General features: G+C 38.3%; 200 protein-coding genes, 1 pseudogene and 1 CRISPR repeat array (1 of these 202 only partly in view). Of the genes and pseudogenes, 88 read left to right on the top strand and 113 right to left on the bottom strand.

Features of this window, described 5'->3' with window-relative positions:
- Positions 1-949: 949 nt before the first annotated feature.
- The 4 genes from B9T24_RS11550 to B9T24_RS11535 all read right to left on the bottom strand — a co-directional run bounded on the left by B9T24_RS11550 (position 950) and on the right by B9T24_RS11535 (position 5,154).
- Entirely contained in the window at positions 950-1,180 is a 231-nt protein-coding gene (locus tag B9T24_RS11550; RefSeq protein ID WP_416224359.1) for a hypothetical protein, read from the bottom strand.
- Between the two features lie 250 nt (positions 1,181-1,430).
- Positions 1,431-2,522 carry a YheT family hydrolase gene (locus B9T24_RS11545; RefSeq protein WP_086165909.1) on the bottom strand — a complete coding sequence of 364 codons (1,092 nt, stop codon included), beginning with the start codon at positions 2,520-2,522 and terminating at the stop codon, positions 1,431-1,433.
- A 123-nt stretch (positions 2,523-2,645) separates the two neighbouring features.
- A complete protein-coding gene (locus tag B9T24_RS11540; protein WP_086165894.1) occupies positions 2,646-3,056 on the bottom strand; it encodes a nuclear transport factor 2 family protein in 411 nt (136 codons plus the stop codon).
- Positions 3,057-3,129: 73 nt separating this feature from the next.
- The gene (locus tag B9T24_RS11535; protein ID WP_086165893.1) at positions 3,130-5,154 is read right to left on the bottom strand and encodes an FAD-dependent oxidoreductase; all 2,025 of its coding nucleotides are present in this window, start codon (positions 5,152-5,154) and stop codon (positions 3,130-3,132) included.
- Between the two features lie 137 nt (positions 5,155-5,291).
- Here B9T24_RS11535 and B9T24_RS11530 point away from each other — a divergent pair, with 137 nt between their 5' ends.
- The 3 genes from B9T24_RS11530 to B9T24_RS11520 all read left to right on the top strand — a co-directional run bounded on the left by B9T24_RS11530 (position 5,292) and on the right by B9T24_RS11520 (position 7,931).
- A complete protein-coding gene (locus B9T24_RS11530) occupies positions 5,292-5,834 on the top strand; it encodes a PadR family transcriptional regulator (RefSeq protein ID WP_086165892.1) in 543 nt (180 codons plus the stop codon).
- A gap of 18 nt (positions 5,835-5,852) precedes the next feature.
- Positions 5,853-6,761, top strand: coding sequence for an alpha/beta fold hydrolase (locus tag B9T24_RS11525; RefSeq protein ID WP_086165891.1), 909 nt, complete (start codon positions 5,853-5,855; stop codon positions 6,759-6,761).
- 270 nt (positions 6,762-7,031) lie between these two features.
- A complete protein-coding gene (locus B9T24_RS11520; protein WP_074947519.1) occupies positions 7,032-7,931 on the top strand; it encodes a LysR family transcriptional regulator in 900 nt (299 codons plus the stop codon).
- 406 nt (positions 7,932-8,337) lie between these two features.
- Here B9T24_RS11520 and map read toward each other — a convergent pair whose 3' ends face one another.
- Positions 8,338-9,132 carry a type I methionyl aminopeptidase gene (gene map / locus B9T24_RS11515; protein ID WP_086165890.1) on the bottom strand — a complete coding sequence of 265 codons (795 nt, stop codon included), beginning with the start codon at positions 9,130-9,132 and terminating at the stop codon, positions 8,338-8,340.
- Positions 9,133-9,479: 347 nt separating this feature from the next.
- Between map and brnQ the strand changes: the two genes are divergently transcribed.
- Positions 9,480-10,772 (top strand): branched-chain amino acid transport system II carrier protein, encoded by a 1,293-nt coding sequence (gene brnQ, locus B9T24_RS11510; RefSeq protein ID WP_086165889.1) that lies wholly within the window; start codon positions 9,480-9,482, stop codon positions 10,770-10,772.
- Positions 10,773-11,281: 509 nt separating this feature from the next.
- On the top strand, positions 11,282-11,524 hold the full coding sequence (locus B9T24_RS11505; protein ID WP_086165888.1) for a hypothetical protein: 243 nt from the start codon (positions 11,282-11,284) through the stop codon (positions 11,522-11,524).
- A gap of 65 nt (positions 11,525-11,589) precedes the next feature.
- On the opposite strand, the gene B9T24_RS11500 is transcribed toward B9T24_RS11505, so the two are convergent.
- Entirely contained in the window at positions 11,590-12,048 is a 459-nt protein-coding gene (locus tag B9T24_RS11500; protein WP_086165887.1) for a hypothetical protein, read from the bottom strand.
- Positions 12,049-12,171: 123 nt separating this feature from the next.
- Here B9T24_RS11500 and B9T24_RS11495 point away from each other — a divergent pair, with 123 nt between their 5' ends.
- Positions 12,172-13,032, top strand: a complete 861-nt coding sequence (locus B9T24_RS11495) for an alpha/beta fold hydrolase (protein WP_086165886.1) — start codon at positions 12,172-12,174, stop codon at positions 13,030-13,032.
- Positions 13,033-13,225: 193 nt separating this feature from the next.
- The gene (locus B9T24_RS11490) at positions 13,226-14,575 is read left to right on the top strand and encodes an amino acid permease (RefSeq protein ID WP_086165885.1); all 1,350 of its coding nucleotides are present in this window, start codon (positions 13,226-13,228) and stop codon (positions 14,573-14,575) included.
- Between the two features lie 646 nt (positions 14,576-15,221).
- On the opposite strand, the gene B9T24_RS11485 is transcribed toward B9T24_RS11490, so the two are convergent.
- From B9T24_RS11485 to B9T24_RS11460, 6 genes and pseudogenes are all read right to left on the bottom strand, one after another.
- Positions 15,222-15,437 (bottom strand): hypothetical protein, encoded by a 216-nt coding sequence (locus B9T24_RS11485; RefSeq protein WP_086165884.1) that lies wholly within the window; start codon positions 15,435-15,437, stop codon positions 15,222-15,224.
- Positions 15,438-15,687: 250 nt separating this feature from the next.
- The gene (locus tag B9T24_RS11480; protein WP_213032951.1) at positions 15,688-16,026 is read right to left on the bottom strand and encodes a transposase; all 339 of its coding nucleotides are present in this window, start codon (positions 16,024-16,026) and stop codon (positions 15,688-15,690) included.
- Positions 16,027-16,031: 5 nt separating this feature from the next.
- Positions 16,032-16,457, bottom strand: a complete 426-nt coding sequence (locus B9T24_RS11475) for a transposase (RefSeq protein ID WP_143223746.1) — start codon at positions 16,455-16,457, stop codon at positions 16,032-16,034.
- Between the two features lie 98 nt (positions 16,458-16,555).
- Positions 16,556-16,882: pseudogene (locus B9T24_RS11470) on the bottom strand (IS630 transposase-related protein).
- A gap of 627 nt (positions 16,883-17,509) precedes the next feature.
- Positions 17,510-22,024 (bottom strand): translocation/assembly module TamB domain-containing protein, encoded by a 4,515-nt coding sequence (locus B9T24_RS11465; protein ID WP_086165882.1) that lies wholly within the window; start codon positions 22,022-22,024, stop codon positions 17,510-17,512.
- 22 nt (positions 22,025-22,046) lie between these two features.
- Positions 22,047-24,779, bottom strand: a complete 2,733-nt coding sequence (locus B9T24_RS11460) for an autotransporter assembly complex protein TamA (RefSeq protein ID WP_086165881.1) — start codon at positions 24,777-24,779, stop codon at positions 22,047-22,049.
- Between the two features lie 177 nt (positions 24,780-24,956).
- Between B9T24_RS11460 and B9T24_RS11455 the strand changes: the two genes are divergently transcribed.
- The gene (locus B9T24_RS11455; protein WP_086165880.1) at positions 24,957-26,279 is read left to right on the top strand and encodes an MFS transporter; all 1,323 of its coding nucleotides are present in this window, start codon (positions 24,957-24,959) and stop codon (positions 26,277-26,279) included.
- Between the two features lie 4 nt (positions 26,280-26,283).
- Positions 26,284-26,919 (top strand): 2-polyprenyl-3-methyl-6-methoxy-1,4-benzoquinone monooxygenase, encoded by a 636-nt coding sequence (gene coq7, locus B9T24_RS11450; protein ID WP_086165879.1) that lies wholly within the window; start codon positions 26,284-26,286, stop codon positions 26,917-26,919.
- A 63-nt stretch (positions 26,920-26,982) separates the two neighbouring features.
- Here the strand turns inward: coq7 and B9T24_RS11445 are convergent, their stop codons facing one another.
- The 8 genes from B9T24_RS11445 to B9T24_RS11410 all read right to left on the bottom strand — a co-directional run bounded on the left by B9T24_RS11445 (position 26,983) and on the right by B9T24_RS11410 (position 35,418).
- Positions 26,983-27,474 carry a DUF2799 domain-containing protein gene (locus tag B9T24_RS11445; protein ID WP_228145707.1) on the bottom strand — a complete coding sequence of 164 codons (492 nt, stop codon included), beginning with the start codon at positions 27,472-27,474 and terminating at the stop codon, positions 26,983-26,985.
- 236 nt (positions 27,475-27,710) lie between these two features.
- On the bottom strand, positions 27,711-28,166 hold the full coding sequence (locus tag B9T24_RS11440; protein WP_086165878.1) for a 2-amino-4-hydroxy-6-hydroxymethyldihydropteridine diphosphokinase: 456 nt from the start codon (positions 28,164-28,166) through the stop codon (positions 27,711-27,713).
- Complete coding sequence (gene folB / locus B9T24_RS11435; RefSeq protein WP_004648861.1) at positions 28,123-28,503, bottom strand: dihydroneopterin aldolase; 381 nt, start codon at positions 28,501-28,503, stop codon at positions 28,123-28,125. Before folB ends, B9T24_RS11440 begins: the two co-directional genes overlap by 44 nt.
- Positions 28,504-28,622: 119 nt before the next feature.
- On the bottom strand, positions 28,623-29,921 hold the full coding sequence (locus B9T24_RS11430; RefSeq protein ID WP_086165877.1) for an ABC1 kinase family protein: 1,299 nt from the start codon (positions 29,919-29,921) through the stop codon (positions 28,623-28,625).
- A gap of 58 nt (positions 29,922-29,979) precedes the next feature.
- Positions 29,980-30,753, bottom strand: a complete 774-nt coding sequence (locus B9T24_RS11425) for a HesA/MoeB/ThiF family protein (protein ID WP_171264893.1) — start codon at positions 30,751-30,753, stop codon at positions 29,980-29,982.
- Positions 30,754-30,985: 232 nt separating this feature from the next.
- Positions 30,986-31,256: direct repeats of the CRISPR family, unit length 28 nt; unit sequence GTTCACTGCCAGATAGGCAGCTTAGAAA.
- Between the two features lie 83 nt (positions 31,257-31,339).
- Positions 31,340-32,986 (bottom strand): AMP-binding protein, encoded by a 1,647-nt coding sequence (locus B9T24_RS11420; protein WP_086165875.1) that lies wholly within the window; start codon positions 32,984-32,986, stop codon positions 31,340-31,342.
- A 243-nt stretch (positions 32,987-33,229) separates the two neighbouring features.
- Entirely contained in the window at positions 33,230-34,366 is a 1,137-nt protein-coding gene (locus tag B9T24_RS11415; RefSeq protein WP_086165874.1) for an acyl-CoA dehydrogenase family protein, read from the bottom strand.
- 281 nt (positions 34,367-34,647) lie between these two features.
- Positions 34,648-35,418, bottom strand: a complete 771-nt coding sequence (locus B9T24_RS11410; protein ID WP_086165873.1) for a 3-hydroxyacyl-CoA dehydrogenase — start codon at positions 35,416-35,418, stop codon at positions 34,648-34,650.
- Positions 35,419-35,573: 155 nt separating this feature from the next.
- Between B9T24_RS11410 and B9T24_RS11405 the strand changes: the two genes are divergently transcribed.
- From B9T24_RS11405 to B9T24_RS11390, 4 genes are all read left to right on the top strand, one after another.
- The gene (locus B9T24_RS11405) at positions 35,574-36,596 is read left to right on the top strand and encodes an AraC family transcriptional regulator (RefSeq protein WP_086165872.1); all 1,023 of its coding nucleotides are present in this window, start codon (positions 35,574-35,576) and stop codon (positions 36,594-36,596) included.
- 338 nt (positions 36,597-36,934) lie between these two features.
- Complete coding sequence (locus B9T24_RS11400; protein ID WP_171264895.1) at positions 36,935-38,257, top strand: sphingomyelin phosphodiesterase; 1,323 nt, start codon at positions 36,935-36,937, stop codon at positions 38,255-38,257.
- Positions 38,258-38,266: 9 nt separating this feature from the next.
- Positions 38,267-39,217 carry a lipase secretion chaperone gene (locus B9T24_RS11395; protein ID WP_086165870.1) on the top strand — a complete coding sequence of 317 codons (951 nt, stop codon included), beginning with the start codon at positions 38,267-38,269 and terminating at the stop codon, positions 39,215-39,217.
- Between the two features lie 485 nt (positions 39,218-39,702).
- Positions 39,703-40,056, top strand: coding sequence for a hypothetical protein (locus B9T24_RS11390; protein WP_086165869.1), 354 nt, complete (start codon positions 39,703-39,705; stop codon positions 40,054-40,056).
- 361 nt (positions 40,057-40,417) lie between these two features.
- Here the strand turns inward: B9T24_RS11390 and prmC are convergent, their stop codons facing one another.
- Positions 40,418-41,236, bottom strand: coding sequence for a peptide chain release factor N(5)-glutamine methyltransferase (gene prmC / locus B9T24_RS11385; protein WP_086165868.1), 819 nt, complete (start codon positions 41,234-41,236; stop codon positions 40,418-40,420).
- Positions 41,236-42,324 carry a peptide chain release factor 1 gene (gene prfA / locus B9T24_RS11380; RefSeq protein ID WP_074947502.1) on the bottom strand — a complete coding sequence of 363 codons (1,089 nt, stop codon included), beginning with the start codon at positions 42,322-42,324 and terminating at the stop codon, positions 41,236-41,238. Before prfA ends, prmC begins: the two co-directional genes overlap by 1 nt.
- Positions 42,325-42,689: 365 nt before the next feature.
- Here prfA and B9T24_RS11375 point away from each other — a divergent pair, with 365 nt between their 5' ends.
- From B9T24_RS11375 to B9T24_RS11355, 5 genes are all read left to right on the top strand, one after another.
- On the top strand, positions 42,690-43,121 hold the full coding sequence (locus tag B9T24_RS11375) for a hypothetical protein (protein WP_086165867.1): 432 nt from the start codon (positions 42,690-42,692) through the stop codon (positions 43,119-43,121).
- Between the two features lie 504 nt (positions 43,122-43,625).
- The gene (locus B9T24_RS11370) at positions 43,626-44,132 is read left to right on the top strand and encodes a glycine zipper domain-containing protein (RefSeq protein ID WP_086165866.1); all 507 of its coding nucleotides are present in this window, start codon (positions 43,626-43,628) and stop codon (positions 44,130-44,132) included.
- A 516-nt stretch (positions 44,133-44,648) separates the two neighbouring features.
- A complete protein-coding gene (locus tag B9T24_RS11365; protein ID WP_086165865.1) occupies positions 44,649-45,650 on the top strand; it encodes an LLM class flavin-dependent oxidoreductase in 1,002 nt (333 codons plus the stop codon).
- A gap of 180 nt (positions 45,651-45,830) precedes the next feature.
- Positions 45,831-46,307 (top strand): inner membrane protein YiaA, encoded by a 477-nt coding sequence (yiaA, locus tag B9T24_RS11360; protein ID WP_074945843.1) that lies wholly within the window; start codon positions 45,831-45,833, stop codon positions 46,305-46,307.
- A gap of 292 nt (positions 46,308-46,599) precedes the next feature.
- Positions 46,600-47,154, top strand: a complete 555-nt coding sequence (locus B9T24_RS11355) for a flavoprotein (RefSeq protein ID WP_086165864.1) — start codon at positions 46,600-46,602, stop codon at positions 47,152-47,154.
- Between the two features lie 54 nt (positions 47,155-47,208).
- On the opposite strand, the gene B9T24_RS11350 is transcribed toward B9T24_RS11355, so the two are convergent.
- On the bottom strand, positions 47,209-47,937 hold the full coding sequence (locus B9T24_RS11350) for a hypothetical protein (protein ID WP_086165863.1): 729 nt from the start codon (positions 47,935-47,937) through the stop codon (positions 47,209-47,211).
- A gap of 87 nt (positions 47,938-48,024) precedes the next feature.
- Positions 48,025-48,861 (bottom strand): pyruvate, water dikinase regulatory protein, encoded by an 837-nt coding sequence (locus B9T24_RS11345; RefSeq protein ID WP_004648838.1) that lies wholly within the window; start codon positions 48,859-48,861, stop codon positions 48,025-48,027.
- Between the two features lie 154 nt (positions 48,862-49,015).
- Between B9T24_RS11345 and ppsA the strand changes: the two genes are divergently transcribed.
- From ppsA to dnaB, 13 genes are all read left to right on the top strand, one after another.
- On the top strand, positions 49,016-51,394 hold the full coding sequence (gene ppsA / locus B9T24_RS11340; protein ID WP_086165862.1) for a phosphoenolpyruvate synthase: 2,379 nt from the start codon (positions 49,016-49,018) through the stop codon (positions 51,392-51,394).
- Positions 51,395-51,474: 80 nt separating this feature from the next.
- Positions 51,475-52,245, top strand: coding sequence for an RDD family protein (locus tag B9T24_RS11335; protein WP_086165861.1), 771 nt, complete (start codon positions 51,475-51,477; stop codon positions 52,243-52,245).
- 314 nt (positions 52,246-52,559) lie between these two features.
- Positions 52,560-53,621, top strand: a complete 1,062-nt coding sequence (gene cyoA / locus B9T24_RS11330) for a ubiquinol oxidase subunit II (RefSeq protein ID WP_086165860.1) — start codon at positions 52,560-52,562, stop codon at positions 53,619-53,621.
- A 3-nt stretch (positions 53,622-53,624) separates the two neighbouring features.
- Positions 53,625-55,613, top strand: a complete 1,989-nt coding sequence (cyoB, locus tag B9T24_RS11325; protein WP_086165859.1) for a cytochrome o ubiquinol oxidase subunit I — start codon at positions 53,625-53,627, stop codon at positions 55,611-55,613.
- 4 nt (positions 55,614-55,617) lie between these two features.
- The gene (cyoC, locus tag B9T24_RS11320; RefSeq protein WP_086165858.1) at positions 55,618-56,235 is read left to right on the top strand and encodes a cytochrome o ubiquinol oxidase subunit III; all 618 of its coding nucleotides are present in this window, start codon (positions 55,618-55,620) and stop codon (positions 56,233-56,235) included.
- Complete coding sequence (gene cyoD / locus B9T24_RS11315; protein ID WP_004648831.1) at positions 56,235-56,561, top strand: cytochrome o ubiquinol oxidase subunit IV; 327 nt, start codon at positions 56,235-56,237, stop codon at positions 56,559-56,561. The genes cyoC and cyoD overlap by 1 nt, the downstream gene beginning before the upstream one ends.
- A gap of 10 nt (positions 56,562-56,571) precedes the next feature.
- A complete protein-coding gene (gene cyoE, locus B9T24_RS11310; RefSeq protein ID WP_086165857.1) occupies positions 56,572-57,450 on the top strand; it encodes a heme o synthase in 879 nt (292 codons plus the stop codon).
- A gap of 112 nt (positions 57,451-57,562) precedes the next feature.
- Positions 57,563-59,674: a hypothetical protein gene (locus B9T24_RS11305; RefSeq protein ID WP_086165856.1), complete on the top strand. Its 2,112-nt coding sequence runs from the start codon at positions 57,563-57,565 to the stop codon at positions 59,672-59,674.
- A gap of 7 nt (positions 59,675-59,681) precedes the next feature.
- Positions 59,682-60,434, top strand: coding sequence for a DUF3142 domain-containing protein (locus B9T24_RS11300; protein WP_086165855.1), 753 nt, complete (start codon positions 59,682-59,684; stop codon positions 60,432-60,434).
- A gap of 145 nt (positions 60,435-60,579) precedes the next feature.
- Positions 60,580-60,966 (top strand): 30S ribosomal protein S6, encoded by a 387-nt coding sequence (rpsF, locus tag B9T24_RS11295; RefSeq protein ID WP_004648827.1) that lies wholly within the window; start codon positions 60,580-60,582, stop codon positions 60,964-60,966.
- Positions 60,967-60,977: 11 nt separating this feature from the next.
- Positions 60,978-61,205, top strand: a complete 228-nt coding sequence (gene rpsR, locus B9T24_RS11290; protein ID WP_004648825.1) for a 30S ribosomal protein S18 — start codon at positions 60,978-60,980, stop codon at positions 61,203-61,205.
- A gap of 9 nt (positions 61,206-61,214) precedes the next feature.
- On the top strand, positions 61,215-61,661 hold the full coding sequence (gene rplI, locus B9T24_RS11285; protein WP_004648824.1) for a 50S ribosomal protein L9: 447 nt from the start codon (positions 61,215-61,217) through the stop codon (positions 61,659-61,661).
- 251 nt (positions 61,662-61,912) lie between these two features.
- Positions 61,913-63,358 carry a replicative DNA helicase gene (gene dnaB / locus B9T24_RS11280; protein WP_086165854.1) on the top strand — a complete coding sequence of 482 codons (1,446 nt, stop codon included), beginning with the start codon at positions 61,913-61,915 and terminating at the stop codon, positions 63,356-63,358.
- 86 nt (positions 63,359-63,444) lie between these two features.
- Here dnaB and B9T24_RS11275 read toward each other — a convergent pair whose 3' ends face one another.
- Entirely contained in the window at positions 63,445-63,861 is a 417-nt protein-coding gene (locus tag B9T24_RS11275; RefSeq protein WP_086165853.1) for a DUF4259 domain-containing protein, read from the bottom strand.
- A gap of 549 nt (positions 63,862-64,410) precedes the next feature.
- Between B9T24_RS11275 and alr the strand changes: the two genes are divergently transcribed.
- Positions 64,411-65,478, top strand: a complete 1,068-nt coding sequence (gene alr, locus B9T24_RS11270; protein WP_086165852.1) for an alanine racemase — start codon at positions 64,411-64,413, stop codon at positions 65,476-65,478.
- Positions 65,479-65,575: 97 nt separating this feature from the next.
- Here the strand turns inward: alr and B9T24_RS11265 are convergent, their stop codons facing one another.
- From B9T24_RS11265 to B9T24_RS11250, 4 genes are read right to left on the bottom strand one after another with little or no spacing between them, the layout of a single operon-like run.
- Positions 65,576-66,310 (bottom strand): proteasome-type protease, encoded by a 735-nt coding sequence (locus B9T24_RS11265; RefSeq protein WP_086165851.1) that lies wholly within the window; start codon positions 66,308-66,310, stop codon positions 65,576-65,578.
- A 26-nt stretch (positions 66,311-66,336) separates the two neighbouring features.
- Complete coding sequence (locus B9T24_RS11260; protein ID WP_086165850.1) at positions 66,337-67,116, bottom strand: transglutaminase family protein; 780 nt, start codon at positions 67,114-67,116, stop codon at positions 66,337-66,339.
- A complete protein-coding gene (locus tag B9T24_RS11255) occupies positions 67,113-67,715 on the bottom strand; it encodes an alpha-E domain-containing protein (protein WP_086165849.1) in 603 nt (200 codons plus the stop codon). Before B9T24_RS11255 ends, B9T24_RS11260 begins: the two co-directional genes overlap by 4 nt.
- Before the next feature lie 24 nt (positions 67,716-67,739).
- Positions 67,740-69,296, bottom strand: a complete 1,557-nt coding sequence (locus B9T24_RS11250) for a circularly permuted type 2 ATP-grasp protein (protein ID WP_086165848.1) — start codon at positions 69,294-69,296, stop codon at positions 67,740-67,742.
- A gap of 196 nt (positions 69,297-69,492) precedes the next feature.
- Between B9T24_RS11250 and B9T24_RS11245 the strand changes: the two genes are divergently transcribed.
- Complete coding sequence (locus tag B9T24_RS11245) at positions 69,493-70,491, top strand: helix-turn-helix transcriptional regulator (protein WP_086165906.1); 999 nt, start codon at positions 69,493-69,495, stop codon at positions 70,489-70,491.
- A gap of 850 nt (positions 70,492-71,341) precedes the next feature.
- On the opposite strand, the gene B9T24_RS11240 is transcribed toward B9T24_RS11245, so the two are convergent.
- Genes B9T24_RS11240 through B9T24_RS11225 form a run of 4 tightly spaced genes read right to left on the bottom strand, consistent with a single transcriptional unit; the run spans position 71,342 to position 75,092 of the window.
- Positions 71,342-72,385 carry an alpha/beta hydrolase gene (locus tag B9T24_RS11240; RefSeq protein WP_004648814.1) on the bottom strand — a complete coding sequence of 348 codons (1,044 nt, stop codon included), beginning with the start codon at positions 72,383-72,385 and terminating at the stop codon, positions 71,342-71,344.
- A complete protein-coding gene (locus B9T24_RS11235; RefSeq protein ID WP_086165847.1) occupies positions 72,386-73,513 on the bottom strand; it encodes a YdcF family protein in 1,128 nt (375 codons plus the stop codon).
- A gap of 6 nt (positions 73,514-73,519) precedes the next feature.
- On the bottom strand, positions 73,520-74,554 hold the full coding sequence (gene murB, locus B9T24_RS11230; protein WP_086165846.1) for a UDP-N-acetylmuramate dehydrogenase: 1,035 nt from the start codon (positions 74,552-74,554) through the stop codon (positions 73,520-73,522).
- A gap of 13 nt (positions 74,555-74,567) precedes the next feature.
- Positions 74,568-75,092, bottom strand: a complete 525-nt coding sequence (locus B9T24_RS11225; RefSeq protein ID WP_086165845.1) for a low molecular weight protein-tyrosine-phosphatase — start codon at positions 75,090-75,092, stop codon at positions 74,568-74,570.
- A gap of 383 nt (positions 75,093-75,475) precedes the next feature.
- Here B9T24_RS11225 and B9T24_RS11220 point away from each other — a divergent pair, with 383 nt between their 5' ends.
- Both B9T24_RS11220 and B9T24_RS11215 read left to right on the top strand, forming a co-directional pair.
- Positions 75,476-76,636, top strand: coding sequence for an iron-containing alcohol dehydrogenase (locus B9T24_RS11220; protein ID WP_086165844.1), 1,161 nt, complete (start codon positions 75,476-75,478; stop codon positions 76,634-76,636).
- 136 nt (positions 76,637-76,772) lie between these two features.
- Positions 76,773-77,210 (top strand): acyl-CoA thioesterase, encoded by a 438-nt coding sequence (locus B9T24_RS11215; RefSeq protein WP_086165843.1) that lies wholly within the window; start codon positions 76,773-76,775, stop codon positions 77,208-77,210.
- Between the two features lie 2 nt (positions 77,211-77,212).
- On the opposite strand, the gene dnaX is transcribed toward B9T24_RS11215, so the two are convergent.
- The 5 genes from dnaX to B9T24_RS11190 all read right to left on the bottom strand — a co-directional run bounded on the left by dnaX (position 77,213) and on the right by B9T24_RS11190 (position 83,748).
- A complete protein-coding gene (gene dnaX / locus B9T24_RS11210) occupies positions 77,213-79,321 on the bottom strand; it encodes a DNA polymerase III subunit gamma/tau (protein ID WP_086165842.1) in 2,109 nt (702 codons plus the stop codon).
- A 134-nt stretch (positions 79,322-79,455) separates the two neighbouring features.
- Complete coding sequence (locus B9T24_RS11205; protein WP_086165905.1) at positions 79,456-79,917, bottom strand: copper resistance protein NlpE N-terminal domain-containing protein; 462 nt, start codon at positions 79,915-79,917, stop codon at positions 79,456-79,458.
- A gap of 103 nt (positions 79,918-80,020) precedes the next feature.
- Positions 80,021-81,271 (bottom strand): serine hydrolase domain-containing protein, encoded by a 1,251-nt coding sequence (locus B9T24_RS11200; protein ID WP_086165841.1) that lies wholly within the window; start codon positions 81,269-81,271, stop codon positions 80,021-80,023.
- A gap of 84 nt (positions 81,272-81,355) precedes the next feature.
- Positions 81,356-82,210, bottom strand: coding sequence for a MaoC family dehydratase (locus B9T24_RS11195; RefSeq protein ID WP_086165840.1), 855 nt, complete (start codon positions 82,208-82,210; stop codon positions 81,356-81,358).
- A gap of 146 nt (positions 82,211-82,356) precedes the next feature.
- Complete coding sequence (locus tag B9T24_RS11190; protein ID WP_086165839.1) at positions 82,357-83,748, bottom strand: 3-oxoacyl-ACP reductase; 1,392 nt, start codon at positions 83,746-83,748, stop codon at positions 82,357-82,359.
- 241 nt (positions 83,749-83,989) lie between these two features.
- Here B9T24_RS11190 and B9T24_RS11185 point away from each other — a divergent pair, with 241 nt between their 5' ends.
- Positions 83,990-85,507, top strand: a complete 1,518-nt coding sequence (locus B9T24_RS11185; protein ID WP_086165838.1) for an acetyl-CoA C-acetyltransferase — start codon at positions 83,990-83,992, stop codon at positions 85,505-85,507.
- Positions 85,508-85,656: 149 nt separating this feature from the next.
- Here B9T24_RS11185 and aceI read toward each other — a convergent pair whose 3' ends face one another.
- A complete protein-coding gene (aceI, locus tag B9T24_RS11180; protein WP_074945799.1) occupies positions 85,657-86,085 on the bottom strand; it encodes a chlorhexidine efflux PACE transporter AceI in 429 nt (142 codons plus the stop codon).
- Between the two features lie 104 nt (positions 86,086-86,189).
- Between aceI and B9T24_RS11175 the strand changes: the two genes are divergently transcribed.
- The 4 genes from B9T24_RS11175 (at position 86,190) to B9T24_RS11160 (ending at position 90,251) form a co-directional block, all read left to right on the top strand.
- Positions 86,190-87,080, top strand: coding sequence for a LysR family transcriptional regulator (locus B9T24_RS11175; protein ID WP_086165837.1), 891 nt, complete (start codon positions 86,190-86,192; stop codon positions 87,078-87,080).
- Between the two features lie 87 nt (positions 87,081-87,167).
- Positions 87,168-88,157: a transaldolase gene (gene tal, locus B9T24_RS11170; RefSeq protein ID WP_086165836.1), complete on the top strand. Its 990-nt coding sequence runs from the start codon at positions 87,168-87,170 to the stop codon at positions 88,155-88,157.
- Between the two features lie 76 nt (positions 88,158-88,233).
- Complete coding sequence (gene leuE / locus B9T24_RS11165; protein ID WP_086165835.1) at positions 88,234-88,884, top strand: leucine efflux protein LeuE; 651 nt, start codon at positions 88,234-88,236, stop codon at positions 88,882-88,884.
- 188 nt (positions 88,885-89,072) lie between these two features.
- Entirely contained in the window at positions 89,073-90,251 is a 1,179-nt protein-coding gene (locus B9T24_RS11160; protein ID WP_086165834.1) for a benzoate/H(+) symporter BenE family transporter, read from the top strand.
- 391 nt (positions 90,252-90,642) lie between these two features.
- Here the strand turns inward: B9T24_RS11160 and B9T24_RS11155 are convergent, their stop codons facing one another.
- The 3 genes from B9T24_RS11155 to B9T24_RS11145 form a co-directional block, all read right to left on the bottom strand.
- Positions 90,643-91,197, bottom strand: a complete 555-nt coding sequence (locus tag B9T24_RS11155) for a TetR/AcrR family transcriptional regulator (RefSeq protein ID WP_086165833.1) — start codon at positions 91,195-91,197, stop codon at positions 90,643-90,645.
- A 7-nt stretch (positions 91,198-91,204) separates the two neighbouring features.
- Entirely contained in the window at positions 91,205-91,537 is a 333-nt protein-coding gene (locus tag B9T24_RS11150; protein ID WP_004648794.1) for an SMR family transporter, read from the bottom strand.
- Positions 91,538-91,628: 91 nt separating this feature from the next.
- Positions 91,629-92,636 (bottom strand): alpha/beta hydrolase, encoded by a 1,008-nt coding sequence (locus tag B9T24_RS11145; protein WP_086165832.1) that lies wholly within the window; start codon positions 92,634-92,636, stop codon positions 91,629-91,631.
- Positions 92,637-92,906: 270 nt separating this feature from the next.
- On the opposite strand from B9T24_RS11145, the gene B9T24_RS11140 reads away from it, so the two are divergent.
- Together B9T24_RS11140 and B9T24_RS11135 are read left to right on the top strand one after the other, a co-directional pair.
- Positions 92,907-93,347 (top strand): universal stress protein, encoded by a 441-nt coding sequence (locus tag B9T24_RS11140; protein WP_004648792.1) that lies wholly within the window; start codon positions 92,907-92,909, stop codon positions 93,345-93,347.
- A 133-nt stretch (positions 93,348-93,480) separates the two neighbouring features.
- Positions 93,481-93,924 carry a universal stress protein gene (locus tag B9T24_RS11135; RefSeq protein WP_086165831.1) on the top strand — a complete coding sequence of 148 codons (444 nt, stop codon included), beginning with the start codon at positions 93,481-93,483 and terminating at the stop codon, positions 93,922-93,924.
- Between the two features lie 119 nt (positions 93,925-94,043).
- Here B9T24_RS11135 and B9T24_RS11130 read toward each other — a convergent pair whose 3' ends face one another.
- On the bottom strand, positions 94,044-95,741 hold the full coding sequence (locus B9T24_RS11130) for a DUF4394 domain-containing protein (RefSeq protein ID WP_086165830.1): 1,698 nt from the start codon (positions 95,739-95,741) through the stop codon (positions 94,044-94,046).
- A gap of 628 nt (positions 95,742-96,369) precedes the next feature.
- Between B9T24_RS11130 and B9T24_RS11125 the strand changes: the two genes are divergently transcribed.
- Positions 96,370-97,518, top strand: coding sequence for a DUF1624 domain-containing protein (locus B9T24_RS11125; protein ID WP_086165829.1), 1,149 nt, complete (start codon positions 96,370-96,372; stop codon positions 97,516-97,518).
- 92 nt (positions 97,519-97,610) lie between these two features.
- Here the strand turns inward: B9T24_RS11125 and pepN are convergent, their stop codons facing one another.
- Positions 97,611-100,220, bottom strand: a complete 2,610-nt coding sequence (pepN, locus tag B9T24_RS11120; protein WP_086165828.1) for an aminopeptidase N — start codon at positions 100,218-100,220, stop codon at positions 97,611-97,613.
- 409 nt (positions 100,221-100,629) lie between these two features.
- Between pepN and B9T24_RS11115 the strand changes: the two genes are divergently transcribed.
- From B9T24_RS11115 to thiM, 3 genes are all read left to right on the top strand, one after another.
- Positions 100,630-100,893 (top strand): hypothetical protein, encoded by a 264-nt coding sequence (locus B9T24_RS11115; RefSeq protein WP_004648786.1) that lies wholly within the window; start codon positions 100,630-100,632, stop codon positions 100,891-100,893.
- Positions 100,894-101,123: 230 nt separating this feature from the next.
- A complete protein-coding gene (locus B9T24_RS11110) occupies positions 101,124-102,293 on the top strand; it encodes a hypothetical protein (RefSeq protein WP_086165827.1) in 1,170 nt (389 codons plus the stop codon).
- Positions 102,294-102,353: 60 nt separating this feature from the next.
- Positions 102,354-103,175: a hydroxyethylthiazole kinase gene (thiM, locus tag B9T24_RS11105; RefSeq protein WP_086165826.1), complete on the top strand. Its 822-nt coding sequence runs from the start codon at positions 102,354-102,356 to the stop codon at positions 103,173-103,175.
- A gap of 59 nt (positions 103,176-103,234) precedes the next feature.
- On the opposite strand, the gene B9T24_RS11100 is transcribed toward thiM, so the two are convergent.
- Both B9T24_RS11100 and B9T24_RS11095 read right to left on the bottom strand, forming a co-directional pair.
- Entirely contained in the window at positions 103,235-103,966 is a 732-nt protein-coding gene (locus tag B9T24_RS11100) for a hypothetical protein (RefSeq protein ID WP_086165825.1), read from the bottom strand.
- Between the two features lie 245 nt (positions 103,967-104,211).
- Complete coding sequence (locus tag B9T24_RS11095) at positions 104,212-105,738, bottom strand: TerC family protein (RefSeq protein WP_086165824.1); 1,527 nt, start codon at positions 105,736-105,738, stop codon at positions 104,212-104,214.
- Between the two features lie 696 nt (positions 105,739-106,434).
- Here B9T24_RS11095 and B9T24_RS17300 point away from each other — a divergent pair.
- Both B9T24_RS17300 and B9T24_RS11085 read left to right on the top strand, forming a co-directional pair.
- Positions 106,435-106,569 (top strand): hypothetical protein, encoded by a 135-nt coding sequence (locus B9T24_RS17300; protein ID WP_265733462.1) that lies wholly within the window; start codon positions 106,435-106,437, stop codon positions 106,567-106,569.
- A gap of 183 nt (positions 106,570-106,752) precedes the next feature.
- Complete coding sequence (locus tag B9T24_RS11085) at positions 106,753-107,217, top strand: MarR family winged helix-turn-helix transcriptional regulator (RefSeq protein ID WP_086165823.1); 465 nt, start codon at positions 106,753-106,755, stop codon at positions 107,215-107,217.
- Between the two features lie 378 nt (positions 107,218-107,595).
- On the opposite strand, the gene B9T24_RS11080 is transcribed toward B9T24_RS11085, so the two are convergent.
- The 3 genes from B9T24_RS11080 to B9T24_RS11070 all read right to left on the bottom strand — a co-directional run bounded on the left by B9T24_RS11080 (position 107,596) and on the right by B9T24_RS11070 (position 112,361).
- Positions 107,596-109,758 (bottom strand): malate synthase G, encoded by a 2,163-nt coding sequence (locus B9T24_RS11080; RefSeq protein WP_086165822.1) that lies wholly within the window; start codon positions 109,756-109,758, stop codon positions 107,596-107,598.
- Between the two features lie 362 nt (positions 109,759-110,120).
- Positions 110,121-111,269 (bottom strand): cell division protein ZapE, encoded by a 1,149-nt coding sequence (gene zapE / locus B9T24_RS11075; RefSeq protein ID WP_086165821.1) that lies wholly within the window; start codon positions 111,267-111,269, stop codon positions 110,121-110,123.
- Positions 111,270-111,353: 84 nt separating this feature from the next.
- Positions 111,354-112,361: a helix-turn-helix domain-containing protein gene (locus tag B9T24_RS11070; protein WP_086165820.1), complete on the bottom strand. Its 1,008-nt coding sequence runs from the start codon at positions 112,359-112,361 to the stop codon at positions 111,354-111,356.
- A gap of 157 nt (positions 112,362-112,518) precedes the next feature.
- Between B9T24_RS11070 and B9T24_RS11065 the strand changes: the two genes are divergently transcribed.
- Complete coding sequence (locus B9T24_RS11065) at positions 112,519-114,030, top strand: flavin-containing monooxygenase (RefSeq protein WP_086165819.1); 1,512 nt, start codon at positions 112,519-112,521, stop codon at positions 114,028-114,030.
- Positions 114,031-114,081: 51 nt separating this feature from the next.
- Positions 114,082-114,990, top strand: a complete 909-nt coding sequence (locus B9T24_RS11060; RefSeq protein WP_086165818.1) for a lysine exporter LysO family protein — start codon at positions 114,082-114,084, stop codon at positions 114,988-114,990.
- A gap of 84 nt (positions 114,991-115,074) precedes the next feature.
- Here the strand turns inward: B9T24_RS11060 and pyrF are convergent, their stop codons facing one another.
- The 28 genes from pyrF to B9T24_RS10920 all read right to left on the bottom strand — a co-directional run bounded on the left by pyrF (position 115,075) and on the right by B9T24_RS10920 (position 137,187).
- Positions 115,075-115,755 (bottom strand): orotidine-5'-phosphate decarboxylase, encoded by a 681-nt coding sequence (gene pyrF, locus B9T24_RS11055; RefSeq protein ID WP_086165817.1) that lies wholly within the window; start codon positions 115,753-115,755, stop codon positions 115,075-115,077.
- A 259-nt stretch (positions 115,756-116,014) separates the two neighbouring features.
- Positions 116,015-116,380 (bottom strand): lipopolysaccharide assembly protein LapA domain-containing protein, encoded by a 366-nt coding sequence (locus tag B9T24_RS11050; RefSeq protein WP_086165816.1) that lies wholly within the window; start codon positions 116,378-116,380, stop codon positions 116,015-116,017.
- A 24-nt stretch (positions 116,381-116,404) separates the two neighbouring features.
- The gene (locus B9T24_RS11045; RefSeq protein WP_004648770.1) at positions 116,405-116,707 is read right to left on the bottom strand and encodes an integration host factor subunit beta; all 303 of its coding nucleotides are present in this window, start codon (positions 116,705-116,707) and stop codon (positions 116,405-116,407) included.
- 163 nt (positions 116,708-116,870) lie between these two features.
- Positions 116,871-118,547 carry a 30S ribosomal protein S1 gene (gene rpsA / locus B9T24_RS11040; protein WP_004648769.1) on the bottom strand — a complete coding sequence of 559 codons (1,677 nt, stop codon included), beginning with the start codon at positions 118,545-118,547 and terminating at the stop codon, positions 116,871-116,873.
- A 107-nt stretch (positions 118,548-118,654) separates the two neighbouring features.
- Positions 118,655-119,344 (bottom strand): (d)CMP kinase, encoded by a 690-nt coding sequence (gene cmk / locus B9T24_RS11035; protein WP_086165815.1) that lies wholly within the window; start codon positions 119,342-119,344, stop codon positions 118,655-118,657.
- Positions 119,345-119,361: 17 nt separating this feature from the next.
- Positions 119,362-119,793 carry an SRPBCC family protein gene (locus tag B9T24_RS11030; protein ID WP_086165814.1) on the bottom strand — a complete coding sequence of 144 codons (432 nt, stop codon included), beginning with the start codon at positions 119,791-119,793 and terminating at the stop codon, positions 119,362-119,364.
- Positions 119,794-119,838: 45 nt separating this feature from the next.
- Entirely contained in the window at positions 119,839-120,375 is a 537-nt protein-coding gene (gene tadA / locus B9T24_RS11025; RefSeq protein ID WP_086165813.1) for a tRNA adenosine(34) deaminase TadA, read from the bottom strand.
- A gap of 2 nt (positions 120,376-120,377) precedes the next feature.
- A complete protein-coding gene (locus B9T24_RS11020; protein WP_086165812.1) occupies positions 120,378-121,502 on the bottom strand; it encodes an enoyl-CoA hydratase/isomerase family protein in 1,125 nt (374 codons plus the stop codon).
- The gene (ung, locus tag B9T24_RS11015) at positions 121,499-122,212 is read right to left on the bottom strand and encodes a uracil-DNA glycosylase (RefSeq protein ID WP_086165811.1); all 714 of its coding nucleotides are present in this window, start codon (positions 122,210-122,212) and stop codon (positions 121,499-121,501) included. The genes B9T24_RS11020 and ung overlap by 4 nt, the downstream gene beginning before the upstream one ends.
- 49 nt (positions 122,213-122,261) lie before the next feature.
- Positions 122,262-122,858, bottom strand: a complete 597-nt coding sequence (locus tag B9T24_RS11010) for a 6-pyruvoyl trahydropterin synthase family protein (RefSeq protein WP_086165810.1) — start codon at positions 122,856-122,858, stop codon at positions 122,262-122,264.
- Positions 122,859-123,016: 158 nt separating this feature from the next.
- On the bottom strand, positions 123,017-123,964 hold the full coding sequence (gspK, locus tag B9T24_RS11005) for a type II secretion system minor pseudopilin GspK (RefSeq protein WP_086165809.1): 948 nt from the start codon (positions 123,962-123,964) through the stop codon (positions 123,017-123,019).
- Positions 123,965-124,011: 47 nt separating this feature from the next.
- A complete protein-coding gene (gspJ, locus tag B9T24_RS11000) occupies positions 124,012-124,641 on the bottom strand; it encodes a type II secretion system minor pseudopilin GspJ (protein WP_086165808.1) in 630 nt (209 codons plus the stop codon).
- Positions 124,638-125,078: a type II secretion system minor pseudopilin GspI gene (gspI, locus tag B9T24_RS10995; protein ID WP_086165807.1), complete on the bottom strand. Its 441-nt coding sequence runs from the start codon at positions 125,076-125,078 to the stop codon at positions 124,638-124,640. The genes gspJ and gspI overlap by 4 nt, the downstream gene beginning before the upstream one ends.
- Complete coding sequence (locus B9T24_RS10990) at positions 125,068-125,628, bottom strand: type II secretion system protein (RefSeq protein WP_086165806.1); 561 nt, start codon at positions 125,626-125,628, stop codon at positions 125,068-125,070. Before B9T24_RS10990 ends, gspI begins: the two co-directional genes overlap by 11 nt.
- Positions 125,629-125,637: 9 nt before the next feature.
- Complete coding sequence (locus B9T24_RS10985) at positions 125,638-126,255, bottom strand: TetR/AcrR family transcriptional regulator (protein ID WP_086165805.1); 618 nt, start codon at positions 126,253-126,255, stop codon at positions 125,638-125,640.
- A 45-nt stretch (positions 126,256-126,300) separates the two neighbouring features.
- The gene (locus tag B9T24_RS10980; protein WP_086165804.1) at positions 126,301-127,074 is read right to left on the bottom strand and encodes a TatD family hydrolase; all 774 of its coding nucleotides are present in this window, start codon (positions 127,072-127,074) and stop codon (positions 126,301-126,303) included.
- Between the two features lie 26 nt (positions 127,075-127,100).
- A complete protein-coding gene (locus tag B9T24_RS10975) occupies positions 127,101-127,442 on the bottom strand; it encodes a PilZ domain-containing protein (protein ID WP_004648752.1) in 342 nt (113 codons plus the stop codon).
- Positions 127,443-127,459: 17 nt separating this feature from the next.
- Complete coding sequence (locus tag B9T24_RS10970) at positions 127,460-128,443, bottom strand: hypothetical protein (protein ID WP_086165803.1); 984 nt, start codon at positions 128,441-128,443, stop codon at positions 127,460-127,462.
- A gap of 29 nt (positions 128,444-128,472) precedes the next feature.
- Positions 128,473-129,234: a 3-deoxy-manno-octulosonate cytidylyltransferase gene (gene kdsB / locus B9T24_RS10965; protein ID WP_086165802.1), complete on the bottom strand. Its 762-nt coding sequence runs from the start codon at positions 129,232-129,234 to the stop codon at positions 128,473-128,475.
- Positions 129,235-129,246: 12 nt separating this feature from the next.
- Positions 129,247-130,251, bottom strand: coding sequence for a tetraacyldisaccharide 4'-kinase (gene lpxK, locus B9T24_RS10960; RefSeq protein ID WP_086165801.1), 1,005 nt, complete (start codon positions 130,249-130,251; stop codon positions 129,247-129,249).
- A gap of 3 nt (positions 130,252-130,254) precedes the next feature.
- Positions 130,255-131,982 (bottom strand): lipid A export permease/ATP-binding protein MsbA, encoded by a 1,728-nt coding sequence (gene msbA / locus B9T24_RS10955; protein ID WP_086165800.1) that lies wholly within the window; start codon positions 131,980-131,982, stop codon positions 130,255-130,257.
- Positions 131,982-132,404 (bottom strand): ExbD/TolR family protein, encoded by a 423-nt coding sequence (locus B9T24_RS10950; RefSeq protein ID WP_086165799.1) that lies wholly within the window; start codon positions 132,402-132,404, stop codon positions 131,982-131,984. Before B9T24_RS10950 ends, msbA begins: the two co-directional genes overlap by 1 nt.
- Positions 132,405-132,412: 8 nt before the next feature.
- On the bottom strand, positions 132,413-133,051 hold the full coding sequence (locus tag B9T24_RS10945) for a MotA/TolQ/ExbB proton channel family protein (protein ID WP_086165798.1): 639 nt from the start codon (positions 133,049-133,051) through the stop codon (positions 132,413-132,415).
- A gap of 24 nt (positions 133,052-133,075) precedes the next feature.
- Positions 133,076-133,963: a ParB/RepB/Spo0J family partition protein gene (locus tag B9T24_RS10940; protein WP_086165797.1), complete on the bottom strand. Its 888-nt coding sequence runs from the start codon at positions 133,961-133,963 to the stop codon at positions 133,076-133,078.
- Entirely contained in the window at positions 133,960-134,742 is a 783-nt protein-coding gene (locus B9T24_RS10935; RefSeq protein WP_074945705.1) for a ParA family protein, read from the bottom strand. The genes B9T24_RS10940 and B9T24_RS10935 overlap by 4 nt, the downstream gene beginning before the upstream one ends.
- Before the next feature lie 25 nt (positions 134,743-134,767).
- Positions 134,768-135,400 (bottom strand): 16S rRNA (guanine(527)-N(7))-methyltransferase RsmG, encoded by a 633-nt coding sequence (rsmG, locus tag B9T24_RS10930; protein ID WP_086165796.1) that lies wholly within the window; start codon positions 135,398-135,400, stop codon positions 134,768-134,770.
- A gap of 84 nt (positions 135,401-135,484) precedes the next feature.
- Positions 135,485-136,174, bottom strand: coding sequence for an N-acetylmuramate alpha-1-phosphate uridylyltransferase MurU (gene murU, locus B9T24_RS10925; RefSeq protein ID WP_086165795.1), 690 nt, complete (start codon positions 136,172-136,174; stop codon positions 135,485-135,487).
- Positions 136,174-137,187 (bottom strand): aminoglycoside phosphotransferase family protein, encoded by a 1,014-nt coding sequence (locus B9T24_RS10920; protein WP_086165794.1) that lies wholly within the window; start codon positions 137,185-137,187, stop codon positions 136,174-136,176. Before B9T24_RS10920 ends, murU begins: the two co-directional genes overlap by 1 nt.
- 120 nt (positions 137,188-137,307) lie before the next feature.
- Between B9T24_RS10920 and B9T24_RS10915 the strand changes: the two genes are divergently transcribed.
- Complete coding sequence (locus B9T24_RS10915; RefSeq protein ID WP_086165793.1) at positions 137,308-139,770, top strand: LPS-assembly protein LptD; 2,463 nt, start codon at positions 137,308-137,310, stop codon at positions 139,768-139,770.
- Positions 139,770-141,074 (top strand): peptidylprolyl isomerase, encoded by a 1,305-nt coding sequence (locus tag B9T24_RS10910; protein ID WP_086165792.1) that lies wholly within the window; start codon positions 139,770-139,772, stop codon positions 141,072-141,074. The genes B9T24_RS10915 and B9T24_RS10910 overlap by 1 nt, the downstream gene beginning before the upstream one ends.
- A gap of 214 nt (positions 141,075-141,288) precedes the next feature.
- Here B9T24_RS10910 and hfq read toward each other — a convergent pair whose 3' ends face one another.
- From hfq to tsaE, 4 genes are all read right to left on the bottom strand, one after another.
- Positions 141,289-141,819, bottom strand: a complete 531-nt coding sequence (gene hfq / locus B9T24_RS10905) for an RNA chaperone Hfq (protein WP_086165791.1) — start codon at positions 141,817-141,819, stop codon at positions 141,289-141,291.
- Positions 141,820-141,910: 91 nt separating this feature from the next.
- On the bottom strand, positions 141,911-142,855 hold the full coding sequence (miaA, locus tag B9T24_RS10900; protein WP_086165790.1) for a tRNA (adenosine(37)-N6)-dimethylallyltransferase MiaA: 945 nt from the start codon (positions 142,853-142,855) through the stop codon (positions 141,911-141,913).
- Positions 142,856-142,861: 6 nt separating this feature from the next.
- The gene (mutL, locus tag B9T24_RS10895) at positions 142,862-144,820 is read right to left on the bottom strand and encodes a DNA mismatch repair endonuclease MutL (protein ID WP_086165789.1); all 1,959 of its coding nucleotides are present in this window, start codon (positions 144,818-144,820) and stop codon (positions 142,862-142,864) included.
- Positions 144,813-145,289 carry a tRNA (adenosine(37)-N6)-threonylcarbamoyltransferase complex ATPase subunit type 1 TsaE gene (gene tsaE, locus B9T24_RS10890; RefSeq protein ID WP_074945685.1) on the bottom strand — a complete coding sequence of 159 codons (477 nt, stop codon included), beginning with the start codon at positions 145,287-145,289 and terminating at the stop codon, positions 144,813-144,815. Before tsaE ends, mutL begins: the two co-directional genes overlap by 8 nt.
- A 135-nt stretch (positions 145,290-145,424) precedes the next feature.
- On the opposite strand from tsaE, the gene B9T24_RS10885 reads away from it, so the two are divergent.
- The 3 genes from B9T24_RS10885 to B9T24_RS10875 all read left to right on the top strand — a co-directional run bounded on the left by B9T24_RS10885 (position 145,425) and on the right by B9T24_RS10875 (position 147,316).
- On the top strand, positions 145,425-146,330 hold the full coding sequence (locus tag B9T24_RS10885; protein ID WP_086165788.1) for a pseudouridine synthase: 906 nt from the start codon (positions 145,425-145,427) through the stop codon (positions 146,328-146,330).
- Between the two features lie 115 nt (positions 146,331-146,445).
- Positions 146,446-146,781: a type II toxin-antitoxin system RelB/DinJ family antitoxin gene (locus B9T24_RS10880; protein WP_086165787.1), complete on the top strand. Its 336-nt coding sequence runs from the start codon at positions 146,446-146,448 to the stop codon at positions 146,779-146,781.
- Between the two features lie 91 nt (positions 146,782-146,872).
- Entirely contained in the window at positions 146,873-147,316 is a 444-nt protein-coding gene (locus tag B9T24_RS10875; RefSeq protein WP_086165786.1) for a GNAT family N-acetyltransferase, read from the top strand.
- On the opposite strand, the gene B9T24_RS10870 is transcribed toward B9T24_RS10875, so the two are convergent.
- Positions 147,309-148,019 carry a pseudouridine synthase gene (locus B9T24_RS10870; protein ID WP_086165785.1) on the bottom strand — a complete coding sequence of 237 codons (711 nt, stop codon included), beginning with the start codon at positions 148,017-148,019 and terminating at the stop codon, positions 147,309-147,311. The genes B9T24_RS10875 and B9T24_RS10870 overlap by 8 nt on opposite strands.
- A 140-nt stretch (positions 148,020-148,159) precedes the next feature.
- On the opposite strand from B9T24_RS10870, the gene B9T24_RS10865 reads away from it, so the two are divergent.
- Positions 148,160-148,612: a DUF441 domain-containing protein gene (locus tag B9T24_RS10865; protein WP_086165784.1), complete on the top strand. Its 453-nt coding sequence runs from the start codon at positions 148,160-148,162 to the stop codon at positions 148,610-148,612.
- A 220-nt stretch (positions 148,613-148,832) separates the two neighbouring features.
- On the opposite strand, the gene B9T24_RS10860 is transcribed toward B9T24_RS10865, so the two are convergent.
- The gene (locus B9T24_RS10860; RefSeq protein WP_086165783.1) at positions 148,833-149,753 is read right to left on the bottom strand and encodes a LysR family transcriptional regulator; all 921 of its coding nucleotides are present in this window, start codon (positions 149,751-149,753) and stop codon (positions 148,833-148,835) included.
- A gap of 577 nt (positions 149,754-150,330) precedes the next feature.
- On the opposite strand from B9T24_RS10860, the gene B9T24_RS10855 reads away from it, so the two are divergent.
- Positions 150,331-151,275: a 3-carboxyethylcatechol 2,3-dioxygenase gene (locus tag B9T24_RS10855; protein ID WP_086165782.1), complete on the top strand. Its 945-nt coding sequence runs from the start codon at positions 150,331-150,333 to the stop codon at positions 151,273-151,275.
- A gap of 185 nt (positions 151,276-151,460) precedes the next feature.
- Here the strand turns inward: B9T24_RS10855 and B9T24_RS10850 are convergent, their stop codons facing one another.
- The 5 genes from B9T24_RS10850 to B9T24_RS10830 form a co-directional block, all read right to left on the bottom strand.
- Entirely contained in the window at positions 151,461-152,444 is a 984-nt protein-coding gene (locus tag B9T24_RS10850; protein WP_086165781.1) for an ion transporter, read from the bottom strand.
- 118 nt (positions 152,445-152,562) lie between these two features.
- The gene (locus tag B9T24_RS10845; protein WP_086165780.1) at positions 152,563-154,278 is read right to left on the bottom strand and encodes an AAA family ATPase; all 1,716 of its coding nucleotides are present in this window, start codon (positions 154,276-154,278) and stop codon (positions 152,563-152,565) included.
- 88 nt (positions 154,279-154,366) lie between these two features.
- The gene (locus tag B9T24_RS10840; RefSeq protein WP_086165779.1) at positions 154,367-156,385 is read right to left on the bottom strand and encodes a hypothetical protein; all 2,019 of its coding nucleotides are present in this window, start codon (positions 156,383-156,385) and stop codon (positions 154,367-154,369) included.
- 821 nt (positions 156,386-157,206) lie between these two features.
- Positions 157,207-158,316: a beta-ketoacyl-ACP synthase III gene (locus B9T24_RS10835; protein WP_086165778.1), complete on the bottom strand. Its 1,110-nt coding sequence runs from the start codon at positions 158,314-158,316 to the stop codon at positions 157,207-157,209.
- Between the two features lie 33 nt (positions 158,317-158,349).
- Positions 158,350-162,291, bottom strand: coding sequence for a DUF3418 domain-containing protein (locus B9T24_RS10830; RefSeq protein WP_416224360.1), 3,942 nt, complete (start codon positions 162,289-162,291; stop codon positions 158,350-158,352).
- Between the two features lie 532 nt (positions 162,292-162,823).
- Here B9T24_RS10830 and ahpC point away from each other — a divergent pair.
- Complete coding sequence (ahpC, locus tag B9T24_RS10825; RefSeq protein ID WP_004648718.1) at positions 162,824-163,387, top strand: alkyl hydroperoxide reductase subunit C; 564 nt, start codon at positions 162,824-162,826, stop codon at positions 163,385-163,387.
- A 91-nt stretch (positions 163,388-163,478) separates the two neighbouring features.
- Here the strand turns inward: ahpC and B9T24_RS10820 are convergent, their stop codons facing one another.
- Positions 163,479-164,252: a glucose 1-dehydrogenase gene (locus B9T24_RS10820; protein WP_086165776.1), complete on the bottom strand. Its 774-nt coding sequence runs from the start codon at positions 164,250-164,252 to the stop codon at positions 163,479-163,481.
- Between the two features lie 314 nt (positions 164,253-164,566).
- Between B9T24_RS10820 and B9T24_RS10815 the strand changes: the two genes are divergently transcribed.
- Positions 164,567-164,773, top strand: a complete 207-nt coding sequence (locus B9T24_RS10815; protein WP_074945659.1) for a KTSC domain-containing protein — start codon at positions 164,567-164,569, stop codon at positions 164,771-164,773.
- A gap of 141 nt (positions 164,774-164,914) precedes the next feature.
- Here B9T24_RS10815 and B9T24_RS10810 read toward each other — a convergent pair whose 3' ends face one another.
- On the bottom strand, positions 164,915-165,505 hold the full coding sequence (locus B9T24_RS10810) for an O-methyltransferase (RefSeq protein ID WP_086165775.1): 591 nt from the start codon (positions 165,503-165,505) through the stop codon (positions 164,915-164,917).
- A gap of 63 nt (positions 165,506-165,568) precedes the next feature.
- Positions 165,569-165,790, bottom strand: coding sequence for a DUF1653 domain-containing protein (locus B9T24_RS10805; RefSeq protein ID WP_086165774.1), 222 nt, complete (start codon positions 165,788-165,790; stop codon positions 165,569-165,571).
- Between the two features lie 275 nt (positions 165,791-166,065).
- Here B9T24_RS10805 and ahpF point away from each other — a divergent pair, with 275 nt between their 5' ends.
- On the top strand, positions 166,066-167,631 hold the full coding sequence (gene ahpF / locus B9T24_RS10800; RefSeq protein ID WP_086165773.1) for an alkyl hydroperoxide reductase subunit F: 1,566 nt from the start codon (positions 166,066-166,068) through the stop codon (positions 167,629-167,631).
- Between the two features lie 277 nt (positions 167,632-167,908).
- On the opposite strand, the gene B9T24_RS10795 is transcribed toward ahpF, so the two are convergent.
- From B9T24_RS10795 to B9T24_RS10785, 3 genes are all read right to left on the bottom strand, one after another.
- Positions 167,909-168,163, bottom strand: coding sequence for a YfhL family 4Fe-4S dicluster ferredoxin (locus B9T24_RS10795; RefSeq protein WP_086165772.1), 255 nt, complete (start codon positions 168,161-168,163; stop codon positions 167,909-167,911).
- 11 nt (positions 168,164-168,174) lie between these two features.
- The gene (gene yegQ, locus B9T24_RS10790; RefSeq protein ID WP_086165771.1) at positions 168,175-169,572 is read right to left on the bottom strand and encodes a tRNA 5-hydroxyuridine modification protein YegQ; all 1,398 of its coding nucleotides are present in this window, start codon (positions 169,570-169,572) and stop codon (positions 168,175-168,177) included.
- A 1,161-nt stretch (positions 169,573-170,733) separates the two neighbouring features.
- Positions 170,734-171,138, bottom strand: coding sequence for a Cd(II)/Pb(II)-responsive transcriptional regulator (locus B9T24_RS10785; RefSeq protein WP_086165770.1), 405 nt, complete (start codon positions 171,136-171,138; stop codon positions 170,734-170,736).
- A 91-nt stretch (positions 171,139-171,229) separates the two neighbouring features.
- Between B9T24_RS10785 and B9T24_RS10780 the strand changes: the two genes are divergently transcribed.
- Positions 171,230-171,871: a cation transporter gene (locus tag B9T24_RS10780; RefSeq protein ID WP_086165769.1), complete on the top strand. Its 642-nt coding sequence runs from the start codon at positions 171,230-171,232 to the stop codon at positions 171,869-171,871.
- A 33-nt stretch (positions 171,872-171,904) separates the two neighbouring features.
- Here B9T24_RS10780 and B9T24_RS10775 read toward each other — a convergent pair whose 3' ends face one another.
- Entirely contained in the window at positions 171,905-172,693 is a 789-nt protein-coding gene (locus tag B9T24_RS10775; RefSeq protein ID WP_086165768.1) for a DUF2071 domain-containing protein, read from the bottom strand.
- A 280-nt stretch (positions 172,694-172,973) separates the two neighbouring features.
- Entirely contained in the window at positions 172,974-173,813 is an 840-nt protein-coding gene (locus B9T24_RS10770; RefSeq protein WP_086165767.1) for a hypothetical protein, read from the bottom strand.
- 262 nt (positions 173,814-174,075) lie between these two features.
- Between B9T24_RS10770 and B9T24_RS10765 the strand changes: the two genes are divergently transcribed.
- On the top strand, positions 174,076-174,642 hold the full coding sequence (locus B9T24_RS10765) for a TetR/AcrR family transcriptional regulator (RefSeq protein WP_086165766.1): 567 nt from the start codon (positions 174,076-174,078) through the stop codon (positions 174,640-174,642).
- A gap of 457 nt (positions 174,643-175,099) precedes the next feature.
- Here B9T24_RS10765 and B9T24_RS10760 read toward each other — a convergent pair whose 3' ends face one another.
- Positions 175,100-175,879 (bottom strand): ferredoxin--NADP reductase, encoded by a 780-nt coding sequence (locus B9T24_RS10760; RefSeq protein ID WP_074945378.1) that lies wholly within the window; start codon positions 175,877-175,879, stop codon positions 175,100-175,102.
- A gap of 105 nt (positions 175,880-175,984) precedes the next feature.
- Here B9T24_RS10760 and tsaA point away from each other — a divergent pair, with 105 nt between their 5' ends.
- The gene (gene tsaA / locus B9T24_RS10755) at positions 175,985-176,701 is read left to right on the top strand and encodes a tRNA (N6-threonylcarbamoyladenosine(37)-N6)-methyltransferase TrmO (RefSeq protein WP_086165765.1); all 717 of its coding nucleotides are present in this window, start codon (positions 175,985-175,987) and stop codon (positions 176,699-176,701) included.
- Here the strand turns inward: tsaA and B9T24_RS10750 are convergent.
- Positions 176,698-177,903 (bottom strand): MgtC/SapB family protein, encoded by a 1,206-nt coding sequence (locus tag B9T24_RS10750; protein WP_086165904.1) that lies wholly within the window; start codon positions 177,901-177,903, stop codon positions 176,698-176,700. The two genes, tsaA and B9T24_RS10750, sit on opposite strands and share 4 nt — an antisense overlap.
- 309 nt (positions 177,904-178,212) lie before the next feature.
- On the opposite strand from B9T24_RS10750, the gene B9T24_RS10745 reads away from it, so the two are divergent.
- The 4 genes from B9T24_RS10745 (at position 178,213) to B9T24_RS10730 (ending at position 182,584) form a co-directional block, all read left to right on the top strand.
- Positions 178,213-179,970, top strand: coding sequence for a GspE/PulE family protein (locus B9T24_RS10745; RefSeq protein ID WP_086165764.1), 1,758 nt, complete (start codon positions 178,213-178,215; stop codon positions 179,968-179,970).
- A gap of 98 nt (positions 179,971-180,068) precedes the next feature.
- Positions 180,069-180,431 carry a NirD/YgiW/YdeI family stress tolerance protein gene (locus tag B9T24_RS10740; RefSeq protein ID WP_086165763.1) on the top strand — a complete coding sequence of 121 codons (363 nt, stop codon included), beginning with the start codon at positions 180,069-180,071 and terminating at the stop codon, positions 180,429-180,431.
- A 151-nt stretch (positions 180,432-180,582) separates the two neighbouring features.
- A complete protein-coding gene (locus B9T24_RS10735; RefSeq protein ID WP_086165762.1) occupies positions 180,583-181,242 on the top strand; it encodes a response regulator transcription factor in 660 nt (219 codons plus the stop codon).
- A gap of 1 nt (position 181,243) precedes the next feature.
- The gene (locus tag B9T24_RS10730) at positions 181,244-182,584 is read left to right on the top strand and encodes a sensor histidine kinase (RefSeq protein ID WP_086165761.1); all 1,341 of its coding nucleotides are present in this window, start codon (positions 181,244-181,246) and stop codon (positions 182,582-182,584) included.
- A gap of 68 nt (positions 182,585-182,652) precedes the next feature.
- Here B9T24_RS10730 and hemP read toward each other — a convergent pair whose 3' ends face one another.
- Positions 182,653-182,823 (bottom strand): hemin uptake protein HemP, encoded by a 171-nt coding sequence (gene hemP / locus B9T24_RS10725; RefSeq protein WP_086165760.1) that lies wholly within the window; start codon positions 182,821-182,823, stop codon positions 182,653-182,655.
- Between the two features lie 140 nt (positions 182,824-182,963).
- Here hemP and B9T24_RS10720 point away from each other — a divergent pair, with 140 nt between their 5' ends.
- Positions 182,964-183,863, top strand: coding sequence for a thiamine phosphate synthase (locus B9T24_RS10720; RefSeq protein ID WP_086165759.1), 900 nt, complete (start codon positions 182,964-182,966; stop codon positions 183,861-183,863).
- 58 nt (positions 183,864-183,921) lie between these two features.
- Here B9T24_RS10720 and B9T24_RS10715 read toward each other — a convergent pair whose 3' ends face one another.
- Positions 183,922-184,488, bottom strand: coding sequence for a hypothetical protein (locus B9T24_RS10715; RefSeq protein WP_086165758.1), 567 nt, complete (start codon positions 184,486-184,488; stop codon positions 183,922-183,924).
- A gap of 15 nt (positions 184,489-184,503) precedes the next feature.
- Entirely contained in the window at positions 184,504-186,900 is a 2,397-nt protein-coding gene (mrcB, locus tag B9T24_RS10710; protein WP_086165757.1) for a penicillin-binding protein 1B, read from the bottom strand.
- A 446-nt stretch (positions 186,901-187,346) separates the two neighbouring features.
- Here mrcB and B9T24_RS10705 point away from each other — a divergent pair, with 446 nt between their 5' ends.
- Both B9T24_RS10705 and B9T24_RS10700 read left to right on the top strand, forming a co-directional pair.
- Positions 187,347-188,255, top strand: coding sequence for an NAD(+) kinase (locus tag B9T24_RS10705; protein ID WP_086165756.1), 909 nt, complete (start codon positions 187,347-187,349; stop codon positions 188,253-188,255).
- 3 nt (positions 188,256-188,258) lie between these two features.
- A complete protein-coding gene (locus B9T24_RS10700; protein WP_086165903.1) occupies positions 188,259-188,525 on the top strand; it encodes a YeaC family protein in 267 nt (88 codons plus the stop codon).
- 253 nt (positions 188,526-188,778) lie between these two features.
- Here B9T24_RS10700 and B9T24_RS10695 read toward each other — a convergent pair whose 3' ends face one another.
- A complete protein-coding gene (locus tag B9T24_RS10695) occupies positions 188,779-189,780 on the bottom strand; it encodes a glycosyl transferase family protein (RefSeq protein ID WP_086165755.1) in 1,002 nt (333 codons plus the stop codon).
- 434 nt (positions 189,781-190,214) lie between these two features.
- On the opposite strand from B9T24_RS10695, the gene B9T24_RS10690 reads away from it, so the two are divergent.
- Positions 190,215-191,561, top strand: a complete 1,347-nt coding sequence (locus B9T24_RS10690; RefSeq protein WP_086165754.1) for a dicarboxylate/amino acid:cation symporter — start codon at positions 190,215-190,217, stop codon at positions 191,559-191,561.
- A gap of 153 nt (positions 191,562-191,714) precedes the next feature.
- On the top strand, positions 191,715-192,857 hold the full coding sequence (locus B9T24_RS10685) for an acyl-CoA dehydrogenase family protein (protein ID WP_086165753.1): 1,143 nt from the start codon (positions 191,715-191,717) through the stop codon (positions 192,855-192,857).
- A 43-nt stretch (positions 192,858-192,900) separates the two neighbouring features.
- Here B9T24_RS10685 and B9T24_RS10680 read toward each other — a convergent pair whose 3' ends face one another.
- A complete protein-coding gene (locus tag B9T24_RS10680) occupies positions 192,901-193,419 on the bottom strand; it encodes a type 1 glutamine amidotransferase domain-containing protein (protein ID WP_086165752.1) in 519 nt (172 codons plus the stop codon).
- A 144-nt stretch (positions 193,420-193,563) separates the two neighbouring features.
- Positions 193,564-195,285, bottom strand: coding sequence for a long-chain-fatty-acid--CoA ligase (locus B9T24_RS10675; RefSeq protein WP_086165751.1), 1,722 nt, complete (start codon positions 195,283-195,285; stop codon positions 193,564-193,566).
- Between the two features lie 455 nt (positions 195,286-195,740).
- On the opposite strand from B9T24_RS10675, the gene pheA reads away from it, so the two are divergent.
- The 4 genes from pheA (at position 195,741) to B9T24_RS10655 (ending at position 200,771) form a co-directional block, all read left to right on the top strand.
- Positions 195,741-196,850: a prephenate dehydratase gene (pheA, locus tag B9T24_RS10670; RefSeq protein WP_086165750.1), complete on the top strand. Its 1,110-nt coding sequence runs from the start codon at positions 195,741-195,743 to the stop codon at positions 196,848-196,850.
- Positions 196,851-196,921: 71 nt separating this feature from the next.
- Complete coding sequence (gene hisC, locus B9T24_RS10665) at positions 196,922-198,028, top strand: histidinol-phosphate transaminase (RefSeq protein WP_086165749.1); 1,107 nt, start codon at positions 196,922-196,924, stop codon at positions 198,026-198,028.
- Positions 198,029-198,031: 3 nt separating this feature from the next.
- A complete protein-coding gene (locus B9T24_RS10660; protein WP_086165748.1) occupies positions 198,032-200,278 on the top strand; it encodes a bifunctional prephenate dehydrogenase/3-phosphoshikimate 1-carboxyvinyltransferase in 2,247 nt (748 codons plus the stop codon).
- 109 nt (positions 200,279-200,387) lie between these two features.
- On the top strand, positions 200,388-200,771 hold the full coding sequence (locus B9T24_RS10655; protein WP_086165747.1) for a hypothetical protein: 384 nt from the start codon (positions 200,388-200,390) through the stop codon (positions 200,769-200,771).
- A 150-nt stretch (positions 200,772-200,921) separates the two neighbouring features.
- Here the strand turns inward: B9T24_RS10655 and B9T24_RS10650 are convergent, their stop codons facing one another.
- Both B9T24_RS10650 and B9T24_RS10645 read right to left on the bottom strand, forming a co-directional pair.
- Positions 200,922-201,362, bottom strand: a complete 441-nt coding sequence (locus B9T24_RS10650) for a DUF2147 domain-containing protein (RefSeq protein WP_086165746.1) — start codon at positions 201,360-201,362, stop codon at positions 200,922-200,924.
- Positions 201,363-201,716: 354 nt separating this feature from the next.
- Positions 201,717-202,352, bottom strand: a complete 636-nt coding sequence (locus B9T24_RS10645; protein WP_086165745.1) for an alpha/beta hydrolase — start codon at positions 202,350-202,352, stop codon at positions 201,717-201,719.
- A gap of 124 nt (positions 202,353-202,476) precedes the next feature.
- On the opposite strand from B9T24_RS10645, the gene yaaA reads away from it, so the two are divergent.
- The 5 genes from yaaA to B9T24_RS10620 all read left to right on the top strand — a co-directional run bounded on the left by yaaA (position 202,477) and on the right by B9T24_RS10620 (position 207,019).
- Positions 202,477-203,256, top strand: coding sequence for a peroxide stress protein YaaA (gene yaaA / locus B9T24_RS10640; RefSeq protein ID WP_086165744.1), 780 nt, complete (start codon positions 202,477-202,479; stop codon positions 203,254-203,256).
- A gap of 286 nt (positions 203,257-203,542) precedes the next feature.
- Positions 203,543-203,776: a hypothetical protein gene (locus B9T24_RS10635; protein WP_086165743.1), complete on the top strand. Its 234-nt coding sequence runs from the start codon at positions 203,543-203,545 to the stop codon at positions 203,774-203,776.
- A 369-nt stretch (positions 203,777-204,145) separates the two neighbouring features.
- On the top strand, positions 204,146-205,468 hold the full coding sequence (locus tag B9T24_RS10630) for an NCS2 family permease (RefSeq protein ID WP_086165742.1): 1,323 nt from the start codon (positions 204,146-204,148) through the stop codon (positions 205,466-205,468).
- Positions 205,469-205,576: 108 nt separating this feature from the next.
- On the top strand, positions 205,577-206,578 hold the full coding sequence (locus tag B9T24_RS10625) for an adenosine deaminase (RefSeq protein WP_086165741.1): 1,002 nt from the start codon (positions 205,577-205,579) through the stop codon (positions 206,576-206,578).
- Between the two features lie 78 nt (positions 206,579-206,656).
- Positions 206,657-207,019 carry a hypothetical protein gene (locus B9T24_RS10620; RefSeq protein ID WP_086165740.1) on the top strand — a complete coding sequence of 121 codons (363 nt, stop codon included), beginning with the start codon at positions 206,657-206,659 and terminating at the stop codon, positions 207,017-207,019.
- Positions 207,020-207,088: 69 nt separating this feature from the next.
- Here the strand turns inward: B9T24_RS10620 and B9T24_RS10615 are convergent, their stop codons facing one another.
- Positions 207,089-207,643, bottom strand: coding sequence for a cytochrome b (locus B9T24_RS10615; protein WP_086165739.1), 555 nt, complete (start codon positions 207,641-207,643; stop codon positions 207,089-207,091).
- Between the two features lie 224 nt (positions 207,644-207,867).
- On the opposite strand from B9T24_RS10615, the gene B9T24_RS10610 reads away from it, so the two are divergent.
- Positions 207,868-208,251 carry a hypothetical protein gene (locus B9T24_RS10610; RefSeq protein WP_086165738.1) on the top strand — a complete coding sequence of 128 codons (384 nt, stop codon included), beginning with the start codon at positions 207,868-207,870 and terminating at the stop codon, positions 208,249-208,251.
- A gap of 330 nt (positions 208,252-208,581) precedes the next feature.
- Positions 208,582-209,160 carry a ribonuclease HII gene (gene rnhB / locus B9T24_RS10605; RefSeq protein ID WP_086165737.1) on the top strand — a complete coding sequence of 193 codons (579 nt, stop codon included), beginning with the start codon at positions 208,582-208,584 and terminating at the stop codon, positions 209,158-209,160.
- Positions 209,161-209,218: 58 nt separating this feature from the next.
- Here the strand turns inward: rnhB and csrA are convergent, their stop codons facing one another.
- From csrA to alaS, 3 genes are all read right to left on the bottom strand, one after another.
- On the bottom strand, positions 209,219-209,482 hold the full coding sequence (gene csrA / locus B9T24_RS10600) for a carbon storage regulator CsrA (RefSeq protein ID WP_004648598.1): 264 nt from the start codon (positions 209,480-209,482) through the stop codon (positions 209,219-209,221).
- A 248-nt stretch (positions 209,483-209,730) separates the two neighbouring features.
- Positions 209,731-211,011, bottom strand: a complete 1,281-nt coding sequence (locus B9T24_RS10595) for an aspartate kinase (RefSeq protein ID WP_086165736.1) — start codon at positions 211,009-211,011, stop codon at positions 209,731-209,733.
- 66 nt (positions 211,012-211,077) lie between these two features.
- Positions 211,078-213,771 carry an alanine--tRNA ligase gene (alaS, locus tag B9T24_RS10590; RefSeq protein WP_171264892.1) on the bottom strand — a complete coding sequence of 898 codons (2,694 nt, stop codon included), beginning with the start codon at positions 213,769-213,771 and terminating at the stop codon, positions 211,078-211,080.
- 430 nt (positions 213,772-214,201) lie between these two features.
- Between alaS and B9T24_RS10585 the strand changes: the two genes are divergently transcribed.
- A complete protein-coding gene (locus B9T24_RS10585; protein WP_086165734.1) occupies positions 214,202-215,236 on the top strand; it encodes a type I glyceraldehyde-3-phosphate dehydrogenase in 1,035 nt (344 codons plus the stop codon).
- Between the two features lie 48 nt (positions 215,237-215,284).
- On the opposite strand, the gene B9T24_RS10580 is transcribed toward B9T24_RS10585, so the two are convergent.
- The gene (locus B9T24_RS10580; protein ID WP_086165733.1) at positions 215,285-215,815 is read right to left on the bottom strand and encodes a hypothetical protein; all 531 of its coding nucleotides are present in this window, start codon (positions 215,813-215,815) and stop codon (positions 215,285-215,287) included.
- A 294-nt stretch (positions 215,816-216,109) separates the two neighbouring features.
- Between B9T24_RS10580 and B9T24_RS10575 the strand changes: the two genes are divergently transcribed.
- Entirely contained in the window at positions 216,110-216,427 is a 318-nt protein-coding gene (locus B9T24_RS10575) for a hypothetical protein (RefSeq protein WP_086165732.1), read from the top strand.
- Between the two features lie 26 nt (positions 216,428-216,453).
- Here the strand turns inward: B9T24_RS10575 and B9T24_RS10570 are convergent, their stop codons facing one another.
- The gene (locus tag B9T24_RS10570; protein ID WP_086165731.1) at positions 216,454-216,753 is read right to left on the bottom strand and encodes an AzlD family protein; all 300 of its coding nucleotides are present in this window, start codon (positions 216,751-216,753) and stop codon (positions 216,454-216,456) included.
- The gene (locus B9T24_RS10565; RefSeq protein ID WP_086165730.1) at positions 216,750-217,496 is read right to left on the bottom strand and encodes an AzlC family ABC transporter permease; all 747 of its coding nucleotides are present in this window, start codon (positions 217,494-217,496) and stop codon (positions 216,750-216,752) included. Before B9T24_RS10565 ends, B9T24_RS10570 begins: the two co-directional genes overlap by 4 nt.
- Before the next feature lie 155 nt (positions 217,497-217,651).
- On the opposite strand from B9T24_RS10565, the gene B9T24_RS10560 reads away from it, so the two are divergent.
- The 3 genes from B9T24_RS10560 to B9T24_RS10550 form a co-directional block, all read left to right on the top strand.
- Entirely contained in the window at positions 217,652-218,107 is a 456-nt protein-coding gene (locus tag B9T24_RS10560; RefSeq protein WP_086165729.1) for an Lrp/AsnC family transcriptional regulator, read from the top strand.
- Between the two features lie 232 nt (positions 218,108-218,339).
- Entirely contained in the window at positions 218,340-219,506 is a 1,167-nt protein-coding gene (locus tag B9T24_RS10555) for an ATP phosphoribosyltransferase regulatory subunit (RefSeq protein WP_086165728.1), read from the top strand.
- Positions 219,507-219,575: 69 nt separating this feature from the next.
- Positions 219,576-220,331, top strand: partial view of an adenylosuccinate synthase gene (locus B9T24_RS10550; protein WP_086165727.1) — the 5' portion only. It continues 564 nt past the right edge of the window; 756 of the gene's 1,320 nt are visible here — the first part of the coding sequence; its start codon is at positions 219,576-219,578; its stop codon lies beyond the right edge, outside the window.

The following is a 220,331-nucleotide window of genomic DNA, read 5'->3' as shown; positions in this document are numbered from 1 at the left end:
TTGAAAATTCAAGTTTTAAAATACATAACATGGAATACTAAAATAAATTCTATAGGCTATTTGAACAAATATTCATGAATTGAATTTAAGTCATCATCAAGAATAATGACTAAGAGAATTTTTAAATTTCAATTAAATCAAAATATTAACAATTAGGCGCAATAGAATTGCCATAAAATAAAAGCTCAGTCAGAAGATAGCTTTGCTCGATTTATTTATTATAGATTAAATATAAATGGTATAAGATAGCTGCTTATATTTAAGATATACCATAAAAATCAATTAATTATATTAAAATCACAACAACTATGGATAGTATCAAATAAGGTTATTATTCAAAATTTTAGTTCACCTTACTTTTAAAAAAAGTGATTTATTCAGAATCAAAAGCAAAGCACATATCCACATCAACTTTCTAGGCGCCCCCCCCCAAACACCTTACAATAACTTAACCATGATCTGGTTTTAGATGATACAACTAAAAAAAAGCACCTTAAGGCACTTTTTTATTCAACTTATTACTGTTTAGTTAAACATTTGCCCAAATGCGTAAATTACAAACATAATCATAAGTGCAGATGACGAAGTTATTAATAATTCTAAAGTTTTCATCGACCACTCACTTCTCTTAAAGTGGAACATTATTTATACCCAGATATTGATTACCAATAAATGACAAAAAGTGACAAAAATACTTATAAATATACAAATCTGTAAAATTTAATTTCTTTTAATTTATGGCTAAGAAAAAATTCTACGAATTCAAATTACTTACAACTGGAGCTAAAAGCGTTGCTACGCCCATTACTACACCAATATAAAGAAATATTTTTATACTAAAGTTCTGTAAAAATATGATTTATTACTATTGATATTTTATACCAATCGTAAAATGAGTAATAAAAAAACCGCCTTAAAGACGGTTTTTAAATCAGTGACTATTTACTGTTTAATTCACACGTGAGGTGAATCGAAACATTTCATTAACACCTGTATAGAAGCTACGACCATCAAGATTCAAATCAATTTCAACACCAGACTGAAGCAAGACTTTCTTTCCTACTTCAACCCATTTAAACCCATCGCGAGTACTTTGCATTTTTTTTAAAGGCACCAACGAGACAACAATTTCACTACCATTTACAGATTTTGCTACTATATTTTCAATATTATTCAACATTTACACCAAATTTCAAACACATATAGAAATACCACCATTGGCATTTCGAAATAACAACTTTAATTTTGACAATTCAAACTAGATAAGACTTATATATCAATTTTAAAAGATAACATTTTCATGTCATTTTTATTGTTGAAGTTAGTATAACAGAAATACAAATTTAATCACCTATTACTTATCAGTCTTACTCATATTATTTGCGTCAAAATATTTCAAACCTATAGGTTCAAAGTGACTGTAAGTCCACTCATACTTGATGTTGTGTCATTAAGTAATCTGATATTAATCGTGCTGACCATGATTGTGTATTTAAACCTTCATAAAAACCGCAATGACTCCCCTTTTTCGTGGTCACCACCATCATATTGGGCATTTTTTGAATCACTTCTTTATAAGGTTCAAAATTACGAATATCACAAACTGGGTCATCTTCGGCATTTAAAATCATTAGAGGAATTTTAATATTTTCAAAGACAAAAATTGGGTTTGTTGCTTGATTATAAGCCTCAAAACTACTATAGCCTGCGAGTTCAAAATAGTGAGATTGAAATTCTTGTAAGCTTTTTGTTGCCAAAACTCGCTCTAATGATGCTGCGTATTTCCATGTCTCTGCATAAGGATAAATAAAAACTTTGAACAATTTCTTGGTCATGACCTTGGTATAAAAAGGATGTACATTTTTAAATCCAAGCTCTGTATCATAGCCTGGACACAATGCAAAAGCGGCTTTAAATGGTGTTTTCTGACCTTCTTCACCCAAATAGCGAACCAATAACCCTGTTCCAGCAGAAGAACCGACTGCATATAAAGTTGAATTTGGAAGTTTATTTTGAATATGCGTAATTTGCTCACGTAAATCATCCGTTGAGCCAAAAATAGACATTTTAGGTACAGGCATCGGTAAATTAGCATGTCCACGGCGCAAGCATAATGCGATACGCCAACCTGTATATGCATGTAAATCACGCACCAATTCACGCATACTTTCTGGTGAACCCGTTATGGTATGCATTAATACAATGGTGGGTGTGGTATCAGGTAAATGTAAACCATGCCATGCAATTGCAGTGATACCACCGTCAGACATTTTTAATTGTTCAATTGCATCGTATTTTAAATGAATAGTCTGTTTCTTAATTAAATCGAAATACAGCAAATGCGCGTGTTTATTCGATAACCATGGCGTTGGTCGATACTTTTGTTTCAGTTGAGGTAGCTCATCTAATAACTGTTTAACCTGACCATTTGGATCATAATACAGCGTTGGCACTTCTGCCCCTGTCACTTGATCAAGCCATGTTTGCGTCAATTGATTAATTTTTTTAAGCACCGACCACATTGTTTCTAAACCTTCATTGAGCAAATTAAAATGCTTGCCTGTCATGACTGAATTTAAAACATAAGTTCAGTTTAAATAACAGCAAGCACTCATTTGTAGATAACCACACTTAAGCTTAGGCTATTATGCTTTTGGCATAAAGGCAGCCATACGCTGTCCCATTTGAACTGCAAGTGCTTCTAAACCACTTTTCGGACGAATCATCACTTCAAAATCAACAATTTGACCATTTTCATTAAAACGAATCATATCGATACCCTTTAGTTTCTTTTCACCCACATTGGCAGAAAACTCAAGGACTACACTTAAACCATCTTCTGTATAAAATTCACGGTGATAGGTAAAGTTTTCAAAAACTTGAATCACATTGGTCAAAATGAAGAAAACCACTTGTTTTCCTGGATAAGGATTAAATGCAACGGGTGAACGAAAAACCACATCTTCAGCCAATAATTCATTCAAAATTGACATATCTTTTGTATCTAGCATTTCATGCCAACGCTTTATTGATGCTTGTGTTTGTTGTACTGACATTTTCAAGTCCTTTTCCATTATTTTTACAGCATAAAAATAGGGGAAATATTTCTATTTCCCCCTCGCGACTTCGTTAAATGACCGCGGCTAAATTTGCACCTTGGCGGATGGCACGTTTTGCATCGAGTTCACCCGCTTCTTTAGCACCACCAATTAAGTGAACATTTTTACCATCTGCTTTAAGTTGATCGAACATCGCCGTAAATGGCTCTTGTCCTGCACAAATCACTACATGATCGACTTCAAGCACTGTAGGCTGACCATTGACTAAAATATGTAAACCTTGATCATCAATTTTTTCATAACTTGCGCCTGAAACCATTTTCACATCACGATGTTTTAAACCTGTACGGTGAATCCAACCTGTCGTTTTACCCAAGCCCGCACCAACAGAGCTTGCTTTACGCTGTAGCAAGTAAATTTCACGATTCGACTTTTCTAATTCTGCTGATTTTAAACCACCGACATTTTCATAGCTGGTATCAATGCCCCATTCATTATAAAACTTCTCAGGATTCAAACTCGCACTCTCACCTTCATGACTTAAGTACTCAGCTGTATCAAAACCAATACCGCCAGCACCAATAATGGCAACACGCTGACCAACAGGCTTACGTTCTTTGAGTACTTCGATATAAGTCAGTACTTTCGGATGATCAATGCCATCTATTTCTAAATCACGCGGTATAACACCTGTTGCAACCACAATGTCATCAAAGTCGGACTGACTTAATGCTTCATACGTCGCTTGATGATTGAGTACTAATTTAATATTCGGTTGTAATTCAATTTTACGTTGGAAATAACGTAAGGTTTCGTAAAATTCTTCTTTACCCGGAATGGTTTTGGCAATATTGAACTGCCCACCAATTTGATTGGAAGCTTCATAAAGCGTGACATTATGTCCACGATCTGCTGCATACGTTGCAAAGCTGAGACCTGCTGGGCCTGCGCCAATCACGGCGATATTTTTAGCCACAGCAGATTCTTTAAAAATAAGTTCTGTTTCATAACAAGCACGTGGATTGACTAAACAGGTTGCAATTTTCATTGAGAAAATATGATCCAAACAAGCTTGGTTACAACCAATACAGGTATTAATTTCATCACTACGTCCTTGTTCAGCTTTTTGAACAAAGAATGCATCCGCAAGCATTGGACGTGCCATAGAAATCATATCGGCATGACCAGAAGCCAATACATGCTCAGCCATTTCAGGCGTATTAATACGATTTGATGTAATCAGTGGAATATTAACCAAACCTTTAAGTTTTTCAGTCACCCAAGTAAATGCAGCACGTGGTACTTTAGTGGCAATCGTTGGAATTCGTGCTTCATGCCAACCAATGCCTGTGTTGATAATGGTTGCACCTGCTTTTTCAATTTCTTTGGCAAGTTGTACCACTTCATCTAAAGTTGAACCGCCTTCAACCAAATCCAGCATAGATAAACGATAAATAATAATGAAGTTTTCGCCTACTTCTTCACGGGTACGTTTCACAATTTCAATCGGGAAACGAATCCGGTTTTCATAGCTACCGCCCCACTCATCATCACGATGGTTGGTACGTGCTGCAATAAACTCGTTAATGAGATAGCCTTCTGAGCCCATAATTTCCACGCCATCGTAACCTGCATATTGGGCAAGCTTAGCGCAGTTAGCAAAGTCATCGATGGTTTGCTGAACTTCTGCTGATGTGAGGGCTTTAGGTTTAATTGGGTTAATCGGTGCTTGAATAGCAGAAGGTGCAACTAAGTCGGCTTGATATGAATAACGACCTGTATGTAAAATTTGTAATGCAATCTTACCACCAGCAGCATGTACTGCTTGGGTAATCACTTTATGTTTTTCTGCTTCGGCAATACTATCTAGCTTAGATGCATGTGCAAATGTCAGACCAGCATCATTCGGTGCAATCCCCCCAGTGACAATAAGCCCCACACCACCTTGAGCACGTTCAGCATAGAATGCTGCCATACGATCATAACCGCCCGGTGCTTCTTCTAATCCCACGTGCATAGATCCCATCAATACACGGTTTTTGAGTGTGGTAAAGCCTAAATCTAAAGGTGCTAACAAATGAGGGTAATTAGACATATGATCTCCTTGGCGTGCTTTTTAAGCTAGCTAATAATGTATTTAATGCAACTTGTTGCATAAGTTATATTCTAGATTTGATTTTTATGCAACATGTTGCATAATGATCTGGTAAATTTTTACTGACTGAGTCGTTTATGTCTTTAGCCCATGTTTTATTAACGAGCTTAATTGAAAAACCAAGTACTGGAATTGATTTAGCACGTCGCTTTGACCGTTCTATGGGTTTCTTTTGGAATGCAACACATCAGCAAATTTACCGTGAACTCAATGGTATGCAGCAAAAAAACTGGATTTCAACCATTGAAGAACACAATACAAATAGTCGTAAAAAGACCTATCAGGTTGAAGCATTAGGGCGTGCCGAATTGGCCGATTGGATGGTCAAACAGAGTCCTCCAGCCCAATTACGTGAAGAATTGATGGTTCGTCTACGTGCTGAAGCACAATTGGGAGGCAATAGTGTCCTCCCTGAATTAGAACGCCATCTAATTTTGCACCGAGAAAACCTAAAAATTTACCAAACTATTTTTGCAAAAGACTTTGCCAATCGGCATGATCAAGATCGAACCCAATTTATTCATAAAATGATTTTACAACTTGGAATTGATTTAGAAATGGGCTGGATTAGCTGGTTGGAAACCATGATTCCACAATTAAAAGTATTTGATGAAAAATAACAAAATAAGGACATAACCATGCCACATTATCGTATGCCTGATGGTGAACAACTTTTTGTTCGTGAATTTGGTCAAGGCAAGCCTGTTTTAGTTTTATCGGGTTTAGGCATGCAAAGCTGGCAATGGCTGCCTTTCCTCTATCCTCAAGCCAGAAACAATAAATTTATTATTCCGGATTGGCGTGGTTTTGGTGGCTCTCATCGTTGTGCTATTCCGCAACTAGATGCCATTTCCAGCCATTGGCGTGACATCAACAGTTTAATGGAACAACTTCAGTTCGATAAATTTTCCGTGATTGCTTATTCTATGGGTGCAACCACGGCAATGCATGGTATGCAATACGGTCATTTAAATGAACAACTAGACCGTTATTTACATATCGATCAAACACCGAAAATTTCTGTTGATGCCATGTGGCAGTATGGTTTATTGAGCCAAAAACAAGCTCAATTTAAACAACTATTGGCTAAAATATCACATTTGCTTGCATGTAATGCGTCTGCACGTGTGCTATCCGACCTGAATCCAGCAGCTCGACAACACTTATTAGAACTTTGGCTGGCATTTATTCAGCTCCAAGCCAGCAATAAGGTTACCCCTTTACTGTTTCAACTGGCCTTGAAGCAAGTTAAATTGCAGCCCCTTATTTTACCTATTCAGCGTTTAGATTATTTAGCATGGTATGTAAATAATTATTTACATCATAATGAAGACTATCGCCATGCCATTGCACAGCTCTCTTGCCCGAGCACTTTTTTCATTGGAGAAAAATCGAGGCTTTACCCATCAACAGGGCAAAAAATCATTGCCAATAGTGTAAAAAATTCAAAACAAGTGATCTTTAAAAAGTCTGGGCACATGCCACTGATCAGTGAACCAATCAAATTTACTCATGAAGTTGCTCAGTTTCTCAAAAATTCAGCATAAAGTTTTAATGTAAATAAGATAATGAAACGGATGGTTTTCACTCCTTTTAGAACAATTTAATGAGCTTTATTACCTCAATAGTGATACAAAATTTTTAACATCCAATTCAGGCTGTGCGGATTGCAAAAAGAAAATATACGCACATGTTTAAACTATGAAAGTTATTGATTACAAACAGTACAAACCTAAAAAATTAAACAAATATAAAATTGACAAATTGCAACGATAAACCTTTAATCATCAATATTGTTGCATAAATGGAATTTTTAAATGCTGTCTGATCTTGATGATTTTTATTGCTTTGCATTGGTGGTTGAACACGGCGGATTTAGTGCTGCTGAACGCGCAACAGATATTCCAAAATCAAAATTAAGTCGTCGAGTTTATAATCTTGAAGAGCATTTGGGCGTTCGATTAATTCAGCGCAGTTCACGCCATTTTGCCGTGACTGAAATTGGCATGAATATTTATCGCCACGCGCAAGTGATGATGAATGCCGCCCAAGCTGCGCATGATTTAGTCGATCATTTAAGTACCCAACCTCGTGGCGTGATTAAGGTCAGTTTACCGGTATCTATTGCACAAAATGAAATTGCGAAAATTTTACCTCAATTTCTAAAAACATATCCTGAAATTAGAGTCCAACTTATTGTCAGCAATCGCCGTGTCGATATCATCAATGAAGGCATTGATGTTGCCTTACGTGTACGTTCAAATTTAGATGATGACCCAAGTTTAATATTGCGCAAATTTGAAAACATTGAACAACATTTATTTGCCAGCCAAGCTTATCTGAATGAATTTGGTGATTTAAAACAACCTGAAGATTTGAGCCAACATCAAATTCTGAGTATGGCTGATGAACATTTAGATCAGCACATTGTGGTACACGATGAAAATAATCATCAGAAAAAAATTAAGGTTAACCCCATTGTCATGGGTTCTGACTTAATGATGCTTGCCCAATTGGCTAGACAAAATTGCGGGATTGCGCTACTGCCTGACACCATTGTACAAGACTACGTACAAAGTGGTGAATTAGTCCGCGTACTGCCAAATTGGAAAGCTCCGCATGGCATTTTACATGCGGTTTATCCATCACGTCGTGGGCTACTTCCTGCTGTTCGTGTCTTTATTGATTACCTCGTTGCACACCTTAGCAAACAATAAAGTACTCCATATAAAGCAATAAAGAACGTAATGGCTCAAGATTTGAAATGGTCAATCAATCAATTTTAGTCATTACGCTTCACACTACAACACACCACTTATTAGATGCATGATAAAAAGCAATAAGTAAAAATTTGAGACAAAAAAAAACTTACCCGATGTGGGTAAGCTTATAAACTAAAAACAAGAAACTACAGCTAGAATCTATGTGCGTATAGTACAAATAAAATACAACCAGAACTAATAGTTAAAAAATATTAATCTTCCATTTGAAATAAAAAATACTAAAATAAAACAATATCTTAACAAATAAACTAATCGTTTAAACAACTTTATTCATCTATCATATAGATAATACTATACTAAAGTATAAAGTGATAAACTTACCATCCAAAAGCACCAGATTTTAAATTTCTGGATATGAACCTGTACCTTCTGGCCAAGGGGATAAAAGTTCAAAACCAGTATCAGTGACAACAACCATATGTTCCCATTGTGCAGTTAAAGAGCGATCTGCTGTCACAACAGTCCAACCATCTTTTAATTCTTTAACATTGGGTTTCCCAGCATTAATCATAGGTTCAATGGTAAAGACCATACCTTTTTTAAGCTTCAGACCTTGACCTGCTTGACCATAATGCAAAACATTGGGTTGTTCATGATAAACCTGACCAATACCGTGACCACAATATTCACGGACAATGCTATAACCTTCACGATGCGCCACAGATTGAATAGCAAAACCGATGTCACCCAAAGTTGCATCTGGTTTTACTGCATAAATCCCTGCAACCATGGCTTCATACGTTGTTTCAACTAATTTTTTAGCCTCTGGTTTAACTGTACCCACGTAATACATACGACTGGTATCACCAAAATAACCATCTTTAATAATGGCAACATCAATATTAATAATATCGCCATCTTGTAAAATAGTTGTTGCAGATGGAATACCATGACAGACAACTTCATTTGGAGAAATACAGGTGGTTTTGGTATAGCCATAATAACCAACATTTGCTGGAATCACTTTGAGTGTATTCACAATGAAATCATTACAAATATCATCTAAGTATTCTGTGCTTACACCGGGCTTGACATACTCCCCTATCATTTCCAAAACCTGAGCTGCTAAACGCCCGGAAATACGGAGTTTTTCTATATCTTGCTCAGTTTTAATGGTAATAGCGGAAGCCTTCATTGTCTCATCCTCATGTATAAGGCTTTTGATTATAGACCTTTTCGTATTTTTTTGTTTAATCTGTGTGTATAAAGCAATTAAACTTAGATTTTTCAGTTTTTTAATGTCTAATTAACAAACATTTAAAACGCTGTTGCAAAGAAAATAAAACGTAGTAATTTTTTAAAAACAAAAAGTATTTTTATTTTTTATTCAATAATCAACACTATAAATCAACCTAAATTTAGCCATTTGTTTAGTTACATTAATTTTCATATAAATAAAATTCATACCTAGCATAAAATAAATTACCAAAAAACTTTCGTATCCTCTAAAATCACCCCTTTTAGTCAATCCATCTCCTTTTCATGACAAATCTCCGTACAAGAGATATTATTGCCTTAGGTTTTATGACCTTTGCACTTTTTATTGGTGCAGGCAATATTATCTTTCCACCTATTGTGGCTCAACAAGCCGGTGAACATGTATGGTTGGCCGCATTTGGTTTTTTAATTACTGCTGTTGGTCTTCCTGTTATCACCATTATGGCGCTATCACGAGTAGAAGGATCTATTCAAAACTTAAGTTCTCCTTTGGGTAAAATCGCAAGTCTGATTTTAACGATCTCGTGTTACTTAGCAGTTGGTCCTTTATTTGCGACTCCACGTACAGCAACGGTTTCATATGAAATCGGTTTTTCTTCTTATTTTGGTACATCAAGTAGCAGCTTGCTCATTTACAGTGCAATTTATTTTGCAGTTGTGACTGCTGTATCTTTATATCCAAATAAACTGTTAGATACCGTGGGTCACTTCCTTGCACCGTTAAAGATTATTTCTTTAGCCGTATTAGGTATAGCCGCATTTGCAATTCCTGCTGGATTCATTCCACCAGCAATTAACAACTATGTGGCTGCTCCTGTTTCTGAAGGCTTTGTGAATGGTTATTTAACCATGGATACTTTAGGTGCACTGGTCTTTGGTATTGTCATTATTCACGCGATTCATTCACGTGGCGTAACTGATAAAAAACTGGTGACCAAATATGCAGTGATCGCAAGTTTAATTTCAGGTGTCGGTTTAACCTTAGTTTATTTAAGTCTGTTCAAACTCGGTTTAGGAAGCCATGAAGTCGCTCCAAATGCAGCAAATGGTGCAGTGATCCTGCATGCATATGTACAACATGCTTTTGGCGATGTCGGTTCTCTTTTCTTAACGGGTATGATTTTCCTTGCCTGCATGGTAACAGCGATTGGCTTAACCTGTGCTTGCGCAGAATACTTCTCAGAACTCACTAAAATTCCTTATAAAATTTTAGTTTTTGTTTTAATTGGCTTCTCTTTCATTATTTCAAACTTGGGTTTAACCAAACTTATAGCCGTGTCTGTACCTGTGTTAAGTGCAATTTACCCACCAGCAATTGTCGTTATTTTACTAAGTTTCTTTTGGAAATTTTTCAATCGACCAACTCATGTTGTTGCACCAGTCACAGCAATTGCATTTTTATTCGGTATTCTTGATGGCGTTAAGGTAGCAGGTTTTGAAGCTTATTTACCTGAAATTGTTCAGCATTTACCTTTAAATGCACAAAATTTAGCATGGCTTATTCCATCCTCTATTGTGCTAATTATTGCTATCGTGATTGATAAAGTTAAAAAATAACCAAAATTAATGTCATTAAAATCAAGTTTTATCCAAACCTGATTTTAGTCGTGATCAATAAAACATCATGTTTTACCCAAACAGCGTTTTATTGTTTACATTCTCAGACATTGTTTTGGTTAAAGCACTCTATTTGCTATGCTATACACATGTGACTGCCTTAGACCTATCTTTTCCCTCAATACAGATACACCTTCATATCTCTCGCCACACTCAAATAAAATTATTCAGTTTGTTGGCATCAATATTGCCTATTTATTCTTCGACTATTGTTGAATATTGCAGTAATCCAACGCTTGCTACACTAAAAGTGTAAATTACATTTATTCAATAAATACTTGGTATTTACATTTTTAATGAAATTAGCATATGATTTTACCTACATAGCATAGTTTTATTACAAAATAATGACATTTACTATTGAAATAGTTATAAATAACAAGTAAAACAATAGAAACCAATCTGACTAAAACAATAGGGTTTAGGTCAAAATGACAGGAGGGGTGGAGATGTTATCATTACATTTCAATAAGGAAGTCTTCATTAACGCTCTAAAAGCAAATAAGAATATGGTCACCTATTTGAGTACCACCGTTGCTCTAATGCTGACACTCATTATGCATGGTTTAATTCAAGGCAATTTAAAACCTGAATTCTTTATATATGCTTTTATTGTCTCAATTGCTTTTTATATTTGGGCTGTGGCCGATCAGAAGTATCGTCAGCAGAAACAAAATAATTCTAAAGAATAGAGGATGGGTGAACTTTCACCCATCTTAAAAAAGAAAAATAATCATTGATACATTTATAACTAAAATTAAAATACACCTAAGCCCAAGATTGCCCCAAGTAACAACCCCGCTGTCGCACCCAACTCCCCTACAACTAAAGCAATCATCGCACTGGTAAGTATCCATCTGGGTAATTGCCAACGTCCCATTTGATGCGGAACTTTAAATTGATTACTGGTATCCTTCAACCAACCATGCAACACATAACTTAAAATTGAAAAACTAAAAAAGAAAAGATTGATCAACACAAAAATTAAATTAACCCCTTCAGACCATACTGAAAAATAGGCTAAAACTGCAATAATCAAACTGGCTGGCGCATAAAGTAAGCTGCTTCTATGTGCAATATCGACATAATAATGTGCACGAGCCTGTTCAGAGTGCCGTATTTGATAATATTTCCACACCCCAGTGAGCATCCCCACCCCAAGAAAAACACCGCTAAATATAATTGCGAGCGAAACAGATTGAGTTAAATTTTCCATATTTATTGCGTTATATCCTTATTTTTAGAACACTATTCTGACTTTAAAGTCATTCTTTATGCAAGTTTCTTTTTAGAACTTCGCTACAGTAGTCCTAAGTTAAATTTAACGTATGTTCTAAATATGAGTACATTTGAAACATTAGAAATCAGCTGTAAAGATGGATATTCCCTCAGTGGTCGGTTTTATGCAAAGCAAACTTCTCATAAAAAAAATCACCCCGTTTTAGTTTGTCCTGCAACTGGCATTACTCAGCATTTCTATCAAGCTTTTGCAGAATGGTTAGCCACGCAAGGCTATGATGTTTTGAGCTTTGACTTCCGTGGCATTGGTCGCTCTCTACATGGCCCTTTAAATAAGTCTGAAGCCAGTATTGTTAATTGGGGGCAGCTTGATATTCCTGCCGCAATAGATAGTTTATTATGTAAAACCCAAACCGATCAGGTCATTTTACTGGGTCATAGTGCTGGCGGTCAGCTTTTAGGTATTGTGCCGAATTATCAAAAGGTTGCAAAAGTTATTGCTGTTTCTGGCTCCACAGGACATGTGAAAGGTTTAAAAGGCAAAACCAAGCTTTTAGCCCCGCTTATGTTTAATGTTATTTTCCCATTAGCACGTATTACTAAAGGCTATGGGCCAACTCAAGCGATTGGCATGGGTGAAAACCTCCCCAAAGATGTGGCTAAACAGTGGGCTCAATTTTGCAGTAAACCAGGTTATGTCATAAATGCAATTGGCAAAACAGTATTTGAAGATTATCACACTAAAATTGATTGCCCGATTACCGTGCTTTGGTCTTCAGATGATGAAATTGCAACTGCTACAAATGTGAAAGATTTACTACGTTTGTATCCAAATGCAGATACACAAATGATCGAGTTAAAGCCTAAAAGCTACGACCATAAAGCAATTGGTCATATGCTGATGTTTAAAAAATCACATCAGAACTTATGGTCAACCATAGAAAAACAACTGCATATTTAGCCTAAACAGCTCCAACAAAAGCCACCTTTCTTTGAAAGGTGGCTTTTTTATTGCAACTATCCACATTTTTTTCAGCATAAAAACCCCTAATTCATAAATTTAATTTTGTTAATTGATAAATATTTATTATATTAGTCAGCTATTTTCAGCCCCGCTGTTTTTCACTCCCCTATACCACATAAATGGATCATTTATGTCTTCACACAAACAAAGCCAACTCAAGCATGGTTTAAGTAATCGTCACATTCAATTGATTGCTCTTGGCGGCTCAATTGGAACCGGTCTTTTCCTCGGAATTTCCCAAACCATTCAACTTGCAGGTCCAGCAGTCATACTTGGTTATGCTATTGCGGGTTTAATCGCATTTTTTATGATGCGCCAACTCGGTGAAATGGTGGTAGAAGAACCCGTTAGTGGATCATTCAGTTTTTTTGCTTATAAATACTGGAGTCCATTTGCAGGCTTTATGTCGGGCTGGAATTACTGGGTACTCAATATTTTAGTTTGTATGGCTGAACTGAGTGCTATTGGCTTATACGTGCAATATTGGTGGCCTGAAATTCCAACTTGGGTTTCCGCACTGGGCTTTTTTATTTTAATTAATATAATTAATTTAATGCATGTCAAAGTTTTTGGTGAAATGGAGTTTTTATTTTCCATTATTAAAATTTTAGCCATTATTGGCATGATTGGCTTTGGTGCTTATTTACTGGCGAGTGGTCATGCCGGCGAAACAGCTTCTGTATCTAATCTTTGGGCACTCGGTGGCTTTTTTCCAAATGGTCTTTCTGGTTTAGTCATGGCCATGGCGATTATTATGTTCTCCTTCGGGGGCATTGAATTGGTCGGCATTACCGCAGCTGAAGCCAAAGATCCAACAAAAACCATTCCTAAAGCAGTCAACCAAATAGTATATCGCGTTTTATTGTTTTATATCTGTACCATTTTTATTTTATTGTCTTTATATCCTTGGAACCAAATTGCAGAAGGTGGTAGTCCTTTTGTTTTAATTTTCGATTCTTTAGGCAGCCAATCTGTCGCAACTATTCTTAATTTTGTGGTATTAACGGCTGCAATTTCAGTTTATAACGGCACCAGTTATGGTACGAGCCGTATGTTGTTGGGCTTATCTGAACAAGGCAATGCACCGAAGTTTTTAAGCAAAATTAATCAACGTGGTATTCCCTATACCGCGATTTTAACCTCTGCGGTTGTGACGCTGATCTGTGTCATTTTAAATTACATGTTCCCTGAAAAAGCCTTTAAGTTATTGATGAGTCTTGTGGTTTCAGCCATTGTGATTAATTGGATGGTACTTTCATTAACACACCTTAAGTTTAAGCAGCGTATGCTTCAGCTTAAAAAAGTGAGTATTTTTCCCAGTATTGCTTATCCGCTGACTAATTATATTTGTGTGATTTTCATGCTGTGTATTTTAGTGATTATGTGGATGACACCAGATATGCGTATTGCCGTGATGCTAATTCCTGTTTGGATTGCATGTTTGAGTCTGGCGTATTGGTTGAAAATAAAGAAAAAGTGAAATACTGCGAATTTCATTTTGATTGAGTGACTTTCGCATTCTTTTGCTGAAAATGATCTGAATTTGTGTTTTAATACACTTAGTTTGAGATGAGCCTCTTACAGTATATGAGCTTTGACTTGTATACGACTAGCCCCTAACCATGGGGCTTTTTAATGTCTGAAATTTGAATAACGCTTAATTCAAAGACTACACATCAAGCGAACAATGATTCATTTCATAAAAAAGTACCTTTCGATGCTTATTAGATTTGTTCAGCTAAACAGCTCAATTGAAAATTGAATAACAACTGCATTCACAATATCGACAAAAATGCACCTGTCAGCAGAGTCATTAAAAATAGATCGAATTGATAATCCATGAAATACCCACTAATGCTTACTTAATTTTAAACAGAATCGTAAGTTATGGACACGATTTTTTTCATTCTGAAACCACATAGACTTCATTTGTACAAATACTATTATTTATAAAATACATACAAGTAATGTAGAGAATCAACTAAAAACTTAGTATGAAAGATTAAAAACATGAAATATGCAGATGTTTTTTGGTAATACAAAAAACATCTATTTTCACATATCGCCAGAAATCAAAAATATTTGAGCATTTCATTGAAAATTTATGCCTTGAAAAACAATTTACTCTATTCGATATCATAGACCCAATTTTTAGCTTGTTTGTCTGTAGTCTTTTCACAAACATAGTAGTCATGATCCCACGAATCTGGATGAAAAATTTCAAGTTTTCTATAGGTCACTTTTTTTGACTTTTCGACACACTCAAAACTATCACCTTGGTCTTTAATAGCTGTACCGTTTAGAAATCCACCGATACAAAAAAATCTACTTTGTTTAGCCATCTCGTTACATCAACTTTTTAAATCATTTCACAATATGGATTAAACGATTTATTGGTCTAGCTGTAAAGTGGAGAGAACGACATACATAAAAATGGTCAATTAGACTGAATTCATTTTGGTTCGATAATTATGAATAACACCAATAATTTTATTTTGAAAACCCTTGAAGATAACTGCATATATCCTCATTTAATTTCTTCTGATTATAGGATTTCCTTCTAAGGATGATACATAAGAGTTCTTTCATAAATCATTTTTTAGACAGTTCCATGTTGTAAATTCCAGCGATCAAATTGAATTTTAAATCAAGCCTTTTTCCTTTGTGAAAGGTTGCTTTATCCATAATCAAAATACTGCTTTCTTTCAGTTTGGGTAATAAATCCTGTTCAATCCAGCATTCAAATACTTCTGTGTTCACTGAACAATCAAACACTCCAACTGTAAGCAATCTATTTTCAATTAATGCACCGATCGCATTGCTACAATTTTTTAACTGCCAGTTGAACTCTCCTTCAGCCCGCATGCCTTTGCCGCTATAGCTATGAGAGCGTGTACTGTCACTTTGAAAACCACTTTCATCTATAGTCAAACTATCTAATTCCCCATACATAAATGAAAAAATAACTGGAATGGCTGATCAATAGAATCAACAATCCACTCTTTACGCTTGCGTTTAACCCATGCCCACATTTTTTCTATTGGATTTAGATCAGGGCTATAAGGAGGTAACCATAAAATTTGATGACCATAGTTCTCTAATAATTCTTGTGTGCCTGATCTTTTATGAAATGTTGCATTATCCATTATAACAACAATATTTTTTGGTAATTCTGGAATAAGAAATCTCTCTATCCAAAAATGAAAAACATCTGAATTAATCTTACAATCAAATAAACCGACTGTGAATAACTGATTATGATGCACTGCTCCAATCACATTGGGCTGATTCTTCAATTGCCAATTATACTGCCCCCAAACAGGCAGAATCTTTTGGCGCATAAACATAAGGTCGATGATCATGGGATTAAATCCACTTTCATCAAAATAATGAGCAGCATTGCCGCAAGGGATGTGTGATCTTTAATACATCAAGAGAATCAATGAATTTCGTTCTAAGCTCAGGGGCTATTTTTGGATGGATCACGTCTTTTTTTAACAGTAATCCCTAATCGCTTTAATTCATCTCCAATAGAGGATGTACCACAATCAAAATGCTGAGCACGTTCGTATTGATAATCGTCAGAATATTTTGCAACATCATCCCTTAATACTTGATCTGCTATTTTTGAGGGCTCACGAGCTCTTGTACGTTTAATTTCAATCCTTTTTTCCCAACCTAAGATTGTATTTTTATCAATTTCAAATTGTGCAGCAACAGATCGAATGGAATAACCTTCCTCAAGCTTAGCTCATACTTTCTTTCTAAAATGTTCTGAATAACTCATCAAACTAATGTCTTATATTTTTAACGATTCTACTATATAAAGAATTCCAAGGTAATTTAACTCTCATTAAAAAAGAAACGGCAGCAGATTAGTTAATCAAAACATTAATAACTGCCCGTAACGCAAAACGTAATACTGAGCGCAACCCGATTCTAGAAAATACTGACCACTTTCAATCTGACGATTATAAAAATGCTCTAAAAGCCATCGTTCTGCGCATTAAGAAGAAATGTCATGACGAATAATAAATAGGTTTATCTTTCCAATCACTCAAAAAAGTATCAATACAGTGATTATAAGTTATGATTGAAAGAGATTTTAGTTTTCGCTGACTCAAGTACACATCAAAAGCTTGAGAAAATCATCAAATTATTTAATACTTTTTTTCCTTGTTATAGTTACCATTGCCTATTTCAGCTAAAATTGTTTGTGCTTTTTTCCTAGCTTTAGCTTGCGTTATTTCATTTGTTTTTCCAATAACAATACGGGAAAAATCGCCCTTGTATCTAAGATTAACAATATAAGTTTTACTTTATACAAATAAGATACAAGCGAATTAAGATATCAATACATATTAAGATTAAATTATTAATAACAACAACTTAAAAAATACATATCAATTCAAACCTAGAAACGCCAATTATAGAAAACATCAATGGCACGTTCCACAGATTGACTCGCCTCTAAATATAAACGTTTATTCATTTGATAACGTAAGGTCAGTTTATTGACTGGGGTAAATACACCTACACCGTAGCGGATAAAGAGATCTGGCGTAAGATAACCCGTCACACTAACCTGTGTATCATCACCTGTTCCCTGTGCATCAAGCGCCAAGCCACTTAAGCCAAAAGTACGACCAATTTGATTGGTTAAGGCACGCGTCCCCCCCAATCCCATACTAATCCCAGCAGCAGCAATCGTATTATTTACATCGGATTTAAAACCCTCTGTTTGACTAATACCGCTGGTGCCTTCATTAATACGCCCAGTAATTAAAGCATTTAAAGCTTCTTGCTCAGATAAACCTGCATCATTATAGACCTGAATATTCGGACTTGTTGCAGTTCCTGTAACACGAACACCAACTGTACTGCCTTGTACACTCTTATTGGCATCAATATCTAAAGTTGGGTTATACAAAGGCCCATTGAAACGTGCAATCGCTCGGTTCAAATCTAAGCTTTGTCCATACGCCTCAATTTTCACCCGCTGGCTTACACCAATGGCACCATTAGCACGCATCGCAGTTTCAAACCCACGTTGTGATAAATACAAACGTCCAATTAATGGAATACGGCTATCAAAACCTTGGAAAATGACTTGATTACCCAAATTAACCATAAGATCTGCACGAATATCCCATGGTCGAGCAGACTTCAATATTGCAAGCTGGTCTTGTCCTTCATGAACAATACGTACATCTGATGAAACATTGACTACAGGAGCTGAAGCTTCAGGCATTGAAATTAAGGCACGCGGAACTTCAACCTTACCATTTAAGGTTAATTTTTTACTCAATGGCAAGACATCTAAAGTTAAATCAGGTGTAACAACTGCCGTGATCAATGGTGCTTGACGAAGAAGTAAATTCTGACCTTTCAAATGCAATTGAATACGTGGATCATTTTTCCAATCCACATTACCAGTTAACAAGCCGACGCCTCGACCGCTATTGAATGCCCCGTTAATACTGGCATGATCTTCTCGAATCGAAGAGTACACTTGAATATTACTTAGATTCACAGGCAATGAAATCATGCTGATCGCACCATCTTTAAGGCGCATTTCACCATTGAATAAAGGCTGAGTTAAGGTGCCAGAAATTTTCCCTGCAAAGGATAAAACTCCAGCAAGTGACCGAACATCTTGAATAAAGGGTTTAAAGACTTTGAGTTGTACTTGATCGAAGGCAACTTCACCGCGCATTGGTTTGCTGTCTTTATAAGGGTCGATAATAACATTGGCATAACCTGTCCCAATTTCAGGTGTTTTAACATCTAAACGAAGCTGCAAACCTTCTGATACACTTTTCGCAATTAAAGCAATTTCGTTGTAACTTAGTGTAGAACCAATATCTTGTGGGTCTTCTGCTGCCAAGCCGATTACACCATTGCGTGTCACCAATCTTGCATCAATTTTTGGTTTAGCACCTTGAGCCCATGCTGCTTTTGCATAACCATTCACTTTGCCTGTAATGGCCAAACCTTCTGGCATAAATGCAGCAAAATCATTTAAATCGACATTTTGGGTAATAAAAGACACATTACCTTTGGTTTTACCAACACGAATCGGTTGATCGAAACATAACTGGCTTTGCTGACTTGACCAACAATGCGCACCGACAAACAATTCTGATTTTGATGAGTTGTAAACCACTGAAGCATTTTGACGCTGTACTAAACGCGCACGCAATGAGTCAAAATCACCTTTTTGAATTTGTCCCAGCCAATCATTTTGTGCATTAAAACCACCAGCCAATTGCACATAAAATTTAGAAATTCTGTTTTCTGCTTGAACTTTTAATATATGTGCTTTGCGTGTACCTGCCAGTGAAATTTCACCTTGCCTAATTTCACGCGAACCACTACGTAAACTTTCCATTTTTGCAGTTAGTAACGTAGGGGTGAGTTCTGAAGTCGGTAATTGACCTTGTATGCGTAATTTTTTAATACTGACTAAATTATTAAAACCAAAATTATCTACAGCGAAATTGGCACTTGCTTGTAGTTTGGGTTGTGATTGCACATTTAAATAACCATATGCACGACCACGAAGTCCGCTATATAGTTCATACAAAGCTGGTGCATTGACTTTTACTCTTAAATTTTGCGCATTACCTGTCGCTTGAATTTGATTTTTTGCATAAGCCAAATACAAATTATTCGCTTCAAATTGTTGCGGCAAGAAACCTTTCTGGTTGGAATTTAACACAACCGCCAAATTTCCTGTGCCACGAACAGGTTTATTGTTAATCACACCTGCCAAATTTAATTTTTCGATATTCATCCGCTTTAATGTGTCTGACCAGACACCTTGCGTTTTGACATTACCAGATAATTCACCGCGCACAGATGACACAAAATAATGTGGTTTAAAACGCACCAAAGATGCATTTACATTCCAACCAATGCCATTTTTAAGATTCACCAAACCGCTGGCAAAAATTTTCCCTGCAACACCTGAATGCTGTAATTCAGCAATTTTAATCAACTCTGGAGTGCCAGAAACTTTTAATTTCAGCACACCCTGACTGGCTTGAATATGACTAGCATTGAGTGCACCATCATAATTCACTGCAAAGCTTTTAAAAGCACCACCTGATTTTTGATCATGAAATAAAATCGCTGCGGTACTACGTCCAGTTAAACGAACCGTTTCACTCTTATTTTGCTGTGCCAAACGACCAGTTAAATTAATTGCATCTAACTGAATAATTTGTTGATTCGGCTTGGCAAAACCATTGGCCTTAACCTGTCCATTGATTAAATTTACAGGTGCAGCATCCACCACTATTTGCGGGTTAAAATCTTTTGCATTTAAAACGGCATTCCACTTCAATTGACGCTTGTCCGAAGGCAATTCGACTTTTGCACTGCCATTTAAACTGCCTTTACCTACGACATAACTAAAACTTGGTACATTTAAATTATTATTTTTAAGGTTTAACTGTGCTTTATATAAACCTTCAGGCAACACGCCTTTATCATGTTTAGCAATCGACGTTGTTACTTGAATATCTTGCTTACCTTCAACCAAAGCCAATTTAACATCGCCTGATTTACTGCTTAACCAACCGACATAAGGTACGGCGCGATCAATATTTTTCCAAGCCACATCCAAGAGCATTGGATTTGGCTTTTTGCCTTTTTGCTCAGCTTGATCCAGTTTTAAATTCCATGTTTCATAACGATCAAAATCAACCAAGGCAGTTAAATGCATGCCTTTTTCTAAACGACCTTTGGACGCGATTTTTGCATCAAGACTTGGAGGCAAAAAATCCTGAATGACCAATGGAATCAATTTGTCTTTTGGATTTATTTTATCGATGCGCCCATTTACATCCCAAGTCACATGGTCTTTCCAACTAACAACACCAGCAACATTAACAGCCCCTTTCATCAATTGACCGTTTAAATTGACAATATCCAATTGATGCACTAAATCGGTATACATAGATGCATTGTATTGACCTTGTGGAATATTTTTGCCGCTCAAGTCCGTTGTCACATCTAAATTTAAACGCTCGATATCACCATTAAATTTAGCTACGCCATCTTTGCTAAATAGCTCTTGCTCAGTTATTAAGGGCCAATGATATTTTTTAAACTGCAACTCACCAAACATCGGAACATGTTTGCGTACAGGATGCACCACTGCCCAACCTGTTAATAAATCAGGCGTATTTGTCGCAACACCCGCCTGTATGGTATCTAAAGTACCCTTCGCTACGACTTTGATATCATGAATATTCAGCGTCTTATTCAATGACGGAATATTCAAATCAGCAACAGCATTTAAAGGATATTTTCCTTCAAACTTCATCTCTCCTGTTGCATTTTTAACTGCCAAATATCCCATATCCATACGGGAATTTTCAAACTTAAGTTCTGTACCTGACCAAAGTGCATTATTTAAATGAATATCATTAAATTTCACACTTGCAGATGAGGTCTTGATCACCAGATGGTCTAGATCTGCCGTATCTAAGCGTAAAACAAAAGGTAAACGGATTTCACTAAATTTAAAGGGTTCATCACTCGGTGGATTTTTGGTGATAATTTGTAGATTACGCACATCGGCACGATTTAGATGAATTTCTTTTTTTAAAATCGCGCGCCAACCTAAGCTCACATCGGCACGATCAATTTTAACGTCAACAGGTTTTAATGTGACCAAGATATTTTTGAGAATAATGCCGTGTAAAAGATTACCGCCCTCATATTCATAATGAATAATTTTTTGGCTTTGTAAAACACGATCAAGTAAAAATTTACTGCCTTTATCGGTCGTGAACATGACAGCGAAGGAAGCAACAAGCAAAACCAACACTATGAGCAATGTGAATAGCACACTTCTCAGAATACGACGTTTTTTAGGTCGAGGTAATTCTATTTCTGGTTGCTGTTCTACTTCAGCCATAATGCTCTCTAAAACCTAAAATCTATAGTTGTGGACCAATAAAGAAATGGATGCGTATTGGGTGACTATCATCGGAAATGCCTGAAGCCACATCAATACGAATTGGGCCAATTGACGATGCCCAACGAACCCCTAAACCAACACTATATGCTGTTGGCGTACTAAAATCTTGATCATAGGCATTTCCCACATCACTAAATATAGCTGCGCGCCAACCTTCTTTGAATTGATAGTTATATTCCAAAGATCCGACAGCTAAAGCTTGCCCACCAATTTTAAATCCATCTTGCTCAGCGGCTAAACTCTTATAATCAAAACCACGAATACTTTGATCACCACCCGCAAAATAACGCAGATTGTAAGGAACTTTACTAAAGTCTTGTGCAAAGATATAACCTAAATCACCGCGCCCGACAAACTGATGGTTATCATTTTCGCCCAATGAATAGATGAAACGCCAACCCGCATTTACAATGGCCATATCAGCATCGGACAGTAACGTTTCACTGCCAATTTCTGCTTTATAGGTTTGCTTAAAGCCTTTACTTGGATTAACCCGTTTATCACTGGTGGTACGTGACACTTCATAACCAAACAATAATGATTGTTGTTGTTCATTTTTATTCACCAAAAATGCTTCTGGAATTTGAGAAAAATCAACCAAACCATCTTGAGTAATACGGTCGGAACGAAAGCGTAGGCCAAAGGCTTGTTGCCAACTTCCACGTGGGTTTTTAATCACCCGATCCACACCCGCAACGGCAGACTCAATCATCAAGCCCATGCCTTGTGCAACACCTTCACGTTCTTCACGCTCATAACCACCGACCAAACTAATATAGTCATCTAAAGGATGGTTATATGGAATATTATAATGCCCATCCAGCGACTGACGAATTTGCGATAATTCCAAGTTGGCATCAAAGGAATGACCACGGCGATTCACAATAGATCGGCGATACTGACCACGCAAACGCACCCCCGTATCTGAACCATAACCCGCACCCATTTCGGCACTATTTAAACGATCAGCATTCAATGTCACAATGACAGGAACTTTCTTTTCTTCACGTGCTTGGGCTTTTAAGCGATCTTCTTCAGTTTCTTTGTTTTCTTGTTCTACACGTAATTGACGTAAATTCTGTTCGCTTTGAGCATCGGTCGTGCCTGCAAACTCGCGTTCATTCACCACAGACTGAGTCACTTCTTGAGACGAAGTAACTTTCTTTTTATCCTGAATACTGGCATCACTTTCTGATATTTTTTGCTGATCGACCAAAGCTTGAATATCAGGTGCTAATTCTAACGGTTTTTCGATTGGATCAGGTCGTACTGCATCGACCAAGGTGTAATTAAAATAACGTGAGTTGGTTAAATTATTTGCCAAACCGTTGACACGCCAAAAAGCATAATCTGCACCATCTTGCCAAGACATCATACTTTGCAAAACATCTAAATCAATTGGAAAGGGTTTCGATGGATCACTCATCCGAAATTCAACAGCGCCTAGTTTATAGCGCTCACCTGTTTCATAGCGTAAATTGATATCTGCTGTATCTTGCGGTTGAGCAACTTTTACATCGTGTAATCGCCAATAACTATCAAAGAAACCATTATTGCTTGCTGCATCTGTAATACGTGTTTTGGTCTGTTCATATAAACCATGGTTAAAAACATCACCGATTTCTTGATCGGGTAAAACACGAATGACTTGGAACTGTGATTGATTTTCACCCGCGCCACTAAATTCCACATTCTGTTGTTTAATTTGCACGGGTGCATTCGGCGTTACTCTAACTCGAACACGATTTTCACTGAGTTTTTCAAATTTAAACGTCGCATTATAAAAACCAACAGCCTGTGCTGCTTGATTGGACAATGTTCGAAGCTGTGGCAATGCTGAGGGAAAATCACTAAATGATTCTTGGGTAAAACTGGACAGCTTCCCCTTCATATTGGCTTTTAAATTCTCTACAGCTTGAGTATAGGCTTGATTTGAAACATCACTATTATTTTCTGTCGAACTAATAACAATATCCGCGCTAATACGCTGCACTTTTGTCGCACTTAATTGGCGTGATGGTCGTATTTTATAGAACCAGCGCTTGAAAAAATTCGGCTCTTCTATTTCATCACCATCAGTTGGACCTAATTCAGGTAACGTTATTCCAGATTCATTGGCTTCAACAACAATTTGGCTGTCTGCTTGAATACTTGTGATTAATTGATCAACATTTACAGGTGCATGATTAATTTCAACTAACTCTTGTTGAGTTGCATCAGAAACCACAACCTCAGAAATTTGCCCTGCGCGATACTGTTGTGCTTCATTTTTCGCACTCTCTGCTACACGAAAAATTTCATCTGCCATCGTTTGATTAACAGGTTCTATCGGTAGCTCTTCTAGCGCTTCAAATTCAATCGGTTTAAATTCATCCAAAGGCTGTACGGCTTGCTCTTGTTGTTGCAGCATTTGTAAGCTATCAGGCTCGGGCTTTTTTGCTTGAAAATTTTCAATTTTTTCTATTTCTTCGGTACTATTTGGACCTTGTTTAACAGCTTCACTCTTGAGTTGTTGTTGAAATTCTGCTTGAGTGCTTATTGCATTTGGCTGCGTCACTTGTGCAAAGCTTTGCTGCGCAAGTAAGCTTAAAAAGAGACTTAAACAGAGTCGTGTATGTTGATCATTCCACTGTATGATGGAATGGACACTTCGTGTAAGAGTCGACTGTTTAAAATCCAGTTTTGAAAGCATAAAAAACTCTAAACTCGTATAATATTTATAATGAAAATGCCCAATGAAAGCCTGCTAACAAGCTCAAATCTATTGGAATTTTCACTAAAGTATAGGTTAAAAGCATCATACATGATTTTTATCGTGTTTTACCAAATGCTCACATTTCTTAATAAAACTTAATGAAGTCCAGAAACCATGGAAAAAAATGAACATCTTTTAGGCACGCGTCGATTTTTACCGATGTTTGTTACTCAATTTTTCGGTGCTCTCAATGACAATGTCTATAAACAAGCGCTGTTATTGGTCATTACCTATGGCTGGATTAATCAACAAAGCGCGGATGTCAGTACACTCAATAATCTCGCAGCCTTATTGTTTATTTTACCCTATTTTATTTTCTCTGCGACAGCTGGACAAATTGCAGACAAGTACGAACGCTCACAACTTGTACGTGGCATTAAAATTCTTGAAATTGTGATCATGTTGATTGGTTCGGCTGGCTTTATTTTAGGTCATTTATGGCTGTTATTATTGGCTTTATTTTTAATGGGGACGCACTCCACCTTCTTTGGGCCAATTAAATATGCCATTTTGCCTGAAATTTTAAAACCGAATGAATTGATGTCTGGAAATGCATTATTTCAATCGGGTACATCCATGGCAATTTTAATCGGGATGATCTTAGGTGGCGCAGTGATTTCCATGTCACAAGGCAATCTAATTTGGATTAGCTTAACTGTGGTGACTATTGCCATTTTTGGTTATTTGTCGAGTCGCTTTGTATTAAAGCAAAATGTCACGTCGCCTGATCTCAAAATTGACTGGAATTTTTTTAGAACCAGTTTTCAAACCTTGAAATATGCCAAAAGCTTGCCGATTGTCTTTCTCATTTTACTGGGCAATTCTTGGTATTGGTTTTATGGCGCAACGTATCTGACCCAAATCCCACAACTGACACAACAAAATTTACATGCCTCTGAAAATGTGGTCAGTCTACTCTTAACCTTTTTCTCTGTAGGCATTGGTGTTGGTTCATTATTGTGTCGCAGAATTGGCGGTTCAGCAGTGAATTTAAAGATGGTGCCTTTGGGTGCAACTGGCCTAACTGTTTTTGCTTTTTATTTGGCGGCAAGTTTGGCTTTTGTTCCCGAACGTACAGGTGAAATGCTGGGTTTAAAAGATATCTTTACCCAAGGGTTAAGTTATTACCATGTCATGCTTGCTGTGACATTACTGGGGATTAGTGGTGGTTTTTATATCGTACCGCTATATGCCATGATGCAAGCCTTTTCTCCGCGCTCACATCGTGCGCGCGTGGTGGCGGCAAATAACATCTTAAATGCAGTATTCATGGTATCCTCTGCTGTATTTTCCATTATCATCTTAAGTATATTCAAGATTGATATTAAAATACTTTTTAGTATTACCGCTATTTTAAGTGCTATTTTCACAACATGGCTCTTGTTTAAACTCAAACCTATGCTTGCTGCACATCACCAAAATGCTTTAGAGGATTAATTTTATGCGTCAATATACGGGTATCGACAAATTTATTCATTCATTTGACCAAGCGCTACGCAGCCTCGTTCCAGGAACAACCACTGCACATCGTGAAAATCCAAGCAGTGATGTTGAAACAAAACTAGCCGTGAGTGAAGCGCGTCATGTTGCGGGCCTAATGCGCGTCAATCATAGTGGTGAAGTGTGCGCACAAGCGCTTTATCATGGTCAGGCACTGACTGCGAAATTGCCCAATGTACGCCATGAAATGGAACAAGCTGCCGTTGAAGAACAAGATCATTTGGCTTGGTGTGAAGACCGCTTAAAAGAACTCGATAGCCATACCAGCTTATTCAATCCTGTTTGGTATGGACTTTCATTTGGTATGGGCGCACTTGCAGGCATTGCAGGTGATAAATACAGCTTAGGTTTTGTGGCTGAAACGGAACGTCAAGTGAGTTTACATTTAGAAGACCATATTAAACAGCTACCTGCGCAAGATGATCGTTCACGTAAAATTCTAGTGCAAATGAATGAAGATGAATTACAGCATCGAGATACAGCGCTTAATGCTGGCGGTGTGGATTTACCCGCACCTGTACGCATTACCATGACTGCAATTTCTAAGCTGATGACCAAGACCAGTTATTATATTTAAGTGTTTTTGCATGATGAAAGCCCACATTATTGTGGGCTTTTTAATGAATCATAAAAGTAAAATTTACAACCTATTTTGGCGTTTAAAACGTTCTAATTTACGATCAGCTTCATAATAATTAAATTCAACTCTGTCTTGTTTAATTCTTAATTCTTGAATTAATTTACGATATTTGTCCCGATTTTCGGGGCTGGTTTTATCATCAAGTAGCGCTGTACGATAACGCTCTAAATTATCCAATAAATCATCTTGTTGTTTTTTAGCATTATAATAATCAGATGCCACATCATAATAGGGCTTTAATTGGCTACGTTTTTCTAAAGGACACACACTGTACGATCCTGAACCTTTTAATGCCTGATCAAATATATTTTCAGCCGTACAATAATAACTTAAACCACGTTGATAGCCCTGCTGATAAAGCTGTTGATTGGGTTGAATACCCGCTTTTTCACAGGCCTTAAAATATCGATCAATGCGGCTCACGTGACCTGAACTGCCGTCAATTTCGCCAACAGAAAACCATTGTGCAGTATGACATTGTTCTACGCTCATACTGCTACACCCTGTCAAAAACATGACCATGATGCCTAAAAGTTTTATCTTTGCCATCTTGCTGTTCTTTATATCCATAAGTACACTTTTTAAATAACTTAAAAACAAAAAACAGCCAACAGATTGCGCCGTTCTTGCATTTGTCTCAATAAAATCAAGCTATATAGCAATACGATTTGACCGACTCAGAAAACTACATACCAAAGACTATAGTCAAGCAAAGCAGTTTGTGCCCGCTACGAACTAAGATTAGATTGAGTCAAATGCACAATGGGATAATCAATAGCAGTATCGTATATAAATATCACATGCTTCCACACATCTTGCATTGGAATTTTTACATCTAAAGCCAAGGGTATTTTTTTCGGATTAAATTGCATGTGTTCTAAATCCATGCCCCAAGCAATCAAATCTACATCTAACGAAATAAAATGGGAAGGACGTACACGACCTGAATCCACTTCCATTTTTTTCAGTAAATGAAGAATTTCATCAACATGCAAATGAGACTTAAGCAAACAAGCGGCATTCCAATAGTCTGCCCCAATCGCATCGCGGCATGGAATTAAATAAATTTCAGAGAATTGAACCTGCCCCATTTCAGCAATCTGGGAAAATGCCTGCTTAAAATGTTGTTCAGGATTGCAATTACTCGCCAGAGCTAAGGCGAATATCGTTTCGGTGGCGTTCAAGACGAATTCCTACAGAATTTGCTTGCGCGATAATGGCAGGCTTCCTGATCGTAATCATAATAGATTCGACTGCGGGAAAGGTAGTAAAAAGTGCATTTAGCACCAGTTTTGCTGCATGTTCGATCAATTCTGGCTGTGCTTTTTGAATCACAGTGGCTGAAATTTCACAAATTTCCGCATAATTGAGCGTATCTTTCAATTCATCCGAATTTGATGCTTGCTCTAAATTGGTCTGAATAGTCATATCAAGCATTAAAGGCTGAATAATTTGACGTTCCCAATTAAAACAGCCAACCACTGTTTCAACTTTCAAACCTTCAATGATAATTGCGTCCACATTTTTACCCTTAACAGATTTTGACTTTTTAATCCCTCCCAACCTCCCTTTTTAAAAGGGAGGAGCTTTTAAGTCCCTCTTTGAAAAAGGGGGATTTAGGGGGATTTTCTTAAAACAACTTAGTTTTTTAACAACACATTCGGGTCAAGCGTTTGCACCATTTGCAAACGTTGGTCTGCATAAATATCGGTATACGGTGCAAGAATGCGCATGAAGCGATCAAAATACAACATTTGCTTAAATAACAAGGCAAAGTCACGTGGGAAACGAATACCGTGACGCTCACCCACACCAACCATATCCATCATAATATCGTTTAAATCGGCAGGATTTGAACTTAATATTTGCTGAGGATCTGCCATTAATACTCCACTAAATAAGCGCTCTAAATCAGCTGCTAAAACTTGGGTATCAATTTTCTTATCAGTCATGCCCATTTTCAGCATGTTTTCTGCCATCAGGTTGTAATCCGTTCTTTGTAGTGCATCCATAAATGCAATTGATGCCGTCCACACTGTTGGATTTAACTGCCCAACGATACCGAAATCGATAAAACCCACACGACCATCTTCAAGTAACATCAGATTACCTGCATGTAAGTCAGCATGGAAACTGTTACACATCATCAGGCTACCAAACCATGTATTCATGGCTGTAATTAAAACCTGAGATGGATCTTTAGAAACTCTTTTGACCACATCAAAATCGGTCAAAGGTACGCCATACAAACGCTGCATGGTCAGCACACGGCGCGTTGAATATTGATGATAGACTTTTGGTGCAGTGGCTTTATTGTTTTGAGTGACATTCAAATAATTGACAAAATCATCTAAATTTTGTGCTTCTTCAATAAAATCAACTTCACGTACCATACGGGTTTTAATTTCATCGACAATATCAGCAAGTGATGCAAATTTTACTTTCGGTACAGCTTTTTCTAAAACTTTGGTTGCCCAGTGTAAGACATTTAAATCGGTATAAAGTATGGTTTCTACGCCCGGTTTTTGCACTTTAATCACAACATCTTCACCAGTGACCAATTTAGCTGCGTGAACTTGTGCAATCGATGCTGAAGCTAAAGGTTTTTCCTCAATCGAAGCAAAAATTTCATCTAAATTTCTGCCTGCAAATTCAGAGGCTAAAACACCTTGTACATAACTAAATGGCAATGATGGTGTTTGGTCTAAACAACCTTGAAATTCTTCCACATATTCACGTGGAAATAACGATGGTGTACTGGCAATAAACTGCCCAAGTTTAATATAGGTTGAACCTAAAGATTCAAAAGTTTCGCGCATCAATTTTGCGTTACTTGGTTTTTCAGTGGCGTATTTAATGCCTGCTTTGGCCGCAATGACAGCTGTTTCCCCGACTCGGGCAACTGAACGCAGTCCATCTAACCAGATATTGTTTTTCATAATGTCTAAGTAGAATTAAATTGTAGTGAGTGTAGCAAAAAAATATTCTTTTGCAGGACTATCTTGCCTGACAAACTGAACAATCTGGATCTTTTTCAAAAGCCAGTAAGCGTTGTTTCATGCTTAAGCCATCCCAAAGCAACAGTTTTTGCTTCAATGGGGTTTGAGCTAAACCTAAATAAAGCAAGGCATGATGTGCTTGTAAACTTGCCATGACATTCGGTGTTGTTGCAAGTACGCCTGAATCTGCACAACGTAAACTTTCGTTTGCATGTTCTTCTTTTGGAAATAAACACTCATAGCAAGCGGAATCGCCTTCTACCATAAACAATTGACCTTGAAAGCCTATGGCTGATGCACTAATTAAGGCGACATTCAATTGCGTACAGGTTTGATTCACCAAATAACGAGTAGTGAAATTATCGCAACCATCCAAAACTAAATCTTGAGTAGAAATGAGTTGTTCTACATTGGTTTCATCAAGTTTAGAGGTATAACTTTCTATGCGAATATGTGGATTAATTTGCTTTAAGCGTTTTGCGAGTATTTCCGATTTGTAAAAGCCAATATTTTCTTCTACATAGGCTATTTGACGTTGTAAATTGCTTATTTCAATGGTGTCGGCATCAATTAGGGTGATTTTCCCCACACCTGCGCGTGCTAATAGTTCCGCACTTGTACAGCCTATGCCACCACAACCCACTATAAGGACATTGGCAAGTTTAAGTTTTTCTTGTGCTTCTATATCCCAACCATCAAGAAGAATTTGGCGTGAATAAAGGTGCATTTCATCATCATTTAACTCTAAGTCCATGTCGAGTAGATTAGTCACTAAGTTGTCCCACTTGCATTTGCTGATTTATAACCTGCGTAGATTATAAAGGATATCCTCTTTCTGTTCTGTAGAAGTCTTTGACAAGAACCCTTTTTTACCCCAATATTTCAAGCACTCTTTAACAGCCCTATAAAATCAATAGGTTACAATTTTTAAAAAAACTTTGGGTATTTTGCATTTTTTGGCATTAACTCCTTGTTATTTTAAAGCTTTGTCCTTTATATTTACTGTTCACTGCCAGATAGGCAGCTTAGAAAATACACCAAGAGTCTATCCATGGTTTTACAGAGTTCACTGCCAGATAGGCAGCTTAGAAAACCTGAAGACTGGCGTGAAGTTCCTGAAGATTCAGGTTCACTGCCAGATAGGCAGCTTAGAAATCAAGACTTAGGTGTAATGCCAAGTCTGTATAGTTCACTGCCAGATAGGCAGCTTAGAAATTTAGAATTAACACAAAGCGATATTGCGGTACGTTCACTGCCATATAGGCAGCTTAGAAAATGATTAACCTTAAAAAAACCGCCCTAAAGAACGGTTTTTAATTTAACAATAATAAAATGCTCTTAGAAAAGGCAAAACCTAATTAACCGACTTTTTGAATCCCTTGTATTTTGGCAATTTCCTGTTGTTTCAATAAATTTCGCTGAATTTTTCCACTTGAGGTTTTAGGCAAACTTTCTACAAATTCAATCTCTTTTGGATAAGCATGCTTAGATAAACGCGAACGTACATATTCTTGCAATTTATGACTTAACGCATCCGAAGCTGAAAATTGAGGTTTTAAAACCACAAAAGCTTTAACGACTTCAGTCCGTTCTGGATCTGGCTTACCAATCACAGCAGATTCAAGAACTTCACTGCATTCCAGCAATGTACTTTCTACATCAAAAGGACCTACACGATAGCCTGATGTTGTAATGACATCGTCAGCACGACCGATAAAGTCAACACCACCTAATTCATTCAATCTAACTGTATCACCCGTTAAATAATAATGACCTACAAAGGATTTACGATTATTTCCATCATAGCCTTTAAACCAAACCAGTGGTGATTGTGAAAAATCAATTGCTAGTGTACCTACGCCACCTTTCTCCACTTCTTCATTGTTCTGATTTAAAACACAAAAGCGATGTCCCGGATTTGCAAATCCTGCTGAACCAATTTTAATTTCATGTGCTAATGCATGATGATTGCCAATTACCATGCCTAATTCGGTCTGTCCATATTGATCATAAATATTCACATTTAAATCATGGTTAAACCAATGAATCACTTCAGGGGTTAATGGCTCACCTGCACTACTCACGACACGCAAATGCGCTTTAATAGATGGATCAAACTTTTCTTTAAAGCCAAAGAACATACGAAATGCTGTCGGTGAACCTGTTAAATTGCTTACTTTATATTTTTTTATAATCTGTACAGCATTATCTACACTAAATGCACGTTCATCCATAATAATGCTATGACCTAAACTTAGTGGTCCTGTAATACCATAATACAGTCCATATGCCCAACCCGGATCGGCTAAATTCCAGAAAGAATCCTCCGCACGCAAATCTACGGCATAAGCCATATAACCTTTAAATGCCAATACAGCCTTTAATGGGACTGGTACAGATTTAGCTAGACCCGTTGTTCCCGAGGTAAACATCATTAAAAAATCATCTGCAAATGTTTGCATGACAGGTTCAAATGCTGAAGATTTCTTGGTAAGTTCTGTCCAAAAATCACCATCTTGCTGACTTAAGGTATCAAGTTGATACACTGTTAAAATATGAGGTACATCAACACTATTAAGTTTTGGACGTTGTTCTTCATTGGTGACTATCAATCGAGTTTTAGCCGTATTAATACGATGTTCTATCGCTTTAGACTCAAATGCAGTAAACAAAGGTTGATATATCGCCCCCATTCGCCAAGTTGCTAAAATGGTAATGAGCAATTCAGGTGTACGTGGTAATAAACCCGCAATACAATCACCTGCTTTTAAGCCCAGTGACGTAAAATAATGGGCTAATTTCCCTGATGAATCTGCCAGTTGCTCAAATGTCCACTCAGCCGATTCACCATTTTTACCTTCCCAAATTAAGGCAGTTTTATTTGAACCAAGATGGCGCTCACAACATTCAACATAGGCGTTGATTGCTTGAGGTGTACCTACCAATTGCTCAGCAAGAAATTGATCAAAATTAAACTCTTGATATGCTTGTTCTAGCGTCTTCATAGCAACAACCTCTTATCCATTTTTATAAAAATGTAATTACTTTATGCAGTTGCTTTATGTAATTACATTTTGTCCATTTTCATTGTTGTTTTCATTTTCAAATGCCAAAAAAATTCAGCATTTTAACCATTTTTACTTCACTCATGACCTAGATAAACATGATTAGCGAAATCCTACAATTTCCGAATCCATCAAAAAATATGCAGGATTTGAACACCCACTAAAGTCTTAAATTGAGCCTATTCAAAGCTTGGTCACTTCACGTGCAATCACTAAACGTTGAATGTCTGATGCACCTTCATAAATTTGGCTCACACGTACATCACGGTAAATTCGTTCGACTGGAAAATCAGAGACATAGCCATAACCACCATGAATTTGAATTGCATCTGAACACACACGTTCAGCCATGGTTGAGGCAAACAATTTCGCCATTGAGGCTTCTTTTAAACACGCTAAGCCTGCATCCTTTAAAGTGGCCGCATGGAAAATCAATTGCCGTGCCGCTTCAATCTGGGTTGCCATATCGGCTAAACGAAATGCCACAGCCTGATGCTGAACAATTTCCACCCCAAAAGCTTTACGTTGATTGGCATATTCCACCGCTGCATCCAATGCCGCACGTGCCATCCCAACAGATTGTGCAGCAATACCAATGCGTCCAGATTCCAAGTTAGATAAAGCAATTTTGTAGCCTTCACCTTCCTGACCCAATAAATTTTCGGCAGGAATTCGACAATGATCAAAAATAATGGTTGCCGTATCTGAACAATGTTGTCCCATTTTTTCTTCAAGACGAGAAACAACATAGCCTTCTGTTTCAGTAGGAACCAAAAAACAGGAAATACCTTTTTTTCCTGCGGCTTTGTCTGTCACCGCAAATACAATTGCAACTTGAGCATGTTTACCTGTAGTAATAAATTGCTTCGTGCCATTTAATACCCAAAAGTCGCCATCACGTTCGGCCTTGCACTCGAGTGCGCCTGCATCTGATCCAGCCTGAGGCTCTGTTAAACAAAAGCAGCCCAACCATTCACCTGTTGCTAATTTGGTTAAATATTTTTGTTTCTGATCTTCTGTACCATAACGCTGAGTAATCCCACATGGCAGTGAGTTTTGAACGCTGACTATGGTAGAAATAGCGCCATCACCTGCAGCAATTTCTTCTAGTGCCACCACAAGGGAAACATAATCCAATCCCGCACCGCCCCATTGTTCAGACACAGTCATGCCTAAAGCACCCAACTCACCCAGTTCTTTTAGTTCTTGTGCGGGAAATTTTGCGGTTTTATCTCGCTGTGCAGCAGTTGGTTTGAGTTTAGCTTGCGAATAATTCCGCATCATGTCCTGAACCATTTTTTGTTCTTCATTTAAAAGCATTGAGCGTCCCTTTTGTGTTCAGATTGTTAAATTCGACATTTATTAAAATTTAAGAAATATTTGATACACGACAATCCCATTCGCAACCTGAGACATTTCTAAAAAGATAATGTTTCTGCGAGGAAGTGGGCTGTAAATTCGATTAAACAGGTTTTGCGAATGGAGATGGTTTTGCCTACTTTTCCCGAAAGAAAAGTAGGTCGAACCGAAGGTTATACAAAACCTTTACTTAATAATGCAAAGACTCCACCACAAAGATCACGATCACAAATCAAAATAGATTATTTAGGCTGCATACGAATCGCACCATCTAAGCGAATCACTTCACCATTCAAATACGCATTTTCAAAAATATGTCCCACCAAATGTGCAAACTCTTCTGGCTTTGCTAAACGTGGTGGAAATGGCACCATTTGCCCCAAAGCATCCTGCACATTTTGCGGCATTGCTTTCAGCATGGGTGTTTCCATAATCCCTGGTGCAATCGTCATCACACGAATAGCTTCACGTGCAAGTTCACGTGCTAAAGGTAAAGTCATAGCAACCACAGCACCTTTAGAAGCAGCATAAGCAGTTTGCCCAATTTGACCATCAAATGCAGCCACTGAAGCCGTGTTTATAATCACACCGCGTTCTTCTTCACCTACTTTCAACTCATACTTAGCAATTAAATTTGCAGCGAAACGAATCATATTAAAGGTTCCGCTGACATTAATATTCAGTACTTTTTGGAACATGGCAAAATCATGCATGCCATCGCGACCCAGCACTTTGGCTGATGGTGCAATCCCTGCGCAGTTGACCAAACCATTCAATTGCCCATATTGCTGCTCAATATTTTCAAAGAATATTTTTACTGCATGTTCATCGGTCACATCCAATTTCACAAAAACAGCGTGCTCGCCTAAATGCTGTTGCATTTCCATACCCAGCTCATCATTCATATCCACCATGATGACTGTGGCTCCCTGACCAACCAAATGCGTGGCCGTTGCAGCACCTAAACCCGATGCACCGCCCGTTACTACAAAGACCTTCCCTTGAATTTTCATTTTATTTTCCTATCAATTCTTTGAATAAATACTCGACTTAAGATGCAGAGTAAATGTAGTCAGGCTTGAGTACAATTTCCAAATATTGCATCATCTATGATGGATTTGGACAATTCAAACTATCGGACCAATGAACTAAACATGGACATCAGCACATGAATGAACAAGATTTAAACGATAGTAAAGGTACAATCTCGATCAATCTTGTGCATGAGGCATTACTTTCTGCGCAACATCAAGGCTTAAACACGCAAAGCATCTTACTCAAATCTGGCATTCCTCTAGAGTTAATGCAGTCCAGTAAAGCTCGTGTTTCAGTTTCTCAATACGCACAACTCTGGATTGAACTTGCGGATGCCATGAACGATGAATTTTTTGGTATGGACAGCCATCCGATGCGTCGTGGAAGTTTTAAACTATTATCGCAATCCGTTATGTATGCTGAAACACTGAAACATGCAGTTCAACATATTTTGCAATTTTTAAATCTGATCTTAGATGATTTTATCAGTCAATTATTTGTACAAGAAAACTATGCTTATATTGTGATTTATGAACAAAAACAGACTAAAAGAATGTTCAGTTACGCCACTTATTTAATGCTCATTCATGGTTTGATGTGTTGGTTAAGCGGGCAACGCGTTTTACTCAACCAGATTCAACTTAAATGTGATTCACCCGTAGATGATCAAGACTACAAAGTTCGTTTTTGTGAAAATATTCAATATAACAGCAATGAAAATTACATTCAGTTTGATGCGAATTATTTAAACATTCAAATCAAGCAGGACCAACAATCGTGGTCTCAATTCATTCAACAAACGCCACAAAACCTATTGGTTCGCTTTAAAAACCCACATGCCATTAGCACGCAAATACGTAAACATTTAATGCAGGTTCCACCAGCAGAATGGTTAGAACTTAATGAAATTGCCCATCGTTTAAATATGTCGGATGCAACCATCCAACGGCGCTTAAAAAGTGAAGGCGTGAGTTACCAACAGCTCAAAAATGATATCCGACGTGACACAGCCATTGAATTTTTGACTAAAACAAACAAAACCCTACAAGATATTAGTGATGACTTAAGCTTTCATGACCCAAGTGCATTCCATCGTGCCTTTAAGAAATGGACGGGTGTCAGTCCGGGTGCTTATCGTCAAAATAAAGAACTGTAATTTACGTCTATTATTTACATAGACTGCAATGAGGGTCTATGGACATTTTATGTGCAAAAAAAATAGCGAATAAATCAAATTCAATCGCCAAAGTGATCCTATAAAAGTTCTATTGCTCTAGCTTGTAGCTTTATCTAGTTGCCATGATGAAATGTCAACAGCCTCCTAAATTTAAATCATTTTTTTGACATTCATTCGTCGGAATGTAATATTGCTGTCGCACATTGTCACTGACTTGAAAAAATTTCGTGCCATAGTGATCTCTTCATATTGTTACATAATATTTAATAAAAACATCATGGAGGGGACTAATGAGCACCCAATTTAATAAAAACTTAATGACAAATATTGCATGGCTATCATTGTTACTATGCAGTCAGCAAGCGATTGCTGACACATACATTTATGTGACCAATACCACCCCTGAAACGGTATCCGTCAATATTAATCATCACGGTACACGAACCTTAGTTCAGGGTAACGAATGGGCACAAGAAGCCACCCAAATTGCCCCTTACGAGACCAAACGTGTCCTGCGTTATAATCGTTATACGGGGGTAAAGTCGGGTCAAACCTATAATTTTGATACCGTAATTACGGGCGGTGGCTCAAGTGTAACGCTAAAACAATCGATGACAGGTACGTGGTCTGGCAGTGATATTAAACATTCTGCTTCTGGTAGTGATTTTTCTGCACCGTGGTTCAACAATCGTAATATTCAGCGCTTCAACACCAACTATGCGGGTAAAGCAGCCCAAACTGCATTTAAAGCTGAACTCACGGGCGGCTATGATGACTTCCACTACACCATCCATCAAAACACGGTGCCAGAACCAGTCAACAGCAGTGCCAATGAATTTAAAGTTTTAACCTATAATATTTATGCGCTTCCTGTGGTTGCAAGTAAAATTGATGAGCGTTTAGATCAACTGCCACAAAACTTAAAAGGCTACGACGCCATTTTATTTCAAGAAGCTTTTGCTTCTGGTCGTACCGCAATGTTGGCAAAATTAGCACAGGAATATCCTTACCAAACTTATATTCCAGTGGGTTCTGGCTTTAATATTTATGACAGCGGCATACTGGTTGCGAGTCGTTACCCTATCGTGAAGACGGATCACTTAATTTATCCTAACTGTACAGGCACTGACTGTTTTGCAGATAAAGGCGTGGTCTATGCTGAAATTCTGAAAAATGGTAAGGCTTACCATGTGACCTCAACGCATACCGCATCGTTCGATACCGTTGCCGCACGTGACTTACGCCAACAACAATTTAAACAAATCCGTGCTTTGGTCGATAAACAAAATATCCCATCATTTGATGCAGTACTAATGGGAGGTGACTTTAACGTCAACAAACTACTGTGGCCGCAAGATTATGACCAGATGTTGAGTAACCTCAATGGCACTGCTCCAGTCAGCACAGGATATACAGAATCAACCTTTGATCCACGTGTAAATAAACTATCGGGTGCTGGCCTAAGTGGTGGTTCTACAGTCGAATATTTAGACTATGTGGTGTCATCGAATAATCATCGTCAACCCATGCAAGCACGTAACGATGTACGCATTATTCGCTCAGCTGCCGATCCATTATTTATGACTTGGGATTTATCTGACCACTTCCCTGTCATGGGTCAATTCCAATACAACCCATAAGGAATATCAATGAAGCGCTTTGGGCTTATTGCTTTGGTGCTGAGTTTATTGGTGATGGGTGTTGGTATATGGTTGGGTCTTAACCCATCATATGCCACATCGGATCAAACTCAGACGTCATCACCATCCCTTACAGAAACGGGTCAGCCAATGGGTTTGCAAGATAAGCTTGCCGCTGCAAACAATGACGAGTCAAAAATGCAGCAACAAGAATCGATCAAACAAATGATTCAATTCTTTCAAAAAAATCCAGGCAATATCACACAATTATTGACCCAGTTACAGCAAAACTGCCCTGATGCAAACTGTCAGGCACTATTAAAACAGGTATTAGCCGAATATCCTGATCAACAGTTTGCCCAGACTTTAGAGCAACTGCTTGAACGCTTACCACTCTATGAAAAAGAAATGCAAGCTAAAATAATGTCAACGCAAATGACACCACAGCAGCGTTATCAGGAAATTTGGAATTTACGTGAGCAAATTTTAGGTCAGAAAGAAGCACAGCTCGGCTTTGCTGAAGAAAAAGAATTTGCTAGCTATCAATTTGCCTATGGCGAACTCCTGAATCGAGCACCGCAGATGACGCAACAGCAACGTCTGAGTGAACTTGCACAACTGCAACAACAATATAAAAATTCAAGCAAAAATATTGATGGCCAAAGTGGCAGTTATGATAAAGCACTTAAATTGGCTTTAATTGGTGTCACCGACCCTGCACAACAACAAAAGATTACCCAACAGTTGCTTAACAATTACTTCTCACCTAAAGAAGCCGCACAATTGGCTGCGCGTGAACAACAAGTCGCTCAGCAACAGCAACAAGTGGCGAGTTATCAATCGGAGCTTGCGACTTTAAACCAAGAAATGAACCAGCAAAAACAAAGCTTGCCTGAAAGTACTTGGCAGCAGCAATATCAACTACGGCTGGAACAACTACGACAAAAGCACTTTAATTAGTGGCTTAAGCATTCACCATTTCTACCCAAAAAAAGCACAGCTAAAGCAAAGTTATGAAAATAATGTTGCTTTAGCTTGTCATCATGGCTTGAATTTCTTTGATATTTTTTAGTTTGAATCAGCTATCGTCAAATAAAAACCATACAGCAAAATTATTAAAATAAGTATATTTATTTCATATCTTTAGAATTAATTTAAAGGTAGCTTAAAACCAAAATCTAGCTATATCTCAACTCAGTACTTAATTTTATATAAACACCAATCCATGTACATACCTTATCTAATTACCATGATGAAGCATCAACAGACCCTATTATTAAATAATTTTAAGGTTTTCATACGCTTAAAAACTCAATTTTTCATTCATCGGAAGATGTTTGCATAAAGCCTTTAAATAGGTTATTTTTCACTCAATTTAAAAGCATATTTTATGCTTAACCCGCTGTTCTTCTCCTGTAAAACCACCTTAAATTAAAGGTTCTGTCATGCTTAAAATGATTGATGTTCTCGATCAACGTCTCGTGCAAAACTTCACCCAAGCTTTGCAGTCTCCTACTCCACAATTTGAAGAGCAACTGAATCAAGGCATTCTAAATGCATCAGATCTTGATTTAAATCATGCTGTAACTGCATTTTTTAATGAAGTCGATGCCATTGAAGTAATACAAGCACTTGATATTAGTGCTGACCATATTCAAGCCCTTCAGTTAGGTGCATCTTTTAAAGATGAACAATATTTAGCTGATCTAAAGAAAATTGTGACGCTTTGCCTTGCACTCGAAACAGATGCTTTAGAGCAAGTTGAAGTATCCGATTGCCTACAAGATTACCCAATGTAATATTGTAAATGGCTTTTAAAAGCGACTCTTTTGAGTCGCTTTTTTATGAATAAATCATTATTTAATACGTTATTTTGATCGAAATTTATAGTCGACACTTATGTTCTATATTGTACGATAGGCTATTTATGGTGATCACTTTACTTAAACTAGTGCTGATTGCAATAACTTTTTCTTTGTCTTACCTGAAGATAATTGCAAGTACTTGAAACGCACAATGTAATTACAAAAGAATTACATTTAGAGAAAAGTGCGGCTACTCCTTTTTTAATCAAAAATCGAAAAACAATGATTAAACGCTAAATAAATAGGCAAAAAAAAAGCGCATAATACGCTTTTTTAAAATCTCTTTCTTTTTCAGCTATTTTGAACAACCAATTGTTACGCGATTATTACCGCTGTAATCTTTAATGGTTTGAATATCTTTATAACCATATTTCTTAAACAGTTGATACACCACACCTGCTTGGTCATAACCATGCTCAAGTGCAATCCAACCGTTGGCAGTCAACCATTTTTTACCATTTTGAATGATAAATTCAATATCAGCTAGACCATTATTGCCTGCCACTAAAGCACGTCGAGGCTCTGCCGCTAAATCCTTAATGTGCTTATCCTGAGGGTCAATATAGGGTGGATTGGATACAATCACATCAAAGAATTGGTTTTTTTCTAACGCTTTAAACCAACTACCACATGAAAATTTCACGTGCGGTAAGTCATGTTTATCTGCATTAAACTGTGCAACTTCTAAAGTCGGTTGATAGATATCAGTTGCCGTGATAGACCAATCTGGACGCTCACTGGCAAGTGATAAAGCAATTGCACCTGTACCTGTGCCCAAATCTACAATCCGAGCATCTTCAGGTAAGTTTAAATGCAAAACGGTTTCCACCAAAACTTCAGTGTCTGGTCGCGGAACTAAAGTATCTTTGGTTACTTTTAAATCTAAAGTCCAGAATGGTTGTGAACCTGTCACATAAGCCAAAGGTTCGCCAGCTTCAATTCGTGCCAATGCCGTAACATAGGCGTGTTCTTGCTCTGCTGTTAATTCTTGCGCTTTTTTCATCACCAAATCAAAAGAATCGATTTTAGTAATGTGTTCAAGCAACCACGCATTTTCTTGGCGTTCGTAACTTTCCGATTCACCGCGTAAGGCTAATGCCTGTGCAATATTCATTAACCACCATTCTGCTGTGCAAGCATTGCTAACTGATCTGCTTGATATTCACGATGTAAACTATCCAGTAATTCTGTTAAATCACCTTCCATCACGGCATCTAACTTATATAAAGTTAAGTTAATACGATGATCGGTCATACGCCCTTGCGGATAGTTATAAGTACGAATACGTTCTGAGCGGTCGCCTGAACCCACCAAATCACGGCGCATTTCAGACGTTGCAGCATCAGCAGCCGCACGTTTGGCATTTTCTAAACGTGATACCAAAAGTGCCATCGCTTTAGCTTTGTTCTTATGTTGCGAACGCTCATCCTGACATTCCACCACCGTACCCGTTGGTAAATGGGTAATACGAACAGCAGAGTCAGTTTTGTTAATATGCTGACCACCCGCACCCGAAGCACGGTAAGTATCAATACGTAATTCAGATGAATTAATTTCCACCGAAGTATCGACATCAACTTCAGGTAAAATTGCTACGGTACATGCAGAAGTATGAACACGCCCTTGCGATTCAGTCGCAGGAACACGTTGTACACGATGCGCGCCACTTTCAAATTTCAAACGACCGTAAACACCATCGCCATTAATCAGGCAAATGACTTCTTTATAGCCGCCATGCTCACCTTCATTTTCAGACAGTACTTCAAGACGCCAACCTTGAGTTTCAGCGTATTTACTGTACATACGATACAAATCGCCAGAGAAGATCGCAGCTTCATCTCCCCCCGTTCCAGCACGAATCTCTAAATAAGCAGAATTGGCATCATTGGGATCTTTCGGAATCATTAAAATATTTAAATCAGCTTCAAGCTGAGCAATAATGGCTTTATTGTCCTTAATCTCTTCTTGCGCCATTTCTTTGAAATCAGGATCAGAAAGCATCGCTTCAGCAGTTTCAATATCTTTTTCTGCTTGGGTGTACTTTTTCCAAACTTCAGTAATTTCTGTTAAGTCATTATGCTCACGCGAAAGTTGACGAAAGCGTTTGTTGTCAGAAATGACTTCTATATCCGCAAGCAATGCGTTTAATTCTTCATGACGGTCAGAAAGTTGATCTAATCGTAAACGTAACGATTCTTTCATTGTGTAAAATATCTCAAGACAATGGCTATCTCTATGCCTTACATGACATAAATCAGCTCAAAAAAATTGTGCTTAGTGTAACGATTCTAGGGTGTAAATGACATAGATATTGTTGCGACAAACCCTCTTATTAAAAAAGGACTTTTTGAAAATGTGATTTAAATCACTCCTAGGTTTATTCATATTTCAATTACAAATGTATCTTTGACAGACTTTTTTACACATTTTTAATAAAACTAATACAAAGCAGACACTAAACCACATAACTCTGCTTCGTCATCTCCATATTTCACCAAATATTTTTGTTACATTTACTGCCATCGAAAGCAATTACAATGGTCCGCTTTTTGGACATGGAGTTAACTATGAAACTTAATGCATTATTATTAAGCGCGACATTAGCAGCAACCTCAATAATAGCAGTGAATGCTCATGCTGATAATACAACTCGCGTAGCTGCAACTTCTGCATTAGGTAGTGTAGCAGGTACGGCTATTGGTAAAAGCATGGGTGGCAATACTGGCGCGATGATTGGTTCTGCTATTGGTGGTGCGGGTGGTGCTGCTGTATCAGCAAACAAACGCGACCGTACTGGCGCTGCGATTGGTGGTGGTTTAGGCGGTGTGGGTGGTTATACTGTAGGTAAAAGCGTAGGTGGTACAACTGGTGGTTATGTGGGTTCAGCTTTAGGTGCTGCGGGTGGTTCTGTACTCGGTAAAAAAGTATCACAAGACCGTCATGCTGACCAACGCTCTTATAAAAAGCACTCTAAAAAATACCGTCGCAACCATCGCTAAGTTATCATTAGCTAACTGAATAATAAAATTTCTTATTCTAAAAAATGCCAGTCAGTTCAAAAACTGACTGGCATTTTTTTAACTTCGATTCAATGTGCTTTCACCAAACTTTCATTCAGGACGATGCTCAATAAAATCACTTGGAAAAATAAAATTTCTGCCACTAAAGCTGCAATAAAAAGCTTTTGATGAATTCTGTGCTGGATACGATATCCCTTTCGGCTAAAGCAAAGAATCCAACCCGCTCCAAATATTGATTTAAAAGTAATCCACCGTCATAAATCAAAAAAATGAATATTTTTTTTAAACCCAAAATTTCCCCGCATGACATTGAATTGATGTTTTTTACAGCATAAACATGCTATTCCCCTCTATCTCTCCCCAATCATGAATAAATTGAGTAGATAAAGAATACAAACGATTAACACGCTGTTCATCTTCATTTCCAAATCTTTGACTACATTAGACTCAAGATATAACGAAAGCTTCAAAAAGGAGTTTGCCATGAAATTTAATTCAATGATTATTGCCGCTGTAGTTGCAACATCAGCAGTAACAGCAACAACAACCTATGCTGATAGTTCTACACGTGTAGCAGCGACTTCTGCTTTAGGCAGTGTGGTCGGTACTGCACTAGGTAAACAAATGGGTGGCAATACTGGGGCAATGATTGGTTCTGCAATTGGTGGGGCTGGTGGTGCTGCAATCTCAAGCGATCGTCGTAACCGTACGGGTGCGGCAATTGGCGGTGGTCTAGGTGGTGTGGGTGGTTACACGCTAGGTAAAAATGTTGCCGGTACAAACGGTGGTTATATTGGTTCAGCGTTAGGTGCTGCGGGTGGTTCTGTACTGGGTAAAAAAGTCAGTGAAGACCGTCGCTATGATGAAGATCGTGATGACCGCAACCGTTATAACAACAATGGTTATCGCAACAGCAAATACAGCTACAATGACCGCAATTACAGACACGACAATGGTCGTCATCGCGGACATTATAAAAACCATCGTTAATCCTAAAGACTTAATTTAAAGCACCTTCGGGTGCTTTTTTTATGGCTGCTAAAGAAGCACCTAAAATAGATCAAAATATCCAACAGACCTCTTTCATAAGTTCTTTTTTAATCAATACAAGTAATTCATAAGGCCAATATTAAAAAACAAACTTTAGGAAATATTGGATTCATGAGTGTGGCATGGATGCCACACGTTTCCCATCCTTGCGCTGCATTTTAAAGCAGTGCTTAAAACTGGCTCAGGATGTCGTGTATGGGAAACAAAAGGTTTTTCTTGCGTAGCAGTGCTCCTCATTTTGACCTTTCAAAAGTAGAGATAATGCCTACACAAAGACATAAAAATCCAATCAATCAAATGAGGCAGTGCTGATTTTAAAAACTCGAATATTGAATATTTTTTGATTTATACAAGTTATCTAATATATTCGAAACAACACACATATCGAAAAAAAACGATATACAAGTTCAATCAGGCATCGTATGCTCTACTTAGATTCTATATTTGAGAAAACAGATGCGCTCATTAAAAGACACCCCTTTTTCAATCCTTGAACTTGCTCCCGTTCGTGATGATAAAAGCATTCAGTTTTCACTTCATCATGCTTTGGCACTTGCACAAAAAGCAGAAGCATTAGGCTACAAACGCCTCTGGCTTGCAGAACATCATAATATGGATGGTATTGCCAGCTCTGCAACCGCCGTTTTATTGGGTTACATCTTAGCGAATACTCAAACTTTAAAAGTGGGTTCAGGCGGCATTATGTTGCCGAATCATGCACCACTGGTTGTTGCAGAACAATTTGGTACTTTAGCAACACTCTATCCTAACCGTGTTGAACTGGGTCTTGGACGCGCGCCCGGAACAGACCAAGTGACCATGCGTGCCTTACGTCGTGGTCGTCAAGAAACTGAAGATCAATTTCCACAAGATGTTTTGGAAATACTACAATATTTTAAAGCACCTGCTCCACAGCAACGTATTATTGCCACACCGGGACAAAATACTCATGTGCCAGTTTGGTTATTAGGTTCAAGCTTATTTAGTGCCCAATTGGCGGCAAAACTAGGACTACCCTATTCGTTTGCTTCACACTTTGCACCACGCATGTTGGATCAAGCCATCCAACTATATAGAGAAAACTTTGAACCTTCTGAATATTTAGACAAACCTTATGTTTCTATGGGCGTTCCAGCTGTAGTCGCGCAAACAGATGCAGAAGCTGAATATTTAGCCACTAGCGCATACCAACGTGTACTTGGCTTAATGCGTGGACAAAGCTTAAAACTTAAAGCCCCTGTTACAACGATGGATGGACTGTGGTCACCCGCAGAAAAAATGTCTGTCGATAATTTCTATGCCATGGCTCAAATTGGTTCACCAGACACAGTCAAAACTGGTTTAGAAATGCTATTAGAAAAATACAATGTCGATGAATTTATTTTCACTTGTGATATTTATGACACAGACAAGCGTATTGAAAACTTTGAATTATTAATGAATATCAAAAACGCCTAATCCCTTTAATACTGCCAAAATAGCACCTCAAACAGGTGCTATTTTTATTGTAAATCACCATAATGCTTTTTACGGCATTATTGACTTTACTCTATTCAGATTAAACAGCATTTGCGATCCTGTTCAGCTGCTGCATAATGGTGATATAAAAAACAATCCAATACAAAAATGGAAAATAGAATGAATCAATATATTAATAAACCAACATCTGCATTTATTGCTGCAAGTTGGGTTGCTTTAATTGCAGGTGCAGCAGCATATATGATCGGTTTATGGAATGCAGATATGCTGCTCAACGAAAAAGGTTATTATTTAATTCTCATTTTATATGGTTTATTCGCAGCAGTATCTTTACAAAAAATCATCCGAGATAAGCTCGAAGGCGTTCATGTCACCGCTATTTATTTTGGGCTATGTTGGGCTTCCATCGTGATCTGCATTGCACTGCTGAGTATTGGTTTATGGAATGCTTCACTTGAATTGAGTGAAAAAGGCTTTTATATCATGGCTTTTTTACTGAGCTTATTTGGTGCAGTTGCCGTACAAAAAAATATTCGCGATTTAGACTATCTTAGAATGCATACACAGCCACCTAGTGTGCCGCATTATTCACAAACACCCTTTGAAAATATAGAACATGATGATGAAAAAAATTAAGGTGTGTTAAAGCATAATCTTTTTTGCAACGTCTGATCCCAGTCAAATCCTCTATGACATTTAAAAATAAGGCTTACTGTCTCAGAACAAGCCTTATTTTTATGATCAGCTCATCCAGTTTCACACGCAAGATCGTCAATTTTAACAAAAAATGGTTTGGCATTTCCATTCATAGCATGATGACGATGACTGACCAGATTCCAGAAAAATCTTTACCAAAAGTTCTATCTTGGATATACCAATGAATTGCAGAACCAACTGCAACGAAGTAAAAACAAGAAAGGATATGAAAATGGTTAACAAGAAAAAGAATCCATTGGATGGTTTCTTTCAAAACTCACTCGATTTTTTTCAGAGTTTTAAAGGGAAAATCGTTGCCGCTGAAGATATCAAACGATTTGATTTTTCAGGTTTAAATGTGGCTATTATTGGTGCAAACCAAATGACTGTGACGCATCTCGCGCAAATTTGTAATGATGCTAAATTGGTTAAAGTATTTCAAATCACGCCACATTTTTTATTACCTCAAACAGAAAAAGGACTACATAAACTCCTTTCACACCCTTTAATTATTAAAAATCGCCGTTTATTTAACAACCGAATCAAAGCATTATTGGCTATTCGTTATCTTGAGTCACAAGTTCAAGATAATTGGTTAAAACGACAGTTAATGCCGAATTCGGCTTCTGAACACAAGCTGTTTCTAAAATCAGATACTTATTACTCAGCTTTACAACGTGAAAATTGCAAGTTAATTACTTGGCCCATCGTTAAAATTACAGATCAAGCAATACAGAGCATGGATGGTACTGAACATAAAGTGGATGTCATTATTAGCACTTACTAAAATTTTAAAGATAAAAAAAGAGGTCAATTCATCTTGACCTCTTTTTACATCAACTTATTTCACCGTACCGACATATTGATAATTGTGATTATTTTTTTGATAGCGTAAATACTTACCCGTTGGTTTGGTATTTTGATCTAATAATTTAATATCAATAAATCTCATATCTTTCGAAACACGAATATAATTCCCTTTACGTTCGGCATCATATTGACAATTATAATCCACACTAATTGTATCTAATTTTTTAGTTTTAGTTTGGAAAATTGGTACTGGGTTCAACTGGTTTTTCTGTTGTTGATAAGCTTTTATTTGATAAGCACCAACACAACTATCGCCTTTATAGTAACTTTGAATTAAATAAATAGGCTGTCCAGACATCTTGATTTGATCAACACTTCGAATAAAACCAGCTTCAATCGCTTGAAGTTTCTTTTTGGGCGCATTTTTAAACTGTGCATAAGATGAATATGTCCCCATAGTGCCACCACCACCCACATCAAAAGTATAGGTTTTAAGCAATTGATCAGGTGTGTAGCGAATACTTAAGCCAAAGTTCTCGGTAAGTTTTGGAAAGCGATAAGTATAACTATCTGCATTTTTTTCAATCAACTTCACTACATCACTTTCGAGTTGTTGATTGACTGTATAAAAGTCTTGCACAGCGTATTTTGTATAAATCTGTTGTTCCAAAGCACTTAAAGTCGTGGTATTGGCATAACTGTTGTTTAAAAAACCAACAGACAACACACTAAAGCTAGCTATTTTTAATATTTTTTTCATCTAACTCATCCATTATCTTTGTTATTTATGACATGACATAAGAGCCTACACAGAGGCTCTTATGTCTATAGAATAATGTAATGACAATTAACCAATACGACGTTTCAAACCTGTCATTTGCAAAACACGTGTTGAAATTTCCTCAATCGACATTTCAGAAACATTCAAATATTTAATCCCCTCAGAAATATAAATCCCCTCAACGGCACGAAGCTCCATCTGACACTGACTGAAACTTGCATAACGGCTATTGGCTTTACGTTCAGAGCGAATTGCTACAAGTCTTTCAGCATCAATCATTAAGCCAAATAACTTATGTTTATGCGCTTTTAATACCGCGGGCAAACGATTGTCATCCAAGTCTTCTTCAGTCAGCGGATAGTTTGCTACACGAATACCAAACTGTAATGACAAATAAATTGAGGTTGGCGTTTTGCCTGAACGCGACACACCAATTAAGATTAAATCAGCTTTATCATAATGACGTGTACGCGCACCATCATCATTGTCGAGCGCAAAATGAACCGCATCAATACGGGCTTTATATGACTCTGAATCGGTCACTGCATGGGTTTGCCCGACTAAAGTTGTAGGAGGAGTACCTAAAACTTCAGATAACTTACCAATAAGGCCTTCAAAAACATCAAGATTCACTGCATTTGCAGTATTAATAATATCGCGTACATACGGGTCTACAAGAGTATCAAATACCAAAGGTTGCTGCCCATCACGATCAGCGCGTTGATTAATTTCTGCAACCACATTCATGGCTGCTTCTTCAGAGCTAATATAAGGAATAATATGAATGTCAAAATTAACATGAGGAAATTGCGCTAACAGTGAGTGCCCAAGGGTTTCAGCAGTAATTGCTGTACCATCAGAGACAAAAAATACACTACGCTTAATTTGTTTACCTTCTGACATTAAAATTCTCCTTAAATATTTGTCTAAGTGCTATAAAATCTTTATAGTAAACTGATCTTATATAACTTTCGCTTAGTAAAATCAAAATGCTAAGTAGATTTGTTATAATTTCATGCAAGATAGTGATTAATACTGCAAAAGTGGAGTAACAACATTGGAAGCGCGCGTAATTGGTCTAGAAAAATTAGGGAAACACGACGTTGAACTTGTAGGTGGGAAAAACTCATCTTTAGGTGAAATGATCAGCCACTTATCCAATGCTGGCGTATCAGTTCCAGGTGGCTTCGCAACGACTGCTGCTGCTTATCGTGAATTTCTCGAGCAAAGTGGCCTAAACGCTAAAATTCAAGCAGAGCTATCAACTTTAAATGTTGATGATGTCAATGCTCTTGCAGAATCTGGCGCTAAAATTCGCCAATGGATTATCGATACTCCGCTTACAGCCGAACTTGAAAAAGAAGTTCGCAACGCTTTCGCAGACCTTTCTAACGGCAACCCTGAAATCGCGGTTGCCGTTCGTTCATCTGCAACTGCAGAAGACTTACCAGACGCTTCTTTTGCTGGTCAGCAAGAAACTTTCTTAAATATTCGCGGCATTGATAATGTATTGATCGCAATTAAAGAAGTTTTTGCTTCACTTTATAATGACCGCGCAATTGCATATCGCGTACATCAAAATTTTAAACATGAAGTTGTAGCCTTATCTGCTGGTATTCAACGCATGGTACGTTCTGAAACGGGTGCTGCGGGTGTAATGTTTACACTGGATACAGAATCTGGTTTCCGTGATGTTGTATTTATTACTGCATCTTATGGTTTGGGTGAAATGGTTGTTCAGGGCGCGGTAAACCCTGACGAATTCTACCTGTCTAAACCATTATTAAACGCAGGGAAACATTCCATCCTACGTCGTAACCTTGGTTCTAAACACCAAAAAATGATTTATGGTGAAGAAGGCTCTACGGGTAAATCAGTTGTTGTTGTAGACGTTGAAAAACAAGATCGTCAACAATTCGCACTGAATGATCATGAGCTTCAAGAACTTGCTAAACAAGCGTTGATCATTGAAAACCATTACGGCTCACCAATGGACATCGAATGGGCCAAAGATGGCGATGATGATCAAATTTACATCGTTCAAGCACGTCCAGAAACAGTCAAAAGCCGTGAAAATGTCGGCACAATGGAACGCTACCTGCTTAAACAAAAAGGTACTGTCGTTTGTGAAGGTCGTTCAATTGGTCAACGTATCGGTTCTGGTAAAGTCCGCATCGTAACGTCAATTAAAGAAATGGACAAAGTACAACCAGGTGACGTTCTTGTCTCTGACATGACTGACCCAGATTGGGAACCAGTGATGAAACGTGCTGCTGCCATCGTGACGAATCGTGGTGGTCGTACATGTCATGCTGCAATTATTGCACGTGAACTTGGTGTTCCAGCAATCGTGGGTTGTGGTAATGCAACAGAAGTATTGACTGATGGTCAAGAAGTGACAGTTTCTTGTGCTGAAGGCGATACAGGCTTCATTTATGAAGGCTCTTTAGATTTCGAAATTCAACGTAACTCGATTGAATCTATGCCTAAACTTCCGTTCAAAATCATGATGAACGTAGGTAACCCTGACCGCGCATTCGACTTCGCAACTATTCCAAATGAAGGTATTGGTCTTGCACGTTTAGAATTCATCATCAACCGTATGATTGGTGTGCATCCAAAAGCGTTATTGAATATTGATAGCCTTCCACGTGAAACACGTGCTGCGGTCATGGCGCGTACGGCAGGTTACTCTTCTCCAATCGAATTCTATGTCGAAAAATTGGTTGAAGGTATTTCAACTCTTGCTGCTGCTTTCGCTGACAAACCAGTGATTGTTCGTATGTCTGACTTCAAGTCAAACGAATATGCGAACCTGATTGGCGGTAAGTTATACGAGCCAGAAGAAGAAAATCCAATGTTGGGCTTCCGTGGTGCAAGCCGTTATGTGTCTGACAATTTCCGTGACTGCTTCGAACTTGAATGCCGCGCATTAAAGAAAGCGCGTGACGAAATGGGTTTAACCAACATTCAAATTATGATTCCTTTTGTACGTACAGTTGCAGAAGCAAAACGTGTTATTGAACTATTGGCGCTTAATGGTCTTAAACGTGGTGAAAATGGCCTTAAAGTCATCATGATGTGCGAATTACCAACCAATGCATTGTTAGCTGAACAATTCCTTGAGCACTTTGATGGTTTCTCTATCGGTTCAAACGACTTGACACAGTTAACACTTGGTTTAGACCGCGACTCTGGTATCGTTTCTCATCTGTTTGATGAGCGTGATCCTGCTGTTAAAGCGTTACTCTCTATGGCAATTCATGCATGCCGTAAAGCAGGCAAATACGTCGGTATTTGTGGTCAAGGCCCTTCTGATCATCCTGACCTTGCTCGATGGTTGATGGAACAAGGCATCGAATCTGTTTCATTAAACCCAGACTCAGTTTTAGACACTTGGTTCTTCTTAGCAGAAGAAAAGACTAAACAAGTTTAATAAAACGTGTTAAAAAAAGACCCACTAGTGGGTCTTTTTTTTATCCATCTTTTAAGATTTAGTTTTGAGAATTCAATTTTATGCAAATTTACTTGGCACGTGATAATCAACAAGCGGGTCCATACACCTTAGAGCAACTCAATCAAATGCTCGCGAGTCAGCAAGTCATGCTCACTGACTTAGCTTGGCACCAAGGTATGCCAGAATGGAAAGCTTTAGGTGAATTAACCAAGGGTAAACTTGTATATGAACCTGTAGGTTATACTGCCCCAACCCCTTTCCTCGAAAAGACACCTTTACAAAATTCAACTATGGGTAAAGTACAATCGGGGAAAAAACCAACTCAAAATAGCGAACTTGCTTCCATTACTACCCGTATTTTAGCAAAAATTATCGACTTATTATTGTGGTTACCCGCAGCAGCTATTCCTTCATTTTTTCTAAAACCTGACCAATTTAATCAATTGTCTGATATTCAACAAAAGATGCAATCTGCTGACACATCAACTCAAGCTGTACAATTACAACAGGAATTATTTACCCTTATTCCTATAGAAGCTTGGCAAGCAATGTTTGTATACATCATCATTATGCTAGGTATTCAAGCCTTTATGTTGGCAAAATCTGGGCAAAGTATTGGTAAAAAACTCACCAAAATTAAAATTGTCGATGCCGAAAATGGTGAAAAAGTCAGCCTAATGCGTGTCTTCACTTTACGTAGTTTTATCTTCATTATTTTAAATATGCTCTTTATGCCTTTGATCACAATTATTGACCATGTTTTCGCATTGAGCGAAAAACGTCAAACTTTACATGACAAATTAGCCAAAACCAAAGTGATTAAACAATAAACATCAAAAACAGGGATGATTTTATCTCCCTGTTTTTCCCCAGAATATTGATATTAAAATAATAATTTTTATCTTAAAACTTTAATTCCGAGTAAAAAAATCAGTTTTTATAACAGTCATTTAAAGCCACTTTACATATAGCTTAGTTCAACAATATGAGGCATAATGCCCTACAACGTAGCGGTGTCTCATGATTGGGAAGGATTTTCTATGCTTAGAATTTCTAAGTGAAAATAAATATTTCCAATCATGCGACACTTTAATCGCTATCCCATATTAAATTAGGGAATGGGACTCTTCACCGAGGTTGTAAAATGAGACAAACGATTTTAGCTGTATTGTCTTTATCTGCGATGGCTGCACTCTTAACTGGGTGTGGCGGTGATATGGTACTTCTAAACTCAAAAGGTCCAGTTGCAGAAGGTCAAAGTAACCTGATGATGACTGCGATCTACTTAATGCTTTTGGTGGTAATTCCATCAGTTATTATGGCATTGTGGTTTGGTTGGAAATATCGCGCGTCGAATAAAGATGCAGACTATAAACCTACTTGGGCACACTCTACCGCTATTGAAATTATAGTTTGGGGTGTTCCAGTCATTATTATTGGTATTCTAGCTTGGTTAACTTGGTGGGGTTCACACAAGTATGACCCTTACCGCCCGCTCGAATCAGATAAAGCTCCGTTAACTGTTCAAGTTATTGCTGAACAATTCAAATGGGTCTTTATTTATCCAGAACAAGACATTGCAACTGTTAACGAAATGCGCTTTCCAGAGAAAACTCCGTTAAGCTTACGTATTACGTCTAACTTCACAATGAACTCGTTCTTTATTCCTGCATTGTCTGGTCAGATTTATGCAATGGCGGGTATGCAAACTCACTTGCACATGTTAGCAGACACGACTGGCGTATTCCGTGGTTTCTCTTCTAACTATTCAGGTTATGGCTTCTCGCAAATGCGCTTTAAAGCTCATTCTGTAACAGATGCAGAGTTTGCCAATTGGGTAGCAGCAGTTAAAGCAGGTAATGGTACTTCAGTTAATCCTGAAGCAATTCAAAAAGGTATTTTAGACCAAACTGAATTTGCAACCTTACGTGATGGTAACCGTGGTAAGCACCAAATCGAAGCATTAGTGGCAAAAGCAACGACTCCAGAAGAAAAGGCTGCTGCTGAAGCAATGAAGCCTTATCCGACTAAGCCACACCCAGTGACTTACTATTCTTCAGTTGAGCCTAAATTGTTCGAATCCGTGATTAACAGATACATGAGCAACTACCATGGTGCTGATCACTCAGCAACTGTAGGTCATGAAGCTGCGGCTTCTGAAGCTCATGCAAATGTTGAGCATGCGACTGCTTCTGTAGAGGAATAAGACATGAGCTTTTTAGGTAAGTTAGGACCAGATGCAATTCCATACGATCCAATCGTATTGGCAACTGTTGCAATGATGATCCTAGGTGGCCTTGCTGCTGTTGCAGGGATCACCTACTTTAAAAAATGGAATTACTTGTGGACTGAATGGTTCACTTCTGTAGACCATAAAAAAATTGGTATCATGTATATCTTAGTATCTGTAGTCATGTTACTTCGTGGCTTCGCAGATGCAATCATGATGCGTCTTCAGCAATTCCTCGCACGAGGTGGTGGTGAAGGCTATTTACATCCTGAACATTACGATCAGATCTTTACTGCGCATGGCGTAATTATGATCTTCTTCGTAGCAATGGGTCTTGTTGTCGGCTTAATGAACATCTCTGTACCTTTACAGATTGGTGCTCGTGACGTTGCCTTCCCATTATTGAACTCTTTAAGCTTCTGGTTGTTTGCCGGTGCTGCGGGTCTCATGATGGCTTCTCTTGCACTTGGTGAATTCGCTGCGACTGGTTGGATGGCTTATCCTCCTCTTTCAGGTATCGAATACTCTCCTGGCGTAGGTGTCGACTACTACATTTGGGCACTTCAGGTTTCAGGCTTAGGTACTCTTTTAACGGGTGTTAACTTCTTTGTTACCATCATTAAAATGCGTGCGCCTGGCATGACACTTATGGATATGCCGATCTTTACTTGGACTGCACTTTGTACGTCTGTATTGATCATCGCATCTTTCCCAGTGTTAACTGCAACGATTGCAATGTTAACCCTTGACCGTTACTTCGATTTCCACTTCTTTACAAATGACTTGGGTGGTAGCCCAATGTTGTATGTAAACTTGATTTGGACTTGGGGTCACCCAGAAGTATACATCTTAGTATTACCAGCATTTGGTATTTACTCTGAAGTTGTATCTACTTTCTCTCGTAAAGCATTGTTTGGTTATAAATCAATGGTGTATGCGACTATTGCGATCACAGTACTTGCGTTCGTAGTATGGGTTCACCACTTCTTTACAATGGGTGCTGGTGCCAACGTTAACGCGTTCTTCGGTATCATGACCATGGTTATTGCGATTCCAACTGGTGTGAAAATCTTCTCTTGGTTATTCACCATGTACAAGGGTCGTATTACCTTTACAACACCAATGCTATGGACACTTGGCTTCCTTGTGACTTTTGGTATCGGTGGTTTAACAGGTGTATTAATGGCAGTTCCACCAGCGGACTTCTTAGTACATAACTCGTTATTCTTAATTGCTCACTTCCATAACGTAATTATTGGTGGTGTAGTATTTGCAATGTTCGCAGGTATCATTTTCTACTGGCCAAAAATGTTTGGTTGGAAACTCAATGAAGCCTGGGGTAAAGCAGCTTTCTGGTTCTGGTTCTTCGGCTTCTACTTTGCATTCATGCCACTTTATATCCTTGGTTTCATGGGTATGACGCGTCGTCTGAATACATATGACAATCCAGAATGGGATCCATACATCGCTATCGCTTTGTTTGGTGCTATCCTTATCGCGATTGGTATTGCATGTTTCTTAATGCAAATCATTGTTGGTTTCTTACAACGCAACGACAATCTCGATTTGACTGGCGATCCATGGGATGCTCGCACATTAGAATGGGCTACGTCTTCACCTGCTCCGTTCTATAACTTTGCTCATGTACCACAAGCTGACGGTATCGACCGCTTCTGGACTGACAAAGAAAACGGTGTTGCATACGCACGTCCTACGTCGTATGAAGATGTACACATGCCAACCAATCGTGCTGCTGGTTTTGTTATTGCAATGTTCATTACTGTTATGGGCTTTGCTTTAATCTGGCATATCTGGTGGTTAGCTGCTGTTGGATTCATTGGTGCTATCGTTTCGTTTATCGTAAGTTCATTCACGAAAGAAGTGGATTACTATGTGCCTGCTGCTGAAGTAGAACGCATTGAAAACGAACGCTATGCGATTCTTGAAAAACACTTGAAGAAGGACTAAGACAATGGCTGAAGTACTTCATCACGACAACCATGGACATGATGATCATCACCACGATGATACCGACATCACCGTCTTTGGTTTCTGGACTTACTTGATGAGTGACTTGATCCTATTCGGGACACTCTTCATTGCGTTCGCTGTATTAAGCAGTCACATTCCAATGGGTACTCCAAGTGCAAAAGAGCTTTTTGGTGAGTCTTTAGGTTTCGTTTTAACTGAAACTTTCGCTCTCCTCATCTCTTCTGTAACATTCGGTTTTGCCGTACTTGCTGCATACAAAAAGAATGTTAGCCAAGTTTTAACTTGGTTAATCATTACATGGCTATTTGGTGCCAGCTTCATCGGCATGGAACTTTATGAGTTCCATCACTTAGTTCATGAAGGCCATGGCCCAAGCACAAGTGCGTTCTTATCGTCGTTCTTTACGCTAGTAGGTACGCATGGTATTCACGTAACTTCGGGTTTGGTATGGATGATCATTTTGATGATTCAAATCAAGAAAAATGGTTTGACTCTTCCAAACACTCGTCGTCTTGCTTGCCTAAGCTTGTTCTGGCACTTCCTTGACATCGTTTGGATCTGTGTATTCAGCGTCGTTTATTTGATGGGAGTTCTCTAATGAGTCACGATCACAACTCTGCTGGTGCATCGCACGGTAACGTGAAGCAATATACCATCGGTTTCATTTTGTCAGTTGCTCTTACTCTTATTCCTTTTGGAATGGTTATGAGCGGTGGCTTTGGACGTGGTATTTTGGTTACTGTAATTGCTATTACTGCAGTTGCTCAGGTTCTTGTACAGCTCATGTTCTTCTTGCACATGAACTCGTCTTCTGAACAACGTTGGAACGTGATTGCATTTATCTACACAGTACTGTGTATTGCGGTATTGCTGATTGGTTCTGTATGGATCATGAACTACCTTCACTACAACATGATGATCTAAACTGATTGTCATGCTGAAAAAGTATATATTCCTGACTAAACCAGGAATTCTCTTTGGTAACTTTGTTACCACTTTGGGCGGCTATTTCTTAGCCGCTCAAGGTTCTGTAGATTTCCTTTTATTGCTTATTACCCTCCTTGGTACAACTTTAGTTGTTGCCTCTGGTTGTGTGGTCAATAACGTTATTGACCAAGACATCGACCACAAAATGCAGCGCACACAAAACCGTGCTCTAGTTCAAAAAACGATTTCTCCCTCTATTGCTCTAGCTTATGCTTTTGTATTGGGTGCGATTGGTTTTAGTATTTTATGGTTCTGGGTAAATGCGTACGCTTTTTTATTTGCGGTGATTGGTTTTGTAGTTTATGTGGTTTTTTATAGCCTCTGGACAAAACGCACAACAATTCACCAAACCGTTATTGGAAGTATTTCTGGTGCAAGCCCACCAGTGATTGGATATACCGCTGTTAGCCATGAATTTGACTTAGCTGCCTTAATTCTTTTTATTGGTTATGCGCTTTGGCAAATGCCACATTCGTGGGCAATTGCAGTATATCGTTTCGATGACTACAAAAATGCAGGTGTTCCGATTCTTCCTGTAGCACGTTCTATTTTACGTACTAAAATTGAATCACTGATTTATGTTGTTTTATTTACCATCTCGATGAATGCTTTATATGTATATGGTTATACAAATTGGCTTTATCTTGTCATTCTAAATGCTTTATGTATTTACTGGTTTTATATTGGTGTACTTGGATTTAAAGCTGAAAATGACCAACTATGGGCAAAACGTTTTTTCCTATTTTCGGTTATTCTCATTACAATTGTGAGTTTATGCTTTAGTTTCACTTCGCAAGTACCCGCAACAAAAATCGTGTTTTTTTAAAAAAGATAGAGTTCTACTCTATCTTTTTTTTATTTTTTACTTCTAGAATTATTTCACTACAACAATCCAGTTGCTAATATTACACCCAAAATTATAAAGTTACTTTTCCCATATGAATTCTAAACTTAATATATTACGCCACACTATTTTTACGTCTTTATTTCCAGTATGTATTCTTTATTCAAACTTTGGCTATGCTGGTGCTGACACTTCCTGTGAACCCAGCACTATCCTTCAAAACAACGAATATACTGCTTGTAATAATTTACCCGCCCTTACGCCTGCCAACGACAACCAAACCAATTTATTATTATTGCTCAGTGATTTAAATTTAGTCAGTATTTCAACCACAACTGAAAAAAGATCTCTTTGGGATACCACTTATAGTAATGTTCCTTTTGAAACCAAACAACTCACCTCATCTGCTCAAAATAGAGCATCCAATGCGCGTAAGTTTGTAGCAACAGATCTAGATCCGTATCAAGAACACTGCAATTCCATGACTAAAGGCAGTTCTGATTTTATTCAACAGGTGAAAAATGATCGAACAATTCCCAGTGCTGAAAAAGATATTTTAATTCGTGAACGTAACAAAATTTCTGAATGTGAAAAACAAATTAGTTTAATTAATGTTAATCCAAACTGGACAGTGACCACGCGTCAATATGCATCCTATTTAAATGCAACAATTGCTTTTTATAATACTAACTTTTCTACAGCAACTAAAATTTACTCCCTACTCACCAATGTAAATAATCCTTGGTTAAAAGAAACAGCTCAATACATGTTAATTCGTAGCAATCTAAATGCTACTTTTCAAAGTGGCGTTGGGGAATATGGCGATCTTCAACGAGAGAAACTTAATCCAACCCTGCTTAAAGAGCTCTTTAACAGTATTACTCAATATCTAAAGCTATATCCAAGCGGAGAATATGCCGCTAGTGCGCGTGGTCTATTACGTCGTGGTTATTGGTTAAATGGTCGACATGATTTATTGGTCAATGAATTTATCTGGCAAATCAACAATCCAAAATCTAAGTTTTATAACCTTGAAATGAATAATGTTGCTTATGAAATAGATCGCCACGTTTTTCAAAATAGTAACTTTAATGTTCAAAATTTAAAGGACCCTCTATTTCTGGCCATTTATGACTTAATGCAAATGCGTAAACCAGAAACAGCAGATGACAAAGTCATCACATGGATACAGCTCAATAGTCAAAAAGAAATATTCAAAAACCAACCTGAACTGTTTCAGTATTTACAGGCCAATCATTTATTCTTTATTCAAAATAAACCGCAAGAGGCCTTAAATTTACTTCCTAAAGATAATCCCAGTGCCATAAACAACTATCTGCAACTCAGTCAGATTTTTCTAAAAGGAAGAATTCTTGAAAAATTGGAGAAATCGCAATCTACACAACACTATTGGGAATCCTTCCTCGCAAAAGCGAAAACAGCTGATCAACGTGGATTATTTGAATTAACGCTATATCCTTATTATTTAAAACAACAAAATGTAGATGCTTTTATCGGTTCAAATGCCAAAATTAAACAGGCCTCCTTACAAAAAAGCTTTATTTCTGAATCTGCCAATGAAAATAGTCTGATGAAAATCATTCAGACCACAACAAGTACAGAGCATAAAAATTTAGCCCTATACACAGCCCTGAATAAATCTTTAGTCCATCAAAATTACAATTTGTTTAATCAGGCTTATGCAGCCCTACCGAGCAATCTTAGCCAGTTTAATCACACAGAAAACACTGCAGAAAAATTTCGTAGTCAGCCACCTTTAGCCAATTTCATTTGGAAAGGAATAACCATTACCCCGCAAATTAAATGTTCTGATTTAAAAACCTTGACTCAAAAACTGGCAGACACCCCTAAAGACTTAAATTTACGACTATGTTTAGGTGAATATTTTAGAAGTGAAAATGGTTACATGCTCAGTTCATTCACTTATAGCGAGAAGGAAAATCCAACCTTTCAAGGTTCGATATTTACTCGTGGGCAAGTCTATAAAGATATAATTAAAACTCAGCCCAATGGTGAATTAAAAGCCTATGCTCTTTACCGTGCAATCCAATGTTATGCACCATCAGGTTTAAATGATTGCCAAGATCAAGCGGTTGAGAAATCCGTAAGAAAACAATGGTTCGATCAAATTAAACGTGATTATCCTAATACAACTTGGGCAAAATCATTAAAATTCTATTGGTAAATGTCAGATGCTACAGCGGATTCACTCGATTATTGTTATTTTACTTTGTGGCTTGAGTTTAATCGCATGCCAACCAAGTCAATCTGCTTCAGCTAAAATCATGGTTGATGCCAATCAATACTCAAGTTTTTGGATTTGGGGCGATATTTCTACTGCTGCTTATTTAAAGCAAGCCAAAGAACTTTATATTTTACAAGGCGAAATCCGTTTAGATCAATCTACACAAAGTTCAATCTTCACTCCTCAAGGTGTCTCGATTTTAAAAATACCGCATCAAAAAGTTTGGCTGGTCTATCGAAACCATCATTTAAATTGGCAAAAATCTGAATTAGAAAAAATTTTAACCCGCATCAAACAGTGGGAAAATGCGGGAAATAAAATTCAAGGCATTCAAATTGACTTCGATGCAAAGACAAAAAATCTAAAGCAATATGCCCTATTTCTTCAAACATTAAGAAAGCAATTACCCAAACAATATCAAATCAGTATTACAGGTTTACTCGACTGGACCAATGTTCAAGATCCGCAAGTTTTAAATTTGCTACGACAAAATATTAATGAACTGGTCATTCAAACGTATCAAGGCACAAGCACCATTCCAAATTATCAGGCCTACTTAAAACGAATTTCCACTCTACATTTACCTTATAAAGTTGGACTGGTACAAAATGGTGAATGGACAAATCCAGCTTTTATACAACAAGATCCTCAATTTAAAGGCTATGTAGTTTTCCTATTACGCTCGAAGCCACGTATATAAATTCAGTATTTCAGAAAGCTGCTCTTGTAATTTCAGCTTAAAACCACTAAAATTCACGCTTCGCAAATTTTGCGACACAACCTCGGTTGTGACTCCTTGCCTCCGAATTTTATTTAGAGGCTGTATAAACCGTAAGGAGCTGACAATGCGTCACTACGAAATCGTACTTTTGGTACATCCAGACCAAAGCGATCAAGTTGTGGGTATGGTAGAACGTTACCTAACTCACATCAAAGAAGCTGAAGGTCAAATTCACCGTTTAGAAGATTGGGGCCGCCGTCAATTGGCTTATCCGATTAACAAAATTCATAAAGCTCACTACATTTTAATGAATGTTGAATGTGGTCAAACTACGCTTAATGAATTAGAAGAATTGTTCCGTTATAACGATGCAATCCTTCGTAATGTTATTATTCGTCGTGAACACGCAATCACTGAAGAGTCATTGCTTGCTAAAAGTGCTGAAGAAAAACGTGCGCGTAAAGCACAACGTGAAGAAGCACAACAATCTCAAGATTCTGCTGAAGCATAAGGAGAACATAAATGGCACGTTTTTACCGTCGTCGCAAGTTCTGCCGCTTTACAGCTGAGAAAGTTGCTTACATCGACTACAAAGATATCGATACTTTAAAACAGTACATCACTGAAAACGGCAAAATTGTTCCTAGCCGTATTACAGGTACTAAAGCTCGTTACCAACGTCAATTAGCGCTTGCTATTAAACAAGCTCGCTACTTGTCATTGATCCCTTACACTGACAATCATAAGTGAGGTTGAGCTGTGGATATTATCTTACTACAACGCATTAAAAACCTTGGTAAATTAGGCGATAAAGTTTCAGTTAAAGCTGGTTACGGCCGCAACTACCTTATCCCTCAAGGTCAAGCAGTAGCAGCGACTGAGTCGAATACTGCTGCTTTTGAAGCTCGTCGTGCTGAACTTGAGAAAGCTGAAGCTGATGTTTTAGCTGCTGCTCAAGCACGTGCTGACCAATTAGACGAAGTTAACATCGTAATCACTGCGAAAGCTGGTGACGAAGGTAAACTATTCGGTTCTATCGGTACTCGTGACATCGCTGACGCGTTGACAAATGCTGGTCTTGAAGTTGACCGTGCAGAAGTTCGTTTACCGAACGGTGCACTTCGTCACACTGGCGAATTCAACATCGCAATCCAATTGCACCATGATGTTGTTGCTGAAGTTCTCGTTACTATCGTATCTGAGTAATTTTCTGCAAGAAAAAGAGCATGCTTTTGCATGCTCTTTTTTATTTCTGAAAATAGTCAAAATAGCTTATGTCGCTTTAACAACAAATAGTTAGCACAACTTATTTTGACTGCTTTTAGATGAATGAAATTTTCGATTCGCATTTTTTTTAAGAGTGCGTATGATCTATTTGTACGAAAATATTTGAAATTTTATTCTTCGTGCCATCTTTCTAAATTACTCATTTATTGCATTTAAAATTAGGGTTTTATATGTCACAGGCGAATGCCAATGCTACGCTTAACGCATCAAAAGTAGATAATAAAAGTAATGAGCCTAGCCAATTAAAAGAGTTTCGTACTCCACCGCACAACTTAGCGATTGAGCAGGCTGTACTTGCAGCCCTGATGACGGTAGCTGAATCTTTTGAACAAGTTGGTGATGTACTCAGTGAAAATGATTTTTATGCGACACGACATAAATATATTTTTCGTGCGATTGAAAAATTAACTCAAGAAAATTCACCTTACGATGCTGTATTGGTCAATGATTGGCTCATCAAACAAAACCTATTGGATGCTGTAGGTGGCGAAGAATATTTGATGCAATTGATGGCAGATTCCCCTTCTAGTTTTTACAACTTAGAAACCTATGCCAATAAAATTAAAGAATTTTCAACTTTACGTAGCATGATTAAAGTCAGCTCTGAAATTTTGCAAAATGCCTATGACACCAAAGGTCGTAGCGTGAGTGAAATTTTAGATTTAGCAGAAACGAATATTTTCTCCATTGCTGAACAACATAATAACAATGCTAAAGCTCAAGGGCCAAAACCAATCAATGCTGTCGTTGCCGATGTTTTTGACAAGTTAAATGAACTGTCACAAATGGAAGGCAGCATTACAGGTTTAACTTCAGGTTTTATGGAACTGGATAACAAAACATCTGGCATGCAGTCAGGTGACTTGATTATTGTTGCTGCGCGTCCTTCTATGGGTAAAACCACGTTCGCGATGAACTTAGTGGAAAGTGTTTTATTTAACTGCGACTTGCCTGCTCTGGTTTTCTCCATGGAGATGCCCGCAGATTCAATTGCCATGCGTTTAATTTCAGCTTACGGCAAGGTTCATCAAGGACACTTACGCTCTGGTAAATTAGATGGCGATGAATGGTCGAAAGTGACTGGCACCATTTTGCAATTACAGGAAAAACATCTATATATTGATGATTCTTCAGCCCTACCACCGACAGAATTACGAGCGCGGGCGCGTCGTATTGCCAAAATGCATGGTGGTAAAATTGGCTGTATTATGGTCGACTACTTACAATTGATGAAAGTCCCAGGCATGGGTGATAACCGTGTCGGTGAGATCTCAGAAATTTCACGAAGCTTAAAAGCTCTGGCTAAAGAAATGATGTGCCCTGTGATTGCATTATCTCAGCTCAACCGTTCACTGGAAAACAGACCCAATAAACGTCCTGTGATGTCCGATCTTCGTGAATCAGGTGCAATCGAGCAGGATGCCGACTTAATTATGTTTATTTACCGTGATGAAGTTTATAACAAAGAATCTAAAGAAGCAGGCACAGCGGAAATTATTATTGGTAAACAACGTAACGGCCCAATTGGTACTGTTCGCTTGGCTTTTGAAGGTCAATACACGCGCTTTAGCAACCTGTCACCTGAGTTTTATTCTCAATATAATGATGAAGAATAATTTTCACATGCTCCAAAAATAAAAAAACGGACATTTAGCTGTCCGTTTTTTATTACCCTGTTAAATTAAGTCTAGATAAAAAGCATCTAAAGTTTAGCTTTTAAAAGTTCTTTTAATTCATCAATATTTGCTTTCCACTGGCTATATTCCTCTGAATCTTGCCACAGTTCATCTGGTTCTGAATCTTCAGTGGTCAATAAACCCAATGCTTGAAGTGCTTTGGGAATAAGAAGATCATGAGGTTTAATCGTCAGTTTTGTTAACCACGCATCAACTTTTTCAGTATAAGCATCATCTTGTGTCCCCTTTCCCAGAGCTTGAGCAAGTACCTCTGCTGCTGCATGGGCCTCACAAGCAATATCTGCATCAATGTATTCTTGCGCAGATTCAATAATTTGATTAAAAGCTTTTTCAACGATTGAAAAATCCGAACTTTTCTCTAATTCATCAGCCCAATCGTTCGCAGTATCATTACCAAATGGTTCATGTGACCAAGCGCCCATAATTATGTCCTTTTTATATCAATACAAAATCTTGTTATTGCTCTTTTTTAAAGTTTACTTAAAATTTTCTTTAAAACCAATTTAAAACAAAGGTTTGTTGATATTTTCTATTCAAAAATAACGAGTCCAGTCAAATTCAATTGCTAAACTAAATTTACGACTCACCAAGCCAAAATGGAACCATGAAAATACTATGGCTCTAACTTATATCTTTATCTGGCAACCATCATCTTAAACATTATGAAATATCGACAAACGCTCATTATAAAATAACTCCAACAATAAATTGCTCAGTTCAAGTTGAGGGGGGATTACCGAGTCTTAGCAAAATCATATGCAAAGTCTAGGTTTGATCTAAATTAACTGTCAATAAAATTATTTAAAATAATGTCCATTTTCAACTGAGAGGACTACAATAATTCAATATTTTCATGATAAATATTTTATCAATCCCACTGAAATTCTTCATTTAAATCTCTCAAAAATTAATTTACGTCTGGGGCTTGCCCTCTCGTAATGCAATATTTGTAACCCCAAGGAGTAACGAGGGTGCGCCAAGCAACAGTTTATATTGACAGAGAAGCACTGCAATATAATTTAAACCGTGTTAAACAACTTGCACCAACTGCTCAAATTGTAAGTATGGTTAAAGCCAATGCTTATGGACATGGAGTCAAAGACTGTTTAGCAGCCTTAGGTGGAACGGATGCTTTTGGTGTCGCTTGTCTTGAAGAGGCACTTGAGATTCGAGAACTCGGCTATCAACAACCCATTACACTCATTGAAGGCGTTTTTTCTGAAGATGAAATGCAGGTTGTGGTTGACAATAATATTGAGTGTATCGTACATCATCAACAACAATTGGATTGGCTACGCGCACATAAAGATGCCTATATTGCTAAAAACCTAAAAGTTTGGGTCAAACTAAATAGTGGTATGAATCGCTTAGGTTTTAAAGTAGCTGAAATTATTGAAGTAATTAATACACTAAAAGCAGAAGGTTTTACATGTGTTCTTGCCATGCATTTTGCCAATGCAGATGCAAAAGATCACCCTTTAAATGAACAACAAAAAAATCAATTTTTACACGTCAAAGAAGCTTGCGCTCCAATAATGGCTTCGTGCTGTAACTCAGCCGCAATTTTCAAATGGCCTGAATTGAATTTTGATTTTGTTCGCCCCGGTATTATGCTGTATGGTGCCTCTCCATTTGCAGATCAAACGGCTAATGATTTAGATCTTAAACCCGTCATGACCTTCACAGCAGCAATTATTGCATTAAATACCATTCAAGCAGGTGAATCTGTAGGTTATGGTTCGCACTTTGTTGCAACTAAAGAAATGCAGTTGGCGATTGTTTCAATTGGCTATGGTGATGGCTATCCACGTGCCTTTCCAAAACAAAACTATGTTTCCGTTCAAGGCAAAACTGCACCTGTGGTTGGTCGTGTCGCTATGGATATGATTGCCATTGATGTCACTGGGTTAAATGCACCTTTAGACACTAAAGTCGAACTTTGGGGTAAAAACCGCTTGGTTGATGATGTTGCAGAAGCTAATGGCACCATTGGCTATGAACTTTTGTGCCGCTTAAGTGCTCGCCCAATCAGAAAGTAAAAAATTGAAGTTTAAAAAACCCAAGTTTAACTTGGGTTTTTTATTAAGCTCAGTCGCTAAGCTAAATCTCTATATTCTGACTATAAATAGCAAAATATTATTCTAAATAATCATTGGTTGGGATTGGCAATTCTTGCACACCACGGCGTAACGTATCGGACCATTGTTTACTCAGCTGCCTAAAATAGGGATCTTCTTCATAAATGCGTTTGCCATTTGGAATATGCAATGAATCTTTTTTATAAACAATGGTATCTAGTGGCATGCCAACTGAGACATTGGAACGTAAAGTAGAATCAAAAGAAATTAAACAACACCGTACTGCCTCATCTAAAGGCATTTCATAAACCAAAGCTCGATCTAATATAGGCTTGCCATATTTACTTTCTCCAATTTGAAAATACGGCGTGTCTTCTGTTGCATTAATAAAGTTACCCTGAGAATAAATATTATAAAGTTGCATATCTGCACCTTTAATTTGCCCACCAAGCAATAGGCTACACGAATAATTATTGTGCTCATCAGGGTCTACCGTGATATCTGAAATCACTTTTCTCAATGTTTGACCAACCAACTCTGCAATCTCAAACATCGTATTCACACTATATAAATTCGGTTCTTGCTTAAGTTCTAAATGATTATGTAGATGACTAATGACTGCTTGAGTTGTCGCTAAATTACCAGATGTTTGTATGCTTATAAATCGCTCGCCTTCTACACCAAAAGTATAGAGCTTACGAAATACCGAAATATGATCTACACCCGCATTGGTACGCGTATCACTAACAAAAACCAATCCATCTTTCAAACGTAGCGCACAACAATACGTCATTAACAGCTCCTATGACCTTCAAATTTTCAGCAAGCGAGTACTTGAACAATAGAATTCATAGACTCAATACCACCACGCTCTCTTATACCTCGAACAGGTGCAACATCCCAATAATCACGACCTATAGCCACATAAATGTGTGAATTTAGCGCAAATAATTGGTTACTTGTATCAAAACAATACCACGTATTGTCAAAAAAAACCTCTGCCCAAGCATGACTTGCAAGGTGAGATGTATTTGGGACAAATAAATACCCAGATACATAACGTGCGGGCAAACCCAAATACTTACACATGGCGATAAAGACATGGCTATGATCTTGACACACCCCCTGTCGATGTTGGAAGGCATCAATAGCAGAGGTTTGCACTGAGGTCTGATCAGGCACGTAAGGAATATGCTGTAACACCGCAGCAGACAAATGAATTAAATGTTCTCGTGTTAAATATGGCACATGACGCTTGGCGAAATCTTTCATTTCAGCATTACACAAAGTATTTGCTGTCGGTTGCAAAAATAAATTTGGATTTATTGCTGTATCAATCCCAAATTGGGTGTGGGGATTCATCTCGATGATCCCCTGCGCCATAATCGTCATTTGCTGATAGGGTTGTCGCTGTGAACTGGTAATCCAAATATTATTAAATGCATCTGCTTTAACTTCTTTCTGACCTGGCACACTCACATCCCAATAATGAACCTGCTGATGTGCATTGCTCATCGGAGTCATTTTAATATACTGAATACTGTTACATGCCTGATCGCTATAGCTATAGTGAGTTTGGTGGTTAATCATCAACTTCATACATCCACCTCAAATAAATGTTGAATATGATCACTAAATTGATAAAAACTCATACTATCTGGGGTTAATTTGAGTTGCTGCCATGCATGATTCAGTCCATTCCAACCAATCTGATGCAAAAAACCGACAATCTGATCAATCTTTTCGAGTGTGCTCACCTGATCGTGTTTCAAACGAATTTGTAGGTCTAACTGTTCTATATTTTGACCCAAAGTAAAAAACAGAAAAATATCTTCAGGCTCTGCTTCTAAAACCTCATGACACTCTCCAGCAACATCACAGATATACGCTGCATTTTCATTGGCATTTTTAATGAGTTGATTCAGTTCAGCATAGGCTTTTGCGGAAAGTACCCCACGTAAATCTTGTACATTATCTTTTGCATATTGGAATTGTTGATGAAAGGATGAAGGTTGTTCTGTATCCAGTAATAAAGTATTCAATGAGCTCGCATCAAAAGCGGGCAAGCAAAAAGCATGTGCATATCCCAACGCATCTTGGTTATCATGAAATGGAAATTGACCACATAAATATTGAATACGGGTTAAATATCGTCCTAACCAAAAAATATGTTGAGCATTGCTATTTAATAAAATCATAATTTCATCCCCATGGTTAAGTGTTTATGAATGAAGATTATCGACAACCCATGTGTCTTTAACTCCGCCACCTTGTGAAGAATTCACTACTAAAGAACCTGCTTGCATTGCCACACGTGTTAAGCCCCCTGGAACGATTTCAGTACGATATGGCGAACTTAAAACGAATGGACGTAAATCAATATGACGCTCTGCCACACCATAGTCTGTCATTGTTGGACAAACCGATAACTCTAAAGTCGGCTGCGCAATATACAAATGCGGCGCAGCAATAATTTTATCTCGAAATAGTTCAATTTGATTTTTCGAGGATTGTGGACCAATCAACATGCCATAGCCACCCGAACCTTGAGCTTCCTTCACCACCAACTCAGCTAAGTTAGATAACACATAATCTAAATCTTGAGCTTCACGGCATTGATACGTTGGTACATTTTTTAAAATTGCGTCCTCACCCAAGTAAAAATGAATCATTTTATCCACATACGGATAGATTGATTTATCATCAGCCACGCCTGTACCGGGTGCATTTGCAATCACGACATTGTGATTTAAATAAGCGGACATTAAGCCAGCAACACCTAAGGAACTATTAGGCAAAAAACATAAAGGATCCAAATATTCATCATCGACTCGACGATAAATTACATCAACCTGCTGTCTTCCACGAATCGTTTTGACATAAACCTTATCGTTCTCTACAAAAAGGTCACGCGATGTCACTAAAGGCACATCCATTTCCCTTGCCAAGAAAGAATGTTCATAATATGCGCTGTTATAACGTCCGGGTGTAAGTACCACGATAAAAGGTCGGTCTACATAGGCATTTTCAGCCAAAATTTCTTTGAGTAATTGTGGATATTGTTCAATGCCTAAAATATTATTTTGCTGACATAATTCAGGCATAAGTTTTTGGCTGATTTTGCGACTTTCTAGCATATAAGAAACGCCAGATGGTGTTCTTAAATTATCTTCCAGAACATAAAACTCACCATGTCGGTCACGAATAATATCAATGCCGCTAATTTGACTATAAATTTTACCTTTCAAGTCATGTGCATACATATGTGGTTGATAGGCTTCATGCATCAATACCTGTAACTCAGGGACAATATTGGCTTTTAAAATATCTTGTTGATGGTAAATATCGTGTAAAAATAAATTCAGCGCGCGAACCCGTTGTGTACAGCCAAGTGCAACTTTATTCCATTGCTTTTTCTCAATCACCCGTGGGATTAAATCATACGGAATGGTTCGTTCAATCCCTTCAGATTCGCCATATACGGTAAAAGTAATCCCCTCATATAAAAAATGATCTTTAGCGGTTTGATTTAATGATTTTAATTCTTCAATCGTATGTTGTGATAACCATTGCTCGATTTTGTTACAGGTTTCACCCGACATGCTGTGATCATCAAGCAATTCGTTGAAAAAATGTGATTTAAGTTGTTGAAATAAAGTATTTTCTTTAGGCGAAGTTGTAAATTGAGTTGTTCCAGATGTATTCACATTTAATCCGATATCATTAGGAAAACATTCTAGCGTCGAAATCGAATTTGTATCTTTATCTTCTTTAAGCATACAAACCTCATCATTGTTATCTATTGTAAGTAAAATTAAGCAACAAGCATGCCAATCAGCGATAAATACTTTTGCCTCTTTATTCATCTAATATAGATTGTTCTAATTGGAAAAGCTTGGAAAAATATTCAGTTTTTTTATTGTGTTCGGCATGCAATGCAGATATAAACAAGCTACTCGATTTTTAATTTCAGTTATGTCTTCACAAGAAAAAGAAACATCCAACAGTTTGTACCGTCAATGGCAAATTTTATCTCGCCTTTCTACTGGAAAGTGGATGGGTACTCGAGAATTACAAGAAATTTTGCAACGTGAAGGTATTGATATCAGCCTGCGCACCATTCAGCGTGATTTAAATCAAATCTCGCTACGCTTCCCTATTGAAAGCAGTAAAACGGTTCCTCAAGGTTGGCGTTGGCGTTCAGATGCCCCGATTCAAAGCTTACCGCATATGACCAGCTCTCAAGCAGTGACGTTCATGATGGTAGAAGAACATTTAAAGCACTTACTGCCACCAAGTCTAATTGAAGAAATGAACCCTTGGTTTGATTTGGCACGTCGTAGCTTATCCACTCAGAATAATGTACGCCAATGGATTAATCGCGTGCGTATTGTTCCAGCAAATCAGCCGCTTATTCCGCCTTTAGTTGATAAATTCGCTCAACAAGCCATTTATGAAGGTTTACTGCAAGACAAACAATTAGAGTGTGTTTATCAAGGACGTAGTCACTTAAGCGAAGAAAAAACCTATACGTTAAATCCTTTAGCATTGGTACAAAAAGGTGCGATTATTTATTTAATTTGTACCCGCCATGATAAAACCGACATTCAAACTTTTGCCTTGCACCGTTTTAAATCAGCCATTGTTTTAAACTCACGCGCAATGCATCCAATTCACTTTGACATTGATGCTTATATTGACTCGGGTGCATTAGGTTTTAGAGTAGATTATAACAAGGCAACCGAAAACATTGCTTTAGAATTAACCATGTCCGAAGAAGATGCGCACTATTTTGATGAAAGCCAACTCAGCAAAGATCAAACCATACAAAAACTGGACAATGGTTTAGCACAAATTACCGCTACAGTACCCTTCACTTCACAACTGGTTTGGTGGTTAAGAAGTTTTGGCAACAAAATTCAACATATTGAACCGATTAACCTTTCTAATGCAGTCCGTCAAATTACAGATTAAACCAAGTCATTGAAATAAAAAAAGTCCCAATTGCTGGGACTTCAAAAGCATTATCATTGTATGTTTCTTTTATTGTCGTTACTTTGTGCAAAGGACGTATCAAACTTTATTTTTTCACCCCGAGATAAAGTTTGATCATTACTGATTTTTTTGGTGCAGTTGAGCTTTAGCAAGCTAGATCTCCACTGTTATACCGAATTGATTTCATTGTCATATTAGCGACCTCTTGTGACTAAACTAAAACCAATCTAACGCAGCATAAAACTTTTGAGAAATCATAAGATCAGCAAATTAAAGCTGAATTTTTATTAAGCATTTATTCTGAATTTATATGAAATCATGGGTATAAATCAAAATGTATTCAGAACTCAAATCAGTCAAACCTTTATTTCCCTTTTTAAATTTTTCTGATCTAAAAAGCCATGTTTTTAATAGACTTCTTTCATAAGTCATTTTTTAATTAACTTAAGTAATTCGTAAAGCCAAAAATAAAAATAATTTTTAGCAGGTATTAGATTCATGAGTGTGGCATGGATGCCACATGTTTCCCATCCTTGCGCTGCATTTTAAAGCAGTGCTTAAAACTGGTTCGGGATGTCGTGTATGGGAAACAAAAGGTTTTTTCTCGCGTAGCCGTGCTCCTCATTTTGACCTTTCAAAAGTAGAAATAATGCCTACGCAAAGGCATCAAAACTGAATCAATTAAATGAGGCAGTGCCAATTTTAAAGAGTCTAATATTGAACATTTTTTGATTTATGAACGTTATCTAACTTAAAAAACCATATTTTTAATCAAAAAAAGAGGTCATATTGATTTGACCTCTTTTTATATCAAAACTACGACAAAATTTTAATAATAACCATCTGAACTTTGTGCATGTAAAAAGGCAGGAATTAAGCCAGTCAATGCCGCACGAATATCAGCACGTTCATTAATCAATTGATGAGAACCTTCTTCCAACATCAATAAGGTTTGAAGTCGAAACTTACGACGAATAAACTCAATATTGTAACGCCAGTCGACTGTCTCATCTAACGCACCTTGCGCCAACCACACAGGAATACGGCAGGCTGGACGTGCTTCCATCTCTTGCATCCATTTAGACATCGCTAAAATCCAATCCATGCCCATCATCCGTGGCTGTAAAGGATCTTTTAACCGTACAAAGCGTAGAAACTCAGGATTGTGGTTATTGCGTCTAAAATGACGTGGCACTTGACGTTTAATGCGTCGAATAATGCCCAAGCCAACCGAATTATGCCACCAAGCAGATTTCGCAGGTCGAATCAATGGAGAAAGTAATAAAACACGCTCTACATAAGGGTTTTCACGGCGCTGTGCAAAATCTAATAAATGATGTAGCCAAATTGCCCCACCTGTACTTTGTCCAATACCCAACCACGGTTTAGGCAATTGACTGGCATTTTTCACATATTGGTATACTGCATGTAAAACATGTTGGTAATGATCAAAGTTTTTAATGTTCGCAGGCGAACCATCACTTAAACCATGACCGGGTAAATCATAGGTGATTACACTAAAACCCTGTTCCAGCAATTCAGCAATAATCGGCTGATAAATACCGCTATGTTCTAAATAACCATGCAATAAAAATACCGTACCACGGATTTGATCAAACGGCAGGTTTTCTAAATTCGGTTGAAAGACTTGTACATGCAATTTAAATAAAGGCATTTGCACATAGCCTTGCCACTGCTCACACGCTAATAAATTTAAACCATACAGCTTACGATAAGCTTGAATTTCAACCGAAGGTTGATAAGGTCGATTTAGATTTAATGCTTCGAGTAATTGTGGTGTGGTTTCTCGACTCGGAACAGGTAAATCTAACTGTTTTAAAATCGTGGGATTTAAAAATGGGATATCTGACATTTAAGGCACCTCCCGACAGTCACTTGAACCAAACCAAACATCACGAATCGTGGCTAACATTTCATAATTTGCACGGCGACTATGATCATAATTCTGCTGACTTGGACGCCAGTTAGTCAACTGTGTTGGCATCGGTGCTTCAACAGGTACGGTTTCAATACCATTTAGTGCAAATAAACGACGTGTACGCGGCATATGATAACGATCTGTGATTAAAATCACCCTCGGTGCTCCACCCTTTTTTTGTAATAATAACGAGCTAAAACGCGAGTTTTCGCAAGTATTCATGCTTCGATCTTCCAGTAATTTTGCATCCACATCATATTTCTTTAACCATCGCTGCATATAAGGTGCTTCTACGCCACTTAAAACAATCGGTAACTGATATTGTTTTTCGATCGCTAGCGTCTTTTCTAAGCGTAGCCGTGTGTAATCATTGACCACAATATCTTGACCATTCTTATCTAAAGTGAGTCCACCACCCAATACCACAATGGCATAAGGTTTTGAACTTTGCGGTTGAGGCTGTGCATTCTGTTCGTGAATTAATGCAATATCTTGATAAATCGTTTCATCTACAGGTTCTTCAGCAGCCACTTGCTCTGCTACTTTATGTGTACGAAGGAATTCTACATATTTTTCCATTAACGCTTTATTTTCAGTACTGTTCAAATCCAATAAATCTTTGACCACTTGTGTGGGATCTGCTTGTTCTACTTCCTCATCCACTGTTTTTGCAAGCAGTGGAATCTGGGGCTTTTCTTGCTCATCCTTTTCTTGTTGCTGTGCTTCCTCAATCATTTGTTGCAAGGCTTTATACCGCGCTTGAATCACAGTCAAATCTTGAGAATTGTGGCTTTGTATCGCTTCTTCCATCAACTTTAAATAGGCTTGGCGTGCAATCCACAGTTTAGAACCCGGCTCTAAATTCTCATGTTCACTTAATGCTGCCATTTGCTGGCTTTTTGCTGCAACTTGATTGACTTCGACAGGAACAAAATGGTTAAGCCCCTTCACAACCCACTGCGAATAAAATGGCGAATAAATCAAAACCATAAAACAGCCGAACAGTACAAATAACACAGAAGCTATTTGTACCAGTCGAACCATCCAATGTGCTTTCGCCATAGTTTCTTATTCCAAATGTGAACGAATTAAACCTGACTCATTAAACAATACAGGTTCAGGCTCCAATAAAATGTTAAATTTTTGATAAACATCGTGTTGTACTGCATGATACGTTGCTTGCACATCTGCCAACGTAGCCTTGTCATAATTGACCAAAACCAAGGCTTGTTTATGAAACATACCCACCACCCCTAACTGTTTACCTTTCCAACCAGATTGATCAATCAACCATCCTGCCGCTATTTTAACCCCACCTTTCGCTTGAGGGTAATGAGGCAACTTTGAAAATGTTAGCGCTAAATGGTCATAAAGCTGTTCTGTAATAATCGGATTTTTAAAGAAACTTCCGACATTAGGATATTCTTTAGGATCGGGTAACTTGCTTTTACGGATCTCAATCACTTGCTTTTGCAGATTTTCAGCGGTTTGTTCATCACCCACCGCCTGCTTCAGATCACCATAATTCAGCATTAAATCGGCATGTTTAAGCAATTTAAAAATCACATGTGTAATCACAAAACGGTTTGGATCATCTTTGAAAATACTATGTCGATATGAAAAATCACAATCTCTTGCAAAAATGGTGCTGAACTTTTCCAATTGACGATCATAAACCTGAACGGATTCAATAAACTCACCGACTTCAACGCCATAAGCACCAATATTTTGCACGGGAGATGCACCGACTAAACCGGGAATTAAAGCTAAATTTTGTAAGCCATATAAATGCTGAGAAGTCGTCCATAACACAAAGTCATGCCATATTTGTCCTGCACCCACTCGAATAGTTTTACTGTGCTCATCTTCAGCAAGATATTCAATCCCTTGAATATCCATATGAATCACCAGTGCATGAATATGTTCAGGCAATAACATATTGCTACCGCCAGACAAAATCAAAACATTTAACGAATGTTGTTTGGCATAGTTTAGAGCTTCAACTAATGCCTCATTACTTTGAACTTTGATGTAATGCGATGCTGTTACATCAAGACTTAAGGTGTTAAAAGGCTTAAGCTGAATTTGATTTTGGATATTCATTGTTCTTAAACCTTTATTTCACATCTAGCTGTTGTTTGAACTGTTGTTTAAAAATACTGACCCAAGCCAAACTACTCGATTCACACTGATCCAATACACGTTCAAAACCATCTTGCCCGCCATAGTAGGGATCTGGTAGGGCTTGTTTGAGATAAGTTTGATCATATTCACTCATCAAGGCAATTTTTGCCCGAATTTGACTTGCGCCATATTCTGTCTGAACTTGATTTAAAAGCGCTTGAATATTGAATAAATTTTCATGATCCATCGCTAAGATCAAATCAAAATCAATAAAATCTTGAGCTTTGAGTTGACGAGCACGTAATGCAGACAAGTCATAGCCACGTTTTAAAGCATGTTGTTGACTACGCCCATCGGGTGCTTTGTCTGGATGATAATTACTGGTTCCAGCAGAATCAATGACAATATTGAGTTGTTGTTTATCACAAAAATGTCTAAGTACAACTTCTGCCGTTGGAGAGCGGCAAATATTTCCTAAACAGACACATAACACCTTATATGGCGTTTGGGATGACATAAACAACCTCGATAACAGCTTTATTTTCAGGTGTCTTATGTTAAGTTATTTACAGGATGAATCCTAGGGTCTATTGACATTTCAAAGTGGTTGCGACAACGCATGTTTTTTAGACGATACAAGGCACGGATGATGCAGCTTAGTTATTCTAAGTGAATCATCCGTAACATAGTTGAGGCAAAAACATGCTTGTCCTGAAAGGTTGTGGCTAAAATGATCTCAGTCTTCGTAATGAAACTTGAAAATAGTCTCGCTATTGTCTACGTTTCATACCTTGCCTGCTCCATTTTAGCCGACAACGCAATCCATTTTTCAAATATCAATAGACCCTATAGAACGCTAAAACAATAATCTTGAATTTGATATAAAAAAGGATGCAATAGATGAGCCATTTTCAATTCCAGACCGTCTCGAATATTATTTCAGGGCTCGGCTCGATCTATGAACTCAAGCAATTATTAAAACAGCAGCCCTATAAAAAACTGTTGTTGGTCACTGATGCAGGCATAATTCAACAACAATTGCATTTACCCATTATTGAAATTTTAGAAAACATTGACCTTGATTATGTCATTTATTCCAGTGTTCAAGCAGACCCACCCGAACATATCGTCTTAGATGCTGTTCAATTCGCAAAAAATAAAAAAGTCGATATTGTCTTAGGCTTTGGTGGAGGAAGCTCATTAGATGTCGCCAAAGTCATTGCCGTACTTGCCCATCCACAACAACAGCAAACATTGTCAGACTTATATGGTATTAATAATGCCAAACAACCTCGACTGCCGTTATTTTTAGTTCCCACTACAGCAGGTACAGGGTCTGAAGTCACACCTATTTCTATTGTCACCACAGGTGAAACCACGAAAACAGGGATTGTCTCTCCCGTTTTATTTGCTGATGTCGCCATATTAGATGCCACATTTACTCAAAATTTGCCTGCGCATATTACAGCGGCAACAGGAATTGACGCGATGGTGCATGCCATTGAAGCCTATACCTCAAAAATCAAAAAGAACCCTTATGCCGATATGCTAGCAAAACAAGCATTAAAATTACTCAACCATAATTTAAGTCTGGTCTTGGCAGATGGTCAAAATTTAGCAGCACGTCAAAATATGCTGGTTGGCTCCATGCTTGCAGGTCAAGCCTTTGCCAATGCACCTGTTGCCGCAGTACATGCGCTGGCTTATCCACTTGGGGGACATTTCCATATTTCGCATGGTCATAGCAATGCTTTAGTCTTAACCGAAGTTTTAAAGTTTAATGCACCCCATGCAAAACAATACTATGCCGAGCTGATGTGCTGGTTAGACCCAAGAAGTACGGGCTGTACTGACGGTTTATGTGACTTATTTATTGACCACATGCAAAATCACTTAGATAAAAGTGGTTTAGTCTTAAAATTAAAAGATTTGAATGTTGCTGAAAATATGCTTGAGCAACTTGCCAATGATGCCATGTTGCAAACGCGACTTTTACAAAACAATCCACGGGAACTGATCCAACAAGATGCCTTACAGATTTATCAAGCAATTTACTCATAATTTATTTATTCATAATTTATAAGTTTCAGCTGATGGTCATTTAACACGCTATAAATGACCATGTTTTCCCCTCTTGCATTCCTTTATTTTTAACAGTACAACTGAATGTTCATTGCCTGTTAAAAATAAAATGATAATGAAGCAAACACCCAAACAACGCGCTGATTTTTTATACTTTCTACCGATACAAACAAGATGGTCAGATAATGATATCTACGGTCATGTCAATAATGTCACTTATTACAGCTACTTTGACACAGCCGCCAATGCTTTACTGATTGAAAAAGCCAACTTTGATATTCGACATTCACCCATCATTGGGTTGGTGGTGGATTCCACTTGTCGCTTCTTTCAAGAGCTTTCTTATCCTGAAATTATTGAAGTCGGTGTGGTCATTTCCAGACTGGGGAATTCATCGGTACAATACGACCTAGCTATTTTTAAACAATTCCACGATGTTGCCTCTGCACAAGGTCATTTTGTCCATGTATTTGTGGATCGACAAACACGAAAAAGCACCTCCATTCCAATTGAAATGCGAGATGCTTTATTTAAATACAGTATGAATAAGTAAACTTATTTCAATTGAATATTTTGTAGTTCACCCTCAAAGTTTTGCAAAATTTCCTTCACCGCAGATTCCGCATGCAGTAATTCTGAAGCCCGTGCATAGGCTTTTTCTTTACGCTCATTTTGCAAACTATAGGGGGTTGTGACTTCAACCTCTGCATATTTCACTTGAAAATGTGTGTTGGGCCATTCATTTTTTAAAGTTTGCTCTAAAGTGTGTTGTAACTGATTTAACAACTGCTCATATTTTGGTGCAATCTGAAATAATGACTCACCATCAATTTGACCTGTCATCACACCCTGTTGAGCTAACTCTTGTACAGCAGGCGTTAATGTACTATTTCTAAACCAGTATTCCCACTTATCTACCGTCCACTCACCGTCAAGTTGTTGCGGTGTGAGCTTTAAAATATCTTGCGGCATCAAGTTTTCATTTTGATTCGATACAGCTTCAACCACAACTCGATTTTCTTTAAGACTCGGTTGTTCTAATTCAACAATAGGTTCATCGATAACCTTAGCTGCCGCAACTTCAGCATGTACAGACTCAATCGGCATTTGTTCTTGGCTTAAGAATAAATCTGCTTCTTGATCCGCCACAGCAATGTCATCTTGTGATTTTAAAGTTTCCGCTTCTAACACATCACTTAACGGTGCGATTTCATCAAATAGGAAATCATCACTATTGGGTTCATCATCTGCCACAATATTGACATCATCATTCGACTCATCTAAATCAAACAAAGCATCTTCAGAAGCAGGATCAAAAATCATTTGATCTGAATTCGTCGCTGGCATTACTGGTGTAACATTTGTTTCTACAATATCCAGTATAGGCTCATCCAAGAAGTCATCTGAAGATGGTTCTATATTCGGCTGAGTGACCATTGCTGGAGTTTCTAAAACACTTTCTTGTGCTGGATATTCATCAACGACATGTTGCTGTACATTGTGTACAACTGCTTGGACATCGACCTGTGGAACTTGTTGCTGAACCTGTGGTGTTGCAGACACTAAAACTTCATTCGGCTGTAATGGACGGAACGCCAATAAGCGCAACACGCACATTTCAAAACCTTGCTCTTGTGTTACAGCCAATTGTAAATCTGCACGACCTTTACATGACACTTGATAATACAATTGTAAATCTTGCGCTGAAATAAGCTGCGATAACTGCATAATTTTTTTATTAATTTCAGCACTATATTTGAGGCTTAAATCGGGTAAATATTGCAACAGTGCCAATTCATGCAAAGTTGAAATTAACTGATCTAAAACCAATGATACATCTAAAGCCTGCTGTCTAAATTGCATGAGCAATTCGCTGACACGCTGCTTTTGATTTTGATGAATGGCTAAAATCAAATCATAAATAATGGTGCGGTCAATCAAACCCAGCATGTCTTTGACATCTTGATGTTGAATTGCCCCCTGACCATACGCAATCGCTTGATCGGTTAAAGACAAGGCATCACGCACTGAACCTTGTGCAGATTCAGCAATTTGCCAAATCGCATCTTGTTCCGCTTGAATCTGTTCTTTGTGTAAAATATCCGTCAAATGTACTGTAATTTCATCTACAGCCAGTGGACGTAAAGTAAATTGCAGACAACGAGAAATCACGGTAATTGGAAGCTTTTGCGGATCGGTGGTGGCGAAAAGGAATTTAACGTGTTCTGGCGGTTCTTCTAGCGTTTTCAATAACGCATTAAAAGAATGCGTAGAAAGCATATGCACTTCATCGATTAGATAAACTTTAAAGCGACCTTGGGTGGGTGCATAAGGCACGTTATCGAGCAGTTCACGAGTATCTTCAACTTTGGTTCGTGATGCAGCATCAATTTCAATTAAATCGATAAATCGACCTTCATTGACCGCTTTACACGTTGGACATACTTCACACGGCGTTGAGGTGACACCCGTTTCACAGTTCAAGCACTTCGCTAAAATACGTGCAATGGTGGTTTTACCTACCCCACGTGTGCCAGTAAATAAATACGCATGGTGTAAACGACCACGATCTAAGGCACTGGTCAGTGCTCGTGACACATGGTTTTGTCCAACCAATTCATTAAAATTACGTGGACGATATTTACGCGCAAGTACCTGATACATGTATGCTCCTTTTTACAGGTCTAAGCATACTGTTTTTTTGCCTAAGAGTGAATGAACAATCTGCAAAAGCTTTAGATCAACAACGCCATAAGTAGATCTATTTTTTAGATTTTTACAATCACTTAAAACATAAACTAAACTTTCTTTTCTAAAAGAAAATCATCTTCCGAAGCATACAGGTTTCCCGTCTTATCTTGTAAAATTTCAAGTAGTTGCTGCTCTAAATCAACATAAATTAAATTGCGAGTCTTGACCTGTATTAATTCAAGTTTGCTCTGATCCTTATTGCTAAACTGAAACCGCCCTGTATAAATTTCCGGCTTATCATTTCCACTTAAACTTTCACGTTTTAAAGTATAAGTCTGGTCTTGATTGAGCACTAAATCTACAGCCATGCCAAGACATTCCTCACAACGTGAAATACAGCTCATACACGGCGTTGTTCCTTGATACTCACCAACCCACTTCGCAACCGTAATTTTATGCTGCAAAATAGAGTCAGTTTGGGTCTTATCTTCACGATCAGACTGTTTAGAATCCTGACAACCCAATAACACAGATGACGCAATTATGGGAATAAGAAGCGGCTTTTTCATCAAAAAACTTAAACTAACCATTTTAGTGCAAGGAAAATATCATACTTTTCACAAAATCCATCACGGCAAAATGTACCATCACATTACACAGCAATCTTAAACATTAAAACCATCCCTTTCGCCCTTTTAATAGCGCATCTGCACAGCGTAAAGTTTCTTGGCTTAAACCCCAAAGACGATAGTCACCTGCAATCGAGGTCGTTGGGAAATTATGCGTATAAGCAAAACTTAAATGTCGTTCAGGATCACACCAAGCAGCAGAACCATTAAAGCCCATATGCCCAAAACCGTTTGATGATTTACCCAATGTTAATACACGGTGATAACCTAAGCGCCAATGCATGGCTAAAGGCATAATGCGGTCACGTTTTTTATATTGTATTGTACTTAACGCTGTAAATATTTCAGCTCGAATCAACTGTTGGCCCCCCACTTTTCCCTTATTAGCAAGCATGGCATAAATTTTAGCTAAACTATTGGCAGTGAAAACACCATTGGCAGCAGGAATGACCGCTTTTAAACCTTCATCACTCAAGAAGCTAAAATTTTTCATGCCTTTTGGAATCATCGCATCTTGAAAGTCCTTCGGATCTTGTCCTGACCACTCAATCAATTTATCTAAGGGTGAGGCTTTCTTTGCTTTCAATTTTACTGGGGATAATTGGTTTGGTGCTGTTTTTAATTTGGGCAATGGGCGAGCAACACGGGCTAATTCAGCCGCTGTAACCCCAAAGTATGCCCCATCTAACTGTAGCGGTTGCACAAGATACTGTTGCATTAAATCTGACAAAGCTTTTCCAGTGGCTTTTTCAAGCACACCACCTACTAGCCAACCAAAACTCAGGGGTTGATAGGCAGCATCTGTCGCAGCTTCAAAACGTGGTTTGGCTTGTGCAAATACATCAAGCATGTGCGGCCAATCGGTCATTTCAGATGCATCAGCAATCAAGTTACGAATGTCATATAAGCCACTTTGATGGCTCAGCATATGCCTTAAGGTGATTTGCGCTTTACCATTTTGTGCAAACTCAGGCCAATAGTGCGCAACAGGGACATCGTAATCTAAAAAACCTTCACTGACTAAAATATGCGCCAGTGTAGAAAGTACACCTTTCCCCGTTGAATAACACATCGATAAAGTATCGGACTGCCAGTTTTCAGTGGCTGACTTTTTCCCCGTATAAATATCAACGACTTTTTGCCCTTGAAAATACACCACCAACGCAGCCCCACCTTGTTCAGCTCGCGCATCTTGCATACGACTAAATTGTTTGGCTAGGTCTATAAATCGCTCACCCACTTGCCCTTGATAATGTGCTGTATTGGCAAAAAGATATTCTTTAATAGTGTTCATCTTAGGTTCTGTCCTTAGCGCTTATTTTTATTCGAATTTAGCGCATAAAAAAGCCTAAATCAAAAAGACTTAGGCTTCTTCGTTTTAAAGTGCTTTAACACTTCCTGTCACATGGGGCTTTTGATTTTTGCTATTTCGAATTAAAAACTCGGTGTTTTTACCCGCTTGAGCTGTTAAAAACTCAACTGTTGAAGGCAAATACATTGGCAACTTAAACCAAACATCGGCTTCATAGCGATCTGGTAAAGTTAAACTTGCCAATACTTTGGCTTTACTCCACATCCCATGTGCAATCGCTTGTTTAAAACCAAAGGCTTTGGCTGTAATGGCATGAATGTGAATTAAATTAAAATCACCTGAGGTCAATGCATAACGACGACCTGTGTTTTCAGAAACATTCCATTCTGCATTCAATTCATAAGCGAGTGTTTTTGTTTCGGCTGCCTTCGCTGCAACTTTTCCATCGGTTTTTTGACGCGCAAGATACGTCGTTGTACCTTCCATTACCACTTCACTGCCCACTTTTGCGGTAGTGATAAAATCAAATTGCACACCTTTATCATGTGGCTGTAACGCACCAAACTGACAAGACAAGCTCAGTTGCTCATTTACACCCACTTTACGCGTTTGCTTAATTTGATTCCGAATATGCACCAAACCTAAAATGGCAAATGGAAATGCTTCAGTGGTCATCATGTGCATTTGTAAGCTTTGCGATAACACCGCCAAATAAATGGCAGGAATATAACCATTATTTTTAAAGCCACACACTGCATTGTAGGCTTTTAAATGCTGTTGATCGACCTTAAATGAATCCACCACATATTCAACTTGCGGTAGCACTTTTTCACCTTTCGGTTTTTTAAAAATTAAGCCTTGAATTACTTTTGGATAAGCTAAATAAGGCTTTGGAAGTTGACTAAAATGGCGAGTATTCATACTGAACCTTTATATTTTATCTTATTAAAAACCCTCTCCATTTTAGGAGAGGGTTAGGATATGTTTTATACACTTCTACTTAATCACCCTTTATGAAAGGAGGACTTTTCTCCTCCCTTTGAAAAAGGGAGGCTGGGAGGGATTATTTAAGCACCCAACAAGCTTTGACCGCATACACGGACAACATTACCATTTAAACCTGTAGAAGCAGAAGATGCAAACAATGCTATCGTTTCAGCCACATCAACCGCCAAACCACCTTGACTCATCGAGTTCATACGACGACCTGCTTCACGAATTGCAAAAGGAATAGCAGCCGTCATTTGCGTTTCAATAAACCCTGGCGCAACAGCATTAATGGTGATGCCATTTTTCAAAATTGGCGCTGTGAATTTAACCACACCCACAACACCAGCTTTTGATGCTGCATAATTGGTTTGACCCAAGTTACCCGCAATGCCTGAAATTGAAGATACACAAACAATGCGACCATTGGTATTAAAACCATCATTTTCCAGTAAATAATCATTTACTCGTTCAATTGCAGACAAGTTGATGTTGATGACCAAATCCCAAAGCTCTGGCTTCATATTTGCCAAAGTTTTGTCACGGGTAATCCCTGCGTTATGAACGATGATATCTAAACCACCTTGTGCAGCCGCAGCCGCTTTAATTTTCTCGCCTGCATCCGCAGCAGTAATATCAATGGCTAAAGTTGAACCACCAATTTCGCTTGCTACACGGTCAAGATCTGCCTGTTGTTGTGGCACATCTAAACAAATCACATGCGCGCCATCACGTGCCAAAACATGGGCAATCGCTTCACCAATACCACGGCTCGCACCTGTAACCACTGCTGTTTTACCTGCAAGTGGTTTAGCCCAATCTACGTCTACAACATTCGCTTTAGACACACGAATCACTTGACCAGACACATAAGCTGAACGTGGTGACAAGGCAAAACGAACTGTAGATTCAAGATTTGCTTCAGCGCCTGCATCCACATAGATCAGGTTTGCAGCAATGCCTTTTTTGAATTCTTTACCCACTGATTTTACAAAGCCTTCAAGCGCACGTTGTGCAATGGCTTGTTTTACAGTTTTTGCAGTTTCAGGTGTAATACCAACCACAATCACACGACCAGATGCTTGGATTTGACGCGCAATCGGGTTAAAAAAGTTATACAGCTCATTTAACTGTTCAGAATTTTGAATACCTGAAGCATCAAAAATGACCGCTTTAAACTTCGACTCTTTATCACCCGCATTAAATGCACTTAGGTTTAAACCTGTTTTAGCCGCTGTTTGTTGCAATTCAGCATTGTTACCTGCATAGCTATTGGCATGAATATTTGCCAAAACTTGTGCAATCGCAGCAGATAATGTACTTGAAGGTGCAGCACCGAATAAAACTGCTCCTTTTACTACAGGCGTAGCCGATTCAAAACGTTCTAAAAAAGTAGGTGCTGGCAGACCTAAATTTTTAATGACAAATTTACCAATAGGAGATTTTGCAAATGTTTGGTATTGGTCAGTCATGTTTATTATCTCTCATACTAATTAATTTTTGATGGATTTAAAGATATCCTTTTAACTTCAATATGATGTCAGATACTCTTATTTCAATAGATCCATCAGTTTCCATAGAATCATACTTGAGTTAAACCGTAGATGTCTTGACCTGAATGCTTTGCGCAATGTCATTTTAGTCAATTCAGGGTATTCTGTATTGTGTTAATGTAAGCGCCAAGAATACTGTAAGCATGCTTGGAAAAGCCTTATGAGCAAGACAACTCAAGAAAATCCAGCAGTCGAAAATTCTGCTGCGGAAACAGTGTCAAATACATCAAAAAGAACTTCACGCACAGCTAAAAGTTCAGGCACTGCAACACAACCAGCAACGAATACGACCAAAACGACTCGCACTCGTTCTGCGTCACCTCGTAGTCAAAGTACCCCTTCAACTACAAAAAAACCTGAATCTACAACTCAAACGTCTGTTCAACAGGATAAAACCATGAGTCAAAACACAGTTCGCCGCGTTGCTATTATTGGTGGTAACCGTATCCCATTCGCTCGTTCAAACGGTGCTTATTTCACTGCATCAAACTCAGATATGTTTACCGCTGCGTTAAATGGTCTTGTTGAGCGTTTTAATCTACAAGGTCAACGTTTAGGCGAAGTCGTTGCAGGTGCAGTTTTAAAACATAGCCGTGACTTTAACATGACTCGCGAATGTGTGCTTAATACTGAATTGGCTCCAGAAACACCTGCTTATGATCTTCAGCAAGCGTGTGGTACTGGCTTACAAGCCGCATTCCTTGTGGCGAATAAAATTGCACTCGGTCAAATTGAAGTGGGTGTTGCGGGTGGTGTAGATACCACTTCTGACGCGCCTATCGCTTTTGGTGACGGTTTACGTAAAGCTTTGCTTGAATTGAACATCGCAAAAACAGCGAAAGACCGCTTAAAAGCATTAACTAAAATTAACCTGAAAGATTTGATGGATGCACCTAAAAATGGTGAGCCACGTACAGGTCTTTCTATGGGTGACCATCAAGCGATTACTGCGCTTGAATGGGGTATTGCACGCGAAGCGCAAGATGAACTTGCTGCATCTTCACACCAGAAAATGGCAGCGGCGTATGAAGAAGGTTTCTTCGATGACCTGATTACACCATTCTTAGGTTTAGAACGTGACAATAACTTACGTGCAGATTCATCTGTAGAAAAGTTAGCAAAACTTAAACCTGCTTTTGGTAAAGGTGATGCACGTACTATGACTGCGGGCAACTCAACTCCACTGACTGATGGTGCATCTTGTGTACTTTTAGCTTCAGAGGAATGGGCTAAAGCCAATGGTCATGAAGTATTAGCTTACTTAACCTTTACTGAAACTGCTGCGGTAGATTTCGTGACGAAGAAAGAAGGCTTATTGATGGCACCTGCTTATGCAGTTCCACGTATGCTTGAGCGCGCGGGCATTACTTTACAAGATTTCGATTATTACGAAATTCATGAAGCATTTGCATCTCAAGTGCTTTCAACCTTGAAAGCGTGGGAAGACCCAAAATTCTGTAAAGAACGTTTAGGTTTAGATGCGCCACTTGGTTCAATCGACCGTACTAAACTCAACGTAAAAGGTTCATCGCTTGCTGCTGGTCATCCATTTGCTGCAACAGGTGGTCGTATTATTGCGACTGCGGCAAAATTATTGAATCAAAAAGGTTCAGGTCGTATCTTAGTCTCGATCTGTGCTGCCGGTGGTCAAGGTGTAACCGCCATTATTGAAAAATAAGAGCGCTGTTTTTGCTTTTTAAATCAAAAAACCGCTTGTTTATACAAGCGGTTTTTTTCAATCTTTCAAATAAAACTGAACAACCCAAAACAGTTATAAACGCCCAACAATTAACCATCAATACAACTTAACGTCATCATCAAATGTGTTTAAGCTGAGTGTGCAGGTCGATACCCCATACGTGCTTCAATATGGTCATAGCACCATTGGAAAATAAAGGTATAGACCAAAATACATAGGGTTAAACTAAAATCTAGCACAATCGCTTGCCAAATAGACATTTGCAAAGCATAAGCCACCATCGGAATCGTGGCCAACATCAAACCACCCTCAAAACCAATCGCATGCAAAATACGAATTTTCACCGTTCTTTTTAGCTGGTGCTTGGCTTCAAATTTTTCAAAAAAATGGTTAAATACCATGTTCCAGATCACCGATGTCACAGCCATCACAATACCCAGAAGCCCTGTCACTTCTAACGGCATTTTAAAAATCAAACTTAATGCAATTGCGATGATGACCAACAGGATGATCTCATAACTCAGTGCATGAATAATCCTTCTCTTGGAAATCAACATTTTTAAATACTCTTTAATTTAACTTGATGTTTGGTATTTTATGTTTGTATTATTGATTAATCGAGTCAGATTCTTTCAAAATAATTGATAGGTTAAATAAACAGATGAATATCAATCAAGAACAACTGACTATTTTTAAAACCGTAATTGAAACGGGATCTTTTTCTGCTGCCGCCAGACAACTGGGGAAAGTTCCTTCAGCGGTCAGTATGTCGATTGCCAATTTAGAAATTGATCTTAATTTAACGCTGTTTCAGCGTGTTGGGCGCGAACCTATCCCAACACCACAAGCTATGATTTTGTATGAAAAAACCGAACAATTACTGATCGAAATTAACCAATGGAAACAACATGCTTTTGCCTTAAGTGAAGGATTAGAATCATCTTTAAATATTGTGGTGGTATCCGAACTGCTGCATATCCAGTGGACTGACTACATTTCACTGATCGAAAAGCAATTTCCAGAACTGCAAATCAATGTTTTTTCAGCACCACAAGAAGATGCACAAAAAATGCTACTCAATCAGTCTGCTCAACTGGCATTGATGTTTGAACGTGAACAATTAGAAAGTAGCGAACAGTTTGTCGAACTGAAGCGTGAGGCTTTAGTTCCTGTCGCTGCCATTCATGCCCCTTTAGCTACACTTGAGCAAGTCAGCTATGAACAAATATTACAAAGTCGTCAAATTATTGTGGCCAGTCGTGACCGTACACTTAAGCCTGAATTACTCTTTTCAAAAAAATATTGGCGTACAGATAATAATCTTTCTGCCTGCTCGATGATTATGCAAGGTTTGGGTTGGGGCGTTTTACCTTTAGAAATGTTAAATCAGAATCCACATATTAAACAGCAGCTTAAAATTCTTAACTTTTTAGATTTCAGTCCTAAATTTGAATATTATGTCGATTTAGTCTGGAGTCGTGAAAGCCAATTGGGCTCAGCTGCTCGTTTTTTGATTAATCACATCCGAAATTCAAGAAAATATACAAAATAGACATGTGTTATACCGCTTTTTACTTTTGATAAAAGGAGATTGTGATATAACAAATATACGGGAAATAACTTTAAGAACTAGACACCAATGACTCAATCAGCCTTAAACCAATTAAAAAACTTAACCACCATTGTTGCCGATAGTAGCGACCTTTCAGCTATTGAAAAATTCCTTCCACTGGATGCAACAACCAATCCCTCACTGATTACTGCTGCTGCAAGTCAACCTGAAAATAAAGCGCTGATTGAAGCTGCATTTGAGCAAGCCAAGTCTGAAGGTTATCATGATGATCTTTTAGTTGAACGTACCATTGATATTCTTACAGTCAAATTTGGCGTTGAAATTTTAAAACTGATTAAAGGTCGTGTGTCGACTGAAGTTGATGCCGCACTTTCTTATGATACCGAAGCCACGATTGCCAAAGCCAAAGAACTCCTTGCCTTGTACCAGACCTATGGGATTGAGCAAAATCGTATTTTAATTAAAATTGCTTCGACTTGGGAAGGTATTCAAGCTGCCAAAGCATTAGAAGCTGAAGGCATTCACTGTAACCTCACGTTATTATTTGGTTTACATCAAGCTCAAGCCTGTGCTGAAGCCAATATCACCCTTATTTCACCTTTTGTCGGTCGTATTCTAGATTGGTACAAAAAAGCAGAAAATGTCGATCACTACCCGATTGATAAAGATCCAGGCGTATTGTCTGTAAAGCAAATTTTTCATTTTTATAAGCAACACTGTCTTAAAACGGAAATTATGGGTGCAAGCTTCCGTAGTATAGATCAAGTTTTAGGATTGGCTGGCTGTGACTTACTCACCGTTTCTCCAAACCTGCTCGCAGAACTTGAACAAGATCAACGTGAAGTGGTTGCTCAACTTTCAAACAACCATGCACAAGCGCATTGCCAACGTATTGTTACCCCTTTAACCAAAGAAACGTTTAAAGCACAACTTGAACATGACTTAATGTCTTTCCAACTTTTACAAAGTGGCATTGATGGCTTTATTAAAGCCCGTGAACAACTCAGCACCCTACTGCGTCAGTCTTTTGGCTTAGATGCTGAAATTCAACCTTAAAAATGTGATTTTTACAGTTAAATAAAGCCGATTTTGCTATCATGCAACATCGGCTTTTTATCCTTTGGAGCAGCTTGTGTTCGGCATTACTGATGTGACTACCTACATTATTGGTACCATTTTAATTATCATTTTGCCTGGCCCAAACTCTCTTTATGTGATGTCCATCGCATCCCGTTTTGGCATTAAAGCGGGCTATCAAGGTGCTTGGGGCGTTTTTACTGGTGATTTAATTCTGATTCTTTGCACAGTATTGGGAGCAGCATCGTTACTTCATGCTTTCCCTTGGTTGTTTATTCTGCTTAAGGCTGTTGGTGCACTTTATTTATCCTATTTAGGCATTAAATTACTGATTGCCAGTGTACATACATGGCAAAACCGCCCACAAAAAATAACGGCCAACGCACAAACTGCGACCATTGAAGATGTTCATCCTTATCGTACAGCCTTAACCATCAGCCTTTTAAATCCAAAAGCGATTTTGTTTTATCTCTCTTTCTTTGTACAGTTTGTCGATCCTGCCTATCCATATCCAGCAATCAGCTTTGCTGTTTTGTCAGCCATCCTACAAATCATGAGCATGGGTTATTTAACCATTTTGATTTTTTCAGGGATTAAACTGGCATCATTTTTTAATTATCGTTATAAAGTTGCTGCAACATGTGTCGCTGCTGTCGGTATTTTATTTTGTGCATTTGGTCTTAAGCTGGCGAGTGCAACCTTATAGTTCCACCCCCTCTATTTGCTTAGATTTCGGTACAACAAATAAATGAAATATCTTTAAATATTCATGTTATTTTTAAACAGAAAACCTTTTAATCATAATGAAAAGGCGTATGATTAAACGACATTTATATTAGGCTCTGTTGACATTTCAGCCCCTACATTCAGTCAAAATAAGATAAGCAAGGGATCATGCAAAAACTTCTTCAAGACTTCTCTATACCCGCAGTATTTGCTGGTTTTATTACATTTCTGATTGGTATTAGTGTATCCGCTGTTCTGGTCATTCAAGCCGCACAAATATTAGGTGCAACGCCAGAACAAATTACCTCTTGGTTTTGGGCCTTAGGTTTAGGGATCGGACTCTCTGGTTTTATTTTATCATGGAAGTTTAAATACCCTGTTGCGACCTCTTGGTCAACCGCAGGTCTGGCACTCATTCTTGCAACAGGCAGTGGTTATAGCTTATATGAAGCGATTGGTGCATTTTTCATTTGCGGCTTATTAACCGCAATTTTAGGTTTTTTAGGTATTTTTCAGAAAGTTTTATCCTATATTCCACAAAGTTTAACCAGCGCCATGCTTGCCGGTGTATTACTGAAATTTGGGATCGCACTTTTTGCAAGTATGCAAAATGATTGGGGTTTCATCCTTTCACTTTTAGCGGTATATATTCTATCAAAACGACTGTCTCCACGTTATTGCATTGTCATTACCGTCATTGCAGGGCTTGTGCTTTGTCCAATGTTTATGGAGTTTCATGTTCCAGCTTTACAATGGAGCCTTGCCAAACCAGTATGGATGACACCTGACTTTACATGGTCAGCCATTTTGGGCTTAGCATTGCCTTTATTTGTGATTAATATGGCATCTCAATATTTACCCGGGATTGCCATGATCAAAAGTTATGGCTATCAACCACATATTAATCATCTTATTGGGTGGACTGGGGTTGCTCAAACCTTACTCGCTCCTTTTGGTTGCTATACCGTTAATATTGCTGCAATTAGTGCCGCTGTTAGTTTAGATGACCAAGTTCATCCTGATCCTAAAAAACGCTATATTGCAGGCATGAGTTGTGGCTTTTTCTATATTGTGATGGGTGTTTTTGCTGCGACTCTAACCAGCTTATTAATGTCATTTCCGCATATTTTTATTGTGGCTTTGGCAGGAATTGCCTTATTTGGCACTATTAGTCACAACATTGCGATTGCCTTTCATGATGTCAATGAACGAGAAGCTGCTTTAATGACCTTCTTATTCTGTGCATCAGGCATACAATTCTTTGGGATTGGTTCTGCATTTTGGGGACTATTATTCGGTTTTGCGGTGTCTTTTATTTTCAAATTCAAAAGCAAATCTAAAATTTAAGCATGATTTTTTTGAGTAAAAAAAGCACTTGTATTGGTACTTTTTACTAGGCTTATCTCATAAATCATTTTTTGGTCAATATAAGTTAAGTCAAAATTTAAAAAAACAAACTTTAGAAAGTATTGGATTCATGAGTGTGGCATGGATGCCCATATGTTTCCCATCCTTGCACTGCATTTTAAAGCAGTGCCTTAAAACTGGCTCAGGATGTCGTGTATGGGAACCAAAAGGTTTTTCTTGCGGACTCAAAATATATTTTGAGATCCTCATTCTGACCTTTCAAAAGTAGAGGTAATGCCTACGCAAAGGTATAAAAATTAAATCAATAAAATGAGGCCGTGCTAATTTTAAAGAATCGAATATTGAACATTTTTTAATTTATGCAAGTTATCTATTGATAACTACGGCGAATCAATTCTTGTTTCATTTCTAGCGTCTCATCAGGATTTTCAACTTCTGTAAATGCCGTCAACCAAACACCATCGGCAGCAAAACGTAAAATTTTTAACTCTAAATCCGCATCTGTTGCAGCATGCCGTTCTAAACGTGCATTTAACCAGTGAATCCAAAGATCATTGAACGTACGATCCGTCAGCATGATCATACAGATTGCTGACCACGAATGCTCCATACCAACGATCTTTTTCTGCAACGTCACTTCGATATAAGCACGGGTAAAACAACCATATTCACAATCATCCGCCTGAATGAATTGATCAATCACACCATCCAGATGCTCTAAAACGGTAATCACCATCGCCTCAAGTAATTTTTGCTTACTTGGAAAATGGTGAAAAACGCCACCTTTAGAAACGCCAACTAAATCGGCGACTGCTTGAATTGAAACTCCTGTCACACCTTTATCAGCAGATAATTGAATTGCATGTGCTAAAATTTTTTGCCGAATAAGTTCAGGTTCTTTTTTACGCTGATACACATTTTCCATACTTATACTAGTGCCCAGTAGAATTTGAAAATAAATTAATCACGACAACGCCTGATACAATCAAGCCAATACCCAGCATAGCAGGCAAATCAAGACTTTGGCGGAAAACAAAATATCCAATAATCGCGGTTAAGATAATACCAACCCCAGCCCATATAGCATAAGCAATTCCCAAGGGAATAACTTTAATGACTTGAGATAGCAAATAAAAAGCAATACTAAATAAAACAATGACTGCCACAGATGGACCGAGCTTAGTAAAACCTTCTGATTTTACTAAAAATGTTGAACCTGTCACCTCAGAAACAATTGCCAGCGCAAGCAATCCATACGCCATCATTATAGGACTCATTATCTTACCTTCAAAATAAACATACCGCTTGGTTGGTATCTTAATCAAAAGCTCATATTTTGCAAGTTTTGGAATGTAATCATTTTTCAGATGACGAACTATAATGATTGATAAAAGTAATGGTTTTGTTAAAGGTTTCTTGACTGGCAGCTTTACTCATCATGAATTGATACTCATGTACTAAAAATTCTTTGGTATCTGGATAAAACACTTCTGTAACCGGTATTTTTTGACTCATCAATACTTTCACAAAAGGTTCAGATTGAGTCTTGGTTAAAAAATCTTTATTTCCACCACTAATAAAGACTGGCGGATAATTTGCTGTTAAATATTGAATTGGAGAAATACTTTTTAAAAATTCGACATCATCTTTCTTATTACCAGTATAGCTTTGAACTAAGTTAAACACTCCCCATTCAATCAATTTTAGTTCATCTGGTGCGGTATGAATAAATGCATTCATGTCATAAATCCCACAATGCAAAATTAAGCCTTTAATTTGCTCACGTTGAATGAGCGGCCTGAAATTTGATTGCTGGGCAAAAGTGGGATTACTAATGAGTGCCGCATAATGGCTGACTAAATTTGCCCCTGCGGAATCGCCCGCTAAATAAATTTGATTGGCATTAATACGATATTGCTGCGCATGATCGGTTATAAATTTTAATGCTTGATTCATCTGTAACAACTGATTCGGATAAATCGCTTCAGGGGCAAATTGATATTGTACTGAAATGACGTTATAGCCTTGATCTGCCAAAAGTTTAAAATAACCACGAGCATGTTCTTTAGACCCTGAAACCCACCCACCACCATGAATCCAAACCACCGTTGGACGCGACTCAAGTTGCATGACATTTTTTGGCTGATAAACATCTAAAGTCAACTTAGGTTCTTGCATATAAATAATATTTTTTTGTACTAGAATTTCTTCTGGTGCATATTTATCAAGCATCTTTTTTTGAACATTGGTCGAAGCATTAAATACGCTGGCAATGACCTTGGTACTCGTTTGTATATTCTGACAACCGCTGCTGTGTAGCACCGTAATTCCACACAGTATTAAAGCTAAATATTTTGAATACATTATGTGCTCCCCAGCCATTATTTCTCCTGCTACTTTGAACAGAAAAGATTATTTTCTTAGATTTTAATGCTTGTCTAAACATTTAGAAACACTTACAGCAAAGCTGAGCTTTTAACTCAGATTTAAATGCAAAACAGGACACATTTATATCTATGATATTTATATAATTTAATGAATTTTAAAACAATTTTCAGAGACTAAATTGATCATTTTGGGACAATGTGCTATCTATAAATAATAGCGATACAATAAACTCAAAGGAACACTTTTATGTCTTATCAAAATATTTTAGTCCCTGTTGACGGTTCCGAAATTTCTTTGTCAGCCGTTAAAAAAGCAGCTCAAATTGCTCAGGCTTTTGGCAGTCAATTAACGCTCATTAGTTTAGTCACTGAAGACCCATTTACAGATGTAGACTTCTATCCATCTCCAATTATGAAAGAATATTTCATACAAGCTTATGACAATGCCGAAAAAGCATTGCAACAAGCTCAAGCGATTGCCAGCGAAAATGGTGTAACGGCTAACATTCAAATTGTTAAAGGTAATGTATCTGAAGAAGGTATTCTCGATACCGCAGAAAAATTAAAAACGGATCTGATTGTGATCGGTTCACATGGTCGAAAAGGATTCCAAAAATTTTTACTGGGTAGCTTTGCACAAGATGTTTTAAGTGGCACAAAACTTCCTGTTTTAGTGGTTAAAGAATAAAAATTGAATAAAGAACCCTTCAATGAATGGTGGGTTCTTTAAATGCTTTCAATATCTCTTTAATTTGTCTTCATGACTGACGATCACAATTACAAAAGCTTTTCTATTCAACTATAACCATAAGGATCATTTCATGACTTATAAACATATTTTAGTTCCAGTAGATGAATCCCCTATTTCTTATGCAGCTGTTGAACAAGCGTTAGCCTTAGCTAAAACACTTGATTGCCAAGTCACTGTTACCAGTGTGATTGCTGTAGACCCATTTGTTGGTGTGGATTTTTATAAAATTGCACCAGCAGTGACTGATTACTTTATGCAGGCTGAAAAAAATGCGCAGTTGCGCTTAGCTGATATTAAACAATCCTTCCTTCGTGACGGTATAGATGTAGATACCAAAATAATTCGTGGTGTATCACCTGCTGAAGGTGTTATTCATGTTGCGGATGAAGTCGGTGCTGATTTAATTATTATGGGTTCACATGGGCGTACTGGATTCAAAAAATTAGTTTTAGGAAGTGTGGCACAAGCAGTTTTGACACAATCCCCTATTCCTGTGCTGATTATTAAAGTTTAATAAAAGAACTTCTAGATTAACCTCCCCCGAAAGTTGCATGGTTAATTAGGCAGCTTTTAAGCGCAGATTTCCGTATTTCACAGAAATCTGCCTACAATCACAATCTAAATAGTGTTGGATTATTTTAATAAAATTGCAATATCAATGAGCGGTAAAGTTGCTGCTGTCCCTATAGTAGACGCTGCAACATTGGGTGTTCCATCCACATTAATTGCAGGTTTTGCACGGCTATCACTCATTGTTGTTGTATTGAGATCAATACGATATAAAACGGATGGGCCTGAAGCATTAGCAACTGTCGCTAGAGCATAACCATTGTCTCCACCAGCAATATCAAAACCATTGTCTAAACCTAAACTGATACCTAATCCACCAATTCGGTTTAATGTTCCAGTATTGGGTGGATCTTGTTTGACAACAATTTGATTGGTTTGATCGAGATCAAAAAGTTCTGTTGCTAATCCCACGACACTGGTTTTAAAACTATTGCTATATGCAGCTGCGCTGATCATTGCACCCGCAATACCTTTAATATCACCATCGCGGATCGTATCCCCCGTATCCACATTGATTCTGAGACTTTGTCCAGTATTGCTAATTACACGCAAACGATCAGCCGCAGGATTAAAATCTACAGCAAATGCAGTCCCATCTAAACTGGTAAAGGTACTATCTGTTGCCGCTTTAAGCGCAGTCACTAAGATTGCTATACCTGTTTCAGGATTAATCGTATATAAATTGGCTTTATTCGTTAAACCATATAATTGACCTGATCGCTCTGTGCTATTTCTTAGTCTATAGTCAATACCAACAAATTTTTCATCTACCAATAGACCAGTAATATTTTTTTCTGTCACACTATTTGGGTTATTTAAAGCAAAACGAATTAATTTATTATTAGCACTTAGTCCAATCCCTGCTGCTGTAGCGTCTTTAGCGCGTTTTAACGCAATACCACGTATTCCCCCCGTTGTATAATAATTTGCTAAGTCACTGGTGTTAAAAACCGTATTATTTGCTGTGCCCACATTTGCCAAATTCAATTGATAAAATTTATAGCTTCCAGAAATTTTTAATGCGGCATAACCGACGTTATTGATTGGATCGATATCAAAGCCCCCACCGCCTTGGGTATCCAAATTATCGCCCAATGGTGCTGAAACACCTAAAGTTCCAGCATTTGCATTTTGCAAGTAAACACGATCCGATGTTTGATCAATACTATAGAGTTTAGTGGTTGCCGTTCCAGCAAAAGCATTGCTATAGGCAGCTGCGACAATAACAGGATTATTTGCTGTAGGATTAATTACACCATCTGTAATCGTTGCACCTGTATCAACATTAATTCTTAAATTTTGTCCTGTGTTGGTGATCACACGTAAGCGATCAGCGGCAGGATTAAAATTTACAGTAATTAAGTTAGCATCCCCTAAAATCTTACTAAAAGGTTCATTTCCATCCGTTGTATCTGTTGGATCAGCGGTGAGCTTTCGAAGAAATGTAGCAACTCCCGTGTTGGGATCTAAGGTATATAAATTGCCAAGTAACCCAACAGCATAGAGCTTCTCATCTTTAGGTCGATAATCAATCCCCACCAACTGATCTTCTGCTTCTAGCAATCGAATTTTAATTGAGGAAACAACGTTATTTGGATTATCTCGATTAATTGAGCTAATCATGCCGTCACTGGTTAAAATAATGGTATCGCCAGAGACTGCGGAAATAAAATTATTTTTCTGCTCTGAGCTGGTATTACACCCCATTAAAGAAAAACAACTGACCGAGGCAAGTGCGAAAGTAAGCATACTTTTTTTCATGTCTTTAATCCCTGCAATATGCGGATAAAATCGAGTAGAAATATCCTATTTTTTAAGTCTTGTTTTAAAATAATTTAAATAAGTTATGTTCATCTTTTTAAATCTACTTAGATAAAATTATTTCAATTTTTTTACGAGATAAACTGATTAAAATTTATTACACATACAAAACTATAATTTGTACTGTTTGAAGTAAAGAAATGATTTATTGAGTTTTTTAGCAAAATAGTGGGTGTTAAGTAATTCTTCACGTCGAATTCACAGCGGCTATGTTTTTTTAATTATTTAGCTTTAGACAGGTTGCACAAGCGATAAAACGAGCAATTATCTACTGTAATTTTACACTTATATTTATTGATATTTAATACATAATTTATGCATGAATATATTCACCTACACAAGCTGACTAAGCCTCATTTTAAATGATTAACCTAGCCCCAAATGGATATAACTTCTCTCTAAAATAACGTGACATTCACTTTGAATATGAAAAGCATGCTCCGTAAGATGTTCGATCAATTCAAAACTCAAGGTAAATTTTACTTAAACTAAAACTTACACAGCAGTAATGTTCCATCAAACAATAATGATACAATATAACATTACATATTTTACCTTCTCTATATCTATGTCTAATATTTCTAAACGCTTACAAGCAATTGATGCATTAAGAGGGTTGGTTATTCTTATTATGATGGTTGATCATGTTAGGGAAACTTTTTATCTTCACTATCAAGTTCCAGATCCCATGATGATTCCGGGCACAGAAGAATCTCTGTTCTTTAGTCGAGTTTTAGCTCATATCTGTGCTCCTGTATTTGTAGTATTGACTGGTTTATCTGCCTATCTCTATCAAGCAAAGAATAATAGTCTTCGTATGACTCGTGAATTTTTGATTAAACGTGGTCTTTTTTTAATTTTCCTTGAATTAATCGTTATTAATTTTGCGTGGACGGGCAAATTCCCTCCTGATGTTATTTATTTACAAGTCATTTGGGCTATTGGTTTAAGTATGCTGGCTTTGGCAGCCTTAATCGGGTTACCTAAAAAACTTTTATGGGTGATTAGTCTAGTCATTATTTTTGGTCATAACTTGCTTGATCAAATTTCATTTTCCAATGTACCTGTAATTCATAGTTTATGGCTCATTCTTCATGAGCGAGGTTGGATTGAATTTGGTGATGTGATCCGCTTTAGAACGTCTTACCCTGTGTTACCGTGGATTGGTGTCATCACTCTTGGCTATTGCATCGGCACTCAAGTCTTTGATCAATCGGTAGAGTCCAATAAAAGAAATAAAATATTACTCACTTTTGGCTTATCGAGTCTTACTTTATTTTTCATCTTAAGATTTATAAATGTGTATGGTGATCAAGCGTGGTCTATCATGCCGACCTTTACCGAATCATTGATGAGTTTTTTCAATGTGACCAAGTACCCACCTTCACTCTTATTCATTTTATGGAATGTCGGTATTGGGTTAATACTCTTAGTTTTGCTACAAAAAGTGGAAACAAAAAACTGGATCAAACCATTGATCGTATTCGGTTCAGTGCCTATGTTCTTTTATATTGTTCACTTATATGTATTGAAAGGACTCTATCTAATTGCCGTCGAAGTATTTGGCAAAAATTATGGTGACTATTACGGCGTAAGTAGTGTTGCAATGCTTTGGTTCATTTCATTTTTCTTGTGTATTGGCTTATATCCTCTTATGGTTAAATTCTCAAACTTTAAACATCAGAACAAGCACATTCCTCTTTTGAAATACTTCTAATCTATAAAAAAGACTTGCCTATTCAGCAAGTCTTTTTTTTAACCTAGAGTGCTATCACCCTATAAAACCAGAGCAATAACACATATCAGCTGTTAGATACTCAACATACTATTTAAGGTCTCTGCTACATTTTTCGATTTCACTTGTGATTTTAACGCTTCAAGTGCAGTTTTTACATCACTGCGCTGCGGCTCAGCCAAGGTATACCAGCGCGAAAGCACTTGTAGTAAACGTGAACCAAGAATTGGATTTTTCTCATCAAGATATTTCGCTAAATCGATGTAATGTTGAACACCAAAACCCCATGTATTGACAGGATTGGCATTTAAACCGCCACTGACCGAACGAATACGATTTGGTGTACCCAAATCATAGTCTGGATGCGAAGTTAAATACTGGATACTTTCCACAGTGGCTTTTGGATGCGCTGCTTGTAGCATAAACCATTGATCAAGCGATAATGCTTCATCTTTAAAACGACTATAGAAATCAGCCAAAGTATCTTCTGCTTGTGGTGCATCATTCCAAACCAAGACTTTAAGCGCACCTAAGCGCTCCGACATATTACCTGTATTTAAATATTGTACATGTGCCAAATCAAAAGCTTCGCTATCCCCTTGACGTGCCAGCATACTCAGCATGATATTTTTCAGCGCTCGTACACCCATGGCTTGTGAAAACTCTTTTTGTAAATCTGGATCTAAAGCCAAATAAGTAGCTTTACAGAATTCACCCAGTTCACGTGCCAAGGTATTTAACAATGCATTACGTTTTTCTTGAATTTCTGCTGGCTTATAATCAGCATCAATACGGCTGCCTAAATACCCTTCAGAAGGGACATCAAACAAACGGGAAGCCAACAATGGATCTTTTTCAACAAGCTCTGGAATTGTATTTTTAATCGCTTGAATATAAATTTCAGCGTCATGACCATTTAACAAAATACGTTCAAGTAAAGTTTGTGTTGCTTGCCATTGATTAAAACCGTTGGTTTCATATCGCACTAAAAATGCAAGTTCTTCATCTGAATAATTAAATTCAAGATTCACGGGTGCAGAGAAGTTACGCAGTAAAGACACTACAGGTTTCGCTGTTACCCCAGTGAACTCAATGGTTGCCGTATCTTGATCAAATAAATACACGCCATCTTTCACACCATTTTCAAATAATGCAGCTGAATTAAGTGCGTATTGCTCGCCCGTTTCAGCATTAAACAACGCCAATGCCACTGGAATTGGCACTGCTTTTAAGTTTGGATATTTGGCATGTGCTTTTAAACTTTGTTTAAAACTTAAAGTATAAGTTTGCGCAGCTGCATTGTACTCACCTTCCGCTTCCAATTTTGGCGTGCCTGGTTGGTTGTACCAAATAAGGAATGCTGATAAATCTACACCCGAACCTGCTGTCAGTGCAGCAACCCAATCTTCAACCGTAACGGCTTGACCATCATGACGGCGGAAGTATTCGTCTGTACCTTGACGGAACTTTTCTTTACCCAATAAAGTCGACATCATGCGGTTAATTTCCGCACCTTTTTCATACACAGTTGCGGTATAAAAATTATTAATTTCGACAAAATGGTCTGGACGTGGTGGATGAGACAATGGACCTGAATCTTCAGGAAATTGATGTGCTTTTAATACAGCCACATCATCAATTCGTTGTACCGCAGCCGATTGTAAATCTTCAGAGAAAGACTGATCACGGAAAACGGTTAGACCTTCTTTTAAGCACAACTGAAACCAATCACGACAAGTAATACGGTTACCTGTCCAATTATGGAAGTATTCATGTGCAATAACCGACTGTACGCGCATAATTGCGGCATCTGTGGTGAATTCCTCATCTGCCAACACACATGAAGTATTAAAGATATTTAAACCTTTATTTTCCATTGCACCCATATTAAAAGCACTGGTGGCCACAATCATATAATTGTCTAAGTCATACGGACGACCATAATGTTCTTCATCCCAACGCATTGAGTGCTTTAAAGCTTCCATCGCAATGTGACATTTTGGAATATCTTTTTCTACTGCATAAATTTCTAAAGCAACATTACGACCTTCAGAAGTCACATACGAATCTTTCAATACAGCCAAATCACCCACTACACAAGCGAATAAATAGGCAGGTTTTTTTGTTGGATCTTCCCAAATGCTATAGTGACGACCTTCACCTGTTTCACCCGCTTCCATCAAGTTTCCATTGGCTAAAAGCACAGGAAATTTTTTATCCGCTTCTACACGTGTGGTAAACACTGAAAGTACATCTGGACGGTCTGGGTAGAACGTAATTTTACGGAAACCTTCAGGTTCATTTTGAGTAACAAATAAATCGCTACCTGCTTGGTATAAGCCTTCAAGTTGCGTATTGCTTTCTGGATGAATAATCACTTCTGTTTCTAGAATGACCTCATCTGGTGCATTGGCAATCACCAACTGCTCTGTATCTAATGAATAATCATTGGCAGTGAGTGGCTTACCATTCAAAGTAATCGATTTTAATTCTAGATCACGCCCAAGTAGCACTAAATCTCCTGCTGTCTGGCGCTTCATGACCAAGGTTGCATTCACCTTGGTATGATCTGTATATACTTGTATATCCAAGTTGATTGAATCAACCGCAAAAGATGGTTTTTCATAGTCTTTTAAGTAAACAGTTTGGTCTGCTTCAACCACTGGGTTTGCCGCGATATTCATATAATGTCCTAATCCTGTAGTTTTAAGCCAAAACTTTGTTTTTGTGAGCTGCCTCGATCATACGACAACTTTCACAATCTGTCTGCGCGATTGATTTGAGTTATATATGGGCACATTGTTGTTCATTTTCAATTCATCACCTCAACATCAGTGCAATTATTCTGTTAGTTGCTTACTTAGCATGCATAACTCGAAAAAATGGCGCTGATACAGCATGACTGAAACAATATTCCACATAAAAATAACACCCCATGCTATTTCATATCGTGTTGTTACCATGCATCTCAACTCATCGCACTTAAATTGACACTTATTTTCAAGATAACTACATTTTGAGCACGTTTCTTGCTTGTAATCATGTGTGCAAAGCGCACTATAAAATTAAGTTAGAACTAAAAGAGGTGTTCCCATGTATCTAAAAGAACATATTGTCCGTGTGGAAAATATCAAAACTATGCAAACACTCAATGCCGCAGGAATTGATCATAAAGTCATTGCGATGTTTATGAGTTGCGAAGGTATTCCGATGCAATCGCCCGATATTTGTGCAATTTTGAACAACTACGATACATTGGGCAGCAAAAGACTTCCATCTAAAAAAGTGAAGGCTTTAATCGATGCAAAGCAATTAGGCGAGGACGATGAGTCATTGCCTTGCCCCGCCTCTTATTAGTTCAAGAATTTAAAAGCTCTCATCTCACAAATTTTCCTTATCTGGAGATGGAAAGATTTATTTTTCATCTCCAGATAGAGATTTTCAAAATACTTAGGCTATTTTTAATCATACTGAACCGCTCTTGCTATAAGCATTTTTATCCATTCAACACGATTGCATCACGTCATCACAAAAGACCTGTGTATAATTGATCTCATGATTAACCAGACTTGTGATTGACTCTTTCCATGCTTCTTCAGATTCTGCAAAAACAGTTAGATGAAAGTACATCATGCCCTTTATGTCAGGCATCTATGTTCTGGATTGAAGCAGAACAATACGATCAAGCCATTAATTTTCATGAATGTAGTCACTGCCAACATCGTGTTTTTCAAGACCAACGCAATAACTGTCATTGTGACAAATGCTTAGCCAATCGAAAAAGAATGCTCACGGAAACACGACTGCAAGAGCAACGTAAAATTAAATCTAAAGATAAAAACAAAGATCAGATTGAATACAGGCTGGATCAAATCAGTTTTCTCAATAAATTATTTTTATTGAGTATTTTGGACAACCAAGTTCAAGAACATACCACACATCATGAATATATTGACTGGGAAAGCATTAAATACCATTCCATTACCCCCAATTATTTATTTCAAAATTATTTGATTAAACAATTGGTTAAAGATCAAATCTTAATCGCTAAAGATTTTGCGTCTGAGGCACATCATTATTATGTCAATGTACGCTTAGATGGCTATTCTGAACCCAGTTTATTTAGTATTACCCAGCAACTACGAAATTGGTTTTATGAAAATTTAACCATGGGAGTGCCGTTTAAAAATGCAGATGAAGTCAAAAATGCACTCTATTTGGTACTGTATCAAGAAATTATTCAGTTTGCCCAGTTTTATTGCCGAACGTGGGGCGTACAAATTGCAGGAAATAATGCTTTTCAGACTTTTTGTTATCGCTTGATGGATTCGTTGGCGGTCGGGCAAATTTATTTTCTGGTGCAAACAGCACTGGAATACTTAAACCAACAAAAAGCGCTCAAAGCACGTAATGAAAACTTTATTAATACCAATTTATTAAAGAAAACTTTACAACAATATCGTGAACGTGCTGTGACTGAAAAATGGGAAACATCCACCCTACCACGCCCATATAATATCCCTTTTAGTAAAATGAGCGAAATCCTGTTTTTTCGCTTTTTAGGCTACGATGAACATATTTTTTTCCAACCCATTCGACATTCATGGAAAAAAATTGAACCTCGTTTAAGTTTTTATTCACAAAAACGCTGTATGTATTGTGGTTCAAATGAGCTTACTGTGGATTACGATGCAGAAAATTATGTGACCTTATGCTGTCGTACCTGTAAGCACCAAGACCATTATTTCACCCAATAAATGGTGATAAATATGTCTAGTTTCTCTAATCACACCCTGTATAACTTAAGGAATAATCCGATGGATCAAACTTCAACATTAATCGAGCATATTGTTGAAGCATGGACACAGCTGCAAACTCAGCAGCCGCTGGTGCAATGTATTACCAATAGTGTTGCAGCCAACTATGCAGCCAATGTTTTACTCGCAGCTGGTGCTTCTCCTGCCATGATTGATAATCCATTTGAAGCCGAAAGTTTTACCACCATTGCCGCAGCACTCAGCATTAATTTGGGTACGCCAACCAACGAACAAATGCAAGCCATGCAAATTTCTGCACAAACGGCGCAGCGCACCCACACACCTTGGGTACTCGATCCTGTGGGCTATGGCACTATTCTAAAATGGCGCTCAGATATGGTGGATGAATTACTACACTATAACCCGACTGTCATTCGTGGTAATGCTTCAGAAATTAGTACGCTTGCAGGCAATCAAGTTGAATCTAAAGGTGTCGATAGCACTTTAAACAGTGCAGATGTGTATAGCCAAGCTAAACTACTGTTAGAACATGCCGAATGTATTGCTATTTCAGGTGAGTCTGATTTTATTTTAACCAAAGAGTTCGATGCAGTCATTCAAGTCAATGGTGGAAGTTATTTACAACCTAAAGTCACAGCAACAGGCTGTGCATTGGGTGCTTTAATTGCCGCTTATTGTGCCGTAGCAACACCGACCATTGCCACCCTAGCTGCGCACACGCATTTTGCCATTGCAGGGAAATTAGCATTTGAACAAACCCAAATGTTGGGGCATTTTAATGTGGCATTCATGGATTATATCCACTATTTAAATCCAGATTTAATTCAACAATATGCAGATATCAAAATTCTTAAACTCTAGTAGATGCTTTAATTTAAATTAAAGAACTTGACCTCTACTTCTAAAAAAGGTCAAGTTCTCTAATACACGTATCGATTAAAAGATAAATTAAACATCATCTCAAAAATCGTTTTTAAATCTAATTTACAGACGCACATCAAGCCCATACCATCAAAATAATCAGGGACATGTTGCATGAAAAAATTGATATGCGTAGTCGCTTTATTTCTCAAACACCGCAATTGGTCTAAGCTTACTTTAGGCCGCACAATTGGGTGAACAAAAATATCTTCTCGACGTTTTTGCACTTCATGTTTACGTTGCTGAAAAATATTTAAAACCTGTAAATAATCTTGAGGAATTTGCCTTCCTGCACGTGGAAAGAAACGCTGTGATCGTGAAGCAAAAAGTGTATACACTTTAGGCTGTATTACTGTAGTTACAAACCATAATGGGATAGTCAAATGGCGGATTTGATGATTAAGTACCACACGAATAGCACTATTGAGTGTTCGATTTCCGCTTCGGTAATCAGGTAAAATACCTGCTCGAGAACTCAAAACAAAAATTGGTTTTCCATCTAAAAAAAGTTTGATAATTGGCAGAACATTTTGTCCAATTAATTTTCCTTCATGATAATAATGAATAACTTGGACTGAAACTGCATCGACATCATGCACAAAATTATAAATTTCTTTTACCGTAGAGTTAGGGAAAATGTGCTGATCAAAGGCCCATATCTTTTTAAAAAAATGTTTTTTTTGTCCAGATGCAAGCTTTGAAAAATCTGTAACCGTTTCTGTAATGAACATGAGCGTGACTCATCTTTTATTCTTATATAATCAGTATTACTCATTTTACTTATTTTAACATCACAAAAAATAGGGATTTTAATAGCACATAAAACCAATTACCTTCCCCGCCATCTCATCAAATTTACAGCTTAAAAGAAAAATGACACAGGATAAAAAACCCAACAGCACGTGCCCATTGGGTTTTTCAAATTAATTCAAAAAATTACGACAACAAAGATATCAAATACCGTTATAGGTATGCTCTAGCGATACGTAATTAAAACAGATTTAATTCGGTTTTCGTCTAATTCAGTCACCTCAAAGTGAACGCCGTGATACTCCAACTGAGTACCCAACACAACTTCACCATGGGTTTTATCTAAAATTAAACCCGCAACACTGATATAACCAGCATCTTCATCAACCAAATCAATCATGCCCAACTCTAATTCAAGTTGATAGACATCCAACATGCCAGATGCTTTCCATGTATGCTCATCAATTTTGACTAAATCAAGCTGTTCATCTGCATCAGGAAACTCACCAGCAATAGCTTCAAAAACATCCAGTGGAGAAATTAAACCTTGTACATTACCAAACTCGTCACTGACCAAAACCAATGAACCTTTTGAGGTACGCAAGGTATTAATGGCATCAATCACTTTCATTTTTTCAAAAATATAAATCGGGCGATGACGTTTGATGAGTGCTTTAAGTTGTTCCTCATCATCCAAAACATCAAGCAATTCTTTTGCACGCACAACACTTAAGACTTTATCCAAACTGCCGCGACAAACTGGAAATAAGCTATGTGGTACTGATAAGACTTGTTCACGAATCCGTTCAGGGGCATCATCAATATTCACCCACGAAATTTGGCTTCTTGGTGTCATGATCGAGGCTACTGATCTTTCGGCTAAGGTTAATACCCCGCCAATCATATAACGCTCTTCATCAGCAAATGCTTCTTGCGCTTCAGCGTGTTGAGCACTATCTGTGACCGTTTCCATTTTTCCGCCCATCAATTTAAAGATGGAATCTGCGGTACGATGGCGCAATGGAATTTTTGATTCATGCTTTGTAGCATTACGTTGGGTAAACTGATTGAAAGCTTCAATCACAATTGCAACGCCAATACCCGAATAGATATAGCCTTTTGGAATATGGAAACCAAAACCTTCGGCAATTAAACTAATACCAATTAAGAGTAAGAAGCTTAAACATAGAATAATGACCGTCGGATGACGATTTACAAAATCAGTTAATGGTTTCGAAGCAAGTAGCATCACAGCCATGGCAACAATCATTGCAGCCATCATCACATAGATATTGTCGACCATACCAATTGCGGTAATGACCGAATCTAAAGAGAATACGGCATCCAGTACTACAATTTGTGCTACAACTGCGGTAAAACTTGCATAAACAACATTCGTTGTAACTTTAACTTCAGATTGTCCTTCCATTCTTTCGTGCAATTCGCTTACTGCTTTATAAAGCAGGAATAAACCACCAAATAAAAGAATGAGATCTCGACCTGAGAAAGTCCAGTCAAAGACGGTAATAAACGGTTTAGTCAAGGTGACTAACCAAGAGATAGCAAACAATAAACCCAAGCGCATTACTAACGCAAGAGAAAGACCGACTATACGGGCTTTGTCACGTTGTTCAGGAGGAAGCTTGTCAGCCAAAATAGCAATAAAGACGAGGTTATCAATACCTAAAACAATTTCTAAAACAATAAGGGTAAGTAACCCAATCCAAATTCCCGGATCTAATAAAAACTCCATTAGTTTATATCTCCGATTTTATGAATTTGGCAAAAACTAAACGTAGACCTGCACGGCGACGGATCCATATATGTAACCTGTTCAACAATAGATAAATTTATTATGCACAATCTATAAAATTTGTAATTAGATTTTTGTATTTTTAGCCACTAAATATTAAAATTGTATAAATTTCATACTTCTTTCTGTAATTGACATCAGCTATTCATCCAATAGTTTGTTTTTTCAGAAACAAACTATACAGTCATATTTGAAAAATATAATGAAAAATAAAAAAGCCTCGGCATAAGTTATTGTTTATGAAAATTATATTAATATTTATTTAATAAATACATCAATTTATTCAACTTGTGACAAAAATATCAGAAACTTTTTGTTAAAAAAATCAATTCCTAAATCTATTTTTTTCACTAGAATGAAACATAGCCAAGATTAATTAATGAAATAATCTATTCGCGAAACTTAGATGTGTACATTTCTAATCCAATCAAAAAAATTTACAGGATTATTCGCTACGACCAATGAAAAAGCATTAACCTTCAAAAAACATCGAAAACGATTGCGAATACACGCTATGAAGGTGCATATCTTCATCTGGATTGATCGTTTTATCAGCATCAAGTTAAGATCGGAATCACGCATCATGAGCAAAATTTTAAAATACTCTTACCTGTCATTTTACAATACGGCACTCCTATGGCAATGTTATCTTCAGATTCTTATCAAAATTATGAAATTCAAGAAGAAGTACTTAAGTTTGCCCAAAGTATTGTGGTCTTTCATCAAGATAAAGACAGCTACACCATGCCTCTGCTCAGCGAGCATGCTTAATTTTTAATTGTTTATAATAAAGAAAATTTCTTAGATAAGTTTCTTTATTACATTATAAAAAACTTAATATATAGATTGATTAGCTCTAAAAAAATTTAGTATATTCTGCGCAGCAAATTAACTTTATAATAAAATGCGTGCGTTAACGAATTACAATTACAAAGCTTACAGGGGAGTCCATTCATGACTAAAAAATACAGTAAATTTTTACCTTTGGCGGAAGATTTTACCTTAGAAAATTTTCCATACTATTGGGTTACTCAAGTACATGCTCAATATGTACAAAACGTAGACCATGCCTTGAAAAAATATGGTTTAGACAATTCACGCCGTCGTATCTTGCTTGCCTTAAAGTCAAAGCCTCATGCCAGCGTTTCAGATTTATCTGAAATGGTTGTCTCTAAGATGTCAACAACAACAAAAATTGTTTATCGCCTAAAGGATGAAGGCTTAGCTGAAACATATTCATGTGAAGACGATGCTCGAATTACTCGGGTTGTTTTAACGGATAAAGGGCTACAAATGACTCAAAAGATTAATGATCTAACCAATGTCGTTTTGGAACAATCTTTTGAAGGTTTAACCCCCTTACAAATTGAAAAAATGATGGAAAGCCTTAAGCATATTTTTAAAAACTTAGCGCATTAAACAAAACCTAATTCAATTAAAAGAATTCAGTTAAGGATGAATTCTTTTAATTTTTGCTTTAGGTCAATGTAAACATTCAAACGCTACCTCTGGGAATATTTCTATAAGGAATTGAATATCTAAATATTTCCAACTTAACCCGTATCCTCTAAACATTCATGAGAAAGAACGATCATTGAGCATCACATGAGCAGACTCATAATTTTTTCATTCTGGAATGATCAATCGTCCCATCATAATCATACTCACTGATCGGACAATTTCACTTATATTTTAAAAACCCGATATAAATTAGTACGACGATCTTTAGATATAGCTTCTTGACATGCAGCAATAAAAAAAGCCTCCGAAGAGGCTTTTTTTATTTACAGTGGAAACTTAGTCCCCTGTATAACCTTTTAGTTTTAAGCGTGCAGCATGCAACAACGGCTCTGTATAACCAGAAGGCTGTTCGCCACCTTTAAAGATCAAATCAGACGCTGCTTGGAATGCAATACCATCAAAGTTTGGACCCATAGCAGTATATTCTGGATCATTTGCATTTTGCTGATCCACAATAGTAGCCATACGTTTCATCACTTCTTCAACTTGTGCACGTGTCACAATACTGTGACGCAACCAGTTAGCAACGTGCTGAGATGAAATACGCAACGTCGCACGGTCTTCCATCAAACCTACGTTGTTGATGTCTAAAACTTTAGAACAACCTACACCCAAATCAACCCAACGAACCACATAACCTAAGATACCTTGACAGTTATTTTCAAGTTCTTTGGTTTTTTCTTCTTCAGACCAATTGGTGTCTTTCGCTAAAGGCGGAGTTAACAAATCATCTAAAGGTAATGCTTCAGTCGCCAATAATTCTTTTTGACGGCTTGCAACATTAATTTGGTGATAATGAATCGCGTGAATTACCGCACCTGCTGGTGATGGAACCCATGCGCAGCTTGCACCAGCATCTGGATGTTCAGTTTTAGTTTTGTACATATCAAGCAACATATCTGGTTTAGGCCACATGCCTTTACCAATTTGCGCTTTACCGCGTAAGCCTGCTTTCAAGCCAACCATTACGTTACGGTTTTCATATGCAGGGAACCAAATTTGCGCTTTTACTTCACCCTTACGAACGAATGGACCTGCTTCCATAAAGGTATGAATTTCATCACCTGTACGGTCCATGAAGCCCGTGTTGATGAAAATCGTACGATCTTTTGCTTGAGCGATACAGTTTTTCAAGTTTACAGAAGTACGACGCTCTTCATCCATAATACCGATTTTAAGCGTTTTAGCTGGTAAACCTAATAATTGTTCAGCACGTTCAAAAAGCTCTACAGCAAAAGCAACTTCTTCAGGACCATGCATTTTTGGTTTAACGATATACATAGAACCTTTACGCGAGTTCTTGATTTCGTTTTCACCTTTAATGTCTGCAAAAGACAATAAAGGTGTAACCAATGCATCCATGATGCCTTCATAAATTTCCGCGCCATCCACAAGGATGGCTGGATTTGTCATCAAGTGACCCACGTTACGAAGAAGCATCAATGAACGACCATGAATAATGGTTTCACCGCCAATTAAGTTTTTATGCGTACGGTCTTTATTCAAACTACGAGTAACAGTTTTACCATTTTTCTCGATTGATTCTTCTAAAGTACCTTTCATGAGGCCTAACCAGTTACGGTAGCCTTCAACTTTTTCTTCAGCATCAACAGCTGCAATTGAGTCTTCTAAATCCTGAATTGTCGTTACAGCAGCTTCAAGCACTAAATCTTTAACGCCTGCCGCATCTGTTTTACCAATCGGACTGGTTGCATCAATTTCGATAATGACATGCAAGCCATTATTTTTGAATACGATTTCTGTAGGTGCAGCAGCTTCACCGTTATAACCTACAAATTGTGCTTCATGTGCGACCGTTGTTTGAGTGCCATCTTTTAAGGTCACAACAAGTTTATTGTGATCTACAGCATATTGCGTTGCATCAGCATGCGAACCTGCTGCAAGTGGGAAATTTTCATTTAAGAAGTTTTTCGCAAATGCGATAACTTTTTCACCACGTACTGGGTTATAGCCCTTACCTTTTTCTGCACCAGCTTCTTCAGAGATGACGTCGAAACCGTAAAGTGCATCATATAAAGAACCCCAACGCGCATTTGCTGCATTCAAGCAGTAACGTGCATTACGTACAGGTACGACAAGTTGTGGGCCAGCCAATAATGCGATTTCTTCGTCGACATTTTCTGTGCTGATCTGGAAATCTTCTACTTCTGGTAATAAGTAGCCAATTTCTGTAAGGAAAGCTTTGTAAGCTTCTAATTCAAATTTGTTGTTGCGGTGCCATTCATCAATTTTAGCCTGAATATCATCACGCTTAGCAAGAAGCGCTTTATTCTTAGGACTAAGATCAACAACGACTTGCTCGAAGTTTTTCCAGTATGTTTCGCTATCTAAACCAGAACCTGGTAATGCTTCATTTTCGATGAAATCGTAAAGTTCTTTAGCAATCGCTAACTTGCCTTTTTGAATACGTGCAGTCATTGTCTTTCCTGATATTGCTACTTTTTATAACAAGAGATTCTAGTATACCGATTTAAATCTAGCTGAATAGTACTATCACATTCCTAAATAGTGATCATTTTTTATAGAATAAAGGAATCCATTATTAAATAAAACACAGATCACAAAGGCGATATTATCATCAGCTTAAATACCTTTTTATAGTGTATAAAGTTTTTAAAATGTCAACATTAGACTTAAGTGCAGACTTATAAAGAAAAATAGCGCTTAAATTCAACATTACTATAGTTATAGAGCAAAGGTTGAACAAAAACCAGTCTTAAATTTCGACAAAACAGATATTTTCTAGTTATAAAAAAAGCGCCATTTCTGGCGCTTGCTATTTAATTAACTTCCGACTCTCTTTTCTGAATTTGTTTATGTGCAGCATTCAAGTAATCGTCGGATTGCATTTCAAGTAAACGTGAACGCGTGCGTTCAATTTCAAAGGCTAATTTTTCACCTTGATAGATATCGATAATTGAATCTTCAGAGGTGAGTAACAGTTTTACACCACGATCATAAAACTCGTCGACCAAATAAATAAAACGACGCGTCCCTTCCGACAAGTGATCTGTCAAATGCGGAACATTACTCACCAATACCGTATTGTAAATATTGGCAATTTCAATAAAGTCCGCGGGACTACGTGGTTTAAAACATAATTCTGAAAATTCACACCATAAAACATCTTCAGTATGGCCTATCGTTTCAACGATACGATTATTAATAATAATTGGCTCTTGAGAAATGATTTGCGTTTGGGTCAATGCACTAAAACGCTGTGCGATCCAATTTTTATGATCATGCGTCAATGGGTTTTTAAACAATTGAGCTTGTTTGAGTACACGTAAACGATAATCCACCCCCGCATCGACATTTAATATCGCACAGTTCTTTTTCACCATTTCAATGGTTGGAATAAAGCGGTCACGGTGAATACCATTCTTATACAAACCATCTGGAGCAATATTCGAGGTCGCAATCAGCGTGACACCGCGATTAAATAATTTTTGGAATAATTCACTTAAAATCATGGCATCGGTGACATTTGAAACAAAAAATTCATCAAAACAAATCACCACTGCTTGTTGATAAATTTGGTCAGCCACCAAATCAAGTGGATTACGCTGTCCCGACAACTTATTTAATTCACGATGAACATGCTGCATAAAATGATGAAAATGCATACGCATTTTGCGGCGAAAAGGAATTGAATCAAAGAACTGATCCATTAGCCATGTTTTACCACGCCCCACACCGCCCCACATATATACACCTTGTGGAGATGTTTGACGACGGAAACGACGAAAGGCTTTTTTCGATGCCTTAAAGCGTTGAATCAGTTCTTGCCAAACACGATCTAACTCATGAACAGCTTGCGCCTGCGCATCATCTGGCATGAACTGACCAGAAGATATCGCTTGCGCATAACGTTCCGCAGGTGACAACGGAGTAAAGGCTGTACTGTGCTTAGAATTTAAATCAGACATATCATTGAATACTATTTTAGGCTATGCAAAGTATAGCGAAGATTGAGAAGGAATATATAGCACTTTGGGATTAATAAACTTAGGCTATTTAGAGTACTGACGTGGACTGTATCCAAACCACCGTTTAAAAGCATGATTAAAAGCTGCCGGCTCTGAATACCCCAACAACTCGGCAATCATTTCAATGGAATACTCCTTATACTCTATAAGTCTTAATGCTTTATCTTTAATTAACTGTTCACGTATTTGTTTATAGCTACTTTGCAGTTGTTGCAATTGATGCCGCAAAGTTCGCTCTGGAATTTGTAAGGCTTGCGCTGTTTCTGCCATCGTAGGCATTACACCTTGCTGTAATTCCAAATAATCTTGCACCCGTTGTACCAATGAAGGAACATGTTCATCCATGCTTAGGCGCTCCAATTCGGCAACGCATTTTCTTTCATAAATCATAAAAGTCATTTTATCTGCCGATGGAATTTGTACATTCAGTACCGCAGCATCAAACCAAAATTCTGCACTCTCCGATCCAAACTGCAACTCTGAACCATAGTAATCATGATAAATGTCTAAGCACTGCCGATTTTCTGATTGTACAAATGGCAATTCAATATGGATTTGAGGAATGTCCAACCCCATCATTTTATAAAGATCTTGAATAAATTTATAAGTTCCTGAAATTTCACATTGCGCGCGCAGCAACCCCAAATCACTGTTTAAATCTTGTGGTTCATAACACAGTGCAACTTTGTGCGCTGTATATTTCAAACTTAATACCCCTGTTAAATGGGTAAGTGCTTGATATTGAACTCCCAGCTCTAAAGCTGTACGCATATCTTTACTGGTCACCAATAACATGAGCAAAGGACCATAGCCTGCAAGTGCATAATGTTGTCCAATAAATAAACCCGTTTCAGGCGCGACATCTTGCCCAATCACACTTAATACATTCCACTCCAAGCAAGGATGAATAATTGAACTTGGATCTAAGGCATCAGCGCGCAAACCAATACTTTGAAGTTTTTGATCAACCTCGACTCCAGCTTTACGCATGCCTTGAATTAAATACATCAAGCCGAGAACTGACCGTTTCATAGCATTTTCTGATTAAAGTAATATGACATTTTTTACTATAAAATTTCATGCTTGCAAATTGCCGAATCTATCAATTTTTTTGTCATGCTTATCATGTTACTTGTTCTGTTATTCATTTAAGCTATAAAAAATAAAAATGTACAAGGCAAATAAAATAATGCGCAATACAACTCAAATAAAGCAAACAGCACAGCAAACTCAAATTGCAATTATTGGTGCAGGTTTTGGTGGCTTAGCCATGGCAATTCGTTTATTGCAAAATAACATTCAAAATTTTGTTATTTTAGAAAAAGCCAGTGATATCGGTGGGACATGGCGTGAAAACCAATACCCAGGTGCTGCATGTGATGTGCAATCCCATATGTATTCACTTTCTTTTGCACCTAAAAGTGATTGGTCAAAGCGCTATGCCGAAGCACCTGAAATTTTTGCATATATACAAAGCTTAATCAGTACTTATGATTTAAAAAAATATTGTCAATTGAACAGTGAAGTTATCGCTGCCGAATACAATGAACAACGTTGTGATTGGACACTTACTTTAAATAATGACGCAACCCTCATCGCACAATTTGTTATTTTTGCATCTGGTCCGTTACATGTGCCGCAAATTCCACATATCAAAGGCATTGAAAAATTTCAGGGCAAAGTTTTCCATTCATCGCAATGGGATCATCAATATGACCTCAATAACAAATCTGTTGCATCAATTGGGACTGGTGGCAGTGCCATTCAATACATTCCAGAAATTGCAGAACAAGTTAAACAACTGTATGTGATGCAACGCACCCCAGCTTGGGTGATTCCACGCGATGAACGAACTTATAAAAATATAGAAAAGAAACTCTTTGCCAAATATGATTGGTTGCGAAAAATTCACCGCGCACGTTTATATTGGTCAAATGAATCTCGTGTTGTGCCGATTGTTAAGCCAACCGTGATGAAATATGCGCAAAAATTAGCTGAAGCTTATATTAAGTACCAAGTCAAAGATAAAAATATCGCCAACAAACTGATCCCGAATTACATTATGGGATGCAAACGCATTCTAATTTCCAACAAATATTTTCCGACCTTTAATCGTAGCAATGTTGAACTGATTACCGACGGCATTCAAGAATTAACCAGCAACAGCATCATTACCAAAGATGGCAAAGAACGCACGATTGACTGCTTAATTTATGGGACGGGCTTTATTACCGATCCGCGCATTTACTTGAAATCATTTCAATGTCTTGGCGAAAATGGGCTGGATCTACGTGATGCTTGGCACGATGGTGCAGAAAGCTTTTATGGCATTTGCACCAAAGGTTTCCCAAATTTTTTCCAGTTATTAGGCCCGAATACCGTACTAGCACATAACTCTGTCATCTTTATGATTGAAGCTCAGGTCAACTATATTTTACAGATGATTCAACTGGTCAAACAAAGCCATAGCCATGCAATTGTGGTGAAAGACCAAGTACAAGCGCAATTTAATCAAGATATACAAACACTACTCAATGGAACTGTTTGGCAATCTGGCTGTGTCAGTTGGTATCAACAAGATGGCGGGAAAAACTTTGCACTGTGGCCAACATACACATGGAAATATTGGCTAAGAACTAAAAAACTTAATCCCGCAGATTACCGTTTGCTAAATAAAACCTCTGGAAGTCGTGCAGCCTAATCACTTAATCGTCATAATAAGCAGGTGTCTTTTCACCTGCTGACGTTTTGTATGCAATCGCTTTGGTTGATTATTCAACTTCTTATCTGTTTATGCTTTGGGTTCATTCTTGCACGTAAACTCCCTCATTGGCTAGAAAGCTTAGCATTTAAAATTCTGCCGTATTTTACTTATATTTTGCTGATTACGATTGCAATTGAATTCTCTCAAACATTGCATAACATGAGCAGCCCACTACAAATTTTATCCAATGCACTCACACTCTCGATTGCAACATCCGTCGGTGCCTTTTTCTGTTGCTACCTTCTGTTTAAAAGTATTGGCTACCAACCGATGCAAGGCAAAGTTTCCGCAGAACTTCTGGTCAAATCACTCATCAATATTAGCTATGCTTTTATTGCACTCGCATTGGGCTATGGACTTGCCGAGCTGTTTAATCATTTTGACTATACATTGCATGTCAGCACATGGAATTTACTGCTTATTTTTATGTTTTTAATTGGCTTAGATTTAGCTTATTCACCACTAGACCGCTCATGGCTTAATTGGAAAATTATGCTGGTTCCTATAGGCTGTATTATCGGATCACTCGCTGGTGCATTATTTACGGCAACAATCATCAAAGATATTAGCCTCAAAGATTTAATTATGCTGTCGCAAGGTTATGGCTTTTATTCCATGACAGGCATTGTTGTGACTGAACTAAAAAATGCCGAACTGGGTAGCATCGCCCTGATGAATGACTTATTTAGAGAAATTATTGCCATTCTTTTAATGTATAGCATTGGTTGGCGCTACCCACGCTCTGCCATTTCATCTGCCGCGGCAACAGCAATGGATGTCACCCTACCCATGGTTAAACAAGCCTGTGGCAATGAATTTATTCCACATGCGATGGTCAGCGGCTTTGTTTTATCTGTACTTGCACCAATTGTCGTGAGTATATTGGCTGCTATATAAACTCCTCCTGACCTCCCCCGTTATAAAGGGAGGCAAGTCACCCTTTATAACGGGGGAGAAACATTGTTTCGCAAGGGAGGGATTTTATAACGATGCTAAAATATCTTTCAATGTTTGACGCATATTTTCCGATTGTGTAATTGGACGACCAATCACCAAATGAGTTGAACCATCTATCATCGCTTGCTTCGGTGTCACAATACGCTTTTGATCATCTGCACTTGAACCTACAGGACGAATACCAGGTGTCACCAAAGCAAAATTTTGTCCTAATGTCTCACGCAGCATTTTTGCTTCTTGAGCAGAACACACCACGCCATCCAAACCACTCTCTTGAGTTAATTTAGCAAGACGCTTCACTTGTTCAAATGGTTCGATATCCAACCCCAAGTCTTTGAGGTCTTCACGCCCCATTGACGTCAACACAGTCACTGCAATTAATTGCGTGCTGTAATTGCCTGCTTTTAAGCGCTGGACACAAGTTTCCATCATCTTACGACCACCAGATGCATGAACATTTACCATCCATACCCCTAAATCTGCTGCTGCACAAACTGCTTGTGCGGTCGTATTTGGAATATCGTGAAATTTTAAATCAAGGAAAACTTCAAAGCCTTTGTCGTGTAATGCCTTAACAACACTGGGGCCTTCATGGGTAAATAACTCTTTACCAACTTTTACTCGACATAATGCAGGATCTAACTGCTCTGCAATTGTAAGTGCGTCATATTGGCTTTTAGCATCTAATGCAACAATGATACTCAAGAGACTTACCCTTCATTTTGACAAAAAGAAAGCTCATTATAAAGAATATCCCTGCACGCTGATAGTTGAAAAAATTGCATTAAGCAAAATTGGTAAAATAAGTGCCTTACTTTTTAAGAAATTTTATACAAGCGTTATAAGTTACAGCCATAAAAAAACACCCCAAACAAATACTTTGGAGTGTTATAAGTTTTTTATTTGCACACACTTTAGTTCAACGCCAGTATAGAAACACCAACCAGAAGCTAAATGATTCGACTTACAATGAATTAGATGAACGATCGTTAGGATTGATATCTAACACTGTTTTTTCATGTCGAGTATGTGCAGCAGCTTCAGCAGCAGCCAACTGAGCAGCTTGAATTTGCTCTTTTCGGAGGTGTTCAATATCTTTACGAAGTCGCTTAATTTCCCAACTATTCTGAAATACTCGGAAAACCTGCACACCTAACAACAAACCCAACACCACACCCAAAGCCAATGTTAATAACAACAATAGACCTAAACGCATAGCAGGAACTTGGGTAAATAATAGGTCTACCGTTAACTCAGTACCATTTTGCAAGACCAAAGCCAATGAATAGCCAAATAGTACAATTAACAAAGCGACTAATACGTAACGCATAAATACCCCTTCTGGAATTTTTTATTACTCTGCAGATTCGTTTACTGCATCGCGTAACGCCTTACCAGGTTTGAAATGTGGAACTGCTTTTGCAGCCACTTCAACAGACTTACCTGTTTTAGGATTACGCCCCACACGTGGATCACGGTGATGTAAAGCGAAACTGCCAAAACCACGAATTTCAATACGATTATCAGATGATAATGCGGCTATCATTTGATCAATCATAATTTTAACAGCTTCTTCGACTAAAGGCTCTGCTAAGTGTGGGTTTTTAAGGGAAATTCGCTCTATTAAGTCAGACTTATTAAGTGCTTCCGTAGTCATTTTTGACCTCTTTAATTATCAAGCTACTTTGTAGATAATCCGATAATAACCTGTTTAAATACAAAACGGTAGCGTAATAAGTTAATACTACGCTACCGTTTACAGTATTTGTGTAAAAAGTATTGGTTAATTTACATTAACAATACATTTCAACATCTACTTATTAGTGATTCATTTGAGCTTTGATCAAATCACCAATAGTCTTAGGACCATTGTCTTGACCAGTTGTTGCAGTTTTTAAGTTTGCAACAGCTTCTTTCTCTTCAGCTTCGTCTTTCGCTTTGATAGACAAGTTGATAGAGCGAGATTTACGGTCTACATTGATGATTTTAGCTTCAACTTCTTGACCAACTTCCAAGAACTTAGTTGCATCTTCAACGCGATCACGGTTGATTTCAGAAGCTTTAAGAGAAGCTTCAACTTCGTCAGCTAACTTAACAGTTGCGCCTTTAGCATCAACAGCAGTTACAGTACCTTTAACAAGCGCACCGCGTTCGTTAGTTGCCAAGAAATCATTGAACGGATCGTTGTTCATTTGTTTGATGCCAAGGCTGATACGGTTGCCTTCAGCGTCTACAGACAAGATAACCGCTTCAACAGTGTCACCTTTCTTGTAACGACGGATAGCTTCTTCGCCTTGTTCGTTCCAAGAAATATCAGACAAGTGAACTAGACCGTCGATACCACCTGGTAAACCGATGAAGATACCGAAATCAGTGATTGATTTGATCGTACCTGAAACTTTTTCGCCTTTGTCATGGTCTTTAGCAAACTCTTCCCATGGGTTAGCACGAGTTTGTTTGATACCAAGAGAAATACGACGACGTTCTTCATCAACTTCAAGAACCATAACATCAACTTCATCACCAATCTGAACAACTTTAGATGGGTGGATGTTTTTGTTAGTGTGATCCATTTCTGAAACGTGTACTAAACCTTCAACGCCTTCAGCGATTTCAGCGAAACAACCATAATCAGTAAGGTTAGTTACGCGCGCTTTAACGATTGAACCTTTAGGGTAACGGTTCATGATCGCTAACCATGGATCTTCGCCTAATTGCTTAAGGCCTAAAGATACGCGGTTACGTTCGCGGTCAAATTTAAGTACTTTAACAGTAACTTCTTGACCAACTTCAACAACTTCTGAAGGGTGCTTGATACGTTTCCAAGCCATGTCAGTGATGTGAAGAAGACCATCGATACCGCCAAGGTCAACGAATGCGCCGTAATCAGTAAGGTTCTTGATCGTACCTGTAACTGTTTGACCTTCTTCAAGCTGAGCAAGAAGAGCTTCACGGTCAGCTGAAGATTCAGCTTCCATAACAGCACGACGAGATACAACAACGTTGTTACGTTTAGCATCAAGTTTGATTACTTTGAATTCTAACTCTTTACCTTCAAGGTGAGTCGTGTCACGGATAGGACGAGTGTCTACCAAAGAACCTGGTAAGAACGCACGTACTGGACCGATGTCAACAGTGAAACCGCCTTTAACTTTACCAGAGATAACACCAGTAACGATTTCGCCGTCTTCAAAGATTTTTTCAAGTTTAGTCCAAGTTTCAGCACGTTTTGCTTTTTCACGTGATAAAACTGTTTGACCCATACCGTTGTCAAGAGCTTCAACAACAACGTCAACAGTATCACCAACTTGAACTTCAAGTTCACGTTGGTCGTTTAAGAATTCAGCGCGGTCAACAATACCTTCTGATTTAAGGCCAGTGTCAACTGTTACCCAATCAGAGTCGATGCTTACTACAACGCCTTGGATGACTGCACCCTTTTCAACGTTGAGGTTTAATTCGCTTTCTTCAAAGAGGGCTGCAAAAGATTCGGTCATGATATACCTGATAAAGTCAGCGGTCTTGGATCAGACAAGGCCGGTTTAATAAAGCTTCCACATAGTCCGTAATAAACTGATCTAGCTATGCTTTGGCTGAAAATTCTTTAATTGGCTAATAATTGCTTATCGACAAAACTGGTCATCAACTGGAATACTTCATCGATGCCCAATTCTGAACTATCAATGATATAAGCATCTGCTGCTGGCTTGAGTGGTGCGACTGTGCGCTCCATATCTCTTTTGTCTCGAGCTTCGATATTAGCTAAAATGTCGTTTATTTTAACATCTAGCCCCATGCCCTGCAACTGCTTTACACGTCGCGCCGCTCGAGATTCAGCCGATGCAGTGAGGTAAATCTTGGCTTGAGCCTCTGGAAAAATGGCCGTTGCCATGTCTCGCCCATCTGCAACCAACCCAGGTTCTTGTGCAAAAGCATGCTGACGCTCTAAAAGTGCTGCTCTAAGCTCAGGAATTGCGGCAACTTTTGATGCAAATTCACCCACTCGTTCAGTACGAATGATTTGACTAACATCTTTACCGTCAAGTTGGGCTTGGGGATGACTAGTTTCAGTTGTAACAAACTTTATGTCTAAATTTGTTGCAATTTTAATGCATTGCTCAAGTGCTGAATCCAAAGCATCCAATAAATTGTGTTGATGTAATGACAGCCCCAACAGACGATATAAAGCACCAGAATCCAACAAATGAAATTGATAGTGCACTGCGAGTTTAGCCGCAAGTGTGCCTTTTCCAGAACCACTCGGACCATCAATAGTAATAATTTGAACTGTCATTAATTTTCCACTTTACGCTATACAGTTTTAGCTAATTTCGAAAAACCTAGTTTAATCGCAGATTTAAGCTGCGCAAGGATTAATTTACTCACAAAGGGTGCACGTGCTTGTAATTCAATGGTATAGGTCACTAACGTTTTATCTGTATCAACTGCTTGAAACTCAATAATCCCCAAATGATGCTTAACCAAAGGATTTTTAATAATTTGATATTCAATACGCTGATTCGGCTCAAGTAAAGTAATTTGCTCTTGTAAAGGTTTGATCGGACCAAAACCCATACGACGTACCGAACCTACGCCATCAGGACGCTCTGGATCGGCAGAATCTTTTACGCGCACCACTTGAATTGGAGCAAAAGCGATATTATAAGTCGCATGTTTTGATAGCAAATTAAAAACTTGATCGACAGGTGCATTAAATTCTTTTTTAATTTGAATAGAATTCATGAATTATCCTAACCTTGAATTGACAATAATTATTGTCATTCTATTTTACATACTTATAGATGAATTATTCTGATCATTTAAGGACTTTTCTTGTAACTTTTGCAGTCTTTTTTGCTCACGACGCATTTTAAAAAAATCACTCAGTTGTTTGGAACATTGTTTATTCAAACAGCCTGCTTCTATATCAAACTGATGATTATAATAACCTGTTTCAAATAACTTTCTTGCGCTGACCAAAGAACCTGCTTTCGGTTCAGCTGCACCAAACACGACTTTAGAGACCCGTGCATGAATTAAAGCACCGACACACATTGTACAAGGCTCTAAAGTCACATAAAGTACAGAGTCTTCTGGTAGGCGGTAATTATTCAGATTTAAACAAGCTTGACGTAATGCTTGAACTTCAGCATGTGCTGTCGGATCATTCAGTGAAATGGGCGCATTATAGCCTGCGCCAATAATTTGATTTTGACTGACAATAACTGCACCAACAGGAATTTCCTCCTTCGATGCTGCGATGGCAGCTTGCTCGTAAGCAAACTGCATCCAATATTCGTCAGTCAGTTGTATTTCATCAGCCATTCTTAACCGATCACAGCATAATGTTTCAACAGGTTATTCCAACTTTCATTTTTTGTCACAGGCGGGCAATCTGACAAAATTGCTTTAAGTGAAAAATCAACACCCTTTTTCCATTCTGGAGAGAGGTCTTTATCCACTAAACGCGCACGAACACCCTCGACAAAATCTGGATGACGAATTTTCCAATCCGAAATTTGAGTTTCCAGTTCAAAAACTTCATTCCAAGAATGGACTTGTTTACCCCATTGCCATAACAACCATGTTAAAGCAGCTGTGGTCGGTGAACCTTTTTGTAAGTTTTCACTGGCTTGACGCAACCAATCACTTCTTGCATCACTCAAACCAATAATAGATTCGTAATCATGCTCAAAACTAACACCGCGACAAACGCTTTGAATAACATCTAATGAATTTTGTAGCGGACCAGGCCCGACTGGACGATGCATACTATTTAAAGTGTCATCGATAGCACGAAAATCACCAGCAGGATAATGTCCCCAATCAATATTAATTAGTTTTTCCAGCACATTATCACGTTGTGCATCACAAATATGAGTTGCCCAGCCAATACCATAAGCACCCGCTGCGGTCATAATTGAACCTGTTAATCCCGTAAACAAACCGATTGCACCACGGTCTGCCAAGAAACGTGTAGCACCCACATCTGGATATAAACCAATATTAATTTCAGGCATCGCTAAACGTGAATATGGAGTCACAAGGCGAAATGGTGCTGCCATAAACAACCCTAGCCCACCGCCCATAACATAGCCTTCACCCCAAACCAGCACAGGCTTAGCATAATTATGTAACAATAAATCTAATGCATATTCTTGTTCAAAAAATTTATTTGCGGTATCAACTTCATCGTTAATTACCAACTGACGAAGTTTACGCACGTCCCCACCTGCACAAAATGCTTTGGGAGTCGTGGAATCCAACCAGATTGCTTTTACGGCATCATCATGGTGAAAATCTTGGAACACTTTTAATAGTGCAGTGACGATTGATTCATCTAAAGCATGTAGAGATTTCGGGCGATTCAGGCGAACAATGCGCCAGCCATTCTTTGCTTCCTCTACAATTAGATCAGAATGATAACTTCTTAGTTCAGGAGATAGTGTCATGCGTCCAGCTGCCAATTTATAGGCTCAATGCCATTTTGTTTCAGATAATTATTCGATTTCGAAAATACTTTACAACCAAAAAAACCACCACGATTTGCCGCCAATGGTGAAGGATGAGCAGCCTTTAATACCAAGTGCTTATTTTGATCAATGCGTTGTCCTTTACGCTGTGCATACGCACCCCAAAGAATAAAAACCACATGGCCACGTTGTTCATTTAAAACATCAATCACATGATCAGTAAAGTCTTCCCAACCTCGTTTTTGATGCGAAGTCGGCTGACCAGCTTCAACAGTCAATACTGCATTAAGCAACAACACACCTTGTTCAGCCCAACGAGTTAAATCACCATGGATGGGTTTAACAACAGCCAAATCTGTATTTAGCTCATGAAAAATATTACGTAAAGATGGGGGGATTGCAACCCCTTTCTGAACTGAAAAACTTAATCCATGTGCCTGATTCGGTCCGTGATATGGATCCTGCCCTAAAATAACCACTTTAACATTGGCCAAAGGCGTAGTATTTAATGCATTAAAAATCAGTGCGCTTGGTGGATAAATCACTTTATCTGCTTTTTTTTCCTGAACAAGAAAGTCTTTTAACTCATCCATTTTTGGACTGAGCAAAAATTCACTCAAACCACTTTTCCAACCCGCATCCAATTGAATTTTATCCAATTTAATCTGCTGTTGTTCAGTTAAAGACATGACTACTTCCTAATCCTTGTTGAAAACTGACCCAAATGTAGTTCCGTCTTTAAATTTTGACTTGAAGATCGACACTTGGGTTTTGGAATTTAATTCCTTGTTGTAGTTTTTTATACATCGTTGAGTCTGCCCATTCAGCTTGAACTTGTTCAGAGAACACGATTTGTTCAAGACGAAGCACACCCATTTGCTCATTTTCAATATCTTCTACAAAGCTTTGTGCATAACCTGTATCTGTTTCATGCACAATGACCGAGTAAACCTCCACATCACCTTCCCCATTTTGGGTAATTGTAGATGCCAATACTTGTTGAGCTAAATAGAAAAAAATACGTGAAAATTGTTCTGCCGATGGAGAAACTGGCAAAGATACCCAACGCGCACTAAATTTTTTGCAGGCATCAATATATTCAGCATCGTCATGTTGCCAAAAGCAAATGGCATGATCGAAACTATCGAAAATATCTTTAATGACACCCTTCAATAACCCAAAGTCATACACCATTTGACCATGATCTAGCTTCGAAGCTTTAAGCAATAATTCAACTTTATAACTATGACCATGAATTGAACGCTTACAGCGATCCGATGTGCAATTTCGCACGATATGAGCATTTTCAAACTTAAATAACTTACGAATTAACATGTGCCGTGATGCAATCCAAAATTTGTGAATTAAATTGGATTATAAAGCAAAAGTGAAAGTCTGCGCATTAATTTTACTGTTCAATGTAATTGGGAAATTGCATAACGATAAAACACTATAATTAATTGAATTATATTACAACTGATTCATCCATCTAATTAAAACGGTGCCATACTTCGATATACAACATACACTGTTTTATCTTTACGGACTAAATCACTACTAAACTGACGTTTACGTTCACTCAGCAACACTTCAATTTTAGCTTTGAAATAATTGGATTGCACACCCAGCAACGCATTGGCTTGACTTTGTACTTCAGGACTGACTTGTTTAAAAGGTTCCGTTGCCCAAAGATCATTAATATTAGAAAAATGCTCCAAATTGGCTTGGCGTTTTTGTAAAGCCTGTTCAACAGCTTTGATATCCAACCTAGGGTCTAGACTAGCAAGCACCATGGCTGATGCTGTATTCACATTCACCTTACTGTCCGATGCAGGCAAGGCACTGACATAATCCACAATTTGCAAATATTTCTGATCTTCAAAACCACGAACCAATTTAAGCTCTTCTACATTATGAAATTTACTGTTTGCAGCTAAATAACCTTGTGGTAATCCTTGATAATAGCTATTTTCCGCCCCCATCGTACCACTGATTTCGTCATCAGCATCTTGCCAATCAATCACAGCTTCACTTAATTTTTCTGACAATCCCACACGCAGTAAGAGCTTTTCAAACCACAGTTTTGCCTGAGGATTCGGCACACCTTCAGCATTAACCAAACTATTTAAATTAAATTTACCCGATTCATCTTGCAAAGTTCCAGAGACAAAGCCATCTTCAACTGGAAAAGCAGGCATCGGTTTTGCCCAATTTTCTTGTAAATGATCAACAGCTCCAGCATTGTTTGCATCATCCACCAAAAGTTCTGAAAAGAAGGCTTCGGCACTTTTGGCATACAACAAGGATTGATTTTGACGCATTAGATAGGCTGTATTTTCCGCAGTATTCGCCTGACGTTTTGCAATGGTCGCAGCAAGAATAGTCGCTAATGCCACCATCACCAATATCGTTATTAAGGCAATACCTTGTTGCTGCTTCATGCTCAATTTTTTAGACCTTATTACGCTGCATTATTTGCATACTGATTTTAATTATTGTCCTGTGGGTTTAAATAATCTGTACTTAACAAACTAAAAATCCATTCATATGCAACATCTTTGACTGTTAATTTAATTTTAATCCCTTTCGGTAAGCGTTGTTTTTGCGTGACGTTCATTAAATCAGCTTGTGCATCTGGCCATGACGTTGCCTCATTTGGATTTAACACGATCACTTCAAACAGATCTACTTCGCTTAACAAAACACTCGATTCAGGTTGTTCACGTCCAGTACTATTTAAATAACGATATTTTAAACGATACAGTTTTTTTTCATCGGCACGGTATTGATATTCCACTCGCTCATCTGGTGAAATGCCCTGCTGCAAAGGATCAGTCACCCCTGTTTTACTAAAACTAAAACGACCATTTTGTAAAACCAAAGCAGGTTGAATCTCACTATTCATATTCGCACTCAGCGGCACAGCTTGAACAGTATCACGTAAAATTTGCTGGTAAGCTTCTTGCAACTGCCCTAAATTAATTTCATGTTCAGTATTACGCTCTTTGACTTTAATCAAATAATCAAAAACCTTCCAGCCTAATGCTGAAAGCACCGCAAAAATAGCAATCGCAACCAATAATTCAACCAAGGTAAAGCCTTTTTTATGGTTTTTCATCGTTCAACCTTGTGGTTAAAGAAAACCAAATGCGTAATCCCTGATTCTACTTTGCCTGCTTCAGCATTAAACAAACTCACTTGAACTTCAATGCGCTGTACATTTGGACTAATAGTCGATTGTGCAGATTTATCAATTTGCCAAGCTTCACCCTGCTGCGTGGTCTGTTTTGACTGCGTTCCTTGCAACCACTCTTGATTGATTTCCATCGTAGCAACTTCATTTAAAGCCACAAATTGTGCTTTAGTCCGTAAAATAGCATTGGATGTAGCTTGGGTATATTGCATTGCCACCTTAGTCAATGCGATTGCTGCTGTAGCAAAAATAGCCAAGGCAACCATAACCTCTAATAATGTAAATCCTGAGCGGCGATGAACAAAATGCTGTTTCGCCGCTACGCAAGATGAAGAGCTACGCTGAAAGGATCTAGCTTTCATTGATTTTACCTAAATGATCAATTTCAATTTCTTCACCAATTGGGCGTTGTTCGAAATAAAATTGGATACGGACGGGCTTTGCTTCGCCATTGCCTAACCACAGTAATTTAGGCGCATTGGCATTCAGCAAATCATCATTATTGGCATTTTCATATTGCTGATCGAGTGCTTGCACACTAAAGGAAACCTGCTCAGGTAAATCACGCGGTTTAAATTCGGTGTAGTCTTGCCATTTTTTATTTTCAGAAAATTTAGATGTCTGGGTTGCTTGAACAGATGGAACTAAATATTCAATCACAGCATAACGAAATGGCGATACATCTGTTGCAGCTTGAACATTAAGTGCAACAATACGTGCCTGATCATTGGCTTCCCGATTAATCCTGCGTAAATCCATGATAAACACTTCTCGTGCCTGCATCGCTTTACGCTGATCCACCCCATTAATATTGGTTAAAATTAAAGAGGTCATAATTGCCATAATCACAATAACCACCATCAATTCTATCAAAGTGAAACCACGAATTGATGCTGATTTTGTGTGCTTCATAGCTGACCTTTAAGCGAACTGTTCCGTTGAACTTATTTGCTTCTTGGGCATCGCCAAAGCCTGATCGATATAGGCAACACGAAGTGTATCGCGTGAACCTAAATAACGCTGATAGAAGCTAGAATTTAATATTGCTGCCGCACCATGTGTTAAAGCCCAAATTGAAGCTAAATAATCACGCACAGACATCGCACTTTGAATGTTTTCTAAATAACTTTCAGTCATGCGGAAGATAATTCGCAAACGCTGTTTTCGTACCTGATAAAGTTCACTAAACAAAAGATGAATACCAACACCTGTCGTAGAAAGACGTTCTTCAATTTGATGAAACAATACTGTGCGTTCAGGATGGTGCAAATGATGTAACATAAAAAATGCTAAATGCTCTGGAAAAGCCTTTTCAGCATCCTTTATCATTTCTAATAACATGTTCTCATTACGAATAATAAGAAGCATATAGAGCTCATCTTTACTTTGAAAATGTTTATACAGAGTCCCTTTGGCAAGATCCAGTTCTGCTGCCAACGCATCAAGTGTCATTCCTGATTCGCCATTTTCTAACAATAGTTGCTCTGCAACTTGAAAAATTAACGCTTCTCTTGCCCGAAACTGAGCCTGACGATCCATCTTCACTCTGTAACTCTCTTATGCGCTTATATCAATTCGAATTATTTACTTTAAATTGAGGAGGTTTTCAAAGTTTTGCATAGTAATGAAAGCGATTTCCTCAATGGACTTATCATATACGTCACTTAAGGCTTTGGCTACATAGGGAACGTATTTTGGCTCATTAGATTTACCTCGATAAGGCATCGGTGCAAGATAAGGACTATCCGTTTCAATCAGAACACGATCAAGTGGTACTTGCTTCGCTACATCTCTTAAATCTTGGGCATTTTTAAACGAAACAATACCGGAAAAAGACACATAATAACCACAATCAAGCACGGCTTTGGCGGTTTCCCAATCTTCAGTAAAACAATGCAAAATACCGTGGGTCGACTTTTCAGCACGAATAACATCAACCGTGTCATGCTTTGCAGAACGGGTATGCACAACCACAGGTTTTTTCACCGCCTGAGAAGCATGAATATGGCGTGCAAAGCATTCTTTTTGTTCTGCAATAAAAGCTGTGCTGTGAAAATAATCTAGACCTGTTTCACCAATCGCCCAAACTTTTTCTGCTTGCGCAAGCTCAATTAAATACTCTGTCGTGGCACGTGCCATCGTCGCAGGGTCTTCACAAGGATGAACACCAACACTGTATCCAACATCGTCATGACGTGCTGCAATTTTAGCAAGCTCGATATGATCATCTAAATCAACCGAAATACTCATGAATTTGGATACACCCGCTTCACGCGCCTGTGCTAACGCTAAATCTAAATTGCCATCATAAGGCGTTAAATCAAGCAAGGTTAAATGGCAGTGAGTATCTACAAACACAGTAAAATCCTAAAAAGTCTTAACAACTACATAGTGTAACTACTTCGTCCTTCAGACTTAATACCTGCAAGCAATTTTTCGGCTTCTGATTTGTAATAAATGCCTTTCTCTCCTGAAAGCTGCATACCAAAGCCTTGTAATTTAATTCCGTTTTGTTTTTGTGAAATCCAAATTACTTTACCCGTTAAAGGGATTTTCTGTGATTGTTCAGGTAAAGTTGCCAGTACAAAAACTTCCTCACCCAATTTAATCGGTTGCTTGGTGGGAACAAATAAACCACCACCCACAACATAAGGCATATAACTGGCGTATAAAGTGTCTTTATCTGGAATATTCACTTGAATAATACCGCCCATACGTGGTTGCATCACATTCCCCTTTAAATTTAAATATTCATTAGTTTTATACACAATTGATCAAGCACTAAGTTGCTTTGTACATTCTGCTCAATAAATTGTTTAGATTGTTGCAAGTCAGCATAAATACTAAATAAGAACTCCAATGAATATTGTTCTGATAGTACAGTGAAATCCAAATCATGATTTTTGATTTGTTGATTTAGCTTGACACAAATTAAATCGGACAACAAGTATTCAAACATTTGCGCAAAATCACTAAAATTAAGTGCTTTATTCCACTTGGTCGCAATTGCCATCGGCATATTCTTTTGCGTCACGAGTTTTTGCCAATCATTTAAAAATTCTTGTCGTTTATTTGGCCAGTCAGCTTCTGCCAGTTGCATTGCTTGCAGTGGCATTTGATTGGACAAATTAAGCAACAATTGTTTTTGTGTCTGATCTAGATCTGGCAAATACTCGGTCAAATATGCGTCTGCTTGCGCCTCCGACATACGATCCAGAGCAAAATGCTGTAAGCGACTACGAATGGTCGCAGGAAGTTTCAAATAGTGATCTGCCAATAAAATAATGACAATCCGATCACCCGGTTCCTCAAGTGTTTTTAACAATGCATTTGCAGAAGCTATATTAAGCGCTTCCGCTGGCTCAATCACAATGACACGCCAACCATCTACAGTTTGTTGCACAAAAGGCAATAAATCACGAATTTTTTCAATTTTAATTTTCGCATTTTGCTTTTTATTTTCTTCATCTGTGCTGATGTATACATAGTTCGGATGAGTATCCGACTTTAACCAGAGACAACTACTACATTCACCACAGGGAGCATTGCGCTCATGTCGATTTGCACACAAAACCCATGCCAAAAAATATTGTGCAAAAGCTTCTTTACCACAGCCTTTTTTGCCATAAAAAAGCAAGCCATGTCCAAGTTTTGGGAAGCGCCCAGTGAGCGTATCCCAAACCGTTTTTTGCCATGGGTAAACTTGTGCAACCACATTATTCTGCATTAAATTTAAATCCAACCTGCGCCAAAATTCTACTCAAAACAAGATACATCCATTTCATTCAGACGATCTAAATCGGCTTGTGTATCGACACCCGGTGGCAAGTTGGCTTCTGCAACCGCAATCGCAATACGATGACCATTTTCAAGTACGCGTAATTGTTCCAAACTTTCAAGCTGTTCCAATACACCCATGTCCCAAGACACGTATTCTTGTAGCAAATTGACGCGATAAGCATATAAACCTAAGTGGCGGTATGTTTGCGGATGCAATGATTGAACCTCTTGCTGAGCACCATCACGATCATAGGGAATGGTCGCACGACTAAAATACAAGGCTTGATTGTATTTAGACATCACCACTTTCACAATGCTGTCACGCTTAAATTCTTCTAAGCTATGAATTGGCTCGCACAACGTGGACATAGAGGATTCAGGCTGTGATTCCAATAATTGTGCAACTTGCTGCACCAATTGTGCTGGAAGCAAAGGCTCATCACCCTGTACATTAACCACAATATCTTCACTTGCCCAACCTTTAATTCGAGCAACCTCACTTAAGCGATCCGTACCTGATGGATGGTCTGCATGGGTCAGTACCACATCCACACCTTCAGCACGACAAACTTCAGCAATACGCTCATCATCCGTAGCCACACATAAATCATCAAAACCCGCGACTTTTTTTGCTTGATCAACCACACGCAAAATCATTGGACGACCATGAATTTCTAACAATGGCTTACCCGGTAAACGTGAACTTGCAAAACGTGCAGGAATAACAATATGCTTCATAAATGATGAACCTTAAGAAATTTGAATACCGACTTGCTGTAATTGCTGATGTAAAATTTCATAGCACTGTGGCGAAAGTACCGCTTCAACAGGAACGACCCAAATTTCCCGTTTAAAATCTGGATTTTGCTTTAATAGGGGCAAAATTTTCACTGCATCTTTTTCAGTGGTAATGATTGGATTGCTATCTTCAAATTGCAGATCGGTAATTTCATAATCATAATGATCTGGAAATTCATGACATTGAAATTGATAAATACCGATAGAATCTAAAGTTTTATAAAAACGTTGCGGAAAACCAATTCCGACGACAGCATAGAAATTATTGGCTGGATTAAAAATCTTAGCTTCTACTGCATTGAGCAAATAGGGTGTATCCACTTCTAAATGCATATTTAAAGCCGTTTTAGGACTTGCTGCATGCTCAATCACGGTTCCTGTATTTAATCGACTGACGGGTTCTCTTAAATAACCTTCAGGTAATAGTTTTTGATTACCTAAACCACGATTTTGATCCAGTACAATCCACTCAATTTGACGATGTAAAGCCAAATGTTGCAAACCATCATCGCTAATAATTAAGTCCAACTCATGCTTGGATAATAGATACTCAATACTCTGTTGTCGATTTGAACCCACCACCATAGGAACACATGTGGATTGCACAATCAAACAAGGTTCATCACCCACAACATCTGGCACAGACTCCAAATCAACATAGGCTGGAAAAGGTCCTTTCCCACCATAACCACGACTAATCACACCCACACGAATATTTTTATTTTGTAGATAACTAACCAGTTGGATCAGTAACGGTGTTTTACCACTCCCGCCCACGGTAATATTTCCAATCACCATCACGGGTACGGCTGCTTGATAACTTGATTTAATGCCCATTTGGTACAGCTTTTTATTCAATACAAAACCGCCACGATAGAGCCATGCCAAAGGTCTAAGCACAATTAACCACTTCGCTTGTTTATTCCAAGCATCTTGAATCAATTGTGCAATTGACATAAATCAATTTTCCTCAAAATTACGCTGATGCAATTGGTGATAAGCGCCGCGCTTAGCAATTAATTCCGCATGCGTACCTTGCTCAACAATTCTACCTTTATCCATCACCACAATAAGGTCAGCATTTTCAATGGTCGATAAACGATGCGCGATAACAATGGTCGTACGATCCTGCATGGCAGCATCAAAAGCCTGTTGAATATAGTATTCCGATTCGTTATCTAAGGCACTGGTGGCTTCATCCAAAATCAAAATTGGTGCATTTTTCAAAATGGCGCGTGCAATTGCAATACGCTGACGTTGCCCACCCGATAAATTTAAACCTTGCGCACCCAGTTGTGTATCGTAGCCTTGTGGTAAAGCCATAATAAAGTCATGTGCATAAGCGGCTTTTGCTGCGGCAATAACATCTGCATCAGTTGCACCTTCGAGCTGTCCATAGGCAATATTGTCACGAACAGTACGATTAAATAGCACCACTTGCTGATTCACCATCGCAACTTGGGTTCGCAAACTGTTCAAGTCTATATCTTGAATATCGTGCTGATCTAAATAAATATGACCTGAATTCGCTTCTTGAAAACGCACCAATAGATTCACTAAGGAGGTTTTACCTGCACCTGAACGCCCAACCAGAGCAACTGTTTCACCCGATTTAACATTTAAATTTAAATCACGAATCGCGTGATGACCATCTGCATAAATTAAATTCACATTTTGCAATTGGATATTACCTTTAAGCACAGGCGTTAAAGTCCCTGTATTTTGCTCTTCAGGCAAATCAAGTAATTCAAAAACTGAATGTGCTGCTGCCATACCACGTTGTAATTTTTCATTTACATCCGTTAATGCTTTGATTGGTTTGCTTAGCATACCTGCTGCGGTAATGTAAGCAACGAACTCACCAGCACTGGTATCACGTAAAATTTCTGGTCTTAATGCAATCCAGATAATAATACCCATGGCAAGTGACATAATGAATTGCACAACAGGGCTATTGAGCTGCTGTACCACCACCATTTTCAAACCGCGTTTTAAGTTTTCAAGCGAGTGATTTTTAAAACGAGTTTGTTCATACTCTTGCCCGCCAAAACCTTTTACAACCAAATTACCATTAACTGTTTCTTGCACTACATGGTTAACATCACCCATGGTGTCTTGAACTTGTATGGACAATATCCGCATACGTTTCGATGCTTTACGAATCAGAAAACCCATCAACGGAGCAAAAATCAGAATAATAAGGGTCAATCGCCAATTGCTATACAACAAATACCCTAACAAGCCAATGGTAATCAGACCTTGTTGCACAATGGTTTTGAGTGATTCTGATGAAGCAGCGGTTAATTGCTCCACGTTGTACATAATTTTAGCGGTGATATGACCGCTGGTATTATCTAAATAATACTGAGATGGAAGTCGAAGTAACTTACCAAAAACTTCCTGACGAATATTAAAGACTAAATTCCGAGAAATCACCGCCGTGAAATAGCCCCCGATAAAGGAGCCCACACCACGGAAAAACATCAGCAAGATGACTAAAAAAGGAAATATAGAAGTAAAGCCTTGATCTCTATGTTGGATTGCGGTAATGATTTTTTCTAATAATTTTGCAATAGATACTTCTGTTGCTGCACTAATTGCAAAACCGATAAAAACTAATATCGCTATACCCCAAAAAGGCTTTAAATAGCCCAAAAGACGTAGATAGACTTTAAAATCTTGCTTCACTAATAACCTCTAGACGGAACTTTAGTACTAATATTGATATTAACAAACCCAAGCTGACCCGCAACATCCATCACACGAATCACATCTTGATGTGTGGCTTTAGCATCAGCAGCAATCACAAACATTAAATCACGACGCTCATTAGAAATCTGTTTAATTGCAGTATTTAAATCAACAACTTCTTTACTCGCAATCGACTGTCCATTAATTGAATAATGCCCTGAAGCATCAACAACCACTTCAATTTTATGCTCATATTGTTTAGGCGGAACACCTTGCGCATCGGGCAAAGTTAAATTCATACGACTAAATTGATTAAATGTGGTTGATAACAATAAAAAAACCAAGATAAACAATAAGCAGTCAATCATGGGTGTCAAATTAATGTGAATATCTTCAACTTGTGTGCGTTTGAATTTCATTTTTCACCCTAACCTGCTTTTCTAAAATCTTGTTCTTCAACTGTAGAATTTTGATAGAAAAGTGCCGCATGAAATAATGTCGATTGTTGCTCAAGCTCTGCAACATATTCTTGCACTAAACGCTGAAAATAACGATAAGCAAACAACGCTGGAATTGCAATAAACATCCCTGCTGCAGTGGTAATCAAGGCTTTTGAGATACCCGGAATCATCAGTGTTGGATTACTATTGGTGCCTAAATCGATCACTAGAAAAGACTCAATAATACCTAAAACTGTACCCAATAAGCCTAAAAGTGGCGCTACAGCACTTAATGTACCCAAGAAATTAATATTTTTTTCCAAATAACCAATTTCTTGAGAAGCCGTGACTTCCATTTGCGCACGCGCATATTGTTCATTTTGATTTTTACTTTGATAGCCCGCAGTAAAAATACGCCCCAAAGTACTGCCTTTTAATGCTTCATCTTGTTGTAATTGCTGCATGACCGCATCTGCATTTTGAGTCTGGCTCAATAACAATGCTTTTGGCAAAATCATCGATTTTTTTAACCGAATCATGCGTTCAATTGTGATTGCAACAGTAAAAATCGAGCATAAAACAAGGGGCAGCATTAACCACCCACCTGCTTTGACTAATTCCCACATGTATTTCCCCAATAAAATAAAAAATTATTCTGCAAAACAAATATTTAAAATGCCATCCAACTCATCCAAAGAATGGTATTGAATGACCAATTTTCCTTTACCTTGCTTATTATGATCAATTTTTACATCTGCGCTAAAACGCTCTGCTAAACGTTGTGTTAATTGTTGAATATCTGGTGCAACGTCTGTTTTGGCTTTTTCTTGTTTCGGTGCATTCAAATCACGCACCAATTGCTCTGTTTGACGTACAGATAAACTTTTTTCAATCACATGTTCTGCAACTTTAAGCTGATCTTTGGCTTTTAACGTTAAGATTGCGCGAGCATGCCCCATATCAAGTAAGCCTTGCTGCATAAAGTCTTTGACTGAGTCTGCCAAAGACAGTAAACGCAATAAATTACTGATGGTCGTCCGTGCTTTGCCAACTGTATCGGCAATTTCTTGGTGACTTAAACCAAATTCCTCATGAAAGCGCTGTAACGCCATTGCTTGATCAATTGGATTCAAATCTTGACGCTGAATGTTTTCAATCAATGCCAAAGCAATGGCAACTTGATCGGTTAAATCACGCACAATCGCAGGAATTTCAGTTAAACCTGCTAGTTGTGCAGCTCGCCAGCGGCGCTCACCAGCAATAATTTCATAAGGAAATTTTTCATCATCGATGGGACGAATGACAATCGGCTGCATCACACCATGTTTTTCAATTGAAGCCGCAAGCTCTTGAAGATCGTGCTCATGAATAAAACGTCGTGGTTGATATTCACCACGGGTCAACAAATGAACATTGATTTGTTTTAACTGACCATGATCTAAAGCCTGAGCTTCCATTTGTAGTTTTTCTTTTTGGATTGAACCAAGTAAGGCATCCAAACCACGACCTTTAGCCAAACCTCGTTTTTTTATGGTCATGCTGTCATTCCTTTTTGTACTTTACTTTTTTTTACCATTTCAGCTGCTAAATTTAAGTAAGCAACTGCACCTTTTGAACTTTTTTCAAAGAAAATAATCGGCAAACCATGTGCAGGGGCTTCAGCTAAGCGTACATTACGTGGAATGACAGTGTCATACAGTTTCTTACCAAAGTATTGTTCAAGCTCTTCAGAAACATCACGCGTCAATGCATTTCGTGCATCATACATGGTGCGGAGCACACCTATAATTTTCAAATCTGGATTCAGTGCTTGTTGAATACGATCAATGGTTTGAGTCAAATCTGCTAAACCTTCTAGTGCATAATATTCACATTGCATTGGAATAAGCACACCGTGTACCGCAGCTAAAGCATTGACCGTAATTAAGCTCAGACTAGGTGCGCAGTCCACAATAATATAATCAAAAGAATGATCTATTTCTTTTAATGCTTCACGCAGAATAAACTCACGACCCTCTTGTTCTGCAATCGCAAGTTCCACACCAGCTAAATCACGATTTGCACCTAAAACCTTATAACCCACTTCAGCTTTGGTAATGGCCGTTTCAATCGGAACTTCGCCCAACAAAACATCCGTAACTGAATATAAAAGATCATTTTTTTGGATACCAGATCCCATCGTGGCATTTCCCTGTGAGTCCATATCCACAAGTAAAACGCGCTTCTTTAACACAGCTAACGATGCTGCCAAATTTACTGCGGTTGTGGTCTTGCCTACACCACCTTTTTGGTTCGCAATCGCAATAATTTGTGCCATGGTAACCCCAACCCTTCAAAAATAATTAAATATGTTTTAACAAAAGTAGATGACGCTGTTCATCTAAGCGTGGAACCGTTAATGCAACGATGTCACAGCTAAATTCTTGCTTAATGACTGCAACTTCTTCTTCAGGAATTAAACCCTTCATTGAAGCAATGATACTGTGCTCATGCATATACGGTTTCGATGCAGCAACAAAGTCAATTAAGGATGCAAAGGCACGACTGGTGATGACATCAAATTGTCCCAAGTCATTGATACTGTCTGTATTTTCAACACGTGTTTGCACTGCAATTACATTTTTTAGTTTTAAATCAGCAATAAATTGCTTCAAGAAACGAATTTTTTTGCCATTTGAATCGAGTAAAACACATTCGCGTTCTGGCTGACATAAAGCAATGATCATGCCTGGCATACCACCGCCCGTACCAATGTCAAGCAAACGACCTTGTGGTAAGTCTTTTAAAATACTCAGACTATCAAGCAAATGTTTCACCAGCATTTCTTTAGGATCACGAATAGCGGTTAAATTATAAGCTTTGTTCCACAGCACAAGTGCATCTTGATACTTCAGCAATAGATTTAATGCTTCTTCACTCAAATCTAAGCCAAGCGTTTGACTACCTTGCTTTAAGTCTTGAAAAAAAGGATGCATAAAGAAGACATCTCAATAAAATTAAACTGAAGTATACCGATTTCTAAGCCGTGGAACAGTAGTTAACGCTTAGTGATTATGCACTTAAGCGTACATCCCTTGACGAATCTGTAGATCTAGGTCACTTAATCGTTCAGGTGTGCCAACATCAACCCAAGCTGCTTGCATTTTTTCTGCTGAAATTTTTCCATCCAACATGGCATTTTTTAATAAAGGCGCAAGTGGTCGTTTGCCATTTTCCAGACCATCAAACATTTTAGGATGAATAACAGAAACCCCACTAAAGGTTAAATTTTCACCCTGTTGATTTTGATCAAAGGTATAAGCTCGCCCTTCTGCAAGGGTGAAATCACCATTCGGATGCTGTTCAGGGTTACTTACAAGGACCAGATGAGCAAGATCATTTTCAAGTTTTACATCAAGTAAAGAACTAAAATCAAAGGTGGTCCAGACATCACCATTTACCAGTATAAAAGGTTCTGTACCAAGCAAGGGCAAAGCATTAATGATGCCACCTGCGGTTTCCAACCCTTCATCCTCACGTGTCCAGCGAATCTGTACGCCAAACTGTGAACCATCGCCCAAAGCACCAATCAGAACATCTGCTAGCCATGCTGAATTAATGACTATTTCAGTCACACCAATTTCTTTTAATTTTTTGATATGCCATACAATCAATGGCTTACCACCGACTTCAAGCAATGGTTTTGGCTTGTATAAAGTCAGTGGACGCATGCGGTTGCCTAGACCCGCAGCTAAAATCATGGCTTTCATTATGCAGCAACCTCGTAAATACCGTATTTGGCTTCAAATTTCGGCATTACTTTAGCGTGAATAAACTGCATAAACGGTTGTAATTCTGCATACGGCTTGCTTTCTTCAAGTAAATACCACATCACACGCGGTAAATCTTTGAGGTAACCAGTTTTTCCATCACGTTCAAATAAACGCACAAAAATACCTAAAATTTTAATGTGTCGTTGAATTGCCATTAAATCAGCATCACGTTTAAATTGTTCAAAATCACGGTCTTGTTTTGCAATTTCAGGCAACAAATCATAAAAAACTTTAAACCATGCATAAACTTGATCTGCATTCCACTGCACATAAGCGTCACGGGTAATGGAAATTAGGTCGTAAGTATCCGCACCAATCACAGCATCTTGGAAATCAATCACCCCAAGTTCCGTTTCACCTTCAATTTTCATCAAATTACGACTATGAAAATCGCGATGCACGATCACTTGCGGTTGCGCTAATGCAGCATTGGCCAAAATTGCAAAGGTTCGTTTAATTAACGCCTGCTCTTCTTTACTTGGCTCAATGTGCAGTGATGGCAACATCCAATCCGTCAATAATTGCATTTCACTGAGCAATTTTTCATATGAATATTCAGGAAACTGTTTCACCCCATCAATTGCTTGCAATTCGATCAATTGCTTAAAACTTTGCGCATAGTAGGCATCAACAGTGTCATCGTTAAGCAAAGTTGAGAGTAAAACATCACCAAAATCTTCAAGTAATAAAAAACCTTGCTGTAAATCTTTTGCAACAATATGCGGTACACGAACACCATGCGTATCGAAAAACTGGTCAATCGTCACAAAAGGTACACAATCTTCTTTTTCTGGTGGTGCATCCATAAGCATAAATGTTTTATTATTCAACTTGATTCGTGCATAACGACGGAAGCTTGCATCGCCTGGCAAAAAATTAATTTCAAATTGATCTGAATCAAGTACAGATGTAATCCATGTATGTATGATTTGTTCACGTTGTGTTTTCATTTGCGATAAATTCTAAAACAGGCTGAGTTTTTAAAGTACTAAGTGTAGCCACTTATCAACTTTTTCTCTATGATGCGAGAATAATTAATTGCGATTAAGCATACTTGGTTAATGAGACAAATGAAGCATCAGTTCAAATTTAATCCTTTAGCGACTGCTATCTTGACCCTTTTATGTGGCAGCTCGATTTCAAGCTATGCTGAGTCCACACTTCCAGCTTCGACTGTCAACAATCAAAAAATGAAGGACAGCATTCAAGAAGCTTATCCTGGACAACAGTTTTTTGAACAATACTACGTTGACAAGTCGGCTCCTGAAGCCAAGCAACGGCAAGGACAGTACTTAAGCTCAGCATATTGTCAAGGCGCTTGGATCACCCCGATTAGCCCCGAAACGAAAGCGCTAGGTGCTGCTGAAGTAACTTCAGTGGTCACTGCTGATTATGGGCATTACGACCCAAATGGTGACTCAGTACTTGAAGGCAATGTACTCATTGACCAAGATGGTCGTCAAATTCGTGCCGATAAAATCACCATTGATAAAACACAAACATTTGCCAATGCTGAAGGTCGTGTTCAAATGGCTCAGGCTGGTTTGCTCGCCCAAAGCGATCAAATCAATTACAACCTAAAAACACAGCAAGGCGATTTAAATAACAGCTTCTATATTTCAGAAGAACAACATGCGCATGGTCGCGCGGAAAAAATTTCCCGCACCTCTGAAAACATTGTGGTGATGAACAATGCGACATACAGCACATGCCCACCAGATGAAACACCAACTTGGAAAATCCAAGCCAATAAAATCACACTAAATCAAGAAACAGGGCGCGGAGAAACTCGCGGAACCAAGCTTTATGTTAAAGATGTTCCCGTTTTAGCTGTTCCCTATTTTAACTTCCCGATTGATGACCGACGCACTACGGGTATTTTAAGCCCAAGCTTTGGCTTCACCAATGATGGTGGTGTAGAACTTGCTGTACCTGTTTATTTAAATTTAGCACCCAATTACGATGCGACAGTAACACCACGGTATATTGCTGATCGTGGTGCAATGCTTGAAGGTGAATTCCGTTATTTAACTGAAAACTTCGGCTCAGGTATGATTTGGGGCGGTTATTTAGCTTCTGATGAGAAGTATGATGACCAAGACCGTAAAGATTTACACTTGCTGCATAACTGGCAAATCAATGAACAGTTCTCTACAAACCTAGATTATAACTACGCATCAGATAAAGATTATTTCACTGATTTAAATAATAATCCAAACTCTAAAACTGACTTAAACTTACGTCGTGCATGGGAACTTAACTATAAAAATGGTATTCCTGGCTTAAAAGTCCAGTTAAAGGTTGAAAACTTTCAAACCTTGGACAAAACCGTTTCTGATGAAGACCGCCCTTACGCACGTTTACCACAGTTCCTATTAAATTATAAAACGGGAAATCCACTGGGTTTACAATACGAGTTTAATCACGATACCGCTTACTTCAAAAAAGAGATCAGCAACTTCACCAATGGAACTGGTACAACCGTCGAACCAAGTGGTACTCGTATCTATAATGATTTTGCCGTTCGCTATAATTACCGCAACCCTTGGTCATTTATTATTCCTGAAGTATCCCTTCGTAATGTAAATACTTTTTACGATCAAAATACCATTGATGCGCTTAATCAAGACACAAACTCATCCAATGAAAGTCAATCTGTGACGGTGCCACAATTTACTTTAGATGCAGGTTTAACCTTTGAAAAAGATGGTAAGTACCTACAAACCCTTACTCCACGCGCATTTTATGCTTATGCACCGTACAGAAACCAAGAAGGTCATCCGAACTTTGATTCGGCAACCGCCTCTATTAATTATGATCAATTATTTAGTGCACGCCGTTTCTATGGACACGACCGCTTAGAAGATAATAACTTCTTAACGCTTGGTCTAAGCTACAGCCTATTCGATGAAATTGGCTTAGAGCGCTTAAAAACCAGCATCGGTCAAAGTTATTATTTTGAAGATCGTCGCGTTAGTTTAGATAATGTTGCAGATGAGTTTGATACTGAACATCATACAGGCCCTGTTTTAAGTATATCTAGCCAACTTTCACAAAAACTTAGTATTGGTGCAAACTCGGCTTGGATGTCGAATGGTGACAATGCCCAACGTGATTTACAGCTCTATTATACTGGCGATAAAGGCAATCTTTATAATGTGGGTTACTTCTATCGTAAAGATATTCCAAACCGACAAGATCAATATGATCAAGTGGTGGCATCTTTCATTCAGCCAATATCAAATAACTGGCGCATTATGGGCCATGCCCAATACGATATCGAAAATAACGTGGCACGCGAATATTTACTCGGTGTCAATTATGAGTCGTGTTGCTGGGGTGTTTCAGTGTATGGACGTTCTTACTACAACGATCTAGACAATGTAAATGAAGATGGTGTGAATGCTAAACGTGCCATCATGGCTGAAATTAGCCTCAAAGGCTTAGGTGGTTTCAATAACAAACTTTCATCATTACTAGAGAATCGTATTCTAGGTTTCAATAATATTAATCAATCTTGGACACAACGTTAATGAAGACAATCCAGTTAAAACATTTTTTTAAAGCGACTGCGCTTGCTGTAGCCTTATCTTCATCAATGACTACTTTCGCACAATCAAAAAATGAGGTTGTTGCTGTAGTAGATAACAGTGTCATTCTAAAAAGTGATTTAGAACAAAATATTGCAGAAATCAAGCATCAACTTGAAGCGCAAAAGAAACCCGTTCCACCAGAGCAATATTTGCAACAACAAGCACTTGATCAACTGATTATTCGCCAAGCACAACTTGAACAAGTTAAACGCTACAACATTAAAGCTGATGAAAAAAGCTTAAATGAAGCAGTCATGAAAGTTGCAAACCAGTCTGGAAGCCAAAGTCTAGAAGCTTTTCAACAAAAACTAGATGCCATTGCACCTTCCACTTATGAGTCTCTGCGCAATCGCATTGCAGAAGATTTAGCCATTAATCGTTTACGTCAGCAAATGGTGATGTCACGAATTAAAATTAGTGATCAAGACGTTGAAAACTTCTTAAAAACCCCACAAGGTCAAGCTGCATTAGGCAATCAAGTTCATGTATTACATGTACGTATTTCGGGTGAAAAAAATATCGAAAAGGTTGCAGAACAAGTTAAAGCTGCATTAAAAGATAGCAATGATGTTGCCGCAATTGATAAAAAATTTACAGCCAATGGCGTGAAAGTTGAAAGTGCTGATATGGGCTTTCGTAATCTGTCTGAAATCCCGAGCGAACTTGCAGCACGTGTCACCTCACTACAAGTCGGTCAAACAACAGATTTAATTCCTGTACGTGACGGTATACATGTTTTAAAACTGGTAGATCGCAAAGGTGCAGAGCAAAAAGCAATTGTATCTCAATATAAAACACGCCATATTTTGATTCAGCCATCCGAAGTGGTCAGCCCAGACAATGCAAAACAGCAGATCAACAGCATTTACAACCGTTTAAAAGCGGGTGAAGATTTTGCAGTATTGGCATCCACCTTCTCCAATGACCCTGGTTCTGCACGCGATAGTGGTAGCTTAGGCTGGGTAAGTCCTGGTGTTATGGTTCCTGAATTTGAAGCACGTATGAAAAGCACGCCTGTCGGTCAAACCAGTGAACCATTCCAAACTCAATTTGGTTGGCACATTCTTCAAGTGACAGATACTCGTCAACAAGACATGACCCACGAATACCAAGAACGTATGGCTCGTCAAATTTTAGGTGAACGTCAATTCGATTCAGAATTAGATAGTTGGTTACGTGAAATTCGCAGCAATGCCTTTGTAGAGATAAAAGATCCAAATCTTGATCGTAAAAAAAATAAATAATCTCAACTTATTTATTTTTAATAAAGAACCAGTTGCTATCAGCAGCTGGTTTTTTTATTACATCAATAAATCTATTTTATGATTGGCTATTTCAACTGAGCTTAATAACTACTTTAAATCTTGTTTAAAAACCATTACATCTATTTACTGATGTAAAAATATAAATTTTTCATAAAAAAACCTCTCACGAGGAGAGGTTTTTAAGAATCAACAATTAACGATTATTTTCGTCTTCTTGAGAGTCTTCAAATTTAGTTTCACCGTCAAAACCAGTATTTGACTGACCACCAAAACCGCCTTGCTGACCGCCGAAGCCGCCTTGACCACCGAAGCCACCTTGTTGACCGCCGAAGCCGCCTTGTTGACCGCCGAAGCCGCCTTGACCACCGAAGCCACCTTGACCACCGAAGCCACCTTGACCACCGAAGCCGCCAGTTTGACCACCGAAGCCACCAGCTTGACCGCCGAAGCCGCCTTGACCAGGTTGAGCACCACCGAAGCCACCAGCGCCTTGAGCACCAGCAGGAGCACCAGCAGGACGTGGATTACGTGCAGGAACAACAGTAGAAATTGCATGTTTGTAAACCATTTGGCTTACAGTATTTTTTAATAAAACTACATATTGGTCAAAAGATTCAATATGACCTTGTAATTTAATACCGTTCACAAGGAAGATAGAAACAGGGATACGTTCCTTACGGAGAGAATTCAAGAACGGATCTTGTAAAGTTTGACCTTTAGACATGTTATAACTCCAAAAAATTTAAAAATCAGCGCAAAAACTATCTCTATTTTTCAATTAAAAATTATAAAAAAGATAGTTACTAAATTTTGCTTTATCCGTAACAGTTTCGCAAGTCTTCTTGAGCCTGCTTTATCGTCAAATATGTTTTAAAATTATGCGACTCTTGCAAAGATCTTAACCAAGTATATTGACGTTTGGCAAGTTGTCGTGTCGCAAATAAAGACTTATCCTCCATTTCTTGTCGTTTTTCATTACTTTGGTCACTTTTTTGTATAAATTCTATAGCTTGACGATAACCGACGGAACGCATTGAGGGTAAATTATCATTCAAATCGTATTTTTCAATCAGTATTTCTATCTCATGTAAAAATCCGATATCCCACATAGTTTTAAGACGTTTTTCAATACGTTTATGCAATTCTACACGATCTGGCAGTAAAGCATGATTATGAAAAGTGTAGCGATATGGTACATTTTTTGGTTGTTCAGCTTGTAGTTTTGTAATCGGCTGCCCAGTGAGTTTAAAAACCTCTAAAGCACGGATAATTCGCTGCTTATCACTGATCTTAAATCTCTCACCTGCTAATGCATCTACGCTACATAATTCAGCATAAACCGCCTCCCAGCCCTGTTGCTCCGCTTGAGCTTCAATTTCAGCGCGGACAGCATAATCTGCACTCGGTAAATTACTCGACAACCCCTCTAACAACGCCTTGAAATACAGCATCGTTCCTCCAACTAAAATCGGGGTTTTTCCACGTGCATGCATGTCGTCAATCAACGCACAAGCATCTTCTACAAACTGTGCTGCTGAATAAACTTCTAAAGGGCTAATAATATCGATCAAATGATGTGGATAGCGCGCCTGCTCTTCTTTTGTCGGCTTTGCTGTACCAATATCCATATCTTGATAAACAAGCGCAGAATCGACAGATATGAGCTCAAAATGACCTTGCTCATACAGTTCACATGCCAAAGCGGTTTTACCACTTGCAGTTGGCCCCATTAAATTGATGACCGGCAATTGATTTGACATGTACAACTACTCTCCTCGAGCAAAAAGTTTATCTAACTGTGAAAGTGGAAATGCACGCCAAGTTGGACGACCATGATTACATTGGCTGGCAAATTCGGTTTGTTCCATTTGACGTAGCAAAGCATTCATTTCTGAAAGGCTAAGAATTCGATGGGCACGAACTGCACCATGACATGCCATGCCTGCTAAGATTTGATCACGTTTTTGTAATAAGCCTTGAGCTTCATCATTTGGATCTAAATCATTGAGTAATTCAGGTACTAAAGATTCAAAATTGGCTTTATGTAAAATAGCGGGCACACCGCGTACAATCACTTGTTCATCGCCATATTGATCTATTTCAAGACCTAAACGCGCAAGCTGATCTTTTAAATCATCAACACGCATGGCTTGCATACGACTAATGCTAATCACTTTAGGAATGAGCAATTGCTGCGATATCCAAAATTCAGGTTTATCCCATGCAGCTTTCATTTGTTGCAACACAATGCGCTCATGTGCAGCATGCATATCCACAATAATTAAGCCTTCGATGTTCTGCGCAAGAATATAAATGCCATGCAATTGTGCAATTGCAATACCCAAGGGGTGCTCATCCACCTTTACGACTGGACTTTGCTCAAACTGGTTCAGTTCTATATCTGCTGAATTTGCTGTTACGCCATCTCGCAAGGGGGATAAATAGCTTTTCAGAGCATTATTGACCTGCTGTGAGCCTATATAACTGCTTTGTGAAGATGCTGCTGAATATTGCACCGTTTGTGGACTGCTGGCATAAAAATCCGTTAATAACTCAGTCGATGATTCAACCAACATCACAGGCTGTTGAGTCTCAACAGAACGATGCAATTGGAACTGTTCCTGATAACGTGGATGTTGCGTTTGAGCATGAACAACCTCATCTTGCACTTTCATGGCTTGCGCTAAATCAATACTTGCCGTTTGAAATTGAGCCAGTGTCTCTTTGGCATAATGACGCACAAATTCATGCACTTCACGTTGATTTAAAAAACGAATTTCATGTTTGGTTGGGTGTACATTAACATCAATATTTTCAGGATCGACTTCTAAAAAAAGTAAATATGCGGCATGTTGATGTCCATGCAAAATACCATCGTAAGCCATGCGTAGTGCATGGGAAATGGTTTTATCTTTCACAATCCGTCCATTGACATAGACATACTGTAAATCCGCTTGCCCTCGTGCATCGGATGGATGACCTAACCATCCAGATAAACGCATGCTGATGCTATCGGCATCAATCCAATAGGCATTTTCGGTAAATGATCGACCTAATAGTTGCTGAACACGTTGGAAACGTAATGCACCACTATCTGCAATGGGTAAATTCAAACGAATATTATTGTTATGTTCGAGCACAAAGCGCATATTAAAATGCGTCAGTGCTAAACGACGCACGATTTCTTCAATATGTCCAAACTCAGTGCCCTGCTTTTTTAAAAATTTACGTCGAGCAGGGACATTAAAAAAAAGGTCTTGCACACGAATGTGCGTTCCCTGCCTAGTCGCTACGGCTTGAATGTCTTGATGGTCAAAAGCCGTACCATTCACTTCAACTTGATAACCAATACCGTCATTATTTTGACTGCTGATTAAAGTTAAACGTGACACAGCAGCAATGGAAGCCAATGCTTCACCACGAAAACCTAAGCTCATAATGGCTTGTAAATCATCCGCAGTTTGAATTTTACTGGTGGCATGCCGCATAACCGCTAAGGCTAAATCTTCAGGATGCACACCACGACCATTGTCAATAATTTCAATTAAGGTACTTCCGCCTTGCTCAACACGGATAATCAGTTCTGTCGCACCCGCATCTATCGAGTTTTCTAATAACTCTTTCACCACTGATGCAGGACGCTCAATCACTTCACCTGCGGCAATTTGGTTCGCCAGTGCAGGGTTAAGGGTATGAATACGACGTTCACTTAAATCATCACGCATTGTTCAATTGACTCTCTAATGCTTGTTTGAGGACTGCTGATGAAAAACTTAAATGGGCTGTACGCGTCAACTCATCTTCAGATTTTTCAATATTAATAATTAAATCTGGTTGCGGAATTTCATCGCCACCTTTGGATGGCCACTCAAATAAAAATAAGGCATCAGGCGTTTCTAAATAATCACGAATTCCCATCAGTTCAAGTTCATAAGGATCATTTACGCGATATAAATCGAAATGAAAAATATCTTTGGCTTGAATTGTATAAGGTTCAACCAAGGTATAAGTCGGACTTTTAACCGCACCTTTATGCCCTAAACTTTGCAAAAAATAACGGGTCAGTGTGGTCTTCCCTGCACCCAAATCACCAATTAAATAAACTACACCCGTGGTAAAATGCTGCGCCAAAACCTGTGCCAAATTTTGGGTATCGTCTTCATTGTTTAGGTTAAAATTAAATGAATACTGCATATTACTCACGACAAAACTCAAAAGAACAATTATGATAGCATCGCACTGCTTTATTGCCCATGCTCGCACTTCTAAATGTGTAACTTTTCCTACATTCATTGTAATTTTTATTGATTGATACGCACGATACACCACATGACTCAGACTGAATTTATCCCACCCACGATTGATGGCGTAAGTGCAAGCAAAGTATTTTTGCCGAAAATTTTACCTACACCTCAAAGTGTCTATCAATATCTGTGCCAGCAATTTCCACACATTGCAGCAACCGAATGGCAGCAACGCTTTAACGATGATTTAATTTATGATGCTATGGCTAATATCTTAGGCTGCGATTCACCCTATATTGAAAATAGTCATGTGTTTTACTATCGTTTTTTAGCCCATGAAATCCATGTTCCCTTTGAGCATGAAATTTTATTTGAAAATGAACATTTATTAGTGATCGATAAACCACATTTTTTAACCATTAGCCCAACAGGTCAATACGTCCAAGAAACGCTTTTGGTTCGTCTAAAAAAACAAACCGGTAATGAATTTTTAACCCCTATTCACCGTCTAGATCGTGAAACGGCGGGCGTGGTTTTATTCTCTAAACAAGTCGCCACACGAGCAATCTATCAACAGATGTTTGCACTGCGTGAGGTTCAAAAAACCTATCATGCCATCGCACGTTTTCATGCAGATCTAACATTTCCCTGCTGTACTCGCTTAAGAATGCAAAAAGGTGAACCGTTCTATACCATGCAAGTGGTGGATGGAACTGTAAATAGTGAAACGGAAATTTATTTACTCGAACACAATGCCGTTTGGGGCAAATATCAACTGCAACCCATTACAGGAAAGCAGCATCAATTACGCGTTCATTTAAACAGTTTAGGTATTGCAATAAAAAATGATCCCTTCTATCCAGTGGTGCAACACAAAAGGGAAGATGACTTTTCAGCCCCCCTTCAGCTTTTAGCAAAGCATATTCGTTTCAATGATCCGATTACTTTACAAGAAATGGCATTTTCATCACATTTCGAATTGACATTGTAATATGCTTGTCATTACAAATTATTTTGGTAAATATCGTGTATGAATATTGAAATTACATTAGATTTGATTAAAATAAATGCTGAAAAGTTAAGTAATTAGATGTAATCAAAAAATTATGAGAAAAACAGAAGTTTATCAGATAAGACTTGACTCCCAAGAAAAAAAGCATGCTTTTGCTGTGTTTAAGCAACTGGGGATTACGCCTGCACAAGCCGTGCGACTTTTTTTTAAACAAGTCGTCCTAACCAAATCCATCCCATTTTCAATTGAAAATCAGAGCATAAATCTAGATCAGCTCAATAAAATTCGAAAATTAAAGCAACAACACAATACTTTAAATAATGATATAGAACAATCTACTATGACCGATCAAGAATTTATTTTAGATGATGATCATTTCGATTTATTTGAGGAATTAAATGCAATTTTGGGTGAAAGTGACAAAACTTAACAGTGTTGCATTTACAAACAAAATTTAAAAAAATCTCATAAAAACTTAGGTATGCTTCATGCAAAGAAGATAAAAAAGCATGGAGTGTCAGATGATCGTAAGACGTGCAACTTTGGAGGATTTACATCCACTTGCTGTTTTATTCGATGAATATCGACAATTTTACGGCGCATCTTCAAATTTAAACCTGTCCTATCAGTTTTTAAAACAGCGCTTTCAAAATGAAGAAAGTGTTATTTTTATTCATGTAAAAGATGATGTTTTGACTGGTTTTATTTTGCTGTATATGGGTTTTTCTTCGGTGGCTTGCTCAACCTATTATATTTTGGACGATGTTTATGTCACCCCAACGTATCGTCGTCAGGGTTCAGCAAAACAATTGATTGATACTGCAATTTTATTTGCAAGACATGCAAATGCACAACGCATTAGCCTACAAACAGCAAAAAATAATTATCAATCACATCAACTTTATGAACAAATGGGCTTTATCAAAGATGATGAGTTTCAAACCTATCATTGTTTCCTTAAATAGACATACGTGTTTTGGCAAGTTCCACTTGTTCTGACGTAAGATAAATCCATTTCCCTTGTGCTAAATCTGGAAGTTCTAAAGCGCCAATTTGCTGACGATGCAGTTGTTCAACTTTATTTCCCACCGCCGCTAACATCCGCTTCACTTGATGATAAACCCCCTGATGAATGGTTATCTGTAATTCGTGTTCTGCAATTTTTATCACATCTGTTGCAGCAAAACTCCCCGATTCATTGCGTAATTCGACACCTTGTCTCAATTGCTGCATTTGATCTTCCGTCACAGGATCGGCTGTTTGCATTCGATATACTTTCGCGACGTGTTTTTTCGGATGTGTTAAGGCTTGTAGAAATTGACCATCATCGGTCAACAATAAGAGTCCACTCGTGTCCTGATCCAAACGACCGACACATTGCAAACCACGGTTCATCAACACATCATCAAATAGATCAAACACGCTAAAATGATGCGTTGCCTGATGTGAACATTCATAATCTTGTGGCTTGTTTAAGGCAATATAAACATTTTCACGATAATCAAAATGTTCACCATAAACCGAAAAAGTTAAATCATTCAAATCAAGTTTATGTTTTGCATTGGTCATGACCTCACCTTGGATAGCAATCGCTCCATTTTTTATGAGCTGTTGGCAATGTTTGCGCGAACCAAAACCTTGCGACTGCAACATCTTTTCCAAGAACATAAACGACCCTTTTAACTCGCATGAAAAGCGCATTCTATACTGAAATGAAGACTAATTTTATTGTTCGAGCGCTTTAAAGCAAATCTAGGTTTAAAACCCGCTACAATAGACATGATCTCTCCTCATCTCCTGCAAAAGTAATGTCTAATTTAGATTTAAATCTCATCGTACTCTTGGTTTTATTGGCTTGTGGCATCTTCAGCCATAATAATGCTGTCACGATTGCTGCTGGCGTACTGATTGTTTTTCGAATTACGCCACTAAGTGAGTTTTTTCCTTATTTACAACAACATGGTTTAAATATTGGCATTATTATTCTGACCATTGGCGTACTCACCCCTATCGCCAGTGGAAAAATTCCAGGTGATGCTATTTTAAAATCATTTATGAGCTGGAAGTCCTTACTTGCAATCGCAATTGGTCTTTTAGTGGCGTGGCTGGGTGGCCGTGGCGTTAAACTCATGACCAATCAACCTGATGTAGTTGCAGGCTTGCTGATTGGTACGATTGCTGGTGTTGCTGTCTTGCGCGGTGTTCCCGTGGGGCCTTTAATTGCCGCAGGTATACTGACACTCTTTATTGGATCTTCATAAAAAAGCGAGCGGCTCTGTCAGCTCGTTAAAATTTAATCAGCTCACCGTATCTTAAAGTTAAAATCACAGTACCAAAAAATCTATCTCAGCCCTCTTTATCATTTTTATATCAAATCATTCATTTTCTTTGCTCGGGCTTAAAATCTGAAAAACAGATGAATTAATCATTCAACTCATCTGTTTATTAATTCTCTCAATATTCAAATCAAGATAGATTCGATTATGCAGAATAGTATTGATTACGCTTTTGAGAGAACTTGGTCAGTTGCTTTAAAAAACCTTCAAAGTAACTTTTTTCTTTTTCTTCTGTTCGATAACCTGCATATAAGGTACGACGTAATCCTGTAGATGAAACACAATCTAAACGACGGGAAGTCACCCAGCCTTTTTGCTCATACTCATTCACCACCCAATCTGGTAATGCTGCAATTCCACGACCACTTGCAACCAGCTGAATCAACATTTGGGTTAAATCGGTTGTCCGAATATGCTTCGGCAAAATATTGGCAGGAATAAATAATTTAGCCATGATATCTAAACGGTGCTTATCCACAGGATAAGTAATTAACGTTTCTTCTGCCAACTCTTGCACCGTAACACGTTCTGCTCTCACCAAAGGATGCGTATTGGATAAAACCAAACGGGATTCATATTCAAAAATCGGAAAATACTCAATACCTTTTAAGGCAATAGGATCAGCGGTAATCAACATATCAAATTCTGCATTTTGCAGCAGTTCATGTGGATTTGATTCAAAACCTGAAGCAAAGTCTAGATCCACATCAGGATACATATGACGATATTGATTCAATAAAGGCATGAGCCAGTCAAAGCAACTATGGCATTCAGATGAAAAAATAATTCGCCCCGTCTGACCATGCACAATACGAGTAATATCTGTCTGAGTAATTTGAATTTGTGGCAACACATCATCAGCAAGCTTAAGTATACGTTGCCCTACATTAGAAAATGTGACAGGTCGACTCCGACGATTGACCACTTCTACCCCATACCAATGATCTAATTCTTTCAATTGATGTGAAATAGCCGAAGGTGTTAAACACAAATCATTGGCAGCAGCGACCAATGAACCGTGCTCACGTAACGCAGTTAAAGTTTTCAAATGACGAATTTCTAACATGAACAAAGAACCAATAAATTTATAATAATGAATACAACTCATCTTAACATAAAATTAATTAGCTTATTTCATGTTTTATTTTATTCGATGATGTTTTTAATGAAGCATCTAAACGTAACCAAGTCGATCAACAATTTTATTTCGTGGTCGTGCGCCAAACTATGCCGATGTTGCAGCACTTGAAATAACCAAATAGCTTGACACCAGCTAACTGGCTTGTAGCTGAACTAAATTCAGCTCAACAGTTTAAAGCTGATTTCTCTGATTCATTGGCGCAGGTTGAAGGTGCTAAAAACCTGAATTGACTGCTTAAGTTTCAAATGAATTTAAAACTTTGGTCTTAGCAGTATCAAAATACTCAATTACTTCGAGTTAAACTTTCTTACAACCCACAACTTCAAATGATCTAAAAATAAAATATATCAAATATTTTCAATATCTTAAAAAAACAGAATACAGACACATAAATCCAATACAAATATTTTTACTATGGTTTGATCTAAGATAAATATTGTATTTCCACAGGCATTTAAACTTAAGCTCCAAGGATTAACAAATGTAGATGTGAGAGAAAATAGTGCCCATAAAACTCATTTGTGTATCCCACACCCCATTACTTGATTTTGCGTCTCCCCCTGTAGAAATAGAGGCTTCAGCACGAGCAACTTTTCAAAAGTTAGCCAATCAAGTCAAAGCATACGAGCCGACTTTAATTATTTCCTTTGGCCCAGATCATTTTAATGGCTTCTTTTATGACCTTATGCCTGCATTTTGCGTAGGTGTTCGAGCACAGGCCGCTGGTGACTGGAACTATGGACCAGCGCCATTAAATGTGCCAGAAGATCAAGCGCTTGGCTTAATTGAACACTGTTTAGATCATGGAATTGATCTTTCTTATTCATACCGTATGCAAGCCGATCATGGTTTTACTCAGCCACTAGACTTACTTTGTGAAGGTCAACTGGATCGTTATCCCGTTATTCCTGTGTTTATTAATGCTGCTGCTGCGCCTATGCCACGAATCAAACGAGTCATTGAACTGGGTAAAGTGATTGGTGAATATCTTAAAACCTTAGATGAACGAATTTTAATTATTGGATCGGGTGGCTTATCCCATGATCCTCCAACACCACAAATCCAGACCGCATCAACTGAAGTGCAAGAGTTTCTTATCGCTGGGCGTAATCCAACACCAGAGGCACGTGAGCATCGCCAATCCAAAGTCATTGCAGTCGGTCAACGCTTGGCAGAGGGTGACTTATCAGCTGCCTTACCGCTCAATCCTGAGTGGGATAAAGATTTGCTACAGCGCTTTAAAAATGCAGATTTTGATTATTTGGCCCAAATGACCAATGATGAAATTCGTCGTGATGGTGGACGTGGTGGTCAGGAAATTAGAGCATGGGTTGCAGCCTTTGCAGCACTTTCAACCTATGGTGAATATGATTCTGAAATTCATTATTATGAACCCATTCAAGAATGGATCGCTGGCATGGGCATGATGACCGCAGAACCTAAATAATAAAGAAGAGGAAGCGAATACTTCCTCTTTTTAGATTTCCGAATTCATCAGCGATTTATCATTTACCCCATTAATTGTTATTAAAACAAATTAGGGGCTGTTGACATTTCAACCATTTTAAACACGCCTACTTTATCAATACTTAAACCATCAGCTTTGTTCTTTTTTGCTGTGAATTTAAAACTTTAATCAGGCAGCTTATGCCCACAATGCGGGCAAAAACAATATTTATTCCTTTCTTGCTCTAATTCTTCTTCCTTACGCTCACGAATGAGCTGTAATAAAATATCCTGCGTTTGCTCAACAGTCAGACCAATATCTTTGCGCAAAGTCTCAATCTTTTCTTCATCCGCTATTAAATCAATTTCTGCAATTTGTAAAAGTTCACGAAATTTTAATTCCAACTTTTGTTTACGCAGCTCAAGTTCACTCGCTAAACCATTCGCCAAAATACCAGCGGGAAGTGCCGCCAAACCGACACCTAAAATCGTAATCAATGCCCCAAGGAACCTACCCAATGGCGTGATTGGCGTAACATCACCATAACCCACTGTCGTCAGTGTGACCACTGCCCACCACATAGAAGCAGGAATTGAACTAAATACTTCGGGCTGTGCTTTATTTTCAACGACATATACCCCTGCTGCTGCCATCACAATCATAATCAGTAAAATAAAAATAACTGCTTGAAAGGAGCCCTTTTCACGTTCAATCACACGCAATAAAATTTGCAACGATACAAAATAACGTGTCAGCTTAAGCAGTCTGAATAATCTGAGGATTCGCAGGAAACGTAAATCAATATGTACAAAGAAGTTAATGTATGCGGGTAAAATTGAAAGTAAGTCGATGATGGCACCACCACTTCGCACCCACAACCATCTATTTTGCCATGCACTATTAAACGGATTTTTTTCAGCAATCGCCCAAAATCGCAATAAATATTCGGCTGTAAAAACAAAGATGGAAAATAATTCAAAAGCATCAAAAAACACTTGGTACGACAGATAAATATCGTTAATTGATTCCAGTAAAACAGCAACCGTATTAGCAATAATCAATAAAATAAGAAAGACATTTACGTAACGACTAAAAGTACTTTCATAGTCATCGTTATGCAAATTATCATAAACAAATCTGCGAAGCTTGTACCACGCGTTGAATTCCATATCCGTGGGTTGCTGTTGAATAAGATTTTTTCAGTGTAGCGCAACTTGAGTCTTGGAATATGAAATTTTCCAAAAATTAATCATAGATTGCAGTGCTTTAAACTGATAATCCGCAATACTATTCGACAAAAAGAAGGGCTAAACGCACCTGATCATAACCCATACGTGGGTTAGTCGCTTCTACAATAGGACGTAGTTTAATTACCCCTTCTTCACTAAAATTTTCAGCACTTTGACGTTTCATTAAGCGTTTATAAATTTTACGGACTTGCTCAACCACTTCATCCCCCGGATGAGCCACAGAAATATCTAAGCCTTGCTCTTTATGCAATTTAGCCAAATGATTGATAATTGTCGCAGGTGTTAAGCCACGTTCAACCGCAATATCTTGAATTTCATAACCTCCTTCAAAAAGTGCACGCGTTTCATCGAGTGTGGCAGTGGCGTAATTGGTTTTACCACTACTTTTAGCAATTTTCTTTTCATTGCGCTGAATTTCTGTTTCATTCAATGTCCCACCACAATGACGAATAAATGCTTTATGTTGCGGGATTAAATCAATCAACTCAAAGTTAGTTTCTGCTTCAGATGACAATTCCTGAAAACGTCGATCTGCTTTAATGGCTAAACTATCTAGCTCAAGAGCCTGTTGATTAATCCCAAGCAGTTTTAAGCCATTTAGGGCTTTCAGTCGTGATATGGCAACATAACCTTGCCCTTTCTCAAAAGTATGGCTCAGGTTAATTTCCGCAGCTTCTAAGGTCATGCCTTGTGATTTATGAATGGTAATGGCCCATGCTAAGCGCAGTGGAATTTGCTGAAAACTGGCAATGGTTTTACCAGCATCATTATCCACAGACCATGTTTCAGGCTCGACCACAAGTACCGTGCCATCGGTGAGTTTTACTTTAGGTAAAATGCCATGATCATCGTCTTCTTCAAAACCAATCACTTCCCCCAAACTACCGTTGATATACCCCATATCAAAGTTATTTTTTACAAACATCACTTTGGCATTTTTCTTTAAGGTTAAATTTTCAGGCGCACGAACTGAAGATTTCAATGTTTCAATTAGCTTGTCATTACCATCACATACTGCATCAAATTGGCGACCATCCGCCTCAATTGCATTCAGATGTTTAAAGTTAATCGCATCGACATCCATGTTATGGGTGTATAAACGGGTAAAGGTTTCACCAATATTTTGTTGATTGGTTTGTTCCAAAGCTTGCAGATGTTCCGTGGTAATACTTTGACTACGAATCGCATTTAAGATGTCATTTAAATAATCGTTGCCTTGACGGTGTTGTTCGGTCAAATAACAAACCCGAAATTTCGCTTCCACCCAAGCATCGGACATAAAGCAGAACTTATCACGATTGTTCTCATCTTTTTTACCGACTGGTGGTAACTGAAAAAAGTCACCCGCAACAATGACTTGAACACCACCAAAAGCATCATCACTTTCTTTAAAATATTTTAAAACTTGATTGACCAAATTGAGTTGTTTGGCATGCAACATTGAAATTTCGTCAATAATCAGTACTTGGGCATTTTCTAAATGCTCTTTTAAATACTTACGCTCTTTCATATTTTTTAGATCGGCATCAGATAAAAAATCTTTGATACCAATACCTGCCCATGTATGAATGGTCATTCCATTCATGTGGGTTGCAGCAATACCTGTTGAAGCGGTAATTGCAACAGGTACTTTACGTGCTTTCAAATAATTGATGTACTGATTGAGTGTATAGGTTTTCCCTGCACCAGCCGAACCTGTTAAAAATACATTTTCGCCCGCTTTTAAAAGCTTGAGTGCAGTTTCTTGTTTCATAAGACCTATAACCATAAATTAACGGCTATAGCCTACCTATTTTTTCCTCAAAAGTTAAGCCCAGAAAAAAGTTTAACGACATGAGATGTCACTTAAGCAACAATAACTGTGAATTTAACCAAGCAATAAATTGCACTGCAACCTCCACAACAAGCGCTTCCGCTTTACGATTATTGGAATATTCCAACTGATCATAGACCAACTTCCCCTCTCGAAGATAACAACCTAATGTCATATGTTGTTGAAGCGTTTGAGATGACATATGAAAAGCCACATATTCCCCATCAACAATTTGCTGTGCATAACTTGCCGCTAAACAATGATGACATCGCTTCGATTCTTCAATAATTCGCTCTAAATCTGCCAACTCTTCAAAACACCAATCTAAAAATTGGATCTTTTTTCTTAATGTAATCGGTTGCCATACCGCTAAGGCGAAATTTTTCTTTAACTTGCTCATGATTTCTTGTGTTTGAATTTGATCATGCCAATACACTGCTTGATGGAAAAGTCCCATCCACGTAATACTTTTAGGTACAATTTTATTATCTGTAAAGTAATCAACCAAATAATCGCGTACATAAGCATCAAAGACTGACACTCGGGTATAGCGATGACGTAAATAAAAAATTTGTCTAAACTGATCCAACTGCATTTTATAGCGCTGCAGCACCGTATAAAAATCACGATTTTGATGGGTTTCGGGACGAATATACCCCATAAGATCATCAGGCAATGCTTGCGTTATTTTGTATAAATGCAACATATACGCTTGCATGACCCGACTTAAACGTACATAGATGTGTTTCACCATTTGATCATCTGTTTTCGCAACATTACGCATCAATGCCATCCATTCATCCAAGTACAAAATAGATGGACTGATGGCAATGCGCTGATCATCTATCGATTGTCTCTGTCCTTTTAGAATGACGGTATAGTTATTTTCATGTTTAAACCATGCTTCTTGCATAGCAAAATAATGACAACTCTGAATAAACATACGTGCAGCTGAATGCTGAAAATACTGTAAGGTGGCTAAAATAATCTGTGGATGAACCTGACTGCTATCGACAAAACTAAGGGCAGTCACAGCAACCCTGACACTGCTTTGTTGAATATTTGCGCTAATCCAATCCAACACTTCGGCTGACTGCTTAAACAACCAGTTCACCACACGTGGATAATCAAATAACGGTAGTTTTGCCACCTTCTTTTGCCAAACAATCGCACTCAGATCAAGAAAGTTATGCTTTGACAATAAATCATCGCGTTGCCAAAGTTCACGTCGCATTAAACGAACAAAGCCTAATAAATGGCTTTTTTCTTCTGCATGCCGATAGAGCAAATGTATATCATCTTGATGTTCGATTAACTCATTTAAATTAAAGCGCTCTTCAAATGACAATGCCAAAATACGATACATAGGCCGAGGTAAAAATTGAGCGGCACTAAAACAAAAATCATCCAAACATTCCATTAAAGGCTGTATTGGTATAATTTCATCTACACAAATGCCTTGAATGGAGCAAATTTCTTGCAACATTTGAATAATCGATTCAGGTACTTGGGTTTCATTGATTACGCAATCCGTCAAGACAGTAGACTGATAAAAATCAGCCTTTATCATCAGATGATCAATCATTTCAGCTTGAAGCAAAGAAAGCTGTGTTAACAAAATACTAACCCGCTCAGCGCCATCGATCCATAAATAGACTTGATCCAATAAAACTTGCCTGAACTGTTGTGCCTTTTGACGCAGAAAAAGAGAATGTTGCGGCTTTAAATCGCCAGTCAAAAAATACAGATCATGCAATACAAACTCTTCAACCAATTCTGCTTTTTGTCCCAAATAATTAAAATCACAACATAAAATACTGCTCTGAACTGATGCAGGTGTAGATGTAGGTGCAGAAAATTGCAGTTGAAATAAACCATTTGCGATGTATACACAATACCGCTCTTGATCGATCCGAAACATATTTTGTGCATTGAAATCAGTAACAATATTAAGCTGATCCTGAAAAATTTCATTGAGTGCTTTAGAAATTCTGAATAATTGTTTTGCAACCCATTGATACCGCGGTACTAAACGATCCTGTCCCATACTCGCCTCACATTGAACTCACATCCTACGGTGAATTTATAATATACAGTGAAGACAATGTATGCCGACTAGAGAATTTAAGCAAACCTATATCAACAAGTATTCATCGTTAATTATTTGATATTCAATTATAAAAAATATGGCTATAACACAAATAAAGCCGCGCCAATTTCAAAATTCGAATATGTTCACATTTTTAATGTGATGCAGCAACTTCAAAGTGTCTTTTAAATGCTCTCATTCCAAATAATTTATTACTGAATCTGTTCTTGATAATCTTTTAGATATTAGACTTCTTTGATAAATCATTTTTTGATCAATACAAACAATTCGTAAAACTAAAATTGGAGAACAAACTTTAGAAAGTATTGGATTCATGGGTGTGGCATGGATGCCACACGTTTTCCATCCTTGCGCTGCATTTAAAGCAATGCTTAAAACTGGCTCAGGATGTCGTGTATGGAAAACAAAAGGTTTTTCTTGCGTAGCAGTGCTCCTCATTTTGACCTTTCAAAAGTAGAAATAATGCCTACGCAAAGGTATAAAAATTAAATCAATAAAATGAGGCAGTACTGATTTTAGAAAATCAAATATTGAACATTTTTTGATTTATACAAGTTATCTATTCAATATTTTCAATATCTATTAAATTTTGGCGTGGCATAAATTGAAAATAAAGTTATGCCAGATCGGCAAATAAAAATGGTTGTGGTCAGCAAGACTAACCACAACCATTTTATCTTTATTGTATAAGTACAAGAATCATCGGTGAATCAATCACAACGTAAATGTATGATGACCCACCTGTTATTCTTTATGACTTAGCCAACAACATGTTTTTGCACAAGAACAGATCCAACAGAATAACCAGCACCGAATGAGCACAGTACACCATATTCACCATCATTAACTTCGTGTGCAGTACGATGCAATGCAATGATTACACCTGCTGAAGACGTGTTGGCAAATTCATCTAAAATAATCGGCACAAGTGAACGGTCAGCATCTTTGCCCACGACATATTTCAAGATTAGATCATTCATGCTGGCATTGGCTTGGTGTAACCAAAAACGCTTCACATTGCTTGGTGCAATAGCATTTTTCTCAAGTTGCGCGGTAATAATTTTAGCCACCAACGGACAAACTTCTTTAAAGACTTTACGACCATCTTGACTAAATAATTTATCATCTACCACCGCATCTTCACTGCGGTTTAAGTAACCGAAGTTGTTGCGAATGTTATTTGAAAATTGAGTAAATAAATGCGTATCTAAAATTTCAAAACCACTCTTGCTGGTCGTATCTTCAATAATAGATGCTGTTGCAACATCACCAAAAATGAAGTGACAGTCACGTGAACGGAAATCGGTATGACCCGAGGTGATTTCGACATTGACTAACAATACACGGCGTGCCCCACATTTGATGGCATCTGCTGCTTGTTTTAAACCAAAAGTTGCAGCAGAACATGCCACATTCATGTCATAAGCATAACCTTGAATACCCAAAGCAGATTGAATTTCAATGGCTACAGCAGGATAAGCACGCTGGATGTTTGAACATGATAAAATAACCACATCGATATCTTCTGCCGTTACCCCTGCATTTTCCATCGCTTGTTTAGCCGCAGTTACGCCCCATTCCGCTTGAATAGAAAGCTCATCATTACTGCGTTCACGCAACCGTGGATACATGCGTTTTGGATCTAACACACCTGATTTTTCAGCAACATAACGGCTTTTAACACCAGATGCTTTTTCAATAAATTCAGCATTTGAACCGCGACGTTCTTCTATTTCACCCGCTGCAATTTTGTCAGCATTGTCGTGGTTAAACAGTTCCACATAAGCATTTAAACTGGTTACTAACTCTTCATTGGTAATGGCTTCTTCTGGATGATACAAGCCTGTACCTGTAATACGAATGCCCATGTAAAACTCCTACTAAACTAATCTCGCGCTATGTTAACTAATGCCTAATTGATTCCATACTTTTTGCAATCTGGTTGGAGAAATCGGCATCTTGGTTTTCATTGGCTGTGAGAACAAAGAAATACGAAATTCTTCAATCATGAAGTACAGTTCTTTTAGGCGCGCATCATTTTTAAACTTAAATAATTTTTCCATCCATGGGTCAACTTGATCAATGGCAGAATTGTCTCTTTGTAGGTTATTTGGCAAGCGCTCTAAACGCAAGACCAATGCCTTCAAATAACGAGGGAATTCCTGCCATATGTCCGAAGATTTGACATATACAAAGTTGGAAAGAGCCATTAAATCAAGCTGATCTTCAATGTCATCAATATTTTTCCCAAACAGAGAGTCGTCTAAAACCAACAATTTCCGACGAATATCCTGCCATTGAATATAAATATCGCTCAGTATTAATAATGCCTCTTGTCCGTGCGTAAGGAAAGATTTTTTTACATTTAAAATTAAATTTTGAAACTCTTCAGTATTGACAGGAAGATCTTTTATTGCCATCTGTAGGGTGGCGTAAACCAACATTTGCTCTAACTGAGCTTTATCACCCAATGGCGAATAGGCCAAAGCCAGCGGTTTTGAAATCTGTTTTTTCAGTTGCCGAATCAGATCCCCCAACTGCATATACACCAAACGAATCACCCCTTCACGGTGCTGACGAATAGCTTCAGCTTGATCATTAAAGGTTTGAATCACTACACCCGATTCATCTTTTGCATCCAGCTCTGCAAAAGCTTTCACTGGAACTAAAGCTTGATATTGCTTAACAATCACGCCTGTCACTTTCTGCGAGGCTTCAAAAGTAAAACTTTCAGGGAAAGTATTAAATTCACCTTTAAGCTGTTTGACTGGACTATGTGTTTCTGTGCGGCAACGGGCTTTCAGCTCAACTAAATCACGTCCTTTTTCAATCACATGCCCTTTTTCATCAATCACTTTAATGAATGGCAACAAATACTGATCAATACGTTCAAAACTAAAGTCTTTCGCTGTGATTTGCTCCGCGCGTAATTGAAATGCCAAATAACTAAAAATGTGTTCCCGTAAATGTACTGCATCAATGCCTTTCATCAACTTACGTGCTGTATCAGGAATAGGCACCAAATTTCGACGTTTATCCTTCGGTAACGATTTTAATAAGGCTTCAATCAAATCCTGTCGCCAGCCGGGAATTCCCCATGACCAAATATTTTCATCGACCTGCGGCAAAGCCTGTACAGGAATTTTAACTGTAGCACCATCTTCATCATGACTTGGGTCAAAGCGATAACTGGCTGCAAAACGCAATGAACCATTGTGCAGATGGTCAGGAAATTGCTGCGTAGTTGGACGATCATTCATCCACAGCGCATCATCATCGACAAATAAATAACGCGTATTTTGGGGTTCTATCGTCGCTCGCCAATCTTCAAAGGCACGTCGGCTTGCGACCTCCTCAGGCACTTTTGACGCATAAAATTGATAAATGGTTTCTTCATCCACCACCAAATCACGACGACGTAATTTGTCCTCAACACGTTCTACTTCTTCTAGTTTCTGTAAATTGTGTTTTAAGAATGGCGGTGTAACACCCAAATGACCTGTGGTTAAAGCATCCCGCAAAAAGATTTCATGTGCAGCAGATTGATCAACTTTTTCATAATTCATCAAACGCTTCGGTTCAATAATTAAACCAAACAATGAAATTTGATCATAGGCATTCACAATACCCGCTTTTTTCGACCAATGCGGTTCAAAATAGTGATGCTTCAACAAATCAGGGGCAGCAAGTAGAATCCATTCAGGTTCAATTTTTGCCAAAGTCCGTAAATACACTTGAGAGGTTTCCACCATCTCAAATGCCATCACCCAAGATGCACCACCTTTATGTAACGTCGATGCAGGGAAAATTCGGGCTTTTTGCTGACGCACTGCCATATAGACATTTTTTTCATCGGTCTTATTGGCAATAAACGAAAGGAGTCCTGTCAATAAAGCACGATGTAAGTTTTCATAACTGGCTTTTTTATCATTAAAGGAAAGCTTTAAACCCTGAGCCAATTCAGAGAGTTGCTCATGGGTTTTTTTCCATTCGCGTAAACGCAACCAACTGAGAAAATGCTGACGCGCGAAATTACGACGCTTATTTTCATTCATCGATTCACGGTTATTCTGCAAAGTTTCCCATAACTTAATGTAGAACAGAAAGTCAGAATCGCCCTCTTTAAATAACGCATGTTTTTGGTCGGCTTGGGTTTGTTTATCATTTGGGCGTTCACGTGGGTCTTGCACAGCAAGCGCCGCCACAATAATCAATACTTCATTGAGCACACCAAAATGTGCACCGCCTAATATCATTCGTGCCAAACGCGGGTCAATCGGCATCTTTGCCATTTGCTGACCGATTTTGGTTAAGGAACCTTCCCCTTGCGTAGCAGTACTACTCACTCTTTTAGAAAGAGGGTCTTTTTCAAGTCCCCCTTTATCAAAGGGAAATTTAGAGAGATTTTCTTTATCAGCTTCAGCTTCAGCTTTAGGAGAACTTTTTTCATTCATCGCCCCAAGCTCAATCAATAGCTTACGACCATCATTGACCAAGCGATGGTCTGGCGGCTCAATAAAGTCAAAAGCTTCCAAATCGCCCAGATTGAGACTTTGCATTTGCAAAATCACCGATGCGAGATTGGTACGCTTAATTTCAGGTTCAGTAAATTCAGGACGACTTTGAAAGTCATCTTCTGAATACAAGCGAATACACACACCCGGTGCAATACGACCACAACGCCCTTTACGCTGATTGGCTGCGGCTTGAGATACAGCCTCAATTGGTAAACGCTGAACCCGTGAACGATAGCTATAACGTGAAATACGGGCAAAACCACTATCAATGACATAACGGATATTCGGTACGGTTAGGGCCGTTTCAGCAACGTTGGTGGCAATAATAATACGTCGTCCACCACCACCCGGACTAAAAATCTTTTGCTGTTCAGCCAAAGCTAAGCGAGCATATAATGGTAAAATTTCCGTATGCCGCGGGCCATGCTTTTGTAAGGTTTCTTGTAGTTCACGAATTTCTTGTTCTGTACTGGCAAAAATTAGAATATCGGCATGTTCAGGATGGCCTTTTTGTTGCGCATCAGCAAAACATTCTTCTACCGCTTGAACCACTGCACGTGGTAAGTTTTCTTCAAAATCATCAAATTCATCATCATCACTGCCACCAATGCTCATTTCTGAAATGGGGCGATAACGAAGCTCTACAGGAAAACTTCGCCCTTCCACTTCAAAAACGGGTGCATCAAAAAAGTAACTGCTAAAGCGATTTACATCTAAGGTTGCTGAAGTAATGATAACTTTTAAATCACGACGTTTATGCAGAAGTTGTTTTAAATAACCCATAATAAAGTCGATATTGAGCGAACGCTCATGCGCTTCATCAATAATAATGGTGTCATATTTGGTTAAATAGCGATCATTCGCCAGTTCAGCCAACAAAATACCATCCGTCATTAAACGGACAATCGAATCTTGCGAACCTTGTTCATTAAAACGGATTTTAAAACCAATCGATTCACCCAGTTTTTCACCGACTTCTTCGGCAATACGCTGCGATACACTACGTGCCGCAAGACGACGCGGTTGGGTATGACCAATCATCCCAGTTAAACCACGTCCAGCCAGCATGGCAATTTGTGGTAACTGTGTGGTTTTCCCCGACCCCGTTTCCCCTGCCACAATAATCACTTGATGTTGTTGAATGGCTTCAATCAGCTGATCGGCAGATTGGGTAACGGGTAAATCTTGATTTAGCCGAATATTTGGGAGCCGCGATAGACGTTCACGTACTTTATGGTTAGATTTTTCAAAAAGTTCTTGATATTGCACCTCACTGGCATCTTTACCTTTGCGTAGTCGATTTAAACGATGACGGTCACGTGCCATGACCCATTGATCTACATTTAAATGACTGAACACAGATAATTTATCCCAAAACAAAAAATTGAACTGTGTATTTTACGCTGTAACGCTCTTGAGAGAAAGACAACATAATATTTATTGATTATGTTTAATGAAAAGAATATTCAAAAGCATAAAAATAGCGCACGCCCCCAAGCTAAAATCGAATATTTTCATATTTTGACCCTGTTCAAAACAGTTTTTTATAAAAATAATTTACCCTTAATAACATTGCCCTAATCAGAAAAAGAAATTTAATTTTAAAAATTTACCCTTGAATTTTAGTTCATGAACCTTCATGTTCTTAAGCAAGCTGAAGAACTGATATTTTGTCATTAGTCCATCATCTTTGTATGGCTAAAATAGGCAGAAACATCAGATTTGCTGGAATTGTAAGCTTTACAGCACTTAATTCGGTTTTTCCGATTTGAATGATGTAAAAATACTGTTTCAGCAATAACAAAAAATTCGCTATTCTTTTAGAAATTAAATACAAACCTCGATCATGGAGACAATGATGAGCTTAATTAATACAGAAGTTAAACCATTCAAAGCACAAGCATTCCTTAACGGTCAATTTATTGAAGTAACTGAAGCTGACCTTAAAGGAAAATGGTCTGTATTCTTCTTCTATCCAGCTGATTTCACTTTTGTTTGCCCAACTGAACTTGGCGACCTTGCAGATAATTATGCTGAATTCAAAAAATTAGGCGTTGAAATCTACTCAGTTTCTACTGACACTCACTTTACTCATAAAGCTTGGCACGATTCTTCAGCAGAAATCAAAAAAATCGAATACCCAATGGTAGGCGATCCAACTTGGACACTTGCTAAAAACTTTGAAGTATTAATCGAATCTGCTGGTCTTGCTGATCGTGGTACTTTCGTTATCGATCCTGAAGGTAAAATCCAAATCGTTGAAATCAACGCTGGTGGTATTGGCCGTGATGCTTCAGAACTTCTTCGTAAAGTTAAAGCAGCTCAATACGTTCATGCTCACCCAGGTGAAGTTTGCCCAGCTAAATGGCAAGAAGGCGATGCGACTTTAGCGCCTTCAATCGACCTAGTGGGTAAAATCTAATTTTTATTAGATTGAACTGATTCAAAAAAACCACGCTTTTTAGCGTGGTTTTTTATTGCTTAAATTTTTATTAACTTTATCACATTAGACTCTAATCTAAAGTCTGAACACCGCCACCATTTACAAAAATGGTTTGTCCACTCACCCACGATGAAATTGGTGCAGCCAAATACAATATTGCTCCAGCAATATCGTCTGCCGTTCCCAGTCTTTTAATGGGTGTATGTTGCAACATTCTTGCTTCAATTTCTGGAGTAAGCACACTTGCCAAAGCAGCGGTTCGCGTTGCACCAGGTCCTACAGCATTAATTCGAACGTCTGGGCCAAAATCAAAGGCTAAGTTCGCCACCATATGGTTGACAGCAGCTTTAGAGCTTCCATAGCCACTCATATCTGGAGATGTATTTTTACTGGACATTGAAGATGTCATTACAATAGAACCATAACCTGATTTTTTCATATGCGGTACACATAACTGGCTTAAACGCCAGCCGCTAAAGACATTAAGCTCATAATCACGTTTGATGTCATCAATGGTAATTTGAAAAGGATTTTCACGCCCTCCACCTCCACCACCTGCATTGTTAATTAAAATATTGACCGTACCAAAAGTTTTCACGGTTAAATCAACAAGATCAACCAGACTCTGATCATCTAAAATATTACATTGTACAGCTAAAGCTTGTACGCCTATTTGCTCAACCTCTTCCACCACTTTTTGAGCTTTTTCTATATTTAAATCAGCAATAACAATATGTGCACCTGCTTGTGCTAAAAGTAATGCTGTTGCCTTACCAATACCATCCGCACCCCCTGTAACAATAGCGACTTTATCTTTCAGGTTAAAAAGCTCATTCATTTTCATGCTGATACCTTTTATAAAATTTTATATGAGTGAAGAAATACTATCATTCTGATCAGTTTTATATCATTGCATAACTTTTTGATATCTAGATTTAACTGCATAGGTAACATTTTATTAACTTTCAATAAACTAGAAATTTAAAATTGATTGATCTCTTTTCAATTATTCTTTCTTTTTTGTATATTACACTTACTTGTTTGCTTTTATTTTCCTGTTACAAATTTGCTCTACATTCATCAGGTCTTTTTCATTACCTTTAAATAAAACAAAGGTCGCATAAAAGTCTATAAAAAAAGAAGAAAAAGGAGTTACTTATGGGAACAATGCTTATCGTAACTTCTTATAAATACAATGCTTCTTCGCGGTATTTAAAAATTTTTTATAATAATGGCTCAGGAGAGCTATACCACCCTGTACCTGAATTTATCTACAATAATTTGTTGCGCTGTAGTGACAAAACAGCCTTTGTACATAAGTACTTAGAATACGATGTGCATTTTACTCGTGTTTCAATTCAATAAATTAAAAAATATGCAATAAATCATAGTGATAAGACCAATATATAACGTAAAAATGTTCAAATATTAGTTTGAACATTTTTACAATTCATATTGATTAAAAAACACCCTACACTGGCAATCTAAGCGCTGTCAGAAGCAGCATTATTTATAACAAATCATAAATAATCCTGCCCCTATAGACAAAGTCATACTGATGAAACGTCCATCATTTTCGACCAATTCAATAAATTTTTTAACTTCCGCAGCGTGAGAGATGACATTATCAACAATCAAAACACCGCCCTGTGGATGAATCATTTTTTGTAAAAAAATCCAGTAATCGACATAAGCATCACGCTCAGCATCTAATAAGATAAAATCATAGTGATTTGCACTATTTTCAAGAAAGTTTTGCGCATCACCGACCCAAAAATCAATCACATGATCCAATGCCAACTCTTGAGCATATTGCTTTGCTTGAGTTGTCCGAGATTGATCTATTTCTAATGTGGTTACATGACCTTGCGTTTCTTGCGCGGCATCTGCCAGCCATAAAGTCGAATACCCTGTTGAAGTTCCAATCTCTAGAATACTCTGAGATTGCTGAATACGAATTTGCATGGCTAGAAATAATGCAGAGTCTGGTTCAATATTTCGATAACGCTGGATACGATCAGTTTGCAAAGCATCAAATTTGATAAAATTTTGATACAACTCTTGCATCCGTTGTTGAAATACCAAACTCATGCTCATATCAGATGTCTCTATTTTTAGTGTTTGTACCGAGTGTAACTTATCTATAATAAAAATATATACTTAAGCCGTTTCTTGAATCAAATTAAATCGTGGTAATACTTGACCATCCGATAAAGTAACGGTCTCTTGAAACATCTCTAATGGACGTACCCACATCGAATAATCACCATATAAACACTGATAGACCACCAACTTTTCACCTGTTTCACTGTGTGTCGCCACATGAAAAACTTGATATAAATTCCCTTTATAATGTTGATAAATTCCAGATTTAAGATTCATTGATTTTTGCCTAGTGAAAAACTTTCCTCTCATCATAATCAAATTTTCTATTGATCATTACATAAATCCCATGCTTTCCATAAAATATTCAATAAACACTTGAATATTCACATTAAAGCCTTATCTTTCAAGTTAAAACATCACTTATGTTGATGAAAAATAAAATAATCTATTTATTCGATTGTTTTTATTAAAATGAATTATTTTACCTATTTAAAAATTTATCTTATGATGACTGCATTCAATAGACATTTACTCCTTTGGAGACCTTTGCCATGTTAGATCAAAATACTTCAGCACAATTAAAAACCCTACTTGAACGCTTAGAAAGTCCAATTGAAATTGTGGCATCACTCAATGATTCCGATAAATCAGACAAAATTAAAGAATTGGTCACTGAAATTGCAGCATTATCCGATCAAGTGACTGCTCGTTTTGATGGCAGCAATAGCCGTCGTCCAAGTTTTGGCATTGCCAAAGTCGGTGAGCAACCACGGGTGAACTTTGCTGGCTTGCCGATGGGACATGAGTTCACCTCTTTAATTTTAGCTTTGTTACAAGTATCAGGTTATGCGCCTAAAGTATCTGATGAAGTGTTGGCACAAATTAAAGGCTTAAACTTAACGGCTGATTTTGATGTGTTCGTGTCTTTAAGCTGTCATAACTGTCCTGACGTGGTGCAAGCTTTAAACCTGATTGCCATTAACAACCCAAATGCCACTGCCACCATGATTGATGGCGCGTTCTTCCAAGATGAAGTAGAACAACGCAAAATCATGGCTGTACCGATGTTGTTCCAAAATGGTGAGCATATTGGTCAAGGTCGTATGACTTTGGAAGAAATTGTGGCAAAACTCGATACACACTCATCGAGTAAAGATGCGCAAAAACTTAATGCCAAAGGGGTGTTTGATGTACTGGTGATTGGTGGTGGTCCTGCGGGCAATACCGCAGCAATTTATGCGGCACGTAAAGGCATTCAAACCGGTATTGTGGCGGAACGCTTTGGCGGTCAGGTCATGGATACCATGGACATTGAAAACTACACCTCAGTGCAAAAAACACAAGGTCCAAAATTTGCTGCTGAAATGGAAGCGCATGTGCGTGCTTATGATGTCGACATCATGAACTTACAAAAAGTGGCTGCCATTAAAGGTGCTGATGAAACCGTGAATGGTTTGGTTGAAGTGACATTGGAAAATGGCGCTAAACTGGAATCCAAAACCATTATTTTATCGACTGGTGCACGTTGGAGAGAAATGAATGTACCGGGCGAGCAAGAATACAAAACTCGTGGTGTAGCGTACTGCCCACACTGTGACGGTCCCTTGTTTAAAGGCAAACGTGTTGCAGTGATTGGTGGCGGGAACTCAGGTGTGGAAGCGGCAATTGACCTTGCAGGGATTGTTGAGCATGTGACTTTGGTTGAGTTTGATACCAAACTGCGTGCCGACCAAGTCTTGCAAGACAAACTCAACAGCTTGCCCAATACCACCGTGATTCTGAATGCACTCTCGACTGAAGTCGTGGGCGATGGTTCACAAGTCACAGCACTCAAATACAAAGACCGTGCTACGGATATCGAACATACCATTGAGCTTGCAGGTATCTTTGTACAGATTGGTTTACTACCAAATACGGATTTCTTAAAAGCATCCCATGTGGAGCTTTCAAACCGTGGTGAGATTGTGATTAATGACCGTAATGAAACCAATGTGAAAGGTGTGTTTGCGGCAGGTGACTGTACCACTGTGCCATACAAACAAATCATCATTGCCACAGGTGAAGGTGCCAAAGCATCGCTATCCGCTTTTGATTACATCATCCGTTCAGGGCAGTAAATAATAAAAAGAGGTTAAAGTGTCCCCAAACACTTTAACCTCTTAAATTATTGGTTATTTGACTATTATTTTTCTTAAATATTCCAGTTTTACTGGAACTTTGTAGGCTAATGCCTACGTTCTTTTTTATATCTGCAATGTGTAAATCTAAAGTGTCCCCAAGCACTTTAGATTTACCGTTACATTAATTTTTTTTATTTTGCGGGCTTATCTTTTTACTTTTCCCAAGCTTTTTTTATTTAATTAAGCAAGTATTGTTCCAACTTAATGGAAAATATTAAGATTTAAATAAGTTCAATCCTTTAAATTTTTCCATCAATTGCACTTGTGTTTCTATGTGCTCAGGATGCGGTGTAATGCAGTCAATTGGACATACTGCAATACAGGTTTGGTGCTCATAAAAACCAACACATTCGGTACAACGATCTACATCAATCTCATACACTTTGCTGCCTTCAAAAATGGCATCATTAGGACATTCAGGCAGACACATATCGCAATTAATACATTGATGGGTAATCAATAAAGCCATGCGTTTATCTCTTAGCTCGCGACATATGCCAGTGCAGAGGCGGTAATGTCTTGCATTGAATGCGGTAGATTACGAATGAGTAGGGCATAGTTCATATCAACATCGGCGGGAACAGGAATATCAACGATATAACCCGAGCCTTTGGCTTCAGAAATGGCATGGCCTTTTTTGTCTAAAATTTCAGTCAGTGTAAAAGTGATGTTGCCAGAAGTGGTCATGAGTTCTAATGAATCACCTACCTCAAAACGGTTTTTGACTTCAATTTTAATATAGTTGCCATGACGTTCTAAAACCTCACCCACAAACTGCTGATGGTCAAAACGTGATGAACCCGTTTCGTAGTTTTGATATTCACTATGCACATGACGACGTAGAAAACCTTCGGTATAACCACGGTTGGCTAAACCTTCTAATTGACTCATTAATGCTGGATCAAAAGCTTGACCATTCAGTGCATCATCAAGCGCCTTACGGTAAATTTGTGCAGTACGTGCGCAATAGAAGTAAGACTTGGTACGACCTTCAATTTTTAATGAGTGAATGCCCATTTTCGCTAAACGATCGACATGCTGAACGGCACGTAAGTCTTTAGAGTTCATGAAGTAAGTACCATGTTCATCTTCTTCAGCAGCGAACATTTCTTCTTCATTGCGTTGTAATAAAACCGGCTCGCCAAATTGGTGTTGTTCTATGGCGTGTTGCTCATCGGCATCTTTATTATTGCAGCAAGATGCTGTCTCCAGTGGTTGGACTGGAATGACATCCCCAGATGCATCTTCTGCTGCTTCGTGAATATTATATTCCCAGCGACACGCATTAGTGCAAGCGCCTTGATTTGCATCACGTTTATTCATATAGCCTGAAAGTAAGCAACGACCGGAATAAGCCATACAGAGTGCGCCATGTACGAAAACTTCAATTTCCATATCAGGCACGTTCTGTTTAATTTCTTCAATTTCCTCGATAGATAATTCGCGTGACAAAATGACACGGGTTAAGCCCATATTTTTCCAAAATTTCACCGTTGCCCAGTTCACTGCATTGGCTTGAACAGAGAGATGGATCGAAACTTCTGGAAAATGTTCACGCACCATCATGATTAAGCCAGGATCAGACATAATCAAAGCATCAGGTTGCATGGCAACAACAGGCTCAAGGTCTCGAATAAAATTTTTCAGTTTGCTGTTATGCGGCTGAATATTGACAACCACATAGAATTTTTTGCCTAAAGCATGTGCCTCAGCAATCCCGATTTTTAAGTTGTCATGATCAAACGCATTATTGCGTACACGTAAGCTATAACGTGGCTGTCCTGCATAAACGGCATCGGCTCCATAAGCAAATGCATAACGCATATTCTTAAGTGAACCAGCAGGAGAGAGGAGTTCAGTTACGTGGCAAATAGTCATGAATTAAATAAAGGCATACAAAAAATATGTCTTTATTGTAGGGATATAAAAAAATGATTCAACCTAGTAAAAAGCTCGGATTTCATCAAATTCGCATAGGAATCCGACTAGGCTGGAGTGGCTGTATATAAAAATATGTATGTTCCCCTATGTTAGGATCTTGCTTGTAGATCAGGTTGACTTTTTCAAATCGCTTATCGATTAAACTCAGTGAAATATTTTGTGACTGAGCGTGAAATAGGCTGAACGATATATCCGTAATTTGACCAAAATTGTGTAACTTAGCCAGCCAAAAGCTGACGACATTTGAGCTTATTATGCTCAACACAAATTTTGCAAGATCGACGCCAAAGGCAGTGGCTTTATGACCGTTTACATATCGAGTTATCTATATCGGATTTTTTGTTTATAACCTGTAGCAGCACAAGGTTTTATGACTTGATTATACAAAATTAAGGCGCTGTGAAATTTTGAACAACCTTGATTAACCAGTTGGAATAACAATGATTTTTTATTTTTATGTGGCTAAAATGGTGGTCTTAATATTTTATTAAAAGCTTTGTTGAGCACGTGTACTGCAAGGTTTTGGTCTGTGCAATGCAGGAAAATACCTCAGTGGTAAAGTCCATCTTTTGACTTGAAGAACCGTGCAAAGTTCAAGATTTTTATAAACGACTTATCCAGTAAAGAATATGCAAGACTGTGAGCAGTTTTAGCTTGAAGCCATGATTATGCTTTGCGATTCGGTGGCACAAAAAACCATGCCTACTCTATTTGGAAAATGCCATAAAAGTTCATGACGGCTAGCTCGATGCATTGCATTTAGAAGTGTCTAAAGAAGAAAAATTGCAGGTATCTATATAGAATGTTAAATATCTCCAACGTCATTTCAATGCTCTTTTTGAGTTGAATTAAGCAGATTTAAGTCATCAAAAATTAATCAAAAAAGTTTGAAATATTGCAAAAATTGTATAATCACAACACATTATTTTTAATATGAGCACTGCAAAATTTGCATTTTTAGACCGAACTTCGCCTTTTAGACTGGTTTTTCTTATGCTGTTTACGACTATTATTATTCTTTTGCTTGAAATAGCAGTCTTCATTGCCTTAGTCCACGTGTTTTGTGGTTCAAACTAAGGTTTTGTTCAAATACAGCGCTTATTCAGTCGCTTTTAACTGCTTTAAAATTTGACAATGATCAATGGTGGTATCACTCGAACAGCTCTTGCGTAAGCCTTGGAGCTGCGTGTGAAAAGTCTGTAATTCAGCAATCTTTTCTTCAACTTGTTGAATGTGCTGTTCAATCATTTGATCAACCACTTGGCAACCTGCTTGAGGCTGTTTGACTAATTCAGCGAGCTGATGAATCTCCTGTAATGACATATCTAAAGCACGGCAGCGTTTAATAAAAATTAAGCGTTTTAAGGTCTCCTCATCATAATAACGATAGTTATTGTCACCACGAAAACAGGGCTGAATCAGCTGTTTTTTTTCGTAAAAACGGATGGTGTCTGTGGACAATTGTGTTTTTTGGGAGAGATCACGAATTAAATAATTTTTCATAGTATTCATTTTTGTGCTTGACCTTGGAGTTACTCCATAGTTTTGAATCAGCATAATATAAATAAATGTAAATTGAAAATGGAGTGATCACATGGCATGTTCTTGCAGTCATACCCCCGCACCACAAAAACCGAACAGTAAATTTAGAACAGCGTTGTGGATTGCATTGTTTATTAATGCTGCCATGTTTGTGATTGAATTGATTGGTGGAGCCTATGCACATTCATCCGCGCTTTGGGCAGATTCACTCGATTTCTTTGGCGATGCCATGAATTATGCTATTTCGTTGGCTGTGCTGGGGGCAAGTTTATATTGGCGTGCGACCGTCGCATTGCTCAAAGGTGCAACAATGGCACTGTTTGGTCTGGTTGTCATTGGAAAAACGGCTTATGCCTATGCACAAGGAATTCCACCCGAAGCAATTACGATGGGTGCAATCGGGGCTTTAGCTTTAATTGCGAATGTCATTTCAGCCTTAGTGTTATATGCCTTTCGAGATGGGGACTCGAATATGCAGTCGGTATGGCTCTGTAGCCGTAATGACGCGATTGGAAATGTAGCTGTAATTTTCGCTGCGGTGGGTGTGTTTGGAACAGGAAGCTTAATTCCAGATTTGATGGTGGCTTTGGTGATGTCGATTCTAGGCTTGACTGGGGGTTATCAGGTAATTCAAAAAGCCATGAAAGAGCGACAGGCAAATAAGCGTATCAATCTAGTCGAGGAATGCCCATAAACAATGAGAGCGACATACTCTCATTGTTGAATGCTATTGAATAACGCGAGGAGGAAGATAAATCGTAAATTCATTGATGGGTTCAATTAGTACACTATAGGGATTTAACTGATTCTCGAAAGATACCAGATTCATACGGTCTAAAAGATCAAATTTTGCATGAAGTAGCTTTGCTGGCTTAGCTTGTAGGCGCGTATGCCAAACACGATAAGTACCTAATTTACCGTCTCTGCGATGGTAAAAGCCCGCAAGTGGGTGGGTTAAATAGACCAAGTAAGTTTCTAAATTGGGAAAGCCTTCATAGTGCCATGGGTTTTCATGTGATTGGGTGAGTTGTAGTTCAGCACTGGCCCATTCAGACTGAGTCTGCATTTTATACTGACTGTATAAGCCATCGGGGTCTTGATGGCAGTCAAAATCGAATACCGCAGTATGCCAAGGTAACTGCCACAAATAACGTGGCACAATCAGTGTCCAAGAGTCTAATGTTGTGCCAATAAACCAGACGCAGCGTTCTTGTGTTTCCTGATCAATAACATAAACACGGTAATTGGTCTGTCCCATAGTGAAGTTAGGAAAAGGGCACACCGCAGAAGTAAAATCGACATCTATAAATGGAACGATAGACATTAAAGCCTGTTCTTTCCCTTGATATTGAATGGTGTCCAGCTTAAAGCGTTCTGGAATAATATCTTTAAAACGAATTGGGTCTAGTGCATAAGTAATCAACGCAAAATGTTTTAATTTGCATTGCACATCAAGACCAGTAGGCTTGGGGCGAGGATGCAGAAAATCTGGAAAATTTAAGTTTGGAAAAGTCATTTAATTAATCTGGGATATTTATAATTGTTGAGTCAATATAAAACAAAGTTTACTGCTGAGTAAATAAAGGCTGAAGCATTATTCACTTATTATTTTTAATCGCTTTAGTTTTTCTAATTCAGACAAGCAAGCAAAAGGCTACTGCGACTATGAGTAGGCGATACAAAATTATTTTAAAACCGAATAGTTCCTAGAAAAAGAGTTATTCAAACAACGAACAGACTTTTGAATCAAATACACAGTGCTTTATTGATCATAAAAAATATTTAAAAATAATGGTTTATGTGGTTGTCTTATCCATTTTACTCCAGAAGTTTTGCCAAAGCTGTAGGTATTGTTCAAGTAACTGCTCATAGTCATGTTGTTGAGAGCTACGGTAACTTTGAGTCAGAAGAGCCCAAATATCATCTTCATGATTGTCATCATTGGCTAATTTTTCTGAGTGATCTACCACACCGTGACAAGCATAATATCCATAGGTAAATTGCACATCATATTTTTCTAAATTAATTCTGAGCGCTTCACTGTATTTAATGACCTGTAATTCTGCACAGGCTAAAATTAACAATAAATTATTATAAGAAGGTAGGTGTGGCTGATTGAATTGGTTGAGATCATAGGCTTCCGTCACGACCTGTTTCGGATCTAAAGGGTTAACTTGTAATATTTTCAATAAATCCATAAAGTAAACGAGATGAGATCTTGCTGGCGAACTTAAACTTAGCTCATAGGTATTAAAACCTAACTCATCAATCAAGTTGAGTGATAATAAATAACGCGCATAAGCCTTAGCATGAATACGGTCTACTTCATGAATATTTTCATGATTTTCTAATTGTAAAGCTTGATAAATAACCATACTGAGTGTATCAGTAAAGTTTTTTACAATGGCCGTAAAATAATTGATATGAATGAACTTTAACTGGTCTAAAGACAAAGTTTGGCTGTTAAGACGCGTTAAAATTGGATGCTGAAACAATGGATGTTCTAGGCACTTTTGTTTAAGTTGCTGAACCTCATGAACATGCTTGTTCCATAAGGTTGCCGGAATAGACTTTTTAATAAAACTCAAAGCTTCAAGCCGTGCATTTTCAGATTGAGTGAAAGAAAGTGTACTCATAAGGGGAGGTCAGTCTTTGAATCTTTCAATCATAGTAAAAAAAATATAAATACGCTACACCATTTTTTATAAAAGACTTTCATTTCAAACATTTGCTCTTGTAGAATAAATATAGTAATAAATGATAAACATGAATTTTTTTAATATGATGCAAAAAATGTTATGCTAGTGCATATTTACGCTAGATGATTAAAAAGATGCATTTTTTTCTATTTTATTTTGGTTCATCATACAATGAAAATAAGGTTGGTAGGTAAGTAACATGTCTAAAAAAGACGACATAATTAATACTGCACTGCATCTTTTTAATTCTTACAGTTATAATTCAATTGGCATCGATCGGATTATTAGTGAATCTGGCGTCGCGAAAATGACATTTTATAAATATTTTCCATCTAAGGCGAAACTGATTGAGGAATGCCTGCATCGTAGAAATATGAATCTACAAGAGTCTTTAGATGCCGCGATTGCTAAATGTGACTACAATGACTATCTAGCACATGTAAAAACCATCTTTTTTTGGTATCAGGCATGGTTTCATATGGAAGACTTCAATGGGTGTATGTTTCAGAAGGCCGTTGAAGAAGTCTCTAAAATATATCCATCAACCATGCAACCCGCTATAGAATATAAAGAGTGGTTGCTCGAAAGAATTCGTTTTGCTTTAGAGCAGTTGACAATAAAACAGCCACTTCAGTTGGCTGTACTTTTGACTAGTATTCTCGATGGAATGACGATACAAGCACAAATTGATAAAAATTCGGTCAATATTGAGGAATACTGGAAACGTGTTTATCAGTTAATTCAATTGGAACTCATGGCAGTTTAAATTTTACTGTGCTTTATCGTTTGCTACTTATCAATTTTAAAAAATAAAAAAGCGTGAATATTATAGTTATATATCACGCCTCGCTGAAAGTTCTTGGTTTAGTATTAATATTGAAGTCTCTTTCATAATGAAATTGGCTAAAATATTAATACTATGAGGAGTTTGAAAACTCCCTTCTTATGTTGTTTTTATACTTGTAAAGTGCCCTCTGGATGTATTATAAACTTCAGCTAAATAAAACAAATCAGTAGTATACAGACCTGTCTGTTTATGTTTGAGATTATAGGTACTTTTATTGCTTAAGACAACAATTTTTAGTCAGTTTTTTGACAAATTCTGACCAAAAATGTTGGTGTGGTTAAAATTTACCCATATTTGTTCAGATTTAATAAAAAATAAATCTTTGAAAATAAAAAAAAACCGAGGAAATCCCTCGGTTTTTCAATATAACGCGGTATTATTTTTCAACAAATGCACGTTCAACCACATAATCGCCAAGCACACCCATACGAGGCGATTCTTTTAGGCCATGCTGGTCTAAAAGTGCAACAACGTCTTTTAGGAATGCAGGGCTACCGCAAAGCATTGCACGGTCAACTTCTGGATTAAAACGTTCCAAACCAATCTTTTTAAAGATTTCACCACTTTCAATTGCCGTGGTTACACGACCTTGGTTTGGATATTCTTCGCGTGTTACCGTTGGGTAATAAACCAGCTTGTCTTTAATGCCTAATTCTTCGAAAAATTCATGGTTTGGAAGTTCATTATTAATTAAATCTTGGTAGGCCAATTCAGAGATGAAACGTGTACCGTGAACAACAATCACTTTTTCAAAGCGTTCATAGGTTTCAGGATCACGAATGGTTGCCAAGAATGGCGCAAGACCCGTACCTGAAGAAAGTAGGTACAAGTTTTTACCTGGGTTTAAGTCATCAAGCACTAAAGTACCTGTAGGCTTTTTAGAAACTAAGATTTCGTCGCCCACTTTTACTTTTTGTAAAATAGAGGTTAAAGGACCATCTGGCACTTTAATTGAGAAAAACTCTAATTCTTCTTCGTAGTTAGCACTGGCAATAGAATAAGCACGCATTAAAGGCTTACCGTTTACTTCAAGACCAATCATCACAAATTGACCATTTTTAAAACGTAGCGCAGTGTCACGCGTGGTTTTAAAACTGAATAATGTGTCATTCCAGTGGTGGACGTGAGTAATCTTCTCGACGTTGAAAGCAGCCATTAAAGGTCTCAATAAATTATCAAATTAGAACAGCTTACTATTCTAATCTAAAAACATTCTCGATAAACTGAATATATTTAATTGAGCTTATCAGAAAAATTGATTATGACTGAACTTAAAGTGCCTGTTATTGGGTATATGAACTCGCCTTATCGTGAAAAATTTGGTATTCCGAGACAACCTAATTTGGTTCAAGTCGAATCTTATATTGAAATGGTTGAACCTTATAATGATTTATTGGCGTTCGAAGGCATTGATGCCTTTAGTCATTTGTGGTTAATTTGGCAGTTTCATGACAATAAAAATCAACAAGATAGCCATAAATTTCGCCCTCAAGTCCGACCACCACGTTTAGGCGGGAATAAGAAAGTAGGTGTATTTGCGACACGGAGTATGTATCGTCCTGCACCTATGGGTTTGTCTGTGGTGCAGTTGAAAGAAGTGAGAAAAGTCGGTAAGTCTGTTCGTGTTTATGTAACAGGGAGTGATTTGCTCAATGGCACACCCATTTTAGATATTAAGCCATATATTCAATATTCAGATGCAGTTGTTGCTGCAAAAAGTGGTTATGCACAACATGAGCCTGAACGAATGCTGGTTATTTGGAGCGAAAGTGCGGAGCAACAAAAGCAAGAGTTGATTCAGGCACAAAGCTTAGATAATCGAATTGTGAGTGAATTAGAACAAGTTTTATCCTTGGACCCAAGACCTGCTTATCAAAATGATGCAGCGCGGATTTATAAAATGAGTTTTGCTCATTTGGATGTGAGTTTTTCTGTTGGATTGGACAGCATTACGGTTGTGGATATTGTTCAACTCTAGCGTAGGGTAATCCAGCAAAGCACACTGATTAAAACGAGCATATGTAGCATTTGAACAGGAACGAATACGCGTGCGAATTTCCAGCCACCCGTTAAAGTCGCATTAATAGATTTCGAAATTGCATGAGCGCCTAAGCCTAAAATCATGGCATAGAGTAATGTTGAGTTGGTTGGATCACCTTGAATGACCACTGCCGCTGCGGCTGCGTGAATTTCAAAGAGTGAAGCTAACAGCGTTCCTGCAATTAATCCGGCATCCCCAAGTAAAAGATTGAGTCCATAAATTCCTGCTTGAATAATGGTTAATGTCCCTGCAATGATGGCAGCTTCTTTTAAGCTAAACATTCGGCTATCGATTAATTCTATATTTTCAGATGCTTTGGCGTTACGTAAAAGCCATAAAGCACAGAGAGCAAGAATAATGATGGCAAGCAATGACGGGAAAATTAAAACTTTTAACCAACTTACAGACACGCCAGCAATAATAATTAACAACAGCAATAAGGTAGAAATGCAGGACATCAGTGCTGCACCTGCATTTGAGTTTGCTTCTGCACGACCTGAACGTACTTCCATACCTAAACTGGCGATAGTGGCTGTACTCGATACAAAACCAGATGCAATGGAGGAAAGCATGAGGGCATTTTTTGAAGACAGTAAGCGTTTTGCAATATGCGCTAAAGTTTGAACCACCAGTATGAGTGCAAGCAGTTTTAAAATAATATAAGGGTTGAGGACTGAACCCCATAAAGGTGTGTTTGGGGTCAGCGGTAAACCAATTAAAATCAGCGCGAGTAAAAATAAACCATCTTTAAATTCAGCTTCGGTAATCCATTTGCTTGCAATCCCATGTATTGAATGTTTCATCATTAAAATAATGGTTAGTACAACGGATAAACTTGCAGCCAGTGTAATGTTCCAAAGACAAAGTGCACCGATAAAATAGGTCATCACAAAGGCCAGTTCGGTGGTTACACCAGGATCTTTAAGCTGGTTTTTAAGCGAAAAAATACCAATTCCACCAATAATAATTGCACCGACCAGACCAAAAATAGCGCCAAAAGTAAAACAGAGCGCACCAAGTAAGGCACAGATGACAAATGAACGAACGCCAGCAAAGCTATGTTGATTTTCACGTTGTTTACTTCTTTCACGCTCTAAACCGATTAATAAACCACAACCCAAAGCCGCAGCCATAATCATCAGTAATTCTTGAAATGATGTGCTTTGAAGCGATAGATTAAGCAGATTATTCACAGTATTAATCCAAAAACTTAAGGTTGAGGAATATGGCGGTTAATTGAACAGTGTGTAAAGCATTATTGGCTATAAATCAGCGAAAGTAAAAGTATAATCGTCGTTAAATGAAGAGCAGTGATCCTCTTTATTTGAAAGTGAGATAGGGGATCAAGAAAGTTAATTTAATGCTTAAGTACTTATTTTTATAAAAGTGATTTAAGCCAGATGAAATTTAGTTTGCTATAGTATTGCGATGTTTTGGGGCTTAGAACAATGAATTTTAATTTTGAAATGGACACATCTTGGTGTCTAGAACAATTACAAAAAGATGAACGTATTACCGAGCGCAATAAGCTACTGATACAAACGACACATCGACAACGTGAGCAGCTCAAGTGGCATCCATTGCAGTGGATTGCAAATTTTGATCTGGTGGATCAATCGCACCCTCAATCCACCCTGACTTTAAACCGTTTATGTCAGTGGATTGCAGAAAAAGCCAATATTCCTTTTTATATTATTGATCCTTTAAAAGCAGATGTGCAGGCATTGACCAGTGTGATGTCGCAAGAATTTGCTGTACGTAATAAAATTTTAGCAGTTGAAATTCAAGCAGATAAAGTATTTATTGCAACGGATCAACCTTATAAAACAGAATGGGTTGCGAACTTAGAACACAGTCTTTTACCGAAAAAAATTCAGCGTGTATTGTTAAGTCCAGACCAGTTACAGCGCTATTTGGTGGAATATTACCAAGTTAGCCGCGCTGTAAATTCATCGCAAAAAGCCAATGCTTATGATCGTGATCACAAAGGGGTAGAAGCTCTTTTACAACTGGGAGATACTCAAAACCCAGATGCCAATGATCAACATATTGTCAAGCTTGTGGATTGGGTTTTACAGTTTGCTTTTGAACAAGGCGCGAGTGATATTCATCTCGAACCGCGCAAAGATGCAGGAAAAGTGCGCTTTCGAATAGATGGTGTGTTGCATACCATTTATAAAATGCCAGCCAATACACTGACTGCGGTGATTTCACGGATTAAAATTTTAGGTCGGATGAATGTGGCTGAAAAGCGTAAACCTCAAGATGGACGCTTAAAAACCCGTACTCCGAAAGGGCAAGAAACAGAGCTACGTTTATCGACTTTACCGACTGCGTTTGGCGAAAAAATGGTGATGCGTATTTTTGACCCTGAAGTTTTGGTCAGAAGTTTTCAACAGTTGGGCTTTGAAGGCGATTTACTTAGTGATTGGCAAGCCTTAACGTCGCATAGTCACGGCATTATTTTGGTGACGGGGCCGACGGGTTCGGGAAAAACCACGACCTTGTATTCTTCACTAAAACAGCTGGCAACAGAACAAGTGAATGTCTGTACCATTGAAGACCCGATTGAAATGCTTGAACCGAGTTTTAACCAAATGCAGGTCAATCAGGGGATTGATTTGGGCTTTGCCGATGGCGTGCGTGCTTTAATGCGTCAAGACCCCGATATTATTATGGTGGGCGAAATTCGAGATCATGATACTGCAAATATGGCGATTCAAGCTGCGCTGACAGGTCATTTGGTGTTATCTACTTTACATACCAACGATGCACCTTCAAGTCTGACTCGATTACATGATTTGGGTATTCAGCCCTTTTTAACTGCGGCGACCCTTTTAGGGGTTCTGGCACAACGTCTGGTGCGGAAACTGTGCCCACATTGTAAACAAGAAACCTTTATTAATGAGCAAGAGTGGAAGCATTTGACTTTTGATTACGAGATCGAGATGCCAAATTTTGTGTTTCATGCTGTTGGTTGTGAAGCATGTCGTCACACAGGATATAAAGGTCGTATTGGTATTTATGAATTTATGCCTCTAAGTTTAGAGAGTAAACAACTGATTGGGGCAAATGCTAACTTAAACCAGTTACGTCATCAGGCGAAAAAAGAAGGCATTGAACCCCTTCGAATTGCGGGTGCACGTAAAGTTTTAGCAGGCATGACCACTTTAGAAGAAGTTTTGCGTGTGGTGCCTTTAAATTAAGCTATTGGTGAAAATTAAGAAATCTTAAGATTCACCTCATCTTGATTTGTTTTAATGACTTTATCGAAAAGGTGAACAAAAAGATGAGGGTTTTAAGCATGAATATGATTTCAAAAGCAGCTTTAATTGCAGGTTTGATGGGTGCAACGACATTTGCTATGGCAAATACCACAGTGAATCAAGCTGCAATTGCACCGCAAGTGACCACGACGGTTAAACAGGCGTTGACTTTAAAAGACAACACTAAAGTACAGCTTAAAGGTTATGTCGTTAAAGCTGTAGGGGATGAAAAATATCAATTCCGCGATAATACGGGCACGATTACGGTCGATATTGATGATGAGTTATGGCAAGGTAAACCAATCTCTGCAAAAACACCTGTCACCTTGATTGGTGAAGTCGACATCGATTATAAACCTATGAAGCGTGTTGAAATTGATGTGGATGCGGTTAAATTCTAAGTCATTCACGTAGCTGAAATAAAAGATAGCCGCGGTTTAAGCAAATATCTTTCTCAAAACCACATGAGTTATTCATGTGGTTTTTTCAATTTAATGCCTTTTAAAGCATGTTATCTTAAAAGTAAATCATGCCTAAATATGAGAACAACAGATGCGAATCTTACTGGCAGAAGATGATGCCTCCCAAGCAGAAAGCATAAAAACATGGCTAGAAATGGATGGTTATAATATTGATTGGGTTGAGCGTGGTGATTATGCCATTTTAGCCCTTGAACAGCATCAGTATGATTGTGTGTTACTGGATCGTGGACTTCCTAAAATCAATGGCGATGACATTCTTAAAATTATACGCGCACAACAGCAACCCACGCCCGTAATTTTTATTACAGCGCAGGACAGTATTCATGATCGTGTTGAAGGTTTAGATTTGGGGGCCAATGATTATTTGGTCAAACCTTTTAGTTTGGAAGAACTTTCAGCCCGTGTACGCTCGCAATTACGACAACATCAAGCTCAAGTGGGGCAATATCTTCATTTTGCCAATTTACAATTAGACCCACAAGCAAAAACCCTAAAGCAAGATGGTCAACCCATCAATCTCACTGCAAAAGAGTTTCAAATTTTGCATAAGTTAATGCAAAAACCAGATCATGTGGTCACACGTGAACAACTCGAAGAATCTTTATATGCGTGGGGCGATGAAATAGAGAGCAATGCGATTGAAGTTTTTATTTATCAATTGCGTAAAAAAATAGGTAGCCAATATATTAAAACCATTCGCGGTTTAGGCTATCGCATGAGTCACGATTAATATGCGCAAAACAGTCTCTTTACAAACCAAACTGATTAAAATGTCATTATTCAGTTCAATTCTGACAGGACTGTTGGCATTGTTGCTGTTTGTGCTGATTTCAGTGTATCAGACCATGCAAGTGCAAGATCAAATCATGGATGAAATTGCCGATATGCTTTTGATTGCCGATATAACCACACATTCAGGACAGCAGGTGGATGAGCTGAGTGATGAGTTTGATATTCAATACCAATTAAAAGATCAGCAACATATACTCACCGAATCAAAAGAATTTCCGCTAGAACAGCAAAATTCCAAACTGCAAACGCAGGCATCGAATGGTTATCGCTATATTTGGCAAGATCGGCAATTATGGCGCATGTATAGCGCTGAAGATGCTGAACTGAAGATGTCTGTGACGATGCTACAACCTGTAGGGGAACGCTTCAAAGAGCTGGCTCAAAATGTCATGGGTTACAGCCTGATTTTAATTTTTCTTTGGTTCATGCAGTGGGTGATTTTACATTTTGCGGTGAAACGTCAATTTAAAGTCATTCAGCAATTGTCTAAAAACATTGCTGAAAAAAATGCCGATGATTTAGCACCCATTCAGCAGCAAGCGCCTGAGTTAAAAGAATTACAGCCGATGGTTTTGCAGTTGAATCAGTTGTTGCAGCGGCTTAAACAATCGTTGCTTGCAGAACAGCGCTTTACTGCGGATGCTTCGCATGAACTGCGTTCGCCTTTATCCGCTATTCAGATGCGTTTACAGGTACTTAAACGTAAATATCCAGACTTAGATCAGGACTTGGCGAGTATTCAAAATGATGTCAGTCGCGGTACGCAAGTTTTAGAAAATTTACTTTTACTGGCGCGTCTTGATCCAACCAATACCAATCAATTGCCGAAAATAGACGTTAATTTACAGGCTATTGTTTCTGATGTCATGCAAGCTTTGCAACCCTTTGCACTAGAGAAAAATGTTCAGATTACAACACATATCGCAGATGATCTTTCTATCTTTGCCAATGAAAAACTAATCTTTACCTGTGTGCGAAACCTTGTTGATAATGCAATTCGCTATGCTGGGCAGGGTGGACATGTATTTATTGATGTACAACAAAGGCAGCAAAATGTGGTCATGACCATTGCCGATGATGGGCAAGCACTCACTGAAGAGATTTTGCAGCGTTTAGGTGAGCGTTTTTATCGTGCCTTAGGAACAAAAACACAAGGCTCCGGACTTGGACTTTCGATTTGTCAAAAAATAATGCAATTACATGCGGGTGAAATTCATTTTTCTAAATCTGGCTATGGTGGATTACAGGTCACGCTGCAATTTTCGTTGCCTAATAAATAACTAAAAAGCAGTATGTTTGTGCACATACTGCTTGTTTCCACGTTTATTGTTTTAAATTATGATTATTTTTATTTGGTTAAAATGAGTCGATTATTGCGCGTGAGGCGTAAGCGATATTCTTCTCCAGCATGCATAATTCGGATTTCTCTGCCTAAGGAAAATAAGTTGTTCGAGTACAACATAGGTAGTGAGTGAGCTGCGTCATTATTACGTGTAAATAGGCTAAATGGTGCGTTCATTCCTTCGACTCCGTGGTATATGGGGGAACGATTTAAATGATAATCATTATCGAATAGACCTGTCAATCAATTATTTAACAATTTATAAAAAACTTAAATTTGCTTACACTGCGTTATATTTTCACGCAAAGGAGTACGCAATGTCCAAACCCACGATTCATGTTGCAATTGCTATTTTATTGCATCGGGGCAAAGTATTGGTTGGCTGGCGTGAAGCAAAGCAGCATCAGGGCAATAAGCATGAATTTCCAGGGGGAAAAGTAGAAGAGGGTGAAACACCTTTAGCTGCATGCCGCCGTGAAATTTATGAAGAAGTCGGTGTTGGTTTGCAAGATTGGCATACTTTTGATGTGATTCGTCATGAATATGATGATGTGATCGTCAACTTGCATTTATTTCATACCATTGTACCCACCGCATTATTGAATGAAATTCAACAGCCTTGGGCATGGTATAGCCGTGATGAATTATTGAGTTTGAGTTTTCCGAAAGCCAATCAAGCCATGATCCAGCGGCTTTATTGGGCACATCAAATTAAAATTTCAGATCAATTAGATGTTTTGACACAATTACATCAAGATCAACTTATGTATTGGCGTGTTGAGGGGACTCAGGCGCAGCTCGTTGAGCTTGCAGCGTTGAGTGTTGAACAACTGTCTCAGCTCATTCTGAATGTTGATATTTATACGAAATTGAATACGATCCAACAACAAGCGATTTCTGCAATTCATTTAAAACAGTCACAACTGATGTCTCTAAAGCAAGGAGATTTAGTTGTCGGAAAACGTCATATTGCGGCTTGTCATGATTTAGCAGCGATGCAACAGGCACAGCACATTGGCTGTGATGCAATTGTGTTGAGTCCAGTACTTGCGACAGCAACACATCCAGAAACGCCTGCGCTTGGGTGGCAGCAGTTTAAGGCTTTAGCATCGCAAGTTGATATTCCTGTTTTTGCACTCGGTGGTATGCAAGCGAGTGATCTTGGTTTGGCGCAAGAACAGGGTGCATATGGTATTGCAGGTATTCGATTCTTATAAAAATGGTTGAATAGGATGTATTGAGCAATAATCTTTAGATTTCAATACATCCTAGATTTTATAAGCTTTTCAGTGCTTTTTGCGCTTGTTGAATCATTTTTTGATCTTTTTGCTGTTGTGCAGCTTTTAAAATCACCTGCCAAAGTTGTTTCTTCATGGCATTGCTTTGTGCGTAACTTAGCCCTCGTTGTGCGAGAGCCTCAGCATTTGCAGGCTTATTTTTTTTCTGCGCAACCAAAGCCAAATACAAAAAAGTCTCGGCAGATTGTGGTGCTAAACGCTGTGCTTGAAGTGCAGCAGCTTCTGCTTCATTCCATTTTCCTTGTGTATAGGCTTGCTGAGTTTTTTGCATGAGTTTTTTGAATGCGGGTAGTTGACGACCATCTTCAAATTGCTGTTTGCTTCTTTGTTCTGGAATCACCACTTGCATTTTTTTACGTTGAATTTCTTCACGATCATAAGGTGTAATGACAACACCATCCGATTTTTTAATGGTCTTTTTTTCAGTAGACGGTTTTTTTTCTACTTCTGGTTGATGAGGCGGAGGTAGGCTTTGACAGCCGACCAACCCTATTAAACCTAAACCGATTACTATCTGTTTATATTTGCTGAATTGTACATTCATGCTTAATTTTCACCACTAATTATCATAGCCACCACTTGAAATGACTTTCTCATTACTTGGCAGATCGCGCTGCATTTCAGTTTCGCTTTCACGAATATAGTTTTCAATACTATCGTTTTGATTTGCGGGTGCTTGATTGTTTTCAGTATCGGGAGTGTAAACAGGCTCAACTTGATAATGGGGTAAACCGCAACCCGTTGCCTGACGCGGCACATTATTACGTAGCAGTGGAATATACATTGCACCTTCACACCCTTGCGCAGATAAGTGTCCAGTCGCACGATCAATCCATTGCCATTGCACATTTTCTGTTTGGCGTAAATTCACTGGTTTTTGGCGCAATTGCTTCATAACATTGGTCCAAACTGGAAGTGCACCAGAAGAGCCTGTTAGTCCAGTCACTTTGTTGTCATCTAAACCGAGCCAAACCACACTTAAATAGTTGCCAGAATAACCTGCGAACCATGAGTCGCGCGTATCATTCGTGGTTCCAGATTTTCCTGCCAGTTTCAAGTCTGTAGGAAGAGCACTATATGCCGAACGTCCAGTACCCGCGCTCATGACTTGTTGTAAACCGTAATTTAAAATATATGCAGCAGAAGGGTCGATGGTGTTTTGAACCGTAAGACCGTAACGTTCTAGCAAACGGCCATTCGAATCGACCACTGAGCGAATGGATTTAATTGGATATTTGAAACCACCCGTTGCAAAATTGCTATAAACACTCATCACTTCCATAGGTGACATATCAACAGCACCCAGAAAAATAGACGGATAATTGGGAATTTCTGAAGTCACACCAAATTTTTTCAGATGATTGCTAAATGTTGAAAGTCCAAACTCTTGCCCTAAACGCACCGCTGCAAGGTTGTATGAGTTTGCCAAAGCTTCTGCCATAGGAACCACACCATGTCCACCACCACTATAATTTTTAGGTGTCCACGTTTTTCCTTCACTTAAAATGCTGATCGAGCTGTCTTCAATTGGACTTGCCCAATTGTAACGTCCAGATTCAATAGCACTTAAATAAATGACGGGTTTAAGTAAAGAACCGACTTGGCGCTTGGCATCTAAAGCACGGTTAAAACCAGTAAAGTCTTGGGTTGAACCCACAGCTGCAACCAACTCACCATTTTCAGGATGAGAGATTAAAACAGCACCTTGCAAGTCTTTTAGGCGTTTAGGGTTTGCATTGGCTAAGCGTGAAACAGATGCTTTAAAGGCTTCTTGCACTTGAGTTTGCGCAATAGGATCAAGTGTGGTGAAAATTTTCAAACCCTGATTGGTTAAATCACCTTCTTGATATTCAGTGCGTAATTGACGACGTACAATATCGAGGAAGTCTGGGAAGCGCGCAGGGCCTAAAGTTGGCTTTGCAATGACATTTAATGGGCGTGCAGTTTCTTGCTCAAACTGTTTTTGAGTCAGATAACCCATGACCAACATATTATTGAGCACAATATCACGACGTTTTTTGGCACCTTCAGGGTTTTTCCATGGGTTAAATAACGTCGGGCCTTGAACTAAACCAACTAAATAGGCTTGTTGGGCAATATTTAATTCGCTTAAAGGTAAACCAAAGTAAAATTGTGAAGCAAGACCGTAACCATTAATCGAATAATTACCATTTTGCCCCAGATTTACTTCATTTAAATAAGCTTCTAAAATTTCGTCTTTATCATAATGTAGTTCAATTAACAACGCCATTAAGGCTTCATTGACTTTACGTTTTAAGGTTTTTTCGGGGCTTAAATAAAAGTTTTTAACCAACTGCTGCGTTAGCGTTGAACCACCTTGACGTTTACCTCCAGTCACATTACTAACTAAAGCACGTGCTGTACCACGAACTGAAATACCATGATGATGATAGAAGTTACGATCTTCAGTGGCAATCAGGGCTTCAATTAAGGGTTTAGGTACATTTTTAAGTTTAATCAGGACACGGTCTTCATTATGTTGCGGGTAAATTCCCCCAATCAATAAAGGCTCTAAACGCGCAATTCCAGTAGAAGACGGTTTGGTTGCACTGACCTCACCAATTTGATTATCGGCAAAAGTGACTTTTAGAACCTGTTCTGGTTCAACACTGTCACCAAAGTCAAAACCTCGGGTATGCACATAGAGTTCATCACCTGAAGTCACATAACTACCCGATTTGGTATAACTCTCTGAATTTTTATAACCCAATAATTTTAATTCTTGGGTGAAATCTGTTTGATTTACTGGCGCATTGGTATAAACCTCTAAAGGACGCGCAAAAACTTTTGCAGGAATATCCCAGCGTTGTCCTTCAAATTTATCTCGTACAATATTGTCCATTCGTATTAAGTAGATGCTAAAAACTAAGAAAGCACCAATGACTAATATTGAGAAAATAAGGGCCAGTAAACCGATACCGCGTTCAGACTTCATCAATGAGTATAAGATCCAAATAAATTATGCTAATGATGCGAAGCTTTTCATTTTTTTGCAATAATTAATCTGTGAATGACGACAAAATATAACGCTAAAAAAGTAAGTCTAGAGGTAATGAGTTGTTGATTTTATAAAAGATGTTATTTTACAGTTGAGTCTGTTTTTAGATGTATTGGATGGGTTTTAATTAGTATTACTCAAAGTGAGGTATTACGGATGATGGCATGGCTAAAGTGTGGATTAAAAAATGTGATCTTTATCATGAAAATCTAATACCGTTATAGTTTATATAAGGTTAGCTTTAAGTATAGGTGTGGCTTGAGAAAATGGTTTATTTTAGATTGGTAAATCGATATAGCTGGTGTGATCAACTTTTAAAGTTTTTTAAAATGAATAGGGTTAATGCTATGATATGCATGAATCGTAGCGGAGCGATGACTTAGGTGCAAATTTCACATAAAAATTTTCGTAACATTGGATTGATCGGGCGTCCAGATAAATCCTCCGTCGTTGAAACTTTAAGTCTCATTCATAACCATCTTTTACGTTTAGGGCTTCATCCTGTTTTTGATTCAGAAACAGCAGCATTGGTTCCTGATAGTCGTAATACGCAAACAGTAAGCCGTAGTTTACTGGGTGAAGTGGTTGATTTGGTGATTGTAGTCGGTGGTGATGGTTCTTTGTTACATGCTGCACGTGCTTTGGTAAAACACAATACGCCAGTCATTGGCATCAACCGTGGTCGTTTGGGCTTTTTAACCGATATCAAGCCGACCGAGGTGATTTTTAAACTAGATCAAGTGCTTAAAGGTGAATTTCAGTTAGACCGCCGTTTCTTATTGGAAATGGAAATTCGTTCTAAAGGTGAAAATATTTATGATGCGATTGCTTTGAATGATGTGGTCTTGCATTCAGGTCGCTCGGTTCATATGATTGACTTTGAATTGAATATTGATGGTCAATATGTTTATCGCCAGCATAGTGATGGTTTAATTGTGTCTACCCCAACGGGTTCTACAGCGTATGCTTTATCTGGTGGTGGACCGATTGTTCATCCAAGTATGGATGCCATCTCTTTAGTGCCTATGCATCCGCATACATTATCTTCACGTCCTATTGTAGTCGGTGGGCATAGTGAAATTAAGATTATGATTCGCGAAAACCGTGTGTTACCGATGGTCAGTGCCGATGGTCAACATAGTGTTTCGCTAAGTGTTGGTGATAGTTTACATATCCGTAAACATCCATTTAAATTGAATTTACTTCATCCACCGGGTTATGACTTCTATATGGCATGTCGAACCAAACTTGGTTGGAATCAAGATTTTGACTCTTTACAACAGCAGGATTAAATGATGAATATTGAACAAATGCTTGCCGTACTCGATCCTGAAATTGTTTCGCGTTTAAAAACAGCAGTAGAAATTGGGAAATGGCCAAATGGCATTGTTTTAACCGCAGAACAGCGTCAAATTTGTATGCAAGCTGTCATTGCGTGGGAAGCTCAAAATTTACCTGAAAAAGAACGTAGTGGTTATATTGATAAAGGTCATAAAGAGGAAGGGGAAGAATGTGATTCACATGTTCCTGAACCTGAATTTCAACCGATTCGTTTTGTTTAATGATAAGTTATTTTAGCCGCTTAACCTTAAATTGAAGTTGTAATTATGGCTACACGTAAAAGCCATTCGCAACTGTTCGAGGCAGGACGATATTAATATCGTCCTGTTTTTGCGAGAGAGATGATACTTGGTGGTATTTGCCGAGTTTTGCGAATGGAAAAAGTTTTGGTTACTTTTTTTAAAAGTAACACAACGAGCTCCAGATATTTGCTAATAAGCGGTAAGACTCCGCAGAGCTTGATCTTTTAGCCTATTAAATAACTTTTCGGCTTTGCCAAAGTTCTTTGGCTTTTGACATTGCTTCATCATAAGAGTCACAAACTCCCATGGTATATAACGCAATGCCCATGGTTTCAGTGACGGCAATTTCACCATATTCATGACGTTGCTTGCCTTCCCAAACCGCTTTAAATACTGCTAAATCCAGTTCTTCTTCAATAGGACTACGGTTTTCAGTTAATTTTGGTAATTCGTGTTCGTACAGCTCACCATTTTTAATGCCACAAATTAAAGTTTTAGCATCAGGATTGCGTTCAAATTCGCCGCCTTCACCTTTAATGACAGCACTATTTTTATAGCCTAATTTAAAAGCCGTTTGCTGGTGTGAACCACGATAAGCAGGATGAAAAATCGCTTGCATGGTTGCTTTTGCATTAAATGGATTAATCAGGCGGGCTAAAGTATGAATGGGGGAGCGTAAGCCCATTACATTACGCAGTGCAATTAAATCACTCAGTATTGGGGAAATCACTTCTAGAGGAATATAGGCAAAATTGTGTTGTTGTAATTGTTCTTTCACATCTATTTCATTTTGGCAAATAGTATAATCGAGGTATTCTAATACTTGTTCGGTATATATACGGTTAATGGTATGTCCTGATGCGCCATGCATCACCACCTTATAGCCATTTTGAGCAAGGGTGAGGGCTGCCAATAAAAACCAAGGATAGTGTTTTCGCTTGCCTGCATAAGATGACCAATCTAAATCAACATCTAAATGTTGAAAATGAAGTTGATCACGCGTTGCTTGTACAAAGCCTGTTAGCTCATCTACAGATTCTTCTTTAACACGTAGCAGCATTAAAAAAGCGCCAAGCTGAACATCTAAAACTTCACCTTTCAAGATCATACTAAACGCTTGGTAAGCTTCATCAAAACTGAGCGATCGCGCACCATTTTTCCCTTTACCTACAATACGAACAAATTGTGCAAATGGATGTTCAAAATCTTTATAGAGGTTTCTTTTATTGTTCATGCGTGCGTACCACAGTATTTCGTATGAAAATGAATGTCCACACTATGACATAAAAATAAAATGAAGAAAAAGATAATATCCATATTAGACTAATGTCTGCAAGGATTTTGTGTGAAAAACCATCGAAAAGGACGCGTGTTAACAATTTTTTGATCTAAATTCAAGTACACTTTCTTCTTATAGAATTTATTTAAATTTTCATGATCTCCTTAGTCTAATTTTTTGCATTTAATAGATATTCTCTCGAGTATTATTTGCCGAATTGACTATTTCATTTGTGAATTTTTTATTTGTTTTCATCTTAAGTCGGGTTTTTCACAAGAACTCATTGTCTTTTTGCATCTTGTAAAAAGGTTTAGGGTTGTATATTCGTAAGAATAGGCAAGAGAAAATGGATATTTCTGCGTGCGGAAATACATGAAGAAGTTTTAATTATGGCTAAAAAACCTTTATATAAATCACTTTATTTTCAAGTGATTATTGCCATTATTGCAGGTGTGTTAATAGGTCACTTTTTCCCAAGTGGTACACAGCTAGTCAATGGTGTTGAAAAACATGTGCCTGGTTTAGGCGAGCAATTAAAACCGTTGGGTGATGGCTTTATTCGCCTGATCAAAATGATTATTGCGCCAGTCATCTTCTGTACTGTAGTCAGTGGTATCGCTGGCATGGAAAGTATGAAGTCTGTGGGTAAGACAGGCGGTATTGCTTTACTTTATTTTGAAATCGTATCCACGATTGCCTTACTTGTTGGCTTGCTTGTAATTAATATTGCAAAGCCGGGTGTAGGGATGAATATTGATCCTGCATCTTTGGATATATCGGGTATTTCTAAATATGTAGAATCAGGTCAATCACAATCGACGCTTGATTTCTTTATGAATATCATTCCGAATACTGTTGTAGGTGCATTTGCTGAAGGTGAAATTCTTCAAGTCTTACTGTTCGCTCTTCTGTTCGGTTTTGCGTTGCATAAGTTGGGTGATGCGGGTAAACCTGTACTAAAATTTATCGATCAAATTTCTCATGTCTTCTTCAATATCGTAAATATGATTATGAAGTTGGCTCCAATCGGTGCATTTGGTGCAATGGCATTTACCATTGGTAAATATGGTATTGGTAGTCTTGCACAATTAGCGCAATTGATCATCTGCTTCTACATTACGTGTTTACTGTTTATTTTCATTGTATTAGGCTCAATCTCTCGTTTTTGTGGTTTTAATATTTTGAAAATGATTCGGATGATTCGTGAAGAACTCCTTATTGTATTGGGAACTTCATCATCAGAATCAGTGCTTCCGCGCATGTTGAAGAAACTTGAAATCGCGGGTTGTGAAAAATCGGTTGTTGGTTTAGTTATTCCTACAGGTTATTCATTTAACCTAGATGGTACGTCTATTTATTTGACGATGGCGGCTATTTTTATTGCGCAAGCGACCAACACACCTTTGGATATTGAACATCAAATTACCCTATTGGTGGTGTTGTTGATTTCCTCTAAAGGTGCTGCGGGTGTAACAGGTTCAGGTTTTATTGTCATGGCTGCAACGTTATCGGCGGTAGGGCATATTCCAGTAGCAGGCTTGGCATTGATTTTGGGTATTGACCGTTTCATGTCAGAAGCACGTGCATTAACCAATCTTGTGGGTAACTCATTGGCAACGATTGTTGTGGCAAAATGGGTCGGACAATTGGATAAAGAGCAATTAGATTATGCTTTAGCCAATCCAGAAGAAGTGGATCGCTTAATGTCAGAAGAAAACAACCAAACCCATGCATAATTGAGCATGAATGAAAAAAGGAAGCTTCGGCTTCCTTTTTTATTGACTATATATAAAAGTCATAAAAATGACAGGAATAGGACATGACAGCGGACGATAAAATCACTAGCATGGCATGAAGCTAAAAACTAAAACTGAAAATAAGGATGATATATGCTGGCTTATGATGCTGATCTAGAACTGTTTCGTGATAATTTTAAACGCTTTATGAATGAGCATATTGCACCTCATTATGAGCAATGGGAACATGAAGGCATTATGCCGCGTTCGATTTGGAACCTGTTGGGGGCAAATGGTTTCTTATGTGTCGATGTACCTGAAGAATATGGTGGCTATGGTGTTCCGATCAATTATTCACTGATGTTGGTTGAAGAGTCAGCTCGTGCAGGATTTAGTGCCTTATCAACAGGTATTTCATGTCATTCTGAAATTGCAGCTCCGTATATTTTGCATATTGGTACAGAACAGCAGAAACAATATTGGCTGCCAAAAATGGTTGTGGGTGAAGTCGTTGGTGCAATTGGTATGACTGAACCGGGTGCAGGTTCAGACTTACAAGCCATGCGAACCAATGCAATTTTGCAGGGTGATCACTATCTTTTAAATGGTTCAAAAACCTTTATTTCAAATGGTCAGCATGCCGACTTGGTGGTGCTGGCAGTGAAAACTGATCCGCAAGCACGAGCAAAAGGCGTGTCTTTGATGTTGCTGGATACCCATTTAGACGGTTTTAAAAAGGGCACCAACCTGAATAAAATAGGTCTACATTCACAAGATACTTCAGAGCTGTTCTTCGATAATATTCAAGTGCCTAAAGATCAACTATTGGGCCAAGCAGGGCAAGGTTTTGCTTATTTAATGCAAGAATTACCACGTGAACGTACGGCGATTGCTTCCACCGCTATTGGCGCTATTCGTGGTTCGATTGATGTCACGATTGCTTACGTAAAAGAACGTCAAGCATTTGGACAGCCGATTAGTCAATTTCAAAATACACGATTTGTTTTGGCTCAAGCAAAAATAGATGAACAAGCGACGGCTGCTTTTTATAATCAAAATGTCGAACTGTATATGCAAGGTAAACTCGATGTTGAAACTGCCGCAGCATTGAAAAGTTTTAGTACCGATATGCAAATGAAAATTGCCGATAACTTGTTACAGCTTTTTGGTGGTTATGGTTATATGACTGAATATCCAATTTCACGTTTCTTTGTGGATGCGCGTATTCAACGCATTTACGGTGGTACTAATGAAATTATGAAAGAAATTGTGGCGCGTAGTATTTTAGGGCGTTAATGACGGGTTGTTTAATGTCTTAAAAAGAGCCGAAAGGCTCTTTTTATTGGCTCAATACCATCAAACTTTCTTTAATAAAGGCGGGTAAGTCGTCAGGAGAGCGAGAAGAAATATACAGATTATTATCATTCACCACACCCACATCGTAATACACAGCACCGGCATTAATGAGATCTGTGGCGACGGTTTGAATGGTCGTCATTAACCGACCTTTAACCACCTTTGCAGCAATAAGCAGTTGAGGGCCATGACAAATACTCATAATGGGTTTTTGTGCATGAGCAAAATTACGGACAAAATCGACAAACCGATGATCAAGACATAATCTGTTAGGAGAATGTCCTCCGGGAATAAGTAAGGCATCAAAATCATGCACAGAAACACTGTCTATACTTTGATCGATAGTGACCGCAGATTTGCGTTTTTGACCATAAACAATATTACCTGCTCTGTTTTCAATATTTAAAATGCTATGACGTGCAGCTCGAAAGGCCTGTACGGGTTCCGAGTATGCAATATCTTCAAAATCATGGGTCACTAAAACGGCGATTCTTTTTGACATTATTATTCTCCGAATTGCTTTATTAAAAGAATATAGAGGAATCACTAAATTTTTGTGATGGATTTTGGTAAATAACTCTTGTAAAAAAGAAAGCCCTAAAGGAAAAGCTTTAGGGCTGGATTTTAATACTGTAATAAGCTGAAATTAATCAACATATTTTTGACTTTCCATTTGACGAAGTTCAGCACGCAAAATTTTTCCGACGGTTGACTTTGGTAACTCATTCAATATTTCAATCGATTTTGGGACTTTGTAGGCAGTTAGGTTGTCTTTGCAATGTTTGAGGATTTCACTGACAGAAAGATTGGCATTACTCGAAGCAATAAATGCTTTAACCGATTCTCCTGTTTGATCATCGGGTATACCAATCACAGCAGCTTCAATAATATCTGGATGTTCAGCTAGAATTGCTTCAATTTCATTGGGATAAACATTAAAACCCGAAACAATGACCATATCTTTTTTACGATCTAAAATATAACAAAAGCCATCTTCATCTACTTTGGCAATATCACCTGTATGCAACCAGCCATCAATAAAGGTTTCAGCCGTTTCAGTTGGGCGGTTTAAATAACCCAATACAATTTGTGGTCCTTTTACACAGAGTTCACCCGCTTCACCTAATGGAACTTCGTGACCTTGTTCATTGACAATTTTAATGTCGGAGCCCGGCAATGGAAAACCAACAGAACCCTGACGAATTTTACGAATGGGTGGGTGGAGTAGCGCAGCACAACTGGTTTCTGTCATGCCAAAACCTTCAATAATCGTGCCGATTTTAGCTTGCCAGTTTTCTGCTGTTGCAGGACGTAATGCAGTACCGCCAGAAATGCTACAGCTTAGTTTCGGTGGGTTTGCAGTAAACCAACTTTCAGCCAATAAGCCCGCATATAGCGTATCGACCCCAGTTAACCAAGTGACTTTGAAGTTTTCAAAAGCAGGTTTTAAATTGCTGATTGGTCGTGGAGAGGGAATCAACAGATTATGAGAACCCGCTTCAAAGAACATGAGGAAATTTACGCTAAAGGCAAAAATGTGGTACAGCGGAATCGCTGTTAAAATGCAGTCATTGTTATTAAATTCAGATTTATGCGCACGTAAATAATCGCCGGTTATTTTGACCAAAGATGCGATATTTTGATGGCTGATCACTGCACCTTTGCTGCGACCTGTTGTTCCGCCTGTATATTGATATAGGGCAATTTCATGTTGAATAGGTGTGTATTGTTCTAAGGTTCTACCCATTTCTAAAGCATCTGCGAAGGTCACATAGTCGATACTTGGTTTGAGTGATCGACCTTGCGCTTCGGCATCTGCCTGCATTTTTTGTGCAATCATGCCTTGATAAGGTTTATCAAAAAACTCACTTAAGCTGGCGGTTACGAGTGCCAAGGATTGAAGTTGAGTGTTGTTTTGAATTACACGTTCAAAAGTTGCTAAAAACAGGTCTGAAACAATCAATGCTTTTGCAGTACTGTCAATTAATTGGTATTCAAGTTCGCGCGCTGTATACAGTGGATTAATATTGGTGATGATTAAACCCACTTTCCAACAGGCAAATACAGCAATCGGATAGTGCAAAGAATTTGGCATTTGTAAACCAACAACATCACCTTTTTTAAGTTTCAGGTGATGCTGTAAATAATTGGCAAATGTGGTTGATAGATCGTCAATTTCTTGAAAGCTTAAGGTCTTACTTAAGCCTGTAGGTAATACCACACTAAATGCAGGTGATTGTGAAAATTGAGCCGTGGTGTGGGTCAGTAATTCTGCTAAGTTTGATTTAATTTGATCAGGCTTAAGTTGATAACCATGTAATGAAATGGGTAAATTTTTTTCCCATGGGCGCTGTGCGTAATGACTCATTGATGATCCTTAAGATAGATGTTTTAGCTTTGTTTTGGTTTTTATGTCAGTCCAGACATTTGTCTTCAAACATCAAGCAAATGTGTATTTTTGGCAATGATTTAATCTGCCAATGACACACATAAATAATAAAAAAGCAGGGTGGGAAAGTATCGATATTAAGCGTTTTAAAATATGATGTTATTCGCAAAAGAAGATCAATATATTCGACCAAATAGCATAAAATTCACCTTGGTCGTGCAGGGCTGAAAATGTACAACTGTAGTGTAATTTATGGAAAATTGGCAAAAGGTCATTAATTTTAAGAATTTATTGCAAAATCATAGACAATAAAATTGCTGATTAAATCAACTGTATGTTTTTAAGGCTGAATCAATCAAAGTCTTATTGCGTAACATTTGAAAGCTAACTATTGTTATACTGTTTGCATAATGTTTTTGAAGGGCGACATAACAATGATCAACGACGATCAAAACACAAAGACTTCTCTTGACCTTGCTCAGATTCGTGAGGATATTGACTCAGTTGATCAGCAGATTCAACAGCTTATCAACCGCCGAGCAAAACTGGCAGAAGCAGTAGCAAAAGCAAAGTTTGCTTCTGAAGAGAATCCAATGTTTTACCGTCCTGAACGTGAAGCGCAAGTTTTGCGTAATGTTATGGAGCGCAATGAGGGGCCATTATCTGATGTGACCATGGCGCGTCTATTTCGCGAAATCATGTCGGCTTGTCTTGCACTTGAAGCACCACAAAGTATTGCATTTTTAGGTCCAGTTGGAACGTATACCCATTCAGCTGTGCTAAAGCACTTTGGTCAGGATGCGATTGTTCGTCCACTTCCAACCATTGATGAAGTTTTTCGTGAAGTGGAAGCGGGGAGTGCTCATTACGGTTTAGTGCCCGTTGAAAACTCTTCTGAAGGGGTGGTCAACCATACTTTAGATTGTTTTAAATCATCGCATTTAAATGTGATTGGTGAAGTTGAATTGCGTATTCATCACCAATTTTTAGTCTCTGCAAATACTCGTAAAGACAGCATTAAACAAATTTATGCACATCAACAAACTTTGGCGCAATGTCGTAAATGGTTAGATGCGCATTATCCGGGTGTAGAGCGCGTTGCTTTAAGTTCAAATGCTGAAGCAGCACGTCGAATTCGCAATGAATGGCATTCAGCAGCAATCGCATCTGATGTGGCTGCCAATATTTATGAATTAGAAATTCTACATGGCAATATTGAAGATAACCCAGAAAATACCACACGTTTCTTGGTGATTGGTCGTGAAAAAGTACCGCAAAGTGGTAATGATAAAACCTCATTACTGATTTCAGCACATGATCGTGCCGGTGCATTGCTTGAAATTCTTGCACCCTTTGCAAAACATCATATTAGCTTAACCAGCATTGAAACCCGTCCTGCATTACCTGAAAAATGGGCTTATGTATTTTTCATTGACTTAGAAGGTCATGTGGAGCAAGACAATGTCAAAGCGGCAATTGAAGAAATTCGTCCGTTGGTGAAAGAAGTTCGAGTATTAGGTTCATATCCGATCGCGGTATTGTAAATCACTATTTGGTGGTTAATTTTAATTTGAAGTTAACCACTTTTATCACTTGAAACAATTGGAAGCGTAACATGTCGTTTGTCCCTGCCAATGAAGGCATCTCAAAGTTAAAACCTTATCAACCGGGTAAGCCAATTAGTGAGCTTGAGCGTGAGTTAGGGATTACCGATATCGTCAAATTGGCATCGAATGAGAATCCATTGGGCTGTTCTGATCGGGTCAAACAAGCAGTGGCTGCTGAGTTGGCAGAAATTGGTCGCTATCCAGACGGTGGCGGTTTTATTTTAAAAGATCAAATTTGTGCGCAATTTGGTGTGACTGCTGACTGTATTACTTTGGGTAATGGTTCAAACGACTTATTAGAAATGTTTGCACGTGCATTCGTTGCAGAAAAAAATTCTGTGGTGTATAGCCAACATGCATTTGCTGTCTATGCTTTGGTGACACAAGCGATTAATGCACAAGCAATTGAAGTTCCTGCAAAAGGCTTTGCACATGATTTAGATGCCATGGCTGCTGCAATTCAACACAACACCAAACTTATTTTTATTGCCAATCCAAATAACCCAACTGGGACTTGGTTTGAAGAAGCTGAATTTGAAGCATTTATGCAGAAAGTACCTGCAAGTGTGATTGTGGTACTCGATGAAGCGTATGTGGAATATTTTCCAGAAAATTTCAATAGCTTAAAATTTTTAGCACACTATCCAAATATTATCGTCAGTCGTACATTGTCTAAATGTTATGGTTTGGCAGCGCTGCGTGTGGGTTTTGCACTGGCATCAAAACAAGTTACTGATTTTTTAAATCGTATTCGTCAGCCCTTTAATGTGAATCATCTTGCTATGGTGGCTGCTGTTGCTGCACTAAAAGATGAAGACTTTATTGAGCAATCACGTGTTGTTAATAAAGCAGGTATGAATCAATTAGAGCAAGGTTTTCAGTCGCTTGGCTTAGACTATGTGGCATCACGTGCGAACTTTATTTTGGTTGATGTTCAGGCTGATGCTGCACAAACGTTCAATGCCTTGTTAAAAGAGGGAGTGATTGTACGTCCAGTCGGAATTGCAAATCATCTTCGCGTGTCCATTGGTACTGAAGTTGAAAATGCTAAATTCCTTATGGCACTTGCCAAAGTACTTGATTTAGCAAGCAATGCTGTAGAGGGAAAAGCTTAAGTGATGTCCAAGCCTCTATTTGAAAAAGTTGCATTTATTGGACTTGGCTTGATTGGTTCAAGTCTAGCGCGTGTGATGATCGCTGAAAATTTAGCAAAACAAATTGTTGCATCAACGCGTTCGCAAAAAACATTGGATGATGCAAAAGCACTTGGATTGATTCAAGCTGGTTATAGTAATCCAGTTGATGCTGTTCAAGGTGCCGATTTAGTCGTTTTAGCCTTACCTGTTCGTGCGACAGAAAAAGTACTGGAAATGATCAAGCCTTATCTTTCTGCGACCACCATCATCACCGATGTGGGTAGCACCAAAGGCAATGTGGTAGATGCTGCAAAGGCGGTATATGGTGAAAACCTTCCAGAAGGTTTTGTACCGGGGCATCCGATAGCAGGGGCTGAACATACAGGTGTGCATGCCGGTAAGGTCGATTTGTTTGCCAATCATAAAGTAATTTTGACGCCTCTACCGACCAGTGCTGATTGGGCGGTAGAAAAACTGACACAATTATGGCAAGCGGCTAAAGCTGATGTGATTTGTATGGATGTTGATAAACACGATGAAGTCCTTGCACATACCAGTCATCTTCCACATCTGATGGCATTTAACTTGGTTGAGCAGCTTGCCAATCGGGAAGATAATTTCGATATTTTTCGTTATGCAGCAGGTGGTTTTCGTGACTTTTCACGCATAGCTGCCAGTGATCCGCAAATGTGGCATGACATCTTTTTTGCCAATAAAAAAGCGATTTTAAATGCAGTCGATGGCTTCGAAAAGCAACTCGCAATATTACGTAAACTGATTGAAGATGAAAACTCACAGGCATTAATGGGGGTGTTGGGGCATGCACAGGCTGCACGACAACACTTCAATCACATGCTCGCCAAACAACCCTTGATGGAGAAAAATAAAGTGACACAACAATTTACCATTTTGCCAGGTTCTCAAAATTTCCAAGGTAAATTTACCGTGCCTGGTGACAAATCTGTGTCACATCGCTCCATCATGTTTGGTGCGATTGCAGAAGGCACAACCCATGTTACAGGTTTCTTGGAAGGTGAAGATGCACTGGCAACGTTGCAAGCTTTCCGTGATATGGGCGTGAGTATTGAAGGGCCAAAAAATGGTGAAGTCACTATTCATGGTGTCGGTATCAATGGCTTAAAAGCACCTGCAAGTGCCTTGTATATGGGTAACTCGGGTACATCAATGCGTTTACTTTCAGGCATGTTGTCTGCGCAAAAATTTGATTCTGTAATGACGGGTGATGCGTCACTGTCTAAACGTCCAATGGAGCGTATTGCCAAACCTTTACGTGAAATGGGCGCACAAATTCAAACCACTGGTGAGCGTGGTACGCCACCAGTATCGATTACAGGGAATCAAAACCTTCAAGGTATTCATTACGATTTGCCAATGGCATCTGCGCAAGTGAAATCTGGCATTCTATTGGCGGGTCTTTGGGCCAGTGGTGAAACGTCCGTGACAGAACCTGAACCAACACGTGACCATACAGAACGTATGTTGCGTGCATTCGGTTATGAAGTAAAAACTGAAGGTAATCGCATTTCATTACAAGGTGGCGGTAAGCTTATTGCGACTGAAATTCAGGTGCCATCAGATATTTCATCTGCGGCATTTTTTATGGTGGGTGCTGCCATTACCGAAGGTTCAGATGTGACTTTAGAGGCGGTTGGAATTAACCCAACCCGTACTGGTGTGATTGAAATTCTGAAACAAATGGGTGCGGACTTGACTGTTGAAAATGAACGTATTGCAGGTGGTGAACCCATTGCAGACATTCGTATTCGTGGTAGTCGGACGCTTAAAGGCATTCATATGCCTGAAGATCAAGTGCCATTGGCCATTGATGAATTTCCAGCGCTCTTTATTGCCGCAGCATGTGCCGAAGGTCAAACGATTTTAACGGGTGCTGCGGAACTTCGCGTCAAAGAATCTGATCGTATTCAAGTCATGGCAGATGGTTTAAAAACCATGGGTATTGACTGTACACCAACGGATGATGGCATCATTATTGAAGGTAAGGGTAAGTCAGGTGATTGGTCTACAATCTTCATGGGTGGTGAAATTGAATCGCATCATGATCACCGTATTGCGATGAGTTTTAGTATGGCGGGTTTGCGTACTTCGGGTGCAATTAAAATTGTCGGTACAGAAACGGTGGCAACCAGTTTTCCTACTTTCACTGAGCTTGCAAATCAAGCAGGTTTAGCAATTCAAGTCAGTGAATAATTAGTCTAGTTTTGTACGTTTGTTAGACAACAGCCAAGCTTTTGCTTGGCTGTTTTGTTTTTATTGCTTATTCTAAAACCATACAATAAGAATGCCTTTGGATACATCGATGAGAAAATTACAATTTACAGCAAACTGTGAAAAACATAATCATGCTTCATTGCAGACTGGTGATCGTCATGTGACTCAAGAGTATGTTGCAGATCTTTTGTCTAAAGAATTAGGCGAATATGGTTTTCAGACCTTGTCACAAAGTGGTGATCATGTTGCCGTTAGTGTAGATAATCATTCCTTGCCACTGTCAATTACTTGCCAAGGGCATGATCAGGGTGGTCATTTGGTCTGTGAAATTACCTCGCATCCAGATGAAGATCAGGATTGGTTAGACCGCATTACAGAGCAGAGTTTGTTGAATCAGTTGGCACAAGCGGTTGAAAATACATTAAAACAAGATGAAGCCTTTAGTGAATTTGAGTGGAAGGACCATCTTTAGCAAAAAAGGTAACTTTGAAGTTTGGAAGGGTAGATATTGTTGATACCGATATCTGCCACTTTTGAATTTGAAATGATAAGGGATTATTGGTCTTGCATAGTTTGAGCTACGAACAAAGCAACGCTGTGTTCGTAGCTCAGGATTTATATTTTATTCCACACGTAGCCAAGTCTGGTTACGACCTACAGCGGATACTCCCATATATCCGCGAAGAAATAATTTTTTGCCATTTGCGCTGATTCTGCCTTTAAGGCGGTAAACTTTTCCTGAAACGGGATCAATAATTTTCCCATTTGTGTAATTCATTTGATCTTCAGTTTGTAATCCAGAAATAACCTGCATACCTATGATGGGCTTGTTGGTGTAGGGTGCAGGACAATTAGTACAAAACTCTTTCGGTATATAGCCAGCACGTGGTGTTGCTTTGAGTGCTGTCCCTGCATATGTTCCATTGGCTTGTTGCTCAATTTTGACTAATCCCTTAGCTTCACCTGTTTTATCGTCCATATAACGCCATGTGCCTACAATATTTTCTGCAATGGCTGATGAACTGAATAAAACGATGCAAATTATCCCAAAAATAGTTTTCATAATATCCTTCTAACTATTAAAAATGTTTCTAAACATCTTAAGCCTTACTTGGCTAACTATTTGATTGTATAGTTTTTTGATTTTCAAATGAAGTGCAAAATGATTCATTTTGGAAAGGGGGGCTATAACATTTGTTATTTCGTGCAACCTATACAGCGTATGGCGAAGGTTAAGCAATGAAAATACTCATGGCTTAGTCTAGTAGTACATTGCCAAAGGCAGCCATTTTTAACATGAGCCTGATCATAGATTGCAAAGATCGAACATAGGTTGAACTATCGCTTAAAAAAAGACTCGGATTTAATAGTCCGAGTCAGGTATTAGCCAAGTAGCTATTGTACTTCAAAGGTTAATTTAAGAAGGTGAAATTAAAAAACGAGAAATCGCAATACGCAATTGTTTTAAATAACCCGTAAAGAAATGGTTTGCACTAGGCAAGATGGTCAATAAGTGACGTTGAGGTTTTGCCCAAGCAATCAAGTCTGACAATAAAGTGACTTCATCACCTTCACCATGAATAAATAAAATATCACCTTTAATTTCGGGGGTCACATAATGACGCAAACCTGCAACAGTTGCAGTCGGTAAACCACATAAAATTAATTGCTTAGGTTTGATTTCATCAGGAAGTGCATGATAACTTTTGGCCATCACATGTGCTCCAAAACTAAAGCCGCCAGCATAAAAAGGCAGGCCAATATGTTTGCAACGCATCTGTTTAATTACTTCTAGAGTATCATCCGTTTCACCAAAGCCTTCATCATGAACACCAAGGCTTTGACCTGAACCACGGAAACTAGGTCGGTATACAATACAACCACGCTCAACAAACATTTGAGCAAGAAGTGTTGGCACTTTATGCTGTGGTGTACCGCCTTGTAATGGATGAGGGTGGCATACAACCGCGAATCCTTTCACTTCACCCTGTGGATAATCAACAAAAACTTCAATTTGACCTACAGGACCTTGAATGAAAATTTGCTCGGACATATTACAACCGACTAATAACAGGAGAATCGCGTATTTTACCGATAATGTTCAGTAAAAACACAAATTGGAAATAAAATAAGTCTACTGTTATAGTCTGTTTAATTATTTTTTGATCAGGTTGTCCATGCTCGCCTTAATTTCTCCTGCTAAGACTTTAGATTATGAATCTGCACTTCCTACCGATTTACATACTTTACCAAGATTGCTGGAACATTCACAACAACTTATAGACGTAAGTCGTAAACTGTCTGCTACAGATATCGCCAATTTAATGAGCGTGAGTGAAAAAATTGCCAAATTGAATGTAGATCGCTTCAATGACTGGCAATCAGACTTTAATTTTTCGAATGCACGTCAGGCTTTATTTGCGTTTAAAGGTGATGTTTATACGGGTTTAGATGCATACAACCTAAATGATCAAAAACTTGAATATGCACAAAAGCATTTGAGGATGTTATCTGGCTTGTATGGTTTATTGCGTCCTTTGGATTTGATGATGCCATATCGTTTAGAAATGGGCACAAAATTACACAATTCACGGGGTCATAACCTCTATGAATTTTGGGGAGATAAAATTACCAGTTTAATAAATGATGATTTGGAACAAGCCAATTCAGAATTATTGGTCAATATTGCTTCGGATGAATACTATAAATCAGTGAATGAGCGCAAACTTAAAGCTGAAATCATTAAGCCTGTGTTTTTAGATCAAAAAAATGGCAAATATAAAGTCATTAGTTTTTATGCTAAAAAAGCGCGTGGTTTGATGGCTCGATATATGATTGAAAATCGGTTAAGTAAAGTTGAAGACTTAAAATCATTCAATACCGATGGTTATTATTTTGATGCTAACAGTTCACTTCAGGGTGAGTTGGTTTTTAAACGTGATGAAAAAGTAGTTTAAGTTGGTCTTTTAAAGACAGAAAAAATCCTGACATTGTTCAGGATTTTTTATTTATGTGAAATGTAAAATTTAATGAATTGCTTAAGAAGTATGGAAATTATAAGTATACAGATGAAAAGGAGGCGTCGCTGAACAGCTATTTAGTTTGATAAAGGTCATCTATACAATTCTTTTTGTTAGTCGCTTTAATGGATATTAAAATATTTAAAAAATGTGTCTTCTGTCACCTTTTTGTATTATTTTTTGTTATCATAATGAAAAGTTTTTAAAATAATAAAATTTTATTATGAAAAAAATACTCATTCTAATCTTCATTCTTGTTGTTGTGCTATTGGGATATTATGTTTACCAAGATGCTGAACGTAAAAAAAAGAATGAAGTTGATCAGTTGATTTATGATGCTCATCATTCACTTAGTGTAATAGATTCTAATCCTAATCTTTTTATTCACAATGCTGGAAGTAAAGAGGTAAACACAAAGCCTTTGGTTCAATTGGTTGGTCAGTCCAGTAAAGACTAGACTATTACTTTTGTTGACTAAACTAATATCCTATTGAATTTTAATTGAAAATAAATTTTAGAAACAATAAAAAATCATTGTGTTATAATTTGCCCCGACCATATTTGAATCATATTGTTTATTAATTAAGTATTTGATTTTTTTGAATTAAGTGAGCTGCATAAAAGTTATGCGGCTTTTTTGTTTACAATTTTTGTCATTTGGCTATTTGGGCTGTAATGAAGAATTGTTCAATATACTTGTTTTTAAATGGAAATATTGGCATATCCATTGCTTAGACATCTACAAAATTAATGATGATTTGTGTTAAACGGATCATTAATTTTGTAGCGTGCTGATTGCATAAAGTTTACTTACAGGGGTGAAGTCATGACGACTCCTAGTCCATCTTCAGAGAATATGCTTGAACGCTTATTTAAGTTGAGCGAAAACAAAACCAATTTTCGTACCGAAGTTCTTGCTGGTGTAACTACTTTTTTAACAATGTGTTACATCATTATTGTTAATCCAATGATTTTATCCGAAACAGGGATGGATCATGGGGCTGTGTTTGTCGCAACCTGTCTTGCAGCCGCAATCGGTTGTTTGGTTATGGGGCTTGTTGCAAATTATCCAATTGCACTGGCACCGGGTATGGGGCTAAATGCTTACTTTACCTATTCTGTATGTATGGGGATGGGCGTGCCTTGGCAAACGGCACTTGCTGCTGTGTTTGTATCAGGCTTGGTGTTTATTTTCATCAGTATGTTTAAAATCCGAGAGGCAATTGTCAACGCGATCCCAATGTCATTAAAACTGGCGATTGGTGGTGGTATTGGAATGTTCCTTGCACTGGTTGCACTAAAAAATGCTGGTATTATTGTTGCTAACCCTGCAACTTTAGTGGGTTTAGGGGATTTAAAACAACCTTCGGTTATTCTTGCCTTGTTTGGTTTCCTAATGGTTGTGGTCATGCATCAGTTTAAAGTGCGTGGTGCGATTATTATTAGTATTTTGGCAGTGACGGCTATTTCGACAGTATTGGGTTATAACCAATTCCATGGTGTTGTAGGTCAAGTGCCATCAATTGCGCCAACATTTATGCAAATGGATTTTGAGGGTTTATTCACTGCAAGTTTGGTGGGGGTAATCTTTGTCTTCTTCTTGGTCGATTTGTTTGACTCAACGGGGACATTGGTTGGGGTTTCACACCGTGCAGGTTTGTTGGTAGATGGTAAATTACCTCGTTTGAAAAAAGCACTTTTTGCCGACTCAACTGCAATTGTTGCGGGTGCTGCTTTGGGTACGTCTTCAACTACGCCTTATATTGAATCATCTGCTGGTGTTGCGGCTGGTGGTCGTACGGGTTTAACGGCTGTTGTTGTGGGCATTATGTTCTTGTTGTGCCTTTTTTTAGCACCACTTGCGCAATCCGTGCCAAGTTTTGCTACAGCACCTGCATTGTTATTTGTAGGGGTGTTAATGATTCAAGGTATTGTTCATATTGAATGGGATGATATCACTGAAGCGGTTCCTGCCTTTTTAACCATCGTATTTATGCCATTCACATACTCAATTGCAGATGGTATTGCGATGGGTTTTATTAGCTATGCGCTAATCAAACTATTTACTGGTAAAGCGAAAACTGTACCTTATATGGTGTGGATTGTTGCCGTACTTTGGGCATTAAAATTCGTCTTATTTGGCGGTTAATATTCCAAATTCACAGTACAGCGTGTTGAACTTGCATTGATGAATGTTCTACACGCCTTAGGGTGTAAACTCAAGTTTGCACCTTTTTTTATTTTTAAGGATTAAGGTATGAATAGACTTGAGCTCATCCGTGCTTTGCCAAAAGCAGAATTACATGTACATATTGAAGGGACGTTTGAGCCTGAGTTGATGTTTGAAATCGCTCAGCGTAATCAAATTGATATTCCTTATAAGTCGGTTGAAGAAGTAAAGCAGGCCTATAATTTTCATAATCTACAATCTTTTCTTGATATTTATTATGCGGGTGCGAATGTTTTAGTACTCGAACAAGATTTTTATGATTTAGCGTGGGCCTATTTCGAAAAATGTCATGCTGATCATGTGACGCACACAGAAATGTTCTTTGACCCGCAAACCCATACCGATCGTGGAGTGGCATTTGCAACCGTATTAAATGGTTTGCAACGTGCTTGTGATGATGCAAAAGCCAAATTGGGTATTAGCTCGCATTTAATCATGTGTTTCTTACGTCATTTAAGTGAAGAAGCGGCATTTAAAACTTTAGAACAAGCGCTACCGTTTAAAGATCAGATTATTGCGGTGGGTTTAGATTCTAGTGAAGTCGGACATCCACCTGCTAAGTTTGAACGTGTTTTTGCCAAAGCTCGTGAAGCAGGTTTTTTGGTGGTGGCACATGCGGGTGAAGAAGGTCCAGCTGAATATGTTTGGGAAGCTTTGGATTTACTAAAAGTAAATCGTATTGACCACGGTGTACGTTCAGAAGAAGATCCTGAATTGATGCAGCGTTTAATTCGCGAAAAAATGCCTTTAACAGTGTGTCCTTTAAGCAATTTAAAGCTCTGTGTGGTTGATGATATGGCGCAGCACAATATCCGTCGTTTATTGCAACAAGGTGTGCATGTCACGGTAAATTCAGATGATCCATCTTATTTTGGTGGATACATGAATGATAATTTCATTGCCATTGCTGAAGCTTTAGATTTATCTAATGACGAACTGAAACACTTGGCTAAAAATTCGTTTGAGGCTTCTTTTATTTCTGAAGCTGAAAAACAAAAGTGGACACAGCAAATTGATGCTTTGGTGTAATTTATATTTGAAAATGTACTGGTTTATTTAGTGGATCAATTTGATTCGCTAAATTATGAAGGTTGAAAATTAGGTTTGATGGTGAAAAAGAGTCTTTGTTGGATATTAGTCGTAGGTTTAGTGATTGGTTCGATGTCAGTTTTTGCGACCAATCAAGATTATTCTTTAACACAGAAAATGCTTAAGCCAGTATTAGAGCAAAGTTGTAAAAGTGAATTAAATGATTCAAAAATTTGGCAATCGGCTGCATTTTTTATAAGTGTAGAACGCCAAATGGGTTTGCAAAAACAAGTCTGTGCTTGTGTAAGTGATCATGCACTAAACAATATTTCAGCCAAAGACTTGGCTTTGGCATCAGTCAGTGAATCTGCAAAAAATAGCCTGATTAAACAAGCGGTATTGAATAGTGTTAAGGGCTGTGCTCAAGAAGCGCTTAACTAAGTTTTAGCTGTAAAAAAGCCACATTGCTATATAGCTGATGTGGCTTTTTTGATGTTGGGCTTTAATGGCTTATTTATCTTGTCGAGTCATACTGCGTAAAATATTATCTTTGTCGATAAAATGATGCTTTAACGCTGCAGCGATATGGCCGATGACCAGAAAACCAGCAAACCAAGATAAATAAATATGGACGGGTTTAACAATCGCTAAAATATCAGGATTGTCTTGAACTAGACGAGGTATTTCAAATAAATATAAAACGGGTGCGGGGTGTCCAGCACTCCAACTAAACAAACAACCTGTAATGGGTAAAGCCAATAACATTAAATATAAGGCCAAATGTCCAAGATGTGCCAAGACTTTCATCATGGGTGACATGCTGTCTGGGAGCTGCGGAGCAGGATGGGTATAGCGCCAAAACAAACGAATTAACACGAGGAATATAATCGTTGTCGCGATATTTTTATGCAGGGTAATAACTTGACCTTTAAAGCTGCCATCAACATCATAGCTTAAAAAATTGCCACTATAGAAACCAATCAACCATGCTGCAATGAAAATGATGGCCATGAGCCAATGTAGCATTTGTGCTGTACGGGTATAGTATTGTGAAGTGCGTTGCATGTTGTACCAACATGTGATTTTTAGTTTAACTATGCTAATCAAATTACAGTCATTTAAAAACCTTGAATATAGAACAAAGCGTATAATTCTTGAAACGCTGAAAGCTGTATTGTTTTTAGCCAGATAGTAAGGGTGGTCGGAATTGCAACGAAATATACGTTTCTTCTGTATCAAAGATTCGGCAAAATACGCGCAATCTATTTTAAAACTTAGGATATTCAACTGTGAAAAAATTAATTGCTGTACTTGTACCTCTGGCTTTAGCTCTAACCGCATGTGTTTCAACGAACACAGCAACGGGTACAACAGGCATGCAATCAACAACTCAGCAACTTGGCAATACGGCACTTAAAATTGCCATTAATGCAAAATGTACAACAGAGTTAAATAATACTGCTGCATGGCAAACCGCAACGAAATTGATGACAGCAACACAAAAACAAAATATTCAGTCTGAAATTTGTGGTTGTGTTAGTGAAAAAGCACCACAAAGCGTAACAGCTGTAGATTTGGCAACTGCTGCTATTGATCCCGCAGCACGTAACATGATTGTTACCAATGCAGTGACTAAAACCATTAATGCTTGCGTCGCTGAAGCAGTGAAATAATTGTTAATAAAGAAGGGTCTGTTGATATTTCAGCCATGCATTGCGTTATTCGCTAAAACAACGCAAACAAGACATGAAATGCAGACAATGGTGACCCCCTTGTTAAATTTCATAACGAAGTTTGGGGAAGTTTTAGTGATAACCCTATGGGACAGGGACATTTTTGCCGCTACTGCGTTATGTTTTACTCATTTAGAATAACTAAATTTCGCAAAACATGCCTTGCATCGTCTAAAAATGTCCTCTGTCGCAAGCATCTGTGAAATATCAACAGACCCTCATAATGAGGCTGACGTGTTCAGCCTCTTTTTTTTATAGGTAGATGAAGTGATGAAAATTGCTGGTGTAGATGAAGCGGGGCGCGGTCCACTTGTCGGTTCTGTAGTTGCCGCTGCGGTTATTTTGGATCCCAATAATCCAATTGAAGGTTTAAATGATTCTAAAAAACTCTCTGAAAAAAAACGTGAAAAATTATTTGTAGAAATACAAGAAAAAGCATTGGCTTGGGCAATTGCTGAAGCAAGTCATACAGAAATTGATGAAATTAATATTCTTCAAGCATCATTGTTAGCGATGCGCCGTGCTGTGGAAGCTTTAAATATTTCACCTGAGCATGTGTTGGTAGATGGAAATAAAGTCCCACAAGGCTTGATGATGAGCTGTGATGCGATTGTTGGTGGGGATGCCTTGCATGCGGAAATTTCAGCTGCCAGTATCTTGGCGAAAGTAACCCGAGACCGCGATATGGTTGAGCTTGATGTGCAATATCCACAATTTGGATTTGCTAAACACAAAGGCTATCCAACCAAAGCACATTTTGAAGCGATTGCAGAACATGGGGTGATTGATCAACACCGTCGTAGTTATGCACCTGTAAAAAAAGCGTTAGCTTTGCTTGAGCAAAACTAAGCTTTAGATAAATTTAAAGCGGCTTAGTAAAGCCGCTTTAGGGGAAAACATTTAATGTTTAACGATTAAAGTTATTCTGGGTATTCTGTGTGAAATTATCTTCTTCAAACGAAGGTTGGTAATCTTGATCGAGGTGTTGAAGATGTTCATGCATAGCGCGTTCATGTTGAATACGTTGGTAAATTTCTTCACGGTGAACTGATACTTCTTTTGGAGCATTTACACCAATACGAACTTGATTTCCTTTAACCCCAAGTACAGTTACACTGACTTGGTCCCCAATCATTAATGTTTCTCCGACACGTCTAGTCAGAATCAGCATGTTTATCTCCTTGCAAAATGCTAAACCTGCAATTGATCTAAAATGAACAAAACACAACCTTAAATATCAAAAGAAAACTTTAACAAAGCAATGTAAGGAACATTACCCAAGATGCAGTTTTGTTAAAATTTTCTTAAAACCTTAGGGCTAATATAACAGAGCCACTATAAGAAAAACTATAGTGGCTCTGCTTTTTTGTGTTGTTTTTCAAAAACTGTCTAACAATGACAATTTTTGTTAGCTGCAAATTATGCGCGTACGCTTGATTCGCCATGTTCTCGGTCTAAACCGAAAGCAGTATGTAGTGTGCGAACTGCGAGTTCTAAATAGTTTTCTTCAATGATCACAGAAATCTTAATTTCTGAAGTCGAAATCATCAAAATGTTAATGCCTTCTTCAGCCAGAGCAGTAAACATTTTGCTTGCAACACCTGCATGTGAACGCATACCTACACCCACGATTGATACTTTGACAATATCATCACGGGTTGCGACTTCACGCGCACCAATTTTTTGTGCTGTATCTTCTAAAATGGTTGTCGCTTTTTTTAATTCACCGCGGTTAACCGTGAAAGTAAAATCAGTTGTACCATCTTCTTCAACATTTTGGATAATCATATCCACTTCAATGTTGGCATCACCAATCGGGCATAAAATTTTAGATGCAATACCTGGTTCATCAGGTACACCTAGAATGGTTAATTTTGCTTCGTCACGGTTAAATGCGATACCAGAGATAATTGGCTGTTCCATGTTGTCTTCCAATTCAGTAGTAATAAGAGTGCCGACGTTTTGTTTAAAGTCTTCGTCAAATGCGCCATCATTGTCATTATCAAAACTTGATAATACACGCAAAGGCACTTGATACTTGCCTGCAAATTCAACTGAACGAATTTGAAGAACTTTAGAACCCAAAGATGCCATTTCAAGCATTTCTTCAAAAGAAATACGATCTACTTTTTTCGCTTTAGGTGCAACACGTGGATCGGTGGTATAAACACCATCTACATCTGTGTAGATTTGGCATTCATCTGCTTTAAGTGCAGCAGCAATTGCAACACCTGAAGTATCTGAACCACCACGTCCTAGAGTAGTGGTGTTACCAAGATCATCAAAACCTTGGAAACCAGCAACAACGAGTACACGTCCGGCATTTAAATGATCAGTTAAAACGTCAGTATCAATTGCTTCGATACGCGCTTTGGTGAATGCACTGTCAGTTTTAATGCCAACTTGGCGACCTGTTAGAGACTTAGCTTCAACCCCAATCGAGTTGAGCGCCATCGCTAACATGGAAATCGTTACCTGTTCCCCCGTAGAGACCATTTGGTCGAGTTCACGTGGATCAGGGGTTTCGGTAATGGCTTTCGCTAAAGCAAGTAGGCGATTGGTTTCGCCACTCATGGCTGAGACAACCACTACAACCTTGTGACCGTGGTCATGCCAACGCTTTACACGACGAGCAACATTTAAAATGCGCTCGGGAGTACCCATTGAGGTACCGCCATATTTTTGAACGATTAATGCCATAGTTGTTCCATAAAAGCCATGATCCTGAATTACCTTTTCAGGATCAGTTACACAAAAAGTGAAGTCTTATTTTGCTTCAAGCCAAGCCGTTAAACCGGCCATCACTGGTGCAAACTTCTCGTTAAGTGGCGCGCCACCTTGTGCCAAGTCAGGTTTACCACCACCTTTACCACCAAGTTCAGTGGCTAAGTGTTTGATAATGTCACCTGCTTTAATGTTTGCAGTGAAGTCTTTTGCGACCGAAGCAAGAAGGCTAACTTTATCGCCTTCAACGCCAGCAAGTACAATCACTGCATTGTCTAATTTAGATTTCACCCCATCATGTAAGTTACGTAGTGATTTCACATCCATACCTTGCACGGTGGTGATTAAAGTCGAACGACCAGCAATGGTTTGAACTTGGCTTAAAAGTTCAGCTGCTTGGAAGTTCGCTAATTTTTGGTTGAGTTGTTCAATGTGCTTTTGCAATTGATGTGCTGTTTCAACAGTCGCTTCAACTTTTTCAACCGTTTGATCTTTTTGCGCTTTCAATAAGCCATTGATCTGTTGAATGTCTGCGTCTGCTTTTTGAATCACTTCAACTGCTTTTGTACCTGTCACGGCTTCGATACGACGTACACCGGCTGCAACACCACCTTCAGAGGTGATTTTGAACAGACCGATATCACCAGTGCGTTTGACGTGAATACCACCACACAGTTCGATTGAGAAGTTTTTATCTTCAATCATTGAACCCATAGAAAGTACGCGAACTTCGTCACCATACTTTTCGCCAAACAACATCATTGCGCCTTTTTCTTGCGCAGATTCGATGTCTAGCAATTCGGTAGAAACGGCTGTGTTAGCAATTACTTCAAGGTTTACAATGCGTTCAACCTGTTGTAGTTGTTCAAATGTCACAGGTTGGTCGTTGGCAAAGTCGAAACGTAAGATATCGCTGGCAACCAATGAACCTTTTTGCTGTACATGAGCACCGAGTACTTGACGAAGGGCTGAATGTAAAAGGTGAGTTGCAGAGTGGTTACGCGCAGTGGCTTCACGAATATCGGCTTTTACAATTGCTTCAACAGACTGAGTGGCTTTTAAGCTACCTACAGTCACGATACCTTGATGGACAAAAGCACCACCAGATTTTTTAGTATCTTGAACTTCAAAAATACCTGTCTCGTTTTTGAACAAGCCAGTATCACCGATTTGACCACCGCTTTCTGCATAGAACGGCGTTTGATTCAGTACGATTAGTGCTTCATCGCCTTCATTCACTTCATCAACTTGCTCGCCATCTTTATAGATCGCGATAATTTGACCTTGACCTTGGGTTGCATCATAACCATCAAATTGAGTTTCGCCTTCAATATTGACAATGCTGTTGTAGTCGATTGCAAATTTTCCTGCATCACGTGCGCGTTGACGTTGTGCCGCCATTTCAACTTCAAAGCCAGCTTCGTCAATGGTTAAATCACGTTCACGTGCAATATCAGCGGTTAAGTCAGCAGGGAAGCCGTAAGTATCGTAAAGTTTAAATACAACTGCACCTGGAATGACTGAACCTTTTAGATTCGCAAGTTCACCTTCAAGCAGTTTTAAACCTTGCTCAAGTGTTTTGGCGAATTGTTCTTCTTCTTTTAGTAATAAAGCTTCAATACGAGCTTGGTTTGCCGCCAGTTCTGGATAAGCAACACCCATCACATCAACAAGCGGTTGAAGCATTTTGTAGAAGAATGAACCTGTTGCACCGAGTTTATTACCATGACGTACTGCACGACGAATGATGCGACGTAGCACATAGCCACGACCTTCATTAGATGGATTTACGCCATCAGCAATCAGGAAGCAACATGAACGTGCATGGTCAGCAACCACTTTTAAAGACGCAGGGTAGTCAACAGGTTTGTTGTTTGTCGCAGCTTCAGCGTCAATTGCAGTCGTATCAAGCTCAATAATTTGCGCAGCAGATTTAAGCAAGTTTTGGAACAAGTCGATTTCGTAGTTTGAATTTACATGTTGTAAAACCGCAGAAATACGTTCTAAGCCCATACCTGTATCGACAGATGGGGCAGGTAGTGCATGTAATACACCATCAGCAGTGCGATTGAACTGCATGAATACGTTGTTCCAAATTTCAATGAAACGGTCGCCATCTTCTTCAGGTGTGCCCGGTAAGCCACCCCAGATGTGATCGCCATGATCAAAGAAAATTTCAGAACAAGGACCACAAGGACCTGTATCACCCATTGCCCAGAAGTTATCTGATGCGTATTGACCGCCTTTGTTGTCGCCAATGCGGATAATACGGCTAGCATCTAAACCAATTTCTTTGTTCCAGATGTCAAACGCTTCGTCATCGGTATGGTAAACAGTGGCATAGAGTTTATCTTTAGGCAGTGCTAACCATTCGTCACCAGTAAGGAATTCCCATGCAAATTTGATCGCATCACGTTTAAAGTAATCGCCAAAAGAGAAGTTACCTAACATTTCGAAGAAGGTGTGGTGACGTGCTGTATAACCGACGTTGTCTAAGTCGTTGTGTTTACCACCGGCACGTACACATTTTTGTGAAGATGTTGCACGAACATAATCACGTTTTTCCAAACCAAGGAAGCAGTCTTTAAACTGGTTCATCCCGGCATTGGTGAACAGTAAAGTCGGGTCGTTGGCGGGTACTAGTGAACTCGACGCGACACGTGTATGCCCTTGCGATTCAAAGTAACGCAAAAATGCTTCACGAATTTCAGCTGATGTCATAAAACGAGTACTCACAACCAAGTCACTCCATATATTTCGTATTGGCTAATAGCATAACCGAGCAAATTCATTTAAGAATAGCTGCCTCAGTATACTGGGTATAAAATTTTAAAACGCCAAATTATAACGGAAAAAGCTGTATGCACCAATCACTTTAAGGTGAATTAATGACAATTCTATAGAATCGTTATCCTGAGCTTTTTGATGTAAATCTAAGAGTTAATTGATCTAGAGCCGTTATCGTCAAAATTTAATGCACAGCTTGGTCAATGTTTTTAGCTTACTTTCTTTGATCCTGATTTGTGAAAAAATGACATCAAAAGTAAAGTCAGGGTGATTGGAGCGCAATATTCATCAATAGATGTGAAGAAATGGTATCGATATTCAGTCGAAATCCATTAACATATACAAGTATTTACATCTACCCAAGAGTTAAGGATATCTAATGCAACGAGTAGCCATTAATGGTTTCGGGCGAATTGGTCGCAATGTATTACGTGCTTGGTTTGAAAATCCTAAAGATTTCCATTTTGACATTGTGGCGATTAATGATGTTGCAGATGTAGAGACTTTAATTCATTTATTTAAATACGATACAACCCATGGGCGCTTTAAAGGTAAAGTTGAAGTGTTATGGGAAAATGAACATATTTTTTTGCATATTTCGGCGGGTTTGGCGCAATTAAAAGTCAAGGTCTTTTGCCAAGAAAATCCAGAATTATTGCCTTGGCATGATTTAAATATTGATGTTGTACTTGAATGTACGGGTTTATTTCGTTCCCGTGAAGCTGCGACAAAACATATTACAGCAGGGGCGAGGCGGGTCATTATTGGCGCAGCTCCTTTTGATAGCGTGGATGCAGCGATTGTTTATGGTGTCAACCATCATGAAGTGAAAAGCACCGATCAAATTATTTCCAGCGTATCATGTACCACACAAGCCTTGGTTCCACTGGTTAAAATCATTGATGATGCATTTGGCATTGATACTGCACTCATGACTGAAATTCATGCCGTCACAGCAGATCAGTCGGTATTGGATCATGCGCATCGTGATTTACGTCGTGCGCGTGCTTCGGGGCAAAATATTATTCCAACCACTTCATCGGCTTTAGGGGCTTTGAAAAGTGTGATGCCAAAAATGGCAGATCGTATTGATGGTTATTCTATTCGTGTACCGACTATTAATGTGGCAGCCATCGACTTAACGTTTATTTCGCAATCGCATGTCACAGCACACAAGATTAATGAAGTTCTGGTCAAATCAGCACGTCATGATTATGCTGAAATTATGGATGTGACAGATGAACCCTTAGTTTCATCAGACTTTAACCATTCTCCCTATTCTTTGGTGGTGGATCTGAATCAAACTATGGTGGTTGGGCGTCAAGCCAAAGTTTTTGCATGGTATGACAACGAATGGGGTTATGCCAATCGCTTGCTTGATTTGTGTGAATCCTTTACATCAAAATTCATATAAAAACAGAGGCTGATTAAACGCTTAATCAACCTCTGTTTGAGAAAAAGACTATTCTTCTTCACTGATATAATTTGGATCGTTTAAGAAGCCCTCTTGGATTTCTTTCGGCATGTCTTTGTGCCACCATGCATAGATGGAAGATTGAATCAGTTGATCTTCATTAGGGTCATTGAAGGGTTCATCATCCTCACGAATAAGTTCATCACCTTCAAATTTAAACCAAAATTCCCACGGGTCATCATCACCACAACCCCAAGCTTGTGTATGGATGTCAGGAACTAAGCTTTTTAAGAAGTTTAAAATGGCTTCCATAAATTCATCACCCGATGAACCATGCACAAAGTGAGCAATCGAATATCCTTCAAAACGGTACAGTGATTCTGGCCCTAAGTCATATTCAACCTGATCGACTTGGTCAATGAGATCTTGAGCAAGTTCTTCACCTTCGGTTGGATTGATGGTGACCGCAATTTGTTTGAATATTTCAGCATTGCCCTGATGTTCTTGAAAGAGGCGATCTAATTTATTCATGATTTCTGGGTTAGGATGCTTAAAATATAAGTTGCTGTGAAGTTCCATGGTGAGTGCAGACCCCGAGATGTTGAAAGCATAAAATGCTGATAAATAATGATTGTTTTTAACGGTTGTAAATGAAAATTGAATATTTGCGTTATTGGTGAATAAAAATACAATGTATTGTGGTTATTTGGGAAGTGTTTTTTGAATGAATGTGTTGGCTGTGTCATTAGTGACTTAGAAATTAGGTCGATAGATCAAAATAGTTGCTGAACTTAAACGAATTTTTGAAAATTTAGATGATTAATTCGTTATGATAGTGAATAACAACTAAATAAGATAAGAGAAATGCATATCATGTTGATATTTATCTGGGGTTTTATTCTGCTTTTAGCAATCGCCGTGATTTTTTTAATTTGGGTACAAATAAAGAATCAAACTGATGTACTAAGTGAAACTGAACTTAATCAAAAACTTGAAGAAAAAGTCATTCATTTAGAAGAAAACTTAAAAAAGACCTTGGAAATTATGCAGGACTTGGCCAAAAAAATGCATCTTCAGCAAGAGATGTTGGATAAAACCACGGTTAAATTAAGTCAGATCGAGTTGCACAATGCTGAACTGGTTGGCTTACTAGCAAAGGCGGCAAATTCGTCTGATAGACCATCACTTTAATTTCAGTCTTTAAGGCTTAAACCAGCTTAAATAAGCACGAACCTTAAAACTGCTGCTGATAACATGCTAATCAACACTGTAGGCAGTAAGGAAAAACGTGAAGCTGCAAGCAGTGTAATCGCAATTGCCAGTAAATCGGCAGGGTTGTCTTTGACAAAATAAGGTGCAATCACTGAAATGAGCACACAGCCAGGAACCACTTCTAAGATTTGTTTCTGGCGAGGGGCGAGGGTTTTATTTTTCAGTAAAACATAACCTAAAACACGTGTCAGATAAGTGGTGATTGCAATGCATAAAATGGCAATGAGGGTTGCTGAATGAATCACTTTTTATCTCCTAACAACCAATAGGCAGAAGCAATACCTGCGATTGCGCCAATAGGGACATGCCAACCTTGGGGTAAATATAAATATGCCAGTGCAGCGGTAACTAAACTGACCAACCATGGTCGCGCTGCATGTAAACCTTTCCACATGCCGCGTAATAACACTAAAAATACTGCGGGAAATGCCATGTCGAAGCCAAAACGTGACGCATCGCCTAAAATGGGTCCAATTGCGCCCCCTAAGGCGGTGAATCCAACCCACATGAGGTAAAGAGCAAAACAAAGACCTGCGTAAAAAGACAGATTAAAGGCATGATTGATGCCCGTCTGAACTTGTCTTTTTTGTGCATCCGCCAAGGCAACCGCCCAACTTTCATCACACATAAAAAATAAAGCGGGGAAAACCTGTTTGTTGGGTAAATGTCTGAGGTAGGGCACTAGGCTTGCCCCCATGAGTAAATGACGACTATTGACTAAAAAAGTAATGAACATCAGCATTAAAATATTGGGTGGATTGGTCCAGAGTTCTAAAATGGCAAATTCTGAACCGCCTGCAAAATTGAGACCTGTAAATAAAGGCACTTCAATAAAAGAAAAGCCTTTTTGCGTGGCTTGTGCGCCAAGTACTAAAGCAAAGGGGATAATCCCCAATAGCATCGGAATTGATATTTTTATGCCACGTTTAAATTCAGTGAAGTCCTGCGAATACGTTAAATCTTGAGTTATATTTTTTAACGTAAACATAAGGTTTGGCCTGACAAGAGGAGTTGGATTTAGAAAAATATTTTATGATAATTTATGGAGTATTTTTCACTTAAATTAGCTTAATTTTGGTTTTAAATGAAATTAAATAGCGTTAAATTATATTTAATTGAAATTTACTACTCTGGTGGTTAATGATGGATCATGTTGATAAGCGCATACTGAAAGCCTTACAGCACAACGGGAAATTGCAAAATAATGAATTGGCTCAAATCGTGGGTTTGTCGGCATCGCCATGTTTGCGGCGCGTTAAACAATTAGAAGATGATGGCATTATTGAAAAATACGTGGCTTTGGTTGATCCAACAAAAGTAAATCTTGCGTTAACGGTTTTTGCACGAATTTGGTTGAAAGGACAAGATGCAGAAACTGTAAACCAGTTTGTCGATGCTGTGCATGATATGCCTGAGGTGGTGGAGTGTCAGCTTATGGCAGGGGATTGTGATTTCTTTTTAAGAATTGTGGTTGCCGACTTAGCGGCGTATCGTCAGTTTCAAATTCATCATTTAAATAAAATTGCAGGAATTCAAAATGTCAAAACTGAGATTCCTTTACAAAAAGTCAAGCAAACAACAGCCTTACCTTTAGACTGATCACTTGCTTTTTGTATGATTGTGTTTTTGGCTTAGATATTGAATTTTCTATTGATTGATAATTTCATAAATTTGAATGATTTCATGTTGATTAAACAATAAGTATTCGCCATTTTTTCTGAAAAAGTCAGGTGCACAGCTAAAATTATCGTGCTAGACTAGGAGAAATCGGGTGTGTTCCCGATTTTTTTATGCGGATTCGTTCCGCGCTGACAGAATTTAGGTTTACAACATGCCCATTTCAGAGACATGGTTATTACCTGATGGTGTAGCTGATGTATTACCCGAACAGGCGCAAGTGATTGAAACTTTGCGTCGTGACGCACTAGATTTCCTCGCATCTCGAGGTTATCAATTGGTGTACACGCCATTTATTGAATACATCGAATCTCTATCTTCTCTTTCAGAATCGAATCAAGATTTAGACTTAGCTACTTTTAAAGTGATCGATCAGCTTTCTGGTCGTTTACTTGGTGTGCGTGCCGATATGACACCACAAGTGGCTCGTATTGATGCGCATGTACATCCAGTAGAAGGTGTGGCTCGTTACTGCTATGCAGGAACGGTTTTACATACGAAACCACAAGGGTTTAATACCACACGTTCACCACTACAATTGGGTGCAGAACTATTTGGTTCAGACAGCATTGATGCTGATGTCGAAATGGTTGATGTCATGCTGAGCTTGATTGAGAAAGCAGGCTTGGCAGCAGGTACGCATTTAGATTTAGGGCATGTTGGGTTATTCCGTAGTTTAGTTAAACATGCGGGTTTGACCAAGGCTGTTGAAAGCCATCTTTCGGATTTGTATCAACGTAAAGCACTGCCTGAACTTGCAGAGTTTACTCAAGAATTAAAATTTGGTTCAGATTTCTATACGCTTGGTCGTTATTCAAGTGATTTAGATGCATTACAGACACATTTAAGTGCTGAAATATTGGCGGATGAGGCATTTAAACACGCTTTTGATGTATTGAAAACGACTCAAGTCGAAATTCAATCACGTTGGCCAAATCTGCACATTGGTATTGATGTTGTCGAGTTACGTTCATACCATTATCACACGGGTTTAATGTACGCAGTGTATGCACCAAACCGCGCGGCTCCACTGGCACAAGGTGGGCGCTATGACGGCATTGGTCAGCATTTTGGTCGTGCCCGTCCTGCTACAGGTTTTAGCTGTGACTTATATGCTTTAAGTGCAGGTCAATTTACAGATTTAAATGTAGTGGTTGCACCGAAGGGTACAGCGATGGATTTGCTTGAAGCAATTTCGAATGCACGTACACAAGGCTTTGGTGTAATTCAGTTACTTGGAAATGACAGTTTAAACTCAGTACCGCATGCAACTCATCAATTGGTGAGTGTGGCAGGTGAGTGGAAAGTCGAAAAGATTTAATGACGTGAATTAGTGTCAAGTGACTAATTTAAGTTTTCAATTTTAACAGCATGATGCAATGAGGCTATTATGGGCAAAAATGTTGTGGTACTCGGTACCCAATGGGGCGACGAAGGTAAAGGTAAGATTGTCGACCTGCTCACAGATCAAGCGGCTGCGGTAGTTCGTTACCAAGGCGGACATAACGCTGGTCATACACTCGTGGTTGGTGGTAAGAAAACTGTATTACACCTCATTCCATCTGGTATTTTACGTGAAAACGTACTTTGCTTAATTGGTAATGGTGTTGTACTTTCACCTGCTGCATTAATCGAAGAAATGGACATTCTTGAAAAAGAAGGCGTGCCTGTTAAAGAACGTTTACGTATCTCTCCAAACTGTCCTTTAATTCTTCCGAACCATATTGCACTTGACCAAGCACGTGAGAAAAAACGTGGTAATGCGAAAATTGGTACGACTGGTCGTGGTATTGGCCCAGCGTATGAAGATAAAGTTGCACGTCGTGCAATTCGTGTTGCTGACTTAGTGCGTGGTGGTGAACATCTTAAAGCTCAACTTGAAGAGCTACTTGAATACCATAACTTCCAATTAACTCAATTCTACGGTGTAGAAGCAGTTAATCTTGAAGATGTACTTGCGCTTTGCGACCAATGGCGTGAAGTTGTAGCTCCACTTGTTGTGGATGTAACAACTGAATTGCATAACTACCGTAAAAACGGTGAAAACATTATGTTTGAAGGCGCTCAAGGTTCACTTCTTGATGTCGATCATGGTACATATCCGTATGTAACATCTTCAAATACAACTGCTGGTGGCGTAAGCTCA

It is taken from the genome of Acinetobacter sp. ANC 4654 (assembly GCF_002135425.1).
GTDB classification, from domain to species: Bacteria; Pseudomonadota; Gammaproteobacteria; order Pseudomonadales; family Moraxellaceae; genus Acinetobacter; species Acinetobacter kyonggiensis.
Note: the sequence above shows the minus strand (reverse complement) of the source record. Positions and strands in the feature narration are given on the sequence as shown.

Coding starts and splice junctions, on each gene's coding strand:
- B9T24_RS11550 (WP_416224359.1), bottom strand. CDS start 1,180: ATGTTGAATAATATTGAAAATATAGTAGCAAAATCTGTAAATGGTAGT.
- B9T24_RS11545 (WP_086165909.1), bottom strand. CDS start 2,522: ATGTGGTCGGTGCTTAAAAAAATTAATCAATTGACGCAAACATGGCTT.
- B9T24_RS11540 (WP_086165894.1), bottom strand. CDS start 3,056: ATGTCAGTACAACAAACACAAGCATCAATAAAGCGTTGGCATGAAATG.
- B9T24_RS11535 (WP_086165893.1), bottom strand. CDS start 5,154: ATGTCTAATTACCCTCATTTGTTAGCACCTTTAGATTTAGGCTTTACC.
- B9T24_RS11530 (WP_086165892.1), top strand. CDS start 5,292: ATGTCTTTAGCCCATGTTTTATTAACGAGCTTAATTGAAAAACCAAGT.
- B9T24_RS11525 (WP_086165891.1), top strand. CDS start 5,853: ATGCCACATTATCGTATGCCTGATGGTGAACAACTTTTTGTTCGTGAA.
- B9T24_RS11520 (WP_074947519.1), top strand. CDS start 7,032: ATGCTGTCTGATCTTGATGATTTTTATTGCTTTGCATTGGTGGTTGAA.
- map (WP_086165890.1), bottom strand. CDS start 9,132: ATGAAGGCTTCCGCTATTACCATTAAAACTGAGCAAGATATAGAAAAA.
- brnQ (WP_086165889.1), top strand. CDS start 9,480: ATGACAAATCTCCGTACAAGAGATATTATTGCCTTAGGTTTTATGACC.
- B9T24_RS11505 (WP_086165888.1), top strand. CDS start 11,282: ATGTTATCATTACATTTCAATAAGGAAGTCTTCATTAACGCTCTAAAA.
- B9T24_RS11500 (WP_086165887.1), bottom strand. CDS start 12,048: ATGGAAAATTTAACTCAATCTGTTTCGCTCGCAATTATATTTAGCGGT.
- B9T24_RS11495 (WP_086165886.1), top strand. CDS start 12,172: ATGAGTACATTTGAAACATTAGAAATCAGCTGTAAAGATGGATATTCC.
- B9T24_RS11490 (WP_086165885.1), top strand. CDS start 13,226: ATGTCTTCACACAAACAAAGCCAACTCAAGCATGGTTTAAGTAATCGT.
- B9T24_RS11485 (WP_086165884.1), bottom strand. CDS start 15,437: ATGGCTAAACAAAGTAGATTTTTTTGTATCGGTGGATTTCTAAACGGT.
- B9T24_RS11475 (WP_143223746.1), bottom strand. CDS start 16,457: ATGATCATCGACCTTATGTTTATGCGCCAAAAGATTCTGCCTGTTTGG.
- B9T24_RS11465 (WP_086165882.1), bottom strand. CDS start 22,024: ATGGCTGAAGTAGAACAGCAACCAGAAATAGAATTACCTCGACCTAAA.
- B9T24_RS11460 (WP_086165881.1), bottom strand. CDS start 24,779: ATGCTTTCAAAACTGGATTTTAAACAGTCGACTCTTACACGAAGTGTC.
- B9T24_RS11455 (WP_086165880.1), top strand. CDS start 24,957: ATGGAAAAAAATGAACATCTTTTAGGCACGCGTCGATTTTTACCGATG.
- coq7 (WP_086165879.1), top strand. CDS start 26,284: ATGCGTCAATATACGGGTATCGACAAATTTATTCATTCATTTGACCAA.
- B9T24_RS11445 (WP_228145707.1), bottom strand. CDS start 27,474: ATGAGCGTAGAACAATGTCATACTGCACAATGGTTTTCTGTTGGCGAA.
- B9T24_RS11430 (WP_086165877.1), bottom strand. CDS start 29,921: ATGAAAAACAATATCTGGTTAGATGGACTGCGTTCAGTTGCCCGAGTC.
- B9T24_RS11420 (WP_086165875.1), bottom strand. CDS start 32,986: ATGAAGACGCTAGAACAAGCATATCAAGAGTTTAATTTTGATCAATTT.
- B9T24_RS11415 (WP_086165874.1), bottom strand. CDS start 34,366: ATGCTTTTAAATGAAGAACAAAAAATGGTTCAGGACATGATGCGGAAT.
- B9T24_RS11410 (WP_086165873.1), bottom strand. CDS start 35,418: ATGAAAATTCAAGGGAAGGTCTTTGTAGTAACGGGCGGTGCATCGGGT.
- B9T24_RS11405 (WP_086165872.1), top strand. CDS start 35,574: ATGAATGAACAAGATTTAAACGATAGTAAAGGTACAATCTCGATCAAT.
- B9T24_RS11400 (WP_171264895.1), top strand. CDS start 36,935: ATGACAAATATTGCATGGCTATCATTGTTACTATGCAGTCAGCAAGCG.
- B9T24_RS11395 (WP_086165870.1), top strand. CDS start 38,267: ATGAAGCGCTTTGGGCTTATTGCTTTGGTGCTGAGTTTATTGGTGATG.
- B9T24_RS11390 (WP_086165869.1), top strand. CDS start 39,703: ATGCTTAAAATGATTGATGTTCTCGATCAACGTCTCGTGCAAAACTTC.
- prmC (WP_086165868.1), bottom strand. CDS start 41,236: ATGAATATTGCACAGGCATTAGCCTTACGCGGTGAATCGGAAAGTTAC.
- prfA (WP_074947502.1), bottom strand. CDS start 42,324: ATGAAAGAATCGTTACGTTTACGATTAGATCAACTTTCTGACCGTCAT.
- B9T24_RS11375 (WP_086165867.1), top strand. CDS start 42,690: ATGAAACTTAATGCATTATTATTAAGCGCGACATTAGCAGCAACCTCA.
- B9T24_RS11370 (WP_086165866.1), top strand. CDS start 43,626: ATGAAATTTAATTCAATGATTATTGCCGCTGTAGTTGCAACATCAGCA.
- B9T24_RS11365 (WP_086165865.1), top strand. CDS start 44,649: ATGCGCTCATTAAAAGACACCCCTTTTTCAATCCTTGAACTTGCTCCC.
- yiaA (WP_074945843.1), top strand. CDS start 45,831: ATGAATCAATATATTAATAAACCAACATCTGCATTTATTGCTGCAAGT.
- B9T24_RS11355 (WP_086165864.1), top strand. CDS start 46,600: ATGGTTAACAAGAAAAAGAATCCATTGGATGGTTTCTTTCAAAACTCA.
- B9T24_RS11350 (WP_086165863.1), bottom strand. CDS start 47,937: ATGAAAAAAATATTAAAAATAGCTAGCTTTAGTGTGTTGTCTGTTGGT.
- B9T24_RS11345 (WP_004648838.1), bottom strand. CDS start 48,861: ATGTCAGAAGGTAAACAAATTAAGCGTAGTGTATTTTTTGTCTCTGAT.
- B9T24_RS11335 (WP_086165861.1), top strand. CDS start 51,475: ATGCAAATTTACTTGGCACGTGATAATCAACAAGCGGGTCCATACACC.
- cyoA (WP_086165860.1), top strand. CDS start 52,560: ATGAGACAAACGATTTTAGCTGTATTGTCTTTATCTGCGATGGCTGCA.
- cyoB (WP_086165859.1), top strand. CDS start 53,625: ATGAGCTTTTTAGGTAAGTTAGGACCAGATGCAATTCCATACGATCCA.
- cyoC (WP_086165858.1), top strand. CDS start 55,618: ATGGCTGAAGTACTTCATCACGACAACCATGGACATGATGATCATCAC.
- cyoD (WP_004648831.1), top strand. CDS start 56,235: ATGAGTCACGATCACAACTCTGCTGGTGCATCGCACGGTAACGTGAAG.
- cyoE (WP_086165857.1), top strand. CDS start 56,572: ATGCTGAAAAAGTATATATTCCTGACTAAACCAGGAATTCTCTTTGGT.
- B9T24_RS11305 (WP_086165856.1), top strand. CDS start 57,563: ATGAATTCTAAACTTAATATATTACGCCACACTATTTTTACGTCTTTA.
- B9T24_RS11300 (WP_086165855.1), top strand. CDS start 59,682: ATGCTACAGCGGATTCACTCGATTATTGTTATTTTACTTTGTGGCTTG.
- rpsF (WP_004648827.1), top strand. CDS start 60,580: ATGCGTCACTACGAAATCGTACTTTTGGTACATCCAGACCAAAGCGAT.
- rpsR (WP_004648825.1), top strand. CDS start 60,978: ATGGCACGTTTTTACCGTCGTCGCAAGTTCTGCCGCTTTACAGCTGAG.
- dnaB (WP_086165854.1), top strand. CDS start 61,913: ATGTCACAGGCGAATGCCAATGCTACGCTTAACGCATCAAAAGTAGAT.
- B9T24_RS11275 (WP_086165853.1), bottom strand. CDS start 63,861: ATGGGCGCTTGGTCACATGAACCATTTGGTAATGATACTGCGAACGAT.
- B9T24_RS11265 (WP_086165851.1), bottom strand. CDS start 66,310: ATGACGTATTGTTGTGCGCTACGTTTGAAAGATGGATTGGTTTTTGTT.
- B9T24_RS11260 (WP_086165850.1), bottom strand. CDS start 67,116: ATGAAGTTGATGATTAACCACCAAACTCACTATAGCTATAGCGATCAG.
- B9T24_RS11255 (WP_086165849.1), bottom strand. CDS start 67,715: ATGATTTTATTAAATAGCAATGCTCAACATATTTTTTGGTTAGGACGA.
- B9T24_RS11250 (WP_086165848.1), bottom strand. CDS start 69,296: ATGCTTAAAGAAGATAAAGATACAAATTCGATTTCGACGCTAGAATGT.
- B9T24_RS11245 (WP_086165906.1), top strand. CDS start 69,493: ATGTCTTCACAAGAAAAAGAAACATCCAACAGTTTGTACCGTCAATGG.
- B9T24_RS11240 (WP_004648814.1), bottom strand. CDS start 72,385: ATGTCAGATATCCCATTTTTAAATCCCACGATTTTAAAACAGTTAGAT.
- B9T24_RS11235 (WP_086165847.1), bottom strand. CDS start 73,513: ATGGCGAAAGCACATTGGATGGTTCGACTGGTACAAATAGCTTCTGTG.
- murB (WP_086165846.1), bottom strand. CDS start 74,554: ATGAATATCCAAAATCAAATTCAGCTTAAGCCTTTTAACACCTTAAGT.
- B9T24_RS11225 (WP_086165845.1), bottom strand. CDS start 75,092: ATGTCATCCCAAACGCCATATAAGGTGTTATGTGTCTGTTTAGGAAAT.
- B9T24_RS11220 (WP_086165844.1), top strand. CDS start 75,476: ATGAGCCATTTTCAATTCCAGACCGTCTCGAATATTATTTCAGGGCTC.
- B9T24_RS11215 (WP_086165843.1), top strand. CDS start 76,773: ATGAAGCAAACACCCAAACAACGCGCTGATTTTTTATACTTTCTACCG.
- dnaX (WP_086165842.1), bottom strand. CDS start 79,321: ATGTATCAGGTACTTGCGCGTAAATATCGTCCACGTAATTTTAATGAA.
- B9T24_RS11205 (WP_086165905.1), bottom strand. CDS start 79,917: ATGAAAAAGCCGCTTCTTATTCCCATAATTGCGTCATCTGTGTTATTG.
- B9T24_RS11200 (WP_086165841.1), bottom strand. CDS start 81,271: ATGAACACTATTAAAGAATATCTTTTTGCCAATACAGCACATTATCAA.
- B9T24_RS11195 (WP_086165840.1), bottom strand. CDS start 82,210: ATGAATACTCGCCATTTTAGTCAACTTCCAAAGCCTTATTTAGCTTAT.
- B9T24_RS11190 (WP_086165839.1), bottom strand. CDS start 83,748: ATGACTGACCAATACCAAACATTTGCAAAATCTCCTATTGGTAAATTT.
- B9T24_RS11185 (WP_086165838.1), top strand. CDS start 83,990: ATGAGCAAGACAACTCAAGAAAATCCAGCAGTCGAAAATTCTGCTGCG.
- aceI (WP_074945799.1), bottom strand. CDS start 86,085: ATGTTGATTTCCAAGAGAAGGATTATTCATGCACTGAGTTATGAGATC.
- B9T24_RS11175 (WP_086165837.1), top strand. CDS start 86,190: ATGAATATCAATCAAGAACAACTGACTATTTTTAAAACCGTAATTGAA.
- tal (WP_086165836.1), top strand. CDS start 87,168: ATGACTCAATCAGCCTTAAACCAATTAAAAAACTTAACCACCATTGTT.
- B9T24_RS11160 (WP_086165834.1), top strand. CDS start 89,073: ATGCAAAAACTTCTTCAAGACTTCTCTATACCCGCAGTATTTGCTGGT.
- B9T24_RS11155 (WP_086165833.1), bottom strand. CDS start 91,197: ATGGAAAATGTGTATCAGCGTAAAAAAGAACCTGAACTTATTCGGCAA.
- B9T24_RS11150 (WP_004648794.1), bottom strand. CDS start 91,537: ATGATGGCGTATGGATTGCTTGCGCTGGCAATTGTTTCTGAGGTGACA.
- B9T24_RS11145 (WP_086165832.1), bottom strand. CDS start 92,636: ATGTATTCAAAATATTTAGCTTTAATACTGTGTGGAATTACGGTGCTA.
- B9T24_RS11140 (WP_004648792.1), top strand. CDS start 92,907: ATGTCTTATCAAAATATTTTAGTCCCTGTTGACGGTTCCGAAATTTCT.
- B9T24_RS11135 (WP_086165831.1), top strand. CDS start 93,481: ATGACTTATAAACATATTTTAGTTCCAGTAGATGAATCCCCTATTTCT.
- B9T24_RS11130 (WP_086165830.1), bottom strand. CDS start 95,741: ATGAAAAAAAGTATGCTTACTTTCGCACTTGCCTCGGTCAGTTGTTTT.
- B9T24_RS11125 (WP_086165829.1), top strand. CDS start 96,370: ATGTCTAATATTTCTAAACGCTTACAAGCAATTGATGCATTAAGAGGG.
- pepN (WP_086165828.1), bottom strand. CDS start 100,220: ATGAATATCGCGGCAAACCCAGTGGTTGAAGCAGACCAAACTGTTTAC.
- B9T24_RS11115 (WP_004648786.1), top strand. CDS start 100,630: ATGTATCTAAAAGAACATATTGTCCGTGTGGAAAATATCAAAACTATG.
- B9T24_RS11110 (WP_086165827.1), top strand. CDS start 101,124: ATGCTTCTTCAGATTCTGCAAAAACAGTTAGATGAAAGTACATCATGC.
- thiM (WP_086165826.1), top strand. CDS start 102,354: ATGGATCAAACTTCAACATTAATCGAGCATATTGTTGAAGCATGGACA.
- B9T24_RS11100 (WP_086165825.1), bottom strand. CDS start 103,966: ATGTTCATTACAGAAACGGTTACAGATTTTTCAAAGCTTGCATCTGGA.
- B9T24_RS11095 (WP_086165824.1), bottom strand. CDS start 105,738: ATGGAGTTTTTATTAGATCCGGGAATTTGGATTGGGTTACTTACCCTT.
- B9T24_RS17300 (WP_265733462.1), top strand. CDS start 106,435: ATGGCAATGTTATCTTCAGATTCTTATCAAAATTATGAAATTCAAGAA.
- B9T24_RS11085 (WP_086165823.1), top strand. CDS start 106,753: ATGACTAAAAAATACAGTAAATTTTTACCTTTGGCGGAAGATTTTACC.
- B9T24_RS11080 (WP_086165822.1), bottom strand. CDS start 109,758: ATGACTGCACGTATTCAAAAAGGCAAGTTAGCGATTGCTAAAGAACTT.
- zapE (WP_086165821.1), bottom strand. CDS start 111,269: ATGTCTGATTTAAATTCTAAGCACAGTACAGCCTTTACTCCGTTGTCA.
- B9T24_RS11070 (WP_086165820.1), bottom strand. CDS start 112,361: ATGAAACGGTCAGTTCTCGGCTTGATGTATTTAATTCAAGGCATGCGT.
- B9T24_RS11065 (WP_086165819.1), top strand. CDS start 112,519: ATGCGCAATACAACTCAAATAAAGCAAACAGCACAGCAAACTCAAATT.
- B9T24_RS11060 (WP_086165818.1), top strand. CDS start 114,082: ATGCAATCGCTTTGGTTGATTATTCAACTTCTTATCTGTTTATGCTTT.
- B9T24_RS11050 (WP_086165816.1), bottom strand. CDS start 116,380: ATGCGTTACGTATTAGTCGCTTTGTTAATTGTACTATTTGGCTATTCA.
- B9T24_RS11045 (WP_004648770.1), bottom strand. CDS start 116,707: ATGACTACGGAAGCACTTAATAAGTCTGACTTAATAGAGCGAATTTCC.
- rpsA (WP_004648769.1), bottom strand. CDS start 118,547: ATGACCGAATCTTTTGCAGCCCTCTTTGAAGAAAGCGAATTAAACCTC.
- cmk (WP_086165815.1), bottom strand. CDS start 119,344: ATGACAGTTCAAATTATTACTATTGATGGTCCGAGTGGTTCTGGAAAA.
- B9T24_RS11030 (WP_086165814.1), bottom strand. CDS start 119,793: ATGAATTCTATTCAAATTAAAAAAGAATTTAATGCACCTGTCGATCAA.
- tadA (WP_086165813.1), bottom strand. CDS start 120,375: ATGGCTGATGAAATACAACTGACTGACGAATATTGGATGCAGTTTGCT.
- B9T24_RS11020 (WP_086165812.1), bottom strand. CDS start 121,502: ATGACACTATCTCCTGAACTAAGAAGTTATCATTCTGATCTAATTGTA.
- ung (WP_086165811.1), bottom strand. CDS start 122,212: ATGTCTTTAACTGAACAACAGCAGATTAAATTGGATAAAATTCAATTG.
- B9T24_RS11010 (WP_086165810.1), bottom strand. CDS start 122,858: ATGTTAATTCGTAAGTTATTTAAGTTTGAAAATGCTCATATCGTGCGA.
- gspK (WP_086165809.1), bottom strand. CDS start 123,964: ATGAAGCAGCAACAAGGTATTGCCTTAATAACGATATTGGTGATGGTG.
- gspJ (WP_086165808.1), bottom strand. CDS start 124,641: ATGAAAAACCATAAAAAAGGCTTTACCTTGGTTGAATTATTGGTTGCG.
- gspI (WP_086165807.1), bottom strand. CDS start 125,078: ATGAAAGCTAGATCCTTTCAGCGTAGCTCTTCATCTTGCGTAGCGGCG.
- B9T24_RS10990 (WP_086165806.1), bottom strand. CDS start 125,628: ATGAAGCACACAAAATCAGCATCAATTCGTGGTTTCACTTTGATAGAA.
- B9T24_RS10985 (WP_086165805.1), bottom strand. CDS start 126,255: ATGGATCGTCAGGCTCAGTTTCGGGCAAGAGAAGCGTTAATTTTTCAA.
- B9T24_RS10975 (WP_004648752.1), bottom strand. CDS start 127,442: ATGCAACCACGTATGGGCGGTATTATTCAAGTGAATATTCCAGATAAA.
- B9T24_RS10970 (WP_086165803.1), bottom strand. CDS start 128,443: ATGCAGAATAATGTGGTTGCACAAGTTTACCCATGGCAAAAAACGGTT.
- kdsB (WP_086165802.1), bottom strand. CDS start 129,234: ATGAAGCATATTGTTATTCCTGCACGTTTTGCAAGTTCACGTTTACCG.
- lpxK (WP_086165801.1), bottom strand. CDS start 130,251: ATGTCAATTGCACAATTGATTCAAGATGCTTGGAATAAACAAGCGAAG.
- B9T24_RS10950 (WP_086165799.1), bottom strand. CDS start 132,404: ATGAAATTCAAACGCACACAAGTTGAAGATATTCACATTAATTTGACA.
- B9T24_RS10945 (WP_086165798.1), bottom strand. CDS start 133,051: ATGTGGGAATTAGTCAAAGCAGGTGGGTGGTTAATGCTGCCCCTTGTT.
- B9T24_RS10940 (WP_086165797.1), bottom strand. CDS start 133,963: ATGACCATAAAAAAACGAGGTTTGGCTAAAGGTCGTGGTTTGGATGCC.
- B9T24_RS10935 (WP_074945705.1), bottom strand. CDS start 134,742: ATGGCACAAATTATTGCGATTGCGAACCAAAAAGGTGGTGTAGGCAAG.
- rsmG (WP_086165796.1), bottom strand. CDS start 135,400: ATGCATCCTTTTTTTCAAGACTTAAAGCAAGGTAGTCAAACGCTTGGC.
- murU (WP_086165795.1), bottom strand. CDS start 136,174: ATGAAAGCCATGATTTTAGCTGCGGGTCTAGGCAACCGCATGCGTCCA.
- B9T24_RS10920 (WP_086165794.1), bottom strand. CDS start 137,187: ATGAAAACACAACGTGAACAAATCATACATACATGGATTACATCTGTA.
- B9T24_RS10915 (WP_086165793.1), top strand. CDS start 137,308: ATGAAGCATCAGTTCAAATTTAATCCTTTAGCGACTGCTATCTTGACC.
- B9T24_RS10910 (WP_086165792.1), top strand. CDS start 139,770: ATGAAGACAATCCAGTTAAAACATTTTTTTAAAGCGACTGCGCTTGCT.
- hfq (WP_086165791.1), bottom strand. CDS start 141,819: ATGTCTAAAGGTCAAACTTTACAAGATCCGTTCTTGAATTCTCTCCGT.
- miaA (WP_086165790.1), bottom strand. CDS start 142,855: ATGTCAAATCAATTGCCGGTCATCAATTTAATGGGGCCAACTGCAAGT.
- mutL (WP_086165789.1), bottom strand. CDS start 144,820: ATGCGTGATGATTTAAGTGAACGTCGTATTCATACCCTTAACCCTGCA.
- tsaE (WP_074945685.1), bottom strand. CDS start 145,289: ATGCAGTATTCATTTAATTTTAACCTAAACAATGAAGACGATACCCAA.
- B9T24_RS10885 (WP_086165788.1), top strand. CDS start 145,425: ATGACTCAGACTGAATTTATCCCACCCACGATTGATGGCGTAAGTGCA.
- B9T24_RS10880 (WP_086165787.1), top strand. CDS start 146,446: ATGAGAAAAACAGAAGTTTATCAGATAAGACTTGACTCCCAAGAAAAA.
- B9T24_RS10875 (WP_086165786.1), top strand. CDS start 146,873: ATGATCGTAAGACGTGCAACTTTGGAGGATTTACATCCACTTGCTGTT.
- B9T24_RS10870 (WP_086165785.1), bottom strand. CDS start 148,019: ATGTTCTTGGAAAAGATGTTGCAGTCGCAAGGTTTTGGTTCGCGCAAA.
- B9T24_RS10865 (WP_086165784.1), top strand. CDS start 148,160: ATGTCTAATTTAGATTTAAATCTCATCGTACTCTTGGTTTTATTGGCT.
- B9T24_RS10860 (WP_086165783.1), bottom strand. CDS start 149,753: ATGTTAGAAATTCGTCATTTGAAAACTTTAACTGCGTTACGTGAGCAC.
- B9T24_RS10850 (WP_086165781.1), bottom strand. CDS start 152,444: ATGGAATTCAACGCGTGGTACAAGCTTCGCAGATTTGTTTATGATAAT.
- B9T24_RS10845 (WP_086165780.1), bottom strand. CDS start 154,278: ATGAAACAAGAAACTGCACTCAAGCTTTTAAAAGCGGGCGAAAATGTA.
- B9T24_RS10840 (WP_086165779.1), bottom strand. CDS start 156,385: ATGGGACAGGATCGTTTAGTACCGCGGTATCAATGGGTTGCAAAACAA.
- B9T24_RS10835 (WP_086165778.1), bottom strand. CDS start 158,316: ATGGGCATTCGTATTACAGGTACAGGCTTGTATCATCCAGAAGAAGCC.
- B9T24_RS10830 (WP_416224360.1), bottom strand. CDS start 162,291: ATGGCACGTGACCGTCATCGTTTAAATCGACTACGCAAAGGTAAAGAT.
- ahpC (WP_004648718.1), top strand. CDS start 162,824: ATGAGCTTAATTAATACAGAAGTTAAACCATTCAAAGCACAAGCATTC.
- B9T24_RS10820 (WP_086165776.1), bottom strand. CDS start 164,252: ATGAAAATGAATGAGCTTTTTAACCTGAAAGATAAAGTCGCTATTGTT.
- B9T24_RS10815 (WP_074945659.1), top strand. CDS start 164,567: ATGGGAACAATGCTTATCGTAACTTCTTATAAATACAATGCTTCTTCG.
- B9T24_RS10810 (WP_086165775.1), bottom strand. CDS start 165,505: ATGAGCATGAGTTTGGTATTTCAACAACGGATGCAAGAGTTGTATCAA.
- B9T24_RS10805 (WP_086165774.1), bottom strand. CDS start 165,790: ATGAATCTTAAATCTGGAATTTATCAACATTATAAAGGGAATTTATAT.
- ahpF (WP_086165773.1), top strand. CDS start 166,066: ATGTTAGATCAAAATACTTCAGCACAATTAAAAACCCTACTTGAACGC.
- B9T24_RS10795 (WP_086165772.1), bottom strand. CDS start 168,163: ATGGCTTTATTGATTACCCATCAATGTATTAATTGCGATATGTGTCTG.
- yegQ (WP_086165771.1), bottom strand. CDS start 169,572: ATGACTATTTGCCACGTAACTGAACTCCTCTCTCCTGCTGGTTCACTT.
- B9T24_RS10785 (WP_086165770.1), bottom strand. CDS start 171,138: ATGAAAAATTATTTAATTCGTGATCTCTCCCAAAAAACACAATTGTCC.
- B9T24_RS10780 (WP_086165769.1), top strand. CDS start 171,230: ATGGCATGTTCTTGCAGTCATACCCCCGCACCACAAAAACCGAACAGT.
- B9T24_RS10775 (WP_086165768.1), bottom strand. CDS start 172,693: ATGACTTTTCCAAACTTAAATTTTCCAGATTTTCTGCATCCTCGCCCC.
- B9T24_RS10770 (WP_086165767.1), bottom strand. CDS start 173,813: ATGAGTACACTTTCTTTCACTCAATCTGAAAATGCACGGCTTGAAGCT.
- B9T24_RS10765 (WP_086165766.1), top strand. CDS start 174,076: ATGTCTAAAAAAGACGACATAATTAATACTGCACTGCATCTTTTTAAT.
- B9T24_RS10760 (WP_074945378.1), bottom strand. CDS start 175,879: ATGGCTGCTTTCAACGTCGAGAAGATTACTCACGTCCACCACTGGAAT.
- tsaA (WP_086165765.1), top strand. CDS start 175,985: ATGACTGAACTTAAAGTGCCTGTTATTGGGTATATGAACTCGCCTTAT.
- B9T24_RS10750 (WP_086165904.1), bottom strand. CDS start 177,903: ATGATTATGGCTGCGGCTTTGGGTTGTGGTTTATTAATCGGTTTAGAG.
- B9T24_RS10745 (WP_086165764.1), top strand. CDS start 178,213: ATGAATTTTAATTTTGAAATGGACACATCTTGGTGTCTAGAACAATTA.
- B9T24_RS10740 (WP_086165763.1), top strand. CDS start 180,069: ATGAATATGATTTCAAAAGCAGCTTTAATTGCAGGTTTGATGGGTGCA.
- B9T24_RS10735 (WP_086165762.1), top strand. CDS start 180,583: ATGCGAATCTTACTGGCAGAAGATGATGCCTCCCAAGCAGAAAGCATA.
- B9T24_RS10730 (WP_086165761.1), top strand. CDS start 181,244: ATGCGCAAAACAGTCTCTTTACAAACCAAACTGATTAAAATGTCATTA.
- hemP (WP_086165760.1), bottom strand. CDS start 182,823: ATGAACGCACCATTTAGCCTATTTACACGTAATAATGACGCAGCTCAC.
- B9T24_RS10720 (WP_086165759.1), top strand. CDS start 182,964: ATGTCCAAACCCACGATTCATGTTGCAATTGCTATTTTATTGCATCGG.
- B9T24_RS10715 (WP_086165758.1), bottom strand. CDS start 184,488: ATGAATGTACAATTCAGCAAATATAAACAGATAGTAATCGGTTTAGGT.
- mrcB (WP_086165757.1), bottom strand. CDS start 186,900: ATGAAGTCTGAACGCGGTATCGGTTTACTGGCCCTTATTTTCTCAATA.
- B9T24_RS10700 (WP_086165903.1), top strand. CDS start 188,259: ATGAATATTGAACAAATGCTTGCCGTACTCGATCCTGAAATTGTTTCG.
- B9T24_RS10695 (WP_086165755.1), bottom strand. CDS start 189,780: ATGAACAATAAAAGAAACCTCTATAAAGATTTTGAACATCCATTTGCA.
- B9T24_RS10690 (WP_086165754.1), top strand. CDS start 190,215: ATGGCTAAAAAACCTTTATATAAATCACTTTATTTTCAAGTGATTATT.
- B9T24_RS10685 (WP_086165753.1), top strand. CDS start 191,715: ATGCTGGCTTATGATGCTGATCTAGAACTGTTTCGTGATAATTTTAAA.
- B9T24_RS10680 (WP_086165752.1), bottom strand. CDS start 193,419: ATGTCAAAAAGAATCGCCGTTTTAGTGACCCATGATTTTGAAGATATT.
- B9T24_RS10675 (WP_086165751.1), bottom strand. CDS start 195,285: ATGAGTCATTACGCACAGCGCCCATGGGAAAAAAATTTACCCATTTCA.
- pheA (WP_086165750.1), top strand. CDS start 195,741: ATGATCAACGACGATCAAAACACAAAGACTTCTCTTGACCTTGCTCAG.
- hisC (WP_086165749.1), top strand. CDS start 196,922: ATGTCGTTTGTCCCTGCCAATGAAGGCATCTCAAAGTTAAAACCTTAT.
- B9T24_RS10660 (WP_086165748.1), top strand. CDS start 198,032: ATGTCCAAGCCTCTATTTGAAAAAGTTGCATTTATTGGACTTGGCTTG.
- B9T24_RS10655 (WP_086165747.1), top strand. CDS start 200,388: ATGAGAAAATTACAATTTACAGCAAACTGTGAAAAACATAATCATGCT.
- B9T24_RS10650 (WP_086165746.1), bottom strand. CDS start 201,362: ATGAAAACTATTTTTGGGATAATTTGCATCGTTTTATTCAGTTCATCA.
- B9T24_RS10645 (WP_086165745.1), bottom strand. CDS start 202,352: ATGTCCGAGCAAATTTTCATTCAAGGTCCTGTAGGTCAAATTGAAGTT.
- yaaA (WP_086165744.1), top strand. CDS start 202,477: ATGCTCGCCTTAATTTCTCCTGCTAAGACTTTAGATTATGAATCTGCA.
- B9T24_RS10635 (WP_086165743.1), top strand. CDS start 203,543: ATGAAAAAAATACTCATTCTAATCTTCATTCTTGTTGTTGTGCTATTG.
- B9T24_RS10630 (WP_086165742.1), top strand. CDS start 204,146: ATGACGACTCCTAGTCCATCTTCAGAGAATATGCTTGAACGCTTATTT.
- B9T24_RS10625 (WP_086165741.1), top strand. CDS start 205,577: ATGAATAGACTTGAGCTCATCCGTGCTTTGCCAAAAGCAGAATTACAT.
- B9T24_RS10620 (WP_086165740.1), top strand. CDS start 206,657: ATGGTGAAAAAGAGTCTTTGTTGGATATTAGTCGTAGGTTTAGTGATT.
- B9T24_RS10615 (WP_086165739.1), bottom strand. CDS start 207,643: ATGCAACGCACTTCACAATACTATACCCGTACAGCACAAATGCTACAT.
- rnhB (WP_086165737.1), top strand. CDS start 208,582: ATGAAAATTGCTGGTGTAGATGAAGCGGGGCGCGGTCCACTTGTCGGT.
- csrA (WP_004648598.1), bottom strand. CDS start 209,482: ATGCTGATTCTGACTAGACGTGTCGGAGAAACATTAATGATTGGGGAC.
- B9T24_RS10595 (WP_086165736.1), bottom strand. CDS start 211,011: ATGGCATTAATCGTTCAAAAATATGGCGGTACCTCAATGGGTACTCCC.
- B9T24_RS10585 (WP_086165734.1), top strand. CDS start 214,202: ATGCAACGAGTAGCCATTAATGGTTTCGGGCGAATTGGTCGCAATGTA.
- B9T24_RS10580 (WP_086165733.1), bottom strand. CDS start 215,815: ATGGAACTTCACAGCAACTTATATTTTAAGCATCCTAACCCAGAAATC.
- B9T24_RS10575 (WP_086165732.1), top strand. CDS start 216,110: ATGTTGATATTTATCTGGGGTTTTATTCTGCTTTTAGCAATCGCCGTG.
- B9T24_RS10565 (WP_086165730.1), bottom strand. CDS start 217,496: ATGTTTACGTTAAAAAATATAACTCAAGATTTAACGTATTCGCAGGAC.
- B9T24_RS10560 (WP_086165729.1), top strand. CDS start 217,652: ATGGATCATGTTGATAAGCGCATACTGAAAGCCTTACAGCACAACGGG.
- B9T24_RS10555 (WP_086165728.1), top strand. CDS start 218,340: ATGCCCATTTCAGAGACATGGTTATTACCTGATGGTGTAGCTGATGTA.